The 227,458-nt window shown below is 68.9% G+C and carries 196 protein-coding genes and 1 riboswitch (1 of these 197 cut by a window edge); of the genes, 87 read left to right on the top strand and 109 right to left on the bottom strand.

The genetic code is table 11. The features are described 5' to 3' along the window. The 8 genes from AC1DVI_RS16055 to AC1DVI_RS16020 form a co-directional block, all read right to left on the bottom strand. On the bottom strand, positions 1-1,059 hold the start of the coding sequence (locus AC1DVI_RS16055) for a GumC family protein (RefSeq protein WP_476958806.1). It extends 1,194 nt beyond the left edge of the window; the window shows 1,059 of its 2,253 coding nt (coding positions 1-1,059); it begins with the start codon at positions 1,057-1,059; the stop codon falls past the left edge of the window. 43 nt (positions 1,060-1,102) lie between these two features. Next, positions 1,103-2,497: a nucleotide sugar dehydrogenase gene (locus AC1DVI_RS16050; protein WP_109068784.1), complete on the bottom strand. Its 1,395-nt coding sequence runs from the start codon at positions 2,495-2,497 to the stop codon at positions 1,103-1,105. 404 nt (positions 2,498-2,901) lie between these two features. Further along, complete coding sequence (locus tag AC1DVI_RS16045) at positions 2,902-4,080, bottom strand: GNAT family N-acetyltransferase (protein WP_476958805.1); 1,179 nt, start codon at positions 4,078-4,080, stop codon at positions 2,902-2,904. 71 nt (positions 4,081-4,151) lie between these two features. Further along, positions 4,152-5,363, bottom strand: a complete 1,212-nt coding sequence (locus AC1DVI_RS16040; RefSeq protein ID WP_476958804.1) for a right-handed parallel beta-helix repeat-containing protein — start codon at positions 5,361-5,363, stop codon at positions 4,152-4,154. 19 nt (positions 5,364-5,382) lie between these two features. Next, positions 5,383-5,586: a hypothetical protein gene (locus AC1DVI_RS16035; RefSeq protein ID WP_476958803.1), complete on the bottom strand. Its 204-nt coding sequence runs from the start codon at positions 5,584-5,586 to the stop codon at positions 5,383-5,385. A 294-nt stretch (positions 5,587-5,880) separates the two neighbouring features. Continuing rightward, positions 5,881-6,921 carry a polysaccharide deacetylase family protein gene (locus tag AC1DVI_RS16030; protein WP_476958802.1) on the bottom strand — a complete coding sequence of 347 codons (1,041 nt, stop codon included), beginning with the start codon at positions 6,919-6,921 and terminating at the stop codon, positions 5,881-5,883. A 51-nt stretch (positions 6,922-6,972) separates the two neighbouring features. Then, positions 6,973-7,854 carry a glycosyltransferase gene (locus AC1DVI_RS16025; protein ID WP_145624764.1) on the bottom strand — a complete coding sequence of 294 codons (882 nt, stop codon included), beginning with the start codon at positions 7,852-7,854 and terminating at the stop codon, positions 6,973-6,975. A gap of 829 nt (positions 7,855-8,683) precedes the next feature. Next, the gene (locus tag AC1DVI_RS16020) at positions 8,684-10,840 is read right to left on the bottom strand and encodes a carbohydrate-binding domain-containing protein (RefSeq protein ID WP_476958801.1); all 2,157 of its coding nucleotides are present in this window, start codon (positions 10,838-10,840) and stop codon (positions 8,684-8,686) included. Positions 10,841-11,269: 429 nt separating this feature from the next. Between AC1DVI_RS16020 and AC1DVI_RS16015 the strand changes: the two genes are divergently transcribed. Next, positions 11,270-11,416 carry a hypothetical protein gene (locus tag AC1DVI_RS16015; protein WP_476958800.1) on the top strand — a complete coding sequence of 49 codons (147 nt, stop codon included), beginning with the start codon at positions 11,270-11,272 and terminating at the stop codon, positions 11,414-11,416. Between the two features lie 23 nt (positions 11,417-11,439). Here the strand turns inward: AC1DVI_RS16015 and AC1DVI_RS16010 are convergent, their stop codons facing one another. After that, positions 11,440-11,901, bottom strand: coding sequence for an Lrp/AsnC ligand binding domain-containing protein (locus tag AC1DVI_RS16010; RefSeq protein WP_014242014.1), 462 nt, complete (start codon positions 11,899-11,901; stop codon positions 11,440-11,442). Between the two features lie 168 nt (positions 11,902-12,069). Here AC1DVI_RS16010 and proC point away from each other — a divergent pair, with 168 nt between their 5' ends. Both proC and putA read left to right on the top strand, forming a co-directional pair. Continuing rightward, positions 12,070-12,954 (top strand): pyrroline-5-carboxylate reductase, encoded by an 885-nt coding sequence (gene proC / locus AC1DVI_RS16005; protein WP_476958799.1) that lies wholly within the window; start codon positions 12,070-12,072, stop codon positions 12,952-12,954. Positions 12,955-13,023: 69 nt separating this feature from the next. Next, positions 13,024-16,752: a trifunctional transcriptional regulator/proline dehydrogenase/L-glutamate gamma-semialdehyde dehydrogenase gene (gene putA, locus AC1DVI_RS16000; protein ID WP_476958798.1), complete on the top strand. Its 3,729-nt coding sequence runs from the start codon at positions 13,024-13,026 to the stop codon at positions 16,750-16,752. 47 nt (positions 16,753-16,799) lie between these two features. On the opposite strand, the gene AC1DVI_RS15995 is transcribed toward putA, so the two are convergent. Further along, entirely contained in the window at positions 16,800-16,988 is a 189-nt protein-coding gene (locus AC1DVI_RS15995) for a hypothetical protein (RefSeq protein ID WP_476958797.1), read from the bottom strand. A gap of 211 nt (positions 16,989-17,199) precedes the next feature. Between AC1DVI_RS15995 and AC1DVI_RS15990 the strand changes: the two genes are divergently transcribed. Further along, positions 17,200-18,240: an MBL fold metallo-hydrolase gene (locus tag AC1DVI_RS15990; protein ID WP_476958796.1), complete on the top strand. Its 1,041-nt coding sequence runs from the start codon at positions 17,200-17,202 to the stop codon at positions 18,238-18,240. 30 nt (positions 18,241-18,270) lie between these two features. Here AC1DVI_RS15990 and AC1DVI_RS15985 read toward each other — a convergent pair whose 3' ends face one another. Next, positions 18,271-18,990 carry an extensin-like domain-containing protein gene (locus AC1DVI_RS15985; protein WP_476958795.1) on the bottom strand — a complete coding sequence of 240 codons (720 nt, stop codon included), beginning with the start codon at positions 18,988-18,990 and terminating at the stop codon, positions 18,271-18,273. 217 nt (positions 18,991-19,207) lie between these two features. On the opposite strand from AC1DVI_RS15985, the gene AC1DVI_RS15980 reads away from it, so the two are divergent. Next, entirely contained in the window at positions 19,208-19,513 is a 306-nt protein-coding gene (locus AC1DVI_RS15980; protein ID WP_476958794.1) for a hypothetical protein, read from the top strand. Between the two features lie 14 nt (positions 19,514-19,527). Here the strand turns inward: AC1DVI_RS15980 and AC1DVI_RS15975 are convergent, their stop codons facing one another. From AC1DVI_RS15975 to AC1DVI_RS15955, 5 genes are all read right to left on the bottom strand, one after another. Then, positions 19,528-19,959, bottom strand: coding sequence for a hypothetical protein (locus AC1DVI_RS15975; RefSeq protein ID WP_145682063.1), 432 nt, complete (start codon positions 19,957-19,959; stop codon positions 19,528-19,530). Positions 19,960-20,099: 140 nt separating this feature from the next. After that, positions 20,100-20,435 (bottom strand): hypothetical protein, encoded by a 336-nt coding sequence (locus AC1DVI_RS15970; RefSeq protein WP_476958793.1) that lies wholly within the window; start codon positions 20,433-20,435, stop codon positions 20,100-20,102. Between the two features lie 70 nt (positions 20,436-20,505). Continuing rightward, on the bottom strand, positions 20,506-21,324 hold the full coding sequence (locus AC1DVI_RS15965; RefSeq protein WP_476958792.1) for an anti-sigma factor family protein: 819 nt from the start codon (positions 21,322-21,324) through the stop codon (positions 20,506-20,508). Positions 21,325-21,327: 3 nt separating this feature from the next. Further along, the gene (locus AC1DVI_RS15960; protein ID WP_476958791.1) at positions 21,328-21,876 is read right to left on the bottom strand and encodes a sigma-70 family RNA polymerase sigma factor; all 549 of its coding nucleotides are present in this window, start codon (positions 21,874-21,876) and stop codon (positions 21,328-21,330) included. Positions 21,877-21,968: 92 nt separating this feature from the next. Further along, positions 21,969-22,340: a cytochrome c maturation protein CcmE gene (locus AC1DVI_RS15955; RefSeq protein ID WP_476958790.1), complete on the bottom strand. Its 372-nt coding sequence runs from the start codon at positions 22,338-22,340 to the stop codon at positions 21,969-21,971. A 186-nt stretch (positions 22,341-22,526) separates the two neighbouring features. Here AC1DVI_RS15955 and AC1DVI_RS15950 point away from each other — a divergent pair, with 186 nt between their 5' ends. Further along, positions 22,527-22,877: an ArsR/SmtB family transcription factor gene (locus tag AC1DVI_RS15950; protein WP_149163914.1), complete on the top strand. Its 351-nt coding sequence runs from the start codon at positions 22,527-22,529 to the stop codon at positions 22,875-22,877. 10 nt (positions 22,878-22,887) lie between these two features. On the opposite strand, the gene AC1DVI_RS15945 is transcribed toward AC1DVI_RS15950, so the two are convergent. Genes AC1DVI_RS15945 through AC1DVI_RS15935 form a run of 3 tightly spaced genes read right to left on the bottom strand, consistent with a single transcriptional unit; the run spans position 22,888 to position 27,566 of the window. After that, positions 22,888-23,211: a rhodanese-like domain-containing protein gene (locus AC1DVI_RS15945; protein WP_476958789.1), complete on the bottom strand. Its 324-nt coding sequence runs from the start codon at positions 23,209-23,211 to the stop codon at positions 22,888-22,890. Next, positions 23,208-26,498, bottom strand: a complete 3,291-nt coding sequence (locus tag AC1DVI_RS15940) for an efflux RND transporter permease subunit (protein WP_476958788.1) — start codon at positions 26,496-26,498, stop codon at positions 23,208-23,210. Before AC1DVI_RS15940 ends, AC1DVI_RS15945 begins: the two co-directional genes overlap by 4 nt. Before the next feature lie 15 nt (positions 26,499-26,513). Beyond that, complete coding sequence (locus tag AC1DVI_RS15935) at positions 26,514-27,566, bottom strand: efflux RND transporter periplasmic adaptor subunit (RefSeq protein WP_476958787.1); 1,053 nt, start codon at positions 27,564-27,566, stop codon at positions 26,514-26,516. 134 nt (positions 27,567-27,700) lie between these two features. Here AC1DVI_RS15935 and AC1DVI_RS15930 point away from each other — a divergent pair, with 134 nt between their 5' ends. From AC1DVI_RS15930 to AC1DVI_RS15915, 4 genes are all read left to right on the top strand, one after another. After that, positions 27,701-27,904: a YgaP family membrane protein gene (locus AC1DVI_RS15930; protein ID WP_476958786.1), complete on the top strand. Its 204-nt coding sequence runs from the start codon at positions 27,701-27,703 to the stop codon at positions 27,902-27,904. A gap of 119 nt (positions 27,905-28,023) precedes the next feature. Continuing rightward, positions 28,024-29,319: an NAD(P)/FAD-dependent oxidoreductase gene (locus AC1DVI_RS15925; protein ID WP_476958785.1), complete on the top strand. Its 1,296-nt coding sequence runs from the start codon at positions 28,024-28,026 to the stop codon at positions 29,317-29,319. Positions 29,320-29,423: 104 nt separating this feature from the next. Continuing rightward, positions 29,424-31,289: a sensor histidine kinase gene (locus tag AC1DVI_RS15920; RefSeq protein WP_476958784.1), complete on the top strand. Its 1,866-nt coding sequence runs from the start codon at positions 29,424-29,426 to the stop codon at positions 31,287-31,289. Then, positions 31,279-31,890 (top strand): response regulator transcription factor, encoded by a 612-nt coding sequence (locus AC1DVI_RS15915; RefSeq protein ID WP_476958783.1) that lies wholly within the window; start codon positions 31,279-31,281, stop codon positions 31,888-31,890. Before AC1DVI_RS15920 ends, AC1DVI_RS15915 begins: the two co-directional genes overlap by 11 nt. Positions 31,891-31,909: 19 nt before the next feature. Here AC1DVI_RS15915 and trxC read toward each other — a convergent pair whose 3' ends face one another. Continuing rightward, the gene (gene trxC, locus AC1DVI_RS15910; protein WP_476958782.1) at positions 31,910-32,359 is read right to left on the bottom strand and encodes a thioredoxin TrxC; all 450 of its coding nucleotides are present in this window, start codon (positions 32,357-32,359) and stop codon (positions 31,910-31,912) included. Between the two features lie 267 nt (positions 32,360-32,626). Here trxC and AC1DVI_RS15905 point away from each other — a divergent pair, with 267 nt between their 5' ends. The 4 genes from AC1DVI_RS15905 to AC1DVI_RS15890 all read left to right on the top strand — a co-directional run bounded on the left by AC1DVI_RS15905 (position 32,627) and on the right by AC1DVI_RS15890 (position 36,290). Next, positions 32,627-33,217, top strand: a complete 591-nt coding sequence (locus AC1DVI_RS15905) for a hypothetical protein (RefSeq protein ID WP_476958781.1) — start codon at positions 32,627-32,629, stop codon at positions 33,215-33,217. A gap of 75 nt (positions 33,218-33,292) precedes the next feature. Beyond that, positions 33,293-34,078: an SDR family oxidoreductase gene (locus AC1DVI_RS15900; RefSeq protein ID WP_476958780.1), complete on the top strand. Its 786-nt coding sequence runs from the start codon at positions 33,293-33,295 to the stop codon at positions 34,076-34,078. 29 nt (positions 34,079-34,107) lie between these two features. After that, positions 34,108-35,469: an aminodeoxychorismate synthase component I gene (pabB, locus tag AC1DVI_RS15895; protein ID WP_476958779.1), complete on the top strand. Its 1,362-nt coding sequence runs from the start codon at positions 34,108-34,110 to the stop codon at positions 35,467-35,469. Beyond that, positions 35,466-36,290 (top strand): aminotransferase class IV, encoded by an 825-nt coding sequence (locus tag AC1DVI_RS15890; RefSeq protein ID WP_476958778.1) that lies wholly within the window; start codon positions 35,466-35,468, stop codon positions 36,288-36,290. The genes pabB and AC1DVI_RS15890 overlap by 4 nt, the downstream gene beginning before the upstream one ends. 8 nt (positions 36,291-36,298) lie before the next feature. Here AC1DVI_RS15890 and AC1DVI_RS15885 read toward each other — a convergent pair whose 3' ends face one another. Beyond that, complete coding sequence (locus tag AC1DVI_RS15885) at positions 36,299-36,766, bottom strand: DsrE family protein (RefSeq protein ID WP_476958777.1); 468 nt, start codon at positions 36,764-36,766, stop codon at positions 36,299-36,301. A 104-nt stretch (positions 36,767-36,870) separates the two neighbouring features. Beyond that, positions 36,871-37,956: a site-2 protease family protein gene (locus tag AC1DVI_RS15880; protein ID WP_476958776.1), complete on the bottom strand. Its 1,086-nt coding sequence runs from the start codon at positions 37,954-37,956 to the stop codon at positions 36,871-36,873. Positions 37,957-38,230: 274 nt separating this feature from the next. On the opposite strand from AC1DVI_RS15880, the gene AC1DVI_RS15875 reads away from it, so the two are divergent. After that, positions 38,231-38,764: a hypothetical protein gene (locus AC1DVI_RS15875; protein ID WP_476958775.1), complete on the top strand. Its 534-nt coding sequence runs from the start codon at positions 38,231-38,233 to the stop codon at positions 38,762-38,764. Positions 38,765-38,782: 18 nt separating this feature from the next. Here AC1DVI_RS15875 and AC1DVI_RS15870 read toward each other — a convergent pair whose 3' ends face one another. Then, positions 38,783-41,191 carry a transketolase gene (locus AC1DVI_RS15870; RefSeq protein WP_476958774.1) on the bottom strand — a complete coding sequence of 803 codons (2,409 nt, stop codon included), beginning with the start codon at positions 41,189-41,191 and terminating at the stop codon, positions 38,783-38,785. A gap of 140 nt (positions 41,192-41,331) precedes the next feature. On the opposite strand from AC1DVI_RS15870, the gene AC1DVI_RS15865 reads away from it, so the two are divergent. Together AC1DVI_RS15865 and AC1DVI_RS15860 are read left to right on the top strand one after the other, a co-directional pair. Beyond that, positions 41,332-41,814, top strand: a complete 483-nt coding sequence (locus AC1DVI_RS15865; protein ID WP_476958773.1) for an Lrp/AsnC family transcriptional regulator — start codon at positions 41,332-41,334, stop codon at positions 41,812-41,814. 172 nt (positions 41,815-41,986) lie between these two features. Further along, positions 41,987-42,877 carry a LysR family transcriptional regulator gene (locus AC1DVI_RS15860; RefSeq protein ID WP_170295761.1) on the top strand — a complete coding sequence of 297 codons (891 nt, stop codon included), beginning with the start codon at positions 41,987-41,989 and terminating at the stop codon, positions 42,875-42,877. 188 nt (positions 42,878-43,065) lie between these two features. Here AC1DVI_RS15860 and AC1DVI_RS15855 read toward each other — a convergent pair whose 3' ends face one another. After that, positions 43,066-43,785, bottom strand: a complete 720-nt coding sequence (locus tag AC1DVI_RS15855) for a GntR family transcriptional regulator (RefSeq protein ID WP_476958772.1) — start codon at positions 43,783-43,785, stop codon at positions 43,066-43,068. A gap of 185 nt (positions 43,786-43,970) precedes the next feature. Here AC1DVI_RS15855 and AC1DVI_RS15850 point away from each other — a divergent pair, with 185 nt between their 5' ends. The 3 genes from AC1DVI_RS15850 to AC1DVI_RS15840 all read left to right on the top strand — a co-directional run bounded on the left by AC1DVI_RS15850 (position 43,971) and on the right by AC1DVI_RS15840 (position 46,920). After that, positions 43,971-44,954 (top strand): C4-dicarboxylate TRAP transporter substrate-binding protein, encoded by a 984-nt coding sequence (locus tag AC1DVI_RS15850; protein WP_476958771.1) that lies wholly within the window; start codon positions 43,971-43,973, stop codon positions 44,952-44,954. Positions 44,955-45,127: 173 nt separating this feature from the next. Next, positions 45,128-45,646 (top strand): TRAP transporter small permease, encoded by a 519-nt coding sequence (locus AC1DVI_RS15845; RefSeq protein WP_476958770.1) that lies wholly within the window; start codon positions 45,128-45,130, stop codon positions 45,644-45,646. Beyond that, positions 45,643-46,920 carry a TRAP transporter large permease gene (locus AC1DVI_RS15840; RefSeq protein WP_476958769.1) on the top strand — a complete coding sequence of 426 codons (1,278 nt, stop codon included), beginning with the start codon at positions 45,643-45,645 and terminating at the stop codon, positions 46,918-46,920. Before AC1DVI_RS15845 ends, AC1DVI_RS15840 begins: the two co-directional genes overlap by 4 nt. Positions 46,921-47,125: 205 nt before the next feature. Here the strand turns inward: AC1DVI_RS15840 and AC1DVI_RS15835 are convergent, their stop codons facing one another. Further along, positions 47,126-48,166, bottom strand: a complete 1,041-nt coding sequence (locus AC1DVI_RS15835; protein WP_476958768.1) for a DUF808 domain-containing protein — start codon at positions 48,164-48,166, stop codon at positions 47,126-47,128. A gap of 78 nt (positions 48,167-48,244) precedes the next feature. Next, on the bottom strand, positions 48,245-48,853 hold the full coding sequence (locus AC1DVI_RS15830) for a helix-turn-helix domain-containing protein (protein ID WP_476958767.1): 609 nt from the start codon (positions 48,851-48,853) through the stop codon (positions 48,245-48,247). A 248-nt stretch (positions 48,854-49,101) separates the two neighbouring features. Between AC1DVI_RS15830 and AC1DVI_RS15825 the strand changes: the two genes are divergently transcribed. Next, a complete protein-coding gene (locus AC1DVI_RS15825; protein ID WP_476958766.1) occupies positions 49,102-49,296 on the top strand; it encodes a hypothetical protein in 195 nt (64 codons plus the stop codon). A 144-nt stretch (positions 49,297-49,440) separates the two neighbouring features. On the opposite strand, the gene AC1DVI_RS15820 is transcribed toward AC1DVI_RS15825, so the two are convergent. Then, entirely contained in the window at positions 49,441-50,349 is a 909-nt protein-coding gene (locus tag AC1DVI_RS15820; RefSeq protein ID WP_476958765.1) for a LysR substrate-binding domain-containing protein, read from the bottom strand. Between the two features lie 152 nt (positions 50,350-50,501). Between AC1DVI_RS15820 and AC1DVI_RS15815 the strand changes: the two genes are divergently transcribed. Both AC1DVI_RS15815 and AC1DVI_RS15810 read left to right on the top strand, forming a co-directional pair. Then, a complete protein-coding gene (locus AC1DVI_RS15815) occupies positions 50,502-51,665 on the top strand; it encodes an MFS transporter (RefSeq protein ID WP_476958764.1) in 1,164 nt (387 codons plus the stop codon). Positions 51,666-51,696: 31 nt separating this feature from the next. Next, entirely contained in the window at positions 51,697-52,458 is a 762-nt protein-coding gene (locus AC1DVI_RS15810) for an SDR family oxidoreductase (protein WP_476958763.1), read from the top strand. A gap of 54 nt (positions 52,459-52,512) precedes the next feature. Here the strand turns inward: AC1DVI_RS15810 and AC1DVI_RS15805 are convergent, their stop codons facing one another. Next, on the bottom strand, positions 52,513-53,196 hold the full coding sequence (locus AC1DVI_RS15805; RefSeq protein ID WP_476958762.1) for an HD domain-containing protein: 684 nt from the start codon (positions 53,194-53,196) through the stop codon (positions 52,513-52,515). Positions 53,197-53,422: 226 nt separating this feature from the next. Here AC1DVI_RS15805 and AC1DVI_RS15800 point away from each other — a divergent pair, with 226 nt between their 5' ends. Together AC1DVI_RS15800 and AC1DVI_RS15795 are read left to right on the top strand one after the other, a co-directional pair. Then, positions 53,423-54,349: an ABC transporter ATP-binding protein gene (locus AC1DVI_RS15800; RefSeq protein ID WP_476958761.1), complete on the top strand. Its 927-nt coding sequence runs from the start codon at positions 53,423-53,425 to the stop codon at positions 54,347-54,349. Continuing rightward, a complete protein-coding gene (locus tag AC1DVI_RS15795) occupies positions 54,346-55,119 on the top strand; it encodes an ABC transporter permease (protein WP_476958760.1) in 774 nt (257 codons plus the stop codon). The genes AC1DVI_RS15800 and AC1DVI_RS15795 overlap by 4 nt, the downstream gene beginning before the upstream one ends. Before the next feature lie 19 nt (positions 55,120-55,138). On the opposite strand, the gene AC1DVI_RS15790 is transcribed toward AC1DVI_RS15795, so the two are convergent. The 3 genes from AC1DVI_RS15790 to AC1DVI_RS15780 form a co-directional block, all read right to left on the bottom strand. Further along, positions 55,139-55,633: a GFA family protein gene (locus tag AC1DVI_RS15790; protein WP_476958759.1), complete on the bottom strand. Its 495-nt coding sequence runs from the start codon at positions 55,631-55,633 to the stop codon at positions 55,139-55,141. Positions 55,634-55,740: 107 nt separating this feature from the next. Then, a complete protein-coding gene (locus AC1DVI_RS15785; RefSeq protein WP_149163883.1) occupies positions 55,741-56,514 on the bottom strand; it encodes a GntR family transcriptional regulator in 774 nt (257 codons plus the stop codon). A gap of 35 nt (positions 56,515-56,549) precedes the next feature. Further along, complete coding sequence (locus tag AC1DVI_RS15780; RefSeq protein ID WP_149163882.1) at positions 56,550-57,236, bottom strand: CBS domain-containing protein; 687 nt, start codon at positions 57,234-57,236, stop codon at positions 56,550-56,552. A 161-nt stretch (positions 57,237-57,397) separates the two neighbouring features. Between AC1DVI_RS15780 and AC1DVI_RS15775 the strand changes: the two genes are divergently transcribed. Further along, positions 57,398-57,586 (top strand): hypothetical protein, encoded by a 189-nt coding sequence (locus AC1DVI_RS15775; RefSeq protein WP_476958758.1) that lies wholly within the window; start codon positions 57,398-57,400, stop codon positions 57,584-57,586. A 7-nt stretch (positions 57,587-57,593) separates the two neighbouring features. Here the strand turns inward: AC1DVI_RS15775 and AC1DVI_RS15770 are convergent, their stop codons facing one another. From AC1DVI_RS15770 to AC1DVI_RS15755, 4 genes are all read right to left on the bottom strand, one after another. Then, a complete protein-coding gene (locus AC1DVI_RS15770; protein ID WP_476958757.1) occupies positions 57,594-58,298 on the bottom strand; it encodes a TerC family protein in 705 nt (234 codons plus the stop codon). A gap of 97 nt (positions 58,299-58,395) precedes the next feature. Then, positions 58,396-59,886, bottom strand: coding sequence for a tripartite tricarboxylate transporter permease (locus AC1DVI_RS15765; protein WP_476958756.1), 1,491 nt, complete (start codon positions 59,884-59,886; stop codon positions 58,396-58,398). A gap of 222 nt (positions 59,887-60,108) precedes the next feature. Further along, positions 60,109-60,615 carry a tripartite tricarboxylate transporter TctB family protein gene (locus tag AC1DVI_RS15760; protein ID WP_476958755.1) on the bottom strand — a complete coding sequence of 169 codons (507 nt, stop codon included), beginning with the start codon at positions 60,613-60,615 and terminating at the stop codon, positions 60,109-60,111. 84 nt (positions 60,616-60,699) lie between these two features. Beyond that, entirely contained in the window at positions 60,700-61,773 is a 1,074-nt protein-coding gene (locus AC1DVI_RS15755) for a Bug family tripartite tricarboxylate transporter substrate binding protein (protein ID WP_476958754.1), read from the bottom strand. Between the two features lie 501 nt (positions 61,774-62,274). Here AC1DVI_RS15755 and AC1DVI_RS15750 point away from each other — a divergent pair. Further along, positions 62,275-63,984, top strand: coding sequence for a right-handed parallel beta-helix repeat-containing protein (locus AC1DVI_RS15750; protein WP_476958753.1), 1,710 nt, complete (start codon positions 62,275-62,277; stop codon positions 63,982-63,984). Positions 63,985-64,494: 510 nt separating this feature from the next. On the opposite strand, the gene AC1DVI_RS15745 is transcribed toward AC1DVI_RS15750, so the two are convergent. The 12 genes from AC1DVI_RS15745 to AC1DVI_RS15690 all read right to left on the bottom strand — a co-directional run bounded on the left by AC1DVI_RS15745 (position 64,495) and on the right by AC1DVI_RS15690 (position 80,791). Beyond that, positions 64,495-65,184 (bottom strand): hypothetical protein, encoded by a 690-nt coding sequence (locus tag AC1DVI_RS15745; protein WP_476958752.1) that lies wholly within the window; start codon positions 65,182-65,184, stop codon positions 64,495-64,497. A 58-nt stretch (positions 65,185-65,242) separates the two neighbouring features. Beyond that, positions 65,243-66,430, bottom strand: a complete 1,188-nt coding sequence (locus tag AC1DVI_RS15740) for a polysaccharide pyruvyl transferase family protein (RefSeq protein WP_476958751.1) — start codon at positions 66,428-66,430, stop codon at positions 65,243-65,245. A 63-nt stretch (positions 66,431-66,493) separates the two neighbouring features. Further along, on the bottom strand, positions 66,494-67,519 hold the full coding sequence (locus AC1DVI_RS15735; protein WP_476958750.1) for a hypothetical protein: 1,026 nt from the start codon (positions 67,517-67,519) through the stop codon (positions 66,494-66,496). Between the two features lie 269 nt (positions 67,520-67,788). Beyond that, positions 67,789-69,102 (bottom strand): glycosyltransferase family 4 protein, encoded by a 1,314-nt coding sequence (locus tag AC1DVI_RS15730; RefSeq protein WP_119508187.1) that lies wholly within the window; start codon positions 69,100-69,102, stop codon positions 67,789-67,791. 40 nt (positions 69,103-69,142) lie between these two features. Next, positions 69,143-71,317, bottom strand: coding sequence for a hypothetical protein (locus tag AC1DVI_RS15725; RefSeq protein ID WP_476958749.1), 2,175 nt, complete (start codon positions 71,315-71,317; stop codon positions 69,143-69,145). Next, positions 71,314-72,615 carry a glycosyltransferase family 4 protein gene (locus AC1DVI_RS15720; protein ID WP_476958748.1) on the bottom strand — a complete coding sequence of 434 codons (1,302 nt, stop codon included), beginning with the start codon at positions 72,613-72,615 and terminating at the stop codon, positions 71,314-71,316. Before AC1DVI_RS15720 ends, AC1DVI_RS15725 begins: the two co-directional genes overlap by 4 nt. Next, positions 72,612-73,439 carry a class I SAM-dependent methyltransferase gene (locus tag AC1DVI_RS15715; RefSeq protein ID WP_476958747.1) on the bottom strand — a complete coding sequence of 276 codons (828 nt, stop codon included), beginning with the start codon at positions 73,437-73,439 and terminating at the stop codon, positions 72,612-72,614. The genes AC1DVI_RS15720 and AC1DVI_RS15715 overlap by 4 nt, the downstream gene beginning before the upstream one ends. 4 nt (positions 73,440-73,443) lie before the next feature. Further along, positions 73,444-75,795, bottom strand: a complete 2,352-nt coding sequence (locus AC1DVI_RS15710; RefSeq protein ID WP_476958746.1) for a glycosyltransferase family 2 protein — start codon at positions 75,793-75,795, stop codon at positions 73,444-73,446. A gap of 74 nt (positions 75,796-75,869) precedes the next feature. After that, positions 75,870-76,691 (bottom strand): calcium-binding protein, encoded by an 822-nt coding sequence (locus AC1DVI_RS15705; RefSeq protein ID WP_476958745.1) that lies wholly within the window; start codon positions 76,689-76,691, stop codon positions 75,870-75,872. A gap of 721 nt (positions 76,692-77,412) precedes the next feature. Next, positions 77,413-77,628, bottom strand: a complete 216-nt coding sequence (locus AC1DVI_RS15700) for a hypothetical protein (protein WP_145624157.1) — start codon at positions 77,626-77,628, stop codon at positions 77,413-77,415. Between the two features lie 71 nt (positions 77,629-77,699). Continuing rightward, positions 77,700-79,073 (bottom strand): HlyD family type I secretion periplasmic adaptor subunit, encoded by a 1,374-nt coding sequence (locus AC1DVI_RS15695; protein ID WP_476958744.1) that lies wholly within the window; start codon positions 79,071-79,073, stop codon positions 77,700-77,702. Beyond that, on the bottom strand, positions 79,070-80,791 hold the full coding sequence (locus tag AC1DVI_RS15690) for a type I secretion system permease/ATPase (protein WP_476958743.1): 1,722 nt from the start codon (positions 80,789-80,791) through the stop codon (positions 79,070-79,072). The genes AC1DVI_RS15695 and AC1DVI_RS15690 overlap by 4 nt, the downstream gene beginning before the upstream one ends. Before the next feature lie 501 nt (positions 80,792-81,292). On the opposite strand from AC1DVI_RS15690, the gene galE reads away from it, so the two are divergent. Genes galE through AC1DVI_RS15675 form a run of 3 tightly spaced genes read left to right on the top strand, consistent with a single transcriptional unit; the run spans position 81,293 to position 84,092 of the window. Beyond that, positions 81,293-82,312 (top strand): UDP-glucose 4-epimerase GalE, encoded by a 1,020-nt coding sequence (gene galE, locus AC1DVI_RS15685; RefSeq protein WP_476958742.1) that lies wholly within the window; start codon positions 81,293-81,295, stop codon positions 82,310-82,312. A 14-nt stretch (positions 82,313-82,326) separates the two neighbouring features. Next, positions 82,327-82,863 carry a MarR family winged helix-turn-helix transcriptional regulator gene (locus AC1DVI_RS15680; protein WP_476958741.1) on the top strand — a complete coding sequence of 179 codons (537 nt, stop codon included), beginning with the start codon at positions 82,327-82,329 and terminating at the stop codon, positions 82,861-82,863. A gap of 50 nt (positions 82,864-82,913) precedes the next feature. After that, positions 82,914-84,092 (top strand): DUF2336 domain-containing protein, encoded by a 1,179-nt coding sequence (locus AC1DVI_RS15675; protein ID WP_476958740.1) that lies wholly within the window; start codon positions 82,914-82,916, stop codon positions 84,090-84,092. A 113-nt stretch (positions 84,093-84,205) separates the two neighbouring features. Here the strand turns inward: AC1DVI_RS15675 and AC1DVI_RS15670 are convergent, their stop codons facing one another. The 3 genes from AC1DVI_RS15670 to AC1DVI_RS15660 are packed head-to-tail and all read right to left on the bottom strand — an operon-like array spanning position 84,206 to position 86,954. Next, on the bottom strand, positions 84,206-85,021 hold the full coding sequence (locus AC1DVI_RS15670) for an SGNH/GDSL hydrolase family protein (RefSeq protein ID WP_476958739.1): 816 nt from the start codon (positions 85,019-85,021) through the stop codon (positions 84,206-84,208). Next, on the bottom strand, positions 85,018-85,773 hold the full coding sequence (locus AC1DVI_RS15665; protein ID WP_476958738.1) for an SGNH/GDSL hydrolase family protein: 756 nt from the start codon (positions 85,771-85,773) through the stop codon (positions 85,018-85,020). Before AC1DVI_RS15665 ends, AC1DVI_RS15670 begins: the two co-directional genes overlap by 4 nt. Then, the gene (locus AC1DVI_RS15660; protein ID WP_476958737.1) at positions 85,770-86,954 is read right to left on the bottom strand and encodes an OpgC family protein; all 1,185 of its coding nucleotides are present in this window, start codon (positions 86,952-86,954) and stop codon (positions 85,770-85,772) included. The genes AC1DVI_RS15665 and AC1DVI_RS15660 overlap by 4 nt, the downstream gene beginning before the upstream one ends. A gap of 227 nt (positions 86,955-87,181) precedes the next feature. On the opposite strand from AC1DVI_RS15660, the gene AC1DVI_RS15655 reads away from it, so the two are divergent. Next, positions 87,182-88,963, top strand: a complete 1,782-nt coding sequence (locus AC1DVI_RS15655; protein ID WP_476958736.1) for an FkbM family methyltransferase — start codon at positions 87,182-87,184, stop codon at positions 88,961-88,963. A 46-nt stretch (positions 88,964-89,009) separates the two neighbouring features. Here the strand turns inward: AC1DVI_RS15655 and AC1DVI_RS15650 are convergent, their stop codons facing one another. From AC1DVI_RS15650 to AC1DVI_RS15590, 13 genes are all read right to left on the bottom strand, one after another. Continuing rightward, the gene (locus AC1DVI_RS15650) at positions 89,010-91,112 is read right to left on the bottom strand and encodes a molybdopterin-containing oxidoreductase family protein (RefSeq protein WP_476958735.1); all 2,103 of its coding nucleotides are present in this window, start codon (positions 91,110-91,112) and stop codon (positions 89,010-89,012) included. Between the two features lie 27 nt (positions 91,113-91,139). Further along, entirely contained in the window at positions 91,140-92,282 is a 1,143-nt protein-coding gene (locus AC1DVI_RS15645; RefSeq protein WP_476958734.1) for a THUMP domain-containing class I SAM-dependent RNA methyltransferase, read from the bottom strand. A gap of 57 nt (positions 92,283-92,339) precedes the next feature. Next, the gene (locus AC1DVI_RS15640; RefSeq protein WP_476958733.1) at positions 92,340-93,017 is read right to left on the bottom strand and encodes a GDSL-type esterase/lipase family protein; all 678 of its coding nucleotides are present in this window, start codon (positions 93,015-93,017) and stop codon (positions 92,340-92,342) included. After that, positions 93,014-94,225: a hypothetical protein gene (locus tag AC1DVI_RS15635; protein ID WP_476958732.1), complete on the bottom strand. Its 1,212-nt coding sequence runs from the start codon at positions 94,223-94,225 to the stop codon at positions 93,014-93,016. Before AC1DVI_RS15635 ends, AC1DVI_RS15640 begins: the two co-directional genes overlap by 4 nt. Positions 94,226-94,345: 120 nt before the next feature. Beyond that, entirely contained in the window at positions 94,346-95,386 is a 1,041-nt protein-coding gene (locus tag AC1DVI_RS15630) for an SIS domain-containing protein (RefSeq protein ID WP_476958731.1), read from the bottom strand. Between the two features lie 65 nt (positions 95,387-95,451). Then, on the bottom strand, positions 95,452-96,651 hold the full coding sequence (locus AC1DVI_RS15625; protein ID WP_476958730.1) for a lipid II:glycine glycyltransferase FemX: 1,200 nt from the start codon (positions 96,649-96,651) through the stop codon (positions 95,452-95,454). 70 nt (positions 96,652-96,721) lie between these two features. Continuing rightward, on the bottom strand, positions 96,722-97,897 hold the full coding sequence (locus tag AC1DVI_RS15620) for an acyltransferase family protein (protein ID WP_476958729.1): 1,176 nt from the start codon (positions 97,895-97,897) through the stop codon (positions 96,722-96,724). Positions 97,898-98,279: 382 nt separating this feature from the next. Then, on the bottom strand, positions 98,280-99,020 hold the full coding sequence (gene phbB, locus AC1DVI_RS15615; protein WP_035669664.1) for a beta-ketoacyl-ACP reductase: 741 nt from the start codon (positions 99,018-99,020) through the stop codon (positions 98,280-98,282). A gap of 291 nt (positions 99,021-99,311) precedes the next feature. Continuing rightward, the gene (locus tag AC1DVI_RS15610; RefSeq protein WP_476958728.1) at positions 99,312-99,878 is read right to left on the bottom strand and encodes a hypothetical protein; all 567 of its coding nucleotides are present in this window, start codon (positions 99,876-99,878) and stop codon (positions 99,312-99,314) included. A 70-nt stretch (positions 99,879-99,948) separates the two neighbouring features. Continuing rightward, the gene (locus AC1DVI_RS15605) at positions 99,949-100,800 is read right to left on the bottom strand and encodes a hypothetical protein (RefSeq protein ID WP_476958727.1); all 852 of its coding nucleotides are present in this window, start codon (positions 100,798-100,800) and stop codon (positions 99,949-99,951) included. Positions 100,801-100,875: 75 nt separating this feature from the next. After that, positions 100,876-101,346: a hypothetical protein gene (locus AC1DVI_RS15600; protein WP_476958726.1), complete on the bottom strand. Its 471-nt coding sequence runs from the start codon at positions 101,344-101,346 to the stop codon at positions 100,876-100,878. Positions 101,347-101,478: 132 nt separating this feature from the next. Further along, a complete protein-coding gene (locus AC1DVI_RS15595; protein ID WP_476958725.1) occupies positions 101,479-102,336 on the bottom strand; it encodes a ParB/RepB/Spo0J family partition protein in 858 nt (285 codons plus the stop codon). Beyond that, positions 102,326-103,354, bottom strand: coding sequence for an AAA family ATPase (locus AC1DVI_RS15590; RefSeq protein ID WP_476958724.1), 1,029 nt, complete (start codon positions 103,352-103,354; stop codon positions 102,326-102,328). Before AC1DVI_RS15590 ends, AC1DVI_RS15595 begins: the two co-directional genes overlap by 11 nt. A 226-nt stretch (positions 103,355-103,580) precedes the next feature. Here AC1DVI_RS15590 and AC1DVI_RS15585 point away from each other — a divergent pair, with 226 nt between their 5' ends. The 6 genes from AC1DVI_RS15585 (at position 103,581) to AC1DVI_RS15560 (ending at position 109,267) form a co-directional block, all read left to right on the top strand. Further along, positions 103,581-104,216, top strand: coding sequence for a class I SAM-dependent methyltransferase (locus AC1DVI_RS15585; RefSeq protein ID WP_476958723.1), 636 nt, complete (start codon positions 103,581-103,583; stop codon positions 104,214-104,216). A gap of 122 nt (positions 104,217-104,338) precedes the next feature. Then, a complete protein-coding gene (locus tag AC1DVI_RS15580) occupies positions 104,339-105,577 on the top strand; it encodes an ABC transporter substrate-binding protein (RefSeq protein WP_476958722.1) in 1,239 nt (412 codons plus the stop codon). Next, entirely contained in the window at positions 105,574-106,476 is a 903-nt protein-coding gene (locus tag AC1DVI_RS15575; protein WP_476958721.1) for a carbohydrate ABC transporter permease, read from the top strand. The genes AC1DVI_RS15580 and AC1DVI_RS15575 overlap by 4 nt, the downstream gene beginning before the upstream one ends. Positions 106,477-106,480: 4 nt before the next feature. Beyond that, positions 106,481-107,314: a carbohydrate ABC transporter permease gene (locus AC1DVI_RS15570; RefSeq protein ID WP_476958720.1), complete on the top strand. Its 834-nt coding sequence runs from the start codon at positions 106,481-106,483 to the stop codon at positions 107,312-107,314. A 4-nt stretch (positions 107,315-107,318) separates the two neighbouring features. After that, a complete protein-coding gene (locus tag AC1DVI_RS15565; protein ID WP_476958719.1) occupies positions 107,319-108,395 on the top strand; it encodes an ABC transporter ATP-binding protein in 1,077 nt (358 codons plus the stop codon). A 74-nt stretch (positions 108,396-108,469) separates the two neighbouring features. Continuing rightward, positions 108,470-109,267, top strand: a complete 798-nt coding sequence (locus AC1DVI_RS15560) for a DeoR/GlpR family DNA-binding transcription regulator (protein ID WP_476958718.1) — start codon at positions 108,470-108,472, stop codon at positions 109,265-109,267. Positions 109,268-109,270: 3 nt separating this feature from the next. Here the strand turns inward: AC1DVI_RS15560 and AC1DVI_RS15555 are convergent, their stop codons facing one another. Together AC1DVI_RS15555 and AC1DVI_RS15550 are read right to left on the bottom strand one after the other, a co-directional pair. After that, entirely contained in the window at positions 109,271-110,770 is a 1,500-nt protein-coding gene (locus tag AC1DVI_RS15555) for an L-lactate permease (protein WP_476958717.1), read from the bottom strand. 104 nt (positions 110,771-110,874) lie between these two features. Next, a complete protein-coding gene (locus AC1DVI_RS15550; protein ID WP_476958716.1) occupies positions 110,875-111,465 on the bottom strand; it encodes an NADPH-dependent FMN reductase in 591 nt (196 codons plus the stop codon). Positions 111,466-111,826: 361 nt separating this feature from the next. On the opposite strand from AC1DVI_RS15550, the gene AC1DVI_RS15545 reads away from it, so the two are divergent. Then, positions 111,827-113,833, top strand: a complete 2,007-nt coding sequence (locus AC1DVI_RS15545; protein ID WP_476958715.1) for a methyl-accepting chemotaxis protein — start codon at positions 111,827-111,829, stop codon at positions 113,831-113,833. A 93-nt stretch (positions 113,834-113,926) separates the two neighbouring features. Here AC1DVI_RS15545 and AC1DVI_RS15540 read toward each other — a convergent pair whose 3' ends face one another. The 9 genes from AC1DVI_RS15540 to AC1DVI_RS15500 all read right to left on the bottom strand — a co-directional run bounded on the left by AC1DVI_RS15540 (position 113,927) and on the right by AC1DVI_RS15500 (position 122,492). Beyond that, complete coding sequence (locus AC1DVI_RS15540) at positions 113,927-114,430, bottom strand: L-2-amino-thiazoline-4-carboxylic acid hydrolase (protein ID WP_476958714.1); 504 nt, start codon at positions 114,428-114,430, stop codon at positions 113,927-113,929. 25 nt (positions 114,431-114,455) lie between these two features. Continuing rightward, complete coding sequence (locus AC1DVI_RS15535) at positions 114,456-115,181, bottom strand: ABC transporter ATP-binding protein (RefSeq protein WP_476958713.1); 726 nt, start codon at positions 115,179-115,181, stop codon at positions 114,456-114,458. Then, positions 115,178-115,945: an ABC transporter ATP-binding protein gene (locus tag AC1DVI_RS15530; protein WP_059399535.1), complete on the bottom strand. Its 768-nt coding sequence runs from the start codon at positions 115,943-115,945 to the stop codon at positions 115,178-115,180. The genes AC1DVI_RS15535 and AC1DVI_RS15530 overlap by 4 nt, the downstream gene beginning before the upstream one ends. After that, positions 115,942-116,970 carry a branched-chain amino acid ABC transporter permease gene (locus tag AC1DVI_RS15525; RefSeq protein ID WP_199228224.1) on the bottom strand — a complete coding sequence of 343 codons (1,029 nt, stop codon included), beginning with the start codon at positions 116,968-116,970 and terminating at the stop codon, positions 115,942-115,944. The genes AC1DVI_RS15530 and AC1DVI_RS15525 overlap by 4 nt, the downstream gene beginning before the upstream one ends. Next, the gene (locus tag AC1DVI_RS15520; protein WP_040136279.1) at positions 116,957-117,871 is read right to left on the bottom strand and encodes a branched-chain amino acid ABC transporter permease; all 915 of its coding nucleotides are present in this window, start codon (positions 117,869-117,871) and stop codon (positions 116,957-116,959) included. The genes AC1DVI_RS15525 and AC1DVI_RS15520 overlap by 14 nt, the downstream gene beginning before the upstream one ends. 53 nt (positions 117,872-117,924) lie before the next feature. Then, a complete protein-coding gene (locus AC1DVI_RS15515; protein ID WP_476958712.1) occupies positions 117,925-119,037 on the bottom strand; it encodes an ABC transporter substrate-binding protein in 1,113 nt (370 codons plus the stop codon). A gap of 83 nt (positions 119,038-119,120) precedes the next feature. Further along, positions 119,121-119,654 (bottom strand): L-2-amino-thiazoline-4-carboxylic acid hydrolase, encoded by a 534-nt coding sequence (locus tag AC1DVI_RS15510; protein ID WP_476958711.1) that lies wholly within the window; start codon positions 119,652-119,654, stop codon positions 119,121-119,123. A gap of 2 nt (positions 119,655-119,656) precedes the next feature. Continuing rightward, positions 119,657-120,982 (bottom strand): NAD(P)/FAD-dependent oxidoreductase, encoded by a 1,326-nt coding sequence (locus AC1DVI_RS15505; RefSeq protein ID WP_476958710.1) that lies wholly within the window; start codon positions 120,980-120,982, stop codon positions 119,657-119,659. Between the two features lie 337 nt (positions 120,983-121,319). Further along, positions 121,320-122,492, bottom strand: coding sequence for a M20 aminoacylase family protein (locus AC1DVI_RS15500; RefSeq protein WP_476958709.1), 1,173 nt, complete (start codon positions 122,490-122,492; stop codon positions 121,320-121,322). Between the two features lie 175 nt (positions 122,493-122,667). On the opposite strand from AC1DVI_RS15500, the gene AC1DVI_RS15495 reads away from it, so the two are divergent. After that, positions 122,668-123,273: a TetR/AcrR family transcriptional regulator gene (locus AC1DVI_RS15495; RefSeq protein ID WP_476958708.1), complete on the top strand. Its 606-nt coding sequence runs from the start codon at positions 122,668-122,670 to the stop codon at positions 123,271-123,273. A gap of 3 nt (positions 123,274-123,276) precedes the next feature. Next, positions 123,277-126,687, top strand: coding sequence for an acyl-[ACP]--phospholipid O-acyltransferase (locus AC1DVI_RS15490; protein ID WP_476958707.1), 3,411 nt, complete (start codon positions 123,277-123,279; stop codon positions 126,685-126,687). Positions 126,688-126,699: 12 nt separating this feature from the next. Here the strand turns inward: AC1DVI_RS15490 and AC1DVI_RS15485 are convergent, their stop codons facing one another. Further along, entirely contained in the window at positions 126,700-127,293 is a 594-nt protein-coding gene (locus AC1DVI_RS15485; protein ID WP_476958706.1) for an O-methyltransferase, read from the bottom strand. 129 nt (positions 127,294-127,422) lie between these two features. Further along, a complete protein-coding gene (locus AC1DVI_RS15480; RefSeq protein ID WP_476958705.1) occupies positions 127,423-128,223 on the bottom strand; it encodes a tellurite resistance TerB family protein in 801 nt (266 codons plus the stop codon). 267 nt (positions 128,224-128,490) lie between these two features. Between AC1DVI_RS15480 and AC1DVI_RS15475 the strand changes: the two genes are divergently transcribed. Continuing rightward, entirely contained in the window at positions 128,491-128,688 is a 198-nt protein-coding gene (locus tag AC1DVI_RS15475) for a hypothetical protein (protein WP_476958704.1), read from the top strand. Between the two features lie 37 nt (positions 128,689-128,725). Here the strand turns inward: AC1DVI_RS15475 and AC1DVI_RS15470 are convergent, their stop codons facing one another. Then, on the bottom strand, positions 128,726-129,415 hold the full coding sequence (locus AC1DVI_RS15470; RefSeq protein WP_476958703.1) for an alpha/beta fold hydrolase: 690 nt from the start codon (positions 129,413-129,415) through the stop codon (positions 128,726-128,728). A 279-nt stretch (positions 129,416-129,694) separates the two neighbouring features. On the opposite strand from AC1DVI_RS15470, the gene AC1DVI_RS15465 reads away from it, so the two are divergent. After that, complete coding sequence (locus AC1DVI_RS15465) at positions 129,695-130,048, top strand: hypothetical protein (protein WP_476958702.1); 354 nt, start codon at positions 129,695-129,697, stop codon at positions 130,046-130,048. Positions 130,049-130,124: 76 nt separating this feature from the next. Further along, a complete protein-coding gene (locus AC1DVI_RS15460; RefSeq protein WP_476958701.1) occupies positions 130,125-130,550 on the top strand; it encodes a hypothetical protein in 426 nt (141 codons plus the stop codon). Positions 130,551-130,576: 26 nt separating this feature from the next. Here AC1DVI_RS15460 and AC1DVI_RS15455 read toward each other — a convergent pair whose 3' ends face one another. Then, a complete protein-coding gene (locus AC1DVI_RS15455) occupies positions 130,577-131,140 on the bottom strand; it encodes a manganese efflux pump MntP (protein WP_476958700.1) in 564 nt (187 codons plus the stop codon). Between the two features lie 103 nt (positions 131,141-131,243). Next, positions 131,244-131,345: riboswitch (yybP-ykoY riboswitch) on the bottom strand. A gap of 218 nt (positions 131,346-131,563) precedes the next feature. Here AC1DVI_RS15455 and AC1DVI_RS15450 point away from each other — a divergent pair. From AC1DVI_RS15450 to AC1DVI_RS15440, 3 genes are all read left to right on the top strand, one after another. Beyond that, positions 131,564-133,252, top strand: coding sequence for a methyl-accepting chemotaxis protein (locus AC1DVI_RS15450; RefSeq protein WP_476958699.1), 1,689 nt, complete (start codon positions 131,564-131,566; stop codon positions 133,250-133,252). A gap of 16 nt (positions 133,253-133,268) precedes the next feature. Beyond that, positions 133,269-133,613, top strand: coding sequence for a hypothetical protein (locus tag AC1DVI_RS15445; RefSeq protein WP_476958698.1), 345 nt, complete (start codon positions 133,269-133,271; stop codon positions 133,611-133,613). Between the two features lie 90 nt (positions 133,614-133,703). Then, on the top strand, positions 133,704-134,000 hold the full coding sequence (locus tag AC1DVI_RS15440; protein ID WP_476958697.1) for a DUF1289 domain-containing protein: 297 nt from the start codon (positions 133,704-133,706) through the stop codon (positions 133,998-134,000). A gap of 8 nt (positions 134,001-134,008) precedes the next feature. Here the strand turns inward: AC1DVI_RS15440 and AC1DVI_RS15435 are convergent, their stop codons facing one another. Continuing rightward, complete coding sequence (locus AC1DVI_RS15435) at positions 134,009-134,191, bottom strand: hypothetical protein (protein ID WP_014242488.1); 183 nt, start codon at positions 134,189-134,191, stop codon at positions 134,009-134,011. A gap of 266 nt (positions 134,192-134,457) precedes the next feature. Here AC1DVI_RS15435 and AC1DVI_RS15430 point away from each other — a divergent pair, with 266 nt between their 5' ends. From AC1DVI_RS15430 to AC1DVI_RS15415, 4 genes are all read left to right on the top strand, one after another. Then, a complete protein-coding gene (locus tag AC1DVI_RS15430) occupies positions 134,458-135,414 on the top strand; it encodes a DMT family transporter (RefSeq protein WP_476958696.1) in 957 nt (318 codons plus the stop codon). Positions 135,415-135,487: 73 nt separating this feature from the next. Further along, positions 135,488-136,273 carry an SDR family oxidoreductase gene (locus tag AC1DVI_RS15425; protein WP_476958695.1) on the top strand — a complete coding sequence of 262 codons (786 nt, stop codon included), beginning with the start codon at positions 135,488-135,490 and terminating at the stop codon, positions 136,271-136,273. Between the two features lie 10 nt (positions 136,274-136,283). Further along, a complete protein-coding gene (locus AC1DVI_RS15420) occupies positions 136,284-137,897 on the top strand; it encodes an alpha-amylase family glycosyl hydrolase (RefSeq protein WP_476958694.1) in 1,614 nt (537 codons plus the stop codon). Continuing rightward, positions 137,894-138,877 carry an N-acetyltransferase gene (locus AC1DVI_RS15415; protein ID WP_476958693.1) on the top strand — a complete coding sequence of 328 codons (984 nt, stop codon included), beginning with the start codon at positions 137,894-137,896 and terminating at the stop codon, positions 138,875-138,877. Before AC1DVI_RS15420 ends, AC1DVI_RS15415 begins: the two co-directional genes overlap by 4 nt. A 96-nt stretch (positions 138,878-138,973) precedes the next feature. Here AC1DVI_RS15415 and AC1DVI_RS15410 read toward each other — a convergent pair whose 3' ends face one another. The 4 genes from AC1DVI_RS15410 to AC1DVI_RS15395 all read right to left on the bottom strand — a co-directional run bounded on the left by AC1DVI_RS15410 (position 138,974) and on the right by AC1DVI_RS15395 (position 147,279). After that, entirely contained in the window at positions 138,974-139,558 is a 585-nt protein-coding gene (locus tag AC1DVI_RS15410) for an RT0821/Lpp0805 family surface protein (RefSeq protein ID WP_476958692.1), read from the bottom strand. A 104-nt stretch (positions 139,559-139,662) separates the two neighbouring features. Further along, a complete protein-coding gene (locus tag AC1DVI_RS15405; RefSeq protein WP_476958691.1) occupies positions 139,663-141,750 on the bottom strand; it encodes a response regulator in 2,088 nt (695 codons plus the stop codon). Between the two features lie 10 nt (positions 141,751-141,760). After that, positions 141,761-146,692 (bottom strand): HAMP domain-containing protein, encoded by a 4,932-nt coding sequence (locus tag AC1DVI_RS15400; RefSeq protein WP_476958690.1) that lies wholly within the window; start codon positions 146,690-146,692, stop codon positions 141,761-141,763. 155 nt (positions 146,693-146,847) lie between these two features. Then, the gene (locus tag AC1DVI_RS15395; protein ID WP_149163814.1) at positions 146,848-147,279 is read right to left on the bottom strand and encodes a response regulator; all 432 of its coding nucleotides are present in this window, start codon (positions 147,277-147,279) and stop codon (positions 146,848-146,850) included. A 427-nt stretch (positions 147,280-147,706) separates the two neighbouring features. Between AC1DVI_RS15395 and AC1DVI_RS15390 the strand changes: the two genes are divergently transcribed. From AC1DVI_RS15390 to AC1DVI_RS15380, 3 genes are all read left to right on the top strand, one after another. Next, positions 147,707-148,993 (top strand): pentapeptide repeat-containing protein, encoded by a 1,287-nt coding sequence (locus AC1DVI_RS15390; protein ID WP_476958689.1) that lies wholly within the window; start codon positions 147,707-147,709, stop codon positions 148,991-148,993. Between the two features lie 294 nt (positions 148,994-149,287). After that, positions 149,288-149,659 (top strand): c-type cytochrome, encoded by a 372-nt coding sequence (locus AC1DVI_RS15385; RefSeq protein WP_476958688.1) that lies wholly within the window; start codon positions 149,288-149,290, stop codon positions 149,657-149,659. A 256-nt stretch (positions 149,660-149,915) separates the two neighbouring features. Then, complete coding sequence (locus AC1DVI_RS15380) at positions 149,916-150,509, top strand: DUF4142 domain-containing protein (protein WP_476958687.1); 594 nt, start codon at positions 149,916-149,918, stop codon at positions 150,507-150,509. Between the two features lie 58 nt (positions 150,510-150,567). Here the strand turns inward: AC1DVI_RS15380 and AC1DVI_RS15375 are convergent, their stop codons facing one another. Continuing rightward, positions 150,568-152,562, bottom strand: coding sequence for a methyl-accepting chemotaxis protein (locus AC1DVI_RS15375; protein ID WP_476958686.1), 1,995 nt, complete (start codon positions 152,560-152,562; stop codon positions 150,568-150,570). A 349-nt stretch (positions 152,563-152,911) separates the two neighbouring features. Between AC1DVI_RS15375 and AC1DVI_RS15370 the strand changes: the two genes are divergently transcribed. Continuing rightward, positions 152,912-154,906: a methyl-accepting chemotaxis protein gene (locus AC1DVI_RS15370; protein WP_476958685.1), complete on the top strand. Its 1,995-nt coding sequence runs from the start codon at positions 152,912-152,914 to the stop codon at positions 154,904-154,906. Positions 154,907-154,939: 33 nt separating this feature from the next. Here the strand turns inward: AC1DVI_RS15370 and AC1DVI_RS15365 are convergent, their stop codons facing one another. The 8 genes from AC1DVI_RS15365 to AC1DVI_RS15330 all read right to left on the bottom strand — a co-directional run bounded on the left by AC1DVI_RS15365 (position 154,940) and on the right by AC1DVI_RS15330 (position 174,878). Beyond that, positions 154,940-156,061, bottom strand: a complete 1,122-nt coding sequence (locus AC1DVI_RS15365) for a prohibitin family protein (RefSeq protein ID WP_476958684.1) — start codon at positions 156,059-156,061, stop codon at positions 154,940-154,942. Then, entirely contained in the window at positions 156,058-156,255 is a 198-nt protein-coding gene (locus AC1DVI_RS15360; protein ID WP_040136327.1) for a hypothetical protein, read from the bottom strand. Before AC1DVI_RS15360 ends, AC1DVI_RS15365 begins: the two co-directional genes overlap by 4 nt. 119 nt (positions 156,256-156,374) lie before the next feature. Beyond that, positions 156,375-157,025, bottom strand: a complete 651-nt coding sequence (locus AC1DVI_RS15355; RefSeq protein ID WP_476958683.1) for a YcjF family protein — start codon at positions 157,023-157,025, stop codon at positions 156,375-156,377. Positions 157,026-157,239: 214 nt separating this feature from the next. After that, positions 157,240-157,980, bottom strand: a complete 741-nt coding sequence (locus AC1DVI_RS15350) for a thioesterase II family protein (protein ID WP_476958682.1) — start codon at positions 157,978-157,980, stop codon at positions 157,240-157,242. After that, positions 157,980-159,632 (bottom strand): cyclic peptide export ABC transporter, encoded by a 1,653-nt coding sequence (locus AC1DVI_RS15345; RefSeq protein WP_476958681.1) that lies wholly within the window; start codon positions 159,630-159,632, stop codon positions 157,980-157,982. Before AC1DVI_RS15345 ends, AC1DVI_RS15350 begins: the two co-directional genes overlap by 1 nt. Next, positions 159,629-161,278 carry an ATP-binding cassette domain-containing protein gene (locus AC1DVI_RS15340; protein WP_476958680.1) on the bottom strand — a complete coding sequence of 550 codons (1,650 nt, stop codon included), beginning with the start codon at positions 161,276-161,278 and terminating at the stop codon, positions 159,629-159,631. The genes AC1DVI_RS15345 and AC1DVI_RS15340 overlap by 4 nt, the downstream gene beginning before the upstream one ends. Continuing rightward, on the bottom strand, positions 161,275-162,270 hold the full coding sequence (locus AC1DVI_RS15335) for a TauD/TfdA family dioxygenase (protein ID WP_476958679.1): 996 nt from the start codon (positions 162,268-162,270) through the stop codon (positions 161,275-161,277). The genes AC1DVI_RS15340 and AC1DVI_RS15335 overlap by 4 nt, the downstream gene beginning before the upstream one ends. Positions 162,271-162,287: 17 nt before the next feature. After that, positions 162,288-174,878 (bottom strand): amino acid adenylation domain-containing protein, encoded by a 12,591-nt coding sequence (locus tag AC1DVI_RS15330; protein ID WP_476958678.1) that lies wholly within the window; start codon positions 174,876-174,878, stop codon positions 162,288-162,290. A 365-nt stretch (positions 174,879-175,243) separates the two neighbouring features. On the opposite strand from AC1DVI_RS15330, the gene AC1DVI_RS15325 reads away from it, so the two are divergent. Further along, positions 175,244-175,447 carry a DUF3008 family protein gene (locus AC1DVI_RS15325; protein ID WP_476958677.1) on the top strand — a complete coding sequence of 68 codons (204 nt, stop codon included), beginning with the start codon at positions 175,244-175,246 and terminating at the stop codon, positions 175,445-175,447. 39 nt (positions 175,448-175,486) lie between these two features. Here the strand turns inward: AC1DVI_RS15325 and AC1DVI_RS15320 are convergent, their stop codons facing one another. Continuing rightward, on the bottom strand, positions 175,487-176,092 hold the full coding sequence (locus AC1DVI_RS15320) for a DedA family protein (protein ID WP_476958676.1): 606 nt from the start codon (positions 176,090-176,092) through the stop codon (positions 175,487-175,489). Between the two features lie 210 nt (positions 176,093-176,302). On the opposite strand from AC1DVI_RS15320, the gene glpD reads away from it, so the two are divergent. The 9 genes from glpD to AC1DVI_RS15275 all read left to right on the top strand — a co-directional run bounded on the left by glpD (position 176,303) and on the right by AC1DVI_RS15275 (position 186,414). Next, positions 176,303-177,844 (top strand): glycerol-3-phosphate dehydrogenase, encoded by a 1,542-nt coding sequence (gene glpD, locus AC1DVI_RS15315; RefSeq protein ID WP_476958675.1) that lies wholly within the window; start codon positions 176,303-176,305, stop codon positions 177,842-177,844. An 80-nt stretch (positions 177,845-177,924) separates the two neighbouring features. After that, positions 177,925-179,028 carry an ABC transporter ATP-binding protein gene (locus tag AC1DVI_RS15310; RefSeq protein WP_476958674.1) on the top strand — a complete coding sequence of 368 codons (1,104 nt, stop codon included), beginning with the start codon at positions 177,925-177,927 and terminating at the stop codon, positions 179,026-179,028. Positions 179,029-179,045: 17 nt separating this feature from the next. Continuing rightward, positions 179,046-180,134: an ABC transporter ATP-binding protein gene (locus tag AC1DVI_RS15305; RefSeq protein ID WP_476958673.1), complete on the top strand. Its 1,089-nt coding sequence runs from the start codon at positions 179,046-179,048 to the stop codon at positions 180,132-180,134. Then, positions 180,134-181,018, top strand: a complete 885-nt coding sequence (locus AC1DVI_RS15300) for a carbohydrate ABC transporter permease (RefSeq protein WP_476958672.1) — start codon at positions 180,134-180,136, stop codon at positions 181,016-181,018. The genes AC1DVI_RS15305 and AC1DVI_RS15300 overlap by 1 nt, the downstream gene beginning before the upstream one ends. Before the next feature lie 15 nt (positions 181,019-181,033). After that, on the top strand, positions 181,034-181,831 hold the full coding sequence (locus AC1DVI_RS15295; RefSeq protein WP_014242527.1) for a carbohydrate ABC transporter permease: 798 nt from the start codon (positions 181,034-181,036) through the stop codon (positions 181,829-181,831). A gap of 19 nt (positions 181,832-181,850) precedes the next feature. Beyond that, on the top strand, positions 181,851-182,144 hold the full coding sequence (locus tag AC1DVI_RS15290) for a DUF2160 domain-containing protein (protein ID WP_476958671.1): 294 nt from the start codon (positions 181,851-181,853) through the stop codon (positions 182,142-182,144). Between the two features lie 58 nt (positions 182,145-182,202). Next, entirely contained in the window at positions 182,203-183,957 is a 1,755-nt protein-coding gene (locus tag AC1DVI_RS15285) for an ABC transporter substrate-binding protein (protein WP_476958670.1), read from the top strand. Positions 183,958-184,110: 153 nt separating this feature from the next. Beyond that, complete coding sequence (glpK, locus tag AC1DVI_RS15280) at positions 184,111-185,616, top strand: glycerol kinase GlpK (RefSeq protein WP_476958669.1); 1,506 nt, start codon at positions 184,111-184,113, stop codon at positions 185,614-185,616. 12 nt (positions 185,617-185,628) lie between these two features. Further along, positions 185,629-186,414, top strand: a complete 786-nt coding sequence (locus AC1DVI_RS15275) for an SDR family NAD(P)-dependent oxidoreductase (protein ID WP_476958668.1) — start codon at positions 185,629-185,631, stop codon at positions 186,412-186,414. On the opposite strand, the gene AC1DVI_RS15270 is transcribed toward AC1DVI_RS15275, so the two are convergent. Beyond that, a complete protein-coding gene (locus AC1DVI_RS15270; protein ID WP_476958667.1) occupies positions 186,404-186,985 on the bottom strand; it encodes an AAA family ATPase in 582 nt (193 codons plus the stop codon). The two genes, AC1DVI_RS15275 and AC1DVI_RS15270, sit on opposite strands and share 11 nt — an antisense overlap. 49 nt (positions 186,986-187,034) lie before the next feature. Here AC1DVI_RS15270 and AC1DVI_RS15265 point away from each other — a divergent pair, with 49 nt between their 5' ends. Next, positions 187,035-187,502 (top strand): flavodoxin family protein, encoded by a 468-nt coding sequence (locus tag AC1DVI_RS15265; RefSeq protein WP_476958666.1) that lies wholly within the window; start codon positions 187,035-187,037, stop codon positions 187,500-187,502. 123 nt (positions 187,503-187,625) lie between these two features. Further along, entirely contained in the window at positions 187,626-188,966 is a 1,341-nt protein-coding gene (gene gltA / locus AC1DVI_RS15260) for a citrate synthase (RefSeq protein WP_476958665.1), read from the top strand. A 15-nt stretch (positions 188,967-188,981) separates the two neighbouring features. Here gltA and AC1DVI_RS15255 read toward each other — a convergent pair whose 3' ends face one another. Both AC1DVI_RS15255 and AC1DVI_RS15250 read right to left on the bottom strand, forming a co-directional pair. Beyond that, positions 188,982-189,845, bottom strand: coding sequence for an aldose 1-epimerase family protein (locus AC1DVI_RS15255; protein ID WP_476958664.1), 864 nt, complete (start codon positions 189,843-189,845; stop codon positions 188,982-188,984). Positions 189,846-189,866: 21 nt separating this feature from the next. Next, positions 189,867-190,493 carry a MarC family protein gene (locus AC1DVI_RS15250; protein WP_345772646.1) on the bottom strand — a complete coding sequence of 209 codons (627 nt, stop codon included), beginning with the start codon at positions 190,491-190,493 and terminating at the stop codon, positions 189,867-189,869. 196 nt (positions 190,494-190,689) lie between these two features. On the opposite strand from AC1DVI_RS15250, the gene AC1DVI_RS15245 reads away from it, so the two are divergent. The 12 genes from AC1DVI_RS15245 (at position 190,690) to AC1DVI_RS15190 (ending at position 201,838) form a co-directional block, all read left to right on the top strand. After that, the gene (locus AC1DVI_RS15245) at positions 190,690-191,097 is read left to right on the top strand and encodes a response regulator transcription factor (protein ID WP_149163788.1); all 408 of its coding nucleotides are present in this window, start codon (positions 190,690-190,692) and stop codon (positions 191,095-191,097) included. A 27-nt stretch (positions 191,098-191,124) separates the two neighbouring features. After that, positions 191,125-191,778 carry a chemotaxis protein CheC gene (locus AC1DVI_RS15240; RefSeq protein ID WP_149163787.1) on the top strand — a complete coding sequence of 218 codons (654 nt, stop codon included), beginning with the start codon at positions 191,125-191,127 and terminating at the stop codon, positions 191,776-191,778. Between the two features lie 74 nt (positions 191,779-191,852). Next, on the top strand, positions 191,853-193,826 hold the full coding sequence (locus AC1DVI_RS15235; protein WP_476958663.1) for a methyl-accepting chemotaxis protein: 1,974 nt from the start codon (positions 191,853-191,855) through the stop codon (positions 193,824-193,826). Between the two features lie 22 nt (positions 193,827-193,848). Beyond that, the gene (locus tag AC1DVI_RS15230) at positions 193,849-195,390 is read left to right on the top strand and encodes a chemotaxis protein CheW (protein ID WP_476958662.1); all 1,542 of its coding nucleotides are present in this window, start codon (positions 193,849-193,851) and stop codon (positions 195,388-195,390) included. A 17-nt stretch (positions 195,391-195,407) separates the two neighbouring features. Next, positions 195,408-196,493, top strand: a complete 1,086-nt coding sequence (cheB, locus tag AC1DVI_RS15225) for a chemotaxis-specific protein-glutamate methyltransferase CheB (RefSeq protein WP_476958661.1) — start codon at positions 195,408-195,410, stop codon at positions 196,491-196,493. A gap of 28 nt (positions 196,494-196,521) precedes the next feature. Further along, positions 196,522-197,139, top strand: a complete 618-nt coding sequence (locus AC1DVI_RS15220; RefSeq protein WP_476958660.1) for a HEAT repeat domain-containing protein — start codon at positions 196,522-196,524, stop codon at positions 197,137-197,139. After that, positions 197,140-198,000 carry a CheR family methyltransferase gene (locus AC1DVI_RS15215; protein WP_476958659.1) on the top strand — a complete coding sequence of 287 codons (861 nt, stop codon included), beginning with the start codon at positions 197,140-197,142 and terminating at the stop codon, positions 197,998-198,000. It abuts the gene before it with no gap. A 12-nt stretch (positions 198,001-198,012) separates the two neighbouring features. Beyond that, positions 198,013-198,456: a response regulator gene (locus AC1DVI_RS15210; protein WP_476958658.1), complete on the top strand. Its 444-nt coding sequence runs from the start codon at positions 198,013-198,015 to the stop codon at positions 198,454-198,456. Next, positions 198,453-200,648: a chemotaxis protein CheA gene (locus tag AC1DVI_RS15205; RefSeq protein ID WP_476958657.1), complete on the top strand. Its 2,196-nt coding sequence runs from the start codon at positions 198,453-198,455 to the stop codon at positions 200,646-200,648. The genes AC1DVI_RS15210 and AC1DVI_RS15205 overlap by 4 nt, the downstream gene beginning before the upstream one ends. After that, complete coding sequence (locus AC1DVI_RS15200) at positions 200,648-200,896, top strand: hypothetical protein (protein WP_149163779.1); 249 nt, start codon at positions 200,648-200,650, stop codon at positions 200,894-200,896. The genes AC1DVI_RS15205 and AC1DVI_RS15200 overlap by 1 nt, the downstream gene beginning before the upstream one ends. A gap of 55 nt (positions 200,897-200,951) precedes the next feature. After that, positions 200,952-201,395 (top strand): type II RES/Xre toxin-antitoxin system antitoxin, encoded by a 444-nt coding sequence (parS, locus tag AC1DVI_RS15195; RefSeq protein WP_149163778.1) that lies wholly within the window; start codon positions 200,952-200,954, stop codon positions 201,393-201,395. Further along, a complete protein-coding gene (locus AC1DVI_RS15190; protein WP_476958834.1) occupies positions 201,395-201,838 on the top strand; it encodes an RES family NAD+ phosphorylase in 444 nt (147 codons plus the stop codon). The genes parS and AC1DVI_RS15190 overlap by 1 nt, the downstream gene beginning before the upstream one ends. Positions 201,839-201,848: 10 nt before the next feature. Here AC1DVI_RS15190 and AC1DVI_RS15185 read toward each other — a convergent pair whose 3' ends face one another. From AC1DVI_RS15185 to AC1DVI_RS15165, 5 genes are all read right to left on the bottom strand, one after another. Then, positions 201,849-202,247 carry a response regulator gene (locus AC1DVI_RS15185; RefSeq protein ID WP_476958656.1) on the bottom strand — a complete coding sequence of 133 codons (399 nt, stop codon included), beginning with the start codon at positions 202,245-202,247 and terminating at the stop codon, positions 201,849-201,851. Then, positions 202,244-204,097, bottom strand: coding sequence for a sensor histidine kinase (locus AC1DVI_RS15180; protein WP_476958655.1), 1,854 nt, complete (start codon positions 204,095-204,097; stop codon positions 202,244-202,246). The genes AC1DVI_RS15185 and AC1DVI_RS15180 overlap by 4 nt, the downstream gene beginning before the upstream one ends. Then, a complete protein-coding gene (locus tag AC1DVI_RS15175; RefSeq protein WP_476958654.1) occupies positions 204,078-204,719 on the bottom strand; it encodes a chemotaxis protein CheC in 642 nt (213 codons plus the stop codon). Before AC1DVI_RS15175 ends, AC1DVI_RS15180 begins: the two co-directional genes overlap by 20 nt. 242 nt (positions 204,720-204,961) lie before the next feature. Beyond that, on the bottom strand, positions 204,962-206,113 hold the full coding sequence (gene argE / locus AC1DVI_RS15170) for an acetylornithine deacetylase (protein WP_476958653.1): 1,152 nt from the start codon (positions 206,111-206,113) through the stop codon (positions 204,962-204,964). 249 nt (positions 206,114-206,362) lie between these two features. Next, entirely contained in the window at positions 206,363-206,710 is a 348-nt protein-coding gene (locus tag AC1DVI_RS15165) for a hypothetical protein (protein ID WP_476958652.1), read from the bottom strand. Between the two features lie 380 nt (positions 206,711-207,090). On the opposite strand from AC1DVI_RS15165, the gene AC1DVI_RS15160 reads away from it, so the two are divergent. Beyond that, positions 207,091-207,600: a DUF2934 domain-containing protein gene (locus AC1DVI_RS15160; protein ID WP_476958651.1), complete on the top strand. Its 510-nt coding sequence runs from the start codon at positions 207,091-207,093 to the stop codon at positions 207,598-207,600. A gap of 22 nt (positions 207,601-207,622) precedes the next feature. On the opposite strand, the gene AC1DVI_RS15155 is transcribed toward AC1DVI_RS15160, so the two are convergent. After that, a complete protein-coding gene (locus tag AC1DVI_RS15155) occupies positions 207,623-208,918 on the bottom strand; it encodes a family 4 glycosyl hydrolase (RefSeq protein WP_476958650.1) in 1,296 nt (431 codons plus the stop codon). A gap of 197 nt (positions 208,919-209,115) precedes the next feature. Between AC1DVI_RS15155 and AC1DVI_RS15150 the strand changes: the two genes are divergently transcribed. The 5 genes from AC1DVI_RS15150 to AC1DVI_RS15130 all read left to right on the top strand — a co-directional run bounded on the left by AC1DVI_RS15150 (position 209,116) and on the right by AC1DVI_RS15130 (position 217,167). Next, entirely contained in the window at positions 209,116-210,465 is a 1,350-nt protein-coding gene (locus tag AC1DVI_RS15150) for a GH1 family beta-glucosidase (RefSeq protein ID WP_476958649.1), read from the top strand. Positions 210,466-210,662: 197 nt separating this feature from the next. Beyond that, positions 210,663-211,409 (top strand): hypothetical protein, encoded by a 747-nt coding sequence (locus tag AC1DVI_RS15145; protein WP_476958648.1) that lies wholly within the window; start codon positions 210,663-210,665, stop codon positions 211,407-211,409. A 153-nt stretch (positions 211,410-211,562) separates the two neighbouring features. Further along, positions 211,563-213,686, top strand: a complete 2,124-nt coding sequence (locus AC1DVI_RS15140) for a glycosyltransferase family 2 protein (protein ID WP_476958647.1) — start codon at positions 211,563-211,565, stop codon at positions 213,684-213,686. A gap of 16 nt (positions 213,687-213,702) precedes the next feature. Beyond that, positions 213,703-215,247, top strand: a complete 1,545-nt coding sequence (locus AC1DVI_RS15135) for a DUF6212 domain-containing protein (RefSeq protein ID WP_476958646.1) — start codon at positions 213,703-213,705, stop codon at positions 215,245-215,247. A gap of 120 nt (positions 215,248-215,367) precedes the next feature. Beyond that, a complete protein-coding gene (locus AC1DVI_RS15130) occupies positions 215,368-217,167 on the top strand; it encodes an ABC transporter ATP-binding protein/permease (protein ID WP_476958645.1) in 1,800 nt (599 codons plus the stop codon). A 5-nt stretch (positions 217,168-217,172) separates the two neighbouring features. Here the strand turns inward: AC1DVI_RS15130 and AC1DVI_RS15125 are convergent, their stop codons facing one another. Continuing rightward, positions 217,173-219,245 (bottom strand): tetratricopeptide repeat protein, encoded by a 2,073-nt coding sequence (locus AC1DVI_RS15125; RefSeq protein WP_476958644.1) that lies wholly within the window; start codon positions 219,243-219,245, stop codon positions 217,173-217,175. A gap of 7 nt (positions 219,246-219,252) precedes the next feature. Then, positions 219,253-220,626 carry a GH1 family beta-glucosidase gene (locus tag AC1DVI_RS15120; RefSeq protein WP_476958643.1) on the bottom strand — a complete coding sequence of 458 codons (1,374 nt, stop codon included), beginning with the start codon at positions 220,624-220,626 and terminating at the stop codon, positions 219,253-219,255. A gap of 75 nt (positions 220,627-220,701) precedes the next feature. On the opposite strand from AC1DVI_RS15120, the gene AC1DVI_RS15115 reads away from it, so the two are divergent. Beyond that, positions 220,702-222,057: a GH1 family beta-glucosidase gene (locus AC1DVI_RS15115; protein ID WP_476958642.1), complete on the top strand. Its 1,356-nt coding sequence runs from the start codon at positions 220,702-220,704 to the stop codon at positions 222,055-222,057. Between the two features lie 178 nt (positions 222,058-222,235). Further along, a complete protein-coding gene (locus AC1DVI_RS15110; protein ID WP_149163765.1) occupies positions 222,236-222,703 on the top strand; it encodes a Ros/MucR family transcriptional regulator in 468 nt (155 codons plus the stop codon). An 83-nt stretch (positions 222,704-222,786) separates the two neighbouring features. Here the strand turns inward: AC1DVI_RS15110 and AC1DVI_RS15105 are convergent, their stop codons facing one another. From AC1DVI_RS15105 to AC1DVI_RS15095, 3 genes are all read right to left on the bottom strand, one after another. Then, a complete protein-coding gene (locus AC1DVI_RS15105) occupies positions 222,787-223,815 on the bottom strand; it encodes a polysaccharide deacetylase family protein (RefSeq protein WP_476958641.1) in 1,029 nt (342 codons plus the stop codon). A gap of 461 nt (positions 223,816-224,276) precedes the next feature. After that, positions 224,277-224,939, bottom strand: a complete 663-nt coding sequence (locus tag AC1DVI_RS15100) for a class I SAM-dependent methyltransferase (protein WP_476958640.1) — start codon at positions 224,937-224,939, stop codon at positions 224,277-224,279. Positions 224,940-225,053: 114 nt separating this feature from the next. Further along, a complete protein-coding gene (locus AC1DVI_RS15095; protein ID WP_476958639.1) occupies positions 225,054-225,974 on the bottom strand; it encodes an alpha/beta hydrolase in 921 nt (306 codons plus the stop codon). Between the two features lie 104 nt (positions 225,975-226,078). On the opposite strand from AC1DVI_RS15095, the gene AC1DVI_RS15090 reads away from it, so the two are divergent. Beyond that, entirely contained in the window at positions 226,079-226,474 is a 396-nt protein-coding gene (locus AC1DVI_RS15090) for a PRC-barrel domain-containing protein (RefSeq protein ID WP_476958638.1), read from the top strand. Between the two features lie 26 nt (positions 226,475-226,500). Here the strand turns inward: AC1DVI_RS15090 and AC1DVI_RS15085 are convergent, their stop codons facing one another. Continuing rightward, entirely contained in the window at positions 226,501-227,262 is a 762-nt protein-coding gene (locus AC1DVI_RS15085; protein WP_476958637.1) for an SDR family NAD(P)-dependent oxidoreductase, read from the bottom strand. A 40-nt stretch (positions 227,263-227,302) separates the two neighbouring features. Further along, positions 227,303-227,458, bottom strand: a 156-nt coding sequence (locus tag AC1DVI_RS15080; RefSeq protein WP_476958833.1) for a 4Fe-4S dicluster domain-containing protein, incomplete at its 5' end; no start/stop codon positions are given.

Genomic DNA, 227,458 nt, shown 5'->3' with positions numbered 1-227,458 from the left:
GTAGGCCTGAACCGCCGGATGCTGGTCGCCGTAGCGGGTGCGGTATTCGGCGAGCCGCCGCGCGATGCCCGACTCCTCCTCGCCCAGCCGCTGGATCAGCGGCGAGCCCAGAATCTCCGCCGCGTTGCCCTCGGTCGGGCTGCGCGCGACGATCCGGGCGTTCTGCGCCCGCGCCTCCGCCCGGCCGCGCTCCGTCTGGGCGACGACCAGGGCGCGGTTCAGCTCGGCCAGCTGCTGCGACAGGAAGGTCTCGCCGCCGGTGCCGCCGAGCACGAGGCCCTGCTGCGCACGGTAGTCCTGCACCGCCTTGTCCGAGACCTCGACCTGGGCGCGCAACTCGTTGATGCGGTCCTCCAGCCACTTGTTGGCCTGCTGGTTGACGTCCTTCTTGGTCTGGAGCTGGTCGCGCAGGTACTCGTCCACGAAGGCGTTGGCGATGCGCGCCGCCTTGTCCGACTCCTTCGCCTTGAAGGAGACGAGGATGGTGTAGGACTGGGCGTCGCTGGTCGCCGACAGGCCGCGGCGAACGTCGGCGATGACCGCGGCGCGCTCCTTCTCCGGCGACGTCGGCTCCTTCACGCCGATCCCGGCGGAAGTCAGGTAGCCGGTGATCTGTTGGCGCAGCGGCGACAGGTCGTAGCCGACGGTGTCGTTGATCCCGGCGATGGCCCGGTCGATGGCCGAAGGCCGCTCGATGGCGCCGTTGAACTCCGGGTCATGGACCAGCCCCAGCCGGTCCACCACCTTGGCGGCGGTGGCGGTCGAGGTGATCATGTCGATTTCGGTCCGGATCGCCGCCGCCTCGCGCGGCAGGTTGGAGATCACGGCGTTGATGTCCGTGACCTCCGTCGTGCGCGGGTCGATGATGAGCACGGCCTGACTGGTGAACCGCGGCTCGTAGAGCAGCGCACCGGTGGTGGCCAGCGCGGTGCAGCACAGGACGCTGGCGATGATCGTGCCCCGGCGTCGGCGCAGCACCTGGAGGAGGTCGCGGAGCGCGACCTCCCGCGTGCTGGCTTCGGACCCCAGGGCTCCGTCTACATGAGTGTACGCGGCCATCCCATTCTCCTGAGGATCGGTCGGTGAGGGTCCAGGCCGGCGGTCAGCCCTTCACGATCTTCTCGTCGACGATGCCCGCCTTGCCGAAGGCGTTGCGGGTGTCGACGATCAGCGGCAGCCCGTCCAGGAAGGCCTTCAGATCGAAGGAGTCGTGGTCGGTGCACAGGATCGCGGCGTCGAAGGCGCCGTCCCGGATCTCCTCCAGCGCGACCGACGGCGTGCCGGCCATGCGGGCGAGGCGGCGCGTCTCCGGAAGCTCCGGCACATGCGGGTCGTAGTAGAAGACCTCGCAGCCGCGGTCCTGGAGAAGATCGATGATCTTCAGCGCCGGGCTTTCGCGCATGTCCTCGATGTTCTTCTTGTAGGCAACGCCCAGCACGAGGATGCGCGACCCGCGCAGCGCGCGGCCCAGCTTGGAGTCCATGGCCTGCGACAGCCGCTCCACCACGTAATGCGGCATGCGGGTGTTGATTTCGCCGGCCAGCTCGATGAAGCGGGTGGCGACGTCGAACTCGCGGGCCTTCCAGGTCAGGTAGAAGGGGTCGATCGGGATGCAGTGGCCGCCCAGGCCGGGGCCGGGGTAGAAGGGCATGTAGCCGAAGGGCTTGGTCTTGGCGCCCTCGATCACTTCCCAGACGTCGATGCCCATCGCGTCGTAGACGACCTTCAGCTCGTTGACGAGCGCGATGTTGACGCAGCGGAAGATGTTCTCGGTCAGCTTCACCGCCTCGGCCGCTTCCAGCGACGAGACCGGGATCACACGCTCCAGCGCGCGGCCGTACATCGAGCAGGCGATGCGCAGGGCGTTGGGGTCCTCGCCACCGACGATCTTCGGGATGCGGGCGGTGGTGAAGGTTTCGTTGCCCGGGTCCTCGCGCTCGGGCGAGAAGGCCAGCAGGAAGTCCGTGCCGCTGACGAGGCCGGTCTTCTCCAGGATCGGGCGCACGACTTCGCGCGTCGTGCCGGGGTAGGTGGTCGATTCGAGGACGATCAACTGGCCGGGGCGCAGCACCTGGGCGATCTGCCGGGTGGTGACCTCGATGCAGCTCATGTCCGGCTCGCGGTTGCGAGTCAGCGGCGTCGGCACGCAGATGACGATGGCGTCCATGTCGGCCAGCGACTGGAAGTTCGCCGTCGCCGTGAAGCGGCCCTCCTCGATCATCCCGCGGACCTCGTCGGTCGACACGGTGCCAATGTAGGAAGTGCCGCCGTTCAGGCTGGCGACCTTTTCCGGGTCGATGTCGAAGCCCGTCACCGAGAAGCCGGCCCGCGCGAACAGCCGCGCCAGAGGCAGACCGACGTAACCCAGGCCGATGACGCCGACGCTGGCGGTGCCCGCCGCGATCTTCGACTCCAGCGCCGCCAGGGCTTCCGGAATGCCGGACGTGCCGACCGAACCCCCGCTCACCAACAGGTCGGCAAACTCATTGCTCGACATAAGACGTCTCCTTTTCCGGCTCTCTTGTTCGTAGAGGTTTCACCGTTATTCGCGCTGTATTGCAGAGATCAAATTTACCGACACAAAACCGAAGCCAAGGTCCGGTTCTGACATCGGGCCTTGGCTTTTGCTGTTCATAAGACTGATCGATCGGCGTTTCCTCTCACCGAATACATTAGGCTGCTTTGTCTAAGCACCCAGCAATCGTGATAGAAAAAGTGGCAGCCGTAAACGTCGTAAAAGGCCGAACCACCGTCAGTTGACCGGGTTATCTTTCTTGTGAGACTTTCGGGATGGCCATTCCGAAAGGTGCTTTATTAACCCCTTTTGAGTAACCACGGGCAGAATAGACGAAAGGGGCCGGACCGGCGCGTCGGCGGCCGGACGGCTCCTTCGCACCCCGCTCATCCCTGGACGGCGACTCCCTCCGGTTGCAGCCCGGCTGTCTCGGGCAGGGTGTTGTGCATCAGGAAGCTGGCGTCGCCGTCGCCCATGGTCAGCAGCCAGTTGCCGCGGTCGGCGAACTCGTCGCGGTCGATGCCGGAGTCCGGTCCGGCGTGCGCCATCACCCGCACCGGGAAGCCGACGCGGTCGGGCACCTTCATCATGCCCATGGCGAGGAAGGTCCGCTCCGCCCGCGTGTTCAGCGTCCGGCAGATCAGGGCGGTTGCGCGCTCCGTCGCGGCGATGCGCAGCGTGTGGCTCAGCAGGACCCACAGCCACTTCGGTTCGCACAGGTAATCGACGATGGCGAGGCAGGGCTCCTTGCGCCAGGTCTCGCGGCGCAGGACGACGTAGCCCAGCGGCTCGCCCCCGCGCGTCAGGATGAAGCGGCGGTAATCCGAGGCGCAGGGGATCGCGTCGTAGCGCCAGCGCAGATGCGTCAGGTCGCGCAACGCGATCAGCGGGTAATGCGGGGAGGCGCGCCGCCAGATGGCGTCGGCCCGCCCGTCGAACCGCCCGATCTCCTCGAACCGCGCGCCGGTCGCCCGGCTCAGCAGATGGCCGCCGATCCGCGCGCCGTGCAGGGCCGGCCCGGCGATCGTCCCGATGGCCCGCATGCGGCCCTGAAGCGAGGACGCCTCCAGGCAGCGCCGCGTGTCCAGCGGGAAGACGTAGGCGGGCAGGGCGCCGATGTCGATCCAGCCGGCCTTGCTGTAGGCCTTGTAGGCGGAATCCGAGATGTGGATGGCCATGGCCAGAGGACGGCTGTCGAGCTGCGCTTCCGCCAGGGGCGTGAAGGCACCGCGCATCCGCCATTCCGGCAGGACCATCAGGCTGTTGGCCCAGGAGGCCGGGATTTCCCGGTCCCGCGCCTTCAGGCGGAACGGAATCCCGCATTGCTGGCCGACGATCTGGCCCTGCCGCTTGCACACCCAGACCTGCGGCCCGTCCGCGTCCCGGTCGGGCACCTCGTCGAAGAGCCAGCGGTTGTAGGCCTCGTCCACCTGCCAGACCCGTTCCCCGAACATCTTGCGCTGGAAGCCGCGCAGCTCCCCCTTGTCGGAGGTGTCGAAACGGAAAACGGTTTTCTTCAGCCGGTCGGTGATCGACTGACCGACGGTGCTGCTGCTGGTGCTCACATGCCCCCCCTTGTTCGAACGCGCCGTTCCTTGCCCGGCCCGCGGCTCGCCCGCGGACGTCGGGACCGGGGTCAGCGCACGGATTCCGGCCGCATTCCGGACGCTTCCTGCACGGTTCCTCCTGGCTGTTGAATCGCGGTCGTCCCGCTCCGGGATTCGGCCCTGTTTTCGGCCTTGGCGTCGTTGCTGACCCGGTTGCCGGTGACGGCTTTGTCGATGCTGTCGGCGATGATGATGGCGGCCCGCTTGCCGTTGCGGTGGAAGACGTTGTCGCGCAGCTCCAGCGTGATCGAGCCGTTGCCCTTCTGGTGCTGCAGGACGCCGCCGTTGTTGTCGTAGAATTCGTTGTCGTAGACCCGGTACGTCACGTCGATCCCGCGGTTCTGGCCGAGCGAGATGCCGGCGTCGGCGTTGCGGAAGATGACGTTGCGGTAGATCTCGGTGCTGGACTTTGCCAGGATGCCGGCGCCGCGCGGGTTGTCGTGGATCAGGTTGTCGTGGATCTTCAGCGCGCTGCCGGCCTGCCCCTGGTCGTGGTAGAGGCCGTGGGAGCGGCCCTCGCCGCCGTTGACGCCGTTGTTGAAGACCCGGTTGTGAGCGATCTCGCCGGTCCGGATGCGCCCGTTCCAGCCGGAATAGACGCCGCCGTCCTTGCGCCAGCCGTTGTCGGCGATGGTGTTGCGCGTGATGACCTGATCGGTGTTGTCCGCGGCGTAATGCACGATCCCGTAGGCGCCGTTGCCGGTGATGGCCGAACCGTCGATTCGCAGCCGATCCGACGTGCCCTGTACGACGATTCCGGAACCGCCGTTGCCCGCGACCGTCACGTTCGTCACCGACACGTTGCGCGCCCGCGGGCCGAGCAGCAGGCCGGTGTCGGCCGCGCCGGTGATGCTCAGCCCGTCGAAGGCGACGCTCGTCCGCCCGTTCAGGCTGACCGCGACCGAGGCGCCCCGCGCGTCGATCACCGGGGCGTCGCCCTTGCCATAGGCGCCGTAGGTGATCGGCCGATCAGTCGTGCCGGAGGAGGAGGCCAGCAGGCTGCCGCGCCAGCTCTCCCCGCGCTCGAACAGCACGCGGCTTCCCGGCGGGAAGGCCGTGGCGTTCACCTTCTCCAGCGACTTCCACGCCTCCTTCGGACCGCGGCCCGACCGGCGGTCGTCGCCGTCCGTCGCATCGACGTAGAAGACCGGCGCGTCCTCAGCGCTTCGGCGCGCGCTGACGAGCAGCGACGGCTGGGCGGGGCGCTCGATGGCGGGGGGAGGCGGGGGCAGGTGATCCATGGGTCCAGCTCGCGCGGCCTTACAGGGCGACGCGGATCAGCGCGTAGGCGAGACCCCAGGCCGCCAGCGCGCAGCTGGTGCACCGCAAGGCCCAGCCGGCCCGCTGGAGATCGAGCACCGGGATGGCGACGCGCTCCGTCGCTTTCGCAGCGACGTCCGCCGGAAGGACGTCCGCAACCCCACCCAGCAGGTTCGGGCTGGCCGGCGTGGCTTGCTCGATCATAGGGATCTCCTCGCGGGGGGCCTGATAAGCGGGGGAACCGGCGACTGAAACCGCAACGTGTCCCTATTGCGGTATCTTGTGTTGCGTCGTGGACAAATAAAGGGAAATGAAAAGGGATCACGCTTAAGCGATCAGTGTACGATAAGGGGGCATTCCAAAGGGAGGAATAGGCTTTCTCTTTGGAATTGCGGCGTGGTCATCGCCCGTAACGCCTATGCCAACGGCAAGAACTCCCTCCCCCGCAACGGGTGAGGGAGCGTTTCATAGGCCGGACCGCTTATCCGGCCGGACCGTTCATCCGGCAAGCGCGCGCTTCATGTTGCCGGCGCCGCCGCGCAGAAGGCGCTTGATCAACTGCTGCTTTGCCGGGGCCGGACCGTTCTCGAAGCAGATCCGCTGAATCCGCCGCTGCGGACCGCCGCGGCGCGGCCAGGAGGTGCCGAAGGTAAGGTCCACGCCGCTGCCGTACAGTTCCCCGAACAGCGTGTCGGGCAAGCCCTCGTCCGAATAGGGGAAGGCGAAGGAGCCGCAGCCGGGGCCGAACAGCTCCCGGATGCCGGCGACGCTGCCCGTCACCTCCTGCTTCCGCTGCTCCGGCGTCAGCAGGCGGTGGTTGGGATGGTCGAAGCCATGGGCGCCGATCGACACGCCCTCCGCCATCAGATCCGCGATCTCGTCGCGGGTCAGATAGGGCTTCTGGGTCGCCAGGAAGCCGGCGGTGTCGAACTCCAGCACGGTGGCGATCTCGTCCAGCACGGCGCGCTGCTGCCAGCTCACCTTCATGACACCGGTGGAGGGATCGGCGGTGGCGACGCCCGCCCGCGCCAGGGTGGCGGCGCAGACGGCGCGGCGGGGATCGGCCTCCGCCAGTCGGCTCAACCGTTCCGCCAGAAGGCTCGCCTTGTGCCGGTAGAAGAGCGTCCTGTTGTCGAGGAAGTTCAGGTTCAGATACAGCGCCGGCCGGATGCCCTTGCGGCGCAGGATGGGCATCGCGACCTCGGCGACCTCGCGCATGCCGTCGTCGAAGGTGACCAGCAGCGACGGGCGGCGGATCTCCGGCCCGCCCATGGCCGACCCGGTGACCGTGGGCAGGTCCGTCGGCTCGAAGTGCTTCAGGAGGAAGTCGAGATCCTCCGTGAACTCCTTGGGCGTGCGGGGTCGGTAGATGTGCTTGAGATGATCCGGCACCGTGTCGCAGACGGCGTGGTAGACGACGGCCAGCACCGGGCTGCCGTAGGCGTGATGGCAGGCGGTCCCCAGCGGGTTGCGCAGCGCGTCCGTCCACCGGAGCCGCCGACCCAACCCGCCACCGGAAATCACGTCGGCAACGCTCATTCAAATCCTCCCGCGGAAGGGGCAAAGGGCAGTAGGTCGGGGGGCAGAAGGTCAGAGGGCGTCCGCGCCATCGGGGGCGAGGCGCTTGGGCTGGATCATGGCGGTGTGGATCCGGGCCATGGCCTGCGCCTCGGTCGGCGTGCGGACCAGGCGGTACAGCATCCTCTTCAGGCCCGGCGGCGTCAGCCGGAAGCCGATCTGAAGCGAGGCCGTCGCCAGGAACTCCGAATTGGTCAGGAAACCCGACCGCCAGCACCAAACCCGGAAGGCCCATTCGTTGACGGCGTAGCGCAACCCGCCGCGGCGGACGCGCTGGGCCATGCTGGTGCGGAAGAGGAGGAGCGCCTCCTGCACCGTCTCCATGCGCGCCCCAGCCTGAAGCAGGCGGACATACAGGTCGTAGTCCTCCAGATTCCCGAAGCAGGAGCGGTAGCCGCCGATGGCGGTCAGCGCCCGCCGCCGCACCATCATGGTGGGGTGCGACAGGACGCAGTGCCACTTCATGCCTTGGCTGATCTCTTCGTGCGTCTCCGGGCTGCGCTTCACGCAGGTGATGGCGCCGGGGTCCTGTTCGAACTCCGCGTGCCAGGAGAACGACGCGTCCAGCCCTCCCTGCTCGGCGAAGGCGCGCGCCTGCGTCTCGAAGCGGTGGGGCAGGCAGATGTCGTCGCTGTCCATGCGGGCCACCAGATAGCCCGTGCAGTATTGCAGCCCATCGTTCAGCGCGCGGGCCAAGCCTCCCTGGTTGCGCCGTCGCACCACCACAAGCCGGCAGGCGTTGGATGCCTGATAGCGGGCGATGACCTTCTCCTGCTCCTCCCCGATCCGTCCATCGACCACCAGCACGCACTCGCGCGGGAGAAGCGTCTGCGTATAGACGCTCTCCAGCGCGGCCTGAAGGTTGTCCGCCTTCTCGCCAGCGTAGGTGGCCATAAGCACGCTGATCGATTGAGTGTCCCGACCGTCCCTCGGTCCGCTCACGTGATTCATACCTGGTCTCCACCCCTCTTGTCGTGGCGACGCGGACGGCGTGCGATGGCCGTGACCACGGACACCGCGGCCCTGGGAATGGAGGCGTTTGCGTGCCGCCCTGAGCCCCGCGTCCGCGGCACGCGCGCGCAAGCGGTTTCGGCGTTCCTTCCCCGGTGGCCGTCGGTCTGGCGCCTGTGCGGCGCCTGCCGTCCCGTCCTTGTCGTCGTTTGCAGTGCCGTTTCTTGCCCTGTCTCGTCCCTTTCCTGGTCGGTTCGGTGAGGATTTCCGTCCGGTCCGCATCCCGGATTAGGACACCCCTGGCCGTCGTATCGGCCGGTGCCGATGCACGCATAGGCACGGATTAGGTCTGTGGACGCTATCAAAGGGCGGATGGCGGGTAAACCTACATAAAGTGCAAGATAAATATCCCCTTCGCAGCGCCCCAAAGAGAAAGCCGACTGCCACTTTGGTCGATTTGGGAAAAAGTGGGGGATGCCGCGCGCACTGCGGAGAAATAACGGCTGATCGTCATGAAAAGGCGGTGAACGGGGATGTCGTCCGGACTTCTCCGCTCCGATGAGTTGGGCCTTATTGTGCAGCGCACAAGAAATAGAGGCGAAGTCGACGCCGCCGGCCGGGCTGTCCTTCCGATTATTGCCGTTTTGTGTCGCGAACGAAAACCGGAAAAGTTGGCCAAACACGCCGCCTGGACATGCCGCCCGGACACGCCAACGCCCGGCCAGAGACTGGCCGGGCGCGGACGTCGCCAAAGGGTCGGAACCCCCGATCGTCAGATGATCGGGTTGGCTTTGGAGGCCGAGGAGATGGTGTTGTTGGTCACCGTCTGCTTGATGCTGTCGGCGATGTTGATCGCCGCACGGCCGTTGTTGTTGTAGAAGGTGTTGTCGTACAGGCTCAGCGTGATCGACCCGCTGCCCTTCAGGTGCTCCATAATGCCGCCGTTGTTGTTGAAGATCTCGTTGCCGTAGATCTTGTAGGTGACGTTGGTGGTCTGGTTCTGGCCGATCGAGATGCCGACGTTCGAGTTGCCGTAGATCGTGTTGTTGTAGATCTCGGTGCTCGACTTGGCGAGAATGCCGGCGCCGCGCGGGTTCGAGTAGATCACGTTGTCGTGGATCTTCAGCGTGCTGTTAGCCTGGCTGTGGTCGTGGTACAGCCCGTGCGACCGGCCGTCGCCGCCGCCGCTGCCGTTGTTGAAGATCGTGTTGCCGGCGATCTCGCCGCTCAGGATGCGGCCGTTCCAGCCCGAATACACCGCATCGGTCCGCCAGCCGTTGTCGCTGATGATGTTGTTGGTGAAGTACTGGTTGGCGTTGTCGGCGGAGTAGTGGACGAGGCCGTAACCGCCGTTGCCGTCGATCGTCGAATGATCGATGCGCAGGTTGTTGGAGGTGCCGCTGATGACGACGCCCGAACCGCGGTTGTCGATGATCTGGGAGTTGGTGACCTTCACGTTCATGGCGCCGCCGTTGAGCAGCAGGCCGGTGTCGTTCGAACCCGTCATCGTCAGGTTGTCGAACGTGATGTTGTCCTTGTTGTTCAGGCTGACGGCGTAGCTGGCGCCGCTCTTGGCCTTGATGATCGGGTCGGCGCCGGTGCCGTAGGCGCCGTAGATGATCGGCTTGTCGGAGGTGCCGGAGGTCGAGACCAGCAGGCTGTCGGTCCAGGTCTCGCCACGCTCGAACAGGACCAGCGAGCCGGCGGCGAAGTTGGTCGAGTTCACCTTGGCCAGCGACTTCCAGGCTTGGTTCGGGTTGTTGCCGGAGTTGCTGTCGTTGCCGTGCGTCGCGTCGATGTAGAAGACCTGCGAGGCCGGGGTCGCCGGATAATCCGACGTGCCGCCGCCCGGGTTCGACGGGGCGGGCGGGGCCGTCGGCGTCGTGGGGGTGGTCGGCGTCGTCGGCGTGGTGGGCGTGGTGGTCGAGGAGGGGAAGAACTCCTTGGGCGCGGCGACGACCAGCGTGCCGTCCCACCACATGCCGGACTGGCCCTTGACCACGTCCTTGCCGTCGAACGCGCCCTTGTCGTAGGTGACGGAGGCGTCGGTCGGATTGACCGCGTTGCCGTTGATGGTGATCTTGTTGACGATCAGGTTGCGGTCCTGGCCGTTCACGAAGCCATCGTTGTCGTACTGGATCTGGACCTTGTGGGCCTGACCGGCGGCGATGTTCGCATTGAAGGTGAAGTCCTTGGCGGCGGTGCCGGCGGAACCCTCGCCGATGACCTTGCCGTCCACCATCACCTTGAAGTGCGGGGCGACGCCGCCCGCCAGGTTGCCGGCGGCGTTGACGACGATCTTCGTGGCGCCCGTCACCGCTTCGGCGGTCGCGGCGGGGAAGAAGTCCTTGGGCGCGGCGACGACCAGCGTGCCGTCCCACCACATGCCGGACTGCCCCTTGACCACGTCCTTGCCGTCCAGCGCGCCCTTGTCGTAGGTCACCGCCGGGTCGGCCGCGTCGAGCGCGTGGCCGTTGATGGTGATCTTGTTGACGATCAGGTTGCGGTCCTGGCCGTTCACGAAACCATCGTTGTCGTACTGGATCTGGATCTTGTGGGCCTGATCCGCCGTCACGTTGGCGTTGAAGGTGAAGTCCTTGGCGTCAGTGCCGGCGGAACCTTCGCCGATCACCTTGCCGTCCACCATCACCTTGAAGTGCGGGGCGACGCCGCCCGCCAAGTTGCCGGCGGCGTTGATGACGATCTTCGTGGCGTTGTCGGCGGTCGCGGCGGCATCGGCAAGGGCCAGCGGCTGCGCGGCCTGGAGGGCCTGCGCCTGGAGGAGGCTGGCCGGCGTCGCGAACGGATCGGCGGTGGACACGGCGGTCTCGCTGATCGTCAGGTGCGACGTATCGGCGCCGAACTCGCCGGCGTAGTTGGTGTGGTCGGTCAGGTCCTGGTGGTGGAGGTCGATACCCAGATCGTCCATGGTCTGCACTCTCTTCCTTGTGGGGATGCCACCGCGGTTGGTGGCCGGCGGGGCAGGCACGCGGTCGGTGCGTCCCCATCCTTTCGGTTAGCGCTCTAGCCATTTGGCTTACCCCTTAAGACTATCGGCTTCGTTGTGGCCTTAAATGGGACGATTTTAGGATAATAAATCTCAAATACGTTGCATTGCCGCCACAGTGATGCCGATACGCCCCGGTGGCGCGCTGATTTGGCGCTGCAACCAGCGGAAAAAGCATCGTCGCCGCCCGACGCGACGGCGGTACCGAAAGCTGCGCTGCGCAGCCAGGGATAGCGGTGAGGCGGGGAAAAAAGGGGATGGTGCCGGTTTCGGATCATCCATTGACTCGGGTCAATCCGCCGGGACCGATCCGGGCTTAGCCTCCCTGCATGCTTTGCAAGGAGGTATGACATGGAGACGATGGTCTTTCTGGTGCTGGCGTTTCTGCTGACCGGCTTCCTGACAGCGTTGTCGGTGCTGGGCTTGGCCACGCTGCACGCCACGGTGCGGGTCATTCTTCCGGCCCGCCGCCCGGTGGCTCCCGTCCGGGTGTCCTGACCGGACCACTTATATGAAGTGAGTCAGAGGGGGAGGGGGCCGTCGTTCTTGACCTCCTCCATCACCGCGTAGGTGCGGGTTTCCCGGACGCCGGGCAGCGACAGCAGCACATCCCCGAGAAACCGCCGGTAAGCCGCCATGTCGGCCACCCGCGTCTTCACCAGATAATCGAACCCGCCGGCCACCATGTGGCACTCCAGAACCTCCGGCGCGTGGCGGATGGCCTGGGCGAAGCGGTCGAACACGTCGGGCGTCGTCTTGTCGAGCAGCACCTCGACGAACACCATCAGCCCGAAACCCAGCCGGTGCGGATCGAGCCGCGCCGTGAATCCCGTCACATAGCCGTCTTTCAGCAGCCGCCGCATCCGCTCGCCGGCGGTCGTGGGCGACAGGCCGACCCGCTCCGCCAGATCAACGGCGGAAATGCGCCCGTCCATCTGCAAAATCGCCAGGATGCGTCGGTCGGTCCGATCAAGCTCCGTCATTTTCACGCTCCATGCCACCTTGTTCCGTTGATATCGCGGTGCAAAGGCGAAAACAACCATGGAGGCACGGCGAACTCCACGATAGTCTGCGGATGCCGCAGTGGAACAAGCAAAACAAAGCGAACACGGCGGCCTTGAGAAGACGAATTGGACCGGGTGAGAGACACCGTGACCTTCGATATTGGCCCCAACGCCGCGGATGGCGCCGGATCGGCGCCGGGCGGCGGCACGATCCTTCTGCTGGGTGCCGGACGCATGGGCGGGGCCATGTTGCGCGGCTGGCTGGCGCAGGGCGTGCCGGCCTCCGCCATTGCGGTCGCCGACCCCAGCCCCGCGCCGGATCTGGTCGAACTGGCCGTGCGGACCGGCATCCGCCTGAATCCGGCGGACGGCGCCCCAGTGGATACCGCCCCAGTCGATACCCTCGTGGTCGCGGTCAAGCCGCAGATGGTCGAGAGCGCCGCGGAGGGCGTTCAGGCGATGCTGGCGTCGCAGACGCTGGTGCTGTCGATCATGGCGGGCAAGACGCTGGCCGACCTGCGCCGCCTGTTCCCGTCCGCGGGCAGCGTGGTTCGGGCGATGCCGAACCTCCCGGCGGCGGTCGGGCGCGGCGCCACCGTCGCGGTGGCCGAACCGGGCTGTCCCGCCGACCGAAGGGAACGCGCTGCCGCCCTGCTGACGGCGGTCGGCAGCCTGGAGTGGCTGGCCGACGAGGCGCTGGTCGACGCCGCCACGGCGCTGTCCGGCTCCGGCCCCGCCTATGTCTTCTACCTCGTGGAATGCCTGACCCGCGCCGGGACGGAGGTGGGGCTGCCCGCCGACGTGTCGGAACGGCTGGCCCGCGCCACGGTCGAGGGGGCGGGGGCGCTGATGGGCGCCACCGGCCAGCCGGCGGCCGAGCTTCGCGCCGGCGTCACTTCCCCCGGCGGGACCACGGCGGCCGGCCTTTCCAAGCTGATGGCCGATGACCACCTCCAGACTCTGTTGAACGCGACCCTGCGCGCGGCGGCCCAACGCGCTGCCGAACTGGGCGGAACCGGCCCGAAAGCCTGAGAAGCACACCCCTTTTCACCATCAGGGACCGGCTCGCCCCCGGCCTGCGAATTCGAGCGGACGACACCGATGAACAGCATGACCAACCCGACCGCCACCCGGACCACCCCCCCGTCCGCCTCCTCCGGCCGCGCGGTACCCTTCGCGGACTTCGCCCCGCCCATCCGCCCGGCGACCGACCTGCGCGCCGCGATTACCGCCGCCTACCGTCGGCCCGAGCCGGAATGCCTGCCCTTCCTGTTCGAGCAGGCGGCCCTTCCCCCCGGCGTCATCACCGCGGCGGCGGCCACCGCCCGCAAGCTGATCACCGCCCTGCGCGCCAAGCCGCGGGGCCGCGGCGTCGAGGGGCTGATCCACGAATACAGCCTGTCCAGCCAGGAAGGCATGGCGCTGATGTGTCTGGCGGAGGCGCTGCTGCGCATCCCCGACCACGCCACGCGCGACGCGCTGATCCGCGACAAGATCGCCGGGGGCGACTGGCAGGCGCATCTCGGCAAGGGCGGCTCGATGTTCGTCAACGCGGCCACCTGGGGGCTGCTCATCACCGGCAAGCTGACCTCGGCGGGCGGGGAGCAGGCGCTGTCCTCGGCCCTGACCCGCCTGATCGCGCGCGGCGGCGAGCCGCTGATCCGCCGCGGCGTCGATTTCGCCATGCGCATGATGGGCGAGCAGTTCGTCACCGGCCAGACCATCCAGGAGGCGCTGACCAACGCCCGCCCGATGGAGGCCGAGGGCTTCCGCTACTCCTACGACATGCTGGGCGAGGCGGCGCTGACGGCGGAGGACGCCGCGCGCTACTACGCCGACTACGAGAACGCCATCCACGCCATCGGCAAGGCGTCGGCGGGGCGCGGCGTCTATGAGGGGCCGGGCATCTCCATCAAGCTGTCGGCTATCCACCCGCGCTATTCGCGCGCCCAGGCCGACCGGGTGATGGACGAGCTGCTGCCGCGCGTGAAGGCGCTGGCGCTGCTTGCCAAGGGCTACGACATCGGCCTGAACATCGACGCCGAGGAGGCCGACCGGCTGGAGCTGTCGCTCGACCTGATGGAATCGCTGTGCTTCGACCCGGATCTGGCGGGCTGGAACGGCATCGGCTTCGTCGTCCAGGCCTACGGCAAGCGCTGCCCCTACGTCATCGACTTCCTGGTCGATCTGGCGCGGCGCAGCGGCCACCGGCTGATGATCCGTCTGGTCAAGGGCGCCTATTGGGACAGCGAGATCAAGCGCGCCCAGCTCGACGGGCTGCCCGATTTCCCGGTCTACACGCGCAAGGTCTACACCGACGTCTCCTACGTCGCCTGCGCGCGCAAGCTGCTCGCCGCCCCCGACGCGGTGTTCCCGCAGTTCGCCACGCACAACGCGCAGACGCTCGCCACCATCTACGAGATGGCCGGCGACGGCTTCCAGGTCGGCCAGTACGAATTCCAGTGCCTGCACGGCATGGGCGAACCGCTCTACAAGGAGGTCGTCGGCCCGCTGAAGCGGCCCTGCCGCATTTACGCGCCGGTCGGCACGCACGAGACGCTGCTGGCCTATCTGGTCCGCCGCTTGCTGGAGAACGGGGCCAACAGCTCCTTTGTCAACCGCATCGCCGACCCGGCGGTCCCGGTCGACGAACTGGTCGCCGACCCGGTGGCGGTCGCCAGGGCCATCGCCCCGCTGGGCGCGCCGCACGCGCTGATCGCCCTGCCGCGGAACCTCTATGCGCCGGAGCGGGTGAACTCCGCCGGCCTTGACCTGTCCGACGAGACGGAGCTGGCCCGCCTGTCTGCCGCCCTGTCGGCGAGCGCCGCGATGACCTGGACCGCCGCACCGCTGCTGGCGGACGGCGAGCGGGCGGGGCAGGCCCAGCCGGTGCGCAACCCGGCCGACCGCCGCGACGTGGTCGGTTCGGTGACCGAGGCCAGCGAGGCCCTGGTGGCGGAGGCCTTCGGCCACGCCGTCGCGTCGGCCTCTGCCTGGGCCGCCACCCCGCCGGAGGAGCGCGCCGCCGGCCTGTTCCGCGCCGCCGACGCCATGCAGGAGCGGATGCCGACCCTGCTCGGCCTGATCGTCCGCGAGGCGGGCAAGTCGCTGCCCAACGCCATCGCCGAGGTGCGGGAGGCCATCGACTTCCTGCGCTATTACGGGGCGCAGGCACGCGATCGCTTCGACAACGCCACCCACCGCCCGCTGGGGCCGGTGGTCTGCATCAGCCCGTGGAACTTCCCGCTGGCCATCTTCTCCGGCCAGATCGCCGCGGCGCTGGCCGCCGGCAACCCGGTTCTGGCGAAGCCGGCCGAGGAAACCCCGCTGATCGCCGCCGAGGCCGTGCGCATCCTGCACGCGGCCGGCATCCCCGCCGGGGCGCTCCAGCTTCTCCCCGGCGCGGGCGAGGTCGGCGCCGCCCTGGTCGGGCACGAGGCGGTGCGCGGGGTGATGTTCACCGGCTCGACCGAGGTGGCGCGGCTGATCCAGCGCCAGCTCGCCGGGCGTCCGCTGCCGGACGGCGCGCCGATTCCGCTGATCGCCGAGACCGGCGGCCAGAACGCCATGATCGTGGACAGCTCCGCCCTGGCCGAGCAGGTGGTGGGCGACGTGATCGCGTCGGCCTTCGACAGCGCCGGCCAGCGCTGCTCCGCCCTGCGCATCCTCTGCCTGCAGGAGGACGTGGCCGACCGCACGCTCGCCATGTTGAAGGGAGCCATGCGCGAGCTGCGCATCGGCAACCCGGACCGGCTGGCCGTCGATGTCGGCCCGGTCATCAGCGAGGAGGCCCGCGCCACCATCGCCGCCCACATCGAGGCGATGCGAGCCAAGGGCCGCAATGTGGAGTTCCTGCCGCTGCCCGCCGAGACGGCGGACGGCACCTTCGTCGCCCCGACCGTGATCGAGATCGGCGGCATCCATGAGCTTGAGCGGGAGGTCTTCGGCCCGGTCCTGCACGTCGTCCGCTTCCACCGCGACGACCTCGACAAACTGGTCGACGCCATCAATGCGACCGGCTATGGCCTGACCTTCGGCCTGCACACCCGCATCGACGCGACCATCGAGCGGGTGACCGGGCGGATCGGCGCGGGCAACGTCTACGTCAACCGCAACACCATCGGCGCGGTGGTCGGGGTGCAGCCCTTCGGCGGCCACGGCCTGTCGGGCACCGGCCCCAAGGCGGGCGGCCCGCTCTACCTCTCCCGCCTGCTCAGCCGCCGTCCCAAGGGCTGGCTGGAGTTCCGCGGGCCGGACGCGGCGCGCGCGGCGGGGCTGGCCTACGGCGAGTGGCTGCGCGCCAAGGGCTTCACGGCCGAGGCGTCGCGCTGCGCCGGCTATGCGGCGCGCAGCGCCATCGGCGGCGGCGCGGAGCTGAACGGCCCGGTGGGCGAGCGCAATCTCTATGAGCTGCATGGGCGGGGCCGCGTCCTGCTGCTGCCGCAGACGCGGACGGGGCTGCTGCTCCAGCTCGGCGCGGTCCTGGCGACGGGAAACAGCGCCGCGGTGGACGCCCCGCCGGAGCTGGCCGAGCTGCTGCGCGGCCTGCCCCCGGCGCTGGCTGCGCGGGTGCGGACCACGGCGGATTGGCGCGACGTCGGGCCGCTCGCCGCGGTTCTGGTGGAGGGCGACCGCGATCGCGTAACCGCCCTCAACCGGCGCGTCGCGGAGCTTCCCGGCCCGATCCTGCTGGTGCAGGCGGCCACCGCCGAGGCTCTGGCGGCGGGGCGGGGCGAGGGCTACGACCTCGACCTGCTGCTGAACGAGCGGTCGATCAGCGTCAACACCGCGGCGGCCGGCGGCAACGCCAGCCTCGTCGCCATGAGCTGACCTGGGAGCTGACGGCTTCGAACGGGTCGGGGTGGGCGGCGCGCCGCCTACCCCGCAACCTCCCGTTCGATCACCAGCTCCTCGTCGTCGATGCGCAGGAAGGACCCGACCTCCAGGTCGCCCTTCGCGATGGCGTCGTTGATGATGATCTGCGCCTCCGCGAGTGTGATCGTCCGATCGTCAAAGAAAATCGGCCCGTCGGCGTGGCGGATGATCCTGAACGTTGCGGTGGTCATCCGGGTATTCTCCTTTGGCAATGCCCTTTGGTTAACCGGTGCGCGGCGCATTCGTTGCGGATCCCTTGATGCTCCCGTGGGGGAGCGCACATGGGACGAAACGCGAGGTGCGTCAATGACCGGAATGTTCTATTTACGGATAGTTGACCGGATGCGAACCAACGGGTAGCCAAGAGGTTGGGGGCACCGCAGCGCAAGGAGGATCATCAGGGTGAAAGACGACGCCGAACTCATCCGCCATCCGTTTTCCGAACCGCCGGACAATGGAACGGTCCGGGAGGTGGCGCCGGGTGTGCTGTGGCTGCGCCTGCCGCTGCCCTACGCGCTGGACCACGTCAACCTCTACCTCTTCGAGGAGGGGGACGGCTGGGCGCTGTTCGACACCGGGCTGGGCGACGACGTCAGCCGCGAGTGCTGGGACCGGCTGCTGCGCGGCCCGCTGGGCGGCAAGCCGATCGTCCGGTTGGTGGTCAGCCATTTCCACCCGGACCATGTCGGTCTGGCCGGCTGGCTGCATGAGCGTTTCGCCCCGCCGCTGCACATGACGCAGAGCGAGTATTTCTACGCCAAGCTTCTGCAACAGGGGCGTGATCCCCAAGCGCTGGAGGCGCAGGACGCCTTCTACCACTCCGGGGGTTTGTCGGCCGACGAGATCCAGCAGATGCTCGGCCGTGGCCTCAGCTACCTGAACCGCACGACGGGGCTGGCGCCCAGCTTCGAGCGGATGATTCCCGGCCAGACCCTGCGGCTGGGCGGGCGCGACTGGCGCATCCTGACCGGCGGCGGCCATTCGCCGGAGCAGGTGATGCTCTATTGCGCCGCCGACCGGCTGTTCCTCGCCGCCGATCAGGTCATCGCGCGCATTTCCCCCAACGTCAGCGTCTCGGCGATGCAGCCCAAGGCCGACCCGCTGGGGCTCTACCTGTCGTCGCTGGCCGCGATCCGCGAGGAGGTGGCGGCGGACGCGCTGGTCCTGTCCGGCCACAGGCTGCCCTTCTACGGGCTGGACCACCGCACCCGCGCGCTGGAGGCCCACCACGCCGACCGCTGCGCGCAGATCGCCGAGGCCTGCCGCGCCAAGCCGCTGAGCTGCAAGGAGCTGGTGCCGGTGCTGTTCCGCCGGGCGCTGGATTCCCACCAGCTGAGCTTCGCCTTCGGGGAGGCGCTGGCCCACCTCAACTACATGGTCGGGCGCGGCGAACTTCGCATCGAGACGCGCGCTGACGGGGTGCTGGCCTACCACAGCGTTTGACCCTGAGCGCCTGATCCGGCGGACACCGCCTCACCGGCAGACGCGGTAGGGGCCCATGTCGAGGTGGAAGTGGTCGCGGTGGGCCTCGTTGTAGTCGGGGCCCAGCACCGCGCGAAAGACATCGCAGGCACCGTCGCGCACCTCGCGCAGGAAGGCGCCCTTCCCAGTGGCTGGCCGTCCGTCCGACGGACTCCAGTCGCCGGGCAGGGCGATGGTGGTCCCGTCGGCCAGTGTGAATCCGGCGATGTCGAGGGCGTTGGCGGTGGCGTGCTCGCTGCGGCGTCCCTCCGCCCGGCCGTAGACGTTGCGGCAGGCGTAGCTTCCCAGATGCCGAACCCGCGTCACGCGCTGCCCGAAATGCCGCTGCGCCGCGGGCTGGAGCGTGTGCGTCTCGAACAGCATCCAGGCGGCGGCGAGCGGGCAGGTGACCGTGAAGCCGCTGTTGAAGGCCACCGCCGAGCGGCTGACCTGCACCGCGTCGGTCAAGCCGCAGCCCGGACCGGTCTGCCGGTCGGTCACCGGACTGAAGCGCAGGCCCGCGACGCCCAGGACGGCGTGGCATTGCCGGGGCGCGCCGTCCAGCCGGGACAGCTTGAGGCGGGTCAGCAGGTTCGGCGCCTCCGCGATGTCCAGCGGCGCCCACGGGTCGTAGCGGGGCGGAACCGTCACCGCGCCCGTTCCCACCGCCGCCGCCCCGCCCATGGCGGCCAGAAACAGCAGGGCCGCCGCCCAGCGGAAGAACCGTGCCATGCGTCTGCCGCCTCTCCCCGTTGCGCTGCCGCATTCTGAACAGCCGGGACGGTCGCGTGGCTCCTCCGGATCGTATTCCTCCTAATTGCTTATGAACCGGCGGTGGGGGCGGACTGTTGTCCAAGCGGCGGTTCATCCGTTCGTGCAATTGGACGGAGCGTGACTTCCATGCCACAGTTCCAGCGTTACCCTTCGTCACGCGGTGAGGGAGAGGCCCATGTCCGATGCACATGATGAAGTCCTGGCCATGCAGGGCCGGACCGAACGCGCGAATTCCACGATCCCGCTCACCGCTTCCTCCGCGCTGGCCTCCGCCGCGGCGCTGTTCCGGAAGATCGAAACGCCCCCGCCGCCTCCGCCCGCCGAGGAGTGGATCGTCGGCGACGCCGGGGCCTTCGGCATCGGCGCCTATGGCCGCCTGCCCGCCACGGTTCCTGCGGCGACGGTGGCGCCGGAGCTGCTGGCGCGGCGGGAGTTGGCGGCACGGCTCGACGGTGGGATGGCCGAGGACACCGCCGGCTGAGGTGCGATCGCCGCTCAGCCGTCCTTGCGGTACAGGTCGACCAGCGCCGTCAGGACGGCGGGATCGTCGTAGCGGCCGAGGAACAGGTCGCCGATGGCCCGGCGCAGCAGGATGCTGATCCGGGCGCGGGCGCGGCCATGAACAGCGCCCTCCAGCCGGCGGCAGCGGTTGCACAGCAGGCGGACCCGTTCGACCGCGGAGCGGGTGATGCGCAACGCCTCGACGCTGACCAGGATGTCGGTGGTGGCGGCGTATTCGGTGGCCTCCGGCCAGGGCACGCGGCGCCCGCGCCCGTCGCGCCACGTCTCGTCCGCCCCGTCGTACCAGCGCCCGTCGGGCAGGCAGCGCACGACAACCCCGTCCGGCCGCCCGCAGCAGCGGCAGCGCAGATTCCCCGAGGTCTCCCCCACACGCACCGGGTCGAGATAGGGCGCACGGATCTGCATCCGGCTCCCGGAGCGTGTCTGCCTGCCCCGCATCGGCTGTTCCAGTCCCCGTCTTGGAAATCCCCAACCGGGGGGAGGTCCCCGGCGGAACGGGGACCATGACACGGAACGGCCGGTTTCGCGCGTGACTTCTGCGCGGATCAGACCGCGAAGGGCATCAGGAACAGCGTGACCGAGGCCAGCGTGAAGGCGGCCATGGAGCGCCGCCCCACGGCGACGGCCGCCTCGTCCTGCCCGCTCTCCTCCAGGCGCAGCGCCAGGAAGCCCTGGGCCATGCCCGACGCGAAGGTGATGAAGTGGATGATCGCGAGGCCGGGCAGCGCGTCCAGCCCGAGGAACAGGGTGACCGCGCCCAGCACCATGCCGTTGAAGGCGGCTTGGCGCAGGATCGGTTCCCAATGCTCGCGGGCGACGAAGGTTTCGACCATGTCCAGCGGATGGCCGTTCCGCTCGTCCGGATCGGTGTGCAGGCTCATGGCTGGGCTCCACAGGCTTGGTGGGGCACCGCCCGCCACGGATGAGGCGCGGGGTCCGGGCGGTGCGGTGTCAGGATCGGCGGATGCTGTCCGCCATCTTCCTGGCGACGGTCAGCAGATCGCCGTCGGCCTTATTGCCGGTGACGGTGTAGGCGACCAGCCCGGCCCGCCAATAGACGAGCCGCAGGCTGTCCTGCACGACGGTGTGCAGGGTGCCGTCCTGCGCCGGACCGCCGGAGGCGACGAACAGGGTCAGCAGCTCGCCGTCCGGTTCCCTGTAGAGAAACTGGAGAGCGGTGCCATGGTTCCATGGCACGATGCTGGCCCGGATCAGGGTCAGTTCCGGACCGATGGCGGGAAGCGCCACCGTCATGCCGCGGCCCTCCGGCAGCGGGACCTGGGCGGTCTGAACCGGGACCGGCGTGGCGTCGATCTGGCGTGGGGGCGGCTGCAGCGTGTTCAGCGCGACGGCCTTGGAATGGGCCTCCGCCGCCTCGTCCGCGAAGGCGGGGACGTCATCGACCTCGCCGGCCAGCTGCGGTCCGCCGGTCCCGCCCGACTGCACCCACAGGGTCAGGCTCCATCCCCCCATGACCAGCAGCATCGCGGCGGCCAGCGGGGCGACCCGCCGGGTGAAGCGGTCCATGTCCAGACGCCAGCGCAGGCGCCCGGCCAGCGTTTCGGTCTCCTGCACCGAAACGGCGGCCATCATGTCGAGGCCGAGCTTCAGCATATCCTGCTGGTGCCGGTACTCGTGCAGCTTGGCGGCCAGCGCCGGGTTGGCGGCGAGCTGCGCCTCGAAGGCGGCGCGGCGGGCCGGCTCCATCTCGCCGTCCATGTAGAGATGCAGATCGGCGTCCTGGTTGAGGCTGATGGGATCACCGCCCATGGCTCACCTCACCGCCCGCAGCGCGGTCTGGGTGCGGTCGCGCTGGTCCAGCTCCCGGCGGCCCATCTCCCGGTGGCCCATCTCCACCCGCAGCGCCTCCCGCCCGCGGGCCAGGCGCGACATCAGCGTGCCGAGCGGGATGTCCAACTGGCGGGCGGCCTCCTGGTAGCTCATCCCCTCCACGGCAACGAGGGTGAGGACGCGGCGCTGCTCGTCGGGAAGGGTGGCGAAGGCCTCGATGGTCCGCATCAGCTCGACATGGTCGGGCTGGTTGGGCGGCATCTGCCCGTACGCCATGGCCTCGATGGCCGAGGCGCCGCGCGCCCGCACCTGCTCCCGCCGCACCCCGTTGACGTGGACGTTGTGCAGGATGCCGAACAGCCAGGACCGCAGGTCGCCGTTCGGCCGGAAGGTCCGGGAGCCGGAAATGGCGCGCACCAGCGTCTCCTGCACGAGATCCTCCGCATCGTCGCGGTTGCGCGCCAGCGCCAGGGCGTAGCGGCGCAGGGAGCGCAGTTGATTCGACAGTTGATCGCGCAGGCTGAACGTCACGTCTCCACCCCGTGGACTGGATTTTCCCGATTTCCTGCTCCGTTTTCGTTTCGGGAGGGCCTTTTAATCCCGGGGCGGGACGCTTTCCGTGGTCAATCGTCGTCCTGGTCGCGGGACGGCCGGTGCAGGGAGCCATCGGCGAGGATGATCTCGCTGGCCATCAGCCCGCCCTTTCGGACACGTCCGGTGACGGTGATGGGGGCGCCCGGCTCGATGCCCGCCGGCAGGAGGCCGCGCACCATGACGTCCGTCCGGGCGCTGCCGTCCTGAACGGTCATCCAGTTGACGCCCACCGCTGCAACCGATCCGGAGACGGTGCCGCCCCCGGTCCGCAGCACCTCGGCGACCGGCTGCGGCGAGGCGGCCTGGACCGTGCGGTGCCGCTCGCCGGCGTCGGCGGAACTGGACAGCAGAAGGGCGGCGAAGGCCGCGGCCAGAGCGGGAAGGGTGGTGGAACGGCGCATGATCGTTGTCTCCATCGCAAGGGGCGGGAGGTCCGCCCGAACAGGAGTGATCATGACAAGGCGCGTCTGAGCCTCGCCTGAACGGGGCGTTCAATCGCGGTTCAGGAAGACCGATCACAAACCGCTTGATCGGCGGGGGCCAGTCTATAAATTAGAGATATCTCATTTAAAGGGTGGACGTGGCCCATGCCATCCATCGAGCCGCCGCTCGACCCCGCCGATTTGGAAGAGCGGGCTGCCGAGGCGGAAGCCTTCCTGCGCTCCATCGCCAGCCGCCACCGGCTGATGATTCTGTGCAGCCTTCTGGACGGGGAGATGCCGGTGGGCGACCTCGCGCGGCGGCTTGGCTTGTCGCAGTCGAACCTGTCCCAGCACCTTGCCAAGCTGCGGGACGAGGGGCTGGTCGCCACCCGGCGGGACGGCACCTCGATCCACTACCGCATCGGGTCGGACCGGGTGCGCCCGATCCTGCTGGAACTGTACCGGCAGTTCTGCGTCGGCGCACGCTGCGTGGCCGACGCGGACCCCAGCCCCTGAAACACTCCTCTCAGCGCTCGATCGGGCCGGACGCGGCCATCCAGGCGGCGATGCCGCCGTTCAGCCGGTAAATACCCCCGTTGTAGCCGCCGGCCGCCATCCTGGCCGACGCCGGGCCGCAGCGCCGCCCGCTCTGGCAATGGAAGACCAGATGCTTGCCCGTCGCGTCCGGCACGCGGGCCGGGTCGAACTGCGACAGCGGCACCAGCGTGGCGCCGGGGATGTGGCCGGCGCGGTGCTCATGCGGCTCGCGGACATCGACGATCACCGCCGAGCCGTCCTTCAGCCAGCCCATGACGGTGGCCGCGTCCACGGTCTTGATCTGGTCGCTCATGGTGTTTGCGCTCCGGTTGAGGCCGAGGAAGGAGAGTAGGGTCGTGAGCATGGCAATCCCTGGACGTTGGAAGGTTCACGATGGTCAGTGGCTTCCCCGCGCAGGACGATGTAGATCGCCGGGATCACCAGCACCGTCAGGAGGGTCGAGCTGAACAGCCCGAACAGCAGCGAGATCGCCAGTCCCTGGAAGATCGGGTCGGTCAGGATGAAGGCGGCGCCGATCATCGCGGCGACGGCGGTCAGCAGGATCGGCTTGAAGCGGATGGCCCCGGCCTCCAGCACCGCCTCGCGCAGCGGCGTCCCGCGCTCCCTCAGATGGCGGATGAAGTCCACCAGCAGGATGGAGTTGCGCACGATGATCCCGGCCAGCGCGATGAAGCCGATCATCGAGGTGGCGGTGAAGGCCGCGCCGAACAGCCAGTGGCCCAGCACGATGCCGATCAGCGTCAGCGGCACCGGCACCAGGATGACCAGCGGCAACTTGAAGCTGCCGAACTGGGCGACGACCAGCAGATAGATGCCCAGGATCGCCACGCCGAAGGCCGCCCCCATGTCGCGGAAGGTGACGTAGGTGATCTCCCACTCGCCATCCCACAGCAGCACCGGCCGGCTCTGGTCGTCCGGCTGGCCGTGCATCCGGATCTCCGGCGCGGCGGCCAGCCCGGCGGTGGTCCAATCGACGGCCTTCAACCGCTCCTGCACCGCCAGCATGCCGTAGACCGGCGCCTCGAACCGACCGGCCAGATCGGCCATGACCATCTCCGCGAAGCGCCCGTTGTGGCGGAACAGCGTGTGGGAGGCCGGTTCCCGCATCATCGTCACCAGATCGCCCAGCTCCACCGTGCCGCGCGCCCCCGGAACCGGGGTGGCGAGGAGGCGCTCGGACAGGAACAGGCCGGAACGCGGCATCTGCACGGCGATCTCGATGGGTGTGCGCCCCGCCCCGCGGTGCGAATATCCGACGGGAACGCCGCCGGTCAGCGCGTGCAGCGTGTCGTAGACGGCCTGCTCCTCCACGCCGTGGAACTCCAGGCTTTCGCGGTCCAGCGCGAAACGCAGCCGGTCGCCGGTCGGGCGGATGCTGTTCTCGATGTCGACGATGAAGTCCACGCCGCGGAAGGCGTCCTCCACCGCCAGCGCCGCCTTGCGCCGGGTCTCCGCGTCGGGGCCGTAGACCTCCATCAGCAGGGTGGACAGCACGGGCGGGCCGGGCGGCACCTCGACCACCTTCAGCACGGTTCCGGCGGGCAAGGGCAGGCCCGACAGCCGCGTCCGGATGTCGAGCGCGACCGCGTGGCTGCTGCGGCTCCGCTCGCTCTTGGGGGCGAGGTTGACCTGAAGGTCGCCCTGCTCCGGCTGGTCGCGCAGGTAATAATGCCGGACCAGGCCGTTGAAGTTGAAGGGGGACGCGGTCCCGGCATAGGCCTGGACGCTGGCCAGTTCCGGCAGATCGGCGATTTTTTGTGCTGCGGCGAGCAGGGCGCGCTCCGTGTCCTCCGGCGCCGCGCCGCGTGGCAGGTCGAGCACCACCTGAAGCTCCGACTTGTTGTCGAAGGGCAGCAGCTTCACCGCCACGTCCTTGGTGTAGAACAGCCCCGTCGAGGCGAGTGTCGCCACCCCGACCGTCAGCAGGAAGATCCAGGCCCGGCGCTTGCTGCGGACCAGCGGGCGCGCGGCGGCGCGGTAGAGGCGCCCGAGCCGCCCGCCGTCCTGCTCGCCGTGTCCGGCCCCGTGCCCGCTTACCGGAGACTCCCCCGGACGCAGCGCCACCATCAGCCAGGGCGTCAGCACCATGGCAACGAAGAAGCTGAAGACCATGGCCGCCGAGGCGTTGGCCGGGATCGGGCTCATGTAGGGCCCCATCAGGCCGGACACGAACATCATCGGCAGCAGCGCGGCGATGACCGTCAGCGTGGCGACGATGGTCGGGTTGCCGACCTCCGCCACCGCCTCGACGGCGGCCTGGACCTTGCTCCGCCCGTCGCGCATCGACCAGTGGCGGTCGATGTTCTCCACCACGACGATGGCGTCGTCGACCAGGATGCCGATGGAGAAGATCAGGGCGAACAGGCTGACCCGGTTGATGGTGTAGCCCATCAGCCAGGACGCGAACATGGTCAGCAGGATCGTCGTCGGGATGACCACCAGCGTCACCAGACCCTCGCGCCAGCCGATGGCTAGGACGATCAGCCCGACGATGGTGACGGTGGCGAGCGCCAGATGGAACAGCAGCTCGTTGACCTTCTCGTCGGCCGTCTCGCCGTAGTTGCGGGTGACGGTCAGCGTGAGATCCTTCGGCAGCCCCTCCGCCTGGATGGCCTGGACGCGCTCCAGCACGCGGTCGGCGATGGTGACGGCGTTGGCCCCGGCGCGCTTGGCGATGGCGATGGTGACGGCGGGGGTGCGGACCAGCCCGCCCTTGCCGTCCGGCACCAGATGCCAGGCGCTGTTCTCGTCGGGTCGCGCCCCCGCCACCACGTCGGCCACGTCCTTCACATAGACGGGCCGCCCGTCGCGGGTGGTGACCAGAAGCAGCCCGATGTCCGCCGTGCCCTGGAGCGTCTGGCCGGCGACCACCGGCAGGCTGCCGCCCGCGCTGCGCACCGACCCGGCGATGAAGGAGCGGTTGGCGTTCTTCACCTTGTCCACGAGCTGGTTCAGCGTGACGCCGTAGAGCGCCAGCCGTTCCGGGTCGGGCTCCACCCGGATCTGGTCGGGCTGGCCGCCGACGATGACGCTGCGCCCGACATCCTCGATCTGGGTGAGCTGGCCCAGCAGGTCGTCGGCCACCCCGTGCAGGGCGTTGACGGTCCATCGCCCGGCGGCCTCCGCCCTGGGCGACAGGGTCAGCGTCAGGATGGCGACGTCGTTGATGCCGCGCCCGACGATCAATGGTTCCGGGATGCCCAGCGGGATGCGGTCCATGCTGGCGCGGACCCGCTCGTGCACGCGCAGGATGGCGTCGTCGGACGGGGTGCCGACGAGGAAGCGCGCGGTGACCACCACGCGGTCGTCCATGGTCTGGCTGTAGGTGTGCTCGACCCCGTCGATGCCCTTGACGATCTCCTCCAGCGGCCGGGTGACCAGCTCCACCGCGTCGCCGGCCTTCAGCCCGTCGGCCTGGACGAGGATGTCGACCATGGGGACGCTGATCTGCGGCTCCTCCTCGCGCGGGAGGGACATGAGGGCGATGGCGCCGACCGCCAGCGAGGCGAGCAGCAGCAGCGGGGTCAGGGGGGAGCGGATGAAGGTCCGCGTCAGCACCCCGGAAAGGCCGAGCCTCATGGCATCCCCCTCACGTCACGAGCCCGCCGGGCGGACGATGACGTCGCCGGGCTTCAGGCCGGACAGGATCTCCAGCCCGCCGGGCCGGTCGCCGACCGTGGGAATCTCACCGCCCGCCTGGACCGGGACCTCCGTCCCGTCGGCAAGCCGGACGAAATCGGTGCCGAAGCGGCGCAGCAGCCAGTCCGGCGGGATCACCACCGCGTCGCGCATGCCGGTGGCGACATAGACCCGCACCCGCTCGCCAACGAAGAAGTCGCCGAGGCCGCTGACCGTGGCGTCGGCGACCACCCGACCGCCGGCCATCTCGGGATAGACCTGCCGGACGACGCCGCGCGCCAGCGCCGTGGCGCCGGGATCGGCGACGGGCACCGGAGCCAGCCCGCGCTGGCCGACCAGCACCGGGTCGCCCTCCTTCAGGAAGCGGGCGTGCCGCTCCGGCAGGTGCAGGCGCAGGATGTAAGTGTCGGTGGCGATGCTGGCGACCGGCTCGCCCGGCATGACCACGGCGCCGGCGATCACCTTGACCTGGAGGACGCGCCCGGCAGCGGGAGCCAGCACCTCCCCCTCCCGCAGTTGCTGGGCGATGACGGAGCGTTCGGCCTCCATGGCGGCGATCTGGGCGCGGGCGACGTCCAGCGCGGCCTGCGCGTCGTCCAGCCGCTGCTGCGTGCCGGTGCCGCTGGCGCGGAGCTGGCGGGCGCGGCCCAGTTCCAGCTCCGCCTGATGCTGCTGCGCCTTCAGCGCCTGGATGCGCGCGTCGAGCGCGGCGAGCTGGAGCGGCAGCTTGGGGTCGCGCACGGTGGCGATGACCTGCCCGACGGCCACCTTGTCGCCCTCCGTCACCGTCAGATCGGCGACGGTGCCGCCGATGCGGGTGCGGGCCAGCGTCTCGCGCACGCTTTCCACGGTGGCGAAGACCGCCTTCAAATCCTCCACCGGGCGCGGCTGCACGGTCAGGCTGTCGGGCTCGGCCGCCGTCGCGGACCGGGGAAAGAGGGCCGCCAGCAGGGCGACGGCGAGCAGCGCCTTGCGGGCCGACGAGCGTGGGAGATGGGAACGGGGCATGGCGAGCCACTTCGAACGGGAGGAACGGAACTCGGGGTGTCCTGATTCTATATTTTAGTCATTGCTAAATTAGCGTCAACGAATAAAATGCGTTGACCAGCCGGCAGTCCATCCGGCTCGAAGGAGACCGCCTCATGAGCATCGACCGCATCGTCATGGCTTTCGCCGGGATCGTGATCCTGCTGAGCCTCGCCCTGTCCCAGATTCACGGCCCGAACTGGCTGTGGCTGACCGCCTTCGTCGGGGCCAACCTGCTCCAGGCGGCCTTCACCGGCTTCTGCCCGCTGGCGATCGCGCTGAAGCGGATCGGGCTGCGCCCCGGCATGGCCTTCGAGTAAGGCGGGGAGCTGGGCAAAGCGGGGCTTTTCGACCAATACACCCACACAACCGGGCGGCCCAGGACCGGCGCGCGAGAACCGGCCGAACAGACCCGGATCTTCATGGAGAGGAAACGGATATGGCCCACATCGTCGTACTCGGGGCGGGCATCGGCGGCATACCGATGGCCTACGAGCTGAAGGATCGGACGCGGCCCGGCGACCGGATCACCGTCGTCTCGAACAGCAGCCAGTTCCAGTTCGTGCCGTCCAACCCCTGGGTGGCGGTCGGCTGGCGCAAGCGCGGCGACATCACCGTCGCTCTGGCCGAGCCCTTCGCCCGCAAGGGCATCGCCTTCAACCATTCCGGCTGCCGCGCGCTGCGGCCCCAGGACAACGCGCTGGATCTCGGGGACGGGACCAGCCTCAGCTACGACCAGCTCGTCGTCGCCACCGGCCCCGAACTGGCCTTCGACGAGATCGAGGGCTTCGGGCCGCAGGCCAACACCGTCTCGATCTGCCACGTCGACCACGCGGAGGAGGCCGCCAAGCGGTGGGAGGCGTTCTGCCGCAACCCCGGCCCGCTGGTCGTCGGGGCGGTGCAGGGAGCGTCCTGCTTCGGCCCGGCCTACGAATTCGCGATGATCGCCGACGCCGACCTGCGCCGCCGCAAGATCCGCCACAAGGTGCCGATGACCTTCATCACGTCGGAACCCTACATCGGGCATCTCGGGCTGGGCGGGGTGGGCGACACCAAGGGGCTTCTGGAATCGGCGCTGCGCGAACGGCACATCCAATGGATCGCCAACGCCCGCGTCGACCGCTTCGAGCCCGACACGGTCCACGTCACGGAGGTCGACGCCGACGGCAAGGACAAGGCGCGGCATGCGGTGGGCAGCCGCCTGACCATGATGCTCCCCGCCTTCCGCGGCATCGCCCCGTTGCGCGGTGTGGAGGGGCTGGTGAACCCGCGCGGTTTCGTGCTGACCGACCGCCACCAGCGCAACCCGACCTTCCGCAACGTCTTCGGCGTCGGCGTCTGCATCGCCATCCCGCCGGTGGAGAAGACGCCGGTCCCGGTGGGCGTTCCGAAGACCGGCTACATGATCGAGACCATGGTGACCGCCGCCGCCCACAACATCCGCGCCATCCTGGACGGCAAGGAACCGACGGAGGAGGCGACCTGGAACGCGCTCTGCCTCGCCGATTTCGGGGACAGCGGAGTCGCCTTCGTCGCCATGCCGCAGATCCCGCCGCGCAACGTCAACTGGTCGTCGCACGGGCGCTGGGTCCATCTCGCCAAGGTCGGCTTCGAGCGCTACTTCCTGCGCAAGGTGCGCAAGGGCATCGGCGAGCCGGTCTATGAACGCTACGCGCTGAAACTGCTGGGCCTGACGCGCGTGCAGCCGGACGCGCCGGCCACGCTGGACGGGTAAGGAGCCATACGGATTGAAAGTGGCCGGGCACGGGTGTATGCGGCGCGTGGGAAGCCGCCTTCCCCGCGCCTTTTCCCGTTCAAGTGCCCCGTCCGAAGGAAGCCATGGCCCCCACGCCCCGACCGGTTCGCCTGACGCTCGCGCTGGCCGGGATTCTCGCCGCGACCATTCTGGCGGTGGTCCCGGCCCGGGCGGTGGAGCCGCCGATTCGCGTCGGCGTGCTGGCCTACCGTGGCGGCGACCATGCCAACGCCGTCTGGGAACCGACCGTCCGCTATCTGGCGGACCGCTTTCCGGAACGCGGGGCGGAGATGGTGCCGCTCGACCTGCCGGGCATGGACGCGGCGGTTGTCGCCGGCAACGTCGATTTCGTGCTGACCAACACCGGCAATTATGTGGAGCTGGAGGCCCGCCACGGCGTCACCCGCATCGCCACGCTCCACTCCTCCCGCTCCGGCGTGTCGGGGGCGGCGGTGGGCTCGGCGCTGATCGTCCGCGCCGGGCGCGACGACATCCGCAGCCTCGCCGACCTCAAGGGCAAGACCGTGATGGCGGTGGACCCCGATGCCTTCGGCGGCTTCCAGGTCGCCTGGGGCGCGCTGCTGACCGCCGGGGTCGACCCCTACGCCGACCTGAAGGAGCTGCACTTTTCCGGTTTCCCCGTGGACCGCGTCGCCTTCGCCGTCCGCGACGGCGCGGTGGACGCCGGTGTGCTGCGCGCCTGCGTGCTGGAAGAGCTGGCCGAGGAAGGCCACCTCGACCGTGCGGGGTTCCGGGTCATCGCCCCGCGCACGGAGCCGGAGTTCGGCTGCGCCCTGTCCACCGGCCTCTACCCCGACTGGCCGCTCGCCCGGCTGGCTAGAACGCCGGAGGATCTGGCGAAGGCGGTGGTCGTCGCGCTGTTCCAGATGCCGGAGGGCCATCCGGCGGCGCTGGCCGGCGGTTACGAGGGCTGGACGGTGCCGATGGACTACCAGCCGGTCCACGGCCTGTTCCGCAGCCTGCGCATCGGCCCCTACGAGCATCTGCGCGACGTCACCCTGCTCGACCTCGCGCGGGAGCATTGGCACTGGCTGGCGCTGGCGGCGCTCGCCCTGCTGTGGTGGGCGGTCCATTCGCTGCGGGTCGAGCATCTCATCAAGGTGCGCACGGCGGAACTGCGCGCCGCCAACCGCGAGCTGCGCCGCGAGATGGCCGAGCGCCGCCGCGCCGAGGACACTGCCCGCGAGCGGCAGAAGGAGATGGACCATGTCGCCCGCCTCTCCATCCTCGGTGAAATGGCCAGCAACATCGCGCATGAGCTGAACCAGCCGCTGGGCGCCATCGCCAACTACGCGCGCGGCTGCACGCGGCGGCTGGAGGCCGGGGTGGGCAGCCCCGCGGAGTTCGCCGAGGCCTCCCGCGCCATCGCCGCCCAGGCCGACCGCGCCGGGCAGATCATCGCGCGCATCCGCGACTTCGTGCGCAAGCGCGCCGTCCAGCTCGAACCGGCCGACGTCAACGGCGCGGTGGAGGCGGCGTTGCAGCTCTGCGAGGGGCGGGCGCGCAGCGGCAACATCCCGGTCATCCGCGACCTGACCCCCGGGCTGCCGCCGGTCCTTGCCGACCGGGTGCAGATCGAGCAGGTCGTGCTGAACCTCGTCAAGAACGCGCTCGACGCCATGGATGGTGGGCCGGACGGCGGGGCGGGGGAGGGCCGGGGCGTCACCGTGCGCACCGGCCTGGACGCGGACGGGCGGGTGGAGATCGCCGTGGCGGACCGCGGGCACGGGCTGTCGGAGGACGCGCGGGCGCGGCTGTTCGACCCCTTCTTCACCACCAAGCCCGGCGGCATGGGCCTCGGCCTGTCGATCTGCCGGACCATCGTGGAAAGCCACGGCGGCCATCTCTGGGCCACCGATCATCCGGGCGGGGGCACCGTGGTGCGCTTCGTCCTGCCCGCAGCGGAGGAGAAGGTCGATGCAGGCTGACGCGGCCCGCACCGTTTACGTGGTGGACGACGATCCGGCGATGCGCCACTCGCTGGGCTGGCTGATCGGCTCGCTGGGCGTGGCGGTGGAGTCCTTCGGCTCCGGCGAGGAGTTCCTGCGCGCCATGCGCGCCGACCGGCCCGGCTGCCTCGTCACCGACGTGCGGATGCCGGGGATGAGCGGGCTGGAGTTGCAGGACACGCTGGCTCGCGCCGGCTCCGTCCTCGCCGTGGTGGTCATCACCGGCCACGGCGACGTGCCGATGGCCGCCCGGGCCTTCCGCGCCGGGGCGGTGGATGTCATCGAAAAGCCCTTCAACGACCAGCTCCTCCTCGACCGGGTGCACGAGGCGCTGGAGAAATCCCGCGGGGCCTGGGAGGCGCAAGCGCGCAAGGCCCAGGTCCGCGCCCTGCTGGCCCGCCTGACTCCGCGGGAGCGGCAGGTCGCCGATCTGGTGGTGCAGGGCAAGCCGAACAAGGTCATCGCCGCGGAGATCAACCTCAGCCTGAAGACGGTGGAGGTTCATCGCCACAACGTCATGGACAAGCTGGAGGTTGCCTCCGTCTCCGATCTGACCCGGCTGCTTCTGGAAGCGGAGTAAAGGTCAGGCCCGACAACGCTCAAACGGCCGCCATCGCCTGCCGCACCCAGCCGAGCAGGGCGGGCAGCGGCATCGCCCCGGCGGTGCGGGCCACCTCGCGCCCGTGATGGACCAGCACGAGGGTCGGGATGCTGCGCACGCCGAAGCGGGCGGCCAGATCGGGTGCCGCCTCGGTGTCGACCTTTGCGAGGCGGACATGGGGTTCCAGCCGACCGGCGGCCTGCTCGAAGACCGGCGCCATCATCCGGCACGGCCCGCACCACTCCGCCCAGAAGTCGATGAGCAGCGGCAGGTCGCTGCGCTCCGCCTGGGCGGTGAAGCGGGCGGCGGTCAGCGCGATCGGCTTGCCCTGGAACAGCGGTTGGCCGCAGCGGCCGCATTTGCCGGCGCCGGGCTGGTCCAGGCGGCTGCGGGGCATGCGGTTCAGGGTGTCGCAGTGTGGGCAGGCGACGTGCAGAAGGTCGGACATGGCGCGGCTCCCCTCCAGGACGGGCGTCTTTATGAGCGTGATCTAATGCAGCTCGGAGCCGGCGCAAGAGGCCGGTGGCGCGGGGCAGGGCTGCGGCCGGCAACCCTTTTCCGTGTGGGGTCAAGCGGAGGACACGACGCAGGGATGTGCGCCTTCGGCATTGCGGTTGGGCGTGCGCTGTTCCTAGAATGCCGGCCCGTGGCCGTTCCCCCGCCGGGAGCGGCCAAGTCCTTTCGCCCGCATCCTTCCGCAGAACCGCGATTTCGAATGAAGCCTTCCTTTTCGTCCGCCTCCGCCGCCGGCTGTTCCCCCGTGGACGAGTCCGGTTCCGTCCTGGCGCACGCGCGGGCTCTGACGGCGGGATGGGGAGTCGGGGCGCGGGCGCTGTCCAGGCTGCCCGCCGCCGCGGTCCCGGCGCCCTATCGGGCGCTGCTCGACCACGACCGCGGCATGACCGCCGTCCTGTCGGAGCGGTGGGGCGAGCCGGTGGGCGTGCGGGTGCTGCGCCAGAGGACGGAGCCCGGTGGGACGGCGCTGCTGCGCGATATCGTGCTGACCGTCGGGCCGGACGCGCTGCCGGTGGAATTGGCGAGCATCCGCATCGCGCTCGACGGCTTTCCCGCGGCCTTCGCCGAACAGCTCTGCGAGGGGACGGAGCCCTTCGGGCGCCTGCTGGCGCGCAACGGGGTCGCCTTCTCGGTGGAGGTGCTGGGCCTGCTGACCGCGCCCGCCGCCGACGTCTGGGCCGCCGAGGGGCGGGTGTCCGCTGGTGCCGCGCTGTACGGGCGCCTCGGGCGGCTGGTGCGGGCGGACGGCTGGACCATCGCGGAAACGGTGGAACTGCTTCCCCGCGCCTGATGCCCTAACGGGGTGCCATCCGGCGGGGCATCTGATAAATCTGCAAGACCGTCCACGCTCTCCGCATCGGTGACCATGACCGCTCCGCATCTTCCGTATCTGTCGCAGTTCTCGCTGGAAGGACGGGTGGCGCTGGTCACCGGATCCGGGCGCGGGCTGGGTCTGGAAATCGCCCGCGCCATGGCCGGGTCCGGCGCCCATGTGCTGCTGAACGGGCGCGACGCCACGCGGCTGGAGCCGTTGGCCGAGGCCATCGCCGCGGCCGGCGGGCGGGCCTCGGTGCTGGCCTTCGATGTGGCCGACCGGGACGCGGTGCGGGACGCCTTCGCGCGGATCGCGCGGGACCATGGGCGGCTGGACGTGCTGGTCCAGAATGTCGGGCAGCGCAACCGCAAGCCGCTGACCGACTTCGCGGACGAGGAAATCAGCGACCTGCTCAACGTCGATCTGGCCGCCGGCCTGATCCTGGCGCGGGAGGCGGCGCGGCTGATGCTGCCCCAGGGCTTCGGACGGCTGATCACGGTGACTTCCATCTCCGGGCAGATCGCCCGCGCCAACGACGCGGTCTACGCCGCCGCTAAGGCCGGGCTGGCCGGCATGGTGCGGGCGCTCGCCGCCGAGTACGGCGCAAAGGGCCTGACCAGCAACGCCGTCGCGCCGGGCTTCTTCGCGACGGAAACCAACGCCGGCATCACCGGCAACCCGGCCCTGTCCGCCTATTTCGAGGGACGCACCCCGATCGGCCGGTGGGGCCGACCGGAGGAGATCGCCGGGGCCGCGGTGTTCCTGGCCTCGCCCGCCGCGTCCTACGTCAATGGGCATGTGTTGGTGGTGGACGGCGGCGCCACCATTCTCATGTGAAGGCCGGTCTTACAGGAAGCTCCGCCGCCATGCTGGCGATCCCCTTGTCATGCGCCGATCCGGCGGAGGCCTTCCGCGCCCTGTCCGGACAGCCCTGGTCGATGCTGCTCGACAGCGCCGCCCCGCACCCGGCCCATGGGCGCTACAGCTACATCGCGGCGGAGCCCTTCCGCACCCTGGAGTCGCTGGACGGGCGGGTCTATCTCGACGGCCGGCCGGTGGGGGGCGACCCCTTCGCTATGCTGGCGGAGGAGCTGGCGCGCCACGCCCGGCCCGAGGGGCGGCCGGGACCGGCGCCCTTCCGCGGCGGCGCGGTCGGCTTCATCGGCTACGAGGCGGGGCTGCGGCTGGAGCGCATCCGCTCGCGCCACGCCAACCCCAGTGGCCAGCCGGAGATGGCCTTCGGCTTCTACGACGCGGTGGCCGCCTTCGACCATGCGGAGCGCCGCGCCTGGGTGATCGCCGCCCGCCCGGAGGCGGAGGGCCGCGCCCGCGCCCTGGCGGCCCGGCTGGAGGGCGGCGGAGCGTCCCCCCTCGGCCCCGTTTCGGCCTCTCCCTGGCGGAGCGAACTGGAGCGCGACGACTATCTGGCGCGGGTGGAGCGGGTGCTGGAGTATATCCGGGCCGGCGACATCTATCAGGCCAACTTCACCCAGCGCTTCCTGGCCGAGCGGCGCGACGGGCTGGACGCCTATGCGCTGTACCGGCGGCTGCGCGCGATCAGCCCGGCGCCCTTCGCCGCCTATCTCGATTGCGGCCCGCGCCTGCGCATCGCCAGCGCCTCGCCGGAGCGCTTCATCCGGCTCAGCGCCGCCGGGGAGGTCGAGACGCGCCCGATCAAGGGCACCCGCCCGCGCTACGCCGACCCCGCCACGGATGCCGCCGCCGCCGCGGAGCTGGTGGCCAGCGTCAAGGACCGGGCGGAGAACCTGATGATCACCGACCTGCTGCGCAACGACCTCGGCCGGGTGTCGCGGGTGGGCAGCGTCCGGGTCCCGACGCTCTACGGGCTGGAGAGCTTCGCCAGCGTGCATCACCTCGTCTCGGTGGTCACGGCGCGGCTGCGGCCCGGCCTGGGGGCGGTGGACCTGCTGCGGGCGGCGCTGCCCGGCGGCTCGATCACCGGGGCGCCCAAGATCCGCGCCATGCAGATCATCGACGAGCTGGAGGTGGCGCGGCGCGGCGCCTATTGCGGCTCCGTCGCCTGGCTCGGCTTCGATGGCGCGATGGACAGCAGCATCGTCATCCGCACCCTCTCCATCACGCCCGACGCGGTGATCGCCCAGGCCGGCGGCGGTATCGTCGCCGATTCCGACCCGGCGGACGAGCATGAGGAGATGATGGTCAAGATCCGCGCCCAGCTCCGCGCGCTGGAGGAGGCCCGGACATGACCGTCGTCTGGCTGAACGGGCGCCTGCTGCCGGCGGCGGAGGCGCGCATCGACCCGGCGGACCGTGGCTTCACGCTGGGCGACGGGCTGTTCGAGACAATCCGGGTGGCCGGCGGCACCGCCCGGCATCTCGACCGGCATCTCGCCCGGTTGGCGGACAGTGCGGCATTGCTCGGCCTGCCGCTGCCTTACGACGCTACGGCTCTGGCCGGCGCCGCCGAAGCGCTGATCGCGGCTGAGGGCCGGAGGGACGGCTTGGCGACGGGCGTGCTGCGGGTGACGCTGACGCGGGGCACCGGAGCGCGCGGCGTGCTGCCGCCGGCGGACGCCGTGCCGACGCTGCTGATGACCCTGGCGCCCGCGCCGCCGCCCGCCGGCCCGGTGGAGGCGGTCATCGCCCAAACCACCCGGCGCAACGAGCATTCGCCGCTGTCGCGCGTGAAGTCGCTGAATTACCTGGACTCCATCCTCGCCCGCCAGGAGGCGGCGACGCGCGGCGCGGGGGAGGCGCTCCTGCTCAATGGCGCGGGCCGGCTGGCCGAGGCCAGCGTGGCGAACTTGTTCATCGTCCGGGACGGGCACCTGCTGACCCCGCCGGTCGCCGAGGGCGCGCTGCCGGGCATCCGCCGCGCGCTGATCCTGGAACGGGGCGATGCCGGGGAGGCGCCGCTTTCCGTGGCCGATTTGTTGGGGGCCGGGGAAGCCTTCCTGACCAACAGCCTTGGCGTACGCCCCCTGCTGCGCGTCGATGGGCAGGCCATTGGCGCCGGAAGGGTAGGGCCGGTAACGGCGGCCCTGCTGAAAGACATCGCGGCGGAATAGAGCGTCTGTTACGGTCGGAGGTAGGACCAGCCCTCTTCCTGAAGCTGCATCAGGCGGACGACGCCGGAGGGCACCAGCTTGGCTTCCGGCACCATGGGGACCTCGCCCTGTTCGACGCGGATCATGCCGTTGCGGGTGTTCTCGCAGGCGGAATAGGTCAGGGTGGGCAGGCTGCCCTTCAGCGACGCCAGCCGGTCCTTTACGGGCGAACGGTCGGCGCGCAGCATGTGCAGGCCAGGGCCGAAGGTGACCAACTCGACCTCCACCGTCTCGCCGATGTTCTTGTAATACTCGATGATGTTCTTGACGTTGTTCAGCGCCATGTTCATCAGCGCCGGGTCGTTGCTGCTGACCTGGATGGCGACGCGGTGGACGCCGGGCTGGTCCGCCCCCGCCTTCCGCCCCGCCATGGCGGCGGTCATTCCGGCGAAGCCGGCCATTGCCAGGGCCGCCCGGCGCGTGGAGCGCATCGCCATGTCATCCTCCCTTTCGCTGTGGGGGCATCCGCTGTCCTAGCACAATGACCCCGGCCGCCGCTTGTTCCCGAAGGGAGTGCCCGCGCAACGGAAGGGGGAGGCGGTCAGCGGCGCAGGGCGTGTTTGGCGGCCTGGACCATCATCATCTCCCCCACATTTTCCGGAGTCACCAGCCCGACCAGCCGGCCGTTGCCGTCATCGACGCCGACCGCGGGCAGGCTCTTTTCCTGGATCAGGCGCAACGCCTCCTCCAGCTTGCCGTGCCGGTGGATCACGGGGATGTCGGGGCGCATCACCTCCAGCACCGGCGTGTCCGGGCCGCGATCGCGCAGGGCGCGGATCAGGTCGTCGCGGGTCAGCACGCCGCGCAGCGTGCCGGCGCCGTCCACCACGGGAAACTCGTGCTGGGTCGTGCGGATCAGGCATTGCACCGCGTCCTCCAGCACGCCGGAGGGCGGCAGCGTCTCGAAGCGGGTGACCATGGCGTCCGACACGACCACGCCGTTGGTGATCTCGCGCATCTGCACCGCGTGGGCCTCCGACGAGGCGCCCAGATAGACGAACAGCGCGATGAACAGCAGCATCGGGTTGCCGAACAGACCGAGCAGGCCCAGCCCGATGGCCACCGCCTGTCCGACCGAGGCCGCCACCTGGGTGCCGCGGACATAGCCCATGCGGCTCGCCAGCACCGCCCGCAGCACGCGCCCGCCATCCATGGGGAAGGCCGGGATCAGGTTGAACAGCGCCAGGAACAGGTTCACCACGGCGAGCCGGGACAGCACGTCAATGCCGGCGTTCCGCACCTCCGCCGCTTCCGCCGGCACGAAGCCGCCGAGCGCGGCGTAGAGCAGCGCCGCGATCACCAGATTGACCGCCGGCCCGGCCAGCGCCACCACCAGTTCCTGCGACGGCTTTTCCGGCAACCGCTCCAGACGGGCCACCCCGCCGATGGGCAGCAGGGTGATGTCCGGCGTGCGGACACCGTAGCGCCGGGCGGCGAAGACGTGCCCGAACTCGTGCAGCAGCACGCAGAGGAACAGCAGCGAAAGAAAGACCACCCCCTCCAGCGCCGCCGGCCAGCCGCCCTGTGCGTGGTAGGCGGCGCCGATCCACAGAAGGAACAGGAAGAAGGTGATGTGGATGCGGATCACCGTGCCCTTCACGGTGCCGATGGGGATCGACCAGCTCATCCCGACCTCGCCTTGCGCTGTGACCGATGTGGGTACGTTCCTTATGTGGTGATCCTGGGCGCGTGGCGTCACGGTGTGCCTGGAAGGGGCATTTTCCAGGGGCAAGGCCGGCTCTCATCGTATCCTGGGAGTCGCTCAACCAGTCCGCTGCCCTTTCATCGTGTTGTTTATTATTAGTAGAGTAATATCTAATTTATTCCCTGAATCGGCTTGTCCCTATCGGCGATTACGCACTACCATCGTTTGTATTTCGTGGATTGAATGAGGGTATGCAATGGGCTTGCTCGACAGCATGGCTGAAGCAACGATCAAAACCAGCGCCACCGGGCAAAGGTTGTATTTCCCCTTTGGCATGTTCGGCCGCGCCCGCATTGTGCCGAACGAGCAAGAGGAGAACAAAATAAAGGCCTTGACCAAGCGATCAGCTGTTACTGGCTCAATCTCCAGCTTACTTTTACTTGCATTAAAACCGTCAGTCTCCACAGTATTGATTTTAATTTTCCTAGGACTCATCGTCCAGATTTTCGTGAATTATATTATGGCACGCAAGTATATACTCTCGGATGAGCGGATGACATGGGCGGAGGCAACGCGCATATCTGTCCACAAATCCGACCGAGGCAGCCTCTGGGTGTTCTTTGGTCTCGGTGTTGTGATGACGGCGCTGAGCGTCTTCGCCACCTTTGCCGTCTTTGCCATGAAGGACGACCTGTGGGACAAGATCACGGCGCTTTGTGGTGTGGCGTTTTTCGGAGCAGGCACCCTTTTCTTTCTGTGGATGATCCGTCAGGCAGGCCAGCGCGAGTGATGGGCTGGCCCGTCCAGTCTACATCGCCTTCAAGTAACGGACCGGGCGGCCGGGGGACAACGCCTCCGCCGCGCGGACGATGGCCTGGGCGTCGATCCCGTGGTGGCGGTAGAGGTCCGCGATGGTGCCGGTCTGGCCGAAATGCTCCACTCCCAGCGCCCGCGTGCGGTGACCAAGGACCGAGCCCAACCAGCCCAGCCCCGCCGGATGCCCGTCCTGCACCGTCACCAGCGCGCAATGGGACGGCACACCCTCCAGCAGCCGTTCAACGTGGGAGCGCGCATGGGGCTTGCCGCGTTCGCGCGCCCGTTGCGCGGCGCTCCAGCCGGCGTGCAACCGGTCGGCGGAGGTGACGGCCAGCAGGCCGACGTCGCGGCGGTCCTCGCCGAGCATCCCCACGGCCTCGATGGCCTCCGGCGCCACCACGCCGCTGTAGGCGACCACCACCTGGGCGTTCGGGCCGGGACGGCGCAGCCAGTAGGCGCCCTGCACAATGCCGCTCTCCAACTCCACGTCCATCGTCCGGACCGGCTGCTCCAGCACGCGCGACGACAGGCGCAGATAGACCGAGCCGCCCGTCTCGTCGCGCAGCCAAGTCCGCTCGTCCGGCTCTCCCTCGCCCTCCCGCTGCATGTAGTCGAAGGCCCAGCGCATGGTGACGGCCAACTCGTCGGCGAAGGCCGGCTCGAAGCAGGCCAGCCCGTCCTGGGCCATGCCGACCAGCGGCGTGGCGATGGACTGGTGCGCCCCGCCTTCCGGGGCCAGGGATACGCCGGACGGGGTCGCCACCAGCAGGAACCGGGCGTCCTGATAGCAGGCGTAGTTCATCTGGTCCGCCGCCCGCATCACGAAGGGGTCGTAGACGGTGCCGATGGGCAGCAGCCGTTCCCCGAACAGCGAATGCGACAGGCCCAGCGCCGACAGCAGGATGAACAGGTTGGATTCGGCGATGCCCAGTTCGAAATGCTGGCCGTCGGGCGAGAAGTCCCACGTGTAGGTGGAGGGGATGCGCTCCTTCTTGAACAGGTCGGCCAGCGCGCTCTTGGCGAACAGGCCGCGGCGGTTCACCCAGGCGCCGAGGTTGGTGGAGACCGTCACGTCCGGCGCGGTCGTCACGATGCGCTCCGCCAGTTCCGTCTTCTCGCGCCCCAACTCGTTCAAGATGAGGCCGAAGGCCGCCTGGGTGGACAGCGCCTTCTGCGTCGGAGCGGCCAGCGCCGCCGGCACCGGGACCGCCGCGGCACCATGGCGCCGCCGCCCCTTGGCCGCGAAGGGCACCCGCTTCAGGAAGGCGTCCAATTCCGCCGCCGGCCGGCTCAGCCCCTCGAAGCGGTCCCACTCATGGCCCGGGCGGACGGCGTTGGCGGCGCGGAACGCCTCCATCTGCGCCGGGGTCATCAGGCCGGAATGGTTGTCCTTGTGCCCGGCGAGCGGCAGCCCGGCACCCTTGATGGTGTAGGCGATGAAGCAGACCGGCCGGTCGTGCGTGCGCGCCTGGGCGAAGGCGTCGAGCAGCGAGGGCAGGTCATGGCCGCCGAGATTGCCCATCAGCCGGGCCAGTTCCTCGTCGTTGCGGCGCTCGATCAGGCGGGTGACCGGCCCCTGGTCGCCGAGGTCGTCGAGCAGCCGCTTCCGCCACGCCGCCCCGCCCTGGTAGGTCAGCGCGGAGTAGAGCTGGTTCGGGCACCGGTCGATCCAGTCGCGCAGGCGCTCGCCGCCCTCCTCCTGGAAGGCCGCCTGCATCAGTGCGCCGTATTTCAGGATCACCACGTCCCAGCCGAAGGCGCGGAAGATGTTCTCCAGCCGCTCCCACAGACCTTCGCGGATCACCGCGTCCAGGCTCTGGCGGTTGTAGTCGACGATCCACCAAGTGTTGCGCAGACCGTGCTTCCAGCCTTCCTGAAGGGCTTCGAAGATGTTGCCCTCGTCCATCTCGGCATCGCCGACCAGCGACACCATGCGCCCCTCGGGCAGGTCCTTCGCCCAGCCCTTGGCTTTCACATAGTCCTGCACCAGCGAGGCGAAGAGCGTCTGCGCCACCCCCAGCCCGACCGAGCCGGTGGAGAAGTCCACGTCGTCCACGTCCTTGGTCCGCGACGGGTAGGATTGGGCGCCCTTGAAGCCGCGGAAATTCTCCAGATTCCCGCGCGTCTGGTTGCCCAGCAGATACTGGATGGCGTGGAAGATCGGGCTGGCGTGCGGCTTCACCGCCACCCGGTCCTCCGGGCGCAAGGCCTGGAAATAGAGCGCCGTCATGATCGTCGCCAGCGAGGCCGAGGACGCCTGATGCCCGCCGATCTTCAACCCGTCCTGGTTGGGGCGGACGTGGTTGGCGTTGTGGATCGTCCAGGACGCGAGCCAGAGAACCTTGCGCTCCAGCTCGCGCAGGCAGGCGAGGTCGGCGTGGTTCGGATGGGTCGCGTCCATGTCTGTTTCCCTCGTGACGGAACGGCGGTCGATGATCGGCGAAGCCTATCATTTGTGCCGCGGCAGGAGTTTGCAAAGTGGCGCTGGAAACACCGCCGGTTTAGCATCGGATTGCGCTGAACTGGCTCAGGCGGCATAGGATGCCAAAAATCAAACTCGACCGGATCGACCGGAAGATCCTGGCCCTGCTCCAGCAGGACGGGCGGATGCCCAACAACGACTTGGCCGAGCGCGTCGGCCTGTCCCCGTCTCCCTGCCTGCGCCGGGTCAAGGCGCTGGAGGAAGCGGGTGTCATTGCCCGCCACGTCGCCCTGGTCGATCCCGCCGCGGTCGATCTGCCGGTGAACGTCTTCGTCAGCGTCAGCCTGGAGCGGCAGGTGGAGGAGCGGATCGACGCCTTCGAGGCCGCCGTGATGGCGCTGCCGGAGGTGATGGAATGCTACCTGATGACCGGCGACGCCGATTACCTGCTGCGCGTGGTGGTCCCCGACCTCGCCAGCTACGAGCGCTTTCTGAAGGAGCACCTGACGCGGATTTCCGGAGTTGCCAACATTCGGTCCAGTTTTGCCCTGAAGCAGGTGCGCTACCGCACGGCTCTGCCGCTGAGCCATCTGGCGGAGTGAGGTGGGCAAAAAATTAGACGTCTAATGTCCGCGGCGTCTTACTCTGACATTCGCGATGGAAGACCTGGGCCGCGTTTTGCCATAAAGAGTATTGGAACAGGGTCGCGCGGCGAATTTTCCCGCTGACAGACCCAGACCAACAGGCAAAGGCATCGGGAAGCAGGACGGGATGATGGACTGGGACAAGTTGCGGGTGTTCCACGCTGTGGCCGAGGCCGGCAGCTTCACCCACGCCGGCGAGGCCCTCAACCTCAGCCAATCGGCGGTCAGCCGGCAGATCAGCGCGCTGGAGGACAGCCTCGGCGTTCCGCTGTTCCACCGGCATGCCCGCGGCCTGATTCTGACCGAGCAGGGCGAGTTGCTGAACCACGCGGCGCGCGACATCTTCGCGAAGCTGTCGATGACCCAGGCGATGCTGAGCGAGAGCAAGGACGCCGCCAAGGGACCGCTGAAGGTGACGGCCACGGCGGCCTTCGGCTCGACATGGCTGACCCCGCGCATCGGGGAGTTCCTGGCGCTCTACCCGGACATCCAGCTCACCCTGCTGATCACCGACACGGAGCTGGATCTGGGCATGCGCGAGGCCGACGTGGCGATCCGCGTCAGCCCACCACGCCAGCCGGACCTGATCCAGCGGCATCTGATGACCTTCCGCTCGCACCTCTACGCGCACCGCCGCTACCTGGACCGCAAGGGTGAGCCGCAGACAGTGGCGGATCTCGCCTCCCACGATCTGGTGACCTATCCGCAGGAATTGCGCCCGCCCTTCGCCAACACCCATTGGCTGCGCGATCTGGTGACCGATGCGGTGGCCCGCGACCGGACCGTCCTTCAGGTCAACAACCTGTACGCGATCTTCCGCGCCGTCGAGAGCGGGCTGGGCATCGGCTCGCTGCCCGACTATCTGGTGACCGGCCTGAACGATGTCTTGCGGGTTCTGCCGGATCAGTCCGGGTCGAAGGTGGACGCCTTCTTCGTCTATCCGGAGGAGTTGCGCCATTCCAAGCGCATCGCGGTCTTCCGCGACTTCCTGGTCAAGAAGGTTGCGGAGAGCCAGTTCTAGTTCCCGCTCGACGGGTTGGCGAACAAGGGGCGCGGCGCCGGACAGGGCCGTGCCCCTTTGTTTTTCCGGCCATTCGGCTTTGGCGGGCGGCGGGGCGAACCCCGTTTTCGTGTTGAGCCAATGTACGCGCCGCGCGCTTCGAAGATGAACCGCGCAATCCGCATCCAGCGCTCATGCGGATTAAGCATTCATGCGGATTCGGCGATCGGTTCGGCGGGGGCGGACTCGCTGTCGAACAGATCGGGGAAGCGCCGGGCCAGTTCGGGAAGGGAATTCAGGATCTCGCGCAGATGCAGGCGCATGGCGGCCTCGGCGGCGTCGGGACAGCGGGCGCGGATGCCCTCGACGATCTGCTCGTGTTGGGCGATCAGCCGGTCCAGCGGGGTCGCCTGCGGCAGGCTGAGGTAGCGCACACGGTCCATCTGGGCCTTGGTCTCCTCCACCACCCGCCAGGCGTATTCGCAATCGACACCCAGCGCGATGGTGCGGTGGAAGGCTTCGTCCAGTTCCAGGAAGGACGCCGGGTTGGTGCTCGTGGCGGCCTCCCGCTGCGCCTTCAGGTTGGCCTCCAGCTCCGCGACGGCGCGGGGCGGCAGGCCCTCGCCGGCCTTGCGGGCCACGGCAAGCTCCACCGCCTCGCGGACGAAGCGGGCGTCCATCACCTGCTTGGCCGAGATCTTGACGACGAAGGTGCCGCGCTGCGGGCGGATGACCACCAGCCCGGATTCGCTCAGCTTGATGAAGGCCTCGCGCACCGGCTGGCGGCTGACGCCCAACTGCCCCGCGACCTCCTGCTCGGACAGCGGCTGGCCGGGCTGGAACTGCATCGTCACGATGGCGTGGCGCAGTTCCCGGAAGACGCGGCGCGCCACGGGCTCCGTCGAATCCGGCTCGATCCTCCTCAACATGCTCCCCCCAATCCCTTCTTTTTTCTGTCTGTCCCGCCGGTGCCCGCCCGGACGATCCTGTGCGGCGGATTCATCCTGCACCGTTCGCAAGCCCATGGACAACACCATTCTTGTATACTACCATACCAGTCGCGTATCGAACAATCGTCTCCGTGCAAGAGGCGTTGTCCTCAAAGGGAGGAAACATGAGCATCATCACCCGCAGCTGGCGCGTGGCCGCCCTCGGCTTTGCGCTGGCCACCGTCGCCGGCGGCGCGCTGGCCGCCGACTACACGCTCAGCGTCAACACGGCGCTGGCCCAGCAGGACCCGCTCTACAAGGGGCTGGAGGAGTTCAAGAAGAACGTCGAGGCGCGGTCCGGCGGCAAGATGGCCGTCCGCCTGTTCCCCGGCTCGCAGCTCGGCAAGGACGAGGACGTGCTGGAGCAGGCCCGCGCCGGGGCTGGCGTGGCGGTCGTCGTGGACGGCGGGCGTCTCGCGGTCTTCGTGAAGGAATTCGGCGTTCTGGGCGGCCCGTACCTCGCCCAGGGCTACGACGGCATCCGCAAGGTCGTCACCTCGCCGATGTTCGACCAGTGGTCGGACAAGCTGCGCAAGGCGTCGGGCCATCAGGTGCTGTCCTTCAACTGGTGGCAGGGCGAGCGGCACCTGCTGACCAACAAGCCGGTGAAGGGGCCGGAAGACCTCGCCGGCATCCGCATGCGCACGCCGGGCGCTCCGGTGTGGATGGAGACGATCCGCGCCATGGGCGCCACCCCGACCCCGATGGGCTGGTCGGAGGTCTATACCGGCCTTCAGCAGAAGGTGATCGACGGCGTCGAGGCCCAGCACCCGGCCAGCTTCGGTTCCCGCCTGTACGAAGTGACCAACCACGTCACCAAGACCGGCCACATCAACCTGATCACCGGCATCGTCACCAGCGCCGCCTGGTTCGACAAGCTGCCGGCGGAGCAGCAGACGATCCTGAAGGAAGAGGCACTGAAGGCCGGCGACAGCGCGTCGCGCGCCACCCAGGCGTCGCTCGCCGACTTCGAGAAGCAGATGAAGGACAAGGGCATGACGATCGAGGAGATCGACGTGACCCCGTTCCGCAAGGCCACCGCGCCGGTCTACGAGAAGCTGGGCTACGCCGAACTCCATAAGGAAGTTGAAAAGCTGCTGCAGAACTGACGCGGGGATCGGTTTGCGCTGACCTTGCCTCCTCCCTGACCCCCCTCTACGAGGTGGAGGGGACAGTTCTCCCTCCCCTGCGACAGCGGGGGAGGGCCGGGGTGGGGGGCAAGCACCTCTCAAAATCAACGCCGTCCGCCGCCACCTTCCGCGGCCATCAAGGGACCGCCATCATGTCGTCCTTGTTTCACAAGGGGGAAGCCGTCCTGGCGATGCTTCTCCTCGCCGCCATCGTTCTGCTCGTCTTCGCCGCCGGTGTCATGCGCTGGTTCGGCCATCCCCTGGTCTGGTCGGTGGACGTGGCGCAGCTCCTGTTCGTCTGGGTCGCCTTCCTCGGCGCCGACATGGCGCTGCGCAAGCGCGCCCACATCGGCATCGACTATCTGGTCAAGCGCCTGCCGGACTCCAGCCGGGCCGTGCTGGATGTCGTGCTGGGCGTTCTGGTCGTCGCCTTCCTCATCACCATGACGGTGATGGGCTACCGGCTGACCATGCTGAACCTGGAACGCCAGTTCGGCGACAGCGGCATCAGCTACGCCTTCGTGACCTCGGCGGTGCCGGTGGGCTGCCTGCTGCTGGCGATCACGCTGACCGGGCAGATCCTGGACACCCTGCGCGGGCTGCGCAGCCACCCCAAACCGGTCTTCGCGCCGACCCCCAAGGCCGGCGACATCGAGGAGGTCGTGCCGTGACCCTGCTTGCCGTCACCTTCTTCGCGCTGATGGCCTTCGGGCTTCCCATCGCCTTCGCCATCGGCATCGCCGGCTTCTCCTTTTTCGCCACCAACGACATCATCCCGATGTCCATCGGTGTGCAGCAGGTCGCCTCGGCCTCGCAGAGCTTCCCGCTGCTGGCCGTGCCCTTCTTCGTGCTGGCCGGTCACATGATGAACCGGACGGGCATCACCAGCCGCCTCATCAACTGCTCCAACGTGCTGGTCTCCTGGATGTCCGGCGGGCTGGCGCAGGTCTGCATCGTGCTGTCCACGCTGATGGGCGGCGTCTCCGGCTCGGCGGTGGCCGACGCGGCGATGGAGGCCCGCATCCTCGGCCCCGGCCTGATCGCCCGCGGCTATTCGAAGGGCTTCACCTCGGCGGTCATCGCGGTCGGCTCGCTGATCACCGCGACCATCCCCCCCAGCCTGGGGCTGATCCTCTACGGCTTCGTCGGCAACGTGTCGATCGGCCGGCTGTTCCTGGCCGGCGTCATTCCGGGTCTGCTGATGATGGCCGGGCTGATGCTGACGGTGTGGCTGATCGCCAAGCGGCGCGGCTACCGTGCGGAAATGGCGGAGCGGCCGACCCTGCGCGCCGTTGGCCGGGCGATGGCCGACGCGAAATGGGCGCTGCTGTTCCCGGTGGCCCTGCTGTTTGCCATCCGCGGCGGCCTGTTCACCCCGTCGGAGGTCGGCGCCTTCGCCGTCGTCTACGCCGCCGTCGTCGGCTTCCTGCTGCACAAGGAGCTGACCTGGGCCGCGGTGGCCGAGGCGCTTCAGGAGGCGGTGGTGGACACCGGCCTGATCATGCTGATCATCCTGTTCTCCGGCATGGTCGGCTACGCCATCATCTTCGAGCAGGCGCCCCAGACCATCGCCGAGGCGATGACCCAGCTCACCACCAACCCGCTGCTGGTGGTCGCGCTGATCCTGGTCTTCCTGTTCATCGCCGGGCTGTTCGTGGAAAGCACGGTGCTGGTCCTGCTGCTGACGCCGATCTTCCTGCCCATCGTGACGCCGCTGGGCGTCGATCCGGTGCATTTCGGCATCCTGATGATGACCATCGTCACGCTGGGCTCGATGACGCCGCCGGTCGGGGTCGCCATGTACACCGTGTGCAGCCTGCTCGACTGCCCGGTCGAGGAGTACATCGTCGAATCGCTGCCCTTCGTCGGCACGGTCATCGCTCTGGTCGCCGTGCTGGCGCTGTGGCCGGGGCTGGTGCTGTTCCTGCCGAACATGCTGATGTGAGGGGAGGGGGCTTGCCATGGGACGGGGTGCTGATATACTAATATATGGCGCTCCGATCTCTCGGCGGACCCACGGCCGGTCCGGGCACACCAAGCCCCGTCCATGGAGCGTCCTTGTCATTGTGGAAACGGGGCAGGGCCGCGTGTGAAGGGCAAACGCCAAGGGGCGGTCCGGGCAGGGCCGCCCCTTCGCGCGTCCGGACGCCCTATTTGCCCCTCACCATGCCCCAGAGCGGCTCGATCACCTTGTGCACCAGGGGGATCAGCAAGGCGCCCAGCAGCAGCCCGAACACCCCGGCGCCCGCCGCCCCGACCAGCCATTCCACCGCGGCCTTCGCCGCCGGCACGGCCTCTCCCGCCGCTACGGCGGCACCGTGGATCGCGTGCCCGACCGCGGTCAGGCCAAAGCCTTCCAGCCCATGGATGACGATGCCACCGCCCACCCACAGCATGGCGGCGGTGCCGACCAGCGCCAGCAGTTTCAGGAAGACCGGCATTCCCTTGACCAGACCGCGCCCGATCGCCTGCGTCACCGGGGCGAGCGCCCGGTCGGCGCCGCCCGGCGCATTGGAGGAGGGGCTGCGCAGCCCTAGGAGGCTGGCCGCTGGACGCCCGTTCTGCGCCAGCGACAGACCCGCGTCGTCCGCCTTCACGATCAGCGCCACCGCGCCATAGACCAGCGCCGTGATGCCCACCCCGACGATGGCAAGGACGGCGGCCTGCATCCAGAAGGACGAGGTTTCGGCGGCGACCGTGGACAGGACGATGGCCATGATCTCCGCCGACAAGATCAGGTCGGTCTTGATGGCGCTGTTGACCTTCTCCTGCTCGAACTGCGCGGCGTCCTGCCCCGCGGCGCTTGGTCCCTCCGCGTCGTGATGCGCCGCGTGGGGGCGCAGTGCCTCCCAGACCTTCTCCGCACCTTCGTAGCAGAGAAAGCCGCCGCCCAGCATCAGCAGCGGCGTGATCGCCCAGGGCGCGACGAGGCTGAGCGCCAGCGCCAGGGGCAGCAGGAACACCAGCTTGTTCTTCAGCGAGCCCAGCGCGATCTTGCCGATGATCGGCAGTTCACGGTCGGCGGTGAAGCCGACCATGTAGCGCGGCGTCACCGCGGCGTCGTCCACCACCACCCCGGCGGCCTTGGCCCCCGCCCGCGCCGCCTGTCCGGCGGCATCGTCCAGCGAGGCGGCGGCGACTTTCGCCAACCCGGCCACATCGTCCAGCAACGCGATCAATCCTGTGCTCAAGGCTTTGGCTCCCCTCCGTATCGGCGTCCATGGAGCAGACAACGCGGCCGGGGGCAAGCCGGACCTTCGGAGGGGCGGTCAGTCGTCGACCAACTGGTCGGCGGTGAGCATGTGGAGATCCGGGTCCGGCATGTCCCGGCCGTCGTCCAGATAGAGCACCCGGTCGACCAGCACGAGGACGCGCACGCCGTCCACCGGCACGACGCTCAGTCGCCGGTTGATGACGGCGTTGCGGAAGGCCACGGCGCGGTCGTTGTAGGTGACCGACAGGATGTCGCTGCTCCCCTCCAGCATGGGCAGGGCGTAACGCTCCATCATCTCGGCGGTCTGACCGTCGATCCGCGGCAGCAGGGAGGAGCCGATGATGTCGAAGCGGTGCCGCTCGATCCAGCGGCCCAGCGGCGGGGATACGGCCTGGGCGATCAGGCCGGGCGTGTAGAGGGTGCATTTCTCGCCCATGCTCCGCACCATCGCCTTCAGGCCGAGGAAGGTGGGGTGGTGCCGGAAATGGCCGGTCAACACGTCGCGCAACAGCGCCTGCTCCCGCAGGTCGGGCAAGGTGGCGCCGGATTCCCAGCGGGCGACGGTTTCTTCGGTGGTGGCCAGCATGACGGCGAACTGCGCGGCGGTCAGGCCGTGCAGCCTTCGCAACGCGCGCACGATCTGCGGCCACTCATGCACTGGCACAGACGGCTCTCCAGATTATCTCCAGGGGTAATGACCGGAGAATACGCGATTCCCCAGCAAACACATACGCAATCATGGGGCCGGAGTCATACCGGAGTATCCATTTTTTGGTTTGCGCAACCGACTGTTTCGATCCTAAACGCTTGAGGAAGCTGTAATTTTTCGGTCTTGCTGCTCTGCGGGCATAGCGCTTCTGGTATCGGGTATACCAGTGCACCATAACCCCACCAGCAAAGAGGAGACACATCATGGCTTACGCTTCCGCCCATCACAGCCATCACGACGGCCTTCTGTCGACCATCGCCAAGGGTGTTACGGAATTCGCCGGCGCTTGGTTCTCGGCCACCCCTCTGTATATCGTATACCAGGTCGTGGCGTCCGGCACCTTTGCCCCGGCGGCCGGCACCTCGACGCTCGACCTGCCGACGCTGATGCGCGAATGACCGGCGCCCGGGCCATCCGGCCCCACGACGCGGCGGCCCGCCCATCCGGGCCGGAAAAAAGGACCGACTCCTCCGGAGCGGTCCTTTTTCGTTTCGTCCAGCGGTCTCAGCAGGATTTCCGAACACCGCCCACGAATGGGCGGGCTACTGTGCTCCCCGCGTCTCTCCGACAAGCCAGTCGACGAAGCCGGCAACCAGGTTTCCGGCCAGTTTTCCGGCATCGGCCCGACGGGGAATGAGCGCGACGTACCCCGTCCTCGGCACCCGGATGTCCGGCAGCGGTGTCATCAGCCTTCCGCTTGCAACGTCGATCTCCAGCATCGGCAACGGACCGATCCCAATGCCAAGCCCGTCCTCCACCGCCTGACGGGTCACGAAAAAGTGGTCGAATGTCTGGCGGGGCTGCCCGGCGAGGTGTTCGAGCCCTGCCGCCTCGAGCCAGTTCGCCCAATCGCCGGCACGGGTTTCGCTTGCCAGCAGCGTATGCCCCTCGATGTCGGCGGGCTTCAGGATCGGCCGTTGCGCGAACAGCGCCGGGCTCATGATCAGCGTGTCCACATCATCCAGCACCGGGACGACGCGATGCTGCGGCCACACATGGTCCCGCGCGACGCCGCGCCGGATCGCCACGTCGACGCCGCCGCGCAGTTCCTCGAGCACGGTCGAAACCGTCGTGACCGCGACTTCGACGTGCGGATGGTCGGCGTGGTACCGGTTGAGGCGCGGGATCAGCCAGCGCATCGCGAAGCTGGTCGGGGCGCTGACGCGCAGGATGCGGCGCGCGTCGGGCCGGCCACAGGCTTGCGCCGCGACGGCCAGGCGGTCGAAGGAGAGACCGACCTCGGCGGCGAAGACTCTCGCCATCGGCGTCGCGACCATGCGGCGCCCGTCCTTCATGAAGAGCCTCTGCCCGAGCCAGCTTTCGAGCGCCGCGATCTGCCGGCTCACCGCGCCATGGGTGAGACCGAGTTCAGCTCCGGCTTCGGCATAGCTGCCGGTCCGGGCCGCGACCTCGAAGATGCGCAGGGCGTTCAAGGGGGGAAGGCGGCGCATGGGCGACCCGTGAGGAAAAGGAACGGTATCCGTGATTCGAAGCATACTAGTCGATGAAACCTCACACGTATACCATGCCCTTGAGATTGTCCCGGCCGAGCAAGTTCTGTTGCGTCTTCGAGGAATCGAACAAAGATGAAATCGGGGGATCGGTGGACTCGAAAAAGAAAAACCTGACGGGCGCCTGCCTCGCCCACGCGCTTCATGACGGGTACACCGACGCTCTCTACGCCTTCCTGCCGGTGTGGCAGGCGGAGTTCGGTCTTTCCTACGCGGCGCTGGCCATCGTCCGCTCTCTCTATTACGGAACGATGGGAGGATTGCAGATCCCGGCCGACCGGGCGTTGCGCGGCCTGTCGCCGCGGGCGGCGCTGGTCCTGTCGACCGCCCTCGCGTCCGCGGGCTTGCTGATCATGGCGGCGCCGTTCGGCTTCGCGGGTCTTTGCGTCGGCCTCGTCGTGGCCGGCATCGGATCGAGCATCCAGCACCCCTGCGGCTCGATGCTCGTCACCGCCAGTTATGGCTCGGCATCGCGGCATCCGCTCGGCATCTACAACTTTTCGGGCGATCTTGGAAAAGCCGCGTTGCCGGCGCTCGTCGCGCTGCTGTTGCCGCTCCTCGCCTGGCAGCCGGTGCTGGGGCTGATGGCGGTGCTTGGACTCGCCCTGTCGGTCGCCCTGGTGCCGCTGGCGCCGGCGACTCCCATCGCCAGGACCGCCGCGACGGGGGCGGCCTCCGGCCGGGGCCGCGGCGGCTTCGGCATCCTGACGACGATCGGCGCGCTCGATACGGCGACCCGCATGGGCTACCTGCTCTTTCTGCCCTTCCTCATCCACGGGCAGGGCGGGGACACGGCGACGGTCGGTCTGGCCCTCGCCCTGCTGTTCATCGGCGGCGCGTTCGGAAAGGCGACGTGCAGCCGGCTCGGGGAGCGGCTGGGTGTCGTCGGCAGCGTCATGGTGACCGAGGCTGCCACCGCCGTGCTGATCGCAGCGACCCTGCTCACGCCGCTGACGCCGACGCTCGTCCTGCTGCCGCTGCTCGGAATCGTGCTCAACGGCACCTCGTCGGTGCTCTACGGCGCCGTGCCGGAGCTTTCCGACGGCGATACGGGCCGGGCCTTCGCGGTCTTCTACACGAGCGTCATCGGTTCCGGGGGCCTGGCGCCGATCCTCTACGGCGCGATTGCCGATCACAGCACCCAGACGATCGGCGTGCTGGCCTCGGCGGCGACCGCAGCCCTGATCGTTCCGCTCGTCCTGACCCTGCGGCCGCATCTGGGCCGCCGGCCCTCCGCCGCGCCCGAACCCGCATGACCATCCCGCCACCACAGGAAGGGTCTTCCAAATGAACACCGTCCCCCAGGCGCCGCTGATTCTGATAACGGGTGGAAGTCGTGGCGTGGGCGCGGCGACCGCAAGGCTTGCCGCCGCACGGGGCTACGATGTCGCGATCAGCTTCGTCGCCGACGAGTCCGCCGCCCTTGCCGTGGCGGCGGATGTGGAGGCTCTGGGGCGCCGCGCCTTGCCCGTGCGCGCCGACAGCGCGGATCCGGCGCAGGTCGCCCGGCTGTTCGCCGCGATCGACCGGGAGTTCGGCCGGATCGACGTTCTGGTCAATAACGCCGCGGTGCTGGCCCGGCAGTCCCGGACCGAGGATCTCGGCTTCGAGCGGATGCAGCGCATCTTCGCGGTCAACGCGATCGGCCCGATCCTCTGCGCGCAGCAGGCGGCCAAGCGCATGTCCCATCGCCACAACGGGCGGGGCGGCGTGGTGATCAACGTCTCGTCGGCGTCGGCCCGGCTCGGCAGTCCGAACGAATATGTCGACTATGCCGCCTCGAAGGGGGCCCTCGAAACCTTCACCATCGGCTTCGCCAAGGAGGTCGCGCGGGACGGCATCCGCGTCAACGCCATCCGCCCCGGGCACATCTACACGGACATGCATGCGAGCGGCGGCGAGCCGGGACGGGTGGACCGCGTCAAGGAATCGATCCCCATGGGACGGGGCGGTCAGCCCGAGGAGGTCGCGCGGGCGATCCTATGGCTGGCAAGTGCCGAGGCGTCCTTCATCACCGGCACCTTCCTCGACGTCACCGGCGGCAAGTGAGCGACGGGATCGGCCCCGGCCCCGGAGCATCCTCCGGCGCCGCCCCCGGAGCGCTCAGGCGTCCCCGGCGATCTCCGCCAGAAGCTGGACCTGGAAGGACAGCAGGAAGGCCGCCCGCTCCTGCGCCCGCGCCCGGCCCGCCGGGGTCTGCATGGTGTTGGGCAGCAGCAGCAGCTTCGCCTTGAAATGGTCCAGCGCGTATTGCAGGTCGTCCAGCGGGCGGCCCTCGGCCATCGGGTCCTCGCCGTGGAACAGCGCCCGCTTCATCAGGCCGGAGGTGGCGAAGCAGCGGGCGATGCCGATGGCGCCCAGGCTTTCCAGCCGGTCGGCGTCCTGGACCAGCTTCGCCTCGATGGTCAGCGGCGGGATGCCGGCGGAATAGCTGTGCGCCTCGATGGCGTGGCGGGTGGCGGGGATCAGCGCGTCGGGGAAGCCCATGCCGCGCAGAACCTCCTCCGCCCGCTCCGCCGACAGGCGGGAGGCGCGGCTGCGGTCCGGATGGTCCTTCGGCACGTTCACGATGTCGTGGAGCAGGGCCGCGGCCAGCACGACCAGCATGTCAGGCGGCGGACCGCCGTCCCGTTCGGCTTCCGCCGCGGCCAGGGCCTTGGCGGTGCGCCAGACGCGAAGAAGATGATCGACGTCGTGGGCCGGGTCCTCGGCCACATTGGCACGCAGCCATGTGGTGATGGAGCTTTCCCAAACATCGACATCGCTGAGCACAACATCTTTTGGCATGAGCGCTCGTCCTCTATCGTGCTTTTTACATAATATGGGGATGGGCAGGGCTGTTGTCCCGAAATCATTTGTGGGCGGGCGTACCCCACCCCGAATCGGGACTCCCAAATCAGGCCCCTCTTATCCGGAATGGTTGCGTCGCGCCGAATGCCCGATGACCGCGGGCCGTCCCGCCGTTAAGGTGACGCCCGCCCGGAACGGGCCGACCGACAGGCAGAGGGGGGACATGCAGCCGATCATTCAGGTGCGTGGGCTGGAAAAGACCTACGCCACCGGCTTCCAGGCGCTGAAAGGGGTCGATCTCGATATCCGTCGCGGCGAGATCTTCGCCCTGCTGGGGCCGAACGGGGCCGGCAAGACGACGCTGATCAGCATCGTCTGCGGCATCGTCAACGCCACCGCGGGCAGCGTGACGGTCGACGGGCACGACATCGTGCGCGACTGGCGCTCCGCGCGCTCGCTGATCGGCCTCGTCCCGCAGGAGCTGACGACCGAGGCGTTCGAGAGCGTCTGGGCCACCGTCAGCTTCAGCCGCGGGCTGTTCGGCAAGCCGCCCGATCCCGCCCACATCGAGAAGGTGCTGAAGGATCTGTCCCTCTGGAACAAGAAGGACAGCAAGGTCATGGCGTTGTCCGGCGGCATGAAGCGCCGCGTGATGATCGCCAAGGCCCTGTCGCACGAGCCGCGCATCCTCTTCCTCGACGAGCCGACCGCCGGGGTGGACGTGGAGCTTCGCCGCGGCATGTGGGAGATGATTGGGCACCTGCGCGACAGCGGCGTGACTATCATCCTGACCACCCACTACATCGAGGAGGCGGAGGAGATGGCCGACAGCATCGGCGTCATCTCCAACGGCCGCATCGTGCTGGTCGAGGACAAGGCCGCGCTGATGCGCAAGCTGGGCAAGCGGCTGCTGACCCTGCAGCTTCAGAACCCGCTGGAGTCCATCCCGGCGGAACTGGCCGGCTACCCCCTGACCCTGTCCGGCGACGGGCGGGAGCTGGTCTACAGCTTCGACACGCAGGACGACCAGACGGGCATCGCCCGGCTTCTCCGCAAGCTCGGCGACCATGGCATCGATTTCACCAACCTGCACACCGAGGAAAGCTCCCTCGAGGAGATCTTCGTCAGCCTTGTGAAGGAGCGGGCATGACCTCCCCCATCAACCTTCATGCGGTCAAGGCCATCTATCTGTTCGAGCTGGCCCGCACCTGGCGCACGCTGTTCCAGAGCATCGCGGCGCCGGTCATCTCGACCTCGCTCTACTTCATCGTCTTCGGCGCGGCCATCGGCGGGCGCTTCACGGCGGTGGACGGGGTGACCTACGGCGCCTTCCTGGTGCCCGGCCTCGTCATGATGTCGGTGCTGACGGAAAGTGTGTCCAACGCCTCCTTCGGCATCTACATGCCGCGCTATTCCGGCACGATCTACGAGGTGCTGTCGGCGCCGATCTCGGCCTTCGAGACGGTGGTCGGCTATGTCGGGGCGGCGGCCACCAAGTCGATCGTCCTCGGCGTGCTGATCCTGCTGACCGCCCGGCTGTTCGTCGACTACTCGATCCAGCACCCGTTCTGGATGGTCGCCTTCCTGGTGCTGACCTCGGTAACCTTCAGCCTGTTCGGCTTCATCCTGGGGGTGTGGGCGGACGGCTGGGAGAAGCTCCAGATCGTGCCGATCCTGGTCATCACGCCGCTGGCCTTCCTCGGCGGCAGCTTCTACTCGATCAGCATGCTGCCGCCGCTGTGGCAGAAGATCACCCTGTTCAACCCGGTGGTCTATCTGGTCAGCGGCTTCCGCTGGAGCTTCTACGGGCAGGCCGACGTGCCGGTGGGGATCAGCCTCGCCATGACCGCCCTGTTCCTGGCGGTCTGCCTGACGGCGGTCTGGTGGATCTTCCGCACCGGCTACCGGCTGAAGGCCTGACCGGTCCGGACGGCGGGGATCACGCCCCGCCGTCCGGTTTCCCACCGTCCAGCATCCCGTGCGCCCGGTGCCATTCCTCCAGCGATTCGGGCGGATAGGCGTCGCTGTGCTCGTCTCCCGGCCCGGCCTGGACGGGGACCCAGTTGGCCTTCGACCCCAGCATCATGTGGACGTAGGCCGGCGCCTCCGGCAGGGGGGTGTCGATGGCGCTGGCGAAGGGGTGGACCAGCTCCGGCCAGCGCGGGTCGCTCACCCACAAGGCGGAGCCGCAGCGCGCGCAGAAGCGCCGCTCGCCGGGGCTTTCCTCCCCGTCGATGCGGGCGTGAAAGACGGAGACGTGCTCCGCCCCCGTCACGGCCAGCGTGTCGGCCTTGGCTCCCAGATTGATGGCGTAGCCGCCCCCGCCCGCCGTCTTGCGGCAGATCGAGCAGTAGCAGCGCAGGTACGGAGCCGGCGCATAGGCGTCCACCGAGAAACGCACCGCGCCGCAGTGGCAAGACCCGTCGAGCTTCATCCGTCCTCTCCTCCGATCCTCGGGCGCCCGGCCGCGCCGCCGCACCCGTCCAACCCTCCCGGTCCGGGAAAGTTTCCGGAGGGGGCGATCACGGCCCCCCTTGCGCTCTACATCAGCGGCAGGCCGTCCTTGAGCGCGGCTTTGACGTCGGCGTTCCGGCCCTCAGCCCCCCGCACCTCGGCCAGCCGCAGCCAGTCGAGGAAATCGCCGTGCCGTTCGACATGGGCGGCCAGACCCAGCGTGTGTTCGCGCGCGAGACGCTCCGCCAGCTCGCCGTCGCGCCGCTCCAGCGCCCGGATGATGTCGCGGTGCTCGTGCATCGACTGTTCGGCCCGGTTGTCCTGCCGGATCGACAGCTTGCGGATGGCCCGCATGTGGATGAACAGGTTGTCGGTCAGCGTCTCCAGGATGCGCGCCCGGCTGAGGCGGATGATCGCCTTGTGGAACTCGATGTTGGCGTCGGAATATTCCTGGATGTTGTCGGAGGGCGCCTGCTCTTCGAAGCTGCGGAAGATGTCCCACAGCGTGCCGATGTCCTCCTCGGTGGCGCGTTCGGCGGCGAGGCGGGTCGCCATGCTTTCCAGCGCCGCCCAGGCGATGATCATCTCGATGATCTCGGTCTTGGTCTTGCGGACGATGTAGATCCCCCGCCGCGGCTCCAGCCGCACCAGCCCTTCCTGCTCCAGCAGGGTCAGGGCCTCGCGGATCGGGGTCCGGCTGACGCCCAGCAGGCCGCTGAGCTGGCGTTCGTCGAGCCGGACGTCGCCGGGGTGGTCGTAGATGTCCATCTGGATGATGGCCTGCTTCAGCTTTCGGTAGACCTGGTTGCGGAAGGTGGCTCCGGAGTCCAGCGGCTGGACGGACAGTTCGGGTGGCGGCATCGGGCTGCTCCTTCGATGGGGCGGATGAGTGGGGATCACCCGACGAAGCGGTTCCGGTTGAGATGCTCCTCCACGCGCTTCACGCCGCTCACGCCGCTCGCCGCGGTGTGCAGGGCACGGCGCTGTTCCTCGCTGTCGACCATGCCCCAGAGCTGCACGACCCCGTCGTTGACGACGATGTTGATCCGATCGAGGTCCACCCAGGACTGTCCGTCCAATGCCTCCAGCAGCGCGGCGCGGATCGCCTCGTCGCCGGACGCGCCGAAGCCGGTCCCGCTGCGCCGGTTGCGGAGCAGGCCGTGCAGCAGGTTGGCCCGGCTGATGATGCCGACCGGGCGTCCGTCGACCAGGACGGGAGCACGCTTGATCCGCTTGTCCTCCATCAGGTCGGCGATCTCGGCGATCTCGGTGTCGGGCGCGACGGCCTGGACCGGGCGCGACATGACGTCGCGCGCGCAGCGCCCATGGGTCTTCAGGAAGTCGGCGGCCTGTACGTTGCGGCCCACCAGCATCTCCAGCCAGCGGGCGCGCGGACGGTCGGTTCCCGTCTCCACCCGGCGCAGCAGGTCTCCCTCGCTGATGATGCCGACCGCGCGACCATCCTGGTCCACCACCGGCAAGCCGCTGATCCGATGGGTCAAAAGCAGTTCTGCGATGTCCGGCACGGGGGTGTCCAGCGCCACCGTGATGACCGGCGATGTCATGACATCCTTCGCTTGCATCTCGACGTTCCTCCCTGAACTGGCGGTGCGGAGCCTGTGTCCGGCTCCTGCTGCGTGTCTGGTATACGAAATGCTATGTTTCTTGTCCCTTGCTCCCCAACGGACTTTGCGTCATCTCTGCTGCAACGCAGCATGAGTGTGGTCAGAGTCCGGAGTTCCCCATGTTGGAGAGTCTTGCCGTCGTGTTCGCCCTGGCCGGGTTGGCCGCCGTGGTGACGGAGATTTTGCGGAACGATCCGGGCCTCATCTCCGAGATCACCACCGACGTGCGCGCCATGGCCCTGCCGAGCCGTTTCCGGGCGGTCCGGGGCAACCGCTGCCGCGAGCCCCGTCGCCCCTCCTCCTGCTGACTCCTCTTCAGGCCGGATCGGTTTCCACCACGGCGCGGCGGCGATTGATGTTGCGGGCCATCAGGAAACCGGCCGTCATCACCCCCAGCGCCGCGACGAAGGGCGCCGTCCCGGTCAGCACCGGCAGGCTTTCCATCACGTGGGAATGGATGCTCGGATCGGTGAGGATGACCTCCGCCGCGATGTAGCCGAGCAGCCCGGCGCCCGCATAGACCAGGGCCGGCAGCCGTTCGATGGCCTTCAGGATCAGCGTGCTGCCGAAGACGATCAGCGGAATGCTGATGGCCAGCCCGAGGATCAGCAGGACCGTGTTGCCGTGCGAAGCGGCGGCGATGGCGATGACGTTGTCCAGGCTCATCACCGCGTCGGCGATCACGATGGTGCGGACCACCCCCCACAGCCCGGCGGAGGTGCCGGAGTGCGCCGCCTGCTCCTCCTCCTCGGTGGGCAGCATCAGCTTGATGGCGATCCAGAACAGCAGCGCCCCGCCGATGATCTTCAGATACGGAATGGCCAGCAGATAGGCGATGATGACGGCGAACAGCACGCGCAGCACGATGGCCGCACCGGTGCCGAGGAAGACGCCGATCTTCTGTTGCTTCGGCGGCAGCGAGCGGCAGGCCAGCGCGATGACCAGCGCGTTGTCGCCGCTCAGCAGGATGTCGATCCAGATGATCTGGAGCAGAGCGATCATGAAATCGGACGTGTCCATCGTCCCCAACCCCCCGATGTGAGAAGAAATCCCCCCGCCGGTCGTCCCGTCCCGGACGCCGGCGGGGGAGTGGGTGGAGCTATTTCACCGGGATCACCTATTTCACGGGGATCACCTGGGTCCCGCCGTCCTGCCGGGACTGGCGCTTGCGCAGCAGGGCGGAGATCACCGGCCAGAACAGCATGACCAGCGCCAGGGTGACGATGCTGCCGACCAGCGGGTTGGACCAGAAGATCGCCAGATCGCCCTGCGACACCAGCATGGCCTGCCGGAAGGAGCTTTCCGCCATGTCGCCCAGCACCAGGGCGAGCACCAGCGGGGCCAGCGGGTAGGACAGCTTCTTGAAGACGTAGCCGACGACGCCGAACACCAGCATCATGACGATGTCGAGGAAGGCGTTGTGCACCGTGTAGGCGCCGACCGCGCAGATCACCACGATCACCGGCGCGATGATGCTGAAGGGAATGCGCAGGATCGAGGCGAAGACCGGAACCGTGGTCAGCACCACGATCAGGCCGGCAATGTTGCCCAGATACATGCTGGCGATCAGGCCCCAGACGAACTCCTTCTGCTCGACGAACAGCAGCGGGCCGGGCTGGAGCCCCCAGATCAGCAGGCCGCCCAGCAGCACCGCCGCGGTTGGGGAGCCGGGGATGCCCAGCGTCAGCATGGGCAGAAGCGCGCTGGTGCCGGCGGCGTGGGCCGCGGTTTCCGGAGCGACCACCCCCTCCATCTCGCCGTTGCCGAAATTCTGGCGGTTCTTGGAGAAGCGCTTGGCGAGGCCGTAGCTCATGAAGGAGGCCGGGGTGGCGCCGCCGGGCGTGATGCCCATCCAGCAGCCGACGATGGAGCCGCGGACGGCGGTCACCCAGTAGCGGGGCAGGCTCTTCCAGGTCTCCCACACGACCTTGGCGTTGATCTTCGCGCTCTTGCCCTTGAAGGCCAGCCCTTCCTCCATGGTCAGGAGGATCTCGCCGATGCCGAACAGGCCGATGACCGCGATCAGGAAGTCGAAGCCGCGCAGCAGTTCCACCGACCCGAAGGTCATGCGCAGTTCGCCGGTCACGCTGTCCAGCCCGACCGCGGCCAGCGCGAAGCCCAGCATCATGGCGCACAGCACCTTGAAGGGGGATTCGCTGCCCATGCCGACGAAACTGCAGAATGTCAGAAGCTGGACCGCGAAGAACTCCGCCGGTCCGAAGCGCAGGGCGAAGCCGGCGATCACCGGGGCCAGGAAGGTGATGAGCAGGACCGCGACGAACGCCCCGAAGAAGGACGAGGTGAAGGCCGCCGTCAGCGCCTCGCCCGCGTGGCCTTTCTGGGCCATCGGATGGCCGTCGAAGGTGGTCGCCACCGACCAGGGCTCGCCCGGTATGTTGAACAGGACCGAGGTGATGGCCCCGCCGAACAACGCCCCCCAATAGATGCAGGAGAGCATGATGATGGCGGAGGTCGGCGACATGCTGAAGGTCAGGGGCAGCAGGATCGCCACCCCGTTCGCCCCGCCCAGCCCCGGCAGCACGCCGATCAGGACGCCCAGCGTGATGCCGATGAACATGTAGGCGATGTTCATGGGATCGGCGAGCACGCCGAACCCCTGTATGAGTGACCCGAGCGCTTCCAAGTTTCCCTCCCTTTCCGGCATCCGCGCCCGTTCCGTCTGGAAGCGTCGCGTCTTGAGCGCGCAGGACGGGGTTCGTCCCCGCCGCATGGGCTGGTTCGTCGCGGATGCCTGCCGCTGCTTCGGTGTGCGCGGCCGTTCCCGCGGCCGCCCCGGCTTTTAAAAACTGGACTGGTAAAACTGAACTCGTCAGAACCCGAACATCGTCTCCACCGGTCCCTTGGGAAGCGGAACCAGGAACCAGATCTCGAACATCACGAAGAGGCCCGCAGGCACGAGGATGGCGACGGGCAGGATCGTCTTGAGCGGATACTTGCCGACCCAATGCATGAAGAAGGCGATGAACAGCACCGCCGACAGATAGATGCCCAGGAAGGCGGTCAGGATCACGAAGACGGCGCTGGGGACCAGCACCTTGAGAACCAGGGCGAGCTGGTGTTTCTCGACAAAGGCGGTTCGTTCGCCGCTGTGGCGCCAGATGTTGACGGCCAGAGTGGCCAGACTGCTGACCAGCATGATCAGGCCGACATAGAAGGGGAAGTAGCCGGCCTTCGGCCCGTCGGCCCCCCAGCCGTTGCCGACGCGGACGCTGTCGGCCATCACCACGAGGGCGACCAGGGCGAACAGACCGGCGACGACGATCTCCATGGTCCGGTTCGAGACGACCGGATCACTGTTCTGTGTTCCATGCTCCATGGCTCACTCCCACAAGAAACCCGAACGGTGGGGGAGGGCGCCCGGGGCGCGATGCCCCGGGGGCCGCGCGTCGGACGAGAGGGGCTATTGCTTGGTGAAGCCCGCCTTGTCCATCAGGGTCTTGTGCTGGGTTTCCGCCGCGGTCAGCCAGGTCTTGAACTCGTCACCCGTCTTGAAGCTGACGTTGAAGGCCCCCTTTGCCATGAAGTCCTTCCACTCCTCCGTCTCGCGGACCTTCTTGAAGAGGTCCACGTAATAGGCGATCTGCTCCGGCGTGACGCCCGGCCCCATGAAGATGCCGCGCAGCATGGTGTATTCCACGTCCAGCCCGGATTCCTTGCAGGTCGGTATGCTGTTCCACGACTTGCCGTCGGCCACCGGCTCCTTCAGCGGGATGCGCTCCTTGTCGAAGACGCACAAGGGCCGCAGCGCGCCGGCCCGCCATTGCGACACCGCCTCGATCGGGTTGTTGACGCTGGCGTTGATGTGGTTGCCGACGAGCTGCGCCGCCACGTCGCCGCCGCCCTTGTAGGGGACGTAGGTGAAGGTGACGCCCGCCGACTGCTCGATGGCGGCGGTGATGATCTGGTCCTCCTGCTTGGACCCGGTGCCGCCCATCTTGAAGCGGTTGGCGCCGCCCTCCTTGGCGGCCTCGACGAACTCCTTGGGCGATTTCTGCGGAGCCTCGCTGTTCACCCACAGGACGAAGTTGTCCAACGCCAGCATCGCCACCGGGGTCATGTCCTTCCAGGTGAAGGGAACGCCGGTCGCCAGGGGCGTGGTGAACAGGTTGGACAGGGTGATGATGATCTTGTGCGGGTTGCGGTTCGACGATTTGACGTCGAGGAAGCCTTCCGCACCGGCGCCGCCCGACTTGTTGATGACGACGATGGGCTGGCCCATCAGGTTGTTCTTCTGAATGATGCCCTGGATCATCCGCGCCATCTGGTCGGCGCCGCCACCGGTTCCCGCCGGGACGACGAATTCGACCGACTTGGTCGGCTCCCAGGCGGCCTGGGCCGCGTTCGGGATCAGCAGAAGGCCGAGCGCGCCGGCCAGGGCCGTCCCGCCGGCGAGCCTTCTTTTCCGAGGTTCTTTAAAAGCGAAGGAGTCAAAAGGGGTCTTCCGCGCGCAGCGCGGGCGCTGTACGTCCTTCATGCCTCATTCCTTCCCTTTATGGGTGGCCGGGCTTCCGTCGGCACGGCTCATCATTTTTGGATTGTCTGGCGAGACGGATTGTTTGTTCAGCAAACTGTCCGTGTGGCGTATGGTATGTGGCATCCCAGCTTTCTTCAACAGGAATGTCACAAGATGACCGGGCCCAATCATTGGGTGCGGCGCAAGAAGCCATCGGTAATCGGCGGCTAAATTCTTGTAGTTCACTGCAAATTCAGGATTTTCCGAAAGAGTTACCCCGTTCGTGCTAACGCTTAAATTCGTGGAACTACCTCTTTCGTTAGAGGAATTCCTGTGACGGATTTGGCGCATTTCAAAAACTAATTATCCTAAAATCGAACCATTTAAGGCCACACGGAGCTGGCTAGGCTCCGGTCCTGTCGAAAACGATTGAGCGCACAGCAAGCGGGACGGCGCGATCCGCGCACATTCCCGCCCACCGCCACAAACGTGGCGCTGTAAAAAAGGAAAGAGTGAAAGACCATGGAACATATGGCCATTGAGCTTGATCATCAGAACCACGCCGACACGACCGGTTTTGTCAGCGATTCTGGTGCCGATCCGTTTCAGGCTATTGTCGACAGCATCACCCCGGTGACCGCCGACAGCACCGCGACGCCGGACTCAATTCTCCATCTCCAGGCACTCCAGACCACCGCGCAGCCTCTGGCGCTGGCCGACGCCACGGCGCTGGCCGCCACCGCCAAGATCGTCGTGAACGCCTCCGGCACCGCCGCGGGCGGCGTCTCGCCCCATTTCAAGCTGCTGGTGGACGGCGCCGTGGTCGGCGAAGGCACCGCGGGCGGCGACGCCAAGGATTTCTCCTTCGACGCCAACGTGACCGCCGATCAGGCTCACAAGGTTCAGATCCAGTACGACAACGACGGCGCCGTCGACGGGCAGGACCGCAACCTGACGGTCAACGCCATTTCCATCAATGGCCACAAGGTCGCCCCGACCGATCCCTCCGTCACCTATGACAAGGGCGCGCTCGACGGCAAGGACGTCGTGCCGGGTCAGGCCAACATGTGGTGGAACGGCACGCTGGCCGTCGCCGCGCCGAAGGAGTTCTTCGCGACGACCGCCGCGGCGGCCCCGGCCGCCCCCACGGCGCCGACCTCCGGCACGTCGGACTACCCGTCCACCCCGGCCTCGCAGATCTACTACGTCGATGCGACCAACGGCAGCGACAGCAACTCCGGCCATGACGCGAACCAGGCCTGGAAGTCGCTGGACAAGGTGAACTCCACCAACTTCGCCGCCGGCTCGCTGGTCCTGTTCGAGCGTGGTGAGACCTGGCACGACAGCCTTCTGGCCTCGACCTCCGGCACCTCCGACAAGCCGATCATCTACGGCGCCTACGGCACCGGCGCCAACCCGGTGATCGAGGCGGCCAGCGGTTCCAGCTACGCCGTCAGCCTGAACAACAAGGACAACATCACCTTCGACAGCCTGACCATGAAGGGTTCGGGCGACGCCGGTCTGCTGCTCAACGGCGGCGCCGACAACGTGAAGGTCACCAACTCGCAGATCGTCGACAACCACGGCTCGGGCGTCGTCATCAGCGGCACCTCGCACGGGCTGCGGATCGACCATTCGACGATCGACGGCAACGGCGCCTACGGCATCGTGCATTACTCCGCCGACAACGCCGACCAGTTCTTCACCAACAACACCATCAGCGACAACGGCTGGCGGACCGACGGTGTGTATTCGGGCTGGAACGGCCGCATCCTGAGCGGCGAGATCGCCGACAACACGATCTTCAACAACGGCGCCGGTGGCGGCGATGGACGGTCGCACGGGCTGTACCACGACCACAGCCAGGCCAACAGCACGCTGAAGATCCACGGCAACACGATCTACGACAACCCGCGCGGCGCCGGCATCCTCGCCAAGTCGAGCACCGAGATCTACGACAACACGATCTACGGCAACGCCAACGTCGGCATCTCGGTCGGTCAGAACCAGGGCACCAGCGTCACCTACAAGATCCACGGCAACGAGATCTTCAACAACAACGGCGGCATCATGGAGCACCTGAAGGGCGCCGGGTCGATCACGCTCGACGTGCACGACAACATCTTCAACAACAACAACGGCCGCTCCGCGGTGTCCATCGCCGACAGCATCAGCCAGAACGTCGTCAACAACACCATCTCCTCGGCCTCCAAGGCCAGCCCGACCGCCTAAGGACGGGTTCTCTCTCCACCTTTTCGGCGACGACCGCGCCCGGCCATTCCTTGGCCGGGCGTCGGTGCGTTCGGATGCCGGCGATCACCGGTGCAGGAAGACGCCGACAACGCCCGGCATGCCGCCGGGATAGCTCAGAATTTGGGCGCGCAGCTTGTAGCCTGCGGGGCGCAGATCGCGTGGAGATCCCTGGGCGTGATCAGGTCGCCGCCAAGCGGGGAGATCGGAGGGGTGGAAGGACCACATCTGCGGGCATGTCGCATGTCTCCCGGTAGAAGGCCACCGACCCTGTCGGTTCGGAATGCGATTCGTTTCAGGGACGTCCTGAACGCCGCATCGCGGCCCGCATGATCCCGGCGGGACGCGCGTCATGCAGGGCGGCACGCGGAGCAGCGGCGCGCCTACCACCCGCGCACGGAAAAGCCACCGCCGGTGTCGGCGGCGGCTGAAGCGCCTGGGAACGATGAAGCGGAGTCTTGGAACAGGAGCCGGGAGGGCGGCGGGCCGTCGTTATCCGAAGATCGCCAGCCCGATCACCGTCGCGGCGAAGGCCCCCACGGCCGAGGCCAGGGCGGCGATGATGGTGGGGGCGTGCGACTTGGCCGACTTCACCTTCAGCGCGTCGTCGAAACCGCGCAGCGTCGTGTCCATCCGGACCAGGAACACCTCCAGCCCGGCCACCCGCTCCTGCAGGCTGTGCAGCGCGTCCGACAGGGCGGCCTGCTGGGCCGCCGCGGCTCCGGCTCCGGCCTGACCGGCGGCGATGCGGTCCTGCGTCTCGCGCAGCAGCCGGGCGATGCCCTGCTGGCCGGCGGCGATCTGCTGATGGTCGCGGCGGGCGGCGTCCAGCCCGGCGCCGATGCGCACCAGATGCGGAGCGAGCGTGCGCTCCAGCAGCTTTTCCTCGGCGCTCGGCTGGGCGAAGGTAGCGATGGTGCCGGTGCTCGGGGCGGCGACCACGGCGACGACGCGCGTGGGGTCGAGCCCGGCCGGAATTTCAAGGTCGGCCTCGAAGGCGTGGTGCCCGTCGCCGAAGTTGCCGCCCACCAGATCCTCGCGCGGGCGGTCGGCCAGCGCGCGCCCCAGAACCGTGCTGCGCCCGTCCGGCAACTCGGCGCGGAACTCCACCGTCAAGCGGTCGGTGGGGTAGGAGCGGTCCCAGGCCCAGCCGTAGATCCGTCCGGCCTGGACGGCGTCCACCCGCCCCCCCCCCCCCCCCCCCCCCCCCCCCCCCCCCCCCTCTTTGCGGCAACCGCCGTCAGGCCGCCTTGCGCTGCGGGGTTTTGCGCGCGGTCGGGCTGGGCATGCGGTGCGGGATGTAGTTCTCGTCCAGGAACTCCCGCATGTCGCGGTAGCGCTGGTAGAAGGTGCGGTTGAACTTCTCGAACAGGCTCTGGTCCCAGTATTCCTCCAGGACGAAGGGCTTGTCGGAATAGACGTCGTAGCAGGGGATCGCGAAGGTCTCCGCGAACTCCGCCGTGCGGCTGTCGTAGCTGAAATAGACCGACGGCGTGCCGTTCGACAGCGCCATCAGGTTGCCGTGCAGGCGGTAGCCCAGCACGAGGTCCTTCGAGCGCACGATGTTCTCATAGTCGGCGACGACGTCCGAGTACCACAGGCGCGAGCGGTACAGTTCGTCCAGCTCTTCGTCGAAGTACCAGTTCTTCAGCCAGTTGTTGTTGTGCAGTTCGTCCCAGGCCTCGGCCTTCTGCTCGTCGGTGCCCCAGAGCAGCTTCTTCTCCTCGACCTCGCCCTGCATCATCAGGACGGTGTCGAAGCGGCGGCTCATGTCCTTGACGAAGTCGCGATGGCGGGTGAGGTAGGTCTTCACGTCCGGCGAATAGTGGCTGGACACCTCGCGGCGCATGGTGATGCCGACGTTGCGCACGCTGTCCAGGGAGGGCAGGTCTATGCGCAGCTCCGGATCGCGGTTGCGGAAGGCGGTCGGGCAGCCGACGATGCGGACGTTCTTGATGCCGAGGTCCCACAGCACTTCGGCGGTGTAGGTGCCGCGCACGCCCAGCGTCGTCGACTTGTCGGCGAACATCTGCCAGATGCGCTTGCTCTCGTCCGACAGCGTCAGCTTGCCGGTGGCCGGGGCCTGGGCGCCGACGCCGAAGGCGATGACCGGGATGCGCAGCTTGGACAGCACCTGCTCGGTGCCCTCCGGCCAGGTCATGTGGTCGTGGATGTAGTTCGACCCGCGCAGGAACACGTAATCGTATTCGGCGTTGGCCCGGTCCACCACCTCCTGCTTGAACTCGCGGATCTCGACGACGTCGAGACGGTCGAAGGTCAGCAGCTTCAGCGAGGAATCATAGACGAAGGCGTCGCCGATGTTGTGGTAATGATTGATGCTACGCTGAATGTTCTGGTAGCTGTACCACCGCACGCAGTCATGGTCGTAGACTTCGCCGGAGGGAATCATGACTAGGATGTTAGCCAATTTAATTCTCCTGGGGTCGGGGTGGTGGAAGGTTGCGGGGTTTGGGTTTTGTCTTGATGAATTTTAGCCGCTTTGGGACGGTTCGACCCGGATCATTATTCGGACCAGATCGCGGTCCCTGGTCGGCTTGCAGTTTTTCTGGGCAAGCCGGGTCAGGTAGAGCCAGGCGTTTCCATCCGTGTCCTCGAAATTCCGGCTTCTGGCGTCCGGATCGAGAATGGCCGGGTAGTAGAAGGTCTCGTCCACGGCGCAAGTCTTGTCGGTGAGCAGGGGCGCTGCCCAGGCGAGGCGGGGCGCGGACCAGCCGATCAGGTCGGCGGAGGTCGACACCCACACGCCGGACACCGGCTCCGCCCCTTTGCGCTCCGCGCGTCGCCCGGCCATCACCGCGACGTAGAGGCCGCTCGGCGTGTGGCGGACGAGGCTGGTGACGGTGAAGGGCAGGCGGTCGGGCGGCAGCGGCGCGCAGACCGACGCCTCGGGGTCGGCCTCGCCCTGGGTGTAGGGATCGCGGAAACGGACGGTGAAGTCCCGCCCGTCCCACGCCCGCCAGGAGGCCGGATCGGCGAGGTCGCGGGTGCGCATCAGGCAGACGCCACGCTTCTGCACGCCGATGCCCTCGGCGAAGGCCATCGCGTAGTACCAGCCGTCGCGCTCGACGATGTTGCTCGGCGCGAACAGTCCGGCGCGCTTCCCCAGATCGCCGCGGAAGCGGTAGGGCACCCCGGCGATGTAGCGCGCCGGTCCGAAGCTCTGCCCGCCATCGTGCGAGACGGTGAGGGTCAGCGCGTTCCACCAGCAGGCCATATAGTCGCCGGTCGGGCAGAGGTCGCGGCGCTTGTGGCCGTGATACTCGTTGTGGACCAGCCCGTAGACGGTCGTGCCATCCAGCGTGTAGGGCGAGGTCAGCCAGCCCATGTCGTCGAAGCGCGCCGGGTCGTCGCGCTTGGCCGACTGGAAGACGATGCGGCAGGCGTGGTGCAGTTCGTTCAGCGATGGGCCGCTGAGGAGGCGTGCGCGGGTGTGCGCGGCGAGCAGCCGGACGCTGCCGTCCGCCGCCTTCCAGGCGCGCGCCGGGGCGTCCGGCACGTCCCAGTCCTCACAGGCCTGGGTGCGGTGGTCGTAGACGGTCTCCAGCGCAGCACCCGTAGGGACGCTGACGCGGAGGTCCGCGGCGTGCGAGGGGGGGGCGAGGAGGAGGGTGGCGAGGAGGACGTATTGCCCCCACCCTCCCCACTTCGTGGGTCCCCTCCCTCCCCCGCTGCGCAGGGGAGGGCTTTGACGCACACGCTGCGGAGTTCCCTCCCCTGCGAAGCGGGGGAGGGTTAGGGTGGGGGCCCGTCTGCCGAACATCCCCATCACGGCTTCTGCGCCACCGCCCGCTCGGGCATCGACACGGCACCACCACCCACATTCGCGATCAGCGCGTCGAACACGTCGGCGTGGCGGCGGGCGCATTCCGCGCGGTCGATGGGGCGGCGGATGCGCATGCGCAGACGGTCCCACAGGTCCGGCGTGGTCAGCGCCTCGGTCAGGCGGTCCACCAGATCCTCGACGCTGGCGTTGCGGAAATGCAGGCCGTCCACGCCATGGGTGACCTTCTCGCCCATGCCGCCGATGTTGCTGGAGATGATCGGGCGGCCGTGCAGGAAGGCTTCCTGGATCACCACCGGCGAGTTTTCCCACCAGATGGACGGCATCACCACCCAGTCCACGTCCTTCATCAGGCCGGGCAACTCGGCGGAGCGGTAGCTGCCGTAGAAGCGCACGCGGTCGCCCGCGCGCTCCACCGCTTCGTTGAACTTCTTCTGGTAGGCCTCGGGCTGGCGCTCCAGGTTGCCGCCGAAGATCATCAGCGCGCCGTCCTCGCCCCACGCCTTCTCGGAGACCCGCCCGATCGCCTCGACCAGCACATGGGCGCCCTTGAACTCGGTCAGCTGGCCGAAGAAGGCGAAGCGGTTGCGCTTGCCGCCGCGGGCCAGCGGGCGGGGCGGGGCGATGCCCTCGACGGTCAGGCCGTTCTCGATCATGCGGAACTTCTCGCGGGGCAGCCCCCAGTCGACGTAGCGGTCGATCAGGAAGTTCGACGGGCTGACGTAGAAGTCCGCCTGCTCCAGGAAGGTCTTCAGGAACAGCTCCCGCTTGAAGAACTGCGCCTCGCCGATGTGCGGGAAGCAGCCGGCGCAGTCGGCCGGGCTGGCGCGGTAGCACAGCGTGTTGCGGCTGGTCTTCACCATCTGGCCGTGGTGGTGGCAGATGGACAGGTACTCGTGGAAGGTCACCACGATCGGCACGCGCGGCAGCGCCTGCCGGATCGCCTGGATCGTCTCGATGCCCAGACCCAGGAAATGGTGGAAGTTCACCACGTCCGGCTGGAGGTCGCGGACGTAGCGGACGAAGTCCTTCTCCAGCCCCGGCAGGTTGCGGTTCGACAGCCGGAAATGGTCGTAGTCGTTGGCGTGGTAGAGGACCTCCCGCTCCTTCTGGCGCAGCGCCATCAGGGCGGAGCTGCCGTGCGGCGTGACCGGCGGGGAGGTGCGGGCCAGGTAATGGCTCTCCCAGCCGGGCAGGTCGTGCAGCCCCTGGTGCAGGTTGTAGGAGGCCACCTCCGCGCCGCCCAGCGAGAAGGCGGGATGGCCGTGGCTGATGATCAGGACGCGCTTGTTGCTCATGGTCGGGCCGATCTCGAAAGGACTTGCGGGGCGTGCGGGGTCAGGCGGCGGCGCGGGCGGACCAGATGTCCTCGAAGCTCCAGCGGTCCACCATGGCGCCGGCGCGGCGCCAGCGGTCGGCGTGCGCGTCGCGCGGCTGCTCGTCCAACGCCACCAGAGTGACGCGGGGCAGCCAGACGCAGGCCCCGCCCAGCGCGCGCAGGCGCAGGCAGAGGTCCAGCCCCTTGTGGTCGGCCCCCATGTAGGAACCCATCGTCGCCAACGCCCGGACCAGCGCGTCCTTGGGCAGCAGGGCGCATTCCGGGGCGGCGGCGTCCACCGTCGCCGCGTCCTGCTCCTTCAGCCAATCGCGCGGGTAGCCGGCGAAGCGCCGCTCGAAGGTCTTGGAGCCGTCCGAACCCTCCACCGCCATGATGCCGGCGAAGCGGATCGAATGGTCCTCGTAGAGCAGCGTCGGGCTGACCATCACCGGCCCGCCGGACTTGCGCGACACCCGCTCCAGCGCCGCCAGCCAGCCCTTTTCGGTCGGCAGGACGGAGGGGGAAAGCGTCAGCACCCGGTCGCCGCGGGCGTGGGGCAGGGCGGCGGCCATCGCCTCGAAGGCGTCGGTGGCGTCGGGGGCGGCGACGAAGGTGACGGCCATGCGGTAGAAGGCGGCGGCCTGGCGGACCGCACCGCCCAGCCGCTCGTGCGTGCCGGCGGCGGCGACCACCAGCAGCTCGGTTTCCGCGAAGTCCGGGTCGATGGCGAGGCGGGCGATGTTGAGGTCCACGTCCTCCCGCGCGTCGGTCACCGGCAGGATCACCGAGACGCGCGGCGCCTTCACCGGACGGCCCATCGGGTGCACGCCCGCCGACAGCGCGGCACCGGAGCGGGCGCGGGCGGTGCGCAGCATCGGGCCGACATGGCGGGCGATCAGCGTGTCGATGGACGGGCTGTCCAGATTGACCAGCGACAGCATGCGGCGCAGCGCTTCCGGAGCCGGCGGCAGGCAGCTCAGCGGCAGGAAGGCGCAGCGCTCGTCGGCCAGTTCCAGCTCCAGATGGAACTCGGCGCCCGGAGGCAGGCCCGACGGTTCGGCGGCGAAGGCGGTGAAGCCGTGCTGGTCCTGGCCGGGAATCATGCGCCCGGCGAACAGGCCGTCATGCTGGAAGGCCTCCGTCACGTCGCGGCGGGCGAGCCGCGACCAGCCCTCGTCGAGCCGGACGGCGACGCCCGGCCCCTTCAGCGTGACGGCGCGGACCTGCCGCGTCGGGTCGAGCAGCCAGCCGGCGACGAACAGCCCGGCCCCCGGCACGCGCAGCGCCATGTCCAGCCCGGTCCGCACCGGAATGTCGAGCCGCGACACCGTTTCCGCCCCGTCGTAGCGCGACGCGGCGATGCGGGTCATCCGCTGGCGCGTCTCGGCGTCCTGGATGTTGCCCAGCATGTCGCGCACATGGGCGGAGGCCACGCCGTCGGGCAGGATGGTGCGGTGCTCGAAGATTTCCAGATGGCGCCAGCCCTCGGCGGCGCGGTAATGGATGCGGCGGATGGCGGTGGGAAGCGGGGTCTCGTCGGTCAGCACCGCCATCACGCCTGACGCCTCCGGCGGCAGGTCCGGGCGGGCGAAGGACCCGGCGGTGGCGCGGTAGGCGGCGGTTTCCTCCGCCTCGATCAGGATCTTCTGGGCACCGCTGCGGAAGCTGCGCGCCCAGCCCTGGAGCATCAGGCTGCCGTCCCGGAAGCGCCCGAACACCTCGGCGAAGCCGTCCGGCTGCGACACCTCCTGGGCGAGGCCCGAGAGCAGGCGCCCGATGCGGTCAGACTCGTTCTCCACCCCGTCCTTGGAAGAGGCGGCGAGCTGGATCGCGAAATCCAGCGCCACGGCCAGCGCGCCGGGCTGGAAGCCCTTCAGCGCCGAGACGAGGTGCGACGGGTTGGTGCGGACGTTGGACAGGCGCGGCAGGACGAGGCGTTCCCCCTTCTCGTCCGCCAGCTCGACGCGCGACGGGCGCATCTGGGCCAGCCCCGGCACGCGGATGCCGCCGAGGAACCAGCGCTCGCCCTCGGCGTCGGCCCAGGAGCGTCCGGCGTAGCGGCCCTCCACCGACCCGTCGAGATGCACGGCGCCCTGCGCGGGCAGCGCCCGGTCGATGGCGCCGAACAGGACGAGCGTGTCGTCGTCAAGTAGAATGGCCGCCGTGATGTCGGCCTTGGTGATCGGTTCCCTCATCCCGCGATGCTCCCCGCAATCGAACCCTGCCCATGCGTTCCCCCCGGACCGTTCATTATGTCGTCATAGAGAATGACGTGTTTTTCGGCGGACTCCTCGGTCGTCGGGACCGCCGGCATGTTGGAGACGAGCCGGTCCCACAGCCCCGGCTCGGTCATCGCGCGCGTCATCACGCGCGCCAGATCCGCGGCGTCCCCCGCCCGGAAATGCAGCCCGTCCACCCCGTCGGTCACCGATTCCGCCATGCCGCCGATGCCGCTGCAGATGACCGGGCGGCGGTGCTGGAAGGCTTCGCGGATGACCAGCGGGGCGTTCTCCCACCAGATCGACGGCATCACCACCCAGTCGGCGGCGGCCATCAGTTCGGGCATCTCCTCGCGCCGGTAGGGGCCGTGGTGGACGGCGGTGCCGCGGGCGCCCTTGAAGCCCTGCTCGACCTTGTCCTTGAAGGCATCGGTCTGGAACGGCGCGCCGCCATGGACGGCCAGCGTCAGGTCCTGCCCCTGCTTCTCCAGCCGGGCGGCGGCGTCCAGCGCGACGGTGATCCCCTTGAAGGGATTCAGGTTGCCGAAATAGGCGAAGGCGTTGCGCGGCGCGCCCGAAGGCAGCGGCCGGTGCGGCGCCGGACGGACCGCCGGGCGCCCGTTCTCCATGACGGAAATGCTGTCCGGGTCGATGCCCCAGGCGATGTAGCGGTCGCGCAGGAAGGCGCTGGGCGCCAGGAAATGGTCGACCAGCCCGAACATCGCCTTGATGTGCTTCTCGCGCAGCACGAACTGGTCGGCGGGCCGGTCGGGGAAGCAGCGGTGGCAGGCGTCGGGCGAGGCCATGCGGCACAGCGCGTGGCTTCCCGTCGTCACCATCTGCCCGTCGTTGGCGCAGATCGGGTAGTAGTCGTGCAGCGTGTAGACGATGCGCGCCCGCGGGCAGACGCGGCGGATCAGGAACAGCATCTCCACACCCAGCAGCAGCGTGTGGTGGATGTGCACGATGTCCGGCTGGAAGGCGCGCAGCAGGTTCGACAGGTCGGGCACGATGCCGTGCAGGTCGATCTGGCTCTGGAAGAAGTGATCGAAATGCCCGGCCCACAGCACCACCTCGTCGGCGCTGCGGCCCAGCGTTTGGAGGTTGGTGCCGGGCTTGCGGTCGCGGTGGACGCCATTGGTGCAGGCGAGGAACAGGGCCTCGGCGCCCTTGGCCTTCAGGCTGCCGAACAGCTCGTGCGCGAAGATTTCCGTGCCGCCGGGATGCAGGCTGGGGTGGTTGTGGGCGACGACGAGGATGCGGGGCAGGCTCATCGCGCGCCCTCCTTTTCCAGGACCAGGAGATCCTGGAAGTTCTCGGCGTTGCGCTGCCCGCTCCAATGGCCCCGCAGGACCGCGCGCGCCGGGCGCAGCCCGTGCGCCGCGAAGGTGTCGAGCAGGAAGGACTCGCCGTAGGCGACGGCGGCGTTCGGGTTGGCCTCGTCGGCGATGAACTCCGGCCCGGCGGCGTCGAGGAAGGCCGGACGGGCGGTCTTCCTGGCGATGCCGTCCCGCGCGCGGGCGTCCACCAAGAACAGGCTGAGGAAGCAGCGCCCGCCCGGCTTCAGCACGCGGGCGATTTCCGCCGCGTAGCGCACCGTCTCCGCCGTCCGCAGATGGGTGATGACCGAGGTCAGGATCACGAAATCGTGCCCGCCGTCCGGGAAGGGCAGGCGGGTCTGCGCCGCGTCCTCCGCCCCGCCGGGGTTGTAGAGGGCGTTCGCCACGTCGAGCGTCCGGAAGCGGAACTCCGGGTAGGCCGGGGTGATCGTCTCCGCGCACCAGCGGATGCCGTCCTCGACGATGTCCACGCCGTCGTAGCTGGAATCGAGGTACTGGGTCAGCGGCACGGCCATGCGCCCGATGCCGCAGCCGATCTCCAGCACGCGGTGCTTCGGCTTCAGCCCGCCGACGCGCACGAAGTGGCGCAGGAACTCCGCCCCGATGGCCCGGAAATCACCGTCGCCGATGAACACGCGGTCCGGCGGTGGCACGGGCAGGAAGCGGTTGCGGGCGATCTGCGCGCACAGCCATTCCAGCCGCGGGTCGGTGTTGCGGCGCAGGACGGCGAGGCGGCGCCCGGTGAGGATCTCATTCATCAGGTCAGCTCCGGTTCCGGTTGGCGCGCCCGAACAGGCGGGACTTGCCCGGAACGGCAACGGGAAGGGCGGTGTCCGTGAGGACGCCCGCCGACAGGGGGCGCATCAGGCTGTCCTCCAGCGCGGGCGGCGGCGTCCGCTGGTCCCAGTCGCGGGCGGCCAGCTCTTCCATCATCGCGCCCCAGCGGCGGGCGTGGAGCCAGCCGTTGTATTCGGAGGCGACGCCGCGGGTGTAGCCCTGGTGCCGGCTGATCGAGCGGCGCTCCAGATGGTACAGCTCGACCGAGGGGACGTAGCGGATGTCCAGCCCCGCCTTGCGGATGCGCAGGCAGAGGTCGGAGTCCTCGTAATCGCCGATGACGTAGTCCTCGGAGAAGCCGCCCACGGCGTCGAAGGTCTCGCGGGTCATCATCAGGCAGGCGCCGGTCACGCCGGGCACGCTGCGCTCCCGCCGGGCGGGCAGGAAGTCGCGCGGCAGGCCCTTGAAGAAGTGATGGTTGTACCAGCGCCCGCGGACGTCGCGGTCGAAATACAGGCCGGCGTGCTGCAGGCTGTCGTCGTCGAACAGCAGCTTCGGTCCGACCGCCCCGGTCCCCGGCGCGCGCTCCAGCGCGGCGAGCAGGACGGGCAGCCAGCCGGGCTGGTCGGGGATCACGTCGGAATTCAGGAACAGCAGGGTCCGCCCGGTGGAGGCCGCGACACCGGCGTTGTTGGCCGCCGAGTAGCCGTAATTGGCCGGCTGCACCAGCACCCGCATCGGCAGGCCGTAGAGCGCGTGGAAGCCGTGGAGCATGTGCACCAGCTCGTCGCGCTGCTCCGGGCTGTCGAGCACGAAGATCAGCTCCGCCCCGGCCATGCCGGGATCGGTGGCGAAGCTGGAGAGCTGGAAGCGCAGGAACTCCAGCGCCTTGTAGAGCGGGATGACGACGGAGACGGCGGGCGTCTCCGGACCGTGCCCGAAGCTGACGGTTTCCGGTTCGCCGCGGCTCGCCATGTGGGCGGCGTGGAGCGGCGCCACGGCCGGGGCGATCACGGTTTCCAGAACCAGCGGAGTCGCGTGCTGCGGCGGCAGGCTGCCCAGCACCGCGGCGCGGGCGTCGGCGGGCGACAGCGGGCGCAGCGGCGGCACCAGACGGATCGACCCGCCGGAGCCGAGGCGAAGCTCCGCATGGACCTGAAGCGCCGCGGCGGGCTCGGGCGCGCCGGGCAGATAGGCGACGAAGCCGCTGCGGTCGGTGGACGGGGCGGTGCCGAACAGCTTCGCCACGTCCTCGCGCGGGAAGCGGTGCTCCAGCACCTCCAGCCGGCGCTCGCCGCCGAAGGGCGTGTGCACGGTGAGGCCGCCGGACAGGCCGTGCGGATCGTGCACCCAGCCGGCCAGGAACAGCCCGCCGTCGCCGGTCGGAACGGCGAGGTCGAGGGCGGCGCCGATCGAGCGCTTGGCGTCGGCGACCTGCCGCTTGGGCAGCGGTGCGAGCACCTGAAGCTCGCGCACCGCCGCCGCCGCCGTGGCGTCCGACCGCCCACGCCGGGCGAGCGCGTTCAGAATGTACTGGCGCAGCTCCAGCGGCGTGTCGCGGCGGGTGGACAGCCGCTCGGTCAGGCTCGGCAGGTTGGGCGCCACGGCCGAGAAGGCGCGGCAGGCCAGCCCGTTGCGCCCCAGCACCACCAGCAGGTTGCCCGGCGCGCACAGCGCCTTGTCGACCAGCAGCGACATGGCCGTGCGCCCGCGCCGGTCCAGAGCGGAGCCGACGCAGACGTCGAAGGGGGAGGGGCCGACGGCGCCGGGGGTGATGATGACCGCCCCCGTCACCTCGCCGAAGCCTGACGACAGCGAACCGCCGCAGAGCAGAAGCTCGTCGGTGGCCAGGGCGCGGGCGACGAGCGGAGAGGGGGTGGGCGACAGCTCCAGCACCATGCGGCGGCAGACCGTGGCGAAGCCGGCGTCGCTGCGCAGCGCCGGGGTGGAGCGCGCGAAATCGAAGAGGAAACGGACCACGCGCAGCCGCGACGGCGCGTCGAGGCTGCCGAGCAGGAAAGCGGGGTCGGGATCGGGAACCTGCGGTTCGGCCAGGACCTCCGCGACGACGCGGCCCTGGGCGACGAAACGGACGGGCGCACCGGAGATCCGGGGCGCCCGCAGGATCGACAGCACCCGCTGCCCACCCCAGCTCGTCCGGACGGACAAGGTGGTGTAGGGGGGCCGGACCTCCTCGCCGTCGAGGGTGGGAACGACCCGGCCGGAGGGCTCCGGTCCGTCGCTCTCCCACGAGGCGAGCACGAAGTCGTCGCCGAGCGCATGGAGCTGGGCGGACGCGATGGAGGCGGAGGCCGGCAGGACGGCGAGCACGGTCATGCGTTCCTTAGCCGGACCCATCGGCGGCGTGGAGTCAGCACGCCGCCGGTCCGGTACCTGAGTGGGTTACGGCTTTAGTGAATGACGAAGAAGTCGTTCGGGTTGTTGTGAACTTCGTCGGCCGAAACGCCCTTCAGCATGATGCTGTCGCCGTTGCCGAGATCGATCATGGCGTTGCCGCCCATGTCGGTGACGCGGGCCGCCAGATCGGAGGCGTCGTTGATCTCCAGACCGTTGATGTTGCGCTCGATCTGCAGGACGTCCTCGCCCGCGCGGAAGTCGAGAACGACGTCCTGGCCGCCGCCGCCGGAGAAGACGAAGATGTCGTTGCCGGCGCCGCCGACGAGGATGTCGTTGCCGGCACCGCCGTCCAGAATGTCGTTGCCGTCGCCGCCGGACAGGAAGTCGTCGCCCTCGCCACCCTTCAGGATGTCGTCGCCGGTGCCGCCCTGCAGGATATCGTTGCCGGCGCCACCGTCCAGGTAATCGTTGTGGCCGCCGCCCATCAGGACGTCGTCGCCGTTGCCGCCCTTCAGAATGTCGGCGCCGTCGCCGCCGTTCAGGACATCGTCACCGTTGCCGCCGTCGAGGATGTCGTTGCCGCGGCCGCCGATCAGCATGTCGTCGCCGTTGCCGCCGGACAGGTAATCGTCGCCGTCCCCGCCATCCAGCGTGTCGTTGCCGTTGGCGCCGTCGAGGACGTCGGCCCCGCTGCCGCCGCTCAGGACGTCGTCGCCGTTCCCGCCGAACAGGGCATCGCGCCCCTCTCCGCCCAGGACCGTGTCGGCGCCGTTGCCACCCATCAGGATGTCGTCACCGTTGCCGCCGTCGATGAAGTCGCTGCCGTTGGAGCCGGTGATGATGTCGTCATAGTTGCCGCCAGGAAGGGTGGCCATGAATCATACTCCTTAACGATGGGATTCGGTGGGGTGGGTGATTTCCTACCCCGAAATGGCGAGGTACCCCCAAGCCTTTACCCAAATACCGTTCGGGAGGGCTGTGACAAAACTAAGGTCAAACCCAGGCAAATCTTGAGTTCATAGAGTCAAAACACAATAATCATCAACGTTCATTACGTCATTGCTGTCACCTTGGCTTCAAAGCCCTTCGAAAATCTAAACATCTAATTTTGTACGTCGCGGTAGATCGGCGTTTTTACGGCCTCTTTCAAAGACGAAGACTCATAATTAACAAAAGAAACGAGATTGTTCGCCCGCAATACTTTTAAAGACGCCAGGAGGGTGTTTTTGTCGAAATTCGACGAAATGCCTTGAAACGAACCGTAAGTCCTATGCGTTTGGCTTAGGATTATGTCGTTGATCATTGTGCGCCGGAGATGCTGCCGATGCTGCATCGCGTTCAAAACCCCGGCTTCTTAAAAATCCGGCGAGGAGGACAAGCGATTTTAAAAGCCGGAATTTGAAAGCGGTGGCTGAGCGGTGCGGTCCGTTTGGGAGCGCGCGGCATTCGAGCAGCGCTCCACCGGACGACCCGAACGGGCATTGCCCGAAGCCCGAACCGTTCCGGCGACGCACCGATGTCGGGCCGAACGCCGCCGGACGGCTGTGAGCGACGCCCCCGAGGGGACGAAAATTTTTATCTTGCGCCTTTGTCGGATCAGGCTTTTCCGGCTTCCGCGGCGTCCAGCGCGACCCGCGCCAGCTGCATCAGCTTGTCGTCGACCGCCGCCCGGTCATAGCCGGGGCTGTCGGCCAGCGAATCGCGCAGGCGCATGGCGATGAACTCGCCGGTGTGGTGCTTGTCGTAGAGATGGACGTCGCCGATGGCGTCGGCGACGCGCTTCAGGGTGTTCCGGTCCCATTGGGTGGTCATGCTCGCACGCTCCTTTTCCTGCCTGCTGGGCAACGGGGGAGCGTGCGAAATGATCCGGTGCGGCGGCGAGGTCAGTTCTCGCGGAAGGCGCGGTTCATGCCGTCGGTCAAGGGGCTCAGGAAATACTCGATGGCCTTGCGGGTGTGCCCGTGGATCATCACCTCGGTCGGCATGCCCGGATGCAGGTCGACGTTCGGCAAGGCCTTCAGCGCCGCGGCGTCGAGGCTGATCCGGGCGAGGAAATAGGCCTGCCCGGTGCGCTCGTCCTCGAGCTGGTCGGCGGAGAGGGTGAGGACCTTCCCCTGCACCGGAGGAACCAGCCGCTGGCGGTAGCCGACCAGCCGCACCATGGCGCTGCCGCCCACGTCGATGTTCTGCACGTCGGCGGGGGCGACGCGGGCCTCGACGATCAGCCCGTCGTCCTGCGGGACGATGTCGAGGATGCCCTGGCCGGCCGGTATGACGCCGCCCGTCGTGTAGAAGCGCAGGTTGGTGACCCGGCCCGCCTGGGGGGCGACCAGCTCCTGGCGCTTCAGCACGTCTCCGGCGCTGCGCAGCCGCTCCGACAGGTCCGACACGGTGGCCTGGATGGTCTGAAGCTCGTTCCCGACCTCCGACCGGCGGGTGTTGCCGAGGTTGATGATCTCCAGCTCCGCCCCGGCGATGCCCTGCTCGGCCTTTGACTTGTCGGCCTGGATCTCGCCCAGCCGGCCCCTGGTGTCGGCGACGTTGCGCTGAAGCTCCAGCATGCGCGGCTTGCGCTCGTAGCCCTTGGCGAGAAGCGTCTCGACGATCCGCAGCTCCTCCTGGGTGTAGCGCAGCCGGTCGTTGGCGGCGACGCGCTGCGACTCCAGCGCCACCAGCTCGTCGCGGAGCTGCCCGATGCGCTTGCGCTGGATGGAGATCTGCCCCTGGTAGGCGTCGCGCCGCGATTCGAAGAGGCGCTGTTCGGCGGCCAGGGCCTCGGCGGCGACGGAGTTGGTCTTGGCGGCGGCCACCAGCTCGTCGGCGTAGACCGGGGCCTTCGCGTCGGTCTGCTCGGCGCGCAGCCGGGCCAGCCGGGCCAGCGAGGTCCAGTATTGCCCGTGAAGCTGGGCGACCACCGCGCCGCTCTGCGTGGTGTCGAGCCGCAGCAGGGCCTGCCCGGCCTCCACCAGATCGCCGTCCTTGACCAGCAGTTCGCTGAGGATGCCGCCCTCCAGGTGGGAGACGGTCTTGCGGTGGCTTTCCACCATGATGGTGCCGGGCGCGATGGCCGCGCTGTCCAGGCTGGCGGTGAAGGCCCAGCCGAAGAAGCCGCCGAAGCCGACGGCGACGGCCAGCGCCCCCGCCAGCGCGGTGCCGCGCAGCGTCGGTTCGTGCGGCGTCACGTCGATGACCGGCGTCCAAGCGGGGGTGAGGGAGGCTGGCGTGTTCGCGGGCTGGGAAAGCGTCGTGTCGGTCATGCGGATTCTCCCGTCCGGACCAGCCGGGCCACCTTCACGGCACCGCCGGGCTGGACCATCTTCAGCACGTCGGTGCGTTCACCGAAATGTTCGACCATGCCGTCCTTGAGGACGAGCAGCTTGTCGGCGACCGACACGATGGAGGGGCGGTGGGCGACCATCACGATGGTCGCACCGTCGCGCCGCGCGTGGTTGATCGCGGTCAGCAGCGCCTGTTCGCCCTCGTGGTCGAGGTTGGAGTTCGGTTCGTCCAGCACGATCAGGCGGGGCTTGCCGAACAGCGCGCGGGCCAGCGCGATGCGCTGCCGCTGCCCGCCGGACAGGGCGAAGGCGTTCTCGCCGACCGGCGTGTCGTAGCCGAAGGGCAGACGGCCGATCATGTCGTGGACGCCGGCCAGCCGGGCGGCCCGCACGATCTCCGCCGGGTCGGCCTGGGCCATGCGGGAGATGTTCTCGCCGATGGTGCCGTCGAGCAGCGCCACCGACTGCGGGACGTAGCCGACATACTGGCCGAAGCTCTCGCGCTCCCACAGGAAGGTGCTGGTGCCGTCCAGATAGATGCCGCCGGCGGTGGGCTCCCAGATGCCGACCAGCAAGCGGGCGAGGGTCGATTTGCCGGCCCCCGACGGGCCGATGATCCCCAACACCTCCCCCGGCTCGAGCGCGAAGGAGACGCCGCGCAGCACCGGGCGTTGCAGGCCCTTCGGCACATGGCTGACGCGGTCGACGGACAGCCGGCCATCGGGGCGGGGCAGCGGCATGGTGCTGCGCCGCGCGCCCTCGCCGTTCAGAAGCTCGCGGATGCGCTTGTGGGCGGTCTGGGCGACGATCCACTGCCGCCAGTTCTCCACCAGATGCTCGAAGGGCTGGAGCAGGCGGGCCATGATGATGCCGGTGGCGATCATGCTGCCCGGTGACGCCTCGTTCCGGATGACCAGGGCGGCGCCCGCGGAGATGGTGGCGATCTGCAGGATCAGCCGCAGCGAGCGGGAGGCCGAGGCCATGCCGCGCGACAGCACCACGCCGCGGTCGATCAGCGAGGCGGAGCCGATCTGCGCCATCTGCCAGCGCCGGGCCAGCGGCGGCAGCATGCCCATGGCCTCGATGGCCTCGGCGTGGCGGACGGTGCTGGCGACGTCGGCGAAGACCTTGGCCGACGCCTCGTTCGCCTCGGCGATGGGGCGGCGGGTCAGCGCGTCGGTCAGCGCGTTCATGGTCAGCAGCAGCAGCGCCGACCCCACCGCGATCCAGCCGTAGATCGGGTGCAGGATGAACAGGATGACCAGGAAGATCGGCGTCCACAGCAGGTCCAGAGGCACCACCACGGCGTTGCTGGTCATGAAGTTGCGCAGGTCGTTCAGGTCGCGCATCGTCTGGCCGGCGTTGCGCGTCCCGCCGCCCAGCGCGTCCACGATGGCCGCCTGCAGCGCCGGCACGTTGAAGCGGTGCGCGATGACCGCCCCGCAGACCAGGAAGGCGCGCGCCCGGATGAAGTCCAGAACGCCGTACAGCACCAGCCCGCCCACGGAGATCACCGCGAGCATGGTCAACGTCTCCAGGCTGCGGCTGCTCATCACGCGGTCGTAGACCTGCATCGTGTAGAGCGGCACCACCAGCATCAGGATGTTGACGAAGAAGGTGAGGGCGCCGGCCAGCAGCAGGCCGCGTCCGATCTTCCGGTAGGCTTGGGTCAGCAGGGTCCGATCCGTACCGCTCATGCCGATTCCTTTTCTTGCGTCCCGCGTTCCGGCCGCGTTCCGGAGTCCCGCGTTCTCAGGTTTGGGGGCGGGCCATGAAGCCGGTCATGCAAAGGGTTTCATGGTTAACGAAATGTTGAGATGCGGCTGCGTCGCATGAACTCCTTTTGAGACGAAGTCCGGACAAAGGCCGCCCATTGCGGGAAGACTGGTCCCGCGCCATTTCCGCTTACGTCCGACGCTGCGCTGCGGCGTGTGACAACTTTTAGCCCTTACCCCGTCCGACAACGATCGAAAGGGGTATTTGCAGCGCTGTAAAATGTTGTTCCAAAACATTTTTCCGATCACACGCCGAGCCTTGCACGGTGCCCATGTCTCTTTTTCGTCAACTGGCCTTCCGTCTGAATTGACGGCATGGTGCATCGCGGAACTCTTGCACTTGCCACCGGGGGATGTACGATCCTTTGATGCCGGCGGGTGCCTGGACTGACGAATATTTCTCAAATCCAAGGAATATTTACGATGAACACGCCCCAGACCGTACTCGTGACCGGCGGTGCCGGCTATGTCGGCAGTCACTGCGTGGCCGAACTGCTCGACCGCGGCTTCCGGGTCGTCGTGCTCGACAACCTGCGCCAGGGCCACCGCGCCGCCGTGCCGTCCGACGCCGCCTTCGTGGAGGCCGACCTTGCCGACATGGACGCGCTGACCCGCGTCTTCGCCGAATGGCGCTTCGACGCGGTGTTCCATTTCGCCGCCCTGTCGCTGGTCGGCGAGTCGATGCGCGACCCGCATCTCTATCTGCACGGCAACACCGTCAACTCGCTGAACCTGATCCGCGCGGCGACCACGGCCGGCGTGCGCAAGATGGTCTTTTCCTCGACCGCCAACCTGTTCGGCACGCCGGAGCGCCAGCCGATCGACGAGGACACCACCATCGACCCCGGCAGCCCCTACGGCGAATCCAAGTTCTTCATCGAGCGCGCTCTGCACTGGGCGGACCGCTGCCACGGCCTGCGCTCCGCCTGCCTGCGCTACTTCAACGCCGCGGGCGCGCATCCGAACGGGATCATCGGCGAGGATCATCACCCGGAAACCCATCTGATCCCGCTGGTGCTCGACGCGGCCAGCGGCCGGCGCTCGCACATCGAGATTTTTGGCGACGACTACCCGACGCCGGACGGCACCTGCGTGCGCGACTACATCCATGTCTGCGACCTCGCCGACGCGCATCTGCGGGTGTTGCCGGCGCTGGAGACGCGCAGCGTCCGCTTCAACCTGGGCAACGGCACGGGCTACAGCGTCCGCGAGGTGATCGAGGCGACGGAGCGGGTCACCGGTCTGACGGTGCCGGTGACGATCGGGCCACGCCGCGCCGGCGATCCGGCGGTGCTGATCGCCTCGTCGGAGCGCATCCGGGGCGAACTGGGCTGGACCCCGCGCTTCCCCGATCTGGACAGCATCATCGGCAGCGCGTGGGAATGGCGCCGCCGCCATCCGGGCGGCTACCGCGGCCCGGCCGTGGCGCAGGCCGCCGAGTGACGGAGAGACGAGGGATGAGCACGCAGCGCCGGGCGGGCGCCGAATCCAAGCCGGCCGAAGCCAAACCGGACGCCATCGATGCGGCGGAACTGGCCGAGTATCACGGGCTCGCCCGGCTGATCGAGCGGATGCACCGCCGATTCCTCGACGTCGTGCGGGCTGGCCTGTTGCGGCAGGGGATCGATGACATCGGGCCGGTTCAGGCGCTGATGGTCATGCTGATCGGCGACGACGAGCCGTCGGTCCGCGACCTGATGGAGCGCGGCTATTATCTTGGGTCCAACGCCTCCTACAGCCTGAAGATCCTGGTGGAGGCCGGCTACATCGACCGCGGCGCCAGCCAGCGCGACCGCCGCACGGCCCGCCTGCGCCTGACCGACAAGGGACGGACGCTGCGCGATGAGCTGTTCACGCTGGAGCAGGTGCAGGCCACGGCGCTGGTCCGCAACGAGGCGGAGGCGGCCGACCTGAAGGCCGCCTACCGCACGCTGCGCCGGCTCGACCGCATCTGGGGCGACATGGTCCGTTACGCCGGCCAAGGCCTCGATTGAGAGACTCGACTGAACCGCCTCATGCATCTCCCACCCGCAGGCATCCGCACATGACCGACTCATCCCTGTCCATCCGCGACGTCGAGCGCCTGCTCGAATCCTCGTCGGCGGAGGCCCGCATCGACACGATGCAGAAGCTGGCCGGCGATCTGGAGAAAGGCGGGCTGACCGACGCCGAACGGTCGCTGGCGCTGGAGGTCATGCATTGCTTCGCCGCCGACGCCCAGGTGGCGGTGCGCGAGGCGGTGGCCTGGCAGATCCGCAACAACGCCATGCTGACCGCGGAACTGGCCGAGCGGCTGGTGAAGGACGTGGCCCGCGTGGCCTTCCCGATCCTGCGCGACGCCGGAAGCCTCAGCGACGAGCTGCTGCTCGATGTGCTGGCGGACCCCGATGCCGGCAAGCACATGGCCGTCGCCAACCGCCACACCGTGTCGGCGCGGGTGGCCGGGGCCGTCGTCGAGACCGGCAACGTCGCGGTGGTGACCGCCCTGTTGCGCAACCCCGGCGCCGAACTGGCCGAACCGGCGCTTCACAGGGCCTTGGACCGCTTCGGCCGCGTGCGCATGGTCAGCGAGGCCGCGGCGACCCGCCCCGGCCTGCCGCTGGCCGTGGTGGAGCGGCTGGTCGCCTTCGTGTCCGACGCGGTGCGCGCCACGCTGGCCCACACTCACGGCCTGTCCAAGGATCTGGTGGACCGGCTGGCCAACCGCGGGCGCGAGTCGGCGACGCTGCGGCTGCTGCGCCCGGCGCTCCGCGGCGAAGAGGATGTTGAGGCGGTGGCCCGCTGGCTGCACGCCAACGGGCGCTTCACCGCGGCGCTGCTGTTCCGCGTGCTGTGCGCGGGCGACGTGGCGCTGTTCGCGGCGGGGCTGGGGGCGAAGGCTGGCATCCCGGCGGAGAACGCGCGCAAGCTGGCTTGGGACGACGGGGCGCTGGGGCTGCGGGCGGTGCTGAAGAAGGCGTCGGTCGCGCCGGTCCTGGTGCCGCCCTTTCAGGTGGCGATCGCCACGGCCAAGCGCATGGGCTACGAGGGCAGCGACAACCGTCGTGACGATTTCCAGGCGGAGGTCATGGCCGACCTGTTCGCCACTCTGACTCCGACGAACGAGTGGGCGGTGGACGACCTGCTGCTGCAACTGTTCGACGGCGCGTCGGACGAGGTGATCGAGCGGGCGCTGGACCAAGCGGGATTGCCCTTCGCGCCGGTGCGCGGGACGGGGACGTAAGGGCGCGGCTGCGGTGACTCCGGCCCCCATCCTGAAATCCCCGCGTTTCAGGGGATGGTGCCTTTTGCGCTGTGTCGGAGTGGGCCGTACGCTTGAGAGGTGCGGGAGGCGCCTTACGGACGTACGGGCACTCTCCCCGCGGTCCGCAGGCTGAGGGCGTCGTGGAGCGAGGCGGCCAGCGTGCGGGCCACGCAGTCATAGCCGAAGTCGTTCTGGTGGATGCCGTCCGGCCCGACCAGATCGCTCATGGCGGCCTGTCGTGTCTCCACCCACTGACGCATCACCGCGTAACGGTGGAACAGGCCCACCTCCTCGTCCGCCGCGACGCGGGCGATGCGAGCCTCCATCTCCTCGTGCCGGGGTTTCGCCAGCATGGCCGGGGCGTATTGCAGGTCCATCAGCACGACGTCCAGACCGGCATCCTTCAGCGTCCGCACGCCGCTGCGGATCACCGCCTCCGCCGCGTCGGGATCGTCGCCGCGCAGGACGGTGTTGGCCGCGACCTGCCAGATCACCAGATCGGGCGCCTGATCCAGCACGTCGCGCTGGAATCGCCTCAGCATGTCGGGCCCGGTTTCCCCGTTGGCTCCCTTGTTGAGGATGGTGAGGGCGAGGCCGGGGTAGCGCGCCCCCAGATGCTCGGCCAGCCGCGCCGGGTAGCTGTGCTCCGGTTTGCTGGCCCCTGCCCCGGCGGTGGAGGAGGAACCGATGGCGACGATGCGCAGCGGCCCACCGGCGGTCAGCGCCCGCGCGCTGCGCGGCAACGGCACGGCAAGGCCGGCGGTCTGAACGGACACGGCACAGGCCGCCGCCCTCACCGGATCGGCCTTGGCCGTCGGACCGGCGAGAAAAGGGACGAGGAACAGCAGGGCGGCGGAGAGGACGGCGGCCCTCCGGCCGGGGGTCCGGGGGGCCTGGGTGCCGATCACGGAGCGGGTCTCCCGGCGCGGTCGATCATGGTGGACACGGTGTCGGCCAGAATGCGGCCGAGGCAGCGGTGGACGAACTGATAGGCCTGCAGCTTTTCCTCCTTGGAGTCGGGGGCGAAGCCGACGCGGCCCTCCTCGAACCAATGCCGCATCATCTCGAAACGGGGGAAATGAACCACGTCGCTGTTCTGCGACACCCACTCCACATAATCCAGGTAGGGCTGGAAGGTGATGAGCTGGGTCGTCTGCGGGCTGTACTGCATGTCCATCAGGATCACGTCGGCGCCGCGCCCCTGGGCCGCCGCGATGCCGCGGCCCAGCGCCTCCCCGAAGCTGTCCGGCCCGATGTTCCGCATGGCGTCCGCCGTCCCCACCTGCCAGACCAGCAGGGAGGCGGCGGAGGCGGCCAGTTCCCGGTTCAGGACGGGCAGCATCTCCTGCACGGTCGCCCCCGGCGCGTTGCGGACGGTCACGCTGACCTTGCGGTCGGGCAGCCGGGCCGCCAGCTCCTTTTCCAGCAGCGCCGGATAAGCGCTGTTGGAGCGCGCGCTTGCCGAATTCAGCACGAGAACGGGCAGCGCGCCGCCGCGCTTCAGCCGGTCCCAAGCCCGGGGCAGGGCGCCATCGACGGTGTAGACGGTTTCCGGGACGGCGCAGGGATCGGAGGGCGTTTCCGACGCCGCATGCGCAGCAGTGGGGGGTGCGGTCAGTCCCGCGAGGAAGGCCAGGGTCAAGACGGTCGCGCGCTTCATGCGCTCGGGTCCTTGGCTGGGGCCAGTGGGGCGGCTGGAGCCAATGGGGGGGCTGTGGCCAGTGGAGCGGCGGGTGCCGCGGGAGGGGCGGATGCCGGTTGGCGCGGCGGCCGCCCCACGGACTGGTACCAGGTCAGCACCCGCGCGGCGGCCACCATCACGGCGATGCCGACGAGTGTGACCGAAAACTGGGCAAAAAGCGAGGCGGACCAGTGGTTCAGCACCGTCTGGCCGGCAAAGGACAGGAAGATGCCCAGACAGAAGACCTGAAGCGACTGCCGTCCGCACAGGATCACCGGCGCCAGCGCCGGCCAGCGCAGCCACGCGCTGTCGAACCGCGCGATCTGCAGGACGACGTAGGCCAGCGCGCAGAAATGCGCGAGACGCAGCAGGTCGAGGTCGGTCTTGCTGATCGGGTAAAGGATCTCCGCCAGCCACACCGGCATCAGCGCGGCCATCGGCGCGATCTGCCAGGAGATCACCAGAAGCAGCGAGGCGGACAGATACCCCCCGGCCAGCCACAGCAACGCCGTCCTCCGCGTCGTCAGCGCCGCCGCCACCTTGGGCAGCCGCTGCATGGTGGCCCCCAGCACGAACAGGAGTTGCCAGGCGAAGGGATTGAAGAACCACACGCCGCCGTCCGGATAGGTCGGCAGGTTCCAGTCCAGGATCCGCGCCGCCGTGTAGAGCGTCACCGACCCGGCCAGCAGCGCCACCGGCCAGCGCCGCAGCACCGGCAGCACCACCGGGAGGGACAGCAGCAGCACGACGTAGAGCGGCAGGATGTCCAGGTTGGCCGGGCGGAACTTCAGCGCCAGCGCCTGCACCAGCGACACCGCGGGATCGGCGAAGAAGCCGGCGATGCCCATTTCCTCGGTGAACAGCGGGTTGTCGAAGACCCGCGCGGTGTAGGCGACCTGCGCCGTGAAGGCGATGAACAGGAAGAGATAGGCGATGTAGAGCGTCCAGCAGCGGTCCAGCACCTTGGCCGCCGCGAACCGCCAGCCGTGCTTGTCCAGTATCCGTGAATAGACCAGCGACGATGTGTAGCCGGAAATGAAGACGAACACCTCGGTCGCATCGCTGAGGCCGAAGTTGCGCATCGTCACCCAGGCGATCTGATTGCCCGGGATGTGGTCGACGAAGATGAACCACAGGGCCAGCCCACGGAAAAAGTCCAACCGAAGATCGCGCATTCCGCCCGACGCCACCGCCTTGTCCCGTTCTGGTTTCGTGTGCGGCGCACCGTGGCACGGTGTTTCCGTCTTGGCAATCGGCACGGCGGCGGGGCCGTCGCCGGGGCTCCGGGACGTACGGCGCCATGCAAATCGTCGCGTGTTGTGCTATCACCGCGCGCAACCGGTTTCGCTCGGCGGCACTACGCCGCTTCCGGTCAGGCGAAGGACCCATGATGGCGACCATTGAAGAAGCGCTCGACATCGCGATTGACCATCACGTGTCCGGTCGTCTGGCGGAAGCCGAGGCCATTTACAGCCGTATCCTTGACGTGGACCCTCTGAACGCGCCCGCCTTGCATCTGGCTGGGATGCTGGCCTGCCAGACAAACCGCCTCGACACCGCGCTCGACCGGCTGGGCCTTGCGGTCCGGGAGGCTCCCGGCATGGCCGCCTACCGCGTCGACCATGCCAAGGCGCTGATCGCCGCGGGGCGGTGGGGCGCCGTCGCGTCGGCCTTGCGCCCCGTCCTCCTGGCGCTGGCCCCCGATTCCGCCGAGGGCTGGTATTTCCTGGCACTGGCGGAGCATCATTCCGGCGGCATGGACGCCGCCATCGCGGCGTTGGAACACGCCTGCATCCTGGCCCCCGAGCGGGACGACATGAGCGGCCGGCTCGCCCTGCTTCACCAGCAGCGGGGACAGGAGTCCCTGCGGCGGTCCCGGTACACCGCGGCCCTGGTGGACTTCCGGCGCGCGGCGGCGTTGCTGCCGGAGGATGCCGAGATGCGCTTCCAGCTTGCCACCGCGTTGCTGGAATCCAACCGCTTCGAAGCGGCGGTCGATATGTACCATCGGGCGTTGAGCCTCGACCCGGCGGGCGGGTTCACCCTGCACAATCTGGGCATGGCCCTGGCCAGGAGTGGCCGGATGGAGGAGGCGCTGACCGCGCTGCGCCGCGCCGCCCGCCTCGATGCCGGCCACATCGCCGTGCGCGAGGCTCTGGCCCTCATGCTGGCGCCACGCGACCCGGCGGAGGCCGCCCTGTGGTCCGCCCAAGCTCTGGTTCTCAAGCGGGCGCCGGCCATTCAGGAGGCTCCGCCGTTCGCTCCGCCGTCCGCCAAGGCGCCTTTGCAATTGCGGGCGAACGGCGTCGCCGCGGCAACGCGGCAACCGGACTACCCTCCCGCGGTCGCCTTTCTGCCGGCCGAACCGGGCCGTCCCACTCTGGCCGAACGGCCCTGCCGGCACGGGCTGATGCGTTTCTTTCCACAGGACGCCTATGTCGGGTTCTCCCTCGGGCACTACGGTGAGTATTCGGACGAGGAGCATCGTCTCGCCGCGATGCTGGTGGCTGCCGGCGACGTGGTGGTGGAGGCGGGATCGAACGTCGGTGCCCACACCGTTCCGCTGGCTCGGACGGTCGGCCCCACCGGGCTCGTCCACGCCTTCGAACCGCAACGCGCGGTGCACGATCTGCTGGCCCACAACCTCGCCGCCAATGGGCTCGGCAACGTCGTCCTGCACCGGGCGGCGGTCGGCAACGCACCCGGACATGTCACCGTCCCGATTCCCGATTATGGGCGGCCCGGCAACTTCGGCGCCGTCAGCATGGGGGCCCTCGACGGCGAGGTGGTGCCGGTCGAGACGATCGACGGTCTTGGCCTGGAGCGGCTGGCCCTGCTGAAGGCCGATGTGGAGGGCATGGAGGCGATGGTGATCGAGGGGGCGGTCCGCAGCATCGCCCGCTGCCGACCCGCGCTCTATCTGGAGAACGACCGGGAAGAGCAATCCGCCGATCTGATCGCCATGCTCCAGGATCTCGGCTACCGGTTGTGGTGGCACATCGTGCCGATCTACAACCCGGCCAACCACGCGGGCAATCGATACGATGCCTTTCCCGGCGTGGTGTCGCTGAACCTTCTGGGGCTGCCGGAAGGTCGCCCTTGCCCCCTGCCGGCTCTGCCGCCGGTCACCGGGCCGGGCCAGTCCTGGCGCGAGGCTCTGACGCGCTAGGAGTGCCGTTGTCCGTCCGTGCACCGGCCTTTCCTGGAGGGCTTGCTCAAGCGGCGACGTCGGCCTTGCGCACCCGCACATGGTTGTCGTGGAAGGCGGCGCCGCCGAAGGGCGCCACCGGATCGGCGCCGGTCAGGCTGTTGATGCCGCGCCCGCCCTCGTGCGCGGCGTTGGGCCAGATGGATTCGGCGATCACCACGCCCCGCCGCACCCCGTCGAACAGCCGGGCGTGCAGGAACACCGCGCCGCGTCCATTCGTGGTCTCCACCCGGTCGCCCTCCGCGATGCCCAGCGCCGCCGCGTCGTCGGGGTGGAGCATCAGGCTCGGGCGGCGTTCCCGCCCCGCGGAGGTTGGGGTTTCGGTGAAGCTGCTGTTCAGGAAGTTGCGGGCCGGCGCGGTGACCAGCCGGAAGGGATGCTCGTCGTCCGCCTCCTCCGTCACCGCCCAATGGTCGGGGAAGGTCGGCATGGAATCGACCGGGCCGAAGGTGGACGGCGCGGCGTAGGGCACCGTCGGCCAGTCCGGCTTCAGGCGGAACTTGCCGTCCGGCCAGCGGAAGCCCTTCACGAAATGCGCCGTCTCGAAGTCCGGCTGCACGTCGAGGAAGCGCTGGGATTCCAGCGCCTCCAGCGTGCCGTGGCCGGACGCCTGCAACGTGGCGTCGATCAGTTCCCGTTCGGTCATGGCGAAGCCGGGGTGGGAGTCGCTGCCCAGCCGCCGCGCCAGATCGCCGATGACGGCGTGGTTGGGCCGGCAGTCGCCGGGCGGGTCGACCAGCTTGGGCCCGAGCAGGATGTGCTGGTTGCCGCCCGCCTGATAGAGGTCGTCGTGTTCCAGGAACATGGTGGCGGGCAGCACGATGTCGGCCATGCGCGCCGTCTCGGTCATGAACTGCTCGTGCACGCAGACGAACAGGTCGTCGCGGGCGAAGCCGCGCCGCACGCGGGCCTGATCGGGGGCGATGGTCACCGGGTTGGTGTTCTGGATCAGCAGCGCCGTCACCGGCGGGCCGCCGGTCAGCGCCTCCGGATCGCCCTCCAGGATCGGACCGATGCGCGACTGGTCGAGCATGCGCACGGTCGGGTCGCGCAGGTCCAGCCCCTCGATCAGCGTCTTGTTCCAGCCGTAGATGCCGCTGTTGGAATGAAAGGCCCCGCCGCCCTCGACCTTCCAGGCACCGCTGACCACCGGGATGCAGGAGGCGGCGTGCATGTTCACCGCCCCGTTGCGCGAGCGGGTGAAGCCGTAGCCCAGCCGGAAATAGCTGCGCGGTGTCTGCCCGACCAGCCGGGCGAAGGCCTCGATCTCCGCCGCCGGCAGGCCGGTGATGGCCTCCGCCCATTCCGGCGTCCGGGTGGCGAGATGCGCCTCCAGCCCGGCGGGGTCGTCGGCGTGGCTGGCGAGATAGGCGCGGTCGGCCAGCCCGTCGCGGAACAGCACATGCATCACCGCGCAGGCCAGCGCCCCGTCGGTGCCCGGACGGATCAGCAGGGGGATGTCCGCCTGCTCCATGGTCGGGGTGCGGTAGACGTCGACCACGGCGATCTTCGCCCCGCGCTCCTTGCGGGCGCGGACGGCGTGGGTCATGACGTTGACCTGGGTGGAGACGGCGTTGGTGCCCCAGATCACCACGAGGTCGGACGTCGCCATCTCGCGCGGGTCGGCCCCGGCCAGCTTGCCGGCACCGGCCAGCCAGCCGGCCCAGGCCGGGTTGGTGCAGATGGTGGCGAAGAAGCCTGACCAGCGCCGGGCGTGGCGCAGCCGGTTGATGCCGTCGCGCTGCACCAGACCCATGGTGCCCGCGTAATAGTAGGGCCACACCGTCTCCGGCCCGTGCCGGCGCTCGGCCGCCAGGAAGCGGTCGGCGACGATGTCCAGCGCCTCGTCCCAGGAGATCGGCTCGAACTGGCCGGAGCCCTTGGGGCCGGAGCGGCGCAGCGGCCGGGTCAGCCGGTCGGGATGGTGCACCCGCTCGGCGTAGCGGGCGACCTTCGCGCAGATCACACCGGCGGTGTAGCTGTTGTCGGCGGCGCCGCGGATGCGCCCGATGCGGCGCTCGTCCAGCACCTCGACCTCCAGCGCGCAGGTGGACGGGCAATCGTGCGGGCAGGCCGAGGCGTGCAGGCGGGGGGCGGTGCGGTTGGACATGGGTCTACAAATGGGTCTGGAGCAGGGTCAGGGAAGGGCGGCGGTGCTGTGCAGCGTCACGCGCAGGCCGCCGTGCGACACCGACGGGCCGGACGGCTGGAAGGGCAAGCCCGTCGCCTGGGCCAGCGACGCCTCGTTGGTGACGAGGCCGACCCGCCAGCCGGAAAAGCGCGACAGCAACGTCTGCCCCAGCGCGCCGTAGAGGGCGAACAGCGGCTTCTTCTCGCCGATCCGCGCGCCGTAGGGCGGGTTGACGATGACGAGGCCCGGCGGCCCTTCCGGCGGCATCAGGTCGCTGACCGCATGTTTCTGAAAGTCCGTCAAAGCGGCGACGCCCGCGCGCTCGGCGTTGGCGCGGCTCATGGCGATGGCCCCTCCGTCGCGGTCGCTGCCGTAGAAGCGGACGGCGGGCGTGGCGCCAGTGCCGCCCGCGGTGCGCATCGCCTGCCACGCCGCGTCGTCGAAGGAGGCGAGCTGTTCGAAGGCGAAGCGGCGGCTGCGTCCGGGGTGCAGGCCGGCGGCGATCTCCGCCGCCTCGATGACGAAGGTGCCGGACCCGCACATCGGATCGACCACCGGCTCGCTGCCGTCGAAGCCGCAATGGCGCAGGAACAGGGCGGCCAGCGTCTCGCGCAGCGGGGCCTTGTGGATTTCCTCCTTGTGGCCGCGCTTGTGCAGGGATTCGCCCGAGGCGTCGACGCTGATGGTGCAGAGGTCGTCGTCGATGCGGGCCTTGATGGACACCTCGGCCTCGGCGGAGATGGGGACGCCCAGCTCCTCGGTGATGGCGCGCTCGATCCGCTGGGCGGTCGCCCCGGCGTGGTAGATGCGCGAGCCCTTGCAGGACGCCTCGACGCGGACCGGCACGTCGGGGCGCAGGAACTCCGCCCAGGGCACCCGGCGCGCCCGCTTGTCGAGCTGGGCGAGGTGGAAGGCGCGGAAGGAGGCGACGCGGGCCAGCACGCGGGTCGCCCCACGGAGTTCCAGGTTCGCCCGCCAGACCTCCGGCCAGCCGCCGCGGACGGTGACGCCGCCCTTGATGGCGGTGGCGTCGCGGAAGCCCTTGGCCTTCACCTCCGCGCAGAGCACGGATTCCAGGCCCGGCGCGGTGACGATGAAGATCTCGAAATCGGTGCCGGTACGGTCGGCGGCGGCGGTGTCGCTGGTCATGGCCCCTAGATATCCCGAAGCCCCGTCGCCTTCGACATCTTTCTGGCAGCTGCCCCCCTAACAACCAGCCTTGCCGACGATGGCGGTCAGACGCTCGTAGCCCGCGCGGGTCAGATGCACCGGGTCCTTGTAGAGCGGACAGGCGCCCTCCGCCGGGCAGGCGTCGCGCATCGGGGTGTTGGCGTCGATCACGCGCAGGCCGGGACCGGCGAGGGCGGTCAGTCGTCGGTTCACGTCCATCATGCGCTCGGCAAAAGCGGCGTTGCCGTCGCGCCGCGGCAGCAGGGTGAGCAGCGTGACGCAGGCGCCGGGCGCGGACCGCTTCACGTCTGTGGTGATGGCCTCGATGGTGCCGGCGATCTCCGCGGCGGAGCGGTTCGGCAGGTCGTTCGTCCCGATCAGGACCAGCGCAGACCTGAGCCCCATGCCCGGTCTGAAGGATTGGCGCACCCGCCACAGCAGGTTTCCCGTGTTGTCGCCCCCGGCCCCGAAATTCATTGGCTCCGCGTCGAACAGCCGGCGGGCAAGGTCGGGCGGCCAGCCGGCGATCAGGGAATCCCCCAGCAGCATCGCCTTCGGGTCCTGCCGCCGCAGCGTCTCCATGCGCTTGACCAGCCAGTCCGGGTAGGGCGGCTGCGTGCGCGGTCCGATAGGCGTTTCGCCGTGCGCCGGGATGGCCAGGAACGCCAGCAGTGTGGCGACCCCGGCCCATCCCGCTTTGATGATCCGACTCACGCCGCCTTCGCCGGAAGGGCGACGGCCGGCACCTGCTCCGGATGCAGAGCGGGCGGCGAGAGGTCCAGCACGGCGCGCTCCCCCTCGGCCAGCGGGCGTACGGCGTTCACGGTCAGCGAGACGGTCAGCGCTCCCTTCGCGGCGGGGGCGTCCAGCACGAGGTCGGTGGCCCGGCCGGGATGCACCTCGAACCGCTCCTCGGCCAGCGTCGCGCCGTCCTCCGTGGCGATGGAAACCACGACGTGGAGCGGGACGGAGTCGCGCAGGGGGCAGCGCAGGGTGGCGCCGAGATGGAAGGGGCCGGGCGCGTGCACCCCTGTCCAGCGCAGCGTGGTGCCGGGCCGCTCCGGATCGGGGCCGTGCAGGCGGAACAGGCCCTCATAAGGGCGGCACCAGCTGTTTCCGTTCAGCAGGCGGGCGGTTCCGGCGCGCAGGTCGCCCGTGAGGGGCTTGCTCATGTCCTGGTCGGCGCCGAAGGGGAAGCGGAGTTGCACCAGCGCGTCCGGCGTGCCGATGCGCAGGGCGCCGTGGCGCTGCGTCCAATCGTGGCAGGGGAACAGGCGCAGCGCGCCCTGGACGATGGCGAACCACGCCGCGGCGTCGATGTCGTCCGCCCGATGATAAGGCGCGAAGCCGCTGACATAGCCGCGCATCAGGCCGGGCCGCTGCCAGTCCACGCGGCCGATGCGGGCGGGATCGTCCGTCGCCTGGACCTCCAGCAGGGCGAAGTCGTCATGGCCCGCCAGGGCGGCCAGCGCCTCGTACAGCCCGTCGATGGTGGCGGGGGCGATGCCGGGGTTGGACTTCACGACGAAGATCACCCCGCCCATCACCGCCCGCGCGGTGAACTTGGCCTGGAGATACTGGATCTTGCGCGTCTCCCGGCGGTGCAGGGCGCGCCGTGTCGCCTCGTCGTCGCGGAAGGCCAAGCGCCCGCCGGTCATGTCGGACTTCATGTCGCTGTGCCAGCCGATGCCGTAGGCGGAATCCAGCACCATGCCGGTGCGCAGCGGCGACAAATTCTCGAAGCGGTACATGCCCTCGAAATTGGCGCGCAGCTTGGTCAGAAGCTGGTCGGGCTTCATCGAGGCCCAGCGGAACAGGCTGCCCGCCTCGCAGGACAACCGGCGCAGGACGAAGCCGAATTCGCAATTGTCGCCGAGACTTTCGAACCGCAGAAGGTCGTCCGCACCGATGCCGATGGTCATGCTGTTGTCCCGTTTCGCTGCCAAGCCGTGGTTTCGGCAAGCCTAGCGCGAGCCGGTCGGGACGCGTCAACGGGCGGTGGCGATGGCGCCAAAAAGATCACCGCGAATTCGAGGTAATTCCTAAACCGTCCGGGTGATCTTGCGCAGATGGCGGGGCCGGTCGGGGTCGAAGCCGCGCGCCACCGCGAGCCGGGCCATGAAGGGGTAGAAGGCCTGAATCGCCGTGATGGGGTCCAGCACCGGGTGCAGCGGGGGTGGCAGGGGCAAAGGCGTGTCGGCCAGGGCGAGCGCCCGCTCCACGGCGGAGGCGACCAGCAGATGAGCGCCGGCCCGCTTCAGCGCACGGGCGGTGTCCAGCACGCCGTCCTGCGTCTCATCCCGCACCGCCACGACCAGCACGGGGAAGCTAGGCTCGACCAGCGCCATGGGGCCGTGCATCACCTCCGCCGCACTGAAGGGTTCGGCATGGGCGGCGGCGGTCTCCTTGAACTTCAGCGCCATTTCCTGCGCGATGGGATAGCTGCGCCCCCGCGCGACGATCAGCAGACTGGACACGGATTCCAGCACCGGCAGCGCCGCCGACCAGTCCGCAGCGCCGGCCCGCTCCAGCCCTTGGGGCAGCCGTGGAAGGGCGTCGAGAAGCGCGCGGTCATCCGTCCAGACGGCGGTCAACCGGGCGACGGCGGCGAGGCTGGCGACGAAGCTCTTGGTCGCGGCGACGCTCAGTTCCGGCCCGGCGTGCAGGGGCAGGGGATGGGCGACCCGCTCCGCCAGCGGTGAAGCCTCCGCGTTGACCAGCGCCGCCGTCAGCGCGCCGCCGGCCCGCGCCGCGTCCGCGACGCGCAGCAGGTCGGGGCTCTGTCCCGACTGGGAGATGGCCAGGACGAAGGCGTCCTTCACCCGCAGATCGGCGCCGTAGGCCGTGACGACCGACGGCGCCGCCGAGGCGGTGACCAGACCCAGCGCCGTCTCGAACAAGTAGCGGGCGTAACCGGCGGCGTGATCGCTGCTGCCCCGCGCGATGGTCATCGCGAAGGGCGGCGGCACGGACCGCAGCCGGGCGGCGAGGGCCGCCACCGCTTCGGCATCGGAGTCCAGCAGGCGCCGCACCGCCGCCGGGGCGGCTGCGGCTTCCTGCATCATCAGGGGAGTGCTGGTCATGGGTCGGCCTCCGTTCCAGGCCGATCATAACACGGTCTTCCGGCCAACCTCACGCCGGGCAAATCTCAGGCGGGGCCGGTCGGGGCCTTCGCCAGAACGGCGGCGTCGGAGGCGTCCATCTCCTCCGCCGGGGCGGGTTCGGCTTGGCGCGGTTTCCAGTTGCGCAACCGGCTCGCCATCGCGCCGGCCTGGGTCTTCCAGCGGTCGGCCTGGGCGCGCATCGATTCGCCGCCCTGGACCAGCAGGCGGCTGGGCAGCGGGCCGGGCGTCTCGAAGGTGCCGATGTGAAGCGTCTCGACCGGATGCTTGCCGGCGAGACCGCGCTTGAACTGATAGACGCCGGGGTTGGTCTGGGCGTTCACCCCGTGCAGGTCGTAGCGCAGCCCGCCGTTCGCCTTGATCCACAGCATCGCCCGCCATTGCAGCAGATAGGCGGCGTTGACCCGCAGCCCGGCCTCCAGCGTGGCGGAGTTCTGCATCTGCCCGGTGGTGCCGAACAGCGACACAACCACCCCGGCCACCGGCCGCCCCTCATGCATGGCGAGGAAGGCGCGCATCTTTTGGCGCGGCGGCAGCGCCTCGTTGATGCGGGTGAAGGTGCGGCTGTCGTAGGCCTTGAAGCCCTTGCGTCGCTGCGTCTCGACGAAGATGTCGTCGATGGTTTCCAGCAGTTCGGTGTGGGAGCCTTCGACGACCTCGATCCCCATCCGCTCGGCCTTGTTCAACCCGCGGCGCCAGTGGTGGGACACATTGGAGCGCAGACCCGGCTCGTCCGGCGTCAGGTCGGTGATGAAGGTGCGGTAGGGGGCTTTCTCCTCCCGGAACTGCATTCCCAGCGAGGCCAGGGCTGCCGTCACCGTCTCCCCGTCCGCCTGGGAGACATGGGGCAGCAGGCGCAGCAGCAGACCGCGCCGGTCGGTGTATTCCGCCTTCAGCGCGTGCAGCGCGGTCATCAGGGCGGCGTGGTCCGGTCCCTGGCCGCGCGGGTGCCACATCGGCCCCCACATGACCAGGGCCAGACCGCCGATGCCCGGGACGCGGCGCAGCAGCACCTGCACCGCGGCCACCGGGCGCCCGTCGCGCCGCACGACAAGGTGGCTCAACTCCCGCCCGGCGTGGGCGATGCGGCCATAATCCCAGGTCTGGAAGATGTTGGCGTCGTCGAAGCCATCGAGAATGGCGTACCAGCCGCTGCGGTCGACCCGGTCGATCTCGATGGAGGACGCGGGGCACAGGACATCGCCACCAAGCGCGTCGGTGTACATTCAGGTTTCTCCCCTGGAATTCACGGCGATCGTTTCTTGTGGAAGCGTTTGGCAACGGTTGGACGTTTGGTCACACGGTTCCGCCGGAGCGGTAGAAGGTGCTGAAGGCGGGGCGGGCCGAGAAGGCGGCCTGCGGGATGTCGAGCAGACGGCGCAGCCGGTCGCGCACCGCCGGTTCCAGGACCGCGGCGACCAGCAGGGCCACGGCGATGGACAGCGCGCCGCCCGTCACCGCACCGGCCATCGAGGAAGCCCCAGCCTGCATCGCCAACGCCTTGGCCGAACCGCCCACCACCTCGTGCAGCAGGTAGAGCGGATAGGTGGCGAGCCCGATGAGACGCAGCAGGGACAGCAGGGATTGCGGCAGTGCGGCGATCTCCGTCCGCCAGCGCACCGAGGCGACGATGGCGAGAAGCGACGCGCCCCAGATCAGCAACGGGTTCATCCACAGATCGGCGAGGTTCAGCGGGACGGGCGAGCGATCCACGAACTCCACCGACCGGGCGGTGATCTCCAGCGGCGCGGCGATCAGGGCCAGCAGGGCGCCGGCCATGCCGGTCCGGGTCAGCTTGCCGCAGGACCACAGCCACAGGAAAATCCCCAGCGCGAAGAACACGCCGTGGCGCAGCAGCGTCATGTTCAGCATGCCGTATTCGAATTCCAGGAACGGCAGGCTGACGACGCCGAAGACGTGCAGGCTGTAGACGCCGAGATAGGCCGAACTGGCGGCGGTCAGCGCCAGGGCGAACTGGGGCAGCCGGTGGAAATTCCCGCTGAACAGCAGCAGGAAGACCGCGGTGTAGAAGGCGATCTCCACCGGCAGCGTCCAGTAGGCCGAGGCGATGTAGGGGCCGGCGGGCGCCAGCGTGAAGGAGGCGATGAAGCGCCGCACCAGATCCGGGTCGGGACCGGGCATCAGCACAAGGGCGACGAGGCACAGGATGGAGCAGACCCAGGCCGCCGGATAGAGGCGCAGCAGGCGCGACCGGATGAAGGCGATCGGGCTGGCGTTGTTGGCCGAATTGGCGATGACGAAGCCCGACACCACGAAGAAGACCTGCACCCCGGCCCAGCCCGACCACATCACGTCGGCGACCGCCGGGTCGCGCCAAGTCAGGTGAAAGCCGGTGACCAGCAAAGCCGCGGCGAAGCGGACCATGTCGATCCCGTAGACGTAATCGGCCCCGGACCTGTGACGGGCAGTCCCGTCTCCCGGCAGAGTTTGCTTGATCGGCGATTCAGGCACGATTCCTCCCTTCCCGCATGGGAAATCCCCACGTGCGGGTGCTCGACGTCTGTTGATTCCGGAAGACGGGCGTGGTGCGGCCTCAGGACGCAACTTGCGTGCTGCTGGGGAGCATACTCGCTGGTGGGCGCGGATACAGAGGCCCGAACGGATTCAACAGGAAATCTGCGGGAGTATACTGTTCAGATGACCGGCCGTTACCGAAGCCATGACGCAAAGGGGAGGTGCACGGCGCGAACGGTCCACCCGATCCCGGGCGTTTTACTTTGAAGGGATGCTCCGAAGAGCGAAAGGCACACGGCCCGTCCCCGGTCAGGCCGGGAACGGGCCGTGTGCTTGCCGGCTGGGCGATTTGCCGCCAGCGTCTAGCGCTGCCAGTGGTTTACTGGTAGTTCAGGCCGCCGTTGATGTTCAGGGTCGAGCCGGTGACGTAGCCGGCGATCTCCGAGGCGAGGTAGGACACCGCGCCGCCGATCTCGTCCGGACGGCCCAGGCGCTTCATCGGAACGCTGTCGGTGATCGCCTGGCGGATGTCCTCACGGATGGCCATGACCATATCGGTGCCGATGTAGCCCGGCGCGATGGCGTTGACGGTGACGCCCTTGGTCGCCAGCTCGGCGGCCAGCGCCTTGGTGAAGCCGATCACGCCGGCCTTGGCGGCCGAGTAGTTGGTCTGGCCGGCCTGGCCCTTCACGCCGTTCACCGAGGAGATGTTGATGATGCGGCCCCAGCCGCGCTCGGCCATCTTCGGCGACACCTGCTGGGTGACGTTGAACAGGCTGCTCAGGTTGGTGGCGATGACCGCATCCCACTGGGCCTTGTCCATCTTGGCGAAGAACTTGTCGCGGGTGATGCCGGCGTTGTTCACCAGGATGTCCACCGGACCCAGGTCGGCCTCGATCTTGGCGACCATCGCCTTGCAGCTTTCGAAGTCGGAAACGTCGCCTTCCGCCACGTAGAACTTGAAGCCGAGGGCTTCCTGCTGGCCCAGCCAGGCGGCGGCCGGTTCGAAGTTCGGCAGGCAGTTCGCCGCCACGATGCAACCGTCCTTGGCCAGGGCCTGGCAGATGGCGGTGCCGAGACCGCCCATGGCACCGGTGACGAGCGCGATCTTCTGAGACATTACAATCGCTCCAGTAATAGAAACGGCCAGCTCCTGGTGAGGCAAGCCCGCTGGTGAACCGCAGAAGCAAAGGGGTTGCTTCTTGTTACGGATGCTGTCGTGCCGATGGTCCTTATGGGGGAGCCATCAACTGCGGCGGCAGGCATAACATAGAACAAGTCCAGCCCCGGGCCAATGCGCTGCAACATCGCAGATGCGAGCGGGTGCGATTTTTCACAGGGATGTCAATAAGAAATGACTTTTCAGGGCCTTACTGCACCGCACCAAGTGGTGTGACCAGTTGGATTCGGCTCAAATACGCAGGATTCGCTCACCGGCCTTGAGCGCCAGCGGGAACAGCTTGGGCGCCACCGCCCCGAGAAGCCAGGGCCGCATCTTCGCCAGAGCGGCCGGCGCGGCCAGCAGCACGAGCGTCGCGCCGCTGTGCGCCCATTGGCCGGCGGTCATCCGTTCGAACCCGTTCCAAAGCAGGACGGCGCCGCTGCACAGCCCGGCGATGGCGGTGATGGCCTCCCCCAGCGCCTGGAGCGCGTCGATTCCCCACAGCGGGTTCGTCGTGGTGACCCGCCCCACCAGCCGCCGCAATTGCGCGGTCAGGCGCGCCGCGGATGCGGCGTCGAACCGCCCGCTTTCGACTTCGGCGCGGGGCAGGGCGACCAGGACATCGCCATCGGGCTGGATCGAGACGCGGACCGGGATGGTGCGCAGGGCGCTGCCGTTTTCGGGTGATGGCGCGGCCACCGGCACGCGCAGACCGATCGTCCGCCCGCCCTGGGCGAAGAATTGAAGGGCAAGCGCAATGCCATGCCCGCGCCGGGGAATCAGGCCGGCCTTGCCCCGGCGCAACCGCCCGACCATCTCGGCCAGGGCGTCGCGCCGCCAGACGAAGCCATGCGGAAGGTCACTGAGGAAGCGTCGGCGCAGCGGGCTACCCCGTGTCTCCCACCAGGGTGTTCACGGCTTTCCCGGCGAACCGCCCCAACGCGTCGATCAGGAAGCTCCAATAACGGAAGGAGACGTCCACCGCGTCCTTGTGGACGCCGATCATGACACTGCTCCCGGCGTTGTCGCGGCCCTTCAGCAGGCGGGTGACCACGTCGCCGTCGATCTGGATCGTCGACTGCATGACCACCAGTTCGGTCCCGACGTCCCACGCCTTGCGGATGGTCACGACGTCCGCCGTCTTCAGCGCCGGCATGCGACGGACCTCCTCGTCGATGCCGCGCAGATAGCTGACGGTGTCCAGCCCGCGCCGCCGCAGCACGTCGTTGATCTGGTCGGAGTTGCGCTGGATGCGCATCAGGATCGGCGGCGCGTCCCGGTCGATCATCGCGGCGGCGGACACCACGTCGGCGGTGGCGCCGGGCTGCCGGGCGGCGTCGAGGGTGCGGTCGGTCATCTCGCGCAGCCAGCTCGCCACCTCGCGCAGGTCGTCGAAGACCTTCAGCGTGGTGCCGCGCGCGGGGTCGTTGCCCGGCAGGTCGCGGCTGAAGAAGAAGGGGTCGTAGCGGTCGGGCTGGGCGGCGTCGGACGGCGGGACGAAGGGCGCCAGCCCCCAATGGAAGGTTTCCGATACCCGGCCGGCCCAGGGGGCGAGGATCGCCGTCTCCCGATTGCCGAAGGTGTCCAACTGCTCGCACAGGAAAACATAATATTCCTGCGCCAGATCGATCAGGGCGTCTCCCGCCAGCGGCATCTTCTCCGCCGAGATGCCGGTCTTCAGCACGGTGTTGATTTCGAGCGCGAGAAGGTTGCGCGCCAGATCGACGAACTGGGACATCGGCCACCTTGCTGGGTTGGGGGAGGGCGTCGGGGAGGCGGCGGTGCGGCGACGTCCCGCCGTCCAGGAGGCGGGTCAGCCGGTGCGGCCGGAGATCTGGACGGCCAGATCGCGGATCGCCTTCAGGTTGGTGCTGACGATGTCGCTGCTCTTGGTCACCTGGGCGAGATGGAATTCGGTCAGGCTGTGGTAAGCGGTGTTGGTCGCGAAATCACGGCTGATCAGGTTCTCGATATCGCCGGTGACCAGATTGACCTGGGTCTGGAACGCCTCGATGGTCGTGCCGGCCTTTGGACGGCAGGTGAAGCCGACCTGATTGGGATCGTCCTGGACCACGTCGATGTCGGCGATCGCGGTTACCACCGTCAGCGTCACCAGCCGGTCCAGCTTGTCCGCGATGGTGTTCAGCAGGGAGTTCGCCTTGCCCTGCTCGTTCTGGATGACGGCAGCGCCACTCGGCGGCAGTGCGGACGGCGCTGCGGTCGCCTGGACGGCCGGCAGTTGGATGGTGGAGGTGGTCGGGTCGGCGACGGCGGTATCGGACATGGCTGCACCCTTCTGGGGACGGATGACGTAACATCGCCAAGCATCGCGCAAGAGACGAGTTCTGTCCAATGACCGCTATCGATGCGAAAGTGTGATGGGAAATTTCTATTTCAGGGATTTTTGTGAGGCCACTCACTCGTGAAGAAGCGCGTCGATGGCGTCGCGCAGGTCGCGCAACTCCTGCCGCTGGTCCTCGGCCAGCGCATGGCCGGACGCGCGAAGGCTGTGGATCTTGTCCACATTGCTGCGCAACGCACGCAGTACAGGTGCTGCGGAGGGAGCGGCCGGGCGGGCCGCCTTGCGCTCCTGCTTGGCGTTGCGCACGTCCTTTACGGTCAGGCCGTCGCCGGCCCGTGCCCAGAGCGCGAGCTGGATCGCCTCGTCGGGCAGTTCGGCCAGCTCCATGAGGAGGGAGACGGAGACGGCGGGCCGGTCCGGAGCCTCCTCCAGGATGCGGGCGGGCAGGCGCAGGATGCCCAGCAGGCGGGCCACATACTCCTGCGACTTGCCGATCAGGACGGCGGCCTGCTCCTGAGTCAGCCCCTTGTCGCCGATCAGCTTGGCGAGCGTCAGGGCAAGGTCGATGGGGTGCAGGTCGACGCGCTGGGCGTTCTCGATCAGGGCCAGCGCCTGCACGTCGTCGGTGTCGATGACCAGCGCCGGGATGGTCTCCCGCTCCAGCGCGCGGTAGGCCCAATAGCGCCGCTCCCCAGCCACGATCTGGAAGCGGTCGGGCGCGACCTCCCGCACGTTGATCGGCTGCAGCAACCCGCGCTCGCCGATGGAGGCGGCCAGCGCGGCGATGTCGGCCCCGCGGGCGTTGCGCCGCGGCTGGTCGGGGTTGGGCTCCACCTGATCCAGCGGGATTTCGCGGTGGCGCATCTTGCCGGACAGGCCGAACAGGGCGGCGTTGCTGCCCCCGCCGCTGCCGGTGCGGCTGAGCGCCCGTTTGAACAGGCTGGCGTTGGAGGTGTCGAGCTTACGCACCATGGCGCATCTCCTCCCCGGCGAGCGCCAGCAGGGCGTCCGTGATCTCGCGGAAGCTCTCCGCGCCCGCGGAGTTCGGGTTGTAGGCGAGGCCGGGGCGCCCGGCCATCACGCTCTTGGAATAGTCGGCGGCCCGCTTGACCGGGGAGAAGAGGTAGAGTTGCTCCGCCGCGGCAAGCTCGCGCAGCTCCCTCATCACCGTCTCGTCCTGGAGGCGGCGCGGGCTGTACATGGTCGGCAGGACGCCGAGAATCTGCAGGCGTGGATTCACCAGCTCGCGCACGCCGGCGATGGTCTCGAAGAGCTGCGGGATGCCCATCATCGACAGCATCTCCGTCTGGGTTGGAATCAAGAGCTGGTCGGCGGCGTTCAGCACCGAGACGGTCAGCTCGCCCAGATGCGGCGGGCAGTCCAGCACCACGAAGTCGTACTGACCGGCGAGTTGGGCGATCTTGGCGCGCAGGATCAGCGTGCCGTTGGGCTGGCGCAGCAGTTCCCGGTCGGTCGCCGCCAGCGAGATGGAGGAGGGCAGCAGGTCGAAGGCGCCGTCGCAGACCGGGGTCATGAACTCCCGCATCGGCCGGCTGGCCTTCAGCGCGTGGGTCAGGGTCGCCTTGGCCAGCTCCCGCTCGTGCGGATCGACGCCCAGATGGACAGTGGCGTTGGCCTGCGGGTCGCAGTCGATCAGAAGCACGCGCCGCCCCGACTGGGCGAGCAGCCACGCGACGTTGACGCAGGTGGTGGTCTTGGCGACCCCGCCCTTCTGGTTGGCGGCGCAGAACACCACCGGGGCCGCCCGCACCGCCGCCGCCGCGGGGATGCCCACCGGCTCCGTCGCGGTCTTCAGGGCGCCCGCGACGTTCTGCGGAATTCGCTCCGCCCCGGTTTCCCAGCGGGAGATCTTGGCACGGTCGTAGCGCCGGTTCAGCCGTTCGTTCAGCCAGCCGACCAGTGCCTGCTGGTTCATGCCGCGCTGTTCGCGGTAGCGGCGCAGCTCCTCGCCGCTCATCTCGTGGGCCACGGGGGCATCCCTTCTCTGGGGTGATCGCGCGGGCACCATGAGTCATGTTGATGGTGGTGTCAACCGCCGTGCTTCACATGTGATGACGCTCCGAAACGGACGGGACCTACGCCCCGGCGTGGAACTCCGCGTGGAACAAGGGGGCGCGCTGCGGCTTTCCTGTGGTGCGAAAGGCCGCTATGGTCGCGGCCGAAAATCCTGCGCCAGGAATCGTGAGGGAGACCCAATGGACGCCGACTCCATCCGCGCCGCTTACCGGCGCTACGCGCGTTTCTACGATCCCGTCTTCGGGAATCTGCTGGCGTCGGGCCGGCACGCCGCCGTGAAGTGGATCAACCGCCGGGGCGGCTTGCGCGTTCTTGAGGTGGGCGTGGGCACGGGCATCTCCCTGTCCGACTACCGCAAGGACAACCGCGTGGTCGGCATCGACCTGTCGTCGGAGATGCTGCGCGTCGCCCAGGACCGGGTGGACCGCGAGCGGCTGGAGAATGTGGAGGGCCTGCTGGAGATGGACGCCGGCAAGCTGGCCTTCGCCGACGGCAGCTTCGACCTCGTGGTCGCCATGTATGTGATGACGGTGGTCCCCGACCCGCAGGGCACGATGAACGAGCTGGAGCGCGTCTGCCGGCCCGGCGGCGACATCCTGATCGTCAACCATTTCGCCGCCGACAGGCCGGGCATCCGCCGCTCGGTGGAGAACTGGATGGCGCCTTTCTCCAAGAAGCTGGGCTGGCGCCCTGACTTCACGCTGGACACGCTGATGTCCGGCTCCCGCCTGAAGGTCGAGGAGTTGCAGACCGTGCCGCCCTTCGGCCTGTTCAGCCTTCTGCACTGCCGCCGCGAGGCCGCCACCGCCGCCTGACGGGCCGGGGCATAAGCGTCAGGGAACTCGACCGCGGCCATTGCAGTTTCCCTTCCGGACCTGGATCGACCGGGAATGGAAGGGACTCCATGGCGCGGCGGCGCGCGTTTCTCTTGGCGGGGATGCTGACGGCCGTCCCGGGGCTGCCCGCCGCCGGGGCGACGGTGACTCTCGCCTGCAGCGGTCTTGGCATCAGCTTCGACCTGTGCCGCGACGGCGCCCAGGAGTGGGCGCGGCGCAGCGGCAACGAAGTCCGCTTCGTCTCCCCGCCCAAGGGGGCGAGCGAGCAGCTGGCGCTCTATCAGCAGCTTCTCGCCGCCGGATCGCCGGACATCGACGTGTTCCAGATCGACGTGGTCTGGCCGGGCATCCTCGGCAACTACTTCATTGATCTGAAGGAGCGCGCCGGGGCGGACACCGTCGGCCGGCATCTTCCGGCGATGGTCGAGGCGGCGACGGTCAGGGGCCGGCTGGTCGCGATGCCCTGGTTCGCCGACGCCGGAGTGCTCTATGCCCGCAAGGACCTGTTGGAGGCCCACGGGCGCCCGGTGCCGCAGAGCTGGGAGGAGCTTCAGGACACCGCCGCCCTGATCCAACGCGAGGAGCGCGCCGCCGGGCGCGAGCGGATGTGGGGCTATGTCTGGCAGGGCCGCGCCTATGAGGGGCTGACCGTCAACGCCCTGGAATGGATCGCCAGCCGCAACGGCGGCACTATCGTGGACCCGGACGGCACCATCACCATCGACAACCCGCGCGCCGCCGAGGCGCTGGCCATGGCCCGCGGCTGGGTCGGCTCGATCAGCCCGCCCGGAGTCCTCAATTACATGGAGGAGGAGGCGCGTGGCGTCTTCCAATCCGGCAATGCCGTCTTCATGCGCAACTGGCCCTACGCCTGGACGCTGGTTAACGCGGCGGACAGCGCGGTCGGCGGCAAGGTGGCGGTGGTGCCGCTGCCCAAGGGTGGGCCGGACGGGCGCCACACCTCCACACTGGGCGGGCAGATGCTGGCGGTCAGCAAATTCTCCGCCCATCCGGACGAGGCCGCGGACTTGGCGTTGCATCTGACCGGCGAGGCCGAGCAGAGGCGCCGGGCCATCCACGGCGCGTCCAACCCGACCATTCCGGCGCTCTACGAGGACGCGGAGGTGCTGGCCGCCAATCCCTTCTTCGCGGCGCTGGCCGAGTCCATCGCCAACGCGGTCAACCGCCCGGCCCAGGCGACCGGCATGCGCTACAATCAGGTGTCCGCGGAGTTCTACGCCAACGTCCACGAGGTGCTGACCGGACGGCAGGACGCCAATGCGATGCTGCCGGACCTCAAGGAGGCGCTGGTCCGCATCAGCCGGGGAGGGCGCTGGTGAGCGACCCCCAGACCCCCAGTCTGATGCAGCAGAGGCGCCGGGCGGCGTGGCTGTTCCTGCTGCCGATGCTGGTCGTGCTGACGGGGGTGGCCGGCTGGCCCTTGTTCCGCACGGTCTTCTTCTCCTTCACCGACGCGACGCTCGCCACGCTGGACGGCTTCCAGGGAGTCGGGCTGGACAATTACCTGTGGCTGGTGCGCGACCCCGTCTGGTGGCGGGCGGTGTGGAACACGCTGGTCTTCACCGTCGTCTCGGTGGGGATCGAGACGGCCTTGGGGCTGGGCATCGCGCTGATCCTGAACGCGCATCTGCCGGGGCGGGGGCTGCTGCGCGCCGCCGTGCTGATCCCCTGGGCGATCCCCACGGTGGTTTCGGCCCAGATGTGGGGGTGGATGTTCCACGACCTCTACGGCGTGGTGAACGCGATCCTGATGGGGCTGGGGCTGATCGCCGAGCCGAGGGCCTGGACCGCCGACCCCGATCTGGCGCTGCCGGTGGTGATCGCGGTCGATGTCTGGAAGTCCACGCCCTTCATGGCGCTGCTGATCCTGGCCGCCCTTCAGATGCTGCCGCGCGATCTCTACGAGGCGGCGCGGGTGGACGGGGTGCATCCGGTAAAGGTGTTCGTCCGCATCACCCTGCCGCTGATCCGTCCGGCGCTGATGGTGGCGGTGCTGTTCCGCACGCTGGACGCGCTGCGCGTGTTCGACCTGATGTATGTGCTGACCGGCAACAGCCGCTCGACCATGTCGATGTCGGTCTACGCCCGGCAGTATCTGATCGACTTCCAGGACCTGGGCTACGGCTCCGCCGCGGCGACCCTGCTCGTCCTGGTGCTGGCGGTGGCGACGGTGCTGGCGGTGACGCTGGGCCGCGTGCGCGTCGATGCAGGGAGGTGAGGGGATGGACCTGAAGCGCATGGCCGGCCGCATAGCCTTCGGCCTGCTGGTCCTGGGGATCGTCGTCTGGGCGGTGTTTCCCTTCGCTTGGGCCATCGTCACCTCGCTGAAGGCGGGCAGCGCCTTGTTCACGGTGGAGGCTTGGCCGTCGCAGCCCTCGCTGGCGAACTACACGGCGATCTTCAAGGAGCAGCCCTTCGGGCGGAACATCCTGAATTCGCTGATGGCCGCCGCCTCGGTGGTCGCGCTGTCGCTGGGGCTGGCGGTGCTGGCCGCCTACGCGCTGGGGCGGGTGCGCTTCCGCGGGCGGGGGCTGCTGCTGTTCGTGGTGCTGGGCGTGTCGATGTTTCCGCAAGTGGCCGTGCTGTCGGGCCTGTTCGAGCTGGTGCGCTGGCTCGGCCTCTACAACCGGATCGGCTCGCTGGTGCTGTCCTACCTGATCTTCACGCTGCCCTTCACCGTCTGGGTGCTGACCACCTTCATGCGCGAGTTGCCGAAGGAGCTGGAGGAGGCCGCCATGGTGGACGGTGCCGGTCCCTTCGTGATCGTGACGCGGGTGTTCCTGCCGCTGATGGGGCCGGCGCTGGCGGCGACCGGGCTTCTCGCCTTCATCGCCGCCTGGAACGAGTTCCTGTTCGCCCTGACCTTCACCCTGACCGACGACGCGCGCACCGTGCCGGTGGCGATCGCGCTGATGTCGGGGGCCAGCCAGTACGAGCTGCCCTGGGGCCGGATCATGGCGGCGTCGGTGGTGGTGACGGTGCCGCTGATCGGGCTGGTGCTGCTGTTCCAGCGGCGGATCGTCTCCGGCCTGACCGCCGGCGCTGTGAAGGGGTAGGGCGATGGCGGGCGTCACGCTGCGCGGGGTGCGCAAGAGCTTCGGGCGGATCGAGGTCATCCACGGCGTCGACCTGGAGGTCGCGGACGGCGAGTTCGTCGCCTTCGTCGGGCCCTCCGGCTGCGGCAAGTCCACGCTGCTGCGCCTGATCGCCGGATTGGAGGAGCCGAGCGGCGGCGACCTGTTCATCGGCGGGCAGCGGGTGAACGACCGGCCGCCGGCGGCGCGCGGCATCGCCATGGTCTTCCAGTCCTACGCGCTCTACCCGCACATGACGGCCTACGACAACATGGCATTCGGCCTGACCCTGTCGCGGACCGACAAGGGGACCATCGCGGAGCGGGTGCGCGACGCCGCGCGCCTTCTTCAGATCGAGGACCTGCTCGACCGCAAGCCGCGCGACCTGTCCGGCGGGCAGCGCCAGCGCGTCGCCATCGGGAGGGCCATCGTGCGCGAGCCGCAGGTCTTCCTGTTCGACGAGCCGCTGTCCAACCTCGACGCCGGCCTGCGCGTCCAGATGCGCCTGGAGATCGCCAAGCTGAAGGCCGACCTGCGCGCCACGATGATCTACGTGACCCACGATCAGGTGGAGGCGATGACCCTGGCCGACCGCATCGTCGTGCTGAACGCCGGGCGGGTGGAGCAGACCGGTACGCCGCTGGAACTGTACCACCGCCCGCGCAACCGCTTTGTCGCCGGCTTCATCGGTTCGCCGGCCATGAACTTCCTGGACGTGGTCTCGGAGGGGCGGACGGACGGGTCGGTGCGGGTGTGGCTGCCCGGCGGGGTGCCGCTGGACGTCGCCGTGGACGGTTCAGCCCCCCCGGCGGGCACGCCCCTGACATTGGGCTTGCGGCCGGAGCATGTCGGGCTGGCGGATGGCGGGGCCGGGCTGCTCGCCACCATCCTGGCGGTGGAGCGGCTGGGCGGCGAGACCCATTGCCACGCCGCGCTGGAGGACGGGCAGCGGCTCCTGGTCCGCCTCGACGGCGACCGGCCGGTGGCGGCGGGCGAGCGCTTGCGCTTGAACCTGCGGGGCGAAACTGCGCATCTCTTCGGTCCGGACGGGCGGAGGCTCTGAGCGCCGGGCTCAGGCGCGCCGCGTCGCTTTCGAATGAACTTGCGGGCGAAGCGGCGGTCCGCTTGAATGCCGCCATGGACATCATGACTCCCCGGCAGGCCGACATCCTGGCGCTGGCCCGCACGCAGGGACGCGTGCTGGTCGACGATCTGGCCGCCCGCTTCACCGTCACGCCGCAGACCATCCGCAAAGACCTGAACGAGCTGTGCGACCGGCGCCTGCTCCAGCGCGTCCATGGCGGCGCCGTCGCCGGGTCGGGGGTGGAGAATCTCGGCTACGAGGCGCGGCGGCTGATCGCCCAAGACGAGAAGCGCGCCATCGGCCGCCGCGCGGCGGAGCTGGTGCCCGACAGCTCCTCGCTCTTCATCAACATCGGCACGACGACGGAGGAGGTGGCCCGCGCCCTCCAGGGGCGCAGCGGGCTGGTGGTCATCACCAACAACATCAACGTCGCCAACCTGCTGCGCCCCGAGCCGCACATCGAGGTGATCGTGGCCGGCGGCGTGGTGCGGCGGTCGGACGGCGGCATCGTCGGCGAGGCCGCCATCGACTTCTTCAACCAGTTCATGGCCGACTTCGCGGTGATCGGCGCCTCGGCCATCGACGAGAGCGGGGCGCTGCTCGACTTCGACTACCGCGAGGTGCGGGTGTCGCAGGCGATCATGGCGAACGCCCGCCACGTCATCCTGGTCGCCGACCGCGGCAAGCTGGAGCGCACCGCCCCGGTGCGCATCGGCCACATCTCACAGGTCCACACCTTCGTGACCGACGTCCTGCCCTCCGACCGGCTGGCCCGCATCTGCCGGGAGTCCGGCGTGCGGGTCGAGGAGCTGTTCCCCGACCGCGCGCCGGAGCCGGAGCCTCAAGACTAAACCCTACGCCAGCCAGACCCAGGCGGTGACGACGAGGAGCAGGGACGCCGTGGAGGCGACGCCGATCGGCAACGCCAGCCGGTAGATCGCGGATTCGGCCTTGGTCAGCCCGAGGAGGCTGGAGGCCAGAACGATCCGGCCGGGGGTGAGCAGCGTGCAGACGCTGCCCGCCACCACCTGGATCGCGGCGGCGGCGATCAGCGGCAGGCCGCTGCCCGAGGCCAGATTGACCTGGATGTGCATCATCAGGGCGTTCGACGCCGTGTTGGAGCCGGTCAGCATCCCCGTCGCCGCTCCCAGCACCGGCACCGCCAGAACGGCGGCGGAACCCGCCACCGCCTGCCACGCCTGCCCGAAGGCCGTGGCCCCGCCGGAGGCGGCCATGAAGGCGGCCAGCTCCACGAAGACCAGAGTCGCCGCCATCGGCACCAGCGCAGCGCGCAGCGCGGGACCGGCCACCGCCGGGGCGCGCCCGCGCGGCAGGCCCGCCAGGAGGACCAGGGCGATGGCGACCAGCCACGTCGAAGGGTGGCGCAGCAGGGGCATCGGGGCCAGCCCGCCGAAGGGGTCGAGGACCAGCCAGTCGGCCGTCCAGCCCGACAGCGGCGGCACCAGCCGGGTCGCCATCAGCCCGCCGACCAGGACCACGTAGGGCCACAGCAGGGCGAGCAGCCGCGACAGGCCGGCGGCGTCGCGCGGCAGCCGCCGCGCCTCCACCGCCAGCAGAAGCACCGCCGTCGCCAGCCCGCCGCCCAGCTCCGGCGCCACGAAGCGGTTGGTCAGCCAGAGCAGCCCGGCCAGCGCCAGCATCAGGGCGACGTCCCTGGCCCGGTCGCTTAGGCTGGAGGTCAGCCCGGCGCCGTGGATCAACCGCCAGAACACCAGCAGCAGGCTGGGCAGAACCACCACCATGAGGGCCGCGCTGGCCGTGCCCAGCTCGGTGAAGGAAACCCCGATCAGCTCCGCTCCGACCCGCGTGCCGACGCCCAGCGCGCCCCAGGGGGCGAGCATCTGGCTGAACAGGCCCAGCGCCGCGGCGTGGGCCGGCGGCAGGTTCAGCGGGCGCAGCATGGCGAGCGCCACGACCAGCCCGACGCCGAACCCCGTCACCGATTCGGCGAAGGGACCGGCGAGCAGGCAGGCGACGAAGACGGCGCGGCGTCGCTCGGCCGGTGTCTTCGCCTCGGCCTGCGCCTCGGCCTTGACGGCGCGTGCCTCGAAGGCGCGATGGAACAGAAGGCCTGCCGCGATGATCGACATGGCGTGCCACGCCAGCCACGCTCCCTCGCCGGCCTTCAGCGCCACGGCGGGGAGCAGGCCGGGCAGTTGGGCCAGCCAATCCGGAGCGGTGGCGCCGCTCGGCTGCGCCACCATCAGGGCCGCCATGAGCACCCCGGCGGCCAGCGCCATGCCCGCGGTCCCGGCGGTCAGCATGCTGACACGCCGCGACACGAGCAGGGCGACGGTGGCGGCGAGGGGCAGCAGATGGAGGGTCAGGGGCATGATCGACACAGGGAGCCGTGAGTGAAGCGTGCTGATATACTAATATCGGCACGCTTCGGCCAGCCCCATCGGTCTTTGCGCGGCTGCCCTGCCCTGCCTGGGACTCAGGCGCTTTTGACCCCGCGCAGCAGGGCGATTTCCGCCAGAAGGTCGTCGATGGCGGCCAACGCGAAGTCCAGCGCCGCCTGATCGGTCAGTTGGCCGTCCTTGATCTTCTCGTGAACCGTGCCGATGACCACCTGCGGACGGGCGATGACCCGACCCATCATGCCGGACAGCGTCTCGCGCATCTCATGCTGGGCGCGCACGCCGCCGGTGAAGGCGGGGGAGGCGGTCATGATGAGGATCGGCTTGCCCCGCACCGGCGACTTCATGGCCGGGCGTGACGCCCAGTCCAGCGCGTTTTTCAGCACGCCCGACATGCCGTAATTGTATTCCGGGGAGATGATGACCAGCCCGTCGGCCGCGGCGATGGCGTCGCGCAGAGCGATGGCCGGGGCGGGGGTGTTCTCCGCGTCCAGGTCGGGATCGTAGGGCGGGATGTCGTTCAGCGGGAACAGCGTCATCTCCGCCTTGCCGCCCGCCTTGTTGCCCAGCGAGTCGGCGAGTGTGTTCAGCACCGCGGTGCAGTGGGAGTGGCGGCGGATGCTGCCGGAAAGGCCGAGAAGGCGGACGGGCTTCGCGGTGTCGCTCATTGTGGCTGTCCTGTTGCGGTTCGAGAGGGATGGCCGTTCCAACGGCGCGCGTGGCGGATGGTGCCGCCCCCCTGATCGGTCCGCAACCCGGAGGATCGGGTGGACGCCACCGACCTTGAATTGGATCGGACTCCGTAGAATCCACAATAGGGAGGAGGCGTCTCGAAAGCGTCTAAAATATAAGATAAATCGTTGATTTTCTCAACGCCGGCAGTGACCTAGCGGAGGGACCGCTCCCCGAACGCCCTGACTTTAGCCGGATAGGGTGCGACAATATGGTGATGATTTTCTGACATTAATACAGTAGAAATAAAACTTAAGTAGTGTTTTATGCGTGTTCTCCGCGACGGGGTGCTGGCTTATGCGCGACAATGGACCGGTTACGAACCGCGAAATCGAAATGGCCGACGACATGCTGCTGGTGTCGCGGACCGACACCCGCGGCAAGATTACATTCGTCAATAAAGCATTTGTTGATATTAGCGGATTCGCAGAAACGGAATTACTCGGCGCGCCTCACAATCTTGTGCGCCATCCGGACATGCCGCCGGCCGCATTCGCCAACCTGTGGGAAACCATCAAGGACGGCAGGCCGTGGGAGGGGCTGGTCAAGAACCGGTCCAAAAGCGGCGACCATTATTGGGTCAAGGCGAACGTCACCCCCATCACCGAGAAGGGCGTGGTGACGGAATACATCTCCATCCGGTCCAAGCCGAGCCGTGAGGCGGTGGCGGAGGCGGAGCGCATCTACGCCGAGATCCGCGCCGGGCGCGGCCAGCAGTACGGATTGCTGGACGGCCAGATCGTCCGCCGCGGCTTCGGCGTCTGGCTGAGCAATCTGGTATCCAGCATCGGCGGGCGCATCCTGGCGACCAACGGCCTGCTGTTGCTGACCGTCATCGCCCTCGGTGGGGTGAGCCTGACGGGCAGCGACAGCGTCGGGATCTTCGCCGGGCTGATGCTGTTCGGCCTGCTGGTGGCCGGCATCGGCACGCTCAGCGTGATGGGCACGGTGCGCCGCCCGCTCGGGCTGGTGGAAACCCACCTCGACGCCATCGCCCGCGGCGACCTGATGACCAACGTTCCCAGCTCCGGCGTGGCGGAATTCGCCCGCATCCGGTCGCAGATCCGCGCCGTGAAGGCGAAGCTGAACTATTCGACCCAGGAGCGCGCGGAGCGCCAGCGCCAGGCGGAGGAGGAGCGTATCACCGCCCTCCAGTCCATGGCCGAGACGGTGGAGCGCGAGGCCAGCCACGCGGTGGAGCAGGTGGCCCTGCGCACCGGCGGCATGGCCCAGGACGCCGACGCCATGGCGACCTCGGCCGAGCGGGTCAGCATCAACGCGCAGAACGTCGCCGCGGCGGCGGAGGAAGCGCTGGCCAACGCCCAGACCGTGGCGGCGGCGACGGAGGAGTTGGCGGCCTCGATCCGCGAGATCTCGGCGCAGATCGCCCATTCCAGCGCGGTCACCCGCCGCGCCGTGGAGAACGGCCAGCGCACCCAGGGCACCATCCAGTCGCTGTCCGAGGCGGTCGGCCGCATCGACGAGGTGGTCAAGCTGATCACCGACATCGCCAGCCAGACCAACCTGCTGGCGCTGAACGCGACCATCGAGGCCGCCCGCGCGGGCGAAGCCGGCAAGGGCTTCGCGGTGGTGGCGCAGGAGGTGAAGAACCTCGCCAACCAGACCGCCCGCTCGACCGAGGAGATCACCCGCCTGATCGCAGAAATCCAGGGGGTGACCAGCACCGCCGTGGGTGCGGTGGCGGAGATCGGCGACACCATCGGCGAGATCGACCAGATCTCCAGCGCCATCGCCGCGGCGATGGAGGAGCAGGCCGCCGCCACCCAGGAAATCAGCCGCAACGTGGTGGAGACCTCCAACGCCGCGCAGGAGGTGTCGGTGCGCATCGCCGCCGTGTCCAGCGACGCCGACCAGACCGGTTCGCAGGCCTCGGGCGTGCGGGCCGGCTCGGACGAGGTGGCGAGCAGCATCGACGAGCTGCGCCGCGTGCTCGTGCGGGTGGTCCGCACCTCCACGACCGACGCCGACCGCCGCCGCAGCCCGCGCTACCGTGTGAACGAGACGTGCAGCGTCGTGGTGCATGGGCGCGACCAGTCCGGCACCCTGACCGACCTGTCGAACGGCGGCGCCATGCTGAGCGGGGTCAGCGGTCTCGGTGTGGGAGACCGCGGCAACCTGCGGCTCGACCGCTTCGGCCTGTCGATCGCTTTCGAGGTGAGGGCTATCGACAAGACGGCGATCCATGTCCGCTTTGCCGAGGCCGACGTCGCACAGGGGCGGTTCCGCGATGCGTTCGGCCAGTTGACGCGCGGGCTTCAGCCGGTGGCGACGGCGGCGGCCTGACGAACAGTGGCCTGACCAACGGCAGACTTGCCTGAAAAAAAGACGGCCCGGCGTTCCGCACGCCGGGCCGTTGTCTTTCTGGGTTCTCTCTGTTCAGCCTTGCGGCTTGTCCACGCGGTAGCGGAAGTCGCAATGGCTGGCGCCCTGCATGATGGTCTGCGTCCGCTCCATCTTGATCGACGGGTTGTAGCCCGTGCAGAAGGCGGCGTCGCGGTTGCAGGACAGCAGATGGCCGATGTGGCCCAGCCCCATCTCCCGGTACATCTCGGCGTAGCGGCAGCGGGTGACGTTGTAGTCGAACCGGGTCTCGTCCTGGTGCAGCACCTCCAGCCGCAGCGCGTCGTCCTTGGTCCACAGGGGCTGAAGGTCGGCGAAGCTCGTCAGGCTGGTGCCGTTCGGCTCGGTCGCTGCGAAGGCCGCGGCGGACTCCACCGCAGCGCGGGTGATGGCGGCGCCCAGGATGTCCTGCGCCACCGCCTCGCCCAGGCGCGCGGCCATTTCCTCATAGACCGGCTTCAGGATCGCCGCCTCGATCCCGCGGCGCTCCAGCATGCCCATCGCGGGCTTGGCCGGGGACGTGTCGGTCGGTTCGGTCATCGGTGTCTCCCGTATCAGAAAGCCGTCAATGCGCGTGCCCGCCGAGATAGGCTTCGGCGATGCGGGGATCGTCGCGCAGCTGGGCGGCCGGTCCGGCCAGCACGATGCGCCCGTCCTCCATCACCGCCGCGTGGTCGGCGACCCGCAGCGCGGCGCGGGCGTTCTGCTCGACCAGCAGGATCGACACGCCCTCCGCCCGGATGCGCTGCACCAGATCGAAGATCTGCGCGACCACCATCGGGGCCAGCCCCAGCGACGGCTCGTCGAGCAGAAGCAGGGCGGGGCGGCGCATCAGGGCGCGGGCGATGCACAGCATCTGCTGCTCGCCCCCCGACAGAGACCCGGCGTTCTGGCGCAGGCGCTCCCGCAGGACCGGGAACATGTCGAGCATCCGGTCGAGTTCGCCCAGTCCGACGTCGCCGCCGCCGAGCACCAGATTCTCCCGCACGCTCATGTTGGAGAAGATCTGGCGGCCCTCCGGCGCCTGGGACAGGCCGAGCTTGACGATGCGGTGGGCCGGGAGGTTGGCGATGGCCTCGCCGCGGAAGGCGATGCCGCCCCGGCTCGCCCGGTAGACGCCCGAGATCGCCCGCATCAGCGTCGTCTTGCCGACGCCGTTGGAGCCCAGCACGGCGACGATGGCGCCCTGCGCCACGGTCAGGTCGATGCCGTGCAGGATCTCCTGCGGCCCCATGGTGACGTGCAGGTTCTCGATCGTGAGAATCGGGCCATTGGATTGCGGCTGGCTCATGCGTCCACCCCCAGATAGGCTTCCAGGACCGCTTGGTCGCGGCGGATGGCGTCGGGCGGGCCGTCGGCGATCTTGCGGCCGGAGGCGAGCACCAGGATGCGCTGGCAGATGCTCATGACCAGGGTCATGTCGTGCTCCACCAGCATGATGGTCAGGCCGGTGCCGTGCAGCCGCTTGATGAAGTCGGCCAGCGCGCGGGTCTCGGTGTCGTTCAGGCCGGCGGCCGGCTCGTCGAGGATCAGGAAGCGCGGCTGCATCGCCAGCGCGCGGGCGATCTCCAGATACTTGCGCTGGCCGTAGGGCAGGTTGGCCGCCAGTTCGCCCGCCACATGGGTCAGGCCGACGGCCTCCAGCGCCTCCCAGGTGCGGCGGCTGATCTCGGCGGAGCGGGCGCCGCCCCCGGCGAGGGAGCCGAACAGGGCGCCGAGCGCCCCCTGCGGAAGCGCGCCGACCGCGCCCACCGACACGTTGTCGAAGACCGACATGTTCGGGAAGACGCGCAGGTTCTGGAAGGTGCGGCTGATGCCCAGCCGGGCCACCTGGTTGGTCTTCAGCCCGCTGATGGTCCGGCCGTCGAAGGCGACGGTGCCCGACGACAGCGGCGTGAAGCCGGAGATCAGGTTGAACAAGGTGGTCTTGCCGGCGCCGTTCGGGCCGATCAGCCCGACCAGCTCACCCTCGTCCACATGACCGGTCACGTCGTTCACCGCCAGCACGCCGCCGAAGCGGCGGCTGACGTTGCGGATGTCGAGAAGATGGGTCATCGCCAGCCGATCCCTTCGCCCTTCACGGTGTTGCGCCACGCCGCGCCCAGCTGGCGCCGCGCGAGCTGGAGCGCGGAGACCTCGCCCAGCAGGCCCTTCGGCAGCAGGAGGATCGACAGGAACATCACCAGACCGACCATGATGTTGCGGAAGTCGCCGAAGGCGCGCAGCCCTTCCGGCAGCAGGATCAGCAGAAGCGCGCCGATCACCGCGCCGGGCAGGCTGCCCAAGCCGCCCACCACCACCATCGCCAGGATCAGGATGGATTCGGAGAATTTGAAGTCGCCCGGCGAGATGTAGCCGGTCATGTGCGCCCACAGGCTGCCCGCCACCCCGGCGAAGAAGGCCGACAGGGTGAAGGCCTCCATCTTCAGCCGCGCCGTGCTGACGCCCATGGCGTCGGCGCATTGGTCGTCCTCGCGGATCGAGCGCAGCGCGTTGCCGTAGTAGGAGTGGCTGAGCCGCCCGATCGCCAGCACGCACAGCGCCACCACCGTCGCCACCGTGTAGTAGGTGGCGAGCCGGCCCGACAGGCTGAAGCCGAACAGCTCCAGCCCCTTGGTGACGATGATGCCGTTGGGGCCCTTGGTGAACTCCACCCAGTTCAGCATGACCAGATAGAGCATCTGCCCGATGGCCAGGGTCGCCACGGCAAAGTAGATGCTGACCAGCCGCATGGTCGGCAGCGCCACCAGGAAGGCGATCAGCGCCGCCACCAGACCGGACAGCGGCAGCGTCACCGTGAAGCCCAGCCCGAACTTGGTGGAGAGCAGGGCGGCGGTGTAGGCGCCGACACCGTAGAAGGCGGCGTGCCCGAGATGCAGCAGCCCGGCCACCCCGGTGACCAGATGCATGGAGGCGGACAGCAGGATGAAGATCAGCGCCAGATTGGCGATCTGATAGAAATAGCCGCGGTCGAAGCCGGCCAGCACGGCCGGCAGCCCCACGAAGACCAGCAGGGCGAGCAGGAGCGGAATCAGCGCGCCTTGCCCGCGCCGCGGCGCCGACAGGTCAGACACGTTCACGGCGCGCTCCGAACAATCCGTTGGGGAAGAAGATCAGGGTCAGGATCAGGAAGCCGTAGGCCACCATGTCCGACCAGCCCGACGACACGAAGGTCGTCGCCATGCTCTCCGAGATGCCCAGGATCAGGGCGCAGATCACCGCCCCCGGGATCGAGGACAGACCGCCCATCACCATGGCGACGAAGGCCTTGATGCCGGGCACGAAGCCCATGGCGGGGAAGATCGCCCCGTAATAGAGCCCGGTCAGGATGCCGGCCGCCGCGCCCATCATTGAGCCGACGACGAAGGTCATGATGATGGTGCGGTCGGTGTCGATGCCCACATACTTGGCGCCCAGCGGGTTGTTCGACACCGCCCGGATCGACAGGCCGATGCGGGTGCGGGTCAGCAGATACTGGAGGCCGATCAGCATCGCGGCGGCCACGCCGAAGATGATGAAGTCGCCGGTCACCAGGATCACCGGCCCGATCCGCACCGGCGTGTTGATGAGATACTCGAACGGGACGGAGCGCATCTGCGACCCGAACACGATCTCCAGCGCCTCGCGCACCACGATGGACACGGCGAGCGAGGAGAGCAGGGTGGATTCGCGCATCGCCCGCGACTTCAGCGACGCCTCGTCGGTGAAGCGGCGGAAGGGTTTGAAGGCGATCCGTTCCAGCGAGAATCCGGCCATGGCGCCGATCGCCAGGGCGATGAAGATCACCGCGAAGATCGGCGGGGCCGTCGCGGAAATCAGCACCAGCCCGGCAAAGGCGCCCAGCGTGTAGACCTCGCCATGGGCGAAGTTGACGACGTTCAGCACGCCGAAGATCAGCGTGAAGCCGATCGCCATCAGCGCGTAGGTCATCCCCAGCGACAGCCCGATGGCGAGCTGCTGGAGGTAGTAGGGGTCGATCATGCGGGCCGTTCGCTGGAGATCGTTGTCTTATCGGGTCGGTCTGTACGAAGCGGTCAGTCGGCGACCGGCACGAAGGCGCCGCCCTTGACCTCGACCTTCACCAGCTCCTTCTCGGCCTCGCGGTCGGCGCTGAAGCTGGTCTTGCCGGTGACACCGGCGAAGTCCTTGGTCTCGGCCAGGGCGTCGCGCACCTTCTCGCGGGTCGGGTTCGGGTAGGCCTTCTCGACCGCCGCCAGCATGATGCGCACGGCGTCATAGGCCTGGGCCGGGAACTGGCCCGGAACCGCGCCGTTGGAGGCGGCCTTCCACTCCGTCACGAAATGCTGGATGTGCGGGGCCGGGTCGGTCGGCAGGAAGTTGGAGGTCAGATGGACGCCCTCCGCCGCCTCGCCGGCCAGCTCGATCAGCTTCGGGCTGTAGGCGGCCGAGGTCGAGTAGACCGGCGTCTTGATGCCGAGCTGCTGCACCTGACGCAGGAACTGCGCGCCGTCCTCGTAGAAGAAGCCGGTGTAGATGGCGTCCGGCTTCGCGCGCTCCAGCTTGCTGATCAGCGAGCGGTAGTCCTTCAGGCCGCGGTTGAAGAACTCGGAGAAGACCACCGTGCCGCCGTTGGCCTTCACGCCGTCGCTGAAGCCGGAGACGACGGACTGGCCCCAGTCGGTCTGCTCGGCGATGACGGCGATGTTCTTGTAGCCCTTGGACAGCATCCACTTGGCGTTGTAGGGGCCTTCCTGCGCCTGGGTGGCGATGTTGCGGAACTGGTACTTGGAAATCTTGGTGTAGTCGGGGTGCGAGGCCGTCTGCGAGAGCTGCGGCATCCCGGCGTCCTTGTAGACCTGCGCCGAGGCCATCGACACGCCCGAGGTGAAGTCGCCCAGCACGCCGACGATCGCCTTGTCGTCCACGAACTTGCGGGCGATGTTGGTGCCTTCCTTGGCGTCGGAGCGGCTGTCCTCGAAGACGATCTCCGCCTTGAAGGGCTTGCCGGACGCGTTGAACTCGGTCAGGGCGATCTCGGCGGCCTTGCGGAAGTCCTGGCCATACTGGGCGGTCTCGCCGGTCAGCGGCAGCTGGTAGCCGATCTTCACGGTGTCGGCGGCCAGGGCGGTGCCGGCGAGAGCGCCGGTCATCAGGGCGGCGAGGGAGGCGGTCTTCAGGGCGGTCATCGCGTGTGAACCTTTCTTGCGAAGGCCGGCTTCGAGGCCGGTGTTGGGCAGCGTCGTACGGTTGGGCGGAATCAGACGGAGGATCAGGCGGCCTTCGGACCGGGCAGGACCTTCAGGCGGCAACAGCCCTCGTCGCCGGGCTTCCAGGTCTCGCCACGGAAGACGAAGCCGGCCGCCTCGAACAGGCCGCCGTCGATGGCTCCGGCCATGTTGCAGAGCAGCTCCAGATCCTCGTCGGACTTGCCCTGGGCCTGCCACGCCTCCTTCAGGGGACAGCGGTGGAAATGGATTTCCAGCGCGTCGCCGTCGCAGCGCTTGATCTCCGGTGCGAACATGGAATCGCGGTTCGGGATGCCGTCGAGGAAGGCGTGGCACAGGCCGGCGAGGTCGTCGGGGCCGTGCGCCGCGTACTTCACACCCATCGCCTCGCCCAGGCGGCGGGTCGCCTCGCGCCCGATGTCCAGCGCCGTGTCGGTGCCGTAGCGCTCGCGCAGCACGTCGAACATGTGGGCGTAGGACGCGGCCCGCATGGCGTAGGCGTTGCGCAGCTGCGTGGCGTGGTCCGGGGCGGCGCCAGCGGCGGGTGCAAAGGCAGGCGCCTTGGTGTCTTCAGTCATCGTCAGATTTCCCGGATGTCGTTCCAGCGGTATTGCAGGAGTTTGAACGGCCCGATGCGTTGCAGCAGCTCGTTGAAGGGCAGCGGGCGCGGCTCGGTCAGCGGCAGAGCCAGATCCGCCGGATCGCGGCCCAGCGCGGCGTGGGCCAGCTCCCGCCCCAGCGAGACGGACAGGGCGACGCCGCGCCCGTTGCAGCCCGCCCAGGTGAAGGCGTTGGGGCCGAGCCGGTGGACCCGCGGGGTGTAGTCGGTGGTCATGGCGATCCGCCCGTTCCACACATGGTCGAAGCGCAGCCCGCGCAGGGTGGGGAACAGGGAGGCGAGCCGGAGCCCGACGATGCGGCGCAGCCGGTCGGCCCCGTCGATGGGGACGAGCAGAGCGCCGCCGCTGACCAGCCGGTGGTCGGCGGTGTAGCGCATGAAGCGCAGGTCGCCGTGGGTGTCCGACATGGCCTGACGGCCGGGCAGGATGCTGCGCCGCTGCGCCTCGTCCAGCGGCTGGGTGGCCATCTGCCAGGACAGGACGGGGACGACCTCCGTGCGGATCTCCGGAAAGACCGCGGCGGCGTAGCCGTTGGTGCCCAGAACCAGGGCATGGGCGGTCACCGTGCCGGCCGGCGTGCGGGCCACCCAACGGTCGCCGCGCCGCTCCACCGACAGGACGGGGGAGTTGATGAAGACCGACGCACCGGCCTCCACCGCCTTGCCGGCCAGCCCGCGGGCCAGGGCCAGCGGGTTGATGTGGCCGCCGCTGCGGTTCATCCAGCCGCCGTAATAGGCGTCGGTGCCCAGCAGCTCCGAAATGCCGGCGCGGTCGAGCAGCTCCACCGGAGCGCCCCGGCTGCCCCACTGCCTCGCCCGCCGTTCGGCGATGGCGATGCGGCCCGGCGAATGGACCGGCTGCACCCAGCCGGTCTGCTCGGCCGCGCAATCGATGCCCAGGCGGCGGATCAGCGCGAACAGGGTGTCGGCGCTGTCGCGGATCAGCGCGACGAAGCGTTCGCCCCGTTCCGGCCCGAACTTGGCGACGAGGTCCTCGGGGTCGGGACGGGTCAGGGTCGGGATGACCTGCCCGTTGTTGCGCCCGGACGCGCCGCGCCCGATCTCCGACGCCTCCAGGACGACGGCGCGCTTGCCCGATTCGGCGGCGTGCAGGGCCGCCGACAGGCCGGTGAAGCCGCCGCCGATCACCAGCAGGTCGGTCTCCACCGAGTCCTTGAGCACCGGAAGGGCCGGCGGCGGCGGGGCCGTGGCCTCCCACAGGGAGTCGGGCCGCTGCCAGATGCCGCCGGTTCCAGGAACACCGGTCTTGTTCTCTATCGCCTTCACCGTGCCTTGTCCCACGTCTGTCGGGTGAAATCGGCCCGATCATGGGACAAATTGCATACCCGGGCAATTACCATAGCGAGGACGCGGTAATTTTCCTGTTTCATACACAAACCATAGGGAGATAGGAATGGTTTGTACAAGGCTTCTGGAATGAACGTGGTCGCCTGTAATCCCTCTCCCGCCCCGGGAGAGGGTGCCCGCGTAGCGGGCGGGTGAGGGTCACGCGAGTATCAGGGCGCTGAGTCTTGCTGGCACCCTCACCCTCCCGCCGCGCCGCGGCGGGGCCGCGCCCCTCCCTCTCCCGGGGCGGGAGAGGGGATGGCGGGTGCAATAACCTTCACGCCGCGCGCGGCAGCACCGTTTCGGCCAGCCGCACCCAATAGCTGAGGCCGATCGGCAGGACCGCGTCGTTGAAGTCGTAATGTGGGCTGTGCAGGTTCCGCCCGCCGTCCGACGGCCCGGCGCCGACCCAGACGTAGCAGCCGGGCCGCTGCTGCAGCATGAAGGCGAAATCCTCGGCGCCCATGCTGGGCATCGGGTCCAGGTCCAGCCCCGATTCGCCGACGACTCCGGCGGCGGCGCGGCGGGCCAGCTCGGTCGCCCCGGCCTCGTTCACCGTGGAGGGGTAGCGGCGCTCGTAGCGCATCTCCGCCTCGACCCCGAAGCCGCCGGCGATGGCCTTGGCCAGTTCGCCCATGCGCCGCTCCACCATGTCCTGCACCTCCTTGCGGAAGGTGCGGGTGGTTCCACGCAGGACGGCGGTGGCCGGCAGGACATTCCACGTGTCTCCCGCGTGGAACTGCGTGACGCTGACCACGGCGGAATCGACCGGGTGCGCGCTGCGGCTGGCGATGGTCTGCCAGGCGTTGACGATCTGGGTGCCGGCCAGGATCGTGTCGGTGCCCAGATGCGGCATGGCGGCGTGGGTGCCCTTGCCGGTCAGGGTCAGTTCGAAGATGTCGTAGGCGGCCATGATCGGGCCGGGACGCAGCGCGATCTTCCCGACCTCCAGCCCCGGCCAGTTGTGCATGCCGTAGACCTGTTCGACGGGGAACTTCTCGAACAGCCCGTCCTCGACCATCACGCGCCCGCCGCCTTCGTTCTCCTCCGCGGGCTGGAAGACGAAGGCGATGGTGCCCTGGAAGTTCGGGTGCGCCGACAGGTGGCGCGCCGCGCCCAGCAGCATCGCCGTGTGGCCGTCGTGGCCGCAGGCGTGCATGCGCCCGGGATTGCGCGAGGCGTGGGGCAGGTTGGTCTGCTCGTGGATGTGCAGGGCGTCCATGTCGGCGCGGAAGGCGACCGCCGGCCCCTCGCCGTTGCGCAGCAGGCCGACCACGCCGGTCTTGGCGAGGCCGCGGTGAACCTCGAGCCCGAAGGAGGCCAGCTTCTCCGCTACGAAATCGCTCGTCCGCTCCTCCTCGAAGGCCGTTTCCGGGTGGGCGTGCAGGTCGCGCCGCCACGCGGTCATGTCGGCCGTCAGCGCCTCCGTCCCGTCGATCGTCCTCACCATGTCCCTGATTCCCTGTGTTTCATGAGTGTGTGCGAATGATCTTGCCCAAAAAAGCACCCGCCGTGCAAAGCGCACGGCGATGCGGTGCCGTCACATCACCCTTGCAGCGCGGCCCGGTTCCGTGCAGGATGTGAGTGAACGTTCACTCATGGTGAACGCCACGAACGGGAAGGCCATGTCCAAAGACGCCCGCAAAGACGCCCGCAAAGACGCCCGCATCGACGCACGCAACAAGGTCCGGGACGCCGCCATCGCGCTGTTCGCCCAGAAGGGGGTGAAGGCGACCACCATCAAGGACATCGCCCGCGCCGCCGGGGTGTCGGAGGGAGCGCTGTACCGCCATTGGGCGAGCAAGGAGGAGCTTGCCGCCGCCCTGTTCGCCGCCGAATACACCGCCCTGTCGCACAGCCTGCGCGAGGCGGCGGGCACCGGTCCGGCGCCGCAGCGGCTGCGCCGCGTCATCGCCTGGGCCTTCGGGCTGGTCGAGGCGGCGCCGGACCGCGCGCGTTTCCTTCTGCTGTCGCAGCACGACGCGCTTCCGCTGGTTCCAGACGGGCTGGAGACGCCGGTGGACGTGGTCTGCGCCATCGTCGTCGGCGGCGTCGCGGAGGGGAGCATCGTCGACGCCGATCGCGAGGCGCTGGCCCACACCGTGATCGGCGCCATCGTCCTCAACATCCAGTCGCACGTTTACGGACGGCAGACGGCCCCGCTCGGCACGCTGGCCGACACGGTCGCCGACGCGCTGCTGCGCGGCCTGTCCACCGGAAAGGAAACCTGAGCCATGGGCGAACTCGGCCTTCTCGCCACGCGGCGCTTCCTGCCGCTGTTCGTGACGCAGTTCCTCGGCGCCTTCGGCGACAATGTGCTGCGCGGTGCCATCGCGGTGCTGGCGGTCTACGGCATGGCGGGGACGGCGGGCGACGGCGCGCTGATCTCGACGCTCGCCGCCGCGGCCTTCACCGTGCCCTTCCTGCTGTTCTCGGCGACCGCCGGCCAGCTGGCCGACCGCTTCGACCGCACGCTGATCGCCCGCGCCGTGAAGGTGGCGGAGATCGGTCTGATGGCGATCGCCGCCTGGGGCATCCTGCGCGCGGACCTCGGCGTGCTGATCGTCGCGCTGGTCGGCATGGGCGCCCATTCCACCGTCTTCGGGCCGGTCAAGTACGGCCTGCTCCCCGACCTTCTGAAACCGGAGGAGCTGACCGCCGGCAACGGTCTGGTCGAGGCCGGGACCTTCGTGGCGATCCTGCTCGGCACCATCGCCGGCGGCTCGCTCGCCCTGGCCCACCCGCTGGCGCTTCCTGGGCTGCTCGGGGCGACGGCGCTGGGCGGGCTGGCGGCGTCGCTGCTGATTCCGCGGGCGGGCAACGCCGACCGGACGGTGCGCGTCGGGCTGAACCCGGTGTCGGTGACCCTGCGCGTTCTGCGCGCCACCGCGCGGGACCGCGTGTCGATGCTGGCGATCTACGGCATCTCCGTCTTCTGGGGCGTCGGCGCGGTCGTCATGGCGCAGTTCCCGGCCATCGCGCGGGAGACGCTGGGCACCGACAGCGAGGGGGCGACCCTGCTGCTGGCGGTCTTCGCCGTGGGCGTGGCGGTCGGTTCCGTCTACGCCGGGCTGGGTCACCGGGTGCCCTCGCGCGCCGACGCGCGCCGCGCCGCTCTGGCCGGCCTCGTCGCGGCGCTGGCCGGGGCGGCGCTGCCCTTCCTGACGCCCGACGCACCGTCGGCGGAGCCGCTGTCGGCGCTGGCGCTGCTGGCCCAGCCCTGGGCGATGCCGTTGCTGGCCGACCTGTTCCTGATCGCCGCGGCGGGCGGCGCCTTCGCCGTGCCGCTCTACGCGCTGATCCAGCACCGCGCGGCGGCCTCGGCCCGCGCCCGGGTGATCGCGGCGGCCAACGTGGTCAACGCGCTGTTCATGGTGGTCGGCTCCGGCATCGCGGCGGCCATGCTGGCGCTGGGCGTGACGCCGCTGACCGTCGCCGCCTGGGGCGGAGCGAGCATGCTGGCCGCCGTCGTCCTGGCGCTCGCCATCGACGCGGTGGGCCTGGGACGGGCGCTGGCCCGCGCCGTCTTCCGGCTGGCCTTCCGCGTCGAGCTGCGCGGCGCCGAGCATCTGGAGCGGCTGGAGGGGGCGGCCGTCGTCACGCCGAACCACCAGTCCTTCCTGGACGGCGCCCTGCTCGCCGCCTTCCTGCCGGGGATGCGCTTCGCGGTGGACAGCGTCATCGCGCAGCGGGCCTGGGCCAAGCCCTTCCTGGCGCTGGCCGACCATGTGACCATCGACCCGACCAAGCCGATGGGCACGCGCCTGCTCGCCCGCACCCTGGCCGAGGGGCACAGGATCTGCATCTTCCCGGAGGGTCGGATCACCGTCACCGGCTCGCTGATGAAGATCAACGGCGGCCCCGGCATGCTGGCTGACAAGGCGGGCTGCCCCATCGTTCCGGTCTGCATCGAGGGGGCGCAGCGCTCCTTCCTGTCGCGGATGCACGGGCGGCTGCGGCTGGGCCTGTTCCCGCGCATCACCATCACGGTCATGCCGCCGGTCGCCACTCCGGACGTGACCGGGCTGGCCGGCAAGAAGCGTCGGGCGGCGCTGAAATCCTGGCTGTCGCGCGTCATGACGGAAACCGTCTTCGCCGCCGGGCAGCGGCCCGACACGCTGGCGCTCGCCCTGCTGGAGGCCGGGCGGAAGACCGGCTGGGGCAGGGCGGCGGTGCAGGACGGCGACTTCACCACGCTGTCCTACCGCGCCCTGACCGCGCGCTCCCTGGTGCTTGGCCGCATCCTGGCGCGCGGCACCGAGCCCGGGGAGGCGGTGGGCGTGCTGCTGCCGACCGCCTCGCCGACCGCGGCGGTGTTCTTCGGGCTGGCGGCCTATGGGCGGCCGGCGGCGATGCTGAACTTCACCGCCGGGGCGGAGGCCGTGAAGGCGGCCTGCCGCGCCGCCGGGCTGCGCCGCATCGTCACCTCGGCCCGCTTCGTCGAGATGGGGCGGCTCGGCCCGCTGGTCGAGGCGCTGGCCGCCGACCACAGCATCGTTTATCTGGAGGACGTGAAACGCGGGCTGGGCATCGGCGACAAGCTGCGCGCGCTGGCCGCCTCGGTGGCGCCGGAGCGTTTCCTGCCGGAGCAAGGGGGGCCGGACGACGTGGCGGCGATCCTCTTCACCTCGGGGTCGGAGGGGCCGCCCAAGGGCGTGGCGCTGACCCACGACAACCTGCTCGCCAACATGGCGCAGGTGGCCTCCGTCGTCGACTTCACGCGGCAGGACGTGGTGTTCAACTGCCTGCCGGTCTTCCACTCCTTCGGGCTGCTCGGCGGGATGCTGCTGCCGATCCTGAACGGGGTGAAGACGGTGCTCTACCCCAACCCGCGCCACGTCCGGCTGATCCCGGAGCTGGTCTACCAGACCAACGCCACGGTGCTGTTCGGCACGGATTTCTTCCTGAACGCCTGGGCGCGGGCGGCGGATCCCTACGACTTCCGCTCGCTGCGGCTGGTCTTCGCCGGGGCCGAGCGCCTGCAGGAGGAGACGCGCCGCACCTACACGGAACGGCTGCGCGTGCATCTGCTGGAGGGCTACGGCACCACCGAGACGTCCCCGGTGATCGCCGTCAACACGCCGGCCCGCTTCCGTCCCGGCACGGTCGGGCAGGCCCTGCCGGGCATCGAGACGGAGCTGCTTCCGGTTCCCGGCGTGCCGGTGGGTGGGCGGCTGCGGGTGCGCGGGCCGAATGTGATGAAGGGCTACATGCGCGCCGACACCCCCGGCGTGGTCGAGCCGCCGGAGGACGGCTGGCACGACACCGGCGACATCGTGGACATCGACGCCGACGGCTTCATCCGCATCGTCGGGCGCGTCAAGCGCTTCGCCAAGCTGGCCGGCGAGATGGTCCCGCTGGGGCTGGTCGAGGAGCTGGCGCTCCAGGCCGACCCCGACGCCGCCCACGCCGCCGTCGCCCTGCCGGACGCCCGGCGCGGCGAGCGGATCGTGCTGGTCACCACCAGCGACGGGCTGACCCGCGACGCGCTGGCGGCGGCGGCCAAGGCCAGGGGTGCGCCGGAGATCGCCATCCCCCGCGACGTGCTGCGGGTGGAGACGATCCCGCTGCTCGGCACCGGCAAGACCGACTATCCCGCCGTCGCCCGGCTGGCCGCGGCAATGCTGGCGAGCGAGACGGCCTGAGGACCGGCGTGGTCAGGGGCGGCAAGCGACGTGCAGCCCCTTGCCCACCGGGAAGACGGTGGAGCCGAAGCCGGGCAGGGCGTCCACCGCCGCGATGTAGCCGGCGATCTCCTGCGGATGGGACAGGGCGTTGTCGGCCAGCAGCAGGCAATCCGGCTCCAGCTTCGGCAGCAGAAGGCGAAGCTGCTCCGGGGCGCTCCAACGGTCGGCGTCGAAGAACACGCAGTCGAAGGGACCGTCCAGCCCGGCCACCGTCTCCGTCGCGTCGCCGACCAGAAGGGTGACGCGGCTGGCCAGCCCGGCGCGCTCCAGGTTGGTGGCGGCCTGGGCGCTCTTGCCGGGATCGCGCTCGATGCTGGTCAGCGGCTCCGTAGCGCCGATGGCCTGCAACGCCGCGGCGAGCCACAGGGTGCTGACTCCGTTGGAGGTGCCGATCTCCAGCACCCGGCGGCGGCGCCCGCTGCGCACCAGGATGTGCAGAAGCTCCGCCGTCTCGCGCTCCAGATTCAGCATCTTGCGGGCACGGTCGCCCTCGCGCGCGTCGTTGTCGCGCCCATAGCTCTCAAGATCGCGGAGCACGCGGTCGACGGCGTCATTCAGCAACATGGTGGTGGTCCCGGTGGCGGAGGGTGGGACAAGACCCTGCGCCGAGTGTGGCCGTGCGGTCAAGAGCGTGTGGTCACTGGAAAGGCCCCTCCCGTCACCGTGCGGGAGGGGCCTTTGCGGGTGGAGCGGTCACGCCGCCTGGTTGAGCTGCTCGGCGCGTTGCGGGGCGATCTTCAGGCGGGTGGCGAGGTAGGAGAGATAGGCGCGCTCCGCCTCATGCTCGCGGTCCACCGCCATCAACGAGGCCAGATAGACCTGCTCCGCCATATCCGGATCGGTGACGGAGCGGACCAGCGAGTCGAGGGACTGCGGCTGGGACAGTTCCTGCTCCACGATCCGCCGTTCCTCCGGGCCGCCGCCGGCCTCGTCCAGGGCGGACAGGACGCGCTGACGCTCGGCCGGGGAAATCTCGCCGTCGGCGTTGGCGGCCGCGATCATGGCGCGGATCAGCAGCAGGGCGTGCTGGTCCTCCATGGCGAGTTCCGGGAACGCGCCTTCGCCGGCCCCCGACGGGGCGGCGTCGGGCGGGGGAGCGGTGCGCTGCTGGAAGACCTGGGACAGCCGCTCGCCCAGCGATCCGCCGCCGGAAGCGCCGGCCCCGCCGAGGATGCCGCCCAGGATGCCCCCCGGCGTGTTGCCCGAGCCGGATGGAGGCGCCCCCCACGGGCTGGTCCCCGGCTGCCCGGAGGAGGGCTGTCCGGAGGGCGGCATGTTCTGTTGACGCTCCTGATAGGCGCGGTAAGCGAGGTAGGCCAGCGCGCCCAGCCCGGCCATGGGGCCGACGCCCATGCCGCCGCGGGCGTGCATCGCCGGCCCGGCACCCATTCCCGACCGGTTCAGGATCGACCCCAGATCCTGAGGGCTCCTGCGGCTGTGCCCTCCCATGCCGGTTGCCAGAAGGGTGCCGAGAATGTTCTGAAGATTCGCCATGACGCGCCTCTCTCCTAATCGGTGTCCGTGTCGATGCAGCTTTGCGCCTCATCAACAGACGAAAGGGATTGGCGTCACGGCACAGCTAAGGGTGCCAATGATGGGCCTGACCAGCCGATCCCTCTTCTATGACGGCTTCTATGCCAGAGGTGGGGTGGCTTTCGAACAGGCTGTGCAGAACACTGACTTCCGCTATCGTGGCGCGCATCAGAGCGCAGCAAGCGCCAACGCCCGCCGGTCGGCGGGTGGCATTTGGAGGAGACGCCCATGACCTTCGACCGGCACGCGGAACCGCCTCCGCGGGACCTATCGCCGACGCCATCCGCTCCGCCGCTGCCGGCCCCAACCTGCGGGTCGCTGTGGAACGACTATCTCCACCGCCTGTTGGGCACCGCGCACGGCTGCCTCGCCGCGAACGACGACGAATCCGATCCGGAGCCCGCCTGCTGCTGCGCCGTCGGATGATGCCGTGATACCGTGACCGGGAGCGGTCGGGTGCCTGTCAGCGGGCGCCCGCCGCCTCGATGATCACCGCCGCCACCGCGTCGGGCCGGGAGGCGTGCGGGATGTGGCTGGCCCCGATCTCCACCGTCCGCGCGCCGATGCGCTCGGCGGTCGCCCGCAGGAAGGCCGGGGGAAGCATCCGGTCCTCGCTGGCGACGATGTACCAGGACGGCTTGTGTTCCCATGCCGCGGCGGTCACCCGCGTGCGGAAGCAGCCGGCATGGACCGGCCCCTGGGTCGCGGCCAGCAGCACCGCCTCCGCCGCCGGCACATCCTGCGCGAAGTTCGCCGCCAGACTCTCCGCCGACAAATGCAGATAGCCCGCGCGGTCCATCGACACGCTGGACAGGCCGGGCGAGGGCGGGAAGGGCTTCAGCGTGTCGTTCGGCGACTGGCCGACCCCCGGCGCGAAGGCCGCCACATAGACCAGCGCCTTCACCTTGTCCTGATTCCCGATCTGGGTGATCACCGCCCCGCCCCAGGAATGGCCGACCAGCACCACCGGCCCCTTGGCGCGGTCGATGGCGCGCTGGACGTGGGCGACATCCTCGTCCAGCGAGGTCAGCGGATTCTGCACGGCGATCGCCTCCAGCCCCTGGGTCTGGAGCAGGGGGATCACGCGGCTCCAGGCGGAGCCGTCCGCGAAGGCGCCGTGGACGAGGATGACGGAAGTGGCGACCGGGTCCATGGACCGATTCCCGTGACAGTGACCGACCCTATCCTCTGAGCACGCCCGCGCCCGCCTGTCCAGCGTGGGGCCTCCGCTTTTCCTCCCTGCGGAAAAGCCGCCCGGACTCTGGGGTCAAACGGTGTCTTGCTGCGGAGCGGGATGAAAATTTCGCAAAATCGCCATTGAGGCTAAGATTGTTCTGGGATACGGTATACCAACAGTGAGGCGGGGCGATCGTCCGCCCCTTCCGCCAAGCCAGTCCGTCCGTATCGCCAGCCCGAGCCCTTGAGGTGAGCCATGGTCAAGACCCTTTCCGCCGTCCGTCCCGGAAGCCGCCCGAACGCCGTCCGCGGCGCCGACGATGCCGCTCCCGCCGGCGTCGTGGTCGCCCTGCGCCCCGAACACCGGCAGTCTGATCACCGGCAGCGGGCTACGGTGCTGGCGGCGACCACCGGCGGGCGTGGCCCGCGCATGGACATGCTGACGATCACCCACAGCCGGGGGCCGGCCGAGGATCGCGGGGCGGAACTCATCCATATCGATGGCCCTTACGCGGATGTTCTGGCCTACATCGCCGACTCGCCGGAGTGCGTGGTCTGCTTCGACACGCTGCACGGCGGCATGGCCCGCGCGCAATTGTCCGTGCCCTGACATTGTCCGTGCCCTGACTGGGCGCCGGGTCCTGCTGGAGAGCGAACCGATGAACGCGTGTATGATGATTGATTGTATGATGACGCCCTTTTCCGGGCAGGAACTGGCCTCCGCAATCATCGCGGCGGCGCTGTCGCTCCCATCGGCCAATGGCCGGCTCCATCTGCCCAACGGTGCCGTGCTGTGCGACCCGGCAGCGCTGGAGCGGGAATTCGCGCTGGCCGCGCAGGGGCTGTCCCACTGGCTGGCGCAGAACGAGCCGCACATCGCCGAGGCCGCACGGGCCAGCCGGTTGAAGATCGGGGCCGGCGTCATCCGCGCCGCCGTGGCGACCCTGGAGCACGCCGGGCGGCGTTGCGGCGAATTGAGCGACCGTGGAGAGCGGGCGCTGTCCATCGACTTCAGCGCGGTCTGCGATCGGGTTCAGGAGCGTCCGGGCCTGCTCGCCCAGACGGTGGCCGCCGTCGCCGCCGGCCATACCATCCACGCCGTCGCCGCCTGAGGGCAGCGACGGCCGAGGGTTGGACGTTACAGCAGGGTGTGCTCGACCAGGATCTTCGTGCCGATGGCGAGCAGGCCCAAGCCACCGATCAGTTCGGCGCGGCGGCCCAGCAGCGGGCCGGCGGCCCGGCCCAGCAGGACACCGCCGAAGCCCATCAGGAAGGTGACGACGCCAATCAGGCTGGCGGTCACCGCGATGTTCACGTCCGCCATGGCGAGGCCCACCCCCACCGCGCTGGCGTCGATGCTGGTCGCCACCGCGACGGTCAGCAGGGCGAGCCAGCCCGAGCGGGTGGCCGCCGCCTCGTCATCCCCTTCCCCGGCGAGCGCGTTGCGGATCATCGATCCGCCGATCAGCAGCAGCAGGCCGAAGGCGATCCAATGGTCGATCGCCTGGACGAAGCCGGCAAAGGCCGAACCCACCGCCCAGCCGATGGAGGCCATCGAGAGTTGGCAGAGGCCAAAGGCGAAACCGACCCGCAACGCCTCGGACAGGGCGGGACGCTTCTGAACGGCGCCACGACCCAACGCCGCGGCGAAGCTGTCCATGGAAAGGCTGACGGCGAGGACGAGGGAGGTCACACCGAGCATGGCAACGAACTCCGGCCAAACGGACACGACAGCACGGCTACGCCCGGTTGGCCTTCGGGAGCGTCCGCACCATCGGTCTTGCCGAACCGGCCGGACGCTGTCCGGCTGCCGCGTGCGCCACGGGACGGCCTGAGGCAGGATGGTCCCGAGTCTGTTGGCGCACGCCCCTCTCGCTGGAGGGTGGCTACTCCCCAATGACGGGGCGGACCCTAGCGCCGGAGAGTCTGGGTGTCAATCTATATGAACAGCTGTTCATATATATTTGAATCGCTCTAAAAAGCACGCGCCGCGCTCCGCCGTGGGCGGAGCATGGTGCAGCGCAGAACGATTTGTTAAGAGCCTCTGACGCTTTTATGCCGCTGCGCTTCGTTGGGGTACGAAACGCTTGGCTTCAACGGGCATCATTGGGCGCGGGGGTTCGCCATGGGGTTGCTGACGGGGGTCGGCTCGCTGTCGCTTTCGGGCAAGACGGTGTCGCTGTGTGTCGGTGGGTTGGTCGTGTTGATGGGCGCCACCTTCGCTGTCAACGAAACGTTGCTGAGCCGCTATGCGGAGCGCATGGCGGTCGAGCGGCAGGAAACCAACATGCGCGTCGCCTGGGACGTGCTGAACCAGTACGGGCGCGACATCAGTGTCCGCGATGGCGCGCTGTACGCCGGCGACCGCGCTCTGAACGGTTTCTTCGAGCCGGTGGACCGGGTGAAGGCGCTGGTCGGCGGCACCGCCACCCTGTTCATGGGCGACACGCGCGTCACCACCAACGTCCAGAAGCCGGACGGCGGGCGCGCCGTCGGCACCAAGCTGGCCAAGGGGCCGGTCTATGACGCCGTGCTGGTGCGGGGCGAGCCGTACCGCGGGCAGGCCGACATCCTGGGCGTTCCCTTCTACACCGCCTACGACCCGATCAAGGACCGGTCCGGCAAAGTGGTCGGCGTGCTCTATGTCGGCGTGCCGAGGGCGGAGTTCTTCGCCCCGATCCGCGACACCCAGACGATGATCGGCGGGCTGGGTGTCGTGGTGACGCTCCTGGTGGCCGGCGGCAGCCTGCTGCTGTCGCGGCGCATCTTCCGCCCGTTGTCCGCCATGCGCGGCGCCATGGAGCGGCTGGCGACGGGGAACCTGTCGGTCGAGGTCCCGGCGCTGGGTCGCAAGGACGAGATCGGCGGCATGGCCCGGGCGCTGAGCGTCTTCAAGGAGAACGCCGAGCGGGTGGCCCGGCTCGACGCCGCCCAGGCGGAGGAGCGCGCCCGCGCCGAGCGGGACCGCCGCGACGCGCTGGAGTCGGTCGCCCGTTCCTTCGAAGGGACGATGCTGAGCGTCGTCGAGACGCTGAGCGCCACCACGGCCCAGCTCGAATCCAACGCCCAGCGCCTGCATGGCATCGCCGAGAGCAGCAGCGGGCAGGCCGCCGTGGTCAGCGGTGCTGCGGGCGAGGCCAGCGACGACGTGCGGACCGTGGCCGGCGCCACCGAGGAGTTGACGGCGTCCATCATCGAGGTGTCCCGCCGGATCGACGAGTCCTCCCGCATGGTCCGCAACGCGGTGGAGGAGGTGGAGCGCACCAACCACACGGTCGAAGGGCTCGCCGCCGCCGCCGGCAAGATCGGGGAGGTGGTGACGCTGATCCAGAGCATCGCCGCGCAGACCAACCTGCTGGCGCTGAACGCCACCATCGAGGCGGCGCGGGCGGGGGAGGCCGGCAAGGGCTTCGCCGTCGTCGCCAACGAGGTGAAGGGCCTCGCCAACCAGACCGCCAAGGCGACCGACGAGATCGCCCAGCAGGTCGCGGAGATCCAGGCGGTGACCGGCAGCGCGGTGACGGCCATCGGCGGCATCGGTCGCACGGTGGTCGCGGTCAACGATCTGGTGGGGCGCATCGCCGAGTCCGCCGATCGCCAGAACGCCACCACCGGCGCGATCGCCCGCAGCGTCCAGCGCGCCGCCGACCGCACGTCGGAGGTGACCCACAGCGTCCGCGACGTGTCGGACTCCGCGCACGAAACCGGCACCATGGCGTCGGAGGTGCGGTCCGCCGCCGCCGACCTGGGCCGGCAGGCGCTGGCGCTGCGCGAGCAGGCCGGCGCGTTCCTGCGACAGATCCGTTCGGCCTGAGGGGAGAAACAGCTCCGTGTTCCGCAACCCGCGTTCGCTGCTGTTCGTGTTCTTCTTCGCGTCGCTGGCGGCCCTTCTGATGTTCAGCGGCGACCCGCCGGACGGCGGGCGGACCGACGCGAACCGGGATTTCCTGGCGGCCTGCGAGGCCAGCCCCTTCGCCGCGCAGAACACCGGCTCCACCGAGGCGGCGGTGCGGGTGTGCTCCTGCATCCTGTCCTGGCACCGCAAGGAAGGCGAGGCCACCGGCCGGCCGCTTCCGGCCGCGCTCTATGGCGGGGAGGGGGAGGCCGGCGCCGCGGCGGCGGCGGTGGACGAGCGGGCGCGGGCCTCCTGCCTGTCCGGGCGCGTGACCCCCTGATTGTCTGAAACCCGCTTTTTTGAGAATCCCCCGCAGGACGGGGCGGCCGGGGCTTTTCCAACGGCCCTGCCGCACCCATCCTATGGCGCTATGAGCACGCACGACACCCGCAATCCCTGCACGAAGCTCTGCCGCTACGACGCGGCGGACCGCTGCATGGGCTGCTTCCGCACCCGCGCGGAGGTGAGACACTGGAAGCGCCTGCCGGACGAGACGAAGGCGGCGATCAACGCCCGCATCGCCGCGCGCGGCGGCACCGTCTCCAAGAAGGACGGCAAGCGCGCGAAGAAGCTCGACAAGAAAATCCGCAAGATTGAGGCGAAGCTCGCCACCCTGCGCGCCCGTCGTTTGGAGCTGGAGGGGCCGTCCGTCAAAGCGGCGGAGTGACCGCCGCCTCACCCGATCCCGGCGTGCCGTTCCACATACAGCAGCAGGGCGGGATAATAGTGCTTCTGTGACGCCGTCAGTTCCTGGCAGTAACGGCGTGCCATGCCGTTGGAAAGCCAAGCATCAAGCTCGCCGCTCTCGCGTTTCTGGGCGATAACACGGTCGATCTTGTCCATGATCTTGTGGATCACGTCCGTTCCTTTTCCGGTGTTGATTTGCTGTGGATGGGGTAGACGCCGCAGAGGCGGCGCAGTCGATTGCCCGTTCAATATGAACCTCGGGGCGGCGGTGAGCTGCGCATTGTGGGCATGCCTGCGTACCGCATTGCACAAAAGTCCGTCCGGGCCTTCGATCCCACGCGCGGGTCTGCCCTTCGCAGGCGTTCGTTGACCGGCTTCACGGCGCCGTCCCATTCTGCACGTTGAAGGAAGAAAAACGGGGAGGACATGTGGTGGGGATGGCGGTGGTCCGCCACGCCGCCACAGCCATCATCATGACCGCCATTGCCATGACCGAACGCCGCGCGGAGCTGGACGGCGCCGCCTCCGCGACGCTGGTCCTGCTCTGCCTGCTCTGGGGCTTGCAGCAGGTCGCCATCAAGGTCGCCATGACCGGATTCTCGCCGGTGCTCCAGGGCGGGCTGCGCTCGCTGGGGGCGCTGGCCCTGCTGTGGGCCTGGGCGGCGCTGCGCGGCATGCGCCTGTTCGAGCGGGACGGCACGCTGGGTCTGGGCCTGCTGGCCGGGCTGCTGTTCGCCGGGGAATTCCTGCTGGTCTATGCCGGGCTGTCCTACACCACGGTGTCGCGCAGCATCCTGTTCCTCTACACCGCCCCCTTCCTGGTGTCGGTCGGCGCCCATCTGCTGCTGCCGGGCGAGCGGATGCGCGGCGTCCAGGCGGCCGGGCTGCTCTGCGCCTTCGTCGGGGTGGCGGTCGCCTTCGCCGACGGGCTGCGCCTGCCGACGAACCGCGAGATGATCGGCGACCTGATGGTGCTTGCGGCGGCGGTGCTGTGGGCAGCCACCACCCTGGTGATCAAGGGCAGCAAGCTGGTTCGCGCCAGCTCGACCAAGGTGCTGTTCTACCAGCTCGCCGTGTCCGGGGCGGTGATGCCGGTGGCCTCGCTTCTGATGGGCGAGGCGGGGGTGACGGCGCCCGGCCCGCTGGCGCTGGCCTGCCTCGCCTTCCAGATCGTCGTGGTGGCCTTCGCCTCCTACCTCGCCTGGTTCTGGCTGGTCGCCCGCTACCCGGCGGCCCGCCTGTCGGCCTTCACCTTTCTGACGCCGCTGTTCGGCGTGCTGTCCGGTGCCCTGCTGCTGGGCGAGCGGGTCAGCGCGAGCCTCGCCGCGGCGATGCTGCTGGTCTGCGCCGGCATCTGGCTGGTGAACCGCCGCGCCCCTGCTGCGGGCGCCTAGAAAGACGGGAACCGGCCCGGCCGCCATCGGTTGGCTCTGCTGTCCCAGCACAAGCAGCGGAGCCGGTTTCATCATGGATTTGAACGGAAAAGTCGCCCTCATCACCGGGGCCGGGTCGGGCATCGGCAAGGCCTCCGCCACCCTGTTCGCCAGCGCCGGGGCGAGCGTCGGCGTGCTCAGCCGTACCGAGGACGAGATCCGCAAGACGGCGGAGGAGATCACCGCGGCGGGCGGCAGGGCCATTCCCCTGGTCGCCGACGTCGCCGACAGCGAGGCCGTGAAGCGGGCGGTGGACCGGCTGGTCCAGGAATACGGGCGGCTGGACATCGTCTTCGCCAACGCCGGCATCAACGGCGTCTGGGCGCCGATCGACGAGCTGACTCCGGAGGAGTGGGACCGCACCATCAACATCAACCTGCGCGGCACCTACCTGACGCTGCACCACGCGGTGCCGCACCTGAAGACGGCGGGCGGCGGGTCGGTGCTGGTGACCGCCTCGATCAACGGCACGCGGGTGTTCAGCAACGCCGGAGCCACCGCCTATTCCTGCACCAAGGCGGCGCAGGTCGCCATGGTCCAGATGCTGGCGCTGGAACTGGCCAAGCACCGCATCCGCGTCAATGCCATCTGTCCGGGGATGATCGACACCGACATCCAGGACAACACCCAGTCGCGCAATACCGAGAAGGCCGAGGAGGCCGCCGAGTATCCCGACGGCGAAATCCCGCTGACCCGCGGCAAGCCGGGCAGCAGCGCCGACGTGGCGGAGCTGGCCCTGTTCCTGGCGTCGGACCGGTCGAAGCACATCACCGGCACCCCCGTCTGGATCGACGGCGCCGAGTCCCTGCTGATCGGCTGAGGGGCCGCTCATGGCGGACGGCTTCGCGTGGTGGCAAAGCGGGGTGATCTATCAGGTCTACCCGCGCTCCTTCCAGGATTCGAACGGCGACGGGGTGGGGGACCTGCCGGGTATCCTGGCCCGGCTCGACCATCTCGAAAGGCTCGGGGTGGACGCGCTGTGGGTGTCCCCGATCTACCCGTCGCCGATGGCCGATTTCGGCTACGACGTGTCGGACTACACGGGCGTCCACCCGCTGTTCGGGACGATGGAGGATTTCGACCGGCTGCTGGCGGAGTTGCACCGCCGGGGCATGAAGCTGATCCTGGATTTCGTGCCCAACCACAGCTCCGACCAGCATCCGTGGTTTCAGGCCAGCCGCTCCTCCCGCGACGATCCGAAGCGGGACTGGTACATCTGGCGCGATCCCGCCCCCGATGGCGGGCCGCCCAACAACTGGCTGTCGGAGTTCGGGGGCAGCGCCTGGGAATGGGACGCGGCGACCGGCCAATATTATTACCACGCCTATCTGAAGGAGCAGCCGGACCTCAACTGGCGCAACCCGGCGCTGCGCGAGGCCATGCTCGACGCGCTGCGCGTCTGGTTCGACCGCGGGGTGGACGGCTTCCGGGTCGACGCCATCCATCACCTGATCAAGGATGCGCGGTTCCGCGACAACCCGCCGAACCCCGGCTGGCGGGAGGGCATGTCGCCGGTGCGGCGGGTGATCCGCCTCCACACCGTCGACCAGCCGGAGGTGCACGACGCCATCGCCGCCATGCGCCGGGTGGCGGACGGGTCCGGCCCCGACCGGCTGCTGATCGGGGAGGCCTATCTGCCCATCGACCAGCTCATGGCCTATTACGGCGCCGACCTGACGGGCTTCCAGCTTCCCTTCAACTTCCATCTGCTGTCCACCCCGTGGGAGGCGAAGGCGCTGGCCGCCCTGATCCGCACCTACGAGGCCGCCCTGCCGCCCGGCGGCTGGCCGAACTGGGTGCTCGGCAACCACGACCGTTCCCGCGTGGCGAGCCGGCTGGGGACGGGCCAGGCGCGGGTGGCGGCCATGCTGCTGCTGACCCTGCGCGGCACGCCGACGCTCTACCAGGGCGACGAGATCGGGATGACCGACGTGGCCATCCCGCCGGACCGCGTGCAGGACCCGTGGGAGAAGAACATCCCCGGCCTCGGGTTGGGCCGCGATCCGGTGCGCACGCCGATCCCCTGGGACGGCGGCCCGCAAGCCGGTTTCACGACGGGCGAGCCCTGGCTGCCGCTCGGTCCCGACCATGACCGGGTGAACGTGGCGGCGCAGGCGGCCGACCCGTCCTCCATGCTGTCGCTCCACCGCGCCCTGCTGGCGCTGCGGCGGGCGGAGCCGGCTTTGTCGGTCGGCCGGTACGATCCGGTGTCGGCGGAGGACGACGTCCTGGTCTACGAGCGCCGTCATGGAACCGGCCGCTTCCGCGTCCTGCTGAACCTGTCGGCGGCGGAGCGGATGGTGGACGCGGTGCCGGACGCTGCCCATATCCGGCTGTCCACACATCTCGACCGCGGCGGGGAACCGGTGTCCGGCATCCTTCGCCTGCGGCCCGACGAGGGGGTGGTGATCGGCTTCGACGACAAGGGAAAGGGTGGGGAATGAGCGGAGACGTGAAGAACAACGCGGCCAGGAACCGTTACGAACTGACCGTGGGCGACGCCACCGCGGTGGTGGAGTACGAGACGCGCGACGGGGCCATCGTCTTCACCCACACGGAGGTTCCGGAGAGCATGGCCGGACAGGGCATCGGCTCCGCGCTCGCGCGCGGCGCGCTGGAGGACGCGCGCTCCAGCGGGCAGAAGGTTGTGCCGGTCTGCCCCTTCGTGGCCAAATACATCCAGCGCCACCCCGAGTATCAGGATCTGGTCGCCGCCTATGGCGGCGGCGTCTCGCTGGCGCGCGGCAGCGTCGTGCTGACGGAGGAGGCGGAGGGGTCCGCCAGCCGCTACCGGGCGGCGCTGGAGGCGGAAGCGGTGCCCTGGCTCGGCCTCTTCACCAATTTCCGCTACCACGCCGAGTCCGCCGGACGGCTGGAGGCGGGCACCGCCGAGCCGGACCGCTTCCGCGGCGAGCGGCGTCTGCGCCGCAAGATGGACATCATGACCCTGTCCTTCGGCCCCGACGGGGTGGACGTGACGGCCGACCCGCCGCTCAGCCCCGACAAGGCGGCGCGGGTGCCGCCGGACAGCCGCCGGGGCAGCATCGATCCGTTGAGCGCCGGGGCGGCGGTGATCCTGACCGCCAGCCGGGCGGGCGGCTGCGGCGGACGCTATCCCGTCTATGACGGGCGCCGCCGCTACGACATCATCATGACGCCGCAAGGCAAGGGCGACCTGCCGTCGTCGCGCTACCGCATCGCCACGGGAACGGCGGAGGTCTGCGCGGTCACGGTCCGCCCGGTGGCCGGCTTCCAGGGCGACCGCGACCGGGACCGCTTCTTCGCTGAAGGGGTCGAGCGCAAGGCGACGGTGTGGTTCGCCCGCGCGCCGGAGAGCGGGCGCGTCGTTCCCGTGACGGTGGAGGTGCCGACCGACACGATGACGGTGCTGGTCCACACCGTCGGCGTGAAGGCCGGCCTCTGAAGCGAACGTCCGTTCGCTTCAGACTCATATCGTCTCATTCGCCGACGGGCTTCGGTCGCATGGGCGACCGGGACCGCAGTCGCGGTCCAAAACCGATCAGGGATTCGCGGCGAGGCGCCACTGGCCGTCGTCGCCGCGGCAGGCGGTGCCGGTGGCGGATTCCTGGCGGCCGTCGATGGTCACCTTGTGCTGGAATTCCTTGCACTCCCGCCCGGCGGAATCGCGTCCAGCGCGGATCGGGGTGATGGTGCCGCCGGTGTTCGCGCTGTCCGGACTGTTCCAGCGGATGGTCTGGCCGACCGGCGCGTCGAGCGCGCGGGTCTCCGCGCTCTGCACCGCGTTTCGGCTGCCGGGGCTCAACTGCTCCATCAGATAGCCGCCGGCGAAGTAGCCGAGCAGGCCACCGGCGCCGATGGCCAGCAGGTTGCCCGAGCCCTTGCCGATCTGCGATCCGGCGAGCGCTCCCACGGCGGCCCCGCCCAGCTTGCCCAGCAGGTCGTTGTCGATGCCGAAGGTGGTGTTTCCGCCGTTGGGCTGGGGAGCGGTCTGGGTCGGCGCGCCGTAACCGCCCTGGGTGAACACCTGCGCCGTGGCGGGCGCGGACGTCAGGGGAAGGGCGACGGACAGGCCAAGGCACAGGACCGAGGCGAAGCGAATCCCGGACAGGCGGACAGCGGACACGTCGGCTACTCCTTTATTGCAACGCGACGGTCATCTGAACACCGCGGCCCCGCTCAAGGTTGGGGCAAAAGGGCGACAATGACCTTCGACGAAGATGGGAATCGTCAGGCGCTCTTCAACTCCGGGAAGGCATCAGCCACGGCGCCGCACAGCGCCTTGCGGACGGCGCGGGCGAGATCGCGGTCGCGGTAGGGCTTGATCAGGAACTCGGCACTCAGCCCCTCGCCGCTCAGCCCGCCGGCCACGCCATGGGCGTAGCCGGAGGCATAGAGCGCCTTCAAGGCCGGATATCGGCGCTGCGCCTCCTGGGCCAGTTCCAGCCCGTTCATGCCGCCGGGCATCACCACGTCGGTGAACAACAGGTCCACCCGCGGCACGCCGGCCAGCACGGCCAGCGCCTCCGGCCCGTTCTCCGCCTCGACCACGGTGTAACCGAGATCCTGGAGGGTCAGGACGGCGACCTGACGCACGTCGCGGTCGTCGTCCACCACCAGGATCACTTCGCCCTGGCCGGGCAGCGGACCGCTGTCCTCGATTTCCTCCGGCGTCTTCGCCAAGCGGACGGCGGCCGGCGCGCAGGGCAGATGAAGGTGGAAGGAGGTGCCGCGGCCCGGTTCGCTCTCCACCCGGATCAGCCCGCCCGACTGCTTCACGAAGCCATGGATCATGCTGAGCCCCAGCCCGGTTCCCTTGCCGATCTCCTTGGTGGTGAAGAAGGGCTCGAAGGCGCGGGCCAGGACATCCGGCGGCATGCCGCAGCCGGTGTCGGTCACCGTCATCCGCACATAGCGTCCGGGGCGCAACTCTGCGTCGCCCTCCCCGGCCTCCACCATCGCGGTGGCGATGGTCAGCGTGCCGCCCGCCGGCATGGCGTCGCGCGCGTTGATGACGAGGTTCAGCAGGGCCGACTCCGCCTGCGTGCGGTCGACCAGCGCCGGGCACAGGGACGGCGCGCTGTCGATTTCGACGGTGATCGCCGAGCCCAGCGTGCGCTCCATCAGCTCGCCCATGTTGCGGACCAGCGCCTCCATGTCCACGCTCTCGGGGTGGAGCTGCTGGCGCCGTGCGAAGGCGAGCAGCCGCCGCGTCAGGTCGGAGCAGCGCAGCGACGCCTGAAGGGCCATCTCCACCCGCCGCCCCGCCTTGGGGTCGTCGAAGGTCATGCGGCCCAGCCGCTCCAGGCTGCCGATGACCACGGTCAGCATGTTGTTGAAGTCGTGGGCGATGCCCCCGGTCAACTGGCCGATGGTCTCCATCTTCTGGACATGGGCGAGCTGCAGCTGAAGCTCGCGCGTGTCGGTGACGTCCAGCACCGTGCCGCAGAGTTCCGGCGGCCGTCCGTCCTCGCCCGGCAGCAGCATCGCCTTCTCCAGAAGCGTGCGGTACTGCCCGTCGGCGGCGCGCCAGCGGTATTCGACGGTGGACACGCCGCCCTGCCGCATCGCCTCGAACTGGACGGCGGCGCGCTCGCGGTCGTCCGGATGCAGGCGCGATTCCCAAAAACCGCCGTCCGTCAGGAAGCGCTCGGCGGGGAAGCCGAACAGCGCCTCGACATTCTCGGTGACGTAGCGGAAGGGCGTGCCGCGCTCCGGCCCGGCGGTGTAGAGCAGGATCGGTAGGGAGCGGGCGATCATCGCCTGCCGCTCCTCCGACCGGCGGAGCGCCTGTTCGGCCTCCAGCTTCTCGGCGCGCACGCGGTAGTTCTCGGCCATCAGCCGCTCGCGCAATGCTGCCTGGCGCTTGACCTCCTCCGTCTTGCGGTACAGCTCGACGAAGACGGTGACCTTGCTGCGCAGGATGACCGGGTCCACCGGCTTGAACATGTAATCGACCGCTCCCGCGGAATAGCCGCGGAAGATGTGCATCTCGTCCTTGTTGATGGCGGTCAGGAACAGGATGGGGATGTGACGCGACTTGCGGCGGTTGCGGATCAGCTCCGCCGTTTCGTAGCCGTCCATGCCCGGCATGTGGACGTCCATAAGGATTGCCGCGAAATCCTGGTCGAGCACGCGCTTCAGCGCCTCCTCGCCGGAGCGGGCGAGGATCACCGTGGCGTCCAGGTCGGCCAACGTTTCCCGCATCGCCAGCAGGTTCCGCGGATCGTCGTCCACGACGAGCACGCGGACCTCCGGCGGCGGCAGTGTGGCGTCCTCGATCTCGGTGAAGCTGGCGGGCATCTGAGTGTGGGGCATGGGCTTCTCCTCACTCCCGTCCGGCATTGTTGTGCCCTGCGTCGTCGTCCTGCCGGCGTCCGGCCCAGACCCGCAGCAGCGACAGCAGGTGATCGATGTCCACCGGCTTGGCGAGATAGTCGGTCGCCCCCGCCTCGATGCATTTCTCGCGGTCGCCCTTCATCGCCTTGGCGGTGACGGCGATCACTGGCAGGCCGCGCCCGGCTGCGGTGGCGCGGATTTCCCGGATGGTCTGATAGCCGTCCATCAGCGGCATCATGATGTCGACCAGAGCCACGTCCAGGTCGGGGTGCGCCTTCAGCAGCTCCAGCCCCTCCGGCCCGCTTTCGGCGTGCAGCACCGTCATGTCGTGGGCCTCCAGGACGCTGGCGAGCGAGAAGATGTTGCGGAAATCGTCGTCCACGATCAGCGCCTTGCGCCCCGCCAGAACCGGGTCGCGCTGCCGGATCTGGTCGAGCGCGCTGCGCTTGTCGTCGGGCAGCCGGTCCACCGCGCGGTGCAGGAACAGCGCCGTCTCGTCGAGCAGCGAGTCCGGGGAATGGACGCTGCGCAGCACCACCGTTTCGGCCAACCGGCGCAGCCGCGCCTCGTCCTCCGGCGCGATGGCGTCGCTGACATAGGCGACGACCGGCATCCAGGCGGTGGAATCGCGGGTGCGCAGGCTGTCGATCAGCTCGAAATCGCTGGGCTGGGGGATTGTCAAGTCGAGCACCATGCAGTCGAACCGCTCCTGCGCCAGCAGGGTGCGGGCGGCCTCGGCGGAGGTGACGGTGCTGATGGCGATGTCGTCCCCCCCGTTGTCGTGGTCGATCAGGCCGGCGATGCCGCCGGTGTCCGGGTTGGGCAGCTTCTCGACGATCAGCAGCCGGCGCTGGTGGCGTTCCACGAAGCCCTTAACCTTGGCGAGGGCTGCGAAAATCGCTTCGCGGTCGGCCGGCTTCTCGGTGTAGTCGAAGGCGCCCATGGCGAGGCCGCGGCGCCGTTCCTCCTTGGCGGAGATGACGTGGACCGGGATGTGGCGGGTGTGCGGGTCGCGCTTCAGCAGGTCGAGCAGTGCCCAGCCGTCGATGTCCGGCAGGCCGATGTCCAGCATCACCGCGTCCGGACGGTATTTGCGGGCCATCGGCATGGCCGGGCTTCCGGCGTGGGAAAGGATCGCCTTGAAGCCCTTCTCCCGCGCCAGATCGACCAGGATCGAGGCGAACTTCACGTCGTCCTCGACGATCAGCACCACCGGGTCGCCGGGGCGGATGCGCTCGCGGTCGTCGGCGACGGGGGGGTGCTGCGGCAGCGCCAGCCGCTCCTCCGGCCCCGGCACCACGATGGGCCGCGTCGGCGTGGGGAAGGGAGCCAGCTTCGGCGCCGGGTCGCCGTAACGGGCGACGTCGAACGCCATCGGCACGTAGAGCGTGAAGGCGCTGCCCGCCCCGGACTCGCTCTGCACGCGGATCTCGCCGCCCAACAGGCGGGCGATCTCGCGGCTGATCGACAGGCCAAGGCCGGTGCCGCCGTATTTGCGGCTGGTCGTGCCGTCGGCCTGCTGGAACGCCTCGAAGATGATGCGCTGCTTGTTCTCGGGGATGCCGATGCCGGTGTCGACGACGGTGAAGGCCAGCACCCCCTCCGCCGCGTTCAGCACGGGGTGGGCGGCGCTCCAGCCCTCGCCGGCCAACCCGACCCGGAAGGTGACTCCGCCGGTTTCGGTGAACTTGAAGGCGTTGGACAGCAGGTTGTTCAGCACCTGCTCCAGCCGCTTCTGGTCGGTCTGGATGGCCGCGGGCAGCGGCGGGGTCATGTCGATGTCGAAGCGCAGCCCCTTCTCCTCGGCCAGCTGGGCGAAGGTGCGCTCGACATGGCCGCGCAGGTCGTCGAGCACCACCGCGCCGATCTCCAGCGTGACCGTGCCGGATTCGATCTTCGACAGGTCGAGGATGTCGTTGATCAGGTTCAGCAGGTCGGAGCCGGCGGCGTTGATGGTGCGGGCGAACTCCACCTGCCGGGGGGTCAGGTTGTGGTCGCCGTTGTCGGACAGCAGTTTGGACAGGATCAGCAGGCTGTTCAGCGGGGTGCGCAGCTCGTGGCTCATGTTCGCCAGGAACTGCGACTTGTATTTGGAGGTGAGGGAGAGCTGCTCCGCCTTCTCCTCCAGCGCCTCGTTGGTCTGGCGCAGCTTTTCCTGCTGGGCCATCAGCAGTTCCTCCGACTGGCGGAGCGAGGCGGCCTGGTGCTCGAGCCGCTCGTTGGTGGTCTTCAGCTCCTCCTGTTGGCTCTGCAACTCGGCGGTCAGGCGCTGCGACTGCTTGAGCAGCCCTTCGGTCCGCATGTTGGTGGCGATGGTGTTGAGGACGATCCCGATGCTTTCCGTCAGCTGTTCCAGGAAGGTGCGGTGCGTCTCGCTGAAATGGCCGAAGGAGGCCAGCTCCAGCACGGCGTTCACCTCATTCTCGAACAGCACGGGCAGGACGATGATGTTCAGCGGCGCCGCTTCGCCGAGGCCGGAGCTGATGCGCACATAGTCCTTCGGCACGTTGGTCAGCAGGATCGGCTTCTTCTCGTGGGCGCACTGGCCGACCAGACCCTGCTTCAGCGTGAAGCGGGTGCCCAGCCCGTCGCGCTCCTTCAGGGCGTAGCTGGCGACCAGATCGAGGACCGGCTCGTCGCCGTCGCGGCTGGTGACGTAGAGGACGCCGTGCTGGGCGTTCACCAGCGGCGCGATCTCCGACAGGATCATGTTGGTGACGGTGACCAGATCGCGCTCGCCCTGGAGCATCCGGGTGAATTTGGCGATGTTGGTCTTCAGCCAATCCTGTTCCGCGTTCTTCTGCGTCGTGTCGCGCAGGTTGCGGATCATCTCGTTGATGTTGTCCTTGAGCGCCGCCACCTCGCCCGACGCCTCGACGGCGATGGAGCGGGTGAGGTCGCCCTTGGTCACCGCGGTCGCCACCTCGGCGATGGCGCGGACCTGGGTGGTCAGGTTGGCGGCGAGCTGGTTCACGTTGTCGGTCAGGTCGCCCCACACGCCGGTGGCGCCGGGAACCTTGGCCTGACCGCCCAGCTTGCCTTCGATGCCGACCTCGCGCGCTACGTTGGTGACCTGATCGGCGAAGATGGCCAGCGTCTCGATCACGCCGTTGATGGTGTCGGCCAGCGCCGCGATCTCGCCGCGCGCCGCCACGGTCAGCTTGCGCTTCAGGTTGCCCTCGGCGACCGCCGTCACCACCTCGGCGATGCCACGCACCTGACCGGTCAGGTTGGCGGCCATCATGTTCACGTTGTCGGTGAGGTCCTTCCAGGTGCCGGCGACGCCCTTCACCTGGGCCTGACCGCCCAGCTTGCCCTCGGTGCCGACCTCGCGCGCCACGCGGGTGACCTCGCTGGCGAAGCTGTTGAGCTGGTCGACCATCGTGTTGATGGTGTCCTTCAGCTCCAGGATTTCGCCCTTCACGTCCACGGTGATCTTGCGCGACAGGTCGCCGTTGGCGACGGCGGTCGTCACGTCGGCGATGTTGCGGACCTGATTGGTCAGGTTGCCGGTCAGCAGGTTGACGTTGTCGGTGAGGTCTTTCCAGGTGCCGGCGACACCCTTCACCTGGGCCTGCCCGCCCAGCTTGCCCTCGCTGCCGACCTCGCGGGCGACGCGGGTGACTTCCGAGGCGAAGCTGTTGAGCTGGTCGACCATCGTGTTGATGGTGTCCTTCAGCTCCAGGATCTCGCCCCTCACGTCGACGGTGATCTTGCGCGACAGGTCGCCCTTCGCCACCGCGGTCGTGACCTCCGCGATGTTGCGGACCTGGCTGGTCAGGTTGGTCGCCATCGCGTTGACGTTGTCGGTGAGGTCCTTCCAGGTGCCGCCCACACCCTTCACCTGGGCCTGTCCGCCCAGCTTTCCTTCGGTGCCGACCTCGCGGGCGACGCGGGTGACCTCGCTGGCGAAGCTGTTGAGCTGGTCGACCATCGTGTTGATGGTGTCCTTCAGCTCGCGGATCTCGCCCTTCACGTCCACGGTGATCTTGCGCGACAGGTCGCCGTTGGCGACGGCGGTCGTCACGTCGGCGATGTTGCGGACCTGATTGGTCAGGTTGCCGGTCAGCAGGTTGACGTTGTCGGTGAGGTCCTTCCAGGTTCCGGCGACACCCTTCACCTGGGCCTGCCCGCCGAGCTTGCCCTCGCTGCCGACCTCGCGGGCGACGCGGGTGACTTCCGAGGCGAAGCTGTTGAGCTGGTCGACCATCGTGTTGATGGTGTCCTTCAGCTCGCGGATCTCGCCCTTCACGTCCACGGTGATCTTGCGCGACAGGTCGCCCTTCGCCACCGCCGTGGTGACGTCGGCGATATTGCGGACCTGGGCCGTCAGGTTGGCGGCCATCAGGTTGACGTTGTCGGTGAGGTCCTTCCAGGTGCCGGCGACGTCCTTCACCTGGGCCTGCTCTCCCAGCTTGCCCTCGATGCCGACCTCGCGGGCGACCCGCGTCAGCTCCGCGGTCACGGTGACGAGCTGCTCGACCATCCGGTTGACGGTCCGGGCGGTGTGCAGGAAGTCGCCCTGGAGCGGACGCCCGTCGACCTCCAGCGGCATCGATTGCGACAGGTCGCCCTTGGCGACCGCGCCGATGACGCGGGCCATCTCCCGGGTCGGCTGGGTCAGGTCGGCGACCATGGCGTTGACGCTGTCCACGCAGTCGCCCCAGCCCCCCGAGGCGGTGGGCAGGCGGACGCGCTGGCCGATGCGCCCCTCCTTGCCGATGGCGACGCTGACCCGGCCGACGTCCTCCACCAGGGCTTCGTTCATCTCCACCACGTCGTTGAAGGCGGCGGCGATCTCGCCGTCCAGCCCGTCCAGGTCGAGCGGCAGGCGCACGGAGAAGTCGCCCTTGCGGAACTGGCGCAACGCGCGCAGGAGAAGCTGGGGGGAAAGCCGGTCGTGAGCGTCGGTCATCGTCATGACGCGATGGTCCCTGAGAAAGTCCTGGAAGAAAGTTCTGGCCTGTGTCTCGGATGCCCCTTCGCGCAGGTTTGGCAGCGCGCCCGGCGGAACGCCGGAATGGCCGCGTGCCTGAGCGGCGCAGCCACGGGACGGCAAACGGAAGGCGGCGGGGGCTAATACTGGGGGGCGGCGTTGTTCAACAGAGTCTTCAGCTGGCGCTCGTCGTAGGGCTTCTGGATGAAACCGTGGGAGCCGGCGGCGCGGGCGCGCTCCAGCAGGACAGGGTCGCTGGCCCCGGACATGAAGATGCTGCCGACGGAGAAGCGTTCGCGCAGCGCCTGCGCCGTCTCGATGCCGTCCTGCGGCCCGGCAAGGCCGATGTCCACCAGCGCCAGCGCGGGGCGTTCCCGTTCCGCGATCTTCAACGCGTCGGCAGCGTTGGCGGCGACGCCGCAGACCTCGTAGGACAACTCCTCCAACATATCGGTCAAATACATGGCGACGATCGTCTCATCCTCGACGACCAGGACACGGATGGGAGCGGCATCGGCGGTCAATGTCCCATCCGTCCGGGCCTGTGGTGACCTGTTGATCGGGTTGGTCATCCCTTTTCCCTCTTGTCGTTTTGCCGGCTGCGGTGCCGGGACGGCATCGATGAGACGCGCATCCCGCCCGCCGCCGAAACCCGAGCGGAGGCGTCGGATGCCGGCGAGGCTGACCAGGACGAGTAGCACGGAGGGGTGAGGCAATTAAGGGAGAAAAGGTCAAATACCTCCAACAGGTTATACCCATCGGAGTGAGCACACCCCGAAAGAGGGCGTATCTATTCCTTAGCTTCGATATGGAATAGTGTGAATTGCGCGCTGCTGGGCCGTCTTTGCTTCGCATCGACTGGAGTCTGCGGGACGAACTCACGGTCGGCATGTGACGATATGCGGGGTTATTAATAATTTTTCAAGTAATTTTTCGCGTAAGCTTGCCAATCTCCACGGAGCGGGCGTGGAGTCGACCATAGGGGTGCGGGGGACCTGGATGAGCGTTGCCCCGACAAGCGGGCCGGGCGATGGAGCGGACCTGAACCTGGAGGATCTGGCGCAGGCCATCAGAGCCCACCGGCTCTACTTGGCCGCGCGCCCGAACGGCCTGCGTCTTCAGATGAAGGCGGCGGACCTGACCGGCTTCGACCTGTCGGGGCTGCTCCTGTCGGACGCCATCCTGACCGGGGCGAATTTCCGGCGCAGCGTTCTCCGGCGCTGCAACTTCGACGGGGCGGATCTGTTCGGTGCCAGCTTCGTGTCCGCCGACCTGCGGGAAGCCTCGCTGGTCGGGGCGGACATGCGCGGCGCCAACTTCACCAAGGCCTGCCTGCGCAACACCCTGTTCGAGCGGGCGGATCTCCGTCCCGGCCAGCTCGTGCTGTGGAAGGACCGGCGCAAGGCCCGCCAGGAGGCGGCGCTGCGGGAAGCCGTCCTGGTCAACGCGAATTTCACCGACGCCGATCTGACGGGCGCCAACCTGACCCGCGCCAGTCTGGAGGGGGCGGATTTCAGCAACGCCGCTCTGTTCGGCGCCAACCTCAGCGGCGCGGATCTGCGCGGCGCCGATTTCAGTATGGCGAAGCTGAAGGGCGCCATCCTGAACAACGCCTCTGTCGCCGGGGCCACCTTCCAGGGCGCCGACCTGCGCGACGCCGAGCTGCGCAACGTCGCCATGGCCACCGCCGACTGGGCGGAGGCGCGGATGATGGGCGCCATCTACCACCGCAACCAGTCCGACTTTCCGCCGGAAATCCGGGAGGGGCTGGACGGCCATGTGCGGTGGATCAACAGCAACGGCAAGCAGGGCAAGCGGTTCGACGTGTCGGACGGGGCCTTCGTCGGAACCGACTTCGATGGCTGCGACCTGAGCGGGGCAATCTTCCGCAATTGCGATTTCACGCGGGCGAGCTTCCGGGACAGCAAGCTGCAGATCGCCCAGTTTCCCGGTTGCCGCATGCGAGAAGCCTGTTTCGAGAATTCGGAACTGTCCGGGGCCAGCTTCGAGGGCTGCGACCTGACCCGCGCCATGATGCGCAACGCGGTGATGCGGGCCATCGAGCTGCTGGCGGCCAACGGCCAACCCACCGGGCGTATGTGGCCGACCAATCTGTGCGGCGCCCAGCTGGCTGACAGCGACATTCGCGGCGCCGACCTGCGGGGAGCGCGTCTGGCCGGGGCGGATCTGACCAATTGCAATCTGTCGGGCGCCGACCTGCGCGACACCGACATCGAGAAGGCCAACACCACCGGAACGACCCTGGTTCATTGCCGGTTGAAGTGACCGTGAATTTTAATCCCGAAAAATTTTCGCAAAGAGCTGGACATTTTGTCGCAGGAGGGGTCTCCCGGCCATACCCGGCATTGTGCATACCAGCATACGGGGATTAAAACGCCGGCCGAGGTGGCGGCTGGATTCCCGAGCCGCTCGTCATGATCGTGGCCAAGTAACGGACCGGCGGACGCCGCGCGCCGATGCGACGAATATTGATTGTGGCGATGCGAAGAACGCAGGACGTCCTGCGGGTCTTGGGTGGCCGTGCCTGTCTTTTGGGCATTGGAAATCGAGGATAGCGCAATGAAGCGTAGTGTTGCCGTTCTGGCCTTCGGCCTGTTCGCCGCCCTTCCCGGCATCGCCTCGGCGCAGGACGCCGATGCGGGCGAGAAGGTGTTCAATCAGTGCAAGGCCTGCCACACCATCGAGGCCGGCGGCCCCAACCGCGTCGGCCCGAACCTGCATGGCGTCGTCGGTCGTGCGTCGGGCTCCATCGAGAGCTTCAAGTATTCCGACGCGATGAAGGGCGCCGGCCTCGCCTGGGACGAAGCCAATCTCGACAAGTACCTGGCCGATCCGAAGGGCACCGTCCCCGGCAACAAGATGGCCTTCGCCGGCGTGAAGAACGAGCAAGCCCGCAAGGACCTGATCGCCTTCCTGAAGAAGAGCAGCTGACACGTCCGCACGGACATGCGCTGCGTGACCGGGAGGGGCGACGGCCCCTTCCGCGACCGGCGCCCGGCCGCAAGGGCACGCCCGTCCGGACAGGGCCGCCCGCCTCCCTGCGGTCCATCCTATGAGGATGGCACCGGTCAACCTGTCCTTGTAGGCAGGGGGCCCGTAAAAACGCTCATTGCCAGGCACAAGGAGAACAGGAAGCTGTTGGGGGACCGGTGTGTCCCAACGCAAGATTGTAGATCGGGAGGTCGGAATGCCCATGCTGCGAACCGCGGCCCTTGCCGCCGTGTCCATCCTTGCGCTCGCCGCCTGTACGAGCGAGCCGGGCCTCGCGCCGCCAATGGGAAGTTCCGGTGCCTCCGCGTCCCAGATGGGAAGCACCGGGTCGGGCGCCTCCTCGACGCTGACGGTGGCGGACCAGTCCTTTCTGACCCAGGCGGCCTATGGCGGCTTCGGCGAGGTGGCGATGGGCACGCTGGCCCAGCGGCAGGCATCCAGCGCCACCGTGCGCGACCTCGGCCGGCGCATCGCCGCCGACCACACCCAAGCCAACCAGGAACTGGCCCGGCTCGCCCAAGCCAAGGGCGTCACACCGCCCACCGCCCCGGACCCCGGCCGGCAAGCAGTCGCCGACGCGTTGGCCTCGCTTCAGGGAACCGCGTTCGACCGGCAGTATCTGCAGCAGCAGATCGCCGAGCATGAGGTGTCGATCGCCCTGTTCAACGCGCAGGCCCAGGGTGGGACCGACCCGGATGTTCGGGCCTTCGCCACCAAATGGCTGCCCGGCCTGCAAATGCACGCGCGCGACCTGCGCGCGCTCGGCAGTCCGCTGGCGCAACTGCCGTAGCGTCAGGGCTTCCGCGGTCAAGCCCGGCGGATCGGCTACGGGCTTGATCCGCTCCGCCTCAGGCGACCGCCGGCAGCGGGTGCAGACCCGCGGTGAGACGTTGGACGTCCGCGGCGAAGCGGTCGGCGACGTCCGGAGTCAGTTCGAACCGGACATGCAGGTCCTGCTCCTTGCCCCCCAGCACCACGAAGGGGATGGAGACGGCACAGCCGGGAATGGTCAGCACGCCGCGGCTGCCCAATTGCGTCCTGTCCAGGCCGCGGATGGTGGCGCCGCCCTCCGACAGGTTGGTGAGCTGTCCCGTCAGTGATCCCACCGCCCCGGCGATGGTGCAGGACAGGTTGACCTCGAACCGCGGAGCGCGGCGGCGGTCAACCTCCGGCGTGGCGGTGCGCACGGCACGCACCAGCATCTCGCGGAGCTGGTCGATGCTTCCCGCCACGTCGGACGCGACCCGGCGCACCTCGTCGGCGCGGCTGCCGGTCACCGCCGCCTCCTCCGACACATGGGCGATGCGGGACGACACCTCCTGAGCGGCGGCGGCAGTCTGGCCGACGTTGCGGGAGATCTCGCTGGTCGCCGCCCCCTGCTCGTCCATGGCGCTGGCGATGCTGCTGGCGACGCCGTCGATCTCGGTGATGGTCCGCCCGATGTCCTGCACCGCGTCGACGGCTCCCGCGGTCATGCTCTGCAGATCGGTGATCTGGCGTGAGATCTCCTCCGCCGATTTGGAGGTCTGGGTGGCGAGGTTCTTCACCTCCTGGGCCACCACCGCGAAGCCCTTGCCGGCCTCGCCGGCGCGGGCCGCTTCGATCGTCGCGTTCAGCGCCAGCAGGTTGGTCTGGCTGGCGATGTCCTGAATGAAGGTGGCGACCTCCCCGATGTGCCCGATGGCCTCGGACAGGGAGAGCACCACGTCCTCCGTCCTGCGGCCGCTTTCCACCGCGCGGCGGGAGATCTGGCTGGCGAAGGTGACCTGACCGGTGATCTCGGCGATGGAGGCGGTGAGCTGGTCGGTGGCCGCCGCCACGGCCTGGGCGTTGCCCAGCGCCTGTTCCGCCGCGGCCGCGACGCTCTGCGAGTTGGCGGAGACGGTCTCGGCCGAACTGGCCATCGCCTGGGCGTTGCTGTCCATCGAGACCGACCGTTCGGCGACGCGGTCCACGGCGGTGCGGGTTTCCTGCTCCACCGTGCGGGCCATCGATTCCAGGGCGGCGATCTTGGCGGCCTCGGCTTCGCGGCGCTCGCGCTCCTGCGCCTCGCGCAGGCGCTGGTTGTCGATGCCCTTCTGGCGGAAGATCTCGACGGTCTTGGCCATGGCGCCGATCTCGTCCTGGCGGTCCAGGCCGGGCACCGTCACCTCGTACCGCTCCTCAGCCAGTTGGAACATGGTGCCGCGGATCTGGTCAAGCGTGCGGAACTGGCGCCGGACCACCACCAGCATCACCAGGGCCATGCCGACGGTGATGACCGCCGCCACCTGGATGATGTTGGTCACGACTTCGTCCAGCACGCGCAGCGCGACGCTCTTCTTCAAGCCGACGAACAGGACGCCGATGACCTCGCCGTTCTGGTCGACGATCGGGTCGTAGGCGGTGAAATAGGCGTCGCCCAGGATGTCGGCCTCGCCGCGGAAGGGCTCCTTGCCGTCGATGACGGCGCTGTAGACGGGGCCGCGCGCCAGCTTCGTCCCGACGGCCCGGCTGCCGTCCGGGTTGTGGATGTTGGTCGCCACGCGGGTGTCGCCGCGGAAGATGGTGGCCACGCCGCCGGTCACGCTGCGGACGGTGTCGACGATGTCGTTCGCGCCGTCCAGCTTGAAATCGTCGATGTACAGCGCGCCGTCCTTGAGCCGGTACTCGGCCCCTTTCTGGTCGAGCAGCATCCGGAAGTTGGTGATGGCCTGCTCCCTCCGCTCCGCCGCGTCCTTGCTGATGCTGGCGGTGACTTTGGCAATCGTCGCGTAGGTCAGGGCGCCCGACAGGGCAATCAGGCCGAATGTGCACAGAATGGTCAGCTTCGTCGCAAGGCTGAACGTGCGGAGGGGATTCATCGGCCGAAAACTCCTTGAAAATCCGTCGGGTCGTCCCGGAGACACCGGGAAGGCGGCGCATTGGTAACCTTTGCCACGCATTTGTAACAAATAATTTTGCCAACCTCGGGACGCACTGGATTCATGCAATGTGAAGGTGCCGTTTCGACTTTTGCCACCCGTCTTGAGGAAAGTGTTTGTATTTCAAGGCTTATTCATTGCGTCCATGTTGCGCGCTGAGCAAAGTAAACCATCTGTTAATCATGAGGTGGGACAGCATGTCGCATGCGAATTCCTTTTAGAGATACCGTTGGTGTGGGTGAAATGCTATCGGTTGGCGTTCGTTCATTACAGAATACAAACATTCGCCATGCCGGACTCCCTGCGCGCCCTTGACGTCACCAAGACCGCCTATTTCGATTTGGGACCGGAAACGGTCGGCAGCCTGCGGCAGGCGTTGCCGATCATCGCCAGAGCCCTGCCGGGGATTCTGGACCGCTTCTACGCCCGCACGATGGCCCAGCCCGAACTGGCCGGCCTGTTCGCCAACCCGGCGCAGGTCGAAGGGGCCAAGCGCGCCCAGATCGCGCACTGGACCCGTCTGTTCGAGGGCCGCTTCGACGACAGCTACAAGGAGTCGGTGCACGCGGTCGGCATCGCCCACCACCGCATCGGGCTGAGCCCGAGCTGGTACGTCGGCGGCTACGCCTTCATCCTGGGCGAGATCATGGCCGCCCTGGCGCAGAACATGGGCGGAACCCTGCTGACCGGCAGCCGGCTCGGCTTCATCGTGACCATGCAGCGCGCCGTTGTGTCGGCGGTGCTGATGGATCTCGACGCCGCCCTGTCCGTCTATTGGGACCGCCTGATCGACGAGCGGCTCCAGGCGGTGGACGCGATGGTCGATTCCATCGACCACGAGGCCAACGACGTGGTGGACAGCGTCGCCAGCTACACCGCGGACCTCCGCCGCACCGTCGGCGATCTGGACAGCGTCTGCGCGACGGTGAAGGACAGCATCACCGGCACCTCCGCCGACACGGCGGAGGCGCTGGACGCTGCCCAGACCGTCGCCGCCGGGGCGGAGCAGCTTCAGGCCGCGGTCGGCGAGATCTCGGTCCAGGTCAGCGGCGCGTCCCGGATCGCCGGCGAGGCGGTGGAGAAGAGCGGCGAGGCCCGCCAGATCATGGCGCAGCTCAGCACCGCGGCGCAGGAGATCGGCGGCATCCTGAACATCATCCGCGCCATCGCCGGTCAGACCAACCTGCTGGCCCTGAACGCCACCATCGAGGCGGCGCGGGCCGGCGAGGCCGGCAAGGGCTTCGCCGTGGTGGCGACCGAGGTGAAGAACCTCGCCGGACAGTCGGCCAAGGCGGCGGACGAGATCGCCGCCAAGGTCGGCGCCATCCAGGCGGTGGCGGAACAGGCGATCACCGGCATGGACGGCGTGGCCACCACCATCACCACCATGCAGGAGATCAACTCCTCGATCGCTGCGGCGGTGGAGGAACAGTCCTCCGCCTCGCGTGAGATCGCCCGCAACATCGGCGAGGTCGCCGGTATCTTCCGCGGCATCGCCACCCGGATGACCGACGTGGGCGGCGAGACCCAGCGCGCCACAACTGTGGCCTACACCGTCGGCGAGAGCGCCAACCGCATGCAGGAGGCGCTGGACACCCTGCCGTCCCTGCTGGCGAGGGCCATCCGCACCTCTTCCGATCTGGCGAACCGGCGGCACACGCGCCGCCGCCCGGTGCTGCTGGACGGCAGCGTGGACCAGACGCCGGCGCKGGTCCGCGACATCTCCGAATGCGGCTGCTACGCCGAGACGAAGGGGGCGGCGCCCACCGGCGGGCAGGTCACCGTGTCGCTTCCCGGTTACAAACTGTCCCTGCGCGGGTCGGTGGTGGCGCGGCACGACAACCGGCTGCACATCCGCTTCGACGAGCGCAAGATCGGCCGCGAGGAGGTTGACCGGATGAGCCGCGACGGGGTGGGCGAACTGGTCCGTCTCGCCAAGCAGGACCATCTCGCCTTCGTGGACAAGATCATGGAGGCGGTGGGCGGCCAGCGCACGCTTCTGCCGGCGGACCTGTCCACCCATCACTCCTGCCGCCTGGGTCGCTGGTACGACAGCGTGAACGATCCCCGGACGATGCGCCTGCCCACCTACAAGGGCATGGCCACGCCGCACCGGACCGTTCATGAGTCGGGCCGCGAGACGCTGCTCGCTCTCCAGGCCGGCAACCGCATGGAGGCCGAACGCCACGCCGCCGAGATGAAGCGGGCCTCGGCGGAGGTGGTCCGCCTGCTGGACGAGATGGAGCGCGATTTCGCCCGGACCCTTGCCGAGGCCGCCGAGTAGCCGGCTCTTTTCGAACGGCGGTTCGCCGGGGCGTCAGCGCCCGGCGGCGTCCGGGGGGGCTTCCGGTGCGGTGTTCTCCGCTGGCGGCTCGTCCAGGGTGGACAGGCGCCCGGCGAGCCCATCCGTCTCCCTGGCGGCGGTCTCGTGGGGTGGCGTGGCGGCTGTGCCGGCCGCCGAACCGGCCACCGTGCTCGACTTGGCATCGTCGCCGGTGTTCAGGATGACCGGCAGCCCGTCGCGTCCGCCGATGATGATCGTCTTGGCGTTCGATGACGTGGCGAAGGCCCGCGTCGCCTCGATGCCGCGCAGGCGCAGATATTCCGGCGTGATGTTTCGGGCGACGATGTCCTGGAAGTCGCGCACGCCCTCCGCCTCGATCCGCTTGCGGTCGCGCTCCTTGGCCTCGCGGGCGATGCGGAAGTCGTATTCCTCCATGATCTGCTGCTGCTCGATCTTGCGGTCGATGGCTTGGCGGACCAGCGGCGGGAAGCTGACCCCGGCCACCAGCACGTCCTCGATCCGGATCATCACGGAGCTGTAATCGTCCGCCGTCGTGCCGGGGGGCAGCTTCAAGGATTGCAGATCGGTCGGCGGGGTGGGGAACTGCTGGCGGGCCTCCCGCAGCAGGAAGCCTTGGATGTCCGCCCGATTGATCGAGTAGAAGTTTTCCGGATTGTGCTTCGACACGAATTCGTAGACGAGGCTGGCGATCTCCGGATGCACCAGCTTTTCCGCGTAATCGTCACCGGCCAGCTTGTGGACCAGACCGGCGGCGGGCGGGTTGACGCGGTAGCGCAGCGCCACGTTCACCGTCATCGACATGCCGTTGGCCGCCACCGCCTCGTAGGTGCGGGTGTCGGTGCGCAGGCGCACGTCGTACATCGTCACCCGGTCCCACGGGAAGATCAGGTGGGTGCCCTCGCTGTAGACCCGGTCGGTGACCGTGCCGCCGAAGAAGCGCAGCCACAGCACGCCGACATGGCCGGAGGGCACCTCGACGAAGACGGCGGGGGCGATGGCGAGAAAGCCCAGGATCAGGGTCAACGCCAGGGCATAGATCGACACGCTGTGCCGCTTCAGCCAGAAGCGGGCACGCTCTGGCAAGGGTGCGCGGGCGACGACGCTCCCCTCGGCGGACTGGTCGAGCGTGGTCATCGCGGTCTCGTCGTCAGCATCTTCTCACGTTCCCGTGTGCTGGGGCGGCCCACCGCCTGGATCACGAAGTTCACCGGCGGAGTCAGGAAAAGGGCCAGCAGGAAATGGCCGATGAAGCCGATCGTGGTGTTGCGGCCCATGACGGCGCACACCAGACAGGCGAGGAGATAGAGCATGACGAGGACAAGGGGCATGCGCGTCCGGCCTTGGAATGGGAGCAGGGCGGAGAAGTGACGGCGTCCGAAGGGGGCGGGGAAGCGTGGAGGCGTCCCCGCCCGTCCTCCCGGTTCGCGGTGGCGTCCGGGTGCTGCGGTCAGGCCGCGACCGGGGCCGCCTCCGGCGTCGCACCCTTGCGGCGGCGGGCCTCCTCGAACTTCTCGCGGAAATAGGTCTTCACCTTTTCCGGCTGGAAGGTCAGGAAGGTGCCCCCCGACGCGAAGTGCTGCTGGAAGACCTTGCCCAGCGCGTAGGTGAAGGCGCTGTTGAAAGCCGGCTGGGTGGCGAGGCGCGTCACCGTGCCGATCACCGGCACCGAGCGCAGAGCCATGTTGAACGCCATGGAGCCGAGCAGGCTGCCGCCCAGGGCGGTCGGGGCGACCGTGGCGAACAGCGTGCCGACCGCGGACCGGCCGATGTCGCCGCGGAAGTCGACGCCGTGCAGTTCCGACAGCTCCTTGAGCAGGCGGAGTTGAACGACGGCGAGCGCCGCGGTGTCCACGAAGTTCAGCGGGATGACGCCCGCCGCCGCGGACAGCAGCACGTGCTTGCGGATGATCTCCGCCGCCTGCGCCTCGGTGGAGACCGGAGCGGCCGGAGTGGCTTCCGGAGCGGCTTCGGAGGTGCTGGCGGTTGTGCTGGCGGTTTCGGGGGCGGCCGTCACGGCCTCCGGAGCCGGGGTGGGGGCCGGGGCGGCGGCCGTTTCCGGCTTCGCCTTGCCGCCCGTTGTTTCCTTCTCACTGACCATGCTGTGGTGCTCCAAAAAGGGACGTTGTCGAGAGAAAATCAGCAATGAACGCCGCACACCGGCTGGTCCGCGGCGACAGTCGGCCCCGTAGGGACGGCCCGCTCCGAAAACGCCGCCGGTGATTGCCGGCGGCACCGTCATATGGGCTAACGAATGCGGTTGTTTCCGTCAAAGGATTTGCCATCAAAAAGAATTTCAGCGCTCAATGGGTGTTTCAAAAACTGTCCTCCGTTAGATATCGGACAATCGACGCGCGCTGCCCGTGCAGGAAGAAATGGCCGCCGGGAAGCGTGCGCAGTGTGAAGCCTACCCCGGCCAGCCGTTCCCAGCCGGCGACCTCCTCCACCGTGGCCTCGGTGTCCTCCGTCCCGGCGAAAGCCAGGATCGGCACCGAAAGCGGCGGCGGATCGGGTCCGAGGAAGGCGTCCGACATGGCGAAATCGGCCCGCAGCATGGGCAGCATCAGCGCCATCAGATCGTCGCAGGCCAGCACCTCGGGCGGTGTGCCGCCCAGCGCGGCGAGGCGGGTGCGGAAGGTCGCCTCGTCCAGCCCGTGGACGGGTGAACGCTGCGACGTCCGGTGCGGCGCCCGACGCCCCGACACGGCCAGCAGGACGGGCGGGCGGCCCAGCGCCACCAGTGCACGCGCGGTTGCGTAGGCCAGCGCTGCGCCCAGGGAGTGGCCGAACAGGATCAGCGGGCGGTTCCCCAGCGGTTCCAGCGCGGACAGCAGGGCGGGCACGGCGTCCTCCACCCGGCGCAGCGGCGGCTCGCCGATGCGGGTCTCCCGTCCCGGCAGGCGCACGGCCAGCAGCTCCGTGTCCGGCCCGACGTCCGCCGCCCAGTCTCGGAAGACGGCGGCGCCGGCCCCGGCGTAGGGGAAGCAGACCAGGGTGCGGCGCGGCGCCGGCCCCAGCCGGAAACCTTGCAGCCAGGGGGAGAGAGGCGGTGCCATCACGCCGGCTCCAGCGCGAACAGGTGATGGTGGGCGTGGCCTTCCTCGATGCGGCCCTCGTTCATGTGATAGACGCGGTCGGCGAGGCCGAACCAGCGCTCGTCATGGGTCACGCAGATCACGATCTTGCCCAACGCCTTCAGCTCCGGCAGCAGCTCCTCGTAGAAGACGCGGCGGAAATGCGGGTCCTGGTCGGCGGCCCATTCGTCCAGCACGATGACCGGCTTGTCCTCCAATTGCGCGACCACGAGGGCGAGGCGCTTGCGCTGGCCGGTGGACAGGGCGACCGTGCTGAAGCCGCCGTCGGCGACCGTCACCTTGTCCTGCATCTCCAGCCGTTCCAGCAGGGCGCTGACGCGCGCCGGGTCGGGGTCGGCCACGCCGTAGAGGCGGCGCGACAGGTGATGGTCGGAGAAGATGGCGGAGATCATGTCGCGGTAACTCTGCATCCGCTCCGCCGGCACCGGCTCCCCGTCGGCGAGCAGCTCGCCGCCGCTCAACGGCATCAGCCCGGTCAGCAGGCGCAGCATGGTGGATTTGCCGGAGCCGTTGCCGCCGGTGACAAAGGTGATCTCGCCCGCACGGAATTCCGCCGACAGCGGCCCGACCGCGAAGACCGGTGTGCCCTCGCCGTCGTGATAGGCGAAGCTGGCATCCTTCAGCGCGACGCTGGCGGGCGGGCCGGGCAGCCGCTCCGCCCCTTCGTCCGGGGCGCTTCCGGCGGCGGTGCGCAGCCGCTCCTCCATCGCCTCGATGTTGGACAGGGCCATCTCGGTCTGGGCGACCAACGGTGTGACGAAGGAGACGGTGCTGACCGGCCCGACGATGAACAGCGCCGCCGTGGTCGCCGCCACCACCACCTCGTGATAGCCGGTGGTGAACAGCGGTACGACGAAGACCATCATGCCGATCAGCGTGTAGAACATCGCCTCGACCAGCGCGAAGTTGCGACCCCACCGCTCCTTCATGTCGACATTCACCGCCCGCGCCCTGGACGAGGCGTCGGCGAGGTCGCGGATCAGCCCGTCGCCGCGGCGGCGGTTCATGCGCACCTCCTTGAAGCCGCGCAGCAGGTCGGTCAGCCCGTCGAAGACGCGCGTCTCGGCCGCTGCCGCCTCCACCATGCTGCGGCGCAGGCGCTGCACCCGCGCGACCTTCACGGCCACGGCGATCCCGGCGAAGGTGAAGGCCATCACGCAGGCCAGCGGCGACAGCCAGGCCAGATAGACCGCCAGGAAGACCAGCATCACCGCCTGCTGCCCGCCGATCGCCAGAAGCGGCAGGGTCTGGGCCAGCGTCTGGGTGTCCTGGGTCAGCACGCCGTGCAGTGACGCCCGCCCGATGCGGTCCACGGTCACGAGGTCGGCGCGGCGCACCAGATCGAAAAGGCGCAGGCGTATCTTGTGGATCAGCCGCTCGGCGTCCTGGGACGCGGTGACCAGCGCGTAATTGTGGGTCACCCCGAACAGCGTCACCGTGACCGCGTACATCACCAGAAGCCGCGGGCTGATGATTCCCTTGGCGGCGTCCTTGGCGGCGGCGTCGACCAGCCAGAGCAGCGCCGCGGTCGCGATCGCCGACAGGACGTTCATCAGGGCGAGCGCGCGCAGATTCTCCGGAAGCTCGCGCAGGACGATGGCGGCCAGCCTCATGCCACGCCCTCCGTCCTATGGGCGAGTTCGGTCAGTTGGCCTTCCTCCATGTGCAGGCGGCGGTCGGCGACGTCAAAGTAATGGTCGTCATGGGTCACTGCCACGATGGTCAGGCCGCGCCGCTTCAACTCCGGCACGACCTCCCGGTAGAACTTGAAGCGGAAATGCGGGTCCTGGTCGGCCGCCCATTCGTCGAGGATCAGGATCGGCGCCTTCTCCAGGATCGCGGCGACAAGACCCAGCCGCTTGCGCTGCCCGGCCGACAGGTCGCGCCGCCCGAAGCGGTCGCCGTCCAGGGCCGTCACCCGCTCCATCTCCATCCAGCGCATCAGCTCGGCGGCCTCCACAGGGTTGATGGCGTCCTGGCCGTAGAGGCGGGCGAACAGGTGGAAATCGGCGAAGACGGTCGCCATCAGCTCGCGGTAGGCGGCGATGCGCTGCGGCCCGACCGGCACCCCGTCCACCGTGATCCGCCCGCGCAGCGGGTGGTAGAGGCCGGTCAGCAGCTTGATGAAGGTCGATTTGCCGGACCCGTTGCCCCCGGTGATGAAGATCACCTCGCCGCGCCGGATGGTCAGGTCGAAGGGGCCGACCGCGAAGGGTGGCTCGCCCGGCGGGGCGGGGAAGGCGAACTCCACCCCCTCCATCCGCACGTCCGCGAAGTTGACCGGCACCGGCAGGGTGGGGCCGTCGCTCCCGGCCTCCGCCAACGCGGCGAGCTGGCCCTCCAGAGCCATCATGCGCCCGGCGGCGGCCTCCGCGGCGCTCATCACCGCCAGCGACTGCATCAGTCCGAAGACCGGGGCCGACATGAAGAAGATGGCGGCGGTGATCTTCACCAGCTCCGCCGAGATGGCACTGGAGTAGGACGGCACGACGAAGACGACCACGCCCAGCATCAGGTTGAAGGCGCATTCGCCGAACACGAACTGCTGCCAGGTGTGCAGATGAACCGCGCCGCGGGCCGTGGTGGTGCGGCCGGACACGGTGCCGAAGGCGGCGTTCAGATCGCGGCTGCGGGCGCTGTTCAGCCGCTGTTCCTTGAAGCCGTCGAACAGGTCCGACACGCCTTCGAACAGGGCGGCCTCCTCCGCCATCATGGCGCGCTGCCGCTCCTCCAGCGCGCGGCCCAGCCGGATGTAGAACCACGTCCCGGCGCCGAGCAGCCCGCCGATCAGCAGGAAGGCGACCGGCGAGATGGTGGCGATGTAGAGCAGGATCGTTCCGGTCAGCAGGACCGAACGCACCGTCAGCGCCAGGAACTGCGAGTTCTGCGAGATAAGCTGGCTGCTCTGCGTCACGCTTTCGAACAGAGGGGTCTGGCCGAAACGCTCCAGCTTCCACAGGTCGGCGCGGCGGATCTGGTCGAGCAGCCGCATGCGCAGGCTGTCCACCACCTCCTCCGCGTCCGCCGACAGGTGGGCGACCATGCGGCCTTCCAGAAGCATATAGAGGAGGACACTGACGACGAAGGCGGCGGCGAGCGGCACGTTGACGAAATCGGCCTTCTCCGCGGCGATCTCCTCCGCCCCGCGGTTGACCAATGCCAGCACCAGCGTGGAGAAGAGGGCCGACCCCAGCGCGTAGAGAACCAGCCGGCGCAGCGGCGCCGGTCCCAGCCGTCCCAGCAGGCGGAGGAGGTTCATCGTGCCCGATCCTGCGGCGCGGAATCCTGCGGGGCGCCATCGTCGATGCGGATGCGCAGCGCGTGACGCTCCGGGTCGGCGAAGGCGCCGCGCCCATGAAGCGCCTCGTGGTTGTTCATCGCCAGCAGGCTGTCGGACTCCAGGAAGGTCTCCAGCCGCCGGGCCGGGTTGTGCAACTCCGCCTGGAGGATGGCGAGCGCGCGGCGGACCTCCGGCGTGTCGTGCTCCGGACGGGCGGCCAGCCCGCGGCGCAGCGTGTCGGTGCGGAAGCGGATGAGCGGGCGGTCGCCGAAGACGGTGGCGAAGGTCACCTCGACCGCGTCCCGCGATCCGGTGCGGGTGAAGGTGGCGGGGATGCGGAAGGGCAGCGCCGTTCGCGACAGCAGGTCCAGCGCCCAGCGCCCTTTGTCGCTGCCGGCCAGAGCCGCGCGGACGCAACGGGCGTCGCGCAGGCTGGACCGCCCGCCACCGCAGGCCGCCGCCTGGGCGAAATAGAGCAGCATGTAGCGTTCGGGGTTCGGGAAATACTGGGTGTCGGTGTGGAAGTCGGCCTCGTCGGCGTGCTCGGAGAAGGTGGAGGCACCACCGCTGCGGACCAGCTCGGGGCGGAGCTTGATGTCCCACACCACCTTGCGGTCGATCCGGTCGGTCGCGGTCGGCGCGCCGATGCCGACGGCCAGCGCGTAGAGCAAGCGGCGCCGGGTGTCGAGATCGTGGTGGCCGAGATGGGCGCGGCGGATCAGCACGCCGCTGTGGCTGGTCTCCAGCCGGTCGCGGATCGCCGTGGCCAGGGCGGACAGGCCGGGCGCGGCCTCCGCCAGTTCGCCGCGCAGCTCGGCCTCCCGCCCGTCCGGGACGAGGGCCGCGGCATCGGTCTCTGTCCCATGGCGGGCGGCCAGGATGGCGAGGACCCGCCCGGTCTCTGCGTCGGGCAACGGCTCGACGGTGAATTCTCCGGAGCGGAAGCCCAGGTCATGGACGTGGTTCAGCATGAAAGGTCCCCAGGCGTTCATCGGGAGAAGAGGTCCGCGGCGGCGCGCAGCATGTCGGCCTGCCCGGCGCGGGGAACCGGCGGCCAGCCGAAGCCCATGCGGCCAAGCAGCGCTTGCGTGCGCTCGGAGGTCAGCTCCTGCCGCCGGCCGCGCGCCTGGGGGGAGCGCCCGCTGTAGAGCCCGAAGCCCTCCAGCGTCTGGGCCAGGGCGCCGTCCATGTCGGGTTCGCCGATGGCGCGCTCCAACCGGTCGAGCAGCGCGTCGAAGCCGACCGCCCGCACAGCACCAGCCATGCTCGCCGCCGAGGTGACGAAATCGGCCAGCGTGTCGCGGCGGTTGTTCTCCACATGGTGCGTCTCGTTGGCGAGGCCGGCGGCACCGGCCAGCAACGCCACGGCGCGGGCCACGCGATCGACGTGGCACAGCCAGACGTGCGAATCGTCGGGCACCACCCCCAGCCGCACGAAGGCGGCCAATTGCCGGAAGAAGGCGTTGTCCCGCAGGTTCAGCTGCAGCGGCCCGCCCTCCGCCGCGAAGACGACGTTGCCGACGCGGTGGATGCTGGCGTTGCGCAGGTCGCCGCGCGCCGCCGTGACCAGCCGTTCCGCCTCCTGCTTGCTGCGGACGTAGTAGTTCTCGTCGAGCGTCTCCGGCACCGCGTCGTACTCGGTGACCAATTTGAAGCCGTCCTCCGGCGCCTTGCCGGTGACCGACAGGGTGGAGATCAGGTGGAAGTCCGCAGGGTCGCCGCGCCGCGCGGCGGCGAGGTCGAGGAGACGGCGCGTGGCCTCCACATTGTCGGCGTGGAACTCCGCGTAATGGCCGAAATGGTTGACGTTGGCGGCGCAGTGGAAAACCGCCCGCAGCTCCTCCGCCAGTGCGCCGTGCGCCGTGGCTGTGAGGCCCAGCCCGTCGCGGCGCAGGTCGCCGGCCCGCACGGTCAGGCGCGGATCGCCGATCAGCTCGGCCCCGCCCGCCGCCCCGAAGTAGCCGGCCAGCACGCGGCCCAGCCGGGCTTGGGCGGCCCCGTCGTCGCTCCCGCGGACCAGGGCGGTCACCCCCCGTCGCGCCGGATCGGACAGAAGCTCCCGCAGCAGATAGGCGCCGAGATAGCCGGTGGCGCCGGTCAGCAGCACCTCGCCATAATCCCGCCGCTCCGTCCCGTCGAAGGCGTCGTAGGCCGCGTTGCGCACCTCGTAGGCTTGCTGTTGCTCGGCCAGCGCCCGGTCGCGGGCGGCGTCGAAGGCGGGCAGGGTCGCCTGATAGTCCCGCCAATGGGATCGGACGGCGGCGATGACGCGGTGCAGATGGTCCGGCTGGGGCCGCAGGCGCAACGCGAAATCCGCCAGCACCGGCGCCTCGTAGAGGTCGTTGATCTTGCAGGCGAATTCGCGGCGCAGGCGGTTGACCACGGCGATCGCCCGCAGGCTGTCGCCGCCCAGCTCGAAGAAGCCGGCCTCCCGCCCCGGAACAGGCCGCTGGAGCTGCTCCGCCCACAGCTCCGCCACCCGCTGCTCCACCGCGTTGCGCGGCGGGGTGTAGGCGCCAGCGGCCGTGCCTTCGGAGGGCGCGTGGTCGGCCAGCGCCTGCAGCAGCGCCTTGCGGTCCACCTTGCCGGCCACCGTCACCGGGATCGCCGGCACCCGGATCACCGCCGCCGGCACCATGTAGGCGGGCAGCGCCGCCGCCGCATGGGCGGTCCAGGCTGCTTGCGTCGGCTCCGCGGCGTCGGGCGCGAGGCTGACGAAGGCCCACAGCGTCTGGGTGCCGCCCGGCGGCGTGTCCACCAGGGCCACCGCCTGCTGCACGCCGGGGTAGGATTCCAGCCGGTGCTCGATCTCGCCGAGTTCTACGCGCTGACCGCGCAGCTTCACTTGGCTGTCCGACCGGCCGAGCACCAGCAGTTCGCCATTGGGCAGCCAGCGGCCGAGGTCGCCGGTGCGGTAGCGGCGGCCCTTCGCCGTCTCGACGAAGGCGGCGGCGGTCAGGTCGGGCCGGTTCAGGTAACCGATGGCCAGCCCCAGGCCGCTCAGCCAGATATGGCCGATGGCGCCAGGGGGCACCGGCTCGCCGTCCTCGTCCAGGATGTGGATGGCGGTGTTGGGCAGTGGGCGCCCGGCGCTCATCCACGGCGAGTCCGGGGACAGGATGCCGATGCTGGCCGCGGCGGTGTTCTCGGTTGGGCCGTAGCCGTTGATGTAGCGCAGCCGCGCCGCGTAGTGCAGGGCGTCGGCGGCGTTGGGCGGCTCGCCCACCGTCATCAGGATGCGCAGGGTCGGCAGGTCCGCCTGCTCGAACAGCCGCAGGTAGGAGGGCGGCAGGGTGGCGGAGGTGACGCCCAGCCGCTCCATCTTGGCGCGCAGCCCGGCGGTGTCGTCCATCTCGGCGCGGCGGATTGGAACCAGCGCGCCGCCGGTCGCCCAGGTCATCACGGAATCGGAAATCCAGGCGTCGAAGGAGGGGGAGGAGCTGAGGAGCGTCCGTTCGTCCGGCTGGACGCCCATCATCCGCGCCATCGACAGGCCGAGGTTCAGCAGCCCACCATGATGCAGCACGACCCCCTTCGGCACCCCGGTGGACCCCGAGGTGTGGATGATGTAGGCGGGATCGCCGGGGCCGCTGCGTTCCCCGGCCTCCGGTTCATGGGAATGGGCGGCGCGGAAGTCCTCGGTCAGGGATTCCGGGCGGAGAACCGCATATCCGGCCTGCGCCAGCGCGTCGGGCAGAGGGTGGCCGTCCAGCGCCACGACGACGCGGATGGCCGCGTCGCGGGCGATGAAGGACAGCCGATCCGCGGGCAGGTCGCGGGTCAGCGGCAGATAGGCGACCCCGGCCTTCCAGATCGCCAGCACCGCTTCGGGCAGGGCGGGCGAGCGCTCCGTCAGGACGCCGACCGCGTCACCGGTCCGCACCCCCTGCGCCAGCAGCGCGTGGGCCAGCGCGTTGGCGCGGGCGTTCATCGCGGCGTAGCTGATCGCGCCGTCATCGGTGATGAGGGCTGGGCGATCCGGCTGCGAGCGCGCCAGCGCGGCGAACTGGTGGTGGAAGCAGGGAACCGGGTGCGGCATCGCCGGACCGCGCTCCCACACGGCGAGCAACGTCTCCTCGTCCGGCAGCAGGGCGGGCAACGGTTCGCCCCGCACTCGCTGCGGATCGGCCAGCCGCCGCGCCCAGCCGGCCAGCGCCGCGGTCCAGGCCTGCGCGGTTTCCCGCTCGTAGAGGGCGGCGTTGGCGTAGAGCTGGAGGACCAGCCCGCCGTCCGCCTGCCCCTCATGCACCAGGACGAGGTCCTGGGCGGGAGCGCTGTGGCGCAGCTCGTAATGGATGCCGTCGCTGTTGAAGGCGTCGATGGCCGCGAAGCGAAGCCCGTCACCCCTTGGGGCGGCCATCGCCGGATTTTCCGTCACCGCCAGATCGAACAGCGGGTAGCGGGCGGGATGATGCGCCTGCGGCTGGTGGCGCCGGAACTCCTGGTGGATGCGGGCGAAGGGCTGGCGGCCGTGACGCAAGGCTTCCGCCAGACGGCTTTGCGTGGCCTTGACGGCCTGTTCCAGCGGCTCGCTCCGGTCCACCCGGAAAGGCACCGGCAGCATGTTGACATAGTAGCCGACGACGCCCGCCTCCTCCGCCGTTTCGCGGGTGGAGGCGGCGGTGCCCATCAGGAACGCCGCCCGGCCTGTGCGGCGCCGCACCTCCCACGCCATCAGGGTCATCATCAGGGCGTGCAGGCTGGCGCCGTTGCGCCGGGCGAGGGCGCGCAACGCCTCCGCCACGTCCGGGGCGAGGCGGACGCGGTGGCAATGGCTTCCCTTGGCCGTCTCCGCGCTGCGCACCGGCGGACGGGGATTATCAAGCGGCCATTCTTCGAAAGCGGCGGGGTCGATTCCGGCGAGCAGGCTGTGCCAATGCTCGGCATCCTGGCGGGCAGTCTCGCCAGCCAGATAGGCCTCCTCCCGCGCGGCGGAGCGGCCGAAGCCGGGCGCGCGGTCGGGCAGGGACTCCCCGCGCAGAAGTGCCGCGAGGTCGTCGGCCAGCAGGCCGAGCGACAGGCCGTCACCGATGGAATGGTGCAGCGCCAGCCAGAACAGGGCGCCGCTGCCGTCCGCCGACCGCACCAGCCCGGCCCGCCACAGCGGCGGAGCGGCCATGGCGAAGGGTGCCGTCTGGCGGTCCCGGATGAGGTCGAGCGCGGCGGCGCGGTCGGAGGCCGTCGCAGTTTCCAGGCCGGCGGTTGTCAAATGGACAGTCCGGCGCAGCGTGCCGTCCCCGTCCTCCTGGAAGCTGGTGCGCAACGCCTCGTGCCGGTCGGCGAGGGCGGTCCAGGCGGCTTGCCAGCGGTCGTCGGTCGGGACGTCGCCCTCCACCGACAGCGTCAGGGGGATGGTGAAGCCGCGGGTGTCCAGCGCGGCTTCCTCGGCCACCCAGAACTCCCGCTGGCCTTCCGTCGCGCGGTCGGAGTCGGCCTCCGGCAGGGTGGTTGTCGGAACGGCGGCGGCGAGGCGGGCGGCGAAGCCGCACAAGGTCGGTTCGGTGAACAGGTCGCGAGCCGAGACCGGGCGCCCCAGCTCCGTCTCCAGCGCGTGGGCGACGGCGATGGCGAGCAGGCTGTGGCCGCCGAGGGCGAAGAAATTGTCGTCGCGCCAGACCGGGCCGCGGCCCAGCCGCTCCGTCCAGACGCGGGCGACGGTCTCCTCAAGCCGGCCTTGCGGCGCCATCTGTGCACCCTGTGGAGCACGGCCGGCGATCAGTTCCTGCAGGGCCGCGCGGTCCACCTTGCCGGACGCCGTGACCGGCACCGTCTCCACCGCGATCACCCCCGCCGGGATCATCACGGCGGGCAGCCGCTCGGCCAGCCAACCACGCCAGGACTCCTCGGCCGGGACCGGCTTGCCGGGGATGGGGCGGACGAAGGCCCACAGGCTCTGTGCGACGCCGGCCTTGCCCTGCACCAGGGCCACGGCTTGCGCGATGTCGGGGTGGGCGCCCAGCGCCTGTTCGATCTCGCCGAGTTCGATGCGGATGCCGTTCAGTTTCACCTGATCGTCGATGCGGCCCAGCACCTCCAACTCGCCGTCGGCGCGCCAGCGCCCGAGGTCGCCGGAGCGGTAGAGCCGCCCGCGTCCCGTCCCGATGAAGGCCGCCTCCTCCTGCTCCGGGCGGTTCCGATAGCCGCGGGCGAGGTTGGCGCCGCCCAGCCAGATCTCCCCCACCGCCCCCGGCGGCACCGGGCGGCCCGCCGCGTCGCGGATGTGGACCGACGTGTTGGGCAGCGGACGCCCGACGGGCAGGAAGCCCCGGTCCTCCGCGCCGAGCAGCCCCATGGCGCTGGTGATGGTGTTCTCGGTCGGGCCGTAGGCGTTGTAATAGCGCAGCCGCCCGGCGTACGCCCGGATGTCGGCCGCCAGCGGCGCCTCGCCCCCGGTCACCAGGATGCGCAGCGACGGCAGCTCCGCCCCGTCGAACAGGCGCAGATAGGTCGGGGTGAGGTCGGCGACGGTCACCCGCTGCTCCGCCAGGAAGGCGATCAGGTGTGCCGGCGCGCTCAGCACCTCGTAGGGAACGGCGCAGAGCGCCGCCCCGGCGGCCAGCGGCACGCCGATGTCCGACAGCGACACGTCGAAGGAGGGCGAGGCGAACATCAGCGTCCGGTCCTCGGCGGTCAGACCGAAGGTTTCCACGGCACCCAAGACCATGTTCACATAGGCGCCGTGGCTGACCGGCGTGCCCTTGGGGCGACCGGTGGAGCCGGAGGTGTAGAGGATGTAGGCGGTGTCCTCCGGTCCGGTCGCGGCTTGCGGACGGTGGGCGTGCGCCGTACGGAAATCGGCGGACAGGTCTTCCGGGCGCAGAACGGGCAGGGCGGACAGCGCGTCGGGCACCGCCGCGCCGTCCAGCGCCAGCAGCAGTGCCGCCCCGGCGTCCCCGGCGATGAAGGCCAGCCGTTCCGCCGGCAGATCGGCGGCGAGCGGCAGATAGACCGCGCCCGCTTTCCACACGCCGAGAAGCGCGGCGGGCAGGTTCGGCGAGCGGCCGGTCAGCACGCCGACCACGCTGCCCCGCTCCACCCCGCGTCCCCACAGGGCGTGGGCGATGGCGTTGGCTTCCGCCTCCACGGCGCGGTAGGTCAACACGCGGTCGGCACCGATGACCGCCGGGCGTCCGCCCTGGCCGGTGCCGGGGCGGTCGATCAGCCGCTCGAACAGCGCGTGGAAGGGCAGCGTAGGGCGCTCCGCCGCCGGACCATGCTCCCACGAAGCGAGAGTGGCTTCTTCCTCCGGCAGCAGGACGGGCGGCGTCGCCTCGGCGCGGGCGGCATCGCCCCCCAGCCAGCGCGCCCAGCCGGCCAGCGCCTCGAACCAGCGCTCCGCCGTGTCCTTGGCGTAGAGCGCGGCGTTGACGTGCCATTGCAGCAGCAGCCCGCCGTCGGCCAGCCCTTCGTGTATCAGCACCATGTCCTGGCCCGGCGAATGGCCAGTGCGTTCATAGACCAGCCCGTCGCCATCGGGGCGGACGAAGCGCAGCGGGCCGGGAACGGGGCTGGCTTGCGGGTTTTCCGTCACCGCGATGTCGAACAGTGGGTAGCGGGCCGGGTCGCGCTGCTGCGGGCGATCCGCCCAGAAGCCGTGGCAGATCCGTGCGAAGGGCAGGCGGGCGTGTTGCAGCGCTCCAGCCAGAGCCGCCTGGGTGGCGCGCAACTCCGCTGCGAAAGGCAGCCCGGCAGCGGGCCGGAAAGCCAGCGGCAGCATGGTCACGCCATAGCCGACAACCCGCGTATCTTCGGCGGTTTCCCGAATATCGCCGGTGGTGCCGATGGTGAAGTCGTCGCGCCCGGTACGCCGCCGCACCTCCCGCGCTAGCAGGGTCAGGAAGACGGCGTGCAGGCTGGCCTCGTGCCGACGGGCGACGGTCTTCAACCCGGCGGCGGTGGCCGGGTCCAACCGCAACTCGAAGCGGTGGCTGCCCGGTGCGACCCCGGCGGCGCGCGGCGTGTCGAGCGGCCAGTCGTCGAACGCCTCGGCGGGCAGGGCGGACAGGTGTTCCCGCCAATGGGCCTCGTCCGCCGCTCGGTCCGGGCTGTCCAGATAACGCCGCTCGCGGGCGGCCATGGCGGCGTAGCGGGCGGGCAGAGGAGGCAGGAGCTTGCCCGCCAACAACGCGGTCAATTCCTCCAGCAGGATGCCGACCGAGCGTCCGTCGCCGATGGAGTGGTGCATCGCCATCCAGAACAGCGGCGCACCGCCGTCCGCCGGGGTCACCAGCCCGGCCCGCCACAGCGGCGCCTCGGCCATGGCGAAGGGCTGCCCCTGGCGCACGCGGATGTGGGCCAGTGCCGCGGCGCGGTCGGGTTGCTTGGACAGTTCCGGAGTGACGTCGATGGTGGGGGTGATGCAGCGGCGCAACCGTCCTTCGGCGTCCTCCGCGAAGGTCGTGCGCAATGCCTCGTGCCGCTCCACGAGCGCTGTCCAGGCGTCCGACCAGCGGGCCGCGTCCGGCATCGCTCCGTCCACGGCGCGGACCACCGGGATGATGAAGGGCCGGGTGTCCAGCCCCGCCGCCTCGGCCACCCAGAACTCCCGTTCGCCTTCGGTGGCGAGGTCGGATTCGTCGGCGTCGGCTTGCGGCGTTTCCGCATCGCGCAACTCCGCCACCTTGCGGGCGAAGCCGGCCAAGGTCGGGGCGGCGAACAGGGCGCGCGCCGGGACGGTCACGCCCAGCTCCTGCGACAGCCGGTGCGCGACGGTCACCGCCAGCAGGCTGTTGCCGCCGAGCGCGAAGAAGTTGTCGCTGCGCGCGACCTCCTCACCCAGCAGACCGCCCCACAGGGCGGCGATGCGGCGTTCGAGTTCGTCCTGCGGCGCCTGCCGCTCCGCCGTGGCGGCGTGGCCCTGTGCATGGGCGAGGCGGAGCAGGGCGTCGCGGTCGATCTTGCCCGCGGGCGTCAGGGGAATGCTGTCCACCGCCGTCACGCTGGCCGGCACCATGAAAGCGGGCAGGCGATCGGCGAGGAAGGCGCGCCATGCCTCCTCGTCGGGCAGGGCGGCGCCGTCCTTGGCGCGGACGAAGGCGCGCAGCGCCTTGGTGCCCTCCGCCGCGGCGTCCACCAGGACGACGGCCTGCGCGGCGGCGGGGTGGGCCAGCAGGTCCTGCTCGATCTCGGCAAGCTCGACGCGCTGGCCGTGCAGCTTCACCTGATGGTCGATGCGGCCGCACAGGATCAGTTGCCCGTCCGCTGTCCAGCGCCCCAGGTCGCCGGTGCGGTAGAAGCGGCCCTCCGCCGTCTCGACGAAGGCGCGGGCGGTCAGCTCCGGGTTGTTGAGATAGCCGCGGGCGAGGCCCACCCCGCCCAGCCACAGTTCCCCCGGCAGGCCGGGCGGAACCGGCGTGCCGTCCGGACGGCGCAGCGTGACGCGGGKGTTGGGCAGCGGGCGCCCGGCGGGCACCGGCCCGCCGCGTCCACTGTTCGGCAGAATGCGGCCCATGGACGCGAGGATGCTCGCCTCCGTGGGGCCGTAGGCGTTCCAGAAGGCGAGATCGGCGGCGTGGTGGCGGGCGTCGTCGGCGTTCGGCGCCTCCCCGCCGGTCAGCAGGACGCGCAGGCCGCGGAACGGCTTCTCCTGGCTGACCCGTAGGTAGGAGGGCGCGTGGAAAGCCACGGTGACGCCCAACGCCGCGTAGGCGTCCTTCAGCGCCCAGGGGTCGTCGCGTAGGTCCGGCGGCACGGGAACCAAAGCCATTCCGTGCAGCAGCGCCAGTCCGAGTTCCCACAGCGACGCGTCGAATCCCGGCGTCGCCGCCAGCGCCATGCGGTCGTCCGCCCGCAGGCCGACCGTCTCCCCCGTCGCGAGCGCGGCGTTGATGAAACCGGCGTGCCGGACCGCCACGCCCTTCGGATGTCCGGTCGTGCCGGAGGTGTAGATGATATAGGCGAGGTCGTCCGGCGCCCCGGCCACAGCCGTCGGTGCGGCGGAGCCTTCCAGGATCTCCGGGCGGATCAGCGTCGGCACGGCTTCGGCCAGGGCGGGCGGGACGGGCTGGCCGTCCAGCGCGATCAGCAGCCGGACGCCGGCGTCGCGGACCATATAGGCCATGCGCTCCGGCGGCAAATCCTGGGCCAGCGGCAGATAGGCCGCCCCCGCTTTCCAGACGCCGAGCACCGCCGCCGGCAGGTCCGGCGCGCAGCCGGTCAGCACCGCTACGGCCTCCTGCCGCGCCACGCCGCAGCGGAGCAGGGCGGCGGCGATGCGGTCGGCGTCCCGGTTCAGGTCGCCATAGGTCTGCACGCCGCTGCGGGTGACCACGGCGGGGCGGTCCGGCTGGCGGGCGGCAATCTCTTCGAACAGCTCATGGGCACGGTGGGCCGGACGGGGACGCTCCTTGCCATGCTCCCAGCGCTCCAGAAGGGCCGACTCCTCCGGCAGCAGGGCGGGCAGCGGGGCCGCCAGCCGCGCCGGTTCGGCGGCCAGCCAGCGCGCCCAGGCGGCGAAGCCGACCAGCCAGGAGCGCGCGGTGTCCTCCGCATAAACGTCCGGATTCCACAACAGCGCCAGTTCCAGCCCTTCGCCGTCCTCCGCCGTCACCGGCTCGTGGCTGAAGGCGAGGTCGAGGCCGGCGGCGGGGTGGGCGAGCGCACCGGGCAGGCGGCGCGGGGTCAGGGACAGGCCGCTGGCCGGATCGATGCTGGTTCGCGGCGGGTTGGCGGTCAGCGCCACCGCGAAGAGGTTGGGGCGGGCGGGCGGCTGCGCGTCGGGGCGCCGCTGGCGGAATTCACGCTGGATCAGGTTGGCGGGCAGGCCGGCGTGTCCGACCGCCTCGGTCAGCGCGTCCTGGGCGGCGCGAACCTGTCCGGCCAACGCTCCGGTGACGCCGGGCAGGACGACCGGCACGAGATTGACGAAATGCCCGACCGCGTCCTCGGCTCCTGCGGGGCGCAACGAAACGCCGGTGCCCAGGATCAGGTCGGCCCGTCCGCTGCGCCGCCGCGCCTCCGCCGCCAGGATCGCCAGAAGCAGGCCGTGCAGGCCGACGCCCTGCGTCTTCGCGATGGCGGTGAGGGCCGCGGTGGTCGCGGCGTCCAGCCGCTCCGCCAGGGGCGGGGCGGAGCGCCCGCCGGGCGTGGTTGGACGCGGCTGGTCGAGCGGAAGCTCCTCGAACGCCTCCGGGGGCAGGGCGTCCAGTCTGGCTTGCCAGAAGGCGCGGTCCTGCGCCGCCCGGTCGGAACGGAGGTGGCGCGCCTCGTCCCGCGCGGCCAGCGCGATGCCGTGCGGCGCCGGAGGCAGGGGGTGGCCCAGCAGCAGGGCCAGGACATCCTCCTGCACCGTGTGGGCGGACTGGCCGTCCACCACGGCATGATGCAGCACGAACCAGAACAGCGTCTCATTGCCGGATTCGATAAACATCAGGCCGGCGCGGGCCAGCGGCGCCTCGGTCAGGGCGAAGGGCGTCTCGGCGTAGCCGGCGATCAGTTCCCGCGCCTCCTCCGGGACGTGGCAGCGGTCGATGGAAAAGCCGACGGAGGGCGGCAGGGCGGTGATGGGAACCGTGCGCCAGCGCACCCGCCCGTCGGCGTCGGCGTGGAAGGCGGTGCGCAGGGCCGGGTGGCGCTCCAGCAGGGCGACCCAGGCGGCGCGCCAGCGCTCCACCTCCGGAACCGGGCCGCGCACCGACAGGACGCGCACGACGTGCGATCCGGCGGCGGCGAGGCCGAGCTTGGCGGCGACCCAGAAATCCTCCTGTCCGGCGGTGGGGGGGCCATCGGTCAGGTCCGGCGGGGCGGTGTCCTCGTCCGTCTGTTCCGCGATGCGGCGGGCCAACGCCTCCACCGTCTGAGCGGCCAGGATCACCGGCACCGTGACCGGATGGCCGAGCGTATGGAGGCGCTGGCCCACCGCGATGGCGAGCAGGCTGGTGCCGCCGATGGCGAAGAACAGGTCGTCCCGCATCACCGGGCGGGTGTCCAGCACCTCCTCCCACACCGCGGCGATGGCCCGCTCCAGATCGCCTTGCGGTGGCGTTCCGCCCGTGCCGCGCGCGGCGGTCAATGCCTCTTCGGCGAGCGCCAGCAGGGCGCGGCGGTCGGTTTTTCCGGCGGAGCTGATCGGCATCCGCGCCACGGCGCGGACCCGCGCCGGCACCATGTAGGCGGGCAGGCTGCGGCCGAGGAAGGCGCGCCAGTCTTCCGACTGCGCCGCCTCCGGATCGGTGCTTTCCACAATGGCGGTCAGGCGGCCCTGATGCTGAAGGGCGGCGGCGCGGCTGACCAGCGGGTGGCGCAGCAGGGTCCGCTCGATCTCGCCCAGCGACACCGACTGGCCGGACACCTTCACCATGTCGTCGGCGCGGCCCAGCGTCTCCAACTCGCCGTCCGCGTTCCAGCGCCCCAGGTCGTGCGTGCGGTAGGCGCGCCCGAAGCGCGTCTCGACGAAATTCTCCGCCGACAGGTCGGGCTGGTTCAGGTAGCCGCGCGAAACGCCCCGCCCGACGACGTGGATCTCCCCGACTTCGCCGTCGGGGACCTCGTTGCCGTGGCGGTCCAGAAGATGAACGGCATTGTTGGTGAAAGGCCGTCCGCTGGGCAGCGGGCCGTCGCCACGGGGACTCACCTTGTGCATGCAGATGGTGCCGCAGACCTCGGTGGCGCCATGCATGTTCCAATAGTCGAGATGGCGGGCGTAATGCCGCGCGTCGTCGGGGTTCGGCCGCTCCCCGGCGGTCAGGATCATGCGCAGACCCGCCGGCACCGCCCCGCGCAGAAGCCGCAGGTAAGACGGCGTGAACAGCGCGATGGTCACGCCCAGCCGGGCCATATGGTCAAGCAACCGCGCCGGATCGTCGATCAGCGCGCGCGAGGCCGGGACGTAGGCGGCCCCGGAGAGCAGCGGCAGGCACAACTCCCGGAAACCCAGGATGAAGCCGGGGGAGGTGGACAGCAGCACCCGGTCGCCCGGACCGACGCCCTGCGCTTCCGTGTGGCCGAGCGCCAGATTCACGCAGGCGTCGTGCTGGATCAGCACGCCCTTCGGCTGGCCGGTGGAGCCGGAGGTGAAGAGTATGACCCCCAGCCCATTTGCCGGACCGGGCCGGTTCGGGCGCTCCGTGGACTTGGCGCGGCTGTCCCCGTCCAGGGATTCGGGGCGCAGGACGGCTTGCGGCCGCTCCGTTCCGCCGTTGACGGACAGGGCATCGGCCAGCGCGTCCGGCGGGGTCAGCCCATCCAGCGCGATCAGCAGCCGCATCCCCGCTTGCCGCGCCATGTTCGCCAGCCGCTCCGGCGGCAGGTCGGCGACCATCGGCACATAGACGCCGCCCGCCTTGAGAATCCCCAGAAAGGCCTGCGGCAGATCGCCCGACCGCTCCGCCAGAACGCCGACCGGCTCCTCCCTGTCCAGCCCGAGCGCCAGCAGCGCGTGGGCCAGAGCGTTGGCCGCCGCGTCCAACCCGGCATAGTCGAGGATGCCGGCCTCCGTCACCACCGCCGGAGCGGTGGGATGCCGCTCGGCAAGCCGTTCGAATCCCTCGTGCAAACGAAGATCGGGCCAGAGTCGGACCGGCCCGAAACCGTTGGACAGATGAAGGCGGTCGTCGGGGAGGTGCGGCGTGGTGTCGGGCATCGAAATCCCCACAATTCCTTCGGCGTTGCAATGATCCGACGGGAAAACTCGCGACGAACTTTTACAGAAACGTCATATGCATCCCAAAAAGGGATTATGCCGCCAAAAATACGTCCAAAAGGGGGATTGTCAACGAATGATACAACTAAAAGAGATTCTGACAACCGGGAAAGCCGCATTACGGATATGGAACGAATTCGCGCACACCCATGTGTGGTTATTCCGTTCCGATAGAGGTCATGCCATCACGGCGGAACGCAGGGCGCAGCGGATTCACCAAAGGTTGCGGTATAGGCCCGCAGGAGCGGAATCCGCTCCAATCCTGTTGGTGGAAGGAGCGTTCACATCACCGAAGGAGGGATATGATGAGCAAAGCGGAATCCAAGAAGCAGCAGATGGCCGCCGGCGCGGCACTGGCGGCCAAGCGTGGGGAGCAGCCGGAATCCGCCCTGCGCGGTGCCTCGAAGGAGATGGCCAAATCGATGAGCGAAAAGGACCTGCGGGAGATGGCCTCCGCGAAGCGCAAGGATCTGCCCACCCGCGGTTCAAAGGACGATGCGAAGGAGTGAGGTCGAGCGGTTTCGGGAAAACTGACGGGGATGTCCCCGTCAGTTCTGCTCCTGCGGACGGAAAGTGGCGACGCGGTAGGCGTACCAGGCGGCGATGGCGGCGATGACCAGCTTGGCCACCGGGTCCATCCAGCCCGACACCTTGTCGTACTGGCCTTCCAGCAGATAACCCGCCCCGGCCAGGACCAGCGACCACAGCGCCGTCCCGACGGTCGAATAGACCAGGAAGCGGGCCAGCCCCATCCCGGCGATCCCGGCGGGAACGGAGATCAGCGTGCGCACCGCCGGGATCAGGCGCCCGATCAGCACCGACGCCGCGCTGTGCCGGCGGAACCAGCCCGTCGCCTCGTCAACCTGCGCGGGCGCCACGGTCAGCCAGCGGCCATGGCGGGCGGCCAACCGTTTCAGCCGCTCGCTGCCCAGCCACCGCCCGGCGTAGTACCAGAACAGCGCTCCCGCCACCGAACCCATTGTGCCCGCCAGAACCACCAGCGGCAGGCTGAGATCCCCGCGCGCCGCGACGAAGCCGGCCAGCGGCATGATGAGTTCCGATGGAATGGGCGGAAAGACGTTCTCCAGCAGCATCAGAAGCGCGATGCCGGCGTAGCCGCCGCCTTCGACCATGTCTGCGATCCACTCGAACACGCGATCCTCCGGTTCCGGTTGCCTGGATAACCCGCCGGCGCCGCGGGAGTTCACCGGCTCCCCCAACGAGGGAGGGGTGTCGGCGCCATGGCCTTTCGTATCGCTTTCACTTTTTTCGTATTGCGGCCTGTCGAACCCTCGGCTACCGTTTGAAACGAAAACAATGGCGCAGACCGCAACGGGCGGGCGCACAGCGGAGAGGAGGGATGGATGGCCGGGGTCTACGACCTTGCCATCGTCGGCGGCGGCATCAACGGCTGCGGCATCGCGCGCGATGCCGCGGGGCGGGGCTGCTCCGTCTATCTGTGCGAACAGAAGGATCTGGCGTCGGGCACGTCCTCGGCCTCGACGAAGCTGATCCACGGCGGCCTGCGCTATCTGGAATATTACGAGTTCCGGCTGGTCCGCGAGGCGCTGCGCGAGCGCGAGGTTCTGTGGCGCATGGCGCCGCACATCATCTGGCCGCTGCGCTTCGTCCTGCCCCACCTGCCCGGCCTGCGGCCCTCCTGGTTCCTGCGGCTGGGCCTGTTCCTCTACGACCATCTCGGCGGGCGGGAGAAGCTGCCGGGCACGCGCGGGCTCGATCTGCGCAACGATCCGGCGGGGAAGCCGCTGAAGCCCGGTTTCGGTCGCGCTTTCGAATATTCGGATTGCTGGGTCGACGACGCGCGTCTGGTGGTCCTGAACGCGCAGGACGCCGCGCGCATGGGTGCTGCGATCCGTACCCGCACCCGCTTCCTGAGCGCCGTCCGCGAGGACGGGCTTTGGACCGTGACGGTGGAGGACACGCGCAGCGGCCGGCGCAGCAGCATCCGCGCCCGCGCGCTCGTCAACGCCGCCGGCCCCTGGGTGTCGGAGGTGATGCGGCAGGGGGCGCGGTCCACGGTGGACGCGCGCATCCGTCTGGTCCAGGGCTCGCACATCGTGGTGCCGAAGCTGTTCGACCACGACCGCTGCTACATCTTCCAGAACGCCGACAAGCGCATCGTCTTCGCCATCCCCTACGAGCGCGACTTCACCCTGATCGGCACCACCGACAACGATTACCAGGGCGATCCGGCCGACGTCCGCGCGTCGGAGGCGGAGATCGCCTATCTCTGCGCCGCCGCCGGGGACTATTTCGCCAAGCCGGTGACCCCGGCCGACGTGGTGTGGACCTATTCCGGCGTCCGCCCGCTCTACGACGACGGCGCCTCGACGGCGCAGGCGGCGACCCGCGACTATGTGCTGGCGCTCGACGCGCCGGGCGACGGCAAGGCGGCGCTGCTCAACATCTTCGGCGGCAAGATCACCACCTACCGCCGCTTGGCCGATGCGGCCATCGCCAAGCTGGCGCCCTTCCTGCCGAAGCTCGCTCCGGGAGCGTCGGACTGGAGCAGCGCCGGGATCCTGCCGGGCGGCGATTTCCCGGTGGACGGCGGCGCGGCGCTGGTCGCCGAGCTGCGCGGGAGGGCACCGTTCCTCCCGCAGCCTCATCTGGAGCGGCTGGTGCGCACCTACGGCACCCGCGCCCGCCGGATTCTCGACAGCGCGGCGCGGCCGGAGGATCTGGGTCGCGACTTCGGCGGGACCCTGACCGAGGCCGAGGTCCGCTATCTGATGACGGAGGAATGGGCGGAGACCGCCGAGGACGTGCTGTGGCGCCGGACCAAGCTGGGGCTGCGGCTGGACGCCGCCCAGGCGCAGGCGCTCGACGCCTTCATGACCGAGGAGCGCAGCCGGAGGGAGAGGGCATCCGACGCCGCCGAATAGCGGGCGTGGAACAGCGGCTGAAAACACGGCGACAAGAACCATCTCAATAAAGAAAAAATGAATATTGGGGAGGAAGGCCGGTGGGCTTGGTTCTGGACAAGGTCAGCAGGCACGTCAGCGGCCACGTTCACCTCGAGAACGTGTCGCTGAGCCTGGAGCGCGGGTCGCTGAACGTTCTGCTGGGGCCGACCCTGTCGGGCAAGACGTCGCTGATGCGGCTGATGGCCGGGCTGGACGTGCCCAGCGCCGGGCGCGTGCTGGTGGACGGGGTGGACGTGACGGGGCGGCACGTCCGCGAACGCTCCGTCGCCATGGTCTACCAGCAGTTCATCAACTACCCCTCCCTGACCGTCTATGAGAACATCGCTTCCCCCCTGCGGGTCGCCCGCCGGCCGAAGGACGAGATCGACCGCAAGGTGCGTGAGGCCGCCCGCCTGCTGAAGCTGGAGCCCTACCTGGAGCGCGCGCCGCAGCAGCTGTCCGGCGGCCAGCAGCAGCGCACCGCCATCGCTCGCGCCCTGGTGAAAGAGGCGCAGCTCGTCCTGCTCGACGAGCCGCTGGCCAATCTGGATTACAAGCTGCGCGAGGAACTGCGGGAGGAGCTGCCGAAGATCTTCGCCGCGACCGGCGCGGTCTTCGTCTACGCGACGACCGAGCCGGCGGAGGCGCTGCTGCTCCGCGGCAACACGGCGACGCTGTGGGAAGGGCGGTTGGCGCAGTTCGGGCGCACCCCGGACGTCTACCGCCGCCCGGCCAACCTGACCAGCGCGCGGGTCTTCTCCGACCCGCCGCTCAACACCATGCGGGTGCACAAGCGCGGCCTGCAGATCGTTCTGGCGACGGGCGAGCACGGGCCGGCGCGCGGCGTGCTGGCGGAGCTGCCGGACGACGACTACACCATCGGCTTCCGCGCCGACCACCTGCATCTGGAGCGGCCCCACGCCGACGCCGTGGCTCTGCGCGGTCTGGTGGCGGTCAGCGAGATCACCGGTTCGGAGAGCTTCGTCCACATCGACCTGCCGCGCACGGATGGCGGGGCGGACCGCTGGGTGGCGGTCACCCGCGGCGTGCTTGAGGTCGAGCCGGGCGAGCGGATCGACTGCTTCATCGACCCGCGGCGGCTGTTCGTGTTCGGCCATGACGGGCGGCTGGCCGCGGCGCCGCCGCTGGTCATGGCGGCGTGACGGGGAGGGCGGACGGCATGGCGCGCATCGACCTTCAATCCCTCGGCCACAGCTACATATCCAATCCCAAGGGTGACGACGACTACGCGCTGAAGCCGATGACCCATGTGTGGGAGCAGGGTGGCGCCTACGCGCTGCTCGGGCCGTCGGGCTGCGGCAAGACCACGCTGCTGAACATCATTTCCGGCCTGCTGACCCCCAGCGAAGGGCGGGTGCTGTTCGACGGCAAGGACGTGACGGGCCTGCCGACCGAGGCGCGCAACATCGCCCAGGTCTTCCAGTTCCCGGTCGTCTACGACACCATGACGGTCTACGAGAACCTCGCCTTCCCGCTGCGCAACCGCGGCCTGCGCGGGGCTCCGCTCGACGCGCGGGTCCGGGAGATCGCCGGGCTGCTCGACCTGACGGCGGACCTGAACCGGCGCGGACGGAACCTGACCGCCGACGCCAAGCAGAAAATCTCGCTGGGGCGCGGGCTGGTCCGTCCGGACGTGGCGGCCATCCTGTTCGACGAGCCGCTGACCGTCATCGATCCCCATCTGAAATGGGAGCTGCGGTCGAAGCTGAAGGCGCTGCACCGCGCGCTCGATCTGACGATGATCTACGTGACCCACGACCAGACGGAAGCGCTGACCTTCGCCGACAAGGTGGTGGTGATGCACGACGGGCGCGTCGTCCAGGTGGGCCGCCCGCAGGAGCTGTTCGAGCGGCCCGCCCACGTCTTCGTCGGCCATTTCATCGGCTCGCCGGGCATGAACGTCCTGCCGGCCGAGGTGTCGGGCCACGCCGCGCGGGTCGGCGGGCACGTCATCGCGCTGCGCCGCGGCTATCCGGCCCTGCACGGTGGAGCAAAGATCGAAATTGGCGTGCGGCCGGAATTCGCCACGCTGGCGCCCGCCGGGGCCGGCGGCGTGCCGGTGCGGGTGCGCCGGCTGGACGACCTGGGGCGCACGCGCATCGCGCGGGTGGAGCTGTCCGGCCTGCCCATGGCCGCGACGGTGCCGGAGGATCTGACGCTGGCGGGGGACGAGGCGTCGCTGCTGCTCGACCCCGCCATGGTCCATGTCTACGCGGACGGAACGCTCGTGGAAGGGGAGGCGGCGTGATGGACAAGCCCGTCAACCAAGGGGCATGGCTGCTGGTCCTGCCGGTTCTGCTGATCGTCGCCTTCTCGGCCATCCTGCCGCTGATGACGGTGGTCAACTACTCGGTGCAGGACACCTTCGGGAACAACCAGTTCTTCTGGAACGGCATCGGCTGGTACCAGGAGCTTCTCGACCCCTCCACCGACCTCGGCGGGCGCTTCCTCGACGCGCTGTGGCGCAACCTGCTGTTCTCGCTGCTGATCCTGCTGATCGAGGTCCCGCTGGGCATCGCCGTGGCGCTGAGCATGCCGCGCCACGGCTGGCGGGTGGCGGCGACTCTGGTGGTGCTGGCGCTGCCGCTGCTGATCCCGTGGAACGTCGTCGGCACCATCTGGCAGATCTTCGCCCGCGAGGACATCGGCCTGCTGGGCTGGGCGGTCAACCGGTTGGGCATCCCCTACAACTACACCGCGGACCCGCTGTCGGCCTGGGTGACCATCGTGACGATGGACGTCTGGCACTGGACCTCGCTGGTGGCGCTGCTCTGCTACGCCGGGCTGCGCTCCATCCCCGACGCTTTCTATCAGGCGGCCCGGATCGACGGGGCGTCGCGCTGGGCGGTGTTCCGCAACATCCAATTGCCGAAGATGCACCGGGTGCTGCTGATCGCCGTGCTGCTGCGCTTCATGGACAGCTTCATGATCTACACCGAGCCCTTCGTGGTGACCGGCGGCGGCCCCGGCAACTCGACCACCTTCGTGTCGATCGACCTCGTGAAGCTGGCGCTGGGGCAGTTCGACCTCGGCAAGGCCGCGGCCCTGTCCATCGTCTACAACCTGATCATCCTGGCCGTCTGCTGGGTCTTCTACACGGTCATGACCCGCATGGACGCGCAACGGAACTAGCAAAGGAAACGGGCCATGCTGCGCGCACGGATCGTCCTCACGCTCTACATCCTGTTCCTGATGCTGCCGATCTACTGGCTCGTGAACATGAGCCTGAAGACGAACACCGAGATCGTCAGCGGCCTGACGCTGTGGCCCCACACCCTGACCTTCGAGAATTACCGGCGGATCTTCACCGATTCGTCCTGGTACTCGGGCTATCTGAACTCGCTGCAATATGTGGCGCTGAACACGGTGCTGTCGATCGCGCTGGCCCTGCCGGCGGCCTACGCCTTCTCGCGCTACCGCTTCGTGGGCGACAAGCATCTGTTCTTCTGGCTGCTGTCCAACCGCATGGCCCCGGCGGCGGTCTTCGCGCTGCCCTTCTTCAACCTCTATTCGGCCATCGGCCTGTTCGACACGCCGCTGGCCGTGGCGCTGGCCCACTGCCTGTTCAACGTGCCGCTGGCGGTGTGGATTCTGGAGGGCTTCATGTCGGGGGTACCGCGGGAGATCGACGAGACCGCCTATCTCGACGGCTACAGCTTTCCGCGTTTCTTCGTGAAGATCTTCATGCCGCTGGTGGCCAGCGGGATCGGCGTCACCGCCTTTTTCTGCTTCATGTTCAGCTGGGTCGAGCTTCTGCTGGCGCGCACGCTGACCTCGGTGGACGCCAAGCCCATCGCGGCGACGATGACGCGCACCGTCTCGGCCTCCGGCATGGATTGGGGGCTGTTGGCGGCGGCGGGGGTGCTGACCATCCTGCCCGGCGCGCTGGTGATCTGGTTCGTGCGCAACTACATCGCCAAGGGCTTCGCCCTGGGCCGCGTCTGACGGGAGGGAGGACGCCGCCATGGAGAACCTCACCGAACACCTCGCCTGGATGGCCTGGACCTGGCAGACCGGCGCCTTCTTCGCCGTCATCGCCGGGCTGCTGACCCTGCTGACCGTCCTGGCGCTCAACCGGCCGGAGGTGGCGCGCCCCGGCGTGCTGGGCATCACCACGACGCGCGGCGACCGGCTGTTCATCACGCTGCTCGGCAGCGCCTTCATCCACCTCGCCTGGCTGGGGCTGGTGGGCGGGGAGGTGCACTACGCGACCGCGCTTTCGCTTCTCTACGCCGCGGCGGTCTTCCGCTGGGTGTGACAGCCGGCCTGTGTCGGCTGGAACGGGCCTATAACAATGGAAACGGGAGGAATAAACGATGCGTACCCTGTATCTCGCCTCCGCATCCGCGGCGGCGCTTCTTCTGTCATCGGCCCCGGCCTTCGCCGATATCGAGGCGGCCAAGCGCTGGATCGACAGCGAGTTCCAGCCTTCGACCCTGTCGAAGGAGGATCAGCTGAAGGAAATGCAGTGGTTCATCGACGCCGCCAAGCCCTTCGCCGGCATGGAGATCAACGTCGTCTCCGAGACCATCACCACCCATGAGTACGAAGCCCGGACGCTCGCCAAGGCCTTCAGCGAGATCACCGGCATCAAGCTGCGCCACGACCTGATCCAGGAAGGCGACGTGGTCGAGAAGATCCAGACGCAGATGCAGTCCGGCAAGAACATCTACGACGCCTGGATCAACGACAGCGACCTGATCGGCACCCATTTCCGCTACAAGCAGGCCGTGGCGCTCAGCGACTGGATGGAGGGGGAGGGCAAGGACGTCACGTCCCCCACGCTGGACGTGAACGACTTCATCGGCAAATCCTTCGGCACCGGTCCGGACGGCAAGCTCTACCAGCTTCCCGACCAGCAGTTTGCCAACCTCTACTGGTTCCGCTACGACTGGTTCCAGCGCCCGGACTTGAAGGAGAAGTTCAAGGCCAAGTACGGCTACGAACTGGGCGTGCCCGTCAACTGGTCGGCCTATGAGGACATCGCCGAGTTCTTCACCAACGACGTGAAGGAGATCGACGGCGTCAAGGTCTACGGCCACATGGACTACGGCAAGAAGGACCCGTCGCTGGGCTGGCGCTTCACCGACGCGTGGCTGTCCATGGCCGGCAACGGCGACAAGGGCATCCCGAACGGCAAACCGGTGGACGAGTGGGGCGTGCGCATGGAGGGCTGCAGCCCGGTCGGTTCCTCGGTCGAGCGCGGCGGCGACACCAACGGCCCGGCCGCCGTCTATTCCATCATCAAGTACGTGGATTGGCTGAAGAAATACGCGCCGCCGCAGGCCGCCGGCATGACCTTTAGCGAATCCGGCCCGGTGCCGGCACAGGGCAACGTCGCGCAGCAGATGTTCTGGTACACCGCCTTCACCGCCGACATGGTCAAGGACGGGCTGCCGGTGGTCAACGCCGACGGCACGCCGAAATGGCGCATGGCCCCCTCGCCCAAGGGCGCCTACTGGAAGGACGGCATGAAGCTCGGCTATCAGGACGCCGGGTCCTGGACGCTTCTGAAGTCCACGCCGGTGGACCGCCGCAAGGCCGCGTGGCTCTACGCCCAGTTCACCGTGTCGAAGTCGGTCAGCCTGAAGAAGAGCCATGTCGGCCTGACCTTCATCCGCGAAAGCGACATCTGGGATAAGAGCTTCACGGAGCGCGCGCCGAAGCTGGGCGGCCTGATCGAGTTCTACCGCTCGCCCGCGCGGGTGCAGTGGACGCCGACCGGCGTGAACATCCCCGACTATCCGAAGCTGGCGCAGCTCTGGTGGCAGAACATCGGCGACGCCTCGTCGGGCGCCAAGACGCCGCAGGCGGCCATGGACGCGCTGGCCGCGGCCCAGGACTCCGTGATGGAGCGCCTGGAACGGTCGGGCGTGCAGGGCGAATGCGGGCCGAAGCTGAACAAGAAGGAGTCGGCGGAGTTCTGGTTCGCCAAGGCCGAGAAGGACGGCACCACGGCGCCGCAGCGCAAGCTGTCCAACGAGAAGCCCAAGGGCGAGACGGTGGACTACGACCAGCTCATCAAGTCCTGGCCGGCCTCGCCGCCGAAGAAGGCCGCCATGGCGCAGTGACATCATAGACAACCCCAACTAACCCTCTCCCCTCTGGGGAGAAGGGAGGGTGAGGGGGATGKGCGTGGCGGCACGTCCGGCAAAAGCGCAACCCCCTCACCCCAACCCTCTCCCCAGAGGGGAGAGGGAACGAACGAGACCATAGGGAAGACCATGTCTGAAGCCGGCCACGTCCTCGCCATCGATCAGGGCACCACCTCCACCCGCGCCATCGTCTTCGACCGGCGGGGCGTTCCCGCCGGGGTGGCCCGGCGGGAGTTCGCGCAGCATTATCCCGCCGACGGCTGGGTGGAGCACGATCCGGAGGACATCTGGCGCGACACCGTGGCGGTGATCCGGGGCGCCGTGGACGAGGCCGGGCTGACCGCGTCGGACATCGCCGCCATCGGCATCACCAACCAGCGCGAAACCACCGTCGTCTGGGACCGCCGCACGGGCGAGCCGGTGCACCGTGCCATCGTCTGGCAGGACCGCCGCACCTCCGACCTCTGCCGCAAGCTGGTGGAGGAGGGCTGCGGGCCGCTGGTGCGGCGCAAGACCGGGCTGCTGATCGATTCCTACTTCTCCGCCACCAAGATTGCCTGGATTCTCGACCATGTCCCCGGCGCGCGGGAGCGGGCGGAGCGGGGCGAACTGTGCTTCGGCACCATCGACAGCTTCCTGCTGCACCGGCTGACCGGCGGGCGGGTGCACGCCACCGACGCGACCAACGCCTCGCGCAGCATGGTCTTCGACATCCACCGGCAGGACTGGGACGACGAGCTGCTCGCCCTGTTCCGCATCCCCCGCGCCATGATGCCGGAGGTGCTGGACAGCAGCGCCGAGTTCGGCGCGACGGAGCCGGACCTGCTGGGCCGCCCCATCCCGATCACCGGCATCGCCGGCGACCAGCAGGCGGCGACCTTCGGGCAGGCCTGCTTCGAGCCGGGCATGGTGAAGTCCACCTACGGCACCGGCTGCTTCGCCCTGCTGAACACCGGTGCCGAGCCGGTGGAGTCGCGCTCCAACATGCTGACCACGGTGGCCTACCGGCTCGACGGGCGGACGACCTACGCGCTGGAGGGCTCCATCTTCATCGCCGGAGCGGCCATCAAGTGGCTGCGCGACGGGCTGGGGGTCATCACCCACGCCTCCCAGACCGACGACATGGCGACCCGCGTTCCGGACAGCCACGGCGTCTATCTGGTGCCGGCCTTCGTGGGCTTGGGCGCCCCCCATTGGGACCCGGAGGCCCGCGCCGCGATCTTCGGCCTGACGCTGGACGCCGGCCCGGCCCACATCGCCCGCGCCGCGCTGGAGGCGGTGGCCTTCCAGACCCGCGACCTGCGCGACGCCATGGTCTCCGACTGGTCGGCCTCGCACATGGCGACCTCCGACGCGCTGCGGGTGGACGGCGGCATGGCGGCGAACGACTGGCTGTGCCAGTTCCTGGCCGATGTGCTGGACCTGCCGGTGGAACGCCCGGCGGTGATCGAGACGACCGCGCTGGGGGCGGCCGGGCTGGCCGGGTTGAAGGCCGGAGTCTACCGCGATCAAGCGGCGCTGGCCGGCGCCTGGCGCTGCGACCGCCGGTTCGAGCCGCGGATGGACACGGCCAAGCGCGCCCGCCTTTACGACGGCTGGCTGGATGCCGTGCGGCGCGTGCGGCGCGTACGCTGAGGGACAAAAGCCATGACCCTGTTGGGCGAGGATCTGCGCGGCAAGCGCGTGCTGGTGACCGGCAGCAGCCGGGGCATCGGGGCCGCGGTGGGCACCGCCTTCGCCAGCCTGGGCGCGCGGGTGGCGCTCCACGGGTCGGGCAATGGGGCGGGCGGCAACGATGCCGCGGCCAAACTGGCGCTCGCCCTCTCGGCGGGCGGGACGGAGGTCTACGCCGTCAGAGGCGACTTCCGCGACCCGCGCGCCGTGGAGTCGGCGGTGGATGCGGCGGTGCAGGCGTTGGGCGGGCTGGACATCCTCGTCAACAACGCTGGCACCATGGTCGGGCGGGTGCCGCTGGACCGGATCGGCGACGATTTCCTGGACGAGGTGATCGACCTCAACCTGCGCTCCGTCGTCGTCGCCTGCCGGCGCGCCCTGCCGGCTCTGCGCGCCTCCGAGGGCGGGGCCATCGTCAACACCGTCTCCATCTCCGCCCGCACCGGGGGCAGTCCCGGCTCCTCGATCTACAGCGCGTCGAAGGCCTTCGTCTCGACCTTCACGCGCTCCCTGGCGGCGGAGCTGGCGCCGGACCGCATCCGCGTCAACGCCGTCTCGCCCGGCACCATCGACACCGATTTCCACCAGCGCTACTCCTCGCCGGAGAAGCTGGCGGCAACGGCGGCGCGCATCCCGCTGGGCCGATTGGGCACGGCGGAGGACTGCGTCGGCGCCTATCTGTTCCTGGCGTCCGACGCGCTCAGCGGCTACATCACCGGACAGGTCATCGAGGTGAACGGCGGCCAGCTCATGGCGTGAGCGGGGCGGGCGTGAGCGGTCCCGGCCCGCCAAGCCGCTCCAGGACGAAGCGCAGCCGTTCTGCCACCGGCGCCTTGGGCAGCGCGACCAGCTCGTAACCCAGCCCGCCGTAGGTCTCGACCATGGCGTCGTGGGTCGCCGCGGCTTCGGCCAGGGTCTGCCGGCGCTCGGCGTCGGGCGCGAAGATCTCCGGCCAGGGTGGTGCGACGAAGACGGTCCGGTGATAGCGGAAGCGGCGGGCCGCCCTGTCCATGTGCGCGGGAACCGGGCGCTTCGTCAGGCGCAGATAGCCGATGACGTCCGGGATGCCGCGGTCGAAGAAGACCGTCCTCGTCTGCTCCCGCGCGAGACGGAGGGAGCGCAGTTCCCAGCACAGCATCAGTTCCGCGAAGGCCGACGGGTCGATCCAGGGCAGCGCCGGGCCCCCGATGGCCGTTTGGTCCTGGATGATGGCGCGGCCCGCCTCCACGCTGTGGGCGTAGCCTTCGCGGGCCAGCGCGTCGATCAGGGTGCTTTTTCCGGAGCCGGGGCCACCCGTGACGACGACGAAGCGGCGCGCGTCTTCGCTCATGGGACGTCATCCTGTGTTGTTGGTACAGTGGCCGTGGAAAGGAGCAATTATGCCGCCCAAACGCCTCCTCGTCGTCGCCCACTGCCCGTCGCCGAACACGCGGACGCTGCTGGAGGCCGTGCTGCGCGGGGCGCGGTCGCCGGAGGTGCAGGGGGTGGAGGTGGTGGCGAAACCGCCGTTGGAGGCGGGGCCGGAGGATGTGCTGGAGTCGCAGGGCGTGATCCTCGGCACGACCGAAAATCTGGGTTATATGAGCGGGGCGCTCAAGGATTTCTTCGACCGCAGCTATTATCCCTGCCTGGAGCGCACCCAGGGGCTGCCCTACGCCCTGTTCGTCCGGGCGGGCCATGACGGGACGGGGACCTGCCGCGCCGTTGCCTCCATCGCGACGGGGCTGCGCTGGCGCCCGGTGCAGGCACCGCTGGTCTGCCGCGGCCCCTTCCGCGACGATTTCGCCGCCTCCTGCGAAGAGCTGGGGCTGCTGATGGCCGCCGGCCTGGAGGCGGGGATCTTCTGACGGCCTATGCCCGGCGGAGTGGCATCTATCGGGAGTGCTATTGACGACACCCCCCATTCATACAGTCTCCTACGTGCAACGAAACAGCGCCACGCCCGATGGCGCGTGCATAAGGAGGGGCCGATGGAGAGCAGCAAGGGCCGGCCGGTCTGGCGCGGCGAGGTCAAGAAGGTCGGAACCATCACGGTCACCGACGACACGACCGGAAAAACCGTCAAGCTGCCGCTGCTGGAAGGCGAAACCGGCCCGCGTGCCATCGACGTGCGCAAGCTCTACGCGGAAACCGGCTATTTCACCTTCGATCCCGGCTTCACCTCCACGGCGAGCTGCGAGTCGGCGATCACCTACATCGACGGCGACGAAGGCGTCCTTCTGCACCGCGGCTACGCCATCCAGGATCTGGCGGAGAACTGCGATTACCTGGAGGTCTGCCATCTGCTGCTGCGCGGCGAGCTGCCGAATCCGCAGCAGAAGGAGGATTTCGAGCGGACCATCACCTACCACACCATGGTGCATGAGCAGCTGAGCCGCTTCTACAGCGGGTTCCGCCGCGACGCGCACCCCATGGCGGTGATGTGCGGCGTGACCGGCGCGCTGTCGGCCTTCTACCACGACTCGACGGACATCTTCGACCCGCGCCAGCGGATGATCGCCGCGCACCGGCTGATCGCCAAGATGCCGACGATGGCCGCCATGGCCTACAAATATTCGGTCGGCCAGCCCTTCATGTATCCGCGCAACGATCTCAGCTACGCGGAAAACTTCCTCTACATGACCTTCGGGACGCCCTGCGAGACCTGGAAGGTCGATCCGGTCCTGGCCCGCGCCATGGACAAGATCTTCATCCTGCACGCCGACCACGAGCAGAACGCCTCGACCTCCACGGTGCGGCTGGCCGGCTCGTCGCACGCCAACCCCTTCGCCTGCATCGCCTCGGGCATCGCGGCGCTGTGGGGTCCGGCCCATGGCGGCGCCAACGAGGCCGTGCTGCTGATGCTGGAGGAGATCGGCTCGGTCGAGCGCATCCCCGAGTTCATCAAGCGCGCCAAGGACAAGAACGATCCCTTCCGCCTGATGGGCTTCGGCCACCGGGTCTACAAGAACTACGACCCGCGCGCCAAGATCATGCGCCAGACCTGCTACGAGGTTCTGGACGTTCTGGGCATCAAGGACGAGCCGCACCTCGCCATCGCCATGGAGCTGGAGAAGATCGCGCTGGAGGACCCCTACTTCGTCGAGAAGAAGCTGTATCCCAACGTCGACTTCTATTCCGGCATCATCCTCAAGGCGATGGGTTTCCCGACCAGCATGTTCACCGTGCTGTTCGCGCTGGCCCGCACCGTCGGCTGGATCTCCCAGTGGCAGGAGATGATCGAGGACCCGCAGCAGAAGATCGGGCGCCCCCGCCAGCTCTACACCGGCAATCCGGGCCGCGCCTTCGTTCCGCTGAACAAGCGCGGCTGACGGAACGCCCGACCCTTACCCCACGGCGATGCGGTAGCTCAGCTCCCGCGTCGCTCCGGGGGCGAGATGCAGCAGCCCCGGCTTGTCCGCGAACTCCCCGTCGAAGTCCGCCGGGGAGGCGTGGCCGTGCCAGGGCTCGATGCACAGGAAGGGCGCGCCGGTCGGCTTCGACCAGATGCCCAACTCGCGGAAGCCTTCCCAGGAGACGGTGATGGCCGGGGTGCCGGGTGCGCCGTAGCGGACGGAGCGGCTGGCCGGCCGGTCGAGGATCACCGCGTCCCGCGTGAACAGCCCCTCGTTCAGCGGCAGGCGGCGGCCCTCGACGGGCGTCGGCTCAGGCTGCGGCGACAGCAGACCGCCCTCGACGCGGCGGATCGGTTCGGGCTCGTCGGTTTCGAACAGAAGCTCGTGCGCTTCCTTCGGCACGCCCTCCCGCAACGGCCAGAGGAAGGCCGGATGCGCGCCGAGCGAGGCGGGCAGCGCCTCCGCGCCTGGATTGGTGATGCGGTGGCGGATGGTCAGCCCTTCCGCGTCCAGCTCGAAGATCAGCTCCAAATGGAAGGCGAAGGGATACAGCCTGCGGGTCTGCGCATCGTCGGACAGCGACAGGCGGCAGAGGGTGGCGGTGTGCTCCTCCCAGGCGAAGCGGCGGTCGCGGGCGAAGCCGTGCTGGGTCATGCGGTAGGTCCGGCCGCGGTGGTGCAACGTGTCGTCCTTCAGCCGGCCGACGATGGGGAACAGCACGGGCGCGTGGCGCGGCCACTCCGGACCGGCCGGCCAGAGCAGTTCCCGTCCGTCGAGGGTCAGGGAGCACAATTCCGCCCCATCGGCCTTGATCGCGGCGCCGAGGCGCCCGTTGGTGAGCGTGTGGCGGTCCATGAGACGACTCCTTCGCGGAGATCAGTGGGGCGGATAGACGGCGGTGATGCCTTCGATGATCGTCTGGGCGGCCAGCGCCGCCAGGACGATGCCCAGAACGCGGCTGACCGTGTGGATCACCGTGCGGCCGAGCAGCTTGTTCACCAGATCGGCGACGACCAGCAGCGCCATGACGCTGCCCACGGCGGCCGCAGCGGCGCCCAGCACCATGCCCTGGCCGCCCAGCGTCGCACCGTAGCGGTCCATCAGCAGCAGCGTGGAGGTGATGGCGCCCGGCCCGGCGATCAGCGGAATCGCCAGCGGGAAGACAGCGAGGTCGTGGGCCTCCTCCTCCGTCCGGGCGTCGTCGGCGGTGCGCTCCTTCCGCTCGGCCCGGCGCTGGAACAGCATTTCGAAGGCGATCCAGAAAAGCAGCGCGCCGCCCGCGATGCGGAAGGCCGGCATGCCGATGGACAGGGCGTTCAGCACCAACTCGCCCAGATAGGCGAAGAAGACGATGATGGCGAAGCTGATCAGCGGGCCGCGCAGGGCGATCGTGCGCTTGCGCCGGCTGTCGAAGCCGCGGGTGAGGCCGAGATAGATTGGAACCAGCCCGATCGGATCGACCACGACGAGAAACACCACGAGCGCGCTGATGAAGTCTTCCACGGACGGAACCCCGAAGTACATGACCCTGTTGGTCGATCATCTGTTAGCAAAGCCACCGCGACCGGCCAAGGGAAGCCGCGTCGGAGCCGGCGTCGAAAAACGCTGATTGCGGACCGCAATCCATGCTGGCGCGCGGCGTGGCGGTGGTTATAATCGTTCCACAATTCAAATTTTCTCTCCTCCCGGAGCACAGGCGTTGAGCAAGACCGTAATCGTCGTGGACGACAGCAAGCTGTCCCGCATGCATGTCCGCGGCATAATACTTCGGAACAAGCCGGATTGGACGGTCATCGAGGCGGCGAACAGCGCTGAACTTTATGGAAAACTCGACGAAAGTGATATCCATATCGCCATAATCGATTTCAACATGCCGGGCGACAACGGCCTGGAGGCCGCCGCCCGCCTGCTGCAGGCGAAGCCGGACATCCGCGTCGCCATCATCACGGCCAACGCCCAGGATTCGGTGGTGTCCGGCATCCGCGCGCTGGGCGCCGCCTTCATGCCCAAGCCTCTGGAGGAGGAGCAGATGGCCCGCTTCCTGGCCGCCGCCAGCCTGCCGCGCCGCCCGTCGTCCAGCGAAGGCGCCGGCGGGGGCGCTGGTTGACCGGCACGGTCCGGCCGGCGTGCGCCGATGGACCCGACCCCCATGGGCATTGACCCCAACGGCTTCGATCTGGATGAGCTGGAACGCGATGCGTTGACGGAGCTGGGGAACATCGGCGTCGGCCGGGCGTCCACGGCGTTCAGCCGGATGATCGGCGGGCCGGTGGAGATTTCCGTACCGATGGTCAGCCTCGTCCCCGGCGACCGGGTGTCCGGCCTGCTTCGGTCGGCGCTGCCGGGGGAACTGATCGCAGTGACCGAGTGCCTGTCCGGCGCCTTCCTCGGTTCGGCCATCCTATTGATGCCGGAACGCAGCGGCCTGCCGCTGGCCGCCGCCGCGCTGCCGCCCGGCGTCCCCAAGGAGGACGCGGCGGAGCTGGTGGAGGAGGCGCTGGCCGAGGTCGGCAACATCGTGCTGAACAGCTGCCTGTCCTCCATGGGGAATCTGCTGGGCGTCGCGGTCGGCACCACCCTGCCGCAGGTCTTGCGCGGCGTGGGGGACGACCTTCTGGAACGCTGCGGCGTCGCCCTGACGGCGGAGGCGCAGGCCATCCTGTTCCACGTCACCTTCCGGACGCCGCCCCACGATGTCGAGGGGACCGTCGTCCTGGCGCTCGACGCCGGGTCCGCGGCGGAGCTGAAGGCGGCCATCGGGCGCTACATTGGCCGGGTGCTGGCCTGAGGGCGGGCGCCGCACGCAATCAACAAGAGCCACCGACAGAGAAGCACGGTCTCACGGGGCAAGGGGTTTGGATTATGGCATTGGTCAAGAAGAAGCGGATCGACACGGCAAGCGCCTCCCGCAGCGCGGACCTCGGCGAGGACGTGATTCCGCTGGCCGATGAGGCCGCACTGTCCAGCCAGCCCGACAACGCCCTGTCGGCCCGCCGCGCGGCGGAGGTGCGACGGCGCGCCCGCGCCGGGAACCGGCGGCGCAAGGCGGCGGAGGGCATCGCCGCCGCGTCGAACGAGCTTGCCAGCGGCGTGACCCAGGCCGCCGCCGCCGCCGAGGAACTGCGCCAGGCGATGGAGCAGGTGGCCGCCGGCGCGGAGGAGGCGGCGAGCGCCACCCAGCAGTCGCAACGGATGATCGACCGCAGCGCCAGCCTGATCGGGCGGGCGCGCAGCAACGCCGAATCCTCGCTGTCCCGTATCCAGGCGCTGCAATCCCTGATGAAGGACGTCAGCGGCCAGATCCTCACCTCCGTCGATGGGCTGGTCCGCGCCGCCGAGCGGCAGGAGGCCGCGGTCGCCCTGGTCCGAGACCTGGAGCGGCAGGCGGCGGAGATCGGCGCCATCGTGGAAGGGGTGGCGGTCATGGCTGACCAGACCAACCTCCTGGCGCTGAACGCCGCCATCGAGGCCGCCCGTGCCGGGGATGCCGGGCGCGGCTTCGCCGTGGTGGCCGACGAGGTCCAGGCTCTGGCCGAGCGCTCCGAACGCTCTGCCAACGACATCAACCGCATGGTCGCGCAGATCCAGGAGGCGGTGGGCGCCATCGCGGAGAGCATCGTGGCCGGCGCGGACGCGTCCAAGAGCGAGGTGGAGCGGGGCCGCCAGATCGCCGCTCAGCTCGACCGGGCGCGCGACGGCATGGGAGACATCGCCCGCGGCGCCCAGGAAACCATCAAGGCGGCGATGGAGGCCGATTCCGCCGGGCGGGAGGCGCAGCGCGGCGCCGAGAGCGTCGCCTCGGCCGCGGAGGAGCAGGCGGCGGCGAGCGAGGAGGCGCTGAAGACCGTCGGTGAGCAGGCCAAAGCCCTGGCCCAGAGCGAGCAGGCCGCCGGCCAGCTGTCCGATCTGGCCGAGGAATTGGGCGGCAGCACCGACGTCCACAGCGCCGCCGGGGATCTCGCTTCCGCCGCCGAGCAGCTTTCCGCCGCCATCGAGGAGATCAACCGAGCCGCCGCCCAGATCATGGCGGCGATCACCCAGATTTCCCGCGGCGCCCAGGCCCAGGGGGCTGCGACCCACCAGTCCAGCAGCGCCATCGCCGAGATCGAGGCCAGCGCCCGGCTCAGCCACACCCGTGCCGAGGAGGCGCTTCAGCGCTGCGTCGAGCTGGAGGCGTTGCTGTCCGAGACGCAAGACATGGTGGGCGCCCTCACCGCCGGGGTGGGCGAGGCGGTGGCCTCCAGCCGCCGCACGGTGGAGCGGATCGGCGCCATGGAGCAGATCGGGCGGCGCATCGACAAGGTGGTCGACGCCATCTCCATCATCGCCATCCAGACCGGGATGCTGGCGGTCAGCGGCTCCATCGAGGCGGCGCGGGCCGGGGAATTCGGGCGCGGCTTCACCGTCGTCAGCAACGACATCCGCAACCTCGCCCGCGACAGCTCGGAGAATGTGGAGCGGGTCAAGGACATCGTCCACGCCATCCAGGACCAGATCGGGCGCGTCCGCCGCGACATCGAGGACATCGGGAGCGAGACGGCGCGCCAGTCCCTGCGCCATCAGGAGTTCTCCGGCAGCCTCGCCGCCGCCATCGCCGATCTGCGCACCGTGACCTCCGGCAGCCGCGAGATCGTCGAGAACGCCGGTGAGGTGCAGCGCGCCGTGGCGGAGGCGCAGAAGGGCGTGGAGCAGGTCGCCACCGCGGCACACCAGGCCAACCGCTCCGCCAACGAAGCGGCCAAGGCCGCGCGGGAGCAGGCCAAGGGCGCCGAGGAACTGGCCTCCGCCATCGAGGAGATCGCCGCCATGGCCGATGAACTGCAAGGGGCCGGCTGACCGGCCGGTGGGGAGACGACCCATGGCCGCGATCATCCGCCGCGACGGCGTGCGTTCCTTCGTGTTTTTCTCGGTCGGCGGCGTGGAACTGGCCCTGCCGCTGGACGGGGTTCTGGAGATCCTGCGCCCGCCGGCGCTGGTGCCCATCCCGCTGGGGCCGCCCAGCCTGGAAGGGCTGGCCCGGCGGCGCGGCGCCGTGCTGCCGGTCATCGGGCTGCGCCGTGTGCTGGGGCTTGCCAGCGCCGAGGAGGGCGGACCGGACGACGGGGAGACGATGGCCGCGCGGCTGCTGATCGTCCGTCACAACGGCCAGCCGGTCGGCCTGCTGGTGGACCGCGTGTCGGGCCTGTCCACTGTGGACGAGGATCGCATCGCCGATTCCGGGACCGTGCCCGATCCGTCCATCGACGCGGATCTTCTGGCCGGCGCCATCCTGGCCGGGGACGGACGGAACGGCGCTTTGATTCTCGATCCCGTTCCGCTGATCGAACGCCAGTTCACCGACCTCGGGCGGGGGGCCGCGGGGATTGCGGATTTCAGCGCCTCCCCTCAGCCGAAGACCGTCGCCGCAATGCACCAGGACGAGGAACAACTCGTCGTCCTCACCGTTGCGGAGCAGGAGTTCTCGTTGCCGGTGGCGGCGGTGCGGGAGGTCGTTCCGGTCCCGGAGACGGTGACCCGTGTTCCCCGCGCCCGCACCCATCTTTTGGGCATGATGACGCTGCGCGACGCGCTGCTCCCCCTGGTCGGGCTGCGGGAGCTGTTCGGGCTCGGCGCCGCGCTCGATTCCACGGCGGTTCGGGGCCGTGGAAAGGTGGCGGTCCTGCGCACGGCGGAGGGGCTGGTCGGTGTGGTGGTGGAGGATGTAAGGGAGATCCTGCGCGTTCCCTGCGAGCGCATCGACCCGGTGCCGCCGCTGATGGCGCGGGAGGCGGAGTTCGAGGATATGGACGGCATCGCGCGGCTGGACGGCGGCGCGCGGCTGATCCCGGTCCTGTCGGCGGAGCGGCTGTTCCGTCATGGCGTGGGAGAGGGAGCCGGGTCGGGCGGTGACGGGACGCGTGAAGGAGAGACGGCTGTGGTGACGGAGGCGGAGCGGGCGGAAACCTTCGTGGTGTTCCGGCTGGCCGGAACGGAATACGGTCTGCCGGTCGCGGCGGTGCAGGAGGTGTTGCGCCAGCCCGATGCCGTGACTCCGCTGCCCAACGCGCCGGACTTCGTCAGCGGCGTGACGACCCTGCGCGGCGCCGTCCTGCCGCTGGTCGCGTTGCGCCGCCTGTTGCGTCTGCCGGAGGGGCGCGGGGGTGCCGGTGAACAGGGCCGCGTGGTGGTGATCGCCGCGGGAGCGGCGCGCGCCGGGCTTCTGGTGGACGGCATGGCGGGAATTGTCCGCATTCCGGACGGTGCCATCGGGCCAGCCCCCGTCGTGTCGCAGGCCCAGCACCGTCTGATCCGCCGCATCGGCGCGCTGGAGAGTGCCGAGGAGCGGCGGATGATCCTGCTGATGGATCCGGCGGAATTGCTGGATATGGACCAGCTCGCCGATCTGCTGGCCACCGTCTGATCGGAAGGCGGTCAGTCATGGTGAAGGTCCTGGTCGTTGACGACTCGGCACTGATGCGGCGGCGCATCGGCGACATCCTCTCGTCCGCCGGTTTCGAGGTGGAAACCGCCGCCGACGGGGCGGAGGCGCTGGAACGGCTGCCCGGCTTCGATCCGGACGTGGTGACCCTGGACGTCACGATGCCTGGCATGGACGGTCTCGCCTGCCTGAAGCGCATCATGGTCGAGCATCCGAAGCCGGTGGTGATGGTGTCCGCCCTGACCGCAGACGGGGCGGAGGTGACGCTGGAAGCTCTGCGGTTGGGGGCGGTGGAGGCCGTACGGAAGCCGACGGGAATCGGAGCCATCGCCGGCATCGCCGATGAACTGGTCGACACCGTGCGTGCCGCCGCCGGGTCCCGGCCGCGGCGGGTGCTGGGGCTGCGCGAACGGCTGCGCCGGGCGCGCGAGCGCATCGCCGGGGCGGATTTCCTGGCCGATGCTCCCCTTGCCAAACCGCAGACCGCGGCCGACAGCGACGGCGATCCGGGCGAAGGGCTGGTGCTGATCGGCGTGTCCACCGGCGGGCCGCGCACGCTGGAGGACATTCTGCCGCTTCTGCCGGGGGATTTCCCCTGGCCGGTGGTGGTGGCCCAGCACATGCCCGCCAGCTTCACCGGACCGCTTGCCCGCCGCCTCGACACCATTTCCGCCGTGACGGTGGTGGAGGCCGCGACCGCCACCGCGCTCCAGCCGGGGCTGGTTTGCATCGCGCGCGGCGGTGCCGACCTTCAGGTTGTCCGGCGCGGCGGGCGGCTCACCGCCCAGCCCGTTCCAGCGGACGAGCGGCGGAACTGGCACCCCAACGTGGACCGGCTGGTCGAGAGCGCTCTGCGCGTCGTGGCACCGTCGCGGCTGATCGGCGTTCTCCTGACGGGGATGGGATCGGACGGCGCGGTCTCCATGACGGAACTGCGCCGCCAAGGCGGGCGGACCATCGCGGAGTCGGAGGGCAGTGCCGTCGTGTTCGGCATGCCGCAGGAGTTGATCCGCCACAGCGGCGCCGACATGGTGCTGCCGTCCGACCGGGTGGCCCAACAGGTGACCCGGTGGGTGATGGAATGAACATGACAGGCACGGTGGAGGCGGCGGCATGGCCCTGGTAAAGGCCCGGAAGATCGACGGAGCGAAGCCCGTGGCCGCCGGAGAGGGCGGTGACCCGCTGGCTTGGCTGGAGGACGCCGACCCGGCCCAGCGCCGCCGGGCCGCCCACGCGCTCGGCGAGCGTCCCGACGCCGTTCCCGCCCTGTCCGCCAGGCTGAAGCGCGAGGAGGAGCCGAGCGTCCGCGAAACCCTCCTCACCGCTCTGGGCCGCACCGGAACCGCAGAGGCCGTGGCGGCGCTGGTGCCCCATTTGGCGAGCGAGGACGTCGGGCTGCGCAACGGCGTGATCGAAAGCCTTCAGCAGATGCCCGCCGCCGTGGTGCTGCCGGAGGTCGCCCCGCTGCTGACGGCCGCCGATTCGGATCTGCGGATCTTCACGGTCCAACTCGTCGGGAAGCTGCCCCATCCGGATCGGCTGGACCTGCTGGCCGGGGTGATCGACCGCGACCCGCATGTCAATGTCTGCCTCTCCGCGGTGGAGGCGCTGATGGAGTGCGGCGATCCCGCGGCCCTGCCGATCGTGGAGCGGTTGTCTGCGCGTTTCCCGGACGATCCTTTCGTCGCCTTTTCCGTCGATGCGGCGCGCCGCCTGTTTTCCGGAGCCTGAATGAGCCCGCCTTCGGACAAGGAGGGCGCCGCCGGCCTGAGCGCCGCGGATTACGACGCCTTCTGCCGGTTCCTGCGGGAACGCACCGGCCTGTCCTTCACCGAGGCCAAGCGCTACTTCGTCGACCGCCGCGTGTCGGAGCGGATGGCGGCGGTCGGCGTGGAGCATGTCCGCCAATATCTGAACCTGCTGCGCTTCCAGGCATCGGGGGAGGAGTTGCAGCTTCTCGTCAACCGCATGACGGTGAACGAGACCTATTTCTTCCGCGAGATGTACCAGCTCGACTGCCTCGTGAACGCCGCGCTGGACGAGGTGGTGCGCGGGCGCCCTCCGGGCAGCCGGGTGCGCATCTGGTCCGCCGGCTGCGCCACCGGCGAGGAGCCTTATTCCATCGCCATCACGCTGCTGGAGCGGTGGAGCCGTGTGGATGAGTTCGAGATCGAGCTCTACGCCTCCGACATCGACAGCCATGTGCTGGACCGTGCACGGGAAGGCATTTACGAGGAGCGGTCGCTCCAGGCGATGCCGCGGAATCTCGTCGCCAAATACTTCACCCGGCTGGACGACCAGCGCTGGCAGATCATGGAGGAGTTGCGGGACTCCATCGATTTCTCGCTGGTGAACATCGCCGATCCGCGGCAAATGGCGAATTTCCGTGGCATGGATGTCATCTTCTGCCGCAATCTGCTGATCTATTTCGACGACCTGGGACGGCGCGAGGCAGCGTCGATGTTCTACGACGCGCTGTCGCCCTGCGGGTTCATCTGTCTCGGCCATTCGGAGAGCATGAGCCGGATGTCGTCCCTCTTCGTGCCGCGCCGGTTCTCCGACGCCATCCTCTATCAGAAGCCCCAGAGTTAGGGAGGCCGCCCGGTGACCGACCGACCGAACCCGCAACCCCGCGTCCTCGTGGTGGACGACGCCGTGACCGTCCGGGCCTACACCCGACAGGTCCTGGAGGCCGATGGCTTTCTGGTCGACGAGGCGGTGAACGGGATCGACGGACTGGAGCACGCGCTGGCATCGACGCCGGATGTGCTGATCGTCGACATCAACATGCAGAAGATGGACGGTTACACCATGCTGCGCCGCCTGCGGCAGGACCCGGCCCTGCGGGACGTGCCGGCCATCATGATCAGCACCGAATCCAAGGACAGCGACCGCGAGAAGGCGCTGCTCGCGGGGGCCAACTGGTATTTCGTCAAGCCGGTGCGCCCTGCCGATCTCACCGCCGCCGCCCGCCTGCTGACCGGCCGGCGCCAAGACGATAGGCGCCAAGACGATAAGCGCCGAGACGGGGGCGAGGGACGGTCATGAGCGCTCTGTTCGAGCAGTTCGTCCTGGAATCGCGGGAGTTGCTGGAGGCGGCAGGCGCCGCGCTGCTGCGGCTGGAGCGCGATCCGGCCGACAAGGGCGCAGTCAATGATCTGTTCCGCGCCTTGCACACGCTGAAGGGCGCCACCGCGCTGTTCGACATGGCGCCCTTCACCCGCATGGTCCATGCCGGGGAGGACGTCCTGATGGCGGTGCGCGACGGACGGGCCGCCATGAGCGGGGTTCTCGCCGACCGGCTGCTGGAGTTGCTGGACACCGGTGTGGCCTGGGTCGATGGGCTGGACCACGGCCAATCCCTTCCAGACGACGCCGATACCCGCGCGCAGGCGCATGAGGAGGGGCTGCACGCCGCTCTTGGCGGGCCGACGGAAGCCGCCGACACCGGCACGCCCGCCGGCTTCGCCTGGGTGGACGAACTGCCGGAGGCGGACCGGGCGAAGATGGCCGGGCGCACGGTCACAGCCATCGCCTATGCCCCGGCGGAGGATTGCTTCTTCGTCGGGGACGATCCGCTGGACCTGTGCCGCCGTATCCCGGATCTTCTATTGCTGCGCATCGGGGCCGCCGGGGCGTGGCCGCCGTTGGCGGATATCGACCCCTACCGCTGCGCCCTGCGGTTCCGCGCCCTCAGCGGCGCTTCGAGGGACGAACTGGTCCGCCTGTTCCGCGGCGTTCCCGATCAGGTGTCCCTCGCCACGGTCACCATTCCCGCCACGGCCGAGCCGGCGCCCCCCGCCGCACCACTCAGCCTCGCCACGGCCATGCTGCGGGCGCAGGCGCGCATCCTCGGCCTGCCCGGCAGCGGGGAGGAGACGGCGGCCCGCCGGGCGGCGGTGCTGCGGGCGGTGCGCAACATTCTCGTCGCCGAAGGGCGGAGTGGGGAGGCCACGGCGTTGGGCCGTGCCGCCGAGGGACCGGTGGACGCGCTCATCCGCTGCATCGAGATCCTGGCGGACGGCCCGACCGCGGTGACGCCGGCAAAGACCGCAGCTTCGGCATCCCCGGCACGGCGAGCGCTGCGGGTGGATGCGGAGCGCATGGACCGGCTGATGGCGCTGGTCGGTGAACTGGTCGTCGCCAAGGGAAGCCTGCCCCACCTCGCACGTGAGGCACAGGAGGGGCGGAGCGCCGACGCCCTGGCCCAGGGCATCAAGGAGGCGCACGGCCGCATCGACTCCATCGTGGGCGACCTCCAGGACGCGGTGCTGCGGTTGCGGCTGCTGCCCCTGTCGCGAGTCTTCGAGCCGCTGCCCCGGCTGGTTCGCGACACCGCGCGGCGGCTCGGCAAGTCGGTCGAGTTGCACCTCTCCGGCGGCGAGACGGAGGCGGACAAGGACATTCTCGACATCCTGGGCGAGCCGCTGCTGCACCTCGTCCGCAATGGGCTTGACCACGGCATCGAGGCGCCGGAGCGCCGTCGCGCCGCCGGAAAGCCGGACGTGGCGGCGATCCGCGTCCAGGCTTTCCAGGACAGCGGCGGCGTGGTCGTGGAGGTTTCCGACGACGGCGTGGGCATCGACGCGGCGGCCGTGCGCCGCAAGGCGGTGAGCAATGGCGCCCTGACCGAGGAGCAGGCGGCGGCGCTGTCCGACGCCGAGGCGCTGCGCCTGATCTTCCTGCCGGGAGTCAGCACCTCGGACACCGTATCGGACCTGTCGGGACGCGGGGTGGGAATGGACGCCGTGCGCGGTGCGGTGGAGCAGGCGGGTGGACGGGTGGAGGTCGTCTCGACTCCCGGCGTCGGGACGCGATTCCGCCTCGTCCTGCCGCTGACCATGATGGTGACGCGGCTGGTGACGGTTGAGACGGCGGGCGCGCTCTACGGCTTTCCGGTCACGCTGGTCACCGGCATGCAGCGCGTTCCACACGGCGCGATCCGCCGGGTGAAGCACGCGGAGAGCGTCGTCGTGCAGGACGCGGTGGTGCCGCTGCTGCGGCTGCGCCGCCTGCTCAACCTGCCGGAGGACGAACGCGAGCGGAGCGGGGAGGCGGTGCTGCTGGTGGACCTCGGCGGGCAGCCGGTGGCGCTGGTCGTGGATGCCTTCCGGGAACGCACCGACGTGGTTCTGAAGCCGATGACCGGGCTGCTCGCCCGGCTGCGCGGCTACGCCGGAACGGCGGTGCTCGGCGACGGGCGCCTTCTGCTCGCCCTCAACCTGCGGGAGCTGGTGTGATGCCCATCCGTTTCGAGGACCGCACCGCCCGTTTCGAGGGCGCCTGCACCGTGGAGGAGGCGATCCCGCTCGCCGAATGGCTGTGCGCCATGGAGGAGCCCCGGCTGGACCTCGGCGGCTGCACCGCCCTGCACACCGCTTTGTTGCAGGTGCTGCTGGCGGCGGGTCGGCCGATTGCGGTGCCACCGGAAGACGCCTTTCTGAAAGGCTGGGTGATGCCGGTGCTGAGGGGGGCGTGCCCAGCTTGACGCGTCATGCGCAAGGTGCCACATTTCTATTGGCATTTTGCGCAAGGAGACTTCGATGCCCGGCTATGACGTGGCTTTGGCGGATCGTCAGCGATCCTTGACCGCCGCGCTCCTGGGGCTTGACCAGCCGCCCGCCGACGACCTGGCGGTGGTGAGGGTCGTGCGCAACCGCCTGCGCACCCAAGCCATCGGTGCGTTGCAGGCGGCGGGGCTGGACGCCAGGGCGCTGAGCCGGATCATTCCTCGCCGCACCTTGGAGCACCGCCGACAGAAAGGTGAGGCGCTGTCGCTGGAGGAAAGCGAGCGCGCTTACCGGACGGCAAGCATCCTGGCGCTGGCCGAGGCGGTGTTCGGCAACCGCGACAAGGCGCTGTCCTGGCTGAACACGCCCAAGGAGCGGTTCGGCGGTGAGGCGGCGGTGGATCTGGTCGATACCGATGTCGGGGCACGGTTGGTGGAGGATGCCCTGATCCAGATCGACGAGGGCTATTTCGCGTGATGCTCTGGCGCATCAGCAACCACGCCGACCTCCAGGGCATCGGCGGGCTGCGCGCACCGGCCCGATGGCACAACCGGGGGCGCCCGGTGGTCTATCTGGCCGAATCCCCGCCGGGCGCGTTGATCGAAATCCTCGTCCATCTTGAGGTTTCATCCCCGGCCCTCCTGCCGGACCGGTACCGGCTGCTGGGCATTGCCGTAGAGGATGGCTTGGCCGCGCAGCCCTGCCCGCCGCTGCCGCCCGACTGGACCGCCCGCAACGAGGTCACACGGGCCATCGGCGACGCGTGGCTGGCGGAGCGGGCTTCGGCCTTGATGCGGGTGCCGAGCGCCATCATGCCGAACGTACACAACGTGCTGCTCAACCCCCTGCACCCCGACAGCGCACAGGCCCGGATCATCGACGTGTTGGATGTCCCCTTCGACCCGCGCCTGTTCCGCTAGCCGCCGAAATTCAGGAAAACAGCTCCATCGTGTCGGGAACCTTGGTGGGGGTCCGCCCGGCCAGGATGGCGCTGACCGCTTCGACGGCGGAAACCAACGAGGTCTGCGAAAAGGGCTTGGGCAGACAGCCCACCCCATACTCGCGCGTCGGCTCCACCTCCTCGCGGTAGGAGGTGACGAACAGGCAGGGGATGCCCATCGCGGTCATCCGGCGGGCCGCGTCGATGCCGCTGGAACCCTGTGCCAGGTGGATGTCCACCAGAGCCAGATCCGGCTTGACCTCCTGCGCCAGGGCCAGCGCCTTTTCGCTGGTGGAAGCCGGCCCATGCACCTCGTGCCCGGCGGTTTCCAGGTAGAAGCTCTGCTCCATGGCGATGAGGACCTCGTCCTCGACGAGAAGGATCTTCATCCGTTCCACTCCACAGCGCTGTCTTCCAGGATGGGGCCGCGCGTTTCCGGCATGGTCAGCGCGATGCGGAAGGAGGCGCCCCGTTCCACCGGCATCAGCGTGACCGTCGCCCCGACCTGACCGGTCAGGCTGGTGATCAAGCGCATGCCAAGGCTGCGTGACCGGCGCATGTCGAACCCGGTGGGAAGGCCAGGCCCCTGGTCGGTCACCGTCAACGCCAGCAAGTCGCCAGCCCGGTCCAGCGAGACCAGGACGTTGGCGGGCGAGGAGCCGCGGTGCTTGATGGCGTTGGTGATCAGTTCGTTGGCGATCAGCCCCAGCGGTGCCGCCTGATCGATGGGCAGATCGACGCGCTCGGCCCGCACCTCAATGGAGCCCAGCGTGTCGCCGCCCGATGCGCGGGACAGGTCGGCGCACAGCTCGTTCAGGTAGCTGCCGAACTCGATGGTCTGGAACTGATCGGTCTGGTAGAGCCGGCTGTGCACCCGCGCGATGGCGTCGATGCGGCTGCGGGCATCCTGGAAATGAACCCGCTCGGCGGCGCCCGGCAGGCTCATGGTCTGGAGCGTCAGCAGGCTGGAGACGAGCTGCAGGCTGTTCTTCACCCGGTGGTTCACTTCGCGCAGCAGTGTGGACTTCTGCCCGACCAGCTTGCGCAGCGCCGCTTCCATCGACTTGATCTCGGTCACGTCGATGTGCATCAGCACCGCTCCGCCGAAGGGACCGGCGGCCATCGGTGCCGCAAGACAGCGGTACCAGCGTGGCCCGGCGTGGGACAGGCCCGGATACTCGATGGACACCGGCGACCCGCCGCGCAACAGGCCGCGCAGCCCCTCGATCAGCGCGTCGGCATGCTCCGCTCCGCTGCGGGTGGCGGCGCAGGCCTCCAGATAGTCGTCGCCGATGGCTGATCCGTCGCCGAGGAAGCCGGCCTGCGGTCCGCTTTCCAGCCAAGCCTTGTTGACGAAAATGATGTGTCCGCCATGGTCGAGCACGGCGATGTGCGCGGGCAGCGCGTCCAGAGTGGCCTTGGTCTGCTCGGCCAGCTGCCGCATGGCGAGCGCGTTGGCCTTCAACTCCTCGCGGGTGCGGCGGCGTTCGGTGATGTCGCGCAGGACGCCGGTAATGAAGCTCCGCCCCTCCGACTCCCAGCGGGCCAGCGAGACTTCCAGATCGATGCGGGTGCCGTCGCGTTTGCGCCCGATCAGTTCCACGGGTGCCGGGCGCCCGGCCGGGTCGCGCTCCAGCAGGCCGGACCAGTCGGGGGAGCCTTCGGCGAGGAAGAGGCTGACATGCTGGCCGATCAGTTCGTTGGGCGGAAAGCCGAACTGCCGGGCGGCGGCCCCGTTGGCCCATTGCACGACGCCGCGTGTGTCGGTGGTGACGATGGCGTCGGGGGCGGTGTCCACGATGGCGCGGTAGCGCGCGTCGCGCTGCTCGCGCAGAACCCGTTCCCGGTTGACCACGGCGGTGACGTCGGTCACCTGGATCAGGCAATAGGAGGCGTTGGCAACGACGAAGGGGCGGATCAGCACGTTGTGGACCATCCGCCGCCCGTCGGGGCAGCGCAGCGGGAACAGCACCGGGTTCAGCGTGTGCGAGAGGACGCTGGGCGCCCCGGTTTCCAGCACGTCGCGCACGGCGTTGTGCAGCCGCGTGTCGCGCAGGGATGGCAAGGCTTCCACCAGCTCCCGCCCGTGGATGTCGGGTTCGGAAGTGCCCGACGCCCTTTCCATCCAACGGTTCCAGAACTGGACACGCCCGTGGCGGTCCAGCACGACGACGCCGGCGTCCATTGCGTCGAGAAGGCCGTTCAGCCAGGGCATGCGCTTAAACTCGGTCGGTTCCATCGGGCGTTCCGGAGGCGATGCGGTCGATGAATCCATGGATCAGTCCCTTCAGCGACTCCAGAGACGACAGTCCCATGAGCAACGCGATGTAGCCGCGGATGCTCCGGCTGCGGATCAGGAAGTCGATGTAGAGGAACATCACCAGCTCGTCGGGGTTCGGCCCGTTGCTTTGGAAAATGCGGTCACTGTCGCCGCGCAGCACGCTGGGCAACGAGATTTCCAGATTGTCCTTCAGCGTGTTGGCCATCACGACCAGGCAGCCGTTGAGGATGATGTTGCCGATTTCCGCGAGCGCGTCCTGCTCCAGATCGACGATCTCCTCCAGGCTCAGGTCGCTGCCAAGGACGGCGCGGGCCAGCTCCAGGCTGTTGGTTTCAGGAAAGATCAACAGGGCACGACCGGCAAAGGACCCGTCGAAACGCTGCTCCACCGCGACGAGGCTCATCTTCTCGCGCGCAGCGAGAAGGCTGGCGGCGTCGTTGCGGCTGACGATCTCGATGGAGGGAACCGACAGCAGGACCTGATCGGCGACCATGCGGCTGAGATGGGTCGCGGCACGGCCGACGCCCATGTTCACCAGCTCTGTCAGCGCATCGCGCTCGAGGTCGTTCAGATCAACCATGCACCGGCGCTCCCGTTTCCATGGAAGCGCCGTGGCATCGGCGCCCCCGGGCACAGTGCGACAGGAACGCCGTCAAAGTCTCTCCCGTCAACGGCATAGGCCGAAATTGGGAGTGCCCGAGGCAATTCAGCAACAAGGTGCCGTCGATCCAACAATTGGTCTCTTCCATTGATCGCGCTTCGAAGAATTGGGCGGCCTGTACTGTGGCCCGGCGTGACGCTCCGCCGCACCCCTGTTGCGGTTCAGGCCGCCAGTCGGCAAACGAGATCCCGGAGGAACCCCTCACAGGCCGTGACCTGGGCGACGTCGATGTATTCGTTGGGCTGATGCGCCTGATCGATGGAGCCGGGTCCGCAGAGCACGGTGGACAGGCCGGCCTCCTGGAACTGCCCGGCCTCCGCCGCGAAGGAGACCATGCCGGTGTCGTTGCGCCCGGTCAGCGAGCGGCAGAGCTGGGCGGCCGGCCCGTCCGGTTCAGGCGCCAGCCCGGGCACACCGGCGAGCTGCTCGGTGCGGATGTCGCAATCCGGGCTGATCCGCCGCATGATGGCGCGCAACCGCTGGCATTCCGCCTCGAACCGGTCGCGGTAGCGCGTCCAGTCGTCGCCGGGCAGCGGACGGATGTCCCAGACGAAGGAACAGTGACGGGCGGTGATGTTGGCCGCCGTGCCGCCTTCGATCGTTCCGACCTGCAGCGTGGTGAAGGGCGGGTCGAAGCCGCAGGCGGGGTCCGCGGCGGCGGCGTTCTCCGCCGCCATGTCGCCGACGAGGCTGACGAGCCGCGCCGCGGTCATCACGGCGCTCACCCCGCGGTCAATCTGGGACGAATGGACCTCGTGCCCGGTGACCGTGGTGCGCAGCACGTAGCAGCCCTTGTGGGCCAGCACGACCCCCATCGAGGTCGGCTCGCCGACGATAACGGCGCTGGGGCGTGGCAGTTCACCGGTGATGCGGTCGATCATGGCCGGGGCGCCGATGCAGCCGACCTCCTCGTCGTAGGACAGCGCCAAATGCAGCGGCCGCTTCAGCCCGGCCTCCAGGAACTCCGGCAGAAGGGCCAGCGCCACAGCGGGAAAGCTCTTCATGTCGGCGGTACCGCGCCCGAAGAGGCGCCCGTCGCGCTCCACCAGGGTGAAGGGATCGGTGTCCCAGGGCTGCCCATCCACCGGCACCACGTCGGTGTGGGCGGACAGCACCACGCCGCCTTCGGTCATCGGGCCGATGGTCGCGAACAGGTTCGCTTTGGCACCATCCGGGCTGGGGACAAGCCGGCTTTCCACGCCGTACCCGGCGAGATGGTCCCGAACCCAGTCGATCAACGCCATATTGGAACGGCGGGAAACCGTGTCGAAGCCGACCAAGCGGGCGATCATCGCCTTGGAGACGTCTTGCACCCTTACGATCCATTCTGCGGGCCATTCTGCGGGACGACGCCGCTGACTCCGCGCTTGTGATAACCTTTAGCAGCTAAACACTGGCCCTTGCATCCTACGATGTCAAACGAGTCGTCCGGATTCCGTGGGCATGGCGGCCAAGGGCAAACACCGGTTGAACCGACGTCCCGCATTCGGGGTGCCGTCCAACCGGTCGTAAAGCGGAATCACCTGGACCGGAACGCCGCCGGGCGAAAAGCGGGGGAGCGGTCAGGCCGCCGACCAGATCTTTTCAGTCAGGATCGTGCGCACCAGAGTCAGCGCGCTCTCGGCGCTTTCGCGTCCGTCGAGCTTCGCCGCCACGGCTTCGATCTGGGCCGGCGGGATGGTGGAGCGCAGGCGGCGCACCGTGTCGGTCAGGTGCTTCTTGGCGAAGCGCGCTTGGTTCCCGCGCTCCGACAACTCCTGGAACGCCAGCCGCCGGCTGGTCGCGTCGCGCCCGGCGCTTGCCGCCGTCGCCCGCTCCGCCGCCGCCGCAAGCTCGTTGGAGGATCGGAGATAGGTGCTGATGGCTTCGGTCAGGATACGGTTGGCTTGAAGCAAGGGATCAAGGGACATGCGCTGAACTCTTTGCCTTCCGTGACGGCTCTGGGCCGCAAACGGCCCCCTGCCAAGACGTTCACCCGAAGTTAATTGGGCCGGCTGGCTCGCTTCAACCCGGCGAAGGGTTCTATGCGGACCGCAAGCCGGACAACACCGGCGCCGGTTGGGCGCAGCCGACGCATGGTCTATCACCGTCCGCTGTCTGTCGAGGCTGGACAAGCAATGGGCCTATGAATTTCCTATGAACTAAGGCACGCTTTCTTTGTGTGCGTTTATCGTCACATAAACCGGACACTAAAACGGGAACCCACGGGCGCAGGACGCCGTTTTCCTCAAGCGTCGATGTTTCTGCGGCCAATGCCCACTTGGACCAAAGCCCACTTGGAGACGGAAGAATGCAAGGCGATCGTGAGGACCGCATCCGCCACCGCGCCTATGAGATCTGGGAGCGCGACGGGCGACCGGAGGGACGGGGAGAGGACCATTGGGCGCAGGCCTGCGCCGAGATCGAAGCCGAGGATCGCGCGGCCGTGACGGCGGAGCCGGTCGCCTTGGTCGCGGCCGTCAAGGACGCCGCCGCGGGCGCTGTGAAGAAGGCGGTCCGCCGGACGAAGACGGCGGCGACCGAACTGCTGGGCGTCGGCCTGAACGCTGTGGTCGATGTCGTCGAGGAGGCGGTCGCGCCCAAGAAGCCCCGCGCCCGCAAGGCCAAGGACGAACCCGCGGCTGCAAACGAGACCCCGGCCGAAACCTCAGCCGAAACTCCGGCCGCGGCGCCGGATCCGGCAACCCCGAAGGTGGTGAAGCCCTCCCGCACCAAGGCTGTGAAGGCGGAAACGGCGAAGCCGGCGGCTCCGCGCGGCCGCCGCAAGCCGGCCGCGTCGGATACCGAACCGGCCCATTGACCCGCACCGGCCCTGCGCGCTCCTAAACACAGGGGCGGATGTAGGGCCGGTTCGCTTCCCACAGCTCGTCCAGGATCTTTACGGCGGCGTCGGTGGAGTTCACCACCGGGTCGATCAGCAGGGCCTGGAGCGCCAACTCCTTCGAAGCGTGGACCGCGGCTTCGACGGAGAGTTGCTGCACGCTTGCCTGGACGTGCAGCAGTTTGGCGATCGGGTCGGGCAGGGGGCCGAGCGAGACCGGGTGGACGCCCGCCGCATCGGCCAAGAGCGGCACCTCCACCGCCAGATCGGGCGGCAGGTTGGGAATGGCGCCCTGATTGTAGACGATCCCCGATTCGATGAAACGCTTCTGGTTGTGCAGCACCCCGGCGATGACCTGGACGGCCCGCTCGCCCCAGGACGGTTGAGTCCAGTCGTCCGGCACCGGGGTCGTCCCGGTGGTCACCCCGTCCATCAGCGCGTTGAGGATCCCGCGCCCGCGCTCATCCTCCGTGAAGTCGAATCCATGCTCCCCGCCTTCCCAGCCGTAGGGAAGGTATTCGCCCATATGGTCGTCGCTGCAGGTCGGCCACAGGCCGAAGCTGTTGAACAGGCGACGGGTCAATGGCGTGAAGGTCGGATCGTGGGTCTTCTCCCGCTCGCGCAGCAGCGGGTAGAGGTCGCGTCCGGTCGCCTTGTCGCGGATGTGCATCAGCCACTGGAAGTGGTTCAACCCGGCGCCCCAGACCTCCACGTCCTTTTCGGCCATGCCGAGGATCTGGCAGATGAACCAGCGCGCCAGGAAGATCCCGTGGCACAGGCCGAGCGTCTTGACCTTGCTGTATTTGCCGAGTCCCAGGACAACCCGGCTTTCCGGATTGGACAGGTTGATGAATTGGGCGTCCGGGCACAGCTCCTCGATGTCGCGGGCGAAGTCGAAGATCAGGGGCAGGGTGCGCAGCGTGAAGAACAGGCCGCCGGGTCCGCCGTTTTCGCCCAGCGTGTGGCGGATGCCGTGCTTCTTCGGCACCTCGAAATCGAGCTTCCACAAGCGGTTGCGGTCGATGGCGACGGAATTGACGACGAATTCGGCACCCCGCAGGGCGGCGCGGCGGTCGGTGGTCTGTTCGATGATCAGACCGGCATCGCCCTTGGCGTTCAGGAGGCGGGCGAGCGCGGTCATGCGGTCGAGCGCCTCCGGATTCGTGTCCACCAGCGTCAGGGTGCTGCCCGCCAGTTCCCTTGTGGTGAAGAGGTCGCGGTACATGCTCAGCCCGAAGGCCGCGCTGCCGGCGCCCAGAAAGACGATCTTGGTGGTTTTGGCAGTGGTAACGGCCATGGGATGCCTCCCGCCGGCGGGAATGCTGCTGTGCTGATTTGTCAGGGCAGCCGCCTTGGGTGAAGCATACACTTGTTAAGACGAAGAGACTATACCCGATGGTCAGAATAAGTGTGGCCTTCTCTTCGCTTGCGCAACATGGCCTTCGCGCTCGCAACAGTGCGCCTGCAGCATAATCACTTAAGGGAGTCCCCATCATGGCCCTCTTCACTTTTCCCAAGGACTTCCTGTGGGGAGCGTCCACCGCGGCCTATCAGATCGAGGGGGCGATCCACGAGGACGGGCGCGGCCCCTGCGTGTGGGACACCTTCACCGACGCCGGGCGCATCCAGGACGGCAGCAGCGCCGCCGTCGCCTGCGACCATTACCACCGCTGGGCGGAGGACATCGCCCTGCTGAAAAACGCGGGCTTCAACGCCTACCGCTTCTCCATCGCCTGGCCCCGCATTCTTCCCGGCGGGACGGGAGCGGTGAACGCGGCGGGCCTCGACTTCTACGACCGGCTGGTGGACGGTCTGCTGGCCGCGGGAATCCGCCCCATGGCCTGCCTCTACCACTGGGACCTGCCGCAACCCTTGGAGGACAAACTTGGTCCTCAAGGGGGAGGCTGGCAGGGCAGGGAGATTGTCGGCCCCTTCGCCGATTACGCGCGCATCGTCGCCGCCCGGCTGGCCGACCGGGTGAAGGACTGGATGATGCTGAACGAGCCGAACGTGGTCGCCACCCACGGCTACGGCACCGGGGAGCACGCGCCCGGCCACAGGCTGGGCGAGACCGGCATCCTGCGCGCGCTGCACCACCAAAATCTGGCGCAAGGGGCGGCGCTCCGCGCCATATCGGCGGAGCATTCCGGCCTGACGCTTGGCACCGTCATCAACCTCCAGCCCTGCCGGGCCGAGAGCGACCGGCCGGAGGACGTTGCGGCGGCGGCCCGCTGGGATGCGGTGTGGAACCGGGTGGCTCTGGACGGCGTGATGCGCGGCAGAATCCCGGATTTGATGGCGGAGCGGATGAAGGATTTCGTGCTGCCCGGCGACGAGGAGGCGATCCGCTTCCCCATTGACCTGCTGGGCATCAACTACTACTCGCGCATGACCATGAAGCACGAGACGGGGCATCCGTTCGACGTGTGGTGGGGCGACGCCCAGTGCGACCGCTGGACCGCCATGGCCTGGCCGGTCCAGCCCGACGGGCTCTACGACCTGCTGATGGAGTTCAAGCGCGACTACGGCAACCCCGCCGTCTTCGTCGCGGAGAACGGTGCGGCCTATGACGACGTGGTGACGCCGGACGGGCGGGTGCACGACGCGGAACGCGTGGCCTTCCTGCGCGACCATGTGGCGTCGGTCGGCCGCGCCCTGGCCGATGGCTGCAACGTGACGGGCTATCTGTGCTGGAGCCTGCTGGACAATTTCGAATGGGCCTTCGGCCTGTCGAAGCGGTTCGGCATTGTCCGCGTCGATTACGACACGTTGGTTCGCACACCCAAGGACAGCTACCGTTTCCTGAGCGACGTGGCGAAGAGTGGGCGGCTTGATCTCGCGTGAAGAACAGGAGGGCAGGCTGTATGGAGCGATGCTCCGTCAGCCTGCTCTTCTTGCCGAGAGAGAAGATTTGAGAGCATTGATGGTTTGTAATCTAATTATTAGAAATTCAAGAATTTCCCATTAATTTATTCTTCGTAATATTGGTTGAATCTGGTCCGGCAGCACACGCCATGCGTTCAGGGGCACCGGAGGAAGCCATGGGAATTTCCGACGTCTCGGCATCCTTGTTCCAGGCCGCCGCCGCGGCCTCCGTGCAGGCGAAACCCACCACTGCCAAGGCCGGCGTCACGGACGGGACGGGACCGGCCGCCTCTTCCAAGACCGACAAGGTCGATCTCAGCGATATGGCGTCGGCGCTCAAGGGCGATGCGCTCGACCTGTTCACAAATCTCTCGGCGGAGGATCGGACCTCCCTGGGCAAGCTCGTTTCCAGCGGGGCACTGTCGGCGGATGAACTCAACGACGCGCTGTCGTCCGCACTGAAATCGGAGCGCAAGAAGGCGTTCTGGCAGTCCACGAAGGAGGACGCGGATGCAGGAGGCACCGCCGAAGGAGCGGCGCGCCAGCAGAACATGAAAGCCATCTCGGATCGCATGGAATCAACTTTGGAGAGCCGGTATGCAGCCATGGATCGGCCTGGAATGAGCCCCCAAGACCGCTTGGCTGCGCTGAGTAAGCTGAGCGCAGACCTGAAGGATATGCAGGATTCCTGGGACCAGGTGGCGGGTATCGGCATGCCGATGAATGCCTACACGCTCAAAGGGGGCGATGAACGTTTCTTCGCAACGTCGAAAGAGCAGGCGGCCGGGCAGAAATTAAAGGATCTGGGATTCCACTCCAGGACCTTTGACAAGGTGCTTTCGAGCCAATCCAAGGATTTTGCGCAGAAGTATCTGTCTGAGGAAGGGACGTCCCAGATGTCTTTAGGGAATGCGAACAAGTAGCTCTGCGACGCCTTCAGTGTTGGGGTTTTCCATATTATCAGAGTTCAAGCATAGCGGGCCTGCGGACCCAATCATTCCTGTCCCCGAATTGTCACATCGGAGTCAAGCGGAAGCGGTGCTATCGACGGTGTCGTGTCACCACTGCGTTCGCCCATGCATTCCGTTGGAACTCACATCGCTTCAAGGTCCGGTGACGCCGAGAACGTCCGCGCGGCCATCGTCGTGCCGACCTACAAGCATTCGGGCCTGCTCGTCGAAGCGCTTTCCACCGCGCTCGCCCAGGACACGGACTTCGCCTATGCCGTGGTCGTGGTCAACGACGGCTGCCCCTTCCCGGAGACGGAACGGGTGTGCCGGGAGTTCGCGGCGGCCCATCCGGGACGGCTCTATCATCTGCGCAAGCGCAACGCCGGGCTGAGCGCGGCGCGCAACAGCGGGATCGCCTTCGCGCTGGACGCCTTTCCAGCGCTGGAGGCGGTCTATTTCCTCGATTCCGACAACCGAATCCGGCCCCATCTGCTGCAACGCATGCTGGACGCTCTGCGGGCGGCGGGGCCGGAGGTCGGTTGGGCCTATCCGGACGTCGACAAGTTCGGCTTCTTCGAATTCTGCGACATGTCCGGCGCCTATTCGCCGCTGGAGCATCTGTTCCGCAACGTCAGCGAGGCCGGCAGCATGGCGTCGCGCCGCCTGCTGGACAGCGGCGCCCGCTTCGACGAGGCGATGCGTCAGGGCAGCGAGGATTGGGAGTTCTGGCTGCAAGGGCTGGAATGCGGCTTCCACGGCGTCCATGTGCCGGGCACCGGCTTCGGCTACCGCCGCCGCGGCGAGAGCATGCTGACCGAATCGGAGCGCGATTACCGCCCCATCCTGACCCACATCCAGAAGCGTCACCCCGCGCTGTTCGCGGTCCAGGCCGTGCTGCGGGCGGAGGCGGCGGTCGGGCGACGCTACGCCGTTTATCTGCCGGACCGCGCCGTCGTCCGCTGCGTCACCGACCCCGCGGCGGGCGAGAAGGACGTGCCGCTCGCCGACTTCGTACGCCGCGTCCTGCGCGCGCCGGAGCGGCCCGGCTATGGGGAGTGCCCCGGCCTGCTGGCGGTCATGGACTCCGGCCTTTACGAGTTGCTGACGCGCCATGGCCTGCTGCGCGGCGCCCTGTGGGTCCTGGAGCGCGCGGCGGACCAGGCGACCCTGGTGCGCGCCGCGGTGACGGCGCGGGCAGCGGAAAGCGGCTGCGCGCTGTCCTGGTCCGGCGCACCGGTTGGGCTGCAGGCGGATGCGCCGTTCCCTCTGCCGGACGGCGATGCGGCCATGGCGATGCTGCCCACCGCGGTCATGCTCGACCTCGTGCGGCGCCAGCCGGCGGGCACCCCCTCGCTGGAGCGGGACCCCCGGAAGCCCTGCGCCGAAGCCCGGCTGAGCCTCACCCTGGCGCTGCCCGGCGCAGTGCAACCGCCGGCCGGCGCCGATGCCGCCCTGTCCACGCTGCGCGAGGCGATGGCCGCGGCGTGGTCGCGGCCGTCCAACAGCGGCTGGGCGGCGGCACCCATCGACCGTTACCGCGCCGGGGTCGCCGCGCCGGAGGATGTCTACCAGACGGTGCATCGGCTGCCCTCGGTGCTGCCGCTGCTCCATCCCGCGGGAAACCGGCGGCTGGCCGCGCTGGTGGCCGATCCCGCCGACGCTGGGGGATTGGAAACCGCCGTCCGCATGGCCCGCTGGCTGGCCGGGAAGGGCTATGACGCGCATCTGGTGGCGTTGGGCGGAGGCCTGTCGCTGACAACGGAGACGACGGAGGCGTTCGCCTCGGTCATTCCCCATCCGCTGCCGCTGGTGCTGCCCGAACGCCCGCTGACCCGCCGCGACGCCTACCTGGGAACGCCGCTGCGTCCGCTGGGCGCGGTCGAGGAGGATAGGGCGGTCGGCACGCTGGCCGTCTTCGATTTGGTGGTGACGGTGCGGCACGGTGCGGTGCATCCGCTAATGGGTCGGCTGCGCGCGCTCGGCGTGACAGGCTGGGCGATTCTGGGGCCGTCCGCCGCCCCGGACGCGCCGTCCCAGGCCGATGCGGTCAACGGCTGCGCCGCTTTCGAGCATGCCTACCAGACCGTCGTGCCCCTCGACGTCCGGACTTTTCGCCTGTGCCAAGGGCTGGGGATTCCGCCGGACAAGCTGCGGCGCTGGGAGGGTGCGACGGAGCCGGACACCGACCCCGATTGGGCAGCTTGCGCCCCTCTGTCCTCGTGTCTTCCCGAGCCATCCGCGGCCGCCTGAGAAGGGTGTCATCATCATGAAGCTCTCCACCCCCGCGGCCCAGTTCGCTTCCCTCTACGACGGAGCGCCGAAGATCATCGCCGTCGGCGCCTGCGCCGGGCTGGACGCGGGCGCCGTGCCCCTTCGCCTGCTTCGGCTGGTCCGGCACGACGGCGGCTATCTGCTGTTGTCCGGGGACAGCGGGCCGGAGGGGGGCGATGCGTTGCGCGCGCTGGCGATCCCACCCGCCGCCGTCCGGGCGCTGTGGTCCTGCGACGAGGCGGCGCGGCAGGACGCCGAGCGGCTGCTCGGCTGGTGGGAGGAGGCCGGCGGGTCGGACGAAGCGCCACCGCAGGTGACGGGCGACGCGTCCACGCTGCTCCACGGCCTGTTGGCACAGGCTTTGGGGGAGATCGACGGGTTGCACCGCCGCAACGCCGGGCTTCAGCAGACCCTGTCGACCCTGCGGGAGGAGTGGGGACGCTCCGCCCGTTTGCCGCCTGAGGCGGTGGAGCTTCTGGACGCCCTGCGCCTCAGCCCGCTGCGCTTGGTCTTCGCCACGCCGCGCCCGGTGGGAGCGCTGCCGGTGCCGCTGCGCCATGGCCGGAACCCCGCGGGGGCGGCTGAGATCGTGCAGCGCCTGCCGTCGGGCGCGCGTGGGCTGGCGGGAATCGACCTGCATCTGGACCGGGCGCCGAAGGGAAGCGGGGTCCTCGCCGTGGCCCTGACCGGAGTGGAGACCGGCGAAACCATCGCGGAATGGACGCTGTCCTTCGGCGAGTTGCGATCGGGCTGGCTGCCGCTGCGCCTGCCGGCCGCCTCCACCCGGATGGATCGTCTTCTGGACCTGCGGATCGGCGCCACCGGGGTGGTGACGGAGGCGCCGTGCCTGTCGTTGGCTCAGGCCGGTCTGCTCGACGAATACACCGTCGCACCGCCGGCCCGCGCCATAGGACAGCCGGCCATGCTGGCGCTGCGGCTGTGGGGCGGGCTGCCGGGGCTGGAGTACGGCCCGGCGGCCCATCTGGCGCCGCGGCCGGCGCCAGCGCACATGGTCTGGCCGCTGACCGAGCCGGTGCTGGCGCAACTGCGCAAAGGGCGGGAGTTCGAGGCGACCTTCCCCTGGTTCGGCCTGCTGCGCGGCGGGCGCGTTCTGCTCCACCCGCTGCATGGCGTCGTCACGGCGGCCCACATCCCGCTGGACGAGGTGCCGGGCGTCGTGGCGGTGCGAGTGCGGGCGGTGATTGACGATCCGCGCTGCCGCACCCCCGTCGCCTGCAAGCTGGTCGCCGCCCCATCGTCGCTGACGGTGGACGAAGCGGAGCGGGAGGAGGGAGTCCTTGCCTCCAGCGGCTGGATGGTGCTGGAAGAGCCGCGCCGCCCGCTCGACCTGTCGGCGGTGCTGGCGACGCCCTGGTCGGGGCCGATGGCGCTTCATCTCTTCACCGACATCCCGGACCGTGGACACGGGCTGTACGGACGCACCATCTTTTCCGATTTCGAGCTGGAGATCGACGCCCGAACGGCCTGGGCTTACCCGCCCGCTCTGCCGGTGTCGGAAGGAATCGCGGCAACACCGTGACATGCTATGACCTTGTGGCGGCGCACCAATCCTTTGGTGCGCTGCGGGGCAAGCTGTTGGTAATAAACTGTTCGTTAGGGTGAAGGAGATCTTGCTTCAAGCCCAGGGGGTGGAAGGGCCATGTCGATCGCGTCCAGGACGCCGGACCGGTCCGGCTTCACCCGCCGTTTCCTTCATCTTGCCGGTGGCTTCTGGTCGGTTGGCTCCCGCTCGGGTGGGCGGAACTGGACGGTGTGGCTTCTCGCCGGGGCGCTGGGGCTTCTGACGGTCGGGCAGGTTGTGGTTCCCATCCTGCTGAACCTGTGGAGCCAGCATCTGTTCGACGCGCTGGAGCAGCGCTCCATGGACCGCTTCGTGCTGATGATCGCGGCGGCGGGCGGGATCATCCTGTTCAACATCGTCAACACCATCCTGCATCTGCGGGTGAAACGCCGTCTGCAATTGGGTTGGCGGACATGGCTGACGCAGAAGCTGCTGGGCGACTGGCTGACGCGCGGCCGGCAGCATCAGGTGACCTACCTGCCCGGCGACCACGACAACCCGGACGGGCGCATCGCCGAGGACATCCGCATCGCGACCGAGGCGGCGATCGATCTCGCTTTGTCGCTGTCCTACTGCGCGCTTCTGCTGATCAGCTTCACCAACATCCTGTGGCGGCTGTCGGGCTCACCGGAAGTGACGCTGGCCGGAAGCACCTTCCACGTGCCGGGTTATCTGCTCTACATCGCGCTGGTCTATGCGGCCGTCGGGACGAGCATCGCCCTGCTGATGGGAAAGCCGCTGGTGAGGGCGGTGAACCGCCGGCAGGGGCACGAGGCGTCCTTCCGCTTCGGTCTCGCCCGCGTGCGGGAAAACGCCCAGGACGTCGCTCTCCTGCACGGGGAGTCGGGGGAGCGCGACCGGCTGGGTGTGCTGTTCGGCGGGGTGCAGCGGGGCTGGAACGGCCAGACGCACGCGCTGTCCAACATGATGATCTTCAGCGCCGCCTATTCGGTGCTGTCCGCCGTTTTTCCGATTTTGGTCGCTTCGCCCAGCTACATCGCCGGGGCCATCTCGCTCGGCGTGCTGATGCAGACGGCGCAGGCCTTCCAGCAGACGGTGGGCGCCCTGTCCTGGCCGATCGACAACCTCGCCCGTGCGGCGGAGTGGAAGGCGTCGGTGGAGCGCGTGCTGGGCCTGCACGAGGCGCTGCAGCGCCTGGACCGTGAGATCGGCGGGGAGGGGACGGAGCGCATCACCGTGGAGCGCAGCGACGGCGAACACTGCCTGAGCTTCCGTGGTCTGTCCATCGCCGAGCCGGACGGGCGCCGCGTGGTGGAGCCCTTCGACCTGGAGATCCGCCCCGGCGAGCGCCTGCTGATCGTCGGCGACCCGGCGGCGGCGGTGCGGCTGTTCCGGGCGGTGGCGCGGGTCTGGCCTTGGGGAGGTGGGAGCATCGTCCTGCCTTCGCTCACCCGTGTTTTCTTCATGGCCGAACGCCCCTATCTGCCGCACGACACGTTGCGCGCCGCTCTCAGCTACCCCCTGGGGGCGGAGACGGTGGGCGACGTCGCGGCGATGGAGGCGTTGGAGCGGGTCGGCCTCGGCCATCTGCGGCCGCGGCTGGACGAGTCCGACAGCTGGGACGAGGTTCTGGCGGTGTCGGAGCAGCAATTGTTGGGCTTTGCCCGCCTCCTGATCCGCCGTCCGGATTGGATCTTCCTGGAAGACGCCACCGACAGCCTGAACCCGCGGACCGAGGAGGCGATGCTCCGCCTGATCGACAGCGAGTTCCCCGACGCCACCCTGATCACCATCGGCAGCCACCCCGGCCTCGAAGCGCACCACCTCCGTAAGCTGGTGCTCGAACGGGTGGGCGACACCGTCCGCATGCGCGAGGAGCCATGCGGGGACCGGAGAGTCGCGGCGGTCGCGGAGTAGGGGCGTCAGCCCGTGACTCCGATGGCCTCCAGGATCAGGCTCCGGTCCAATTGCGGGTCGGCGGTCGGCGGAGTGCGTTCCAGCCGGTCGAGCAGAGCGGCGACGGACGCGGCAAAGCCGGGCCGGTCCTTCTCCGTCAGGATTTGCACGAACAGGCCGTCACCGCAGCGGAACAGGCGGCCTTCCGCAGGGATGGACAGGATGGACGGTCCGTCGCCGCGCCGGACCGCGTCGTCGGTTCCCGCCGTCAGGGCGATCTGGTCCAGGAAATAGTGCAGCCGCCGCTCCGCGATCCAGGAGACGAGGAACCGGCGGATCCGGTCGAACAGGGCGATGACGGCGGGATCCGGCCGAAGCACCACCAGCCCGCCGCCCACGCCGTCATACAGCCGGGCCAGATTGTTCGGGAAATACTGGAGCGCCAGAGGGCTTGCCGGTGACAGCGGGGCCAGGAAGCCCGCCGGCTCGGACAGCAGGCAGGCGTCGATGTCGGTCACCAGCAGCGGCGCCTGGTACAGCCTCGCCAGACGCGGCACGCGCAGAAAACGGGCAAAGGTGTAGAAGGTGGTCCGTTCCTGCGCCGTCAGCCCGGCGGGGGAGGTCTCGCGGCTCCAGCCGAGCCGGACATGGCGCAGCCGTTCCTGCAGCGCCGCGACGCGCGCCGCTGTGTCCGGCCGGGGGTCGAGGATGTGGAGGTGCGCGGCCTGACCGGGGATGGAAAAGCGATCCAGGCTGACGAGGAACAGCGGGCCGAACCGCTCCAGATAGCCGCTGTCGCAGGAGGCGACGACAACCGGTCCGTTTCCCGGTGGCGCCAGTTTCTCCAGCACGAAGGCGGCTTCCGATTCCGTTTCCGCGGCGGTGGGCAGCGCTTCGATCCGGCGGGCGAAGCCGTCACCGGTCGGGATGTGGGCGAGAAAGGGCAGGTGGGGCTCCGCGCGCCGGAACGCGTCCTGCGCCTCCTCCTCCTTGCCCAGCCGGGTGGCCAGGGATCCTTGAAGGAACAGCGCCCAGGCGTGGAGTTCGGCGTCAACACCGCGGAAGGCGGCGACCGCGGGTGGGAGCAGGGCGGCCACCCGGTCCAGCCGGCCCTCGCCGACCAGGAGGTTGCCGATGCGGACCAGATGATAATAGGCGGTCTTCCAATGAAACCGCCCCTCCCGGCTGAGGCGTGCCACCTCCAGCAGCGTGGCGACGCAGGCGTCCCGCCGTCCGGCCGCTTCCTGCACTTCCGCGCTCCGCTGCCAGGGGGTGGGGTCGGTCGGGGTCAGCGCCTTCAAGCGCTGGAAGAGCGCCAGACACTCGTCCACCGAGCCGGCCTGCCGCAGCGCGGTCGCCTGGGCCAGCATCCGTTCGGGCTGATCGGGCGCCAGCGCAGCGCAGCGGCGCAGCACGTCCACCGCCTCCGCGGGGCGCCCGGCCTCCAGCAGCGCGGCGCCCAGATTGACGGCGGAGTCCTCTCCCTCGGCAGTGGTGCGCAGGGCGCGGCGATAGCCGCAGGCGGCATTGTCGGCGTGTCCCGCCGCCTGCTCCGTGCGGGCGAGGTTGAAGAGAAGGGCAGGGTCGGCGGGGGCGCAAGCCAGCCCGGCGCGAAGCTGGCGCAAGGCCTCATTCCTCCGGCCAAGCGCCTCCAAGACCGACGCGGCGTTCATCCGCGTCTCCGGCGCCTCGGGGCGGAGGATCAGGGCGCAGCGGAAGCGCGCCAGCGCCTCCTGTTTCTGACCCATTTGCTTGAGGATGTTGCCGAGGCTGAAGAAGGCGTCGGCGCTGGGCTGGAGCGCGATGGCGCGGCGCAGGCTGCCGACGGCTTCCGCCAGCCGCCCCTCGGCGCGCAGGGCGCGGGCGAGATTGGCATGGTAGGCGCCGGAGTCGGCCTTCCGCGCGATGGCCGCGCCGATCAACTCCACCGCGCGGGCGTTGCGTCCCGTCTGCGCGCAGAGGACTCCATAGAGGTGCAGGGCGTCGGGATGGCCGGGCAGGGCGGCCAACGCCGCGGCGTAGAGCGGCTCGGCCTCCGCCAGCAGTCCGGCCTGATGGAGCGCCGCGGCCTGCCGAAGCTGCGCGATCGGGTCCGTCATGGCCGGGTCAGGAGTCCCGTCCCAGGGCGCCGCCGATCAGGGCCGAAAACCATTTCGCGGATTCCTTCGGTGTGCGCTTCTGGGTCTCGAAGTCGACGTGGACGATGCCGAACCGCGTGGCGTAGCCGCCGCCCCATTCGAAGTTGTCGAGCAGCGACCACACGAAGTAGCCGCGCACGTCGGCCCCGTCCTTCACCGCCCTTGCCAATTCACCGATGCAGGCTTGCAGATAGTCCAGCCGCTCCCGGTCCATAACGATTCCCTGCGCGTCCGGGGACTCCGGCGCCTTGGTGCCGTAGCCGTTTTCCGTCACGTAGATCGGCAGACGGTAGCGCGCGGTGGCGTGCATCAACGCCTCGTGGAAGGCGCTGGGCTGAAGCGGCCAGCCGATGTCGGTGCGCGGCATGCCCGCCGGCGGCGCGCCAAAGCCGCAGCCCCAGACGGCACCCGGCTCGGCCTGGGCGAAGAGGGGCGCGTAATGATTCATGCCGAACCAGTCCAAGGGCCGGCAGATCCGCGCCATGTCGCCGGCCTGGACGTAGGGTTCGATGGCGCGGGCGATGCGCGGCGGGTAGCGTCCCAGAATCTGCGCGTCGGGGAAGCACAGATTCCACAACTCGTCGAACAGGGCCGCCGCCTCGACGGTCTCGGGCGCCGGGTCGGCGGGTCGGCAGGGCTGGAAACTGTGCACCGCCCCGATCAAGGCGCTTGGCACCAGATCGCGCAGCACGTCCACCCCGGCCCCATGGGCAAGATTGACGTGGTGGATGACTTTCAGATGCTCCCCGCGGTCTGACACGCTGGGAGCGCCCCAGCCGAGCGCATAACCGAACAGGGTGAAGACGGAGAACTCGTTGAAGGTTGCCCAGCGTGTCACCCGGTCGCCGAACCGGCGGGCGCAGAGCACAGCGTAGTCGGCGTACCAGCCGGCGCTGTCCCGGTTCGCCCAGCCGCCGAGATCCTGCAACGCCTGCGGCAGGTCCCAATGGTAGAGGCAGGCCCAAGGCTCGATCCCCGCTTCCAGAAGCCGGTCGATCAGGCGGTCGTAGAAGTCCAGCCCGGCCTCGTTGACCACCCCGCGCCCTCGGGGCAGCACCCGCGGCCACGCCACGGAGAAACGATAGGCGCCGACCCCGATGTCCCGCATCAGCGCCACATCCTCGGCATAGCGGTGGTAATGGTCACAGGCGACGTCGCCGGTGTCGCCGTTGTCCACCCGGCCCTTCAGGCGGCAGAAGCTGTCCCAGATGCTGGGCGCCCGCCCATCCTCGGCCGCGGCCCCTTCGACTTGAAAGGCCGACGTCGAGGTTCCCCACAGAAATCCGGTGGGGAAATCGGGGTGGAGTAGGGGCTTCGCTCGCCGCACAGCCTTATGTTCCAAGGGAAACCGCTCCGTCGAACCGTTCGCTCGTTATTATGCCTGTTTCTTGACCATTCCGCCAAAGGTAGTATGGGTATGGACGATCGGCGCGGAATGGAGACGGTGATGGCGGACCTGCCGAGGGATTTTGTTTGGGGCGTCTCCACCTCCGCCTATCAGATCGAGGGGGCCGCGGCGGCGGACGGGCGTGGCCCCAGCATCTGGGACACACGCTGCCGCACGGCGGGCGGGGTGGTCAACGGTGACACCGGCGACGTCGCCTGTGACCATTACCACCGCTACGCCGAGGATGTGGCGCTGATGCGGGACATCGGGGTCGGCGCCTATCGCTTCTCCGTGGCGTGGCCGAGGGTGTTGCCGCGGGGGCGCGGGGCGGTCAACGAGGCCGGGCTGGACTTCTACGACCGCCTGATCGACCGCCTTCTGGAGGCGGGGATCGAGCCCTGGCTGTGCGTCTATCACTGGGATTTGCCGCAGGCCTTGCAGGATCTCGGCGGCTGGGCGAACCGGGACAGCGCCGGTTGGTACGCCGACTACACGACACTGCTGGCGCGGCGCTACGGCGACCGGGTGAAGCGCTGGATCACCTTCAACGAGTTCTCCGTCTTCACCCTGTTCGGCTACGCCATTCCCTGGGCGGCTCCTGGCATCACCGACCGAGAGCAGCATCTTCGCGCCATCCACCACGTCAATCTTGCCCATGGGGCCGGGGTGGACGCGATCCGCGCCCTCGTTCCAGGGGCCTTGATCGGAGCGGTGCACAACCGGCAGCGGGTGCTGCCGGAAGGCGGCCGGCCGGATAACGCGGAGGCCGCCGCCCTTCTGGACGAGCACTGGAACCTGACCTTCTGCGACCCGCAGCTTCTCGGCCATTACCCGCCGCGCGTTGCCCGCGCCATCGAGCCTTACGTGAAGGCCGGCGACATGGCGCGGATCTGCCGTCCCATGGACTGGTTCGGGCTGAATCACTATGGCCCGATCTTCGCCCGCGCGAACCCGGACATGACCTGGGGCTATGGCTGGGGCGACGCGCCGCCCGATTCGCCGACATACGGTGTCGGATGGGCGGTTTTCCCCGACGCCTTCCGCGACGAGCTGCTGGAAATCACCCGCCGTTACCGCATGCCGATCGTCATTACGGAAAACGGCTGCGGCGGCAGCGATTCGCCGGACGAATCGGGCGGCATCGACGATCAGCACCGAATCAACTATCTCCGGCTCTATAACGCCTCAATGCAAGAGGCGATTCGCGGCGGAGCGGACGTGCGCGGTTACTTCGTCTGGTCGCTTCTGGATAATTTCGAGTGGGGAAGCGGTTACGGCAACCGTTTCGGCATCGTCCACGTCGACTTCGAATCGCAGAAACGCACGCCGAAAGCCTCTGCCCGCTGGTACGCGGATCTGATAAAGCGCGCGCGTTCAGCCGCCTGAACGGGCGGCGATTTCATCACCAAAGTCTACTATTTTCACTCGACTGGCCTGCCCGTCCGCGTGTCCTGCATGAAACACATTACACATTTGCATGTTAAACCTGATGCACAGGCTTGCGCTTTGCGCATCACTTTGCCCATCCTCCGTCCTGGATCATTCGTTCTCGAAGGAAACTGACATGCAAAGCAGCGACACCGACGGTTCTGAGAATTCGGCCACCGATTTGGTTGCCATGACGGGTAAGATCGTTGCGTCTTATGTCCGCTCGAACCAGATCGCGGTGAATGATCTTCCGAACCTCATCCGGATCGTCCACCAAAGTCTGTCGGGCACGAGCCGCCCTGTGGAACCGGAAGCGGTTGAACTGCGCCCTGCCGTGCCGGTGAAGAAGTCGGTGATGCCGGACTACATCGTTTGCCTTGAGGATGGCAAGAAGCTGAAGATGCTGAAGCGCTATCTGCGCACGGCTTATGGAATGACGCCGGACGAATACCGCCGGAAGTGGGGTCTGCCCGCGGATTATCCGATGACCGCCCCGAACTATGCGGAGCAGCGCTCCGCATTCGCCAAGTCGATTGGTCTCGGCAAGAAGGCGGCCGCACCGGTCAAGCCGGCCCGCCGTGGTCGCGCCAAGAACGTCGCCTGATCTGGCATCCGCCCCGAACCGCCCCTTTCCCCGCGTGTTGGGAAAGGGGCGGCGGCTGAGATTGCGCGCTTCTTCCGCCGGCCTCAGCGTTGCGCGATGCGCGGCGTGGCGAGGCTGTTCAGGCTGGTGATCCATTCCGACAGGGTGACGAACCGGCAGCCGCGTGTGCGCAGCAGGCCGATGGCCCGGGGAAGGGCTTCCGCGGTCGCGTTGTAGGTGGTGTGCATCAGGACCACGCTGCCGATGGTGCCGGTGGCGTCGAGCTGCGCCATGATCTTGCCGGCGTCGCGGGTGAACCAGTCGCGCGTGTCGACGTTCCACAGCGCCGGGCTCATCTTCTCCTGCTCGACGGCACTCAGCGTGTCGCTGTTCCAGCGGCCGGCGGGTGGGCGGAACAACACCGGGTCGGCGCCCGCTTCGGTCAGGATGCGGTTGGTTTCCGCAATCTGCGCGCGTTGGGCCTCGGTGGTCAGGGTGCGCATGTTCGGGTGGGTCAGGCTGTGGTTGCCGACCTCGTGGCCTTCCTGGACGATTCGCTTGATGATTCGCGGGTGGCGGACCGCGACGTTGCCGATGGGGAAGAAGGTTGCCCGCACCCCTTCGGCGCGCAGGATGTCGAGGATGCGCGGGGTCACCGCCGGGTGCGGTCCGTCGTCGAAGGTCAGGGAGCAGAGATTCCATCGGCTGGCCTTCAGCGCCCCGATGTCCACCCGCGCTTCGTTGCCGGGCACGATGGCGGCGATCCGCGACAGGCGGGCGGCTTGCCGCTCGATCTCCTGCATCTCCCGGCTCTGGTCCGGGCTATAGGTGACGACGCCGTTGTGGTCGTTGTCCTCCGACGTGGCGGCGGGCGTCGCAGCCGCCGGCTGTTCGGCGGTGGCCTCGACCACGAGGCAACTGCCGCCTCCGCCGACGATTCGGCGGCAGACGAAGTTGGGATCGAGGTCTGGCAGGGGCGCGGCCCGCAGGACAAAACCGGAATCGGGAATCTCGGGCCTTTGCAGGAAAACCCGGGGAACGAGATCGGCAACCATATCGGGCTGGCGCCGGACGACCGCCTTCCAGGCAACCCAGGCGTCGGCTTCTGTCCGGTAGACGCCGAATTGCAGCATCTTGGCCGGATGTCCGTCCGCGTCCTTCCGCACCATTGTCACGGTTGCCAGATGCGCCGGGTCCGCCGCCCGGACTGGAGAAGCGAACGCGCCGGTGACCATGGACGCCATCAGGCCCGCGACCAGGAACCGGAAACGGGACCGTCTCCGCGCCGTGGCGGGGCCGAACATATGCGAGTTGGAGAGACCCGAACCTGAAATCATGTGCGATCGACCATCAACATCGCCGCGGTGAGATCAGGTGTGGGCGATACCTCTTATGAGATAGAGCAAAATTTATCATGTCTCCATAAGGATCGTTGTCGAAGGAGAGTTGTCACGGATTTCTCCGGTATATTTACCATAATGCGCCTTATGGGATTTTTTCGGTCGGGCGTGGGGATGGCTGGTCGGGCCACTCCGGCCATCGGCTTCCTGCTTCTGCCTTCCGCTCCTGGGAGCCGACCCGCGCGAATCCCCCGTCAGCGCCGCCGCAGCAGGGTCACGCCATCGCCCACGGGCAGCATGCACAGGGCCACCCTCTCATCCTCCAGACGGGCCTTGTTAAAGGCACGGATGGCCTCGGTCTTGTGCTTGCGATCGCCGGGGTCGGCGACTCGCCCACGCCACAAGGTGTTGTCCACCACGATCAGCCCGTTGCGCCTCAGGAGGCGCAGGCATCGCTCGTAATAGGCGCTGTAATTTTCCTTGTCCGCGTCGATGAAGGCGAAATCGAACGACTCGTCCCCGCCCTCTGCGATGAGTTTGTCCAGGCTGTCGAGCGCGGGTCCGATGCGCAGGTCGATCTTGCTTGCGACTCCAGCCTCGCACCAGATCGCGCGGGCCTGCGACGTCCATTGTTCGTTGATGTCCAAGCTGACGACGCGGCCATCCTCGGGTAAGGCTTGCGCCACCGTCAGCGCGCTGTATCCGGTGAATGTGCCGATATCCAAGGTCCGGTGCGCGCCGATCATTTCGACGAGGAAAGCCAGAAGCTGGCCTTCTTCCGGGGCGATCTGATAGTGGGCCTCGGTCAGCGTGGCCGTTTCAGCGCGCAGCTTCGCCTGGATGGCCGTCTCGCGCAAAGAGACGTCGAGCATGTACCGGTAGATGGCCTCGGGCATGAAGATCGACTGTACGGTCAAGAAATCCGCTCCCCAAACTGGCCGTCCGCTCCTGCGGACGTCCGTTCACATGTGGGGAGCGATGGCGATTCCGAAAGGATTTCCCGCGTTTCCGACGGTCGCGTCTGCAACCGGTTAATCTGGATTTCGCCCGAAGGCGAAGCGCAGGGCGTCGGCCACGGCCAGCGGCAGCATGGAGCCGTGGCTTTCCTCAGCAAAATCATGGAAGGCCAGCCGCAAACCCGGAATCGTCGCCAGGGTGGCCGCGACCTCCCTCCCCGTCTGGCCGGAGCGCAACCGCTTCAACCGCTCGGCGTCGGCTGCAGGCAACGGGCGTTCCACCAGCCTGCCGGATGTTTCGATCAGCAGCGCCGTGCCGGCTGCCACCCCCTCGCGCGCCTTGCGGTCGAGGAATACCGCCTGCTCCCTCAGAATGGCCTGCCCGCCCCACCAGACCGCCGGGTCGGCGGCGACGTAAGTCTGAAAAAGATCCTCCCGGGTGTAGAGGACGTAGAGGGAGAACAGCCCGCCCAGCGAGTGGCCGAACAGGGTCCGGCGTTGCCGGTCGATGGGCAGGCGCGATTCGACCGCCGGGATTACCTGCGTCTCAACAAAGGCCAGGAAATCGTCGCGACCACCGGTTTCGATGACGGAGGCGCCGTCCCGCGACGGCGGAATGAGCTCTGGCGGGGTTGGTGGGGTCAGGTCGCGGTAGCGGCGTAGGATGTCGAACGGTTTGTCGGATGGATAACCGATTCCGACGATCGCCGCGGAGCCGTACGGCGTCGGCGGATTTGGGCCGATGACCTTCTCCATCATCGGCACGGTTGCGTTGCCGTCCAGCAGGTAGATGACCGGATAGCCGCCCGGTGGCGGCGGTTCGGATGGGCGGATGAGGAAGATCCGGTAATCCAGGCCTGTCCGGTCGGCGTGCAAATCGAACCGTTCCATCTTGCGGGCCTCCATGGACCCAGCCGTCACGGTTTCGGCTCCCACGGCCTGGATGCCGAAACCGGCCAAAGCCACCAGCAGCACGGTCGTGGCGAATCGGAGCATCGGCATCGGTTCCTGCGCAATCGGACGGTGTGGACCGGCGCATCGGTTGGAACCGTGCTCGCGGCGCCATGTTGTTGCACGGTCAGCAGCAGGAGAGCAATGCGATGAGAAAGCTCCTTTCCGCAACGGCGGTCACACTCGTCATGGTCGCGGCCGAACCCTCGCTCGCCCAGCAAAGCGCCGCCATCGCCAACCCGGCCAACGCCTATCGGGAGGTGAAGGACGACAACGTCATGGTGCCGTCCCTCAAGCGGACGGTCGGGCAGCTGGACGATATGGATGTCATGGGACCGGATGGCACGAAGATCGGCGAGGTCGAGGAGGTGCTGATGGACGCCTCCGGGCAACCGGTCGCCGTGGTGGTGGACGTGGAGCATGGCGTGGGGATCGGCGACAAGGAGGTCATCGTCGGGCTGGACCAACTGCGCGACGACGGGCGCAGCCTGACGACGGCGCTGTCGAACGCGCAGTTCGGAACCCTGCCGATCTGGGACGATTGAGGCCGATCCAGCCTGTCGATAATGCGTTACTGCGGCGCCATGCGGATGGCGCCGTCCAGCCGGATCACCTCGCCGTTCAACATTTCGTTTTCCAGGATGTGCTGGACAAGGCGGGCGTATTCGGAGGGCTGGCCGAAGCGCTTCGGGAAAGGCACCGTCGCGGCGAGGCTGTCCTGGACCTCTTGCGGCATGTTCAGCAGCATCGGCGTGCCGATCAGGCCCGGCGCGATGGTCATCACGCGCACGCCGCTGCGCGCCAGATCGCGGGCGGCGCAGATGGTCAGGGCGACGATGCCGCCCTTCGACGAGGCGTAGGCGGCCTGCCCGATCTGCCCCTCATAGGCGGCGACCGAGGCGGTGTTGACGATCACCCCCCGCTCTCCCGATTCCAGCGGGTCGAGCGTGCCCATGTCCGCCGCGGCGAGGCGCAGCATGTTGAAGGTGCCGATCAGGTTGACCTCGATCACCTTGCGGAAGTCGTCCAGCGCCATCGGACCATCGCGCCCGACGATCCGCTTCGCCGGAGCGACGCCCGCGCAGTTCACCGCGATGCGGGCCGGGCCATGGGCCGCGCGGGCCTCGGCCACGGCCTTCTCCGCCGACTCCGCGCTCGACACGTCGCAGAGCAGGCCGAGGCCGCCGATCTCCTTGGCCACCTGCTTGACCGCCGGCTCGTTCATGTCGAGCACGGTGACCTTGGCGCCCAGCTTCGCCAAATGGCGCGCGGTTTCCGCCCCCATGCCGGAGGCGCCACCGGTGACGATGGCGGCCTGACCGTTGATCTGCATCGCGCTCTCTCCCTGATGTCGTTTTGCTGCTGTTCGGGTTTCACATCCCGCCGGGATAGTTCGGGCCGCCGCCGCCCTCGGGGACGACCCAGTTGATGTTCTGGGTGGGGTCCTTGATGTCGCAGGTCTTGCAGTGCACGCAGTTCTGCGCGTTGATCTGCAGGCGCGGGTCGCTGCCGTCCTCCGCCCGCCCCGC

This window comes from Azospirillum sp. P4_B5, from assembly GCF_056402275.1.
Note: the sequence above shows the minus strand (reverse complement) of the source record. Positions and strands in the feature narration are given on the sequence as shown.

Coding starts and splice junctions, on each gene's coding strand:
- AC1DVI_RS16050 (WP_109068784.1), bottom strand. CDS start 2,497: ATGTCGAGCAATGAGTTTGCCGACCTGTTGGTGAGCGGGGGTTCGGTC.
- AC1DVI_RS16040 (WP_476958804.1), bottom strand. CDS start 5,363: ATGGATCACCTGCCCCCGCCTCCCCCCGCCATCGAGCGCCCCGCCCAG.
- AC1DVI_RS16035 (WP_476958803.1), bottom strand. CDS start 5,586: ATGATCGAGCAAGCCACGCCGGCCAGCCCGAACCTGCTGGGTGGGGTT.
- AC1DVI_RS16030 (WP_476958802.1), bottom strand. CDS start 6,921: ATGAGCGTTGCCGACGTGATTTCCGGTGGCGGGTTGGGTCGGCGGCTC.
- AC1DVI_RS16025 (WP_145624764.1), bottom strand. CDS start 7,854: ATGGCCACCTACGCTGGCGAGAAGGCGGACAACCTTCAGGCCGCGCTG.
- AC1DVI_RS16020 (WP_476958801.1), bottom strand. CDS start 10,840: ATGGACGATCTGGGTATCGACCTCCACCACCAGGACCTGACCGACCAC.
- AC1DVI_RS16015 (WP_476958800.1), top strand. CDS start 11,270: ATGGAGACGATGGTCTTTCTGGTGCTGGCGTTTCTGCTGACCGGCTTC.
- AC1DVI_RS16010 (WP_014242014.1), bottom strand. CDS start 11,901: ATGACGGAGCTTGATCGGACCGACCGACGCATCCTGGCGATTTTGCAG.
- putA (WP_476958798.1), top strand. CDS start 13,024: ATGAACAGCATGACCAACCCGACCGCCACCCGGACCACCCCCCCGTCC.
- AC1DVI_RS15995 (WP_476958797.1), bottom strand. CDS start 16,988: ATGACCACCGCAACGTTCAGGATCATCCGCCACGCCGACGGGCCGATT.
- AC1DVI_RS15985 (WP_476958795.1), bottom strand. CDS start 18,990: ATGGCACGGTTCTTCCGCTGGGCGGCGGCCCTGCTGTTTCTGGCCGCC.
- AC1DVI_RS15980 (WP_476958794.1), top strand. CDS start 19,208: ATGTCCGATGCACATGATGAAGTCCTGGCCATGCAGGGCCGGACCGAA.
- AC1DVI_RS15975 (WP_145682063.1), bottom strand. CDS start 19,959: ATGCAGATCCGTGCGCCCTATCTCGACCCGGTGCGTGTGGGGGAGACC.
- AC1DVI_RS15970 (WP_476958793.1), bottom strand. CDS start 20,435: ATGAGCCTGCACACCGATCCGGACGAGCGGAACGGCCATCCGCTGGAC.
- AC1DVI_RS15965 (WP_476958792.1), bottom strand. CDS start 21,324: ATGGGCGGTGATCCCATCAGCCTCAACCAGGACGCCGATCTGCATCTC.
- AC1DVI_RS15955 (WP_476958790.1), bottom strand. CDS start 22,340: ATGCGCCGTTCCACCACCCTTCCCGCTCTGGCCGCGGCCTTCGCCGCC.
- AC1DVI_RS15950 (WP_149163914.1), top strand. CDS start 22,527: ATGCCATCCATCGAGCCGCCGCTCGACCCCGCCGATTTGGAAGAGCGG.
- AC1DVI_RS15945 (WP_476958789.1), bottom strand. CDS start 23,211: ATGAGCGACCAGATCAAGACCGTGGACGCGGCCACCGTCATGGGCTGG.
- AC1DVI_RS15940 (WP_476958788.1), bottom strand. CDS start 26,498: ATGAGGCTCGGCCTTTCCGGGGTGCTGACGCGGACCTTCATCCGCTCC.
- AC1DVI_RS15935 (WP_476958787.1), bottom strand. CDS start 27,566: ATGCCCCGTTCCCATCTCCCACGCTCGTCGGCCCGCAAGGCGCTGCTC.
- AC1DVI_RS15930 (WP_476958786.1), top strand. CDS start 27,701: ATGAGCATCGACCGCATCGTCATGGCTTTCGCCGGGATCGTGATCCTG.
- AC1DVI_RS15925 (WP_476958785.1), top strand. CDS start 28,024: ATGGCCCACATCGTCGTACTCGGGGCGGGCATCGGCGGCATACCGATG.
- AC1DVI_RS15920 (WP_476958784.1), top strand. CDS start 29,424: ATGGCCCCCACGCCCCGACCGGTTCGCCTGACGCTCGCGCTGGCCGGG.
- AC1DVI_RS15915 (WP_476958783.1), top strand. CDS start 31,279: ATGCAGGCTGACGCGGCCCGCACCGTTTACGTGGTGGACGACGATCCG.
- trxC (WP_476958782.1), bottom strand. CDS start 32,359: ATGTCCGACCTTCTGCACGTCGCCTGCCCACACTGCGACACCCTGAAC.
- AC1DVI_RS15905 (WP_476958781.1), top strand. CDS start 32,627: ATGAAGCCTTCCTTTTCGTCCGCCTCCGCCGCCGGCTGTTCCCCCGTG.
- AC1DVI_RS15900 (WP_476958780.1), top strand. CDS start 33,293: ATGACCGCTCCGCATCTTCCGTATCTGTCGCAGTTCTCGCTGGAAGGA.
- pabB (WP_476958779.1), top strand. CDS start 34,108: ATGCTGGCGATCCCCTTGTCATGCGCCGATCCGGCGGAGGCCTTCCGC.
- AC1DVI_RS15890 (WP_476958778.1), top strand. CDS start 35,466: ATGACCGTCGTCTGGCTGAACGGGCGCCTGCTGCCGGCGGCGGAGGCG.
- AC1DVI_RS15885 (WP_476958777.1), bottom strand. CDS start 36,766: ATGGCGATGCGCTCCACGCGCCGGGCGGCCCTGGCAATGGCCGGCTTC.
- AC1DVI_RS15880 (WP_476958776.1), bottom strand. CDS start 37,956: ATGAGCTGGTCGATCCCCATCGGCACCGTGAAGGGCACGGTGATCCGC.
- AC1DVI_RS15875 (WP_476958775.1), top strand. CDS start 38,231: ATGGGCTTGCTCGACAGCATGGCTGAAGCAACGATCAAAACCAGCGCC.
- AC1DVI_RS15870 (WP_476958774.1), bottom strand. CDS start 41,191: ATGGACGCGACCCATCCGAACCACGCCGACCTCGCCTGCCTGCGCGAG.
- AC1DVI_RS15865 (WP_476958773.1), top strand. CDS start 41,332: ATGCCAAAAATCAAACTCGACCGGATCGACCGGAAGATCCTGGCCCTG.
- AC1DVI_RS15860 (WP_170295761.1), top strand. CDS start 41,987: ATGGACTGGGACAAGTTGCGGGTGTTCCACGCTGTGGCCGAGGCCGGC.
- AC1DVI_RS15855 (WP_476958772.1), bottom strand. CDS start 43,785: ATGTTGAGGAGGATCGAGCCGGATTCGACGGAGCCCGTGGCGCGCCGC.
- AC1DVI_RS15850 (WP_476958771.1), top strand. CDS start 43,971: ATGAGCATCATCACCCGCAGCTGGCGCGTGGCCGCCCTCGGCTTTGCG.
- AC1DVI_RS15845 (WP_476958770.1), top strand. CDS start 45,128: ATGTCGTCCTTGTTTCACAAGGGGGAAGCCGTCCTGGCGATGCTTCTC.
- AC1DVI_RS15825 (WP_476958766.1), top strand. CDS start 49,102: ATGGCTTACGCTTCCGCCCATCACAGCCATCACGACGGCCTTCTGTCG.
- AC1DVI_RS15820 (WP_476958765.1), bottom strand. CDS start 50,349: ATGCGCCGCCTTCCCCCCTTGAACGCCCTGCGCATCTTCGAGGTCGCG.
- AC1DVI_RS15810 (WP_476958763.1), top strand. CDS start 51,697: ATGAACACCGTCCCCCAGGCGCCGCTGATTCTGATAACGGGTGGAAGT.
- AC1DVI_RS15805 (WP_476958762.1), bottom strand. CDS start 53,196: ATGCCAAAAGATGTTGTGCTCAGCGATGTCGATGTTTGGGAAAGCTCC.
- AC1DVI_RS15800 (WP_476958761.1), top strand. CDS start 53,423: ATGCAGCCGATCATTCAGGTGCGTGGGCTGGAAAAGACCTACGCCACC.
- AC1DVI_RS15795 (WP_476958760.1), top strand. CDS start 54,346: ATGACCTCCCCCATCAACCTTCATGCGGTCAAGGCCATCTATCTGTTC.
- AC1DVI_RS15790 (WP_476958759.1), bottom strand. CDS start 55,633: ATGAAGCTCGACGGGTCTTGCCACTGCGGCGCGGTGCGTTTCTCGGTG.
- AC1DVI_RS15785 (WP_149163883.1), bottom strand. CDS start 56,514: ATGCCGCCACCCGAACTGTCCGTCCAGCCGCTGGACTCCGGAGCCACC.
- AC1DVI_RS15780 (WP_149163882.1), bottom strand. CDS start 57,236: ATGCAAGCGAAGGATGTCATGACATCGCCGGTCATCACGGTGGCGCTG.
- AC1DVI_RS15775 (WP_476958758.1), top strand. CDS start 57,398: ATGTTGGAGAGTCTTGCCGTCGTGTTCGCCCTGGCCGGGTTGGCCGCC.
- AC1DVI_RS15770 (WP_476958757.1), bottom strand. CDS start 58,298: ATGGACACGTCCGATTTCATGATCGCTCTGCTCCAGATCATCTGGATC.
- AC1DVI_RS15760 (WP_476958755.1), bottom strand. CDS start 60,615: ATGGAGCATGGAACACAGAACAGTGATCCGGTCGTCTCGAACCGGACC.
- AC1DVI_RS15755 (WP_476958754.1), bottom strand. CDS start 61,773: ATGAAGGACGTACAGCGCCCGCGCTGCGCGCGGAAGACCCCTTTTGAC.
- AC1DVI_RS15750 (WP_476958753.1), top strand. CDS start 62,275: ATGGAACATATGGCCATTGAGCTTGATCATCAGAACCACGCCGACACG.
- AC1DVI_RS15730 (WP_119508187.1), bottom strand. CDS start 69,102: ATGAGCAACAAGCGCGTCCTGATCATCAGCCACGGCCATCCCGCCTTC.
- AC1DVI_RS15725 (WP_476958749.1), bottom strand. CDS start 71,317: ATGAGGGAACCGATCACCAAGGCCGACATCACGGCGGCCATTCTACTT.
- AC1DVI_RS15720 (WP_476958748.1), bottom strand. CDS start 72,615: ATGAGCCTGCCCCGCATCCTCGTCGTCGCCCACAACCACCCCAGCCTG.
- AC1DVI_RS15715 (WP_476958747.1), bottom strand. CDS start 73,439: ATGAATGAGATCCTCACCGGGCGCCGCCTCGCCGTCCTGCGCCGCAAC.
- AC1DVI_RS15710 (WP_476958746.1), bottom strand. CDS start 75,795: ATGACCGTGCTCGCCGTCCTGCCGGCCTCCGCCTCCATCGCGTCCGCC.
- AC1DVI_RS15705 (WP_476958745.1), bottom strand. CDS start 76,691: ATGGCCACCCTTCCTGGCGGCAACTATGACGACATCATCACCGGCTCC.
- AC1DVI_RS15700 (WP_145624157.1), bottom strand. CDS start 77,628: ATGACCACCCAATGGGACCGGAACACCCTGAAGCGCGTCGCCGACGCC.
- AC1DVI_RS15695 (WP_476958744.1), bottom strand. CDS start 79,073: ATGACCGACACGACGCTTTCCCAGCCCGCGAACACGCCAGCCTCCCTC.
- AC1DVI_RS15690 (WP_476958743.1), bottom strand. CDS start 80,791: ATGAGCGGTACGGATCGGACCCTGCTGACCCAAGCCTACCGGAAGATC.
- galE (WP_476958742.1), top strand. CDS start 81,293: ATGAACACGCCCCAGACCGTACTCGTGACCGGCGGTGCCGGCTATGTC.
- AC1DVI_RS15680 (WP_476958741.1), top strand. CDS start 82,327: ATGAGCACGCAGCGCCGGGCGGGCGCCGAATCCAAGCCGGCCGAAGCC.
- AC1DVI_RS15675 (WP_476958740.1), top strand. CDS start 82,914: ATGACCGACTCATCCCTGTCCATCCGCGACGTCGAGCGCCTGCTCGAA.
- AC1DVI_RS15665 (WP_476958738.1), bottom strand. CDS start 85,773: ATGAAGCGCGCGACCGTCTTGACCCTGGCCTTCCTCGCGGGACTGACC.
- AC1DVI_RS15655 (WP_476958736.1), top strand. CDS start 87,182: ATGATGGCGACCATTGAAGAAGCGCTCGACATCGCGATTGACCATCAC.
- AC1DVI_RS15650 (WP_476958735.1), bottom strand. CDS start 91,112: ATGTCCAACCGCACCGCCCCCCGCCTGCACGCCTCGGCCTGCCCGCAC.
- AC1DVI_RS15645 (WP_476958734.1), bottom strand. CDS start 92,282: ATGACCAGCGACACCGCCGCCGCCGACCGTACCGGCACCGATTTCGAG.
- AC1DVI_RS15635 (WP_476958732.1), bottom strand. CDS start 94,225: ATGACCATCGGCATCGGTGCGGACGACCTTCTGCGGTTCGAAAGTCTC.
- AC1DVI_RS15630 (WP_476958731.1), bottom strand. CDS start 95,386: ATGACCAGCACTCCCCTGATGATGCAGGAAGCCGCAGCCGCCCCGGCG.
- AC1DVI_RS15625 (WP_476958730.1), bottom strand. CDS start 96,651: ATGTACACCGACGCGCTTGGTGGCGATGTCCTGTGCCCCGCGTCCTCC.
- phbB (WP_035669664.1), bottom strand. CDS start 99,020: ATGTCTCAGAAGATCGCGCTCGTCACCGGTGCCATGGGCGGTCTCGGC.
- AC1DVI_RS15610 (WP_476958728.1), bottom strand. CDS start 99,878: ATGGTCGGGCGGTTGCGCCGGGGCAAGGCCGGCCTGATTCCCCGGCGC.
- AC1DVI_RS15605 (WP_476958727.1), bottom strand. CDS start 100,800: ATGTCCCAGTTCGTCGATCTGGCGCGCAACCTTCTCGCGCTCGAAATC.
- AC1DVI_RS15600 (WP_476958726.1), bottom strand. CDS start 101,346: ATGTCCGATACCGCCGTCGCCGACCCGACCACCTCCACCATCCAACTG.
- AC1DVI_RS15595 (WP_476958725.1), bottom strand. CDS start 102,336: ATGGTGCGTAAGCTCGACACCTCCAACGCCAGCCTGTTCAAACGGGCG.
- AC1DVI_RS15585 (WP_476958723.1), top strand. CDS start 103,581: ATGGACGCCGACTCCATCCGCGCCGCTTACCGGCGCTACGCGCGTTTC.
- AC1DVI_RS15580 (WP_476958722.1), top strand. CDS start 104,339: ATGCTGACGGCCGTCCCGGGGCTGCCCGCCGCCGGGGCGACGGTGACT.
- AC1DVI_RS15570 (WP_476958720.1), top strand. CDS start 106,481: ATGGACCTGAAGCGCATGGCCGGCCGCATAGCCTTCGGCCTGCTGGTC.
- AC1DVI_RS15565 (WP_476958719.1), top strand. CDS start 107,319: ATGGCGGGCGTCACGCTGCGCGGGGTGCGCAAGAGCTTCGGGCGGATC.
- AC1DVI_RS15560 (WP_476958718.1), top strand. CDS start 108,470: ATGGACATCATGACTCCCCGGCAGGCCGACATCCTGGCGCTGGCCCGC.
- AC1DVI_RS15555 (WP_476958717.1), bottom strand. CDS start 110,770: ATGCCCCTGACCCTCCATCTGCTGCCCCTCGCCGCCACCGTCGCCCTG.
- AC1DVI_RS15550 (WP_476958716.1), bottom strand. CDS start 111,465: ATGAGCGACACCGCGAAGCCCGTCCGCCTTCTCGGCCTTTCCGGCAGC.
- AC1DVI_RS15545 (WP_476958715.1), top strand. CDS start 111,827: ATGCGCGACAATGGACCGGTTACGAACCGCGAAATCGAAATGGCCGAC.
- AC1DVI_RS15540 (WP_476958714.1), bottom strand. CDS start 114,430: ATGACCGAACCGACCGACACGTCCCCGGCCAAGCCCGCGATGGGCATG.
- AC1DVI_RS15535 (WP_476958713.1), bottom strand. CDS start 115,181: ATGAGCCAGCCGCAATCCAATGGCCCGATTCTCACGATCGAGAACCTG.
- AC1DVI_RS15530 (WP_059399535.1), bottom strand. CDS start 115,945: ATGACCCATCTTCTCGACATCCGCAACGTCAGCCGCCGCTTCGGCGGC.
- AC1DVI_RS15520 (WP_040136279.1), bottom strand. CDS start 117,871: ATGATCGACCCCTACTACCTCCAGCAGCTCGCCATCGGGCTGTCGCTG.
- AC1DVI_RS15515 (WP_476958712.1), bottom strand. CDS start 119,037: ATGACCGCCCTGAAGACCGCCTCCCTCGCCGCCCTGATGACCGGCGCT.
- AC1DVI_RS15510 (WP_476958711.1), bottom strand. CDS start 119,654: ATGACTGAAGACACCAAGGCGCCTGCCTTTGCACCCGCCGCTGGCGCC.
- AC1DVI_RS15500 (WP_476958709.1), bottom strand. CDS start 122,492: ATGGTGAGGACGATCGACGGGACGGAGGCGCTGACGGCCGACATGACC.
- AC1DVI_RS15495 (WP_476958708.1), top strand. CDS start 122,668: ATGTCCAAAGACGCCCGCAAAGACGCCCGCAAAGACGCCCGCATCGAC.
- AC1DVI_RS15490 (WP_476958707.1), top strand. CDS start 123,277: ATGGGCGAACTCGGCCTTCTCGCCACGCGGCGCTTCCTGCCGCTGTTC.
- AC1DVI_RS15485 (WP_476958706.1), bottom strand. CDS start 127,293: ATGTTGCTGAATGACGCCGTCGACCGCGTGCTCCGCGATCTTGAGAGC.
- AC1DVI_RS15480 (WP_476958705.1), bottom strand. CDS start 128,223: ATGGCGAATCTTCAGAACATTCTCGGCACCCTTCTGGCAACCGGCATG.
- AC1DVI_RS15475 (WP_476958704.1), top strand. CDS start 128,491: ATGACCTTCGACCGGCACGCGGAACCGCCTCCGCGGGACCTATCGCCG.
- AC1DVI_RS15470 (WP_476958703.1), bottom strand. CDS start 129,415: ATGGACCCGGTCGCCACTTCCGTCATCCTCGTCCACGGCGCCTTCGCG.
- AC1DVI_RS15465 (WP_476958702.1), top strand. CDS start 129,695: ATGGTCAAGACCCTTTCCGCCGTCCGTCCCGGAAGCCGCCCGAACGCC.
- AC1DVI_RS15460 (WP_476958701.1), top strand. CDS start 130,125: ATGATGACGCCCTTTTCCGGGCAGGAACTGGCCTCCGCAATCATCGCG.
- AC1DVI_RS15455 (WP_476958700.1), bottom strand. CDS start 131,140: ATGCTCGGTGTGACCTCCCTCGTCCTCGCCGTCAGCCTTTCCATGGAC.
- AC1DVI_RS15450 (WP_476958699.1), top strand. CDS start 131,564: ATGGGGTTGCTGACGGGGGTCGGCTCGCTGTCGCTTTCGGGCAAGACG.
- AC1DVI_RS15440 (WP_476958697.1), top strand. CDS start 133,704: ATGAGCACGCACGACACCCGCAATCCCTGCACGAAGCTCTGCCGCTAC.
- AC1DVI_RS15430 (WP_476958696.1), top strand. CDS start 134,458: ATGGCGGTGGTCCGCCACGCCGCCACAGCCATCATCATGACCGCCATT.
- AC1DVI_RS15425 (WP_476958695.1), top strand. CDS start 135,488: ATGGATTTGAACGGAAAAGTCGCCCTCATCACCGGGGCCGGGTCGGGC.
- AC1DVI_RS15420 (WP_476958694.1), top strand. CDS start 136,284: ATGGCGGACGGCTTCGCGTGGTGGCAAAGCGGGGTGATCTATCAGGTC.
- AC1DVI_RS15415 (WP_476958693.1), top strand. CDS start 137,894: ATGAGCGGAGACGTGAAGAACAACGCGGCCAGGAACCGTTACGAACTG.
- AC1DVI_RS15405 (WP_476958691.1), bottom strand. CDS start 141,750: ATGCCCCACACTCAGATGCCCGCCAGCTTCACCGAGATCGAGGACGCC.
- AC1DVI_RS15400 (WP_476958690.1), bottom strand. CDS start 146,692: ATGACGATGACCGACGCTCACGACCGGCTTTCCCCCCAGCTTCTCCTG.
- AC1DVI_RS15395 (WP_149163814.1), bottom strand. CDS start 147,279: ATGACCAACCCGATCAACAGGTCACCACAGGCCCGGACGGATGGGACA.
- AC1DVI_RS15390 (WP_476958689.1), top strand. CDS start 147,707: ATGAGCGTTGCCCCGACAAGCGGGCCGGGCGATGGAGCGGACCTGAAC.
- AC1DVI_RS15385 (WP_476958688.1), top strand. CDS start 149,288: ATGAAGCGTAGTGTTGCCGTTCTGGCCTTCGGCCTGTTCGCCGCCCTT.
- AC1DVI_RS15380 (WP_476958687.1), top strand. CDS start 149,916: ATGCCCATGCTGCGAACCGCGGCCCTTGCCGCCGTGTCCATCCTTGCG.
- AC1DVI_RS15375 (WP_476958686.1), bottom strand. CDS start 152,562: ATGAATCCCCTCCGCACGTTCAGCCTTGCGACGAAGCTGACCATTCTG.
- AC1DVI_RS15365 (WP_476958684.1), bottom strand. CDS start 156,061: ATGACCACGCTCGACCAGTCCGCCGAGGGGAGCGTCGTCGCCCGCGCA.
- AC1DVI_RS15360 (WP_040136327.1), bottom strand. CDS start 156,255: ATGCCCCTTGTCCTCGTCATGCTCTATCTCCTCGCCTGTCTGGTGTGC.
- AC1DVI_RS15355 (WP_476958683.1), bottom strand. CDS start 157,025: ATGGTCAGTGAGAAGGAAACAACGGGCGGCAAGGCGAAGCCGGAAACG.
- AC1DVI_RS15350 (WP_476958682.1), bottom strand. CDS start 157,980: ATGGCACCGCCTCTCTCCCCCTGGCTGCAAGGTTTCCGGCTGGGGCCG.
- AC1DVI_RS15345 (WP_476958681.1), bottom strand. CDS start 159,632: ATGAGGCTGGCCGCCATCGTCCTGCGCGAGCTTCCGGAGAATCTGCGC.
- AC1DVI_RS15340 (WP_476958680.1), bottom strand. CDS start 161,278: ATGAACCTCCTCCGCCTGCTGGGACGGCTGGGACCGGCGCCGCTGCGC.
- AC1DVI_RS15335 (WP_476958679.1), bottom strand. CDS start 162,270: ATGCTGAACCACGTCCATGACCTGGGCTTCCGCTCCGGAGAATTCACC.
- AC1DVI_RS15325 (WP_476958677.1), top strand. CDS start 175,244: ATGAGCAAAGCGGAATCCAAGAAGCAGCAGATGGCCGCCGGCGCGGCA.
- glpD (WP_476958675.1), top strand. CDS start 176,303: ATGGCCGGGGTCTACGACCTTGCCATCGTCGGCGGCGGCATCAACGGC.
- AC1DVI_RS15305 (WP_476958673.1), top strand. CDS start 179,046: ATGGCGCGCATCGACCTTCAATCCCTCGGCCACAGCTACATATCCAAT.
- AC1DVI_RS15300 (WP_476958672.1), top strand. CDS start 180,134: ATGGACAAGCCCGTCAACCAAGGGGCATGGCTGCTGGTCCTGCCGGTT.
- AC1DVI_RS15295 (WP_014242527.1), top strand. CDS start 181,034: ATGCTGCGCGCACGGATCGTCCTCACGCTCTACATCCTGTTCCTGATG.
- AC1DVI_RS15290 (WP_476958671.1), top strand. CDS start 181,851: ATGGAGAACCTCACCGAACACCTCGCCTGGATGGCCTGGACCTGGCAG.
- AC1DVI_RS15285 (WP_476958670.1), top strand. CDS start 182,203: ATGCGTACCCTGTATCTCGCCTCCGCATCCGCGGCGGCGCTTCTTCTG.
- glpK (WP_476958669.1), top strand. CDS start 184,111: ATGTCTGAAGCCGGCCACGTCCTCGCCATCGATCAGGGCACCACCTCC.
- AC1DVI_RS15275 (WP_476958668.1), top strand. CDS start 185,629: ATGACCCTGTTGGGCGAGGATCTGCGCGGCAAGCGCGTGCTGGTGACC.
- AC1DVI_RS15270 (WP_476958667.1), bottom strand. CDS start 186,985: ATGAGCGAAGACGCGCGCCGCTTCGTCGTCGTCACGGGTGGCCCCGGC.
- AC1DVI_RS15265 (WP_476958666.1), top strand. CDS start 187,035: ATGCCGCCCAAACGCCTCCTCGTCGTCGCCCACTGCCCGTCGCCGAAC.
- gltA (WP_476958665.1), top strand. CDS start 187,626: ATGGAGAGCAGCAAGGGCCGGCCGGTCTGGCGCGGCGAGGTCAAGAAG.
- AC1DVI_RS15255 (WP_476958664.1), bottom strand. CDS start 189,845: ATGGACCGCCACACGCTCACCAACGGGCGCCTCGGCGCCGCGATCAAG.
- AC1DVI_RS15240 (WP_149163787.1), top strand. CDS start 191,125: ATGGACCCGACCCCCATGGGCATTGACCCCAACGGCTTCGATCTGGAT.
- AC1DVI_RS15235 (WP_476958663.1), top strand. CDS start 191,853: ATGGCATTGGTCAAGAAGAAGCGGATCGACACGGCAAGCGCCTCCCGC.
- AC1DVI_RS15230 (WP_476958662.1), top strand. CDS start 193,849: ATGGCCGCGATCATCCGCCGCGACGGCGTGCGTTCCTTCGTGTTTTTC.
- cheB (WP_476958661.1), top strand. CDS start 195,408: ATGGTGAAGGTCCTGGTCGTTGACGACTCGGCACTGATGCGGCGGCGC.
- AC1DVI_RS15220 (WP_476958660.1), top strand. CDS start 196,522: ATGGCCCTGGTAAAGGCCCGGAAGATCGACGGAGCGAAGCCCGTGGCC.
- AC1DVI_RS15215 (WP_476958659.1), top strand. CDS start 197,140: ATGAGCCCGCCTTCGGACAAGGAGGGCGCCGCCGGCCTGAGCGCCGCG.
- AC1DVI_RS15205 (WP_476958657.1), top strand. CDS start 198,453: ATGAGCGCTCTGTTCGAGCAGTTCGTCCTGGAATCGCGGGAGTTGCTG.
- AC1DVI_RS15200 (WP_149163779.1), top strand. CDS start 200,648: ATGCCCATCCGTTTCGAGGACCGCACCGCCCGTTTCGAGGGCGCCTGC.
- parS (WP_149163778.1), top strand. CDS start 200,952: ATGCCCGGCTATGACGTGGCTTTGGCGGATCGTCAGCGATCCTTGACC.
- AC1DVI_RS15190 (WP_476958834.1), top strand. CDS start 201,395: ATGCTCTGGCGCATCAGCAACCACGCCGACCTCCAGGGCATCGGCGGG.
- AC1DVI_RS15185 (WP_476958656.1), bottom strand. CDS start 202,247: ATGAAGATCCTTCTCGTCGAGGACGAGGTCCTCATCGCCATGGAGCAG.
- AC1DVI_RS15180 (WP_476958655.1), bottom strand. CDS start 204,097: ATGGAACCGACCGAGTTTAAGCGCATGCCCTGGCTGAACGGCCTTCTC.
- AC1DVI_RS15175 (WP_476958654.1), bottom strand. CDS start 204,719: ATGGTTGATCTGAACGACCTCGAGCGCGATGCGCTGACAGAGCTGGTG.
- AC1DVI_RS15165 (WP_476958652.1), bottom strand. CDS start 206,710: ATGTCCCTTGATCCCTTGCTTCAAGCCAACCGTATCCTGACCGAAGCC.
- AC1DVI_RS15160 (WP_476958651.1), top strand. CDS start 207,091: ATGCAAGGCGATCGTGAGGACCGCATCCGCCACCGCGCCTATGAGATC.
- AC1DVI_RS15155 (WP_476958650.1), bottom strand. CDS start 208,918: ATGGCCGTTACCACTGCCAAAACCACCAAGATCGTCTTTCTGGGCGCC.
- AC1DVI_RS15150 (WP_476958649.1), top strand. CDS start 209,116: ATGGCCCTCTTCACTTTTCCCAAGGACTTCCTGTGGGGAGCGTCCACC.
- AC1DVI_RS15145 (WP_476958648.1), top strand. CDS start 210,663: ATGGGAATTTCCGACGTCTCGGCATCCTTGTTCCAGGCCGCCGCCGCG.
- AC1DVI_RS15140 (WP_476958647.1), top strand. CDS start 211,563: ATGCATTCCGTTGGAACTCACATCGCTTCAAGGTCCGGTGACGCCGAG.
- AC1DVI_RS15135 (WP_476958646.1), top strand. CDS start 213,703: ATGAAGCTCTCCACCCCCGCGGCCCAGTTCGCTTCCCTCTACGACGGA.
- AC1DVI_RS15130 (WP_476958645.1), top strand. CDS start 215,368: ATGTCGATCGCGTCCAGGACGCCGGACCGGTCCGGCTTCACCCGCCGT.
- AC1DVI_RS15125 (WP_476958644.1), bottom strand. CDS start 219,245: ATGACGGACCCGATCGCGCAGCTTCGGCAGGCCGCGGCGCTCCATCAG.
- AC1DVI_RS15115 (WP_476958642.1), top strand. CDS start 220,702: ATGGACGATCGGCGCGGAATGGAGACGGTGATGGCGGACCTGCCGAGG.
- AC1DVI_RS15110 (WP_149163765.1), top strand. CDS start 222,236: ATGCAAAGCAGCGACACCGACGGTTCTGAGAATTCGGCCACCGATTTG.
- AC1DVI_RS15105 (WP_476958641.1), bottom strand. CDS start 223,815: ATGCTGCAATTCGGCGTCTACCGGACAGAAGCCGACGCCTGGGTTGCC.
- AC1DVI_RS15095 (WP_476958639.1), bottom strand. CDS start 225,974: ATGCTCCGATTCGCCACGACCGTGCTGCTGGTGGCTTTGGCCGGTTTC.
- AC1DVI_RS15090 (WP_476958638.1), top strand. CDS start 226,079: ATGAGAAAGCTCCTTTCCGCAACGGCGGTCACACTCGTCATGGTCGCG.
- AC1DVI_RS15085 (WP_476958637.1), bottom strand. CDS start 227,262: ATGCAGATCAACGGTCAGGCCGCCATCGTCACCGGTGGCGCCTCCGGC.